The 230,686-nt window shown below is 42.1% G+C and carries 213 protein-coding genes, 9 pseudogenes and 3 riboswitches (2 of these 225 only partly in view); of the genes and pseudogenes, 129 read left to right on the top strand and 93 right to left on the bottom strand.

Annotated elements, in window-relative coordinates; genetic code table 11:
• The 8 genes from ACZ42C_RS13320 to ACZ42C_RS13285 all read left to right on the top strand — a co-directional run.
• On the top strand, positions 1 to 196 hold the 3' portion of the coding sequence (locus ACZ42C_RS13320; RefSeq protein ID WP_461182016.1) for a hypothetical protein. It extends 26 nt beyond the left edge of the window; the window shows 196 of its 222 coding nt (coding positions 27-222); the start codon falls outside the window, past its left edge; it ends in the stop codon at positions 194 to 196.
• Positions 197 to 222: 26 nt separating this feature from the next.
• Positions 223 to 540: a PTS sugar transporter subunit IIB gene (locus ACZ42C_RS13315; protein WP_461182017.1), complete on the top strand. Its 318-nt coding sequence runs from the start codon at positions 223 to 225 to the stop codon at positions 538 to 540.
• Between the two features lie 59 nt (positions 541 to 599).
• Positions 600 to 1,898 carry a PTS sugar transporter subunit IIC gene (locus tag ACZ42C_RS13310; RefSeq protein WP_461182018.1) on the top strand — a complete coding sequence of 433 codons (1,299 nt, stop codon included), beginning with the start codon at positions 600 to 602 and terminating at the stop codon, positions 1,896 to 1,898.
• A gap of 32 nt (positions 1,899 to 1,930) precedes the next feature.
• Positions 1,931 to 2,263 (top strand): PTS lactose/cellobiose transporter subunit IIA, encoded by a 333-nt coding sequence (locus ACZ42C_RS13305; RefSeq protein ID WP_461182019.1) that lies wholly within the window; start codon positions 1,931 to 1,933, stop codon positions 2,261 to 2,263.
• 77 nt (positions 2,264 to 2,340) lie between these two features.
• Complete coding sequence (locus ACZ42C_RS13300; protein ID WP_461182020.1) at positions 2,341 to 3,330, top strand: Gfo/Idh/MocA family protein; 990 nt, start codon at positions 2,341 to 2,343, stop codon at positions 3,328 to 3,330.
• Positions 3,331 to 3,568: 238 nt separating this feature from the next.
• The gene (locus tag ACZ42C_RS13295) at positions 3,569 to 5,188 is read left to right on the top strand and encodes a glutathione ABC transporter substrate-binding protein (RefSeq protein WP_461182021.1); all 1,620 of its coding nucleotides are present in this window, start codon (positions 3,569 to 3,571) and stop codon (positions 5,186 to 5,188) included.
• A gap of 321 nt (positions 5,189 to 5,509) precedes the next feature.
• Positions 5,510 to 7,342, top strand: a complete 1,833-nt coding sequence (locus ACZ42C_RS13290; RefSeq protein ID WP_461182022.1) for a MotA/TolQ/ExbB proton channel family protein — start codon at positions 5,510 to 5,512, stop codon at positions 7,340 to 7,342.
• Complete coding sequence (locus tag ACZ42C_RS13285; RefSeq protein ID WP_461182023.1) at positions 7,332 to 8,027, top strand: OmpA family protein; 696 nt, start codon at positions 7,332 to 7,334, stop codon at positions 8,025 to 8,027. Before ACZ42C_RS13290 ends, ACZ42C_RS13285 begins: the two co-directional genes overlap by 11 nt.
• A 267-nt stretch (positions 8,028 to 8,294) precedes the next feature.
• On the opposite strand, the gene ACZ42C_RS13280 is transcribed toward ACZ42C_RS13285, so the two are convergent.
• A complete protein-coding gene (locus ACZ42C_RS13280) occupies positions 8,295 to 9,074 on the bottom strand; it encodes a 2-keto-4-pentenoate hydratase (RefSeq protein WP_461182024.1) in 780 nt (259 codons plus the stop codon).
• A 237-nt stretch (positions 9,075 to 9,311) separates the two neighbouring features.
• Here ACZ42C_RS13280 and hprK point away from each other — a divergent pair, with 237 nt between their 5' ends.
• Positions 9,312 to 10,226, top strand: coding sequence for an HPr(Ser) kinase/phosphatase (hprK, locus tag ACZ42C_RS13275; RefSeq protein WP_461182074.1), 915 nt, complete (start codon positions 9,312 to 9,314; stop codon positions 10,224 to 10,226).
• Positions 10,227 to 10,270: 44 nt separating this feature from the next.
• Positions 10,271 to 10,579, top strand: a complete 309-nt coding sequence (locus ACZ42C_RS13270) for a TIGR04104 family putative zinc finger protein (protein ID WP_461182025.1) — start codon at positions 10,271 to 10,273, stop codon at positions 10,577 to 10,579.
• Positions 10,580 to 11,137: 558 nt separating this feature from the next.
• Here ACZ42C_RS13270 and putP read toward each other — a convergent pair.
• From putP to pruA, 3 genes are all read right to left on the bottom strand, one after another.
• Complete coding sequence (putP, locus tag ACZ42C_RS13265) at positions 11,138 to 12,619, bottom strand: sodium/proline symporter PutP (protein ID WP_461182026.1); 1,482 nt, start codon at positions 12,617 to 12,619, stop codon at positions 11,138 to 11,140.
• Positions 12,620 to 12,839: 220 nt separating this feature from the next.
• Entirely contained in the window at positions 12,840 to 13,847 is a 1,008-nt protein-coding gene (locus ACZ42C_RS13260) for a proline dehydrogenase family protein (protein ID WP_461182027.1), read from the bottom strand.
• A gap of 63 nt (positions 13,848 to 13,910) precedes the next feature.
• Positions 13,911 to 15,458 (bottom strand): L-glutamate gamma-semialdehyde dehydrogenase, encoded by a 1,548-nt coding sequence (gene pruA / locus ACZ42C_RS13255; protein WP_461182028.1) that lies wholly within the window; start codon positions 15,456 to 15,458, stop codon positions 13,911 to 13,913.
• A 245-nt stretch (positions 15,459 to 15,703) separates the two neighbouring features.
• Between pruA and ACZ42C_RS13250 the strand changes: the two genes are divergently transcribed.
• Positions 15,704 to 17,077, top strand: coding sequence for a sigma-54 interaction domain-containing protein (locus tag ACZ42C_RS13250; RefSeq protein WP_461182075.1), 1,374 nt, complete (start codon positions 15,704 to 15,706; stop codon positions 17,075 to 17,077).
• 221 nt (positions 17,078 to 17,298) lie between these two features.
• Here the strand turns inward: ACZ42C_RS13250 and ACZ42C_RS13245 are convergent, their stop codons facing one another.
• Complete coding sequence (locus ACZ42C_RS13245; RefSeq protein ID WP_461182029.1) at positions 17,299 to 17,850, bottom strand: DUF3231 family protein; 552 nt, start codon at positions 17,848 to 17,850, stop codon at positions 17,299 to 17,301.
• Positions 17,851 to 18,036: 186 nt separating this feature from the next.
• Between ACZ42C_RS13245 and ACZ42C_RS13240 the strand changes: the two genes are divergently transcribed.
• From ACZ42C_RS13240 to ACZ42C_RS13230, 3 genes are all read left to right on the top strand, one after another.
• The gene (locus ACZ42C_RS13240; protein WP_461182076.1) at positions 18,037 to 19,203 is read left to right on the top strand and encodes a TraB/GumN family protein; all 1,167 of its coding nucleotides are present in this window, start codon (positions 18,037 to 18,039) and stop codon (positions 19,201 to 19,203) included.
• Positions 19,204 to 19,437: 234 nt separating this feature from the next.
• Positions 19,438 to 21,333 carry a PrkA family serine protein kinase gene (locus ACZ42C_RS13235; RefSeq protein WP_461182030.1) on the top strand — a complete coding sequence of 632 codons (1,896 nt, stop codon included), beginning with the start codon at positions 19,438 to 19,440 and terminating at the stop codon, positions 21,331 to 21,333.
• 231 nt (positions 21,334 to 21,564) lie between these two features.
• Positions 21,565 to 21,768 (top strand): hypothetical protein, encoded by a 204-nt coding sequence (locus ACZ42C_RS13230; RefSeq protein WP_461182031.1) that lies wholly within the window; start codon positions 21,565 to 21,567, stop codon positions 21,766 to 21,768.
• 256 nt (positions 21,769 to 22,024) lie between these two features.
• Here the strand turns inward: ACZ42C_RS13230 and ACZ42C_RS13225 are convergent, their stop codons facing one another.
• Both ACZ42C_RS13225 and ACZ42C_RS13220 read right to left on the bottom strand, forming a co-directional pair.
• Positions 22,025 to 23,038 carry an LLM class flavin-dependent oxidoreductase gene (locus ACZ42C_RS13225; protein ID WP_461182032.1) on the bottom strand — a complete coding sequence of 338 codons (1,014 nt, stop codon included), beginning with the start codon at positions 23,036 to 23,038 and terminating at the stop codon, positions 22,025 to 22,027.
• A gap of 68 nt (positions 23,039 to 23,106) precedes the next feature.
• Positions 23,107 to 23,493 carry a GNAT family N-acetyltransferase gene (locus ACZ42C_RS13220; protein WP_461182033.1) on the bottom strand — a complete coding sequence of 129 codons (387 nt, stop codon included), beginning with the start codon at positions 23,491 to 23,493 and terminating at the stop codon, positions 23,107 to 23,109.
• Positions 23,494 to 23,775: 282 nt separating this feature from the next.
• Here ACZ42C_RS13220 and yhbH point away from each other — a divergent pair, with 282 nt between their 5' ends.
• Positions 23,776 to 24,936 carry a sporulation protein YhbH gene (gene yhbH, locus ACZ42C_RS13215; protein ID WP_461182034.1) on the top strand — a complete coding sequence of 387 codons (1,161 nt, stop codon included), beginning with the start codon at positions 23,776 to 23,778 and terminating at the stop codon, positions 24,934 to 24,936.
• 136 nt (positions 24,937 to 25,072) lie between these two features.
• Here yhbH and ACZ42C_RS13210 read toward each other — a convergent pair whose 3' ends face one another.
• The gene (locus ACZ42C_RS13210) at positions 25,073 to 25,426 is read right to left on the bottom strand and encodes a hypothetical protein (protein WP_461182035.1); all 354 of its coding nucleotides are present in this window, start codon (positions 25,424 to 25,426) and stop codon (positions 25,073 to 25,075) included.
• Positions 25,427 to 25,547: 121 nt separating this feature from the next.
• On the opposite strand from ACZ42C_RS13210, the gene ACZ42C_RS13205 reads away from it, so the two are divergent.
• The 3 genes from ACZ42C_RS13205 (at position 25,548) to ACZ42C_RS13195 (ending at position 28,429) form a co-directional block, all read left to right on the top strand.
• Positions 25,548 to 26,960: a SpoVR family protein gene (locus ACZ42C_RS13205; protein ID WP_461182036.1), complete on the top strand. Its 1,413-nt coding sequence runs from the start codon at positions 25,548 to 25,550 to the stop codon at positions 26,958 to 26,960.
• Between the two features lie 211 nt (positions 26,961 to 27,171).
• A complete protein-coding gene (locus ACZ42C_RS13200; RefSeq protein WP_461182037.1) occupies positions 27,172 to 27,717 on the top strand; it encodes a DUF6944 family repetitive protein in 546 nt (181 codons plus the stop codon).
• Between the two features lie 109 nt (positions 27,718 to 27,826).
• Positions 27,827 to 28,429 (top strand): YpjP family protein, encoded by a 603-nt coding sequence (locus ACZ42C_RS13195; protein WP_461182038.1) that lies wholly within the window; start codon positions 27,827 to 27,829, stop codon positions 28,427 to 28,429.
• 152 nt (positions 28,430 to 28,581) lie between these two features.
• On the opposite strand, the gene ACZ42C_RS13190 is transcribed toward ACZ42C_RS13195, so the two are convergent.
• Entirely contained in the window at positions 28,582 to 29,298 is a 717-nt protein-coding gene (locus ACZ42C_RS13190) for an NAD-dependent protein deacylase (RefSeq protein WP_461182039.1), read from the bottom strand.
• A 102-nt stretch (positions 29,299 to 29,400) separates the two neighbouring features.
• Between ACZ42C_RS13190 and ACZ42C_RS13185 the strand changes: the two genes are divergently transcribed.
• From ACZ42C_RS13185 to ACZ42C_RS13175, 3 genes are all read left to right on the top strand, one after another.
• A complete protein-coding gene (locus tag ACZ42C_RS13185; RefSeq protein ID WP_461182040.1) occupies positions 29,401 to 30,198 on the top strand; it encodes a hypothetical protein in 798 nt (265 codons plus the stop codon).
• A 72-nt stretch (positions 30,199 to 30,270) separates the two neighbouring features.
• Positions 30,271 to 30,417, top strand: coding sequence for a hypothetical protein (locus tag ACZ42C_RS13180; protein WP_461182041.1), 147 nt, complete (start codon positions 30,271 to 30,273; stop codon positions 30,415 to 30,417).
• A gap of 61 nt (positions 30,418 to 30,478) precedes the next feature.
• Positions 30,479 to 30,625 carry a hypothetical protein gene (locus ACZ42C_RS13175; RefSeq protein ID WP_461182042.1) on the top strand — a complete coding sequence of 49 codons (147 nt, stop codon included), beginning with the start codon at positions 30,479 to 30,481 and terminating at the stop codon, positions 30,623 to 30,625.
• A gap of 383 nt (positions 30,626 to 31,008) precedes the next feature.
• On the opposite strand, the gene ACZ42C_RS13170 is transcribed toward ACZ42C_RS13175, so the two are convergent.
• Genes ACZ42C_RS13170 through ACZ42C_RS13160 form a run of 3 tightly spaced genes read right to left on the bottom strand, consistent with a single transcriptional unit; the run spans position 31,009 to position 31,535 of the window.
• Positions 31,009 to 31,197, bottom strand: a complete 189-nt coding sequence (locus ACZ42C_RS13170) for an H-type small acid-soluble spore protein (RefSeq protein ID WP_461182043.1) — start codon at positions 31,195 to 31,197, stop codon at positions 31,009 to 31,011.
• Positions 31,197 to 31,391: an H-type small acid-soluble spore protein gene (locus tag ACZ42C_RS13165; RefSeq protein WP_461182044.1), complete on the bottom strand. Its 195-nt coding sequence runs from the start codon at positions 31,389 to 31,391 to the stop codon at positions 31,197 to 31,199. The genes ACZ42C_RS13170 and ACZ42C_RS13165 overlap by 1 nt, the downstream gene beginning before the upstream one ends.
• 24 nt (positions 31,392 to 31,415) lie before the next feature.
• Complete coding sequence (locus tag ACZ42C_RS13160; protein WP_461182045.1) at positions 31,416 to 31,535, bottom strand: DUF4023 family protein; 120 nt, start codon at positions 31,533 to 31,535, stop codon at positions 31,416 to 31,418.
• 209 nt (positions 31,536 to 31,744) lie between these two features.
• Between ACZ42C_RS13160 and ACZ42C_RS13155 the strand changes: the two genes are divergently transcribed.
• The 15 genes from ACZ42C_RS13155 to ACZ42C_RS13085 all read left to right on the top strand — a co-directional run bounded on the left by ACZ42C_RS13155 (position 31,745) and on the right by ACZ42C_RS13085 (position 45,971).
• Positions 31,745 to 32,989: a hemolysin family protein gene (locus ACZ42C_RS13155; protein ID WP_461182046.1), complete on the top strand. Its 1,245-nt coding sequence runs from the start codon at positions 31,745 to 31,747 to the stop codon at positions 32,987 to 32,989.
• A 30-nt stretch (positions 32,990 to 33,019) separates the two neighbouring features.
• Positions 33,020 to 33,319 carry a hypothetical protein gene (locus ACZ42C_RS13150; RefSeq protein WP_461182047.1) on the top strand — a complete coding sequence of 100 codons (300 nt, stop codon included), beginning with the start codon at positions 33,020 to 33,022 and terminating at the stop codon, positions 33,317 to 33,319.
• 100 nt (positions 33,320 to 33,419) lie between these two features.
• A complete protein-coding gene (locus tag ACZ42C_RS13145) occupies positions 33,420 to 34,043 on the top strand; it encodes a TetR/AcrR family transcriptional regulator (protein WP_461182048.1) in 624 nt (207 codons plus the stop codon).
• Positions 34,044 to 34,121: 78 nt separating this feature from the next.
• Entirely contained in the window at positions 34,122 to 34,532 is a 411-nt protein-coding gene (gene spx / locus ACZ42C_RS13140; RefSeq protein WP_461182049.1) for a transcriptional regulator Spx, read from the top strand.
• A gap of 217 nt (positions 34,533 to 34,749) precedes the next feature.
• Positions 34,750 to 35,331 carry an NADPH-dependent FMN reductase gene (locus ACZ42C_RS13135; RefSeq protein WP_461182050.1) on the top strand — a complete coding sequence of 194 codons (582 nt, stop codon included), beginning with the start codon at positions 34,750 to 34,752 and terminating at the stop codon, positions 35,329 to 35,331.
• 428 nt (positions 35,332 to 35,759) lie between these two features.
• Complete coding sequence (locus ACZ42C_RS13130) at positions 35,760 to 36,665, top strand: hydroxymethylglutaryl-CoA lyase (RefSeq protein ID WP_461182051.1); 906 nt, start codon at positions 35,760 to 35,762, stop codon at positions 36,663 to 36,665.
• A 261-nt stretch (positions 36,666 to 36,926) separates the two neighbouring features.
• Complete coding sequence (locus tag ACZ42C_RS13125) at positions 36,927 to 37,346, top strand: RDD family protein (protein WP_461182052.1); 420 nt, start codon at positions 36,927 to 36,929, stop codon at positions 37,344 to 37,346.
• A 350-nt stretch (positions 37,347 to 37,696) separates the two neighbouring features.
• Positions 37,697 to 38,290 (top strand): helix-turn-helix domain-containing protein, encoded by a 594-nt coding sequence (locus ACZ42C_RS13120; protein WP_464891365.1) that lies wholly within the window; start codon positions 37,697 to 37,699, stop codon positions 38,288 to 38,290.
• Positions 38,291 to 38,418: 128 nt separating this feature from the next.
• Positions 38,419 to 39,066, top strand: coding sequence for a hypothetical protein (locus tag ACZ42C_RS13115; protein WP_461182053.1), 648 nt, complete (start codon positions 38,419 to 38,421; stop codon positions 39,064 to 39,066).
• 5 nt (positions 39,067 to 39,071) lie between these two features.
• Positions 39,072 to 39,785 (top strand): ABC transporter ATP-binding protein, encoded by a 714-nt coding sequence (locus tag ACZ42C_RS13110; protein WP_461182054.1) that lies wholly within the window; start codon positions 39,072 to 39,074, stop codon positions 39,783 to 39,785.
• Positions 39,754 to 42,222 carry an ABC transporter permease gene (locus tag ACZ42C_RS13105; protein WP_461182055.1) on the top strand — a complete coding sequence of 823 codons (2,469 nt, stop codon included), beginning with the start codon at positions 39,754 to 39,756 and terminating at the stop codon, positions 42,220 to 42,222. Before ACZ42C_RS13110 ends, ACZ42C_RS13105 begins: the two co-directional genes overlap by 32 nt.
• Positions 42,223 to 42,234: 12 nt before the next feature.
• A complete protein-coding gene (locus ACZ42C_RS13100; protein ID WP_461182056.1) occupies positions 42,235 to 42,732 on the top strand; it encodes a PadR family transcriptional regulator in 498 nt (165 codons plus the stop codon).
• 232 nt (positions 42,733 to 42,964) lie between these two features.
• Positions 42,965 to 43,561, top strand: coding sequence for a hypothetical protein (locus ACZ42C_RS13095; RefSeq protein WP_461182057.1), 597 nt, complete (start codon positions 42,965 to 42,967; stop codon positions 43,559 to 43,561).
• Positions 43,562 to 43,622: 61 nt separating this feature from the next.
• On the top strand, positions 43,623 to 45,146 hold the full coding sequence (locus ACZ42C_RS13090; protein WP_461182058.1) for an NAD(P)H-hydrate dehydratase: 1,524 nt from the start codon (positions 43,623 to 43,625) through the stop codon (positions 45,144 to 45,146).
• A 159-nt stretch (positions 45,147 to 45,305) separates the two neighbouring features.
• On the top strand, positions 45,306 to 45,971 hold the full coding sequence (locus ACZ42C_RS13085) for a hypothetical protein (RefSeq protein WP_461182059.1): 666 nt from the start codon (positions 45,306 to 45,308) through the stop codon (positions 45,969 to 45,971).
• A 195-nt stretch (positions 45,972 to 46,166) separates the two neighbouring features.
• Here ACZ42C_RS13085 and ACZ42C_RS13080 read toward each other — a convergent pair whose 3' ends face one another.
• Positions 46,167 to 46,559 carry a hypothetical protein gene (locus tag ACZ42C_RS13080; RefSeq protein WP_461182060.1) on the bottom strand — a complete coding sequence of 131 codons (393 nt, stop codon included), beginning with the start codon at positions 46,557 to 46,559 and terminating at the stop codon, positions 46,167 to 46,169.
• A 175-nt stretch (positions 46,560 to 46,734) separates the two neighbouring features.
• Here ACZ42C_RS13080 and ACZ42C_RS13075 point away from each other — a divergent pair, with 175 nt between their 5' ends.
• A complete protein-coding gene (locus tag ACZ42C_RS13075; RefSeq protein WP_461182061.1) occupies positions 46,735 to 48,438 on the top strand; it encodes a transglutaminase domain-containing protein in 1,704 nt (567 codons plus the stop codon).
• A gap of 244 nt (positions 48,439 to 48,682) precedes the next feature.
• On the opposite strand, the gene ACZ42C_RS13070 is transcribed toward ACZ42C_RS13075, so the two are convergent.
• Positions 48,683 to 49,336 (bottom strand): lysoplasmalogenase, encoded by a 654-nt coding sequence (locus ACZ42C_RS13070; protein WP_461182062.1) that lies wholly within the window; start codon positions 49,334 to 49,336, stop codon positions 48,683 to 48,685.
• A gap of 84 nt (positions 49,337 to 49,420) precedes the next feature.
• Positions 49,421 to 50,056, bottom strand: a complete 636-nt coding sequence (locus ACZ42C_RS13065) for a hypothetical protein (protein ID WP_464891272.1) — start codon at positions 50,054 to 50,056, stop codon at positions 49,421 to 49,423.
• A gap of 128 nt (positions 50,057 to 50,184) precedes the next feature.
• Between ACZ42C_RS13065 and ACZ42C_RS13060 the strand changes: the two genes are divergently transcribed.
• Together ACZ42C_RS13060 and ACZ42C_RS13055 are read left to right on the top strand one after the other, a co-directional pair.
• The gene (locus tag ACZ42C_RS13060; RefSeq protein WP_461182064.1) at positions 50,185 to 50,865 is read left to right on the top strand and encodes a phosphoribosylaminoimidazolesuccinocarboxamide synthase; all 681 of its coding nucleotides are present in this window, start codon (positions 50,185 to 50,187) and stop codon (positions 50,863 to 50,865) included.
• Between the two features lie 224 nt (positions 50,866 to 51,089).
• Positions 51,090 to 51,257, top strand: a complete 168-nt coding sequence (locus ACZ42C_RS13055; RefSeq protein ID WP_461182065.1) for a hypothetical protein — start codon at positions 51,090 to 51,092, stop codon at positions 51,255 to 51,257.
• Between the two features lie 6 nt (positions 51,258 to 51,263).
• Here the strand turns inward: ACZ42C_RS13055 and ACZ42C_RS13050 are convergent, their stop codons facing one another.
• The 3 genes from ACZ42C_RS13050 to ACZ42C_RS13040 all read right to left on the bottom strand — a co-directional run bounded on the left by ACZ42C_RS13050 (position 51,264) and on the right by ACZ42C_RS13040 (position 52,851).
• Positions 51,264 to 51,722, bottom strand: a complete 459-nt coding sequence (locus ACZ42C_RS13050) for a CoxG family protein (RefSeq protein WP_461182066.1) — start codon at positions 51,720 to 51,722, stop codon at positions 51,264 to 51,266.
• 259 nt (positions 51,723 to 51,981) lie between these two features.
• Entirely contained in the window at positions 51,982 to 52,290 is a 309-nt protein-coding gene (locus ACZ42C_RS13045; protein ID WP_461182067.1) for a hypothetical protein, read from the bottom strand.
• A gap of 105 nt (positions 52,291 to 52,395) precedes the next feature.
• Positions 52,396 to 52,851 (bottom strand): hypothetical protein, encoded by a 456-nt coding sequence (locus ACZ42C_RS13040; protein WP_461182068.1) that lies wholly within the window; start codon positions 52,849 to 52,851, stop codon positions 52,396 to 52,398.
• A 306-nt stretch (positions 52,852 to 53,157) separates the two neighbouring features.
• Positions 53,158 to 53,260: riboswitch (SAM riboswitch) on the top strand.
• A 74-nt stretch (positions 53,261 to 53,334) separates the two neighbouring features.
• On the opposite strand from ACZ42C_RS13040, the gene metA reads away from it, so the two are divergent.
• Positions 53,335 to 54,243 (top strand): homoserine O-acetyltransferase MetA, encoded by a 909-nt coding sequence (gene metA, locus ACZ42C_RS13035; protein WP_461182069.1) that lies wholly within the window; start codon positions 53,335 to 53,337, stop codon positions 54,241 to 54,243.
• A 100-nt stretch (positions 54,244 to 54,343) separates the two neighbouring features.
• Here the strand turns inward: metA and ACZ42C_RS13030 are convergent, their stop codons facing one another.
• Positions 54,344 to 55,225, bottom strand: a complete 882-nt coding sequence (locus ACZ42C_RS13030; RefSeq protein WP_461182070.1) for an aminoglycoside 6-adenylyltransferase — start codon at positions 55,223 to 55,225, stop codon at positions 54,344 to 54,346.
• A 179-nt stretch (positions 55,226 to 55,404) separates the two neighbouring features.
• On the opposite strand from ACZ42C_RS13030, the gene ACZ42C_RS13025 reads away from it, so the two are divergent.
• Entirely contained in the window at positions 55,405 to 56,343 is a 939-nt protein-coding gene (locus ACZ42C_RS13025) for a DUF4349 domain-containing protein (protein WP_461182071.1), read from the top strand.
• Positions 56,344 to 56,421: 78 nt separating this feature from the next.
• Here ACZ42C_RS13025 and ACZ42C_RS13020 read toward each other — a convergent pair whose 3' ends face one another.
• Together ACZ42C_RS13020 and ACZ42C_RS13015 are read right to left on the bottom strand one after the other, a co-directional pair.
• Positions 56,422 to 59,574, bottom strand: coding sequence for a S8 family serine peptidase (locus tag ACZ42C_RS13020; protein WP_461182072.1), 3,153 nt, complete (start codon positions 59,572 to 59,574; stop codon positions 56,422 to 56,424).
• A 311-nt stretch (positions 59,575 to 59,885) separates the two neighbouring features.
• Positions 59,886 to 61,136 (bottom strand): TraB/GumN family protein, encoded by a 1,251-nt coding sequence (locus ACZ42C_RS13015; protein WP_461182073.1) that lies wholly within the window; start codon positions 61,134 to 61,136, stop codon positions 59,886 to 59,888.
• Positions 61,137 to 61,302: 166 nt separating this feature from the next.
• On the opposite strand from ACZ42C_RS13015, the pseudogene ACZ42C_RS13010 reads away from it, so the two are divergent.
• A pseudogene (locus ACZ42C_RS13010) lies at positions 61,303 to 62,031 on the top strand (S66 family peptidase); the annotation flags it as partial.
• Positions 62,032 to 62,053: 22 nt separating this feature from the next.
• Here ACZ42C_RS13010 and tnpA (ACZ42C_RS13005) read toward each other — a convergent pair.
• Positions 62,054 to 62,416 (bottom strand): annotated as a pseudogene (gene tnpA / locus ACZ42C_RS13005) (IS200/IS605 family transposase); the annotation flags it as partial.
• 94 nt (positions 62,417 to 62,510) lie between these two features.
• On the opposite strand from tnpA (ACZ42C_RS13005), the gene ACZ42C_RS13000 reads away from it, so the two are divergent.
• Together ACZ42C_RS13000 and ACZ42C_RS12995 are read left to right on the top strand one after the other, a co-directional pair.
• On the top strand, positions 62,511 to 63,851 hold the full coding sequence (locus tag ACZ42C_RS13000; protein ID WP_464891271.1) for an RNA-guided endonuclease TnpB family protein: 1,341 nt from the start codon (positions 62,511 to 62,513) through the stop codon (positions 63,849 to 63,851).
• A gap of 12 nt (positions 63,852 to 63,863) precedes the next feature.
• Positions 63,864 to 64,244, top strand: a complete 381-nt coding sequence (locus ACZ42C_RS12995; RefSeq protein ID WP_461182501.1) for a hypothetical protein — start codon at positions 63,864 to 63,866, stop codon at positions 64,242 to 64,244.
• A gap of 202 nt (positions 64,245 to 64,446) precedes the next feature.
• Here ACZ42C_RS12995 and ACZ42C_RS12990 read toward each other — a convergent pair whose 3' ends face one another.
• Positions 64,447 to 65,040: a Uma2 family endonuclease gene (locus tag ACZ42C_RS12990; RefSeq protein WP_461182454.1), complete on the bottom strand. Its 594-nt coding sequence runs from the start codon at positions 65,038 to 65,040 to the stop codon at positions 64,447 to 64,449.
• Between the two features lie 202 nt (positions 65,041 to 65,242).
• Between ACZ42C_RS12990 and ACZ42C_RS12985 the strand changes: the two genes are divergently transcribed.
• Positions 65,243 to 66,229: a ring-cleaving dioxygenase gene (locus tag ACZ42C_RS12985; protein ID WP_461182455.1), complete on the top strand. Its 987-nt coding sequence runs from the start codon at positions 65,243 to 65,245 to the stop codon at positions 66,227 to 66,229.
• A 201-nt stretch (positions 66,230 to 66,430) separates the two neighbouring features.
• Here ACZ42C_RS12985 and ACZ42C_RS12980 read toward each other — a convergent pair whose 3' ends face one another.
• The 7 genes from ACZ42C_RS12980 to ACZ42C_RS12950 all read right to left on the bottom strand — a co-directional run bounded on the left by ACZ42C_RS12980 (position 66,431) and on the right by ACZ42C_RS12950 (position 72,932).
• On the bottom strand, positions 66,431 to 67,453 hold the full coding sequence (locus ACZ42C_RS12980; RefSeq protein ID WP_461182456.1) for a TolB family protein: 1,023 nt from the start codon (positions 67,451 to 67,453) through the stop codon (positions 66,431 to 66,433).
• Between the two features lie 27 nt (positions 67,454 to 67,480).
• Positions 67,481 to 68,344, bottom strand: coding sequence for a permease prefix domain 1-containing protein (locus ACZ42C_RS12975; RefSeq protein WP_461182457.1), 864 nt, complete (start codon positions 68,342 to 68,344; stop codon positions 67,481 to 67,483).
• Positions 68,341 to 68,664 carry a PadR family transcriptional regulator gene (locus ACZ42C_RS12970; RefSeq protein ID WP_461182458.1) on the bottom strand — a complete coding sequence of 108 codons (324 nt, stop codon included), beginning with the start codon at positions 68,662 to 68,664 and terminating at the stop codon, positions 68,341 to 68,343. Before ACZ42C_RS12970 ends, ACZ42C_RS12975 begins: the two co-directional genes overlap by 4 nt.
• A gap of 84 nt (positions 68,665 to 68,748) precedes the next feature.
• A complete protein-coding gene (locus ACZ42C_RS12965; RefSeq protein ID WP_461182459.1) occupies positions 68,749 to 69,351 on the bottom strand; it encodes a class I SAM-dependent methyltransferase in 603 nt (200 codons plus the stop codon).
• 24 nt (positions 69,352 to 69,375) lie between these two features.
• Positions 69,376 to 71,220: an SLC13 family permease gene (locus ACZ42C_RS12960; protein ID WP_461182460.1), complete on the bottom strand. Its 1,845-nt coding sequence runs from the start codon at positions 71,218 to 71,220 to the stop codon at positions 69,376 to 69,378.
• Between the two features lie 57 nt (positions 71,221 to 71,277).
• Positions 71,278 to 72,195: a heme o synthase gene (gene cyoE, locus ACZ42C_RS12955; protein ID WP_461182461.1), complete on the bottom strand. Its 918-nt coding sequence runs from the start codon at positions 72,193 to 72,195 to the stop codon at positions 71,278 to 71,280.
• Between the two features lie 170 nt (positions 72,196 to 72,365).
• Positions 72,366 to 72,932 (bottom strand): hypothetical protein, encoded by a 567-nt coding sequence (locus ACZ42C_RS12950; RefSeq protein ID WP_461182462.1) that lies wholly within the window; start codon positions 72,930 to 72,932, stop codon positions 72,366 to 72,368.
• A gap of 271 nt (positions 72,933 to 73,203) precedes the next feature.
• Here ACZ42C_RS12950 and ACZ42C_RS12945 point away from each other — a divergent pair, with 271 nt between their 5' ends.
• Complete coding sequence (locus ACZ42C_RS12945) at positions 73,204 to 73,371, top strand: hypothetical protein (RefSeq protein ID WP_461182463.1); 168 nt, start codon at positions 73,204 to 73,206, stop codon at positions 73,369 to 73,371.
• Positions 73,372 to 73,450: 79 nt separating this feature from the next.
• The gene (locus tag ACZ42C_RS12940; protein ID WP_464891364.1) at positions 73,451 to 73,861 is read left to right on the top strand and encodes an RDD family protein; all 411 of its coding nucleotides are present in this window, start codon (positions 73,451 to 73,453) and stop codon (positions 73,859 to 73,861) included.
• 176 nt (positions 73,862 to 74,037) lie between these two features.
• On the opposite strand, the gene ACZ42C_RS12935 is transcribed toward ACZ42C_RS12940, so the two are convergent.
• Entirely contained in the window at positions 74,038 to 75,510 is a 1,473-nt protein-coding gene (locus tag ACZ42C_RS12935; protein WP_461182464.1) for a flavin monoamine oxidase family protein, read from the bottom strand.
• Positions 75,511 to 75,746: 236 nt separating this feature from the next.
• Here ACZ42C_RS12935 and ACZ42C_RS12930 point away from each other — a divergent pair, with 236 nt between their 5' ends.
• Positions 75,747 to 75,950 carry a CDGSH iron-sulfur domain-containing protein gene (locus ACZ42C_RS12930; RefSeq protein ID WP_461182465.1) on the top strand — a complete coding sequence of 68 codons (204 nt, stop codon included), beginning with the start codon at positions 75,747 to 75,749 and terminating at the stop codon, positions 75,948 to 75,950.
• A 98-nt stretch (positions 75,951 to 76,048) separates the two neighbouring features.
• On the opposite strand, the gene ACZ42C_RS12925 is transcribed toward ACZ42C_RS12930, so the two are convergent.
• Positions 76,049 to 76,849: an N-acetylmuramoyl-L-alanine amidase gene (locus ACZ42C_RS12925; protein WP_461182466.1), complete on the bottom strand. Its 801-nt coding sequence runs from the start codon at positions 76,847 to 76,849 to the stop codon at positions 76,049 to 76,051.
• A 456-nt stretch (positions 76,850 to 77,305) separates the two neighbouring features.
• Between ACZ42C_RS12925 and ACZ42C_RS12920 the strand changes: the two genes are divergently transcribed.
• Together ACZ42C_RS12920 and ACZ42C_RS12915 are read left to right on the top strand one after the other, a co-directional pair.
• Positions 77,306 to 78,148 carry a DUF1028 domain-containing protein gene (locus ACZ42C_RS12920; RefSeq protein WP_461182467.1) on the top strand — a complete coding sequence of 281 codons (843 nt, stop codon included), beginning with the start codon at positions 77,306 to 77,308 and terminating at the stop codon, positions 78,146 to 78,148.
• A gap of 13 nt (positions 78,149 to 78,161) precedes the next feature.
• Positions 78,162 to 78,737, top strand: coding sequence for a GNAT family N-acetyltransferase (locus ACZ42C_RS12915; protein ID WP_461182468.1), 576 nt, complete (start codon positions 78,162 to 78,164; stop codon positions 78,735 to 78,737).
• A gap of 96 nt (positions 78,738 to 78,833) precedes the next feature.
• Here the strand turns inward: ACZ42C_RS12915 and ACZ42C_RS12910 are convergent, their stop codons facing one another.
• Genes ACZ42C_RS12910 through ACZ42C_RS12895 form a run of 4 tightly spaced genes read right to left on the bottom strand, consistent with a single transcriptional unit; the run spans position 78,834 to position 81,538 of the window.
• Positions 78,834 to 79,532: a hypothetical protein gene (locus ACZ42C_RS12910; protein ID WP_461182469.1), complete on the bottom strand. Its 699-nt coding sequence runs from the start codon at positions 79,530 to 79,532 to the stop codon at positions 78,834 to 78,836.
• Positions 79,529 to 80,278: a hypothetical protein gene (locus ACZ42C_RS12905; RefSeq protein ID WP_461182470.1), complete on the bottom strand. Its 750-nt coding sequence runs from the start codon at positions 80,276 to 80,278 to the stop codon at positions 79,529 to 79,531. Before ACZ42C_RS12905 ends, ACZ42C_RS12910 begins: the two co-directional genes overlap by 4 nt.
• The gene (locus tag ACZ42C_RS12900; protein ID WP_461182471.1) at positions 80,265 to 81,155 is read right to left on the bottom strand and encodes an ATP-binding cassette domain-containing protein; all 891 of its coding nucleotides are present in this window, start codon (positions 81,153 to 81,155) and stop codon (positions 80,265 to 80,267) included. Before ACZ42C_RS12900 ends, ACZ42C_RS12905 begins: the two co-directional genes overlap by 14 nt.
• Positions 81,152 to 81,538 carry a GntR family transcriptional regulator gene (locus tag ACZ42C_RS12895; RefSeq protein ID WP_461182472.1) on the bottom strand — a complete coding sequence of 129 codons (387 nt, stop codon included), beginning with the start codon at positions 81,536 to 81,538 and terminating at the stop codon, positions 81,152 to 81,154. The genes ACZ42C_RS12900 and ACZ42C_RS12895 overlap by 4 nt, the downstream gene beginning before the upstream one ends.
• A gap of 171 nt (positions 81,539 to 81,709) precedes the next feature.
• On the opposite strand from ACZ42C_RS12895, the gene ACZ42C_RS12890 reads away from it, so the two are divergent.
• From ACZ42C_RS12890 to ACZ42C_RS12880, 3 genes are all read left to right on the top strand, one after another.
• The gene (locus ACZ42C_RS12890) at positions 81,710 to 81,859 is read left to right on the top strand and encodes a hypothetical protein (RefSeq protein ID WP_461182473.1); all 150 of its coding nucleotides are present in this window, start codon (positions 81,710 to 81,712) and stop codon (positions 81,857 to 81,859) included.
• A gap of 227 nt (positions 81,860 to 82,086) precedes the next feature.
• Positions 82,087 to 82,509, top strand: a complete 423-nt coding sequence (locus ACZ42C_RS12885) for a pyridoxamine 5'-phosphate oxidase family protein (protein WP_461182474.1) — start codon at positions 82,087 to 82,089, stop codon at positions 82,507 to 82,509.
• A gap of 171 nt (positions 82,510 to 82,680) precedes the next feature.
• Positions 82,681 to 83,448 carry a polysaccharide deacetylase family protein gene (locus ACZ42C_RS12880; RefSeq protein WP_461182475.1) on the top strand — a complete coding sequence of 256 codons (768 nt, stop codon included), beginning with the start codon at positions 82,681 to 82,683 and terminating at the stop codon, positions 83,446 to 83,448.
• Positions 83,449 to 83,609: 161 nt separating this feature from the next.
• Here ACZ42C_RS12880 and pstB read toward each other — a convergent pair whose 3' ends face one another.
• The 4 genes from pstB to ACZ42C_RS12860 all read right to left on the bottom strand — a co-directional run bounded on the left by pstB (position 83,610) and on the right by ACZ42C_RS12860 (position 87,368).
• Positions 83,610 to 84,419 (bottom strand): phosphate ABC transporter ATP-binding protein PstB, encoded by an 810-nt coding sequence (pstB, locus tag ACZ42C_RS12875; RefSeq protein WP_461182503.1) that lies wholly within the window; start codon positions 84,417 to 84,419, stop codon positions 83,610 to 83,612.
• 40 nt (positions 84,420 to 84,459) lie between these two features.
• Positions 84,460 to 85,344 carry a phosphate ABC transporter permease PstA gene (gene pstA / locus ACZ42C_RS12870; protein ID WP_461182476.1) on the bottom strand — a complete coding sequence of 295 codons (885 nt, stop codon included), beginning with the start codon at positions 85,342 to 85,344 and terminating at the stop codon, positions 84,460 to 84,462.
• The gene (pstC, locus tag ACZ42C_RS12865) at positions 85,345 to 86,286 is read right to left on the bottom strand and encodes a phosphate ABC transporter permease subunit PstC (RefSeq protein WP_461182477.1); all 942 of its coding nucleotides are present in this window, start codon (positions 86,284 to 86,286) and stop codon (positions 85,345 to 85,347) included. It lies immediately after the preceding gene.
• 89 nt (positions 86,287 to 86,375) lie between these two features.
• A complete protein-coding gene (locus ACZ42C_RS12860) occupies positions 86,376 to 87,368 on the bottom strand; it encodes a phosphate ABC transporter substrate-binding protein PstS family protein (RefSeq protein ID WP_461182478.1) in 993 nt (330 codons plus the stop codon).
• A gap of 70 nt (positions 87,369 to 87,438) precedes the next feature.
• Between ACZ42C_RS12860 and ACZ42C_RS12855 the strand changes: the two genes are divergently transcribed.
• The gene (locus tag ACZ42C_RS12855) at positions 87,439 to 88,164 is read left to right on the top strand and encodes an endonuclease III domain-containing protein (RefSeq protein WP_461182479.1); all 726 of its coding nucleotides are present in this window, start codon (positions 87,439 to 87,441) and stop codon (positions 88,162 to 88,164) included.
• 24 nt (positions 88,165 to 88,188) lie between these two features.
• On the opposite strand, the gene ACZ42C_RS12850 is transcribed toward ACZ42C_RS12855, so the two are convergent.
• Entirely contained in the window at positions 88,189 to 89,010 is an 822-nt protein-coding gene (locus ACZ42C_RS12850; RefSeq protein WP_461182480.1) for an alpha/beta fold hydrolase, read from the bottom strand.
• Positions 89,011 to 89,220: 210 nt separating this feature from the next.
• On the opposite strand from ACZ42C_RS12850, the gene ACZ42C_RS12845 reads away from it, so the two are divergent.
• The 5 genes from ACZ42C_RS12845 (at position 89,221) to ACZ42C_RS12825 (ending at position 93,742) form a co-directional block, all read left to right on the top strand.
• Positions 89,221 to 89,454 carry an anti-repressor SinI family protein gene (locus ACZ42C_RS12845; protein ID WP_461182481.1) on the top strand — a complete coding sequence of 78 codons (234 nt, stop codon included), beginning with the start codon at positions 89,221 to 89,223 and terminating at the stop codon, positions 89,452 to 89,454.
• Positions 89,455 to 89,876: 422 nt separating this feature from the next.
• A complete protein-coding gene (locus tag ACZ42C_RS12840) occupies positions 89,877 to 91,136 on the top strand; it encodes an argininosuccinate synthase (RefSeq protein ID WP_461182482.1) in 1,260 nt (419 codons plus the stop codon).
• Complete coding sequence (argH, locus tag ACZ42C_RS12835) at positions 91,133 to 92,536, top strand: argininosuccinate lyase (RefSeq protein ID WP_461182483.1); 1,404 nt, start codon at positions 91,133 to 91,135, stop codon at positions 92,534 to 92,536. The genes ACZ42C_RS12840 and argH overlap by 4 nt, the downstream gene beginning before the upstream one ends.
• A 154-nt stretch (positions 92,537 to 92,690) precedes the next feature.
• Positions 92,691 to 93,059, top strand: a complete 369-nt coding sequence (locus ACZ42C_RS12830) for a CidA/LrgA family protein (protein WP_461182484.1) — start codon at positions 92,691 to 92,693, stop codon at positions 93,057 to 93,059.
• Positions 93,056 to 93,742 (top strand): LrgB family protein, encoded by a 687-nt coding sequence (locus tag ACZ42C_RS12825; protein ID WP_461182485.1) that lies wholly within the window; start codon positions 93,056 to 93,058, stop codon positions 93,740 to 93,742. The genes ACZ42C_RS12830 and ACZ42C_RS12825 overlap by 4 nt, the downstream gene beginning before the upstream one ends.
• 102 nt (positions 93,743 to 93,844) lie before the next feature.
• Here the strand turns inward: ACZ42C_RS12825 and ACZ42C_RS12820 are convergent, their stop codons facing one another.
• Positions 93,845 to 94,906: an NAD(P)/FAD-dependent oxidoreductase gene (locus ACZ42C_RS12820; RefSeq protein ID WP_461182486.1), complete on the bottom strand. Its 1,062-nt coding sequence runs from the start codon at positions 94,904 to 94,906 to the stop codon at positions 93,845 to 93,847.
• A gap of 215 nt (positions 94,907 to 95,121) precedes the next feature.
• Here ACZ42C_RS12820 and ACZ42C_RS12815 point away from each other — a divergent pair, with 215 nt between their 5' ends.
• From ACZ42C_RS12815 to ACZ42C_RS12800, 4 genes are all read left to right on the top strand, one after another.
• Entirely contained in the window at positions 95,122 to 95,766 is a 645-nt protein-coding gene (locus ACZ42C_RS12815; RefSeq protein ID WP_461182487.1) for a LytTR family DNA-binding domain-containing protein, read from the top strand.
• 155 nt (positions 95,767 to 95,921) lie between these two features.
• Positions 95,922 to 97,436: an acetyl-CoA hydrolase/transferase family protein gene (locus ACZ42C_RS12810; RefSeq protein WP_461182488.1), complete on the top strand. Its 1,515-nt coding sequence runs from the start codon at positions 95,922 to 95,924 to the stop codon at positions 97,434 to 97,436.
• A 210-nt stretch (positions 97,437 to 97,646) separates the two neighbouring features.
• Positions 97,647 to 98,117, top strand: coding sequence for a hypothetical protein (locus tag ACZ42C_RS12805; protein ID WP_461182489.1), 471 nt, complete (start codon positions 97,647 to 97,649; stop codon positions 98,115 to 98,117).
• Between the two features lie 54 nt (positions 98,118 to 98,171).
• Positions 98,172 to 98,705 (top strand): D-glycero-alpha-D-manno-heptose-1,7-bisphosphate 7-phosphatase, encoded by a 534-nt coding sequence (locus ACZ42C_RS12800; RefSeq protein ID WP_461182490.1) that lies wholly within the window; start codon positions 98,172 to 98,174, stop codon positions 98,703 to 98,705.
• Positions 98,706 to 98,789: 84 nt separating this feature from the next.
• On the opposite strand, the gene ACZ42C_RS12795 is transcribed toward ACZ42C_RS12800, so the two are convergent.
• From ACZ42C_RS12795 to ACZ42C_RS12775, 5 genes are all read right to left on the bottom strand, one after another.
• Entirely contained in the window at positions 98,790 to 99,416 is a 627-nt protein-coding gene (locus ACZ42C_RS12795) for an NUDIX hydrolase (RefSeq protein WP_461182491.1), read from the bottom strand.
• 289 nt (positions 99,417 to 99,705) lie between these two features.
• Complete coding sequence (locus tag ACZ42C_RS12790) at positions 99,706 to 101,649, bottom strand: FtsX-like permease family protein (protein WP_461182492.1); 1,944 nt, start codon at positions 101,647 to 101,649, stop codon at positions 99,706 to 99,708.
• Complete coding sequence (locus ACZ42C_RS12785; protein WP_461182493.1) at positions 101,639 to 102,400, bottom strand: ABC transporter ATP-binding protein; 762 nt, start codon at positions 102,398 to 102,400, stop codon at positions 101,639 to 101,641. The genes ACZ42C_RS12790 and ACZ42C_RS12785 overlap by 11 nt, the downstream gene beginning before the upstream one ends.
• Positions 102,401 to 102,494: 94 nt before the next feature.
• On the bottom strand, positions 102,495 to 103,499 hold the full coding sequence (locus tag ACZ42C_RS12780) for a sensor histidine kinase (protein ID WP_461182494.1): 1,005 nt from the start codon (positions 103,497 to 103,499) through the stop codon (positions 102,495 to 102,497).
• Positions 103,496 to 104,188 carry a response regulator transcription factor gene (locus ACZ42C_RS12775; protein ID WP_461182495.1) on the bottom strand — a complete coding sequence of 231 codons (693 nt, stop codon included), beginning with the start codon at positions 104,186 to 104,188 and terminating at the stop codon, positions 103,496 to 103,498. The genes ACZ42C_RS12780 and ACZ42C_RS12775 overlap by 4 nt, the downstream gene beginning before the upstream one ends.
• Before the next feature lie 154 nt (positions 104,189 to 104,342).
• Here ACZ42C_RS12775 and ACZ42C_RS12770 point away from each other — a divergent pair, with 154 nt between their 5' ends.
• On the top strand, positions 104,343 to 106,001 hold the full coding sequence (locus ACZ42C_RS12770; RefSeq protein ID WP_461182496.1) for an FAD-binding dehydrogenase: 1,659 nt from the start codon (positions 104,343 to 104,345) through the stop codon (positions 105,999 to 106,001).
• Positions 106,002 to 106,235: 234 nt separating this feature from the next.
• Here ACZ42C_RS12770 and ACZ42C_RS12765 read toward each other — a convergent pair whose 3' ends face one another.
• Positions 106,236 to 106,376 (bottom strand): hypothetical protein, encoded by a 141-nt coding sequence (locus tag ACZ42C_RS12765; RefSeq protein WP_461182497.1) that lies wholly within the window; start codon positions 106,374 to 106,376, stop codon positions 106,236 to 106,238.
• A 171-nt stretch (positions 106,377 to 106,547) separates the two neighbouring features.
• Between ACZ42C_RS12765 and ACZ42C_RS12760 the strand changes: the two genes are divergently transcribed.
• Together ACZ42C_RS12760 and ACZ42C_RS12755 are read left to right on the top strand one after the other, a co-directional pair.
• Positions 106,548 to 107,015: an ASCH domain-containing protein gene (locus ACZ42C_RS12760; RefSeq protein WP_461182498.1), complete on the top strand. Its 468-nt coding sequence runs from the start codon at positions 106,548 to 106,550 to the stop codon at positions 107,013 to 107,015.
• A 53-nt stretch (positions 107,016 to 107,068) separates the two neighbouring features.
• Positions 107,069 to 107,581, top strand: a complete 513-nt coding sequence (locus tag ACZ42C_RS12755; protein ID WP_461182499.1) for a GNAT family N-acetyltransferase — start codon at positions 107,069 to 107,071, stop codon at positions 107,579 to 107,581.
• Positions 107,582 to 107,826: 245 nt separating this feature from the next.
• On the opposite strand, the gene ACZ42C_RS12750 is transcribed toward ACZ42C_RS12755, so the two are convergent.
• From ACZ42C_RS12750 to ACZ42C_RS12730, 5 genes and pseudogenes are all read right to left on the bottom strand, one after another.
• The gene (locus ACZ42C_RS12750; RefSeq protein WP_461182500.1) at positions 107,827 to 109,050 is read right to left on the bottom strand and encodes a PcsB-like coiled-coil domain-containing protein; all 1,224 of its coding nucleotides are present in this window, start codon (positions 109,048 to 109,050) and stop codon (positions 107,827 to 107,829) included.
• A 256-nt stretch (positions 109,051 to 109,306) separates the two neighbouring features.
• A pseudogene (locus tag ACZ42C_RS12745) lies at positions 109,307 to 110,038 on the bottom strand (uroporphyrinogen decarboxylase/cobalamine-independent methonine synthase family protein); the annotation flags it as partial.
• 162 nt (positions 110,039 to 110,200) lie between these two features.
• The gene (locus ACZ42C_RS12740; protein ID WP_461183821.1) at positions 110,201 to 111,430 is read right to left on the bottom strand and encodes an IS4 family transposase; all 1,230 of its coding nucleotides are present in this window, start codon (positions 111,428 to 111,430) and stop codon (positions 110,201 to 110,203) included.
• A 155-nt stretch (positions 111,431 to 111,585) separates the two neighbouring features.
• Positions 111,586 to 111,966, bottom strand: a pseudogene (locus ACZ42C_RS12735) (5-methyltetrahydropteroyltriglutamate--homocysteine S-methyltransferase); the annotation flags it as partial.
• Positions 111,967 to 112,021: 55 nt separating this feature from the next.
• On the bottom strand, positions 112,022 to 112,774 hold the full coding sequence (locus ACZ42C_RS12730) for a cyclase family protein (RefSeq protein ID WP_461183750.1): 753 nt from the start codon (positions 112,772 to 112,774) through the stop codon (positions 112,022 to 112,024).
• Between the two features lie 159 nt (positions 112,775 to 112,933).
• Positions 112,934 to 113,035, bottom strand: a riboswitch (SAM riboswitch).
• A gap of 864 nt (positions 113,036 to 113,899) precedes the next feature.
• Here ACZ42C_RS12730 and ACZ42C_RS12725 point away from each other — a divergent pair.
• From ACZ42C_RS12725 to ACZ42C_RS12710, 4 genes and pseudogenes are all read left to right on the top strand, one after another.
• Positions 113,900 to 114,410 (top strand): annotated as a pseudogene (locus tag ACZ42C_RS12725) (DUF3231 family protein).
• A gap of 156 nt (positions 114,411 to 114,566) precedes the next feature.
• A pseudogene (gene desA / locus ACZ42C_RS12720) lies at positions 114,567 to 115,618 on the top strand (Delta(5) desaturase DesA).
• Between the two features lie 226 nt (positions 115,619 to 115,844).
• Positions 115,845 to 116,981 carry a sensor histidine kinase gene (locus ACZ42C_RS12715; protein ID WP_461183751.1) on the top strand — a complete coding sequence of 379 codons (1,137 nt, stop codon included), beginning with the start codon at positions 115,845 to 115,847 and terminating at the stop codon, positions 116,979 to 116,981.
• A pseudogene (locus tag ACZ42C_RS12710) lies at positions 116,978 to 117,160 on the top strand (response regulator); the annotation flags it as partial. The gene ACZ42C_RS12715 and the pseudogene ACZ42C_RS12710, both read left to right, overlap by 4 nt.
• 49 nt (positions 117,161 to 117,209) lie before the next feature.
• Here the strand turns inward: ACZ42C_RS12710 and tnpA (ACZ42C_RS12705) are convergent.
• Positions 117,210 to 117,608, bottom strand: a complete 399-nt coding sequence (gene tnpA, locus ACZ42C_RS12705; protein WP_461183752.1) for an IS200/IS605 family transposase — start codon at positions 117,606 to 117,608, stop codon at positions 117,210 to 117,212.
• Positions 117,609 to 117,702: 94 nt separating this feature from the next.
• Here tnpA (ACZ42C_RS12705) and ACZ42C_RS12700 point away from each other — a divergent pair, with 94 nt between their 5' ends.
• Both ACZ42C_RS12700 and ACZ42C_RS12695 read left to right on the top strand, forming a co-directional pair.
• Positions 117,703 to 119,043, top strand: a complete 1,341-nt coding sequence (locus tag ACZ42C_RS12700) for an RNA-guided endonuclease TnpB family protein (RefSeq protein ID WP_464891270.1) — start codon at positions 117,703 to 117,705, stop codon at positions 119,041 to 119,043.
• An 81-nt stretch (positions 119,044 to 119,124) separates the two neighbouring features.
• A pseudogene (locus tag ACZ42C_RS12695) lies at positions 119,125 to 119,565 on the top strand (response regulator transcription factor); the annotation flags it as partial.
• A 115-nt stretch (positions 119,566 to 119,680) separates the two neighbouring features.
• Here the strand turns inward: ACZ42C_RS12695 and ACZ42C_RS12690 are convergent.
• Positions 119,681 to 120,358, bottom strand: a complete 678-nt coding sequence (locus ACZ42C_RS12690) for an adenine nucleotide alpha hydrolase family protein (RefSeq protein WP_461180798.1) — start codon at positions 120,356 to 120,358, stop codon at positions 119,681 to 119,683.
• A 940-nt stretch (positions 120,359 to 121,298) separates the two neighbouring features.
• Between ACZ42C_RS12690 and ACZ42C_RS12685 the strand changes: the two genes are divergently transcribed.
• Genes ACZ42C_RS12685 through mnhG form a run of 7 tightly spaced genes read left to right on the top strand, consistent with a single transcriptional unit; the run spans position 121,299 to position 127,084 of the window.
• Positions 121,299 to 123,707: a Na+/H+ antiporter subunit A gene (locus ACZ42C_RS12685; protein ID WP_461180799.1), complete on the top strand. Its 2,409-nt coding sequence runs from the start codon at positions 121,299 to 121,301 to the stop codon at positions 123,705 to 123,707.
• Positions 123,697 to 124,119 carry a Na(+)/H(+) antiporter subunit B gene (locus ACZ42C_RS12680; protein ID WP_461180800.1) on the top strand — a complete coding sequence of 141 codons (423 nt, stop codon included), beginning with the start codon at positions 123,697 to 123,699 and terminating at the stop codon, positions 124,117 to 124,119. The genes ACZ42C_RS12685 and ACZ42C_RS12680 overlap by 11 nt, the downstream gene beginning before the upstream one ends.
• Before the next feature lie 3 nt (positions 124,120 to 124,122).
• Complete coding sequence (locus tag ACZ42C_RS12675) at positions 124,123 to 124,461, top strand: Na(+)/H(+) antiporter subunit C (protein ID WP_461180801.1); 339 nt, start codon at positions 124,123 to 124,125, stop codon at positions 124,459 to 124,461.
• Complete coding sequence (locus ACZ42C_RS12670) at positions 124,454 to 125,935, top strand: Na+/H+ antiporter subunit D (protein ID WP_461180802.1); 1,482 nt, start codon at positions 124,454 to 124,456, stop codon at positions 125,933 to 125,935. Before ACZ42C_RS12675 ends, ACZ42C_RS12670 begins: the two co-directional genes overlap by 8 nt.
• Positions 125,936 to 125,959: 24 nt before the next feature.
• Positions 125,960 to 126,445, top strand: a complete 486-nt coding sequence (locus ACZ42C_RS12665; RefSeq protein ID WP_461180803.1) for a Na+/H+ antiporter subunit E — start codon at positions 125,960 to 125,962, stop codon at positions 126,443 to 126,445.
• The gene (locus ACZ42C_RS12660; RefSeq protein ID WP_461180804.1) at positions 126,445 to 126,729 is read left to right on the top strand and encodes a Na(+)/H(+) antiporter subunit F1; all 285 of its coding nucleotides are present in this window, start codon (positions 126,445 to 126,447) and stop codon (positions 126,727 to 126,729) included. The genes ACZ42C_RS12665 and ACZ42C_RS12660 overlap by 1 nt, the downstream gene beginning before the upstream one ends.
• A complete protein-coding gene (gene mnhG, locus ACZ42C_RS12655) occupies positions 126,698 to 127,084 on the top strand; it encodes a monovalent cation/H(+) antiporter subunit G (RefSeq protein ID WP_464891269.1) in 387 nt (128 codons plus the stop codon). The genes ACZ42C_RS12660 and mnhG overlap by 32 nt, the downstream gene beginning before the upstream one ends.
• Before the next feature lie 109 nt (positions 127,085 to 127,193).
• Here mnhG and ACZ42C_RS12650 read toward each other — a convergent pair whose 3' ends face one another.
• Together ACZ42C_RS12650 and ACZ42C_RS12645 are read right to left on the bottom strand one after the other, a co-directional pair.
• Positions 127,194 to 127,976 carry a hypothetical protein gene (locus ACZ42C_RS12650; RefSeq protein ID WP_461180806.1) on the bottom strand — a complete coding sequence of 261 codons (783 nt, stop codon included), beginning with the start codon at positions 127,974 to 127,976 and terminating at the stop codon, positions 127,194 to 127,196.
• Positions 127,966 to 128,469: an RNA polymerase sigma factor gene (locus tag ACZ42C_RS12645; RefSeq protein ID WP_461180807.1), complete on the bottom strand. Its 504-nt coding sequence runs from the start codon at positions 128,467 to 128,469 to the stop codon at positions 127,966 to 127,968. The genes ACZ42C_RS12650 and ACZ42C_RS12645 overlap by 11 nt, the downstream gene beginning before the upstream one ends.
• Positions 128,470 to 128,756: 287 nt before the next feature.
• Here ACZ42C_RS12645 and ACZ42C_RS12640 point away from each other — a divergent pair, with 287 nt between their 5' ends.
• Positions 128,757 to 129,113 (top strand): SpoIIAA family protein, encoded by a 357-nt coding sequence (locus ACZ42C_RS12640; protein WP_461180895.1) that lies wholly within the window; start codon positions 128,757 to 128,759, stop codon positions 129,111 to 129,113.
• Between the two features lie 113 nt (positions 129,114 to 129,226).
• Here ACZ42C_RS12640 and ACZ42C_RS12635 read toward each other — a convergent pair whose 3' ends face one another.
• From ACZ42C_RS12635 to htpX, 3 genes are all read right to left on the bottom strand, one after another.
• The gene (locus ACZ42C_RS12635; protein ID WP_461180808.1) at positions 129,227 to 129,964 is read right to left on the bottom strand and encodes a YqjF family protein; all 738 of its coding nucleotides are present in this window, start codon (positions 129,962 to 129,964) and stop codon (positions 129,227 to 129,229) included.
• Between the two features lie 115 nt (positions 129,965 to 130,079).
• Positions 130,080 to 131,414, bottom strand: a complete 1,335-nt coding sequence (locus ACZ42C_RS12630; protein WP_461180809.1) for a mechanosensitive ion channel — start codon at positions 131,412 to 131,414, stop codon at positions 130,080 to 130,082.
• 154 nt (positions 131,415 to 131,568) lie between these two features.
• A complete protein-coding gene (gene htpX, locus ACZ42C_RS12625; protein ID WP_461180810.1) occupies positions 131,569 to 132,441 on the bottom strand; it encodes a protease HtpX in 873 nt (290 codons plus the stop codon).
• Positions 132,442 to 132,568: 127 nt separating this feature from the next.
• On the opposite strand from htpX, the gene ACZ42C_RS12620 reads away from it, so the two are divergent.
• The 3 genes from ACZ42C_RS12620 (at position 132,569) to ACZ42C_RS12610 (ending at position 135,725) form a co-directional block, all read left to right on the top strand.
• The gene (locus ACZ42C_RS12620) at positions 132,569 to 133,009 is read left to right on the top strand and encodes a small multi-drug export protein (protein ID WP_461180811.1); all 441 of its coding nucleotides are present in this window, start codon (positions 132,569 to 132,571) and stop codon (positions 133,007 to 133,009) included.
• A gap of 350 nt (positions 133,010 to 133,359) precedes the next feature.
• Positions 133,360 to 134,622: a cytochrome P450 gene (locus ACZ42C_RS12615; RefSeq protein WP_461180812.1), complete on the top strand. Its 1,263-nt coding sequence runs from the start codon at positions 133,360 to 133,362 to the stop codon at positions 134,620 to 134,622.
• A gap of 314 nt (positions 134,623 to 134,936) precedes the next feature.
• Positions 134,937 to 135,725 (top strand): ion transporter, encoded by a 789-nt coding sequence (locus ACZ42C_RS12610; RefSeq protein ID WP_461180813.1) that lies wholly within the window; start codon positions 134,937 to 134,939, stop codon positions 135,723 to 135,725.
• 96 nt (positions 135,726 to 135,821) lie between these two features.
• Here the strand turns inward: ACZ42C_RS12610 and ACZ42C_RS12605 are convergent, their stop codons facing one another.
• The gene (locus tag ACZ42C_RS12605) at positions 135,822 to 136,838 is read right to left on the bottom strand and encodes an LLM class flavin-dependent oxidoreductase (protein ID WP_461180814.1); all 1,017 of its coding nucleotides are present in this window, start codon (positions 136,836 to 136,838) and stop codon (positions 135,822 to 135,824) included.
• Between the two features lie 511 nt (positions 136,839 to 137,349).
• Between ACZ42C_RS12605 and gltB the strand changes: the two genes are divergently transcribed.
• From gltB to ACZ42C_RS12575, 6 genes and pseudogenes are all read left to right on the top strand, one after another.
• A complete protein-coding gene (gltB, locus tag ACZ42C_RS12600; protein WP_461180815.1) occupies positions 137,350 to 141,969 on the top strand; it encodes a glutamate synthase large subunit in 4,620 nt (1,539 codons plus the stop codon).
• Positions 141,970 to 142,086: 117 nt separating this feature from the next.
• Entirely contained in the window at positions 142,087 to 143,574 is a 1,488-nt protein-coding gene (locus tag ACZ42C_RS12595; protein WP_461180816.1) for a glutamate synthase subunit beta, read from the top strand.
• Positions 143,575 to 143,785: 211 nt separating this feature from the next.
• Positions 143,786 to 144,856, top strand: a complete 1,071-nt coding sequence (rlmN, locus tag ACZ42C_RS12590) for a dual-specificity RNA methyltransferase RlmN (RefSeq protein WP_461180817.1) — start codon at positions 143,786 to 143,788, stop codon at positions 144,854 to 144,856.
• Between the two features lie 446 nt (positions 144,857 to 145,302).
• Positions 145,303 to 147,352: pseudogene (locus ACZ42C_RS12585) on the top strand (catalase).
• Between the two features lie 336 nt (positions 147,353 to 147,688).
• Positions 147,689 to 149,728 (top strand): catalase, encoded by a 2,040-nt coding sequence (locus ACZ42C_RS12580; protein ID WP_461180818.1) that lies wholly within the window; start codon positions 147,689 to 147,691, stop codon positions 149,726 to 149,728.
• A 145-nt stretch (positions 149,729 to 149,873) separates the two neighbouring features.
• Positions 149,874 to 151,430 (top strand): Na+/H+ antiporter NhaC family protein, encoded by a 1,557-nt coding sequence (locus ACZ42C_RS12575; protein WP_461180819.1) that lies wholly within the window; start codon positions 149,874 to 149,876, stop codon positions 151,428 to 151,430.
• Positions 151,431 to 151,777: 347 nt separating this feature from the next.
• On the opposite strand, the gene fdhD is transcribed toward ACZ42C_RS12575, so the two are convergent.
• On the bottom strand, positions 151,778 to 152,563 hold the full coding sequence (gene fdhD / locus ACZ42C_RS12570) for a formate dehydrogenase accessory sulfurtransferase FdhD (RefSeq protein WP_461180820.1): 786 nt from the start codon (positions 152,561 to 152,563) through the stop codon (positions 151,778 to 151,780).
• A gap of 12 nt (positions 152,564 to 152,575) precedes the next feature.
• On the bottom strand, positions 152,576 to 154,927 hold the full coding sequence (locus ACZ42C_RS12565) for an FdhF/YdeP family oxidoreductase (protein ID WP_461180821.1): 2,352 nt from the start codon (positions 154,925 to 154,927) through the stop codon (positions 152,576 to 152,578).
• A 203-nt stretch (positions 154,928 to 155,130) separates the two neighbouring features.
• Here ACZ42C_RS12565 and ACZ42C_RS12560 point away from each other — a divergent pair, with 203 nt between their 5' ends.
• A complete protein-coding gene (locus tag ACZ42C_RS12560; protein WP_461180822.1) occupies positions 155,131 to 155,751 on the top strand; it encodes a DUF421 domain-containing protein in 621 nt (206 codons plus the stop codon).
• Positions 155,752 to 155,868: 117 nt separating this feature from the next.
• On the opposite strand, the gene gdhA is transcribed toward ACZ42C_RS12560, so the two are convergent.
• A complete protein-coding gene (gene gdhA, locus ACZ42C_RS12555; RefSeq protein ID WP_461180823.1) occupies positions 155,869 to 157,248 on the bottom strand; it encodes an NADP-specific glutamate dehydrogenase in 1,380 nt (459 codons plus the stop codon).
• A 264-nt stretch (positions 157,249 to 157,512) separates the two neighbouring features.
• Between gdhA and ACZ42C_RS12550 the strand changes: the two genes are divergently transcribed.
• Genes ACZ42C_RS12550 through ACZ42C_RS12535 form a run of 4 tightly spaced genes read left to right on the top strand, consistent with a single transcriptional unit; the run spans position 157,513 to position 160,677 of the window.
• Entirely contained in the window at positions 157,513 to 158,418 is a 906-nt protein-coding gene (locus tag ACZ42C_RS12550; RefSeq protein ID WP_461180824.1) for a LysR family transcriptional regulator, read from the top strand.
• Between the two features lie 25 nt (positions 158,419 to 158,443).
• On the top strand, positions 158,444 to 159,064 hold the full coding sequence (locus ACZ42C_RS12545; protein WP_461180825.1) for a hypothetical protein: 621 nt from the start codon (positions 158,444 to 158,446) through the stop codon (positions 159,062 to 159,064).
• A 60-nt stretch (positions 159,065 to 159,124) separates the two neighbouring features.
• A complete protein-coding gene (locus ACZ42C_RS12540) occupies positions 159,125 to 160,168 on the top strand; it encodes a MerR family transcriptional regulator (RefSeq protein WP_461180826.1) in 1,044 nt (347 codons plus the stop codon).
• Positions 160,165 to 160,677, top strand: coding sequence for a GNAT family N-acetyltransferase (locus ACZ42C_RS12535; protein ID WP_464891268.1), 513 nt, complete (start codon positions 160,165 to 160,167; stop codon positions 160,675 to 160,677). Before ACZ42C_RS12540 ends, ACZ42C_RS12535 begins: the two co-directional genes overlap by 4 nt.
• A 54-nt stretch (positions 160,678 to 160,731) precedes the next feature.
• On the opposite strand, the gene ACZ42C_RS12530 is transcribed toward ACZ42C_RS12535, so the two are convergent.
• Both ACZ42C_RS12530 and ACZ42C_RS12525 read right to left on the bottom strand, forming a co-directional pair.
• Positions 160,732 to 161,880 (bottom strand): N-acetylmuramoyl-L-alanine amidase, encoded by a 1,149-nt coding sequence (locus ACZ42C_RS12530; RefSeq protein WP_461180828.1) that lies wholly within the window; start codon positions 161,878 to 161,880, stop codon positions 160,732 to 160,734.
• Between the two features lie 289 nt (positions 161,881 to 162,169).
• Positions 162,170 to 162,709, bottom strand: a complete 540-nt coding sequence (locus ACZ42C_RS12525) for a flavodoxin family protein (protein ID WP_461180829.1) — start codon at positions 162,707 to 162,709, stop codon at positions 162,170 to 162,172.
• A gap of 291 nt (positions 162,710 to 163,000) precedes the next feature.
• Between ACZ42C_RS12525 and ACZ42C_RS12520 the strand changes: the two genes are divergently transcribed.
• The 3 genes from ACZ42C_RS12520 (at position 163,001) to ACZ42C_RS12510 (ending at position 164,791) form a co-directional block, all read left to right on the top strand.
• Positions 163,001 to 163,234, top strand: coding sequence for a hypothetical protein (locus ACZ42C_RS12520; protein WP_461180830.1), 234 nt, complete (start codon positions 163,001 to 163,003; stop codon positions 163,232 to 163,234).
• Complete coding sequence (locus ACZ42C_RS12515) at positions 163,221 to 163,784, top strand: DUF6036 family nucleotidyltransferase (RefSeq protein ID WP_461180831.1); 564 nt, start codon at positions 163,221 to 163,223, stop codon at positions 163,782 to 163,784. Before ACZ42C_RS12520 ends, ACZ42C_RS12515 begins: the two co-directional genes overlap by 14 nt.
• Positions 163,785 to 164,413: 629 nt before the next feature.
• The gene (locus ACZ42C_RS12510) at positions 164,414 to 164,791 is read left to right on the top strand and encodes a hypothetical protein (RefSeq protein ID WP_461180832.1); all 378 of its coding nucleotides are present in this window, start codon (positions 164,414 to 164,416) and stop codon (positions 164,789 to 164,791) included.
• 102 nt (positions 164,792 to 164,893) lie between these two features.
• Here the strand turns inward: ACZ42C_RS12510 and ACZ42C_RS12505 are convergent, their stop codons facing one another.
• From ACZ42C_RS12505 to ACZ42C_RS12485, 5 genes are all read right to left on the bottom strand, one after another.
• Positions 164,894 to 166,147: an ABC transporter permease gene (locus ACZ42C_RS12505; RefSeq protein ID WP_461180833.1), complete on the bottom strand. Its 1,254-nt coding sequence runs from the start codon at positions 166,145 to 166,147 to the stop codon at positions 164,894 to 164,896.
• Positions 166,140 to 167,072, bottom strand: coding sequence for an ABC transporter ATP-binding protein (locus ACZ42C_RS12500; RefSeq protein ID WP_461180834.1), 933 nt, complete (start codon positions 167,070 to 167,072; stop codon positions 166,140 to 166,142). The genes ACZ42C_RS12505 and ACZ42C_RS12500 overlap by 8 nt, the downstream gene beginning before the upstream one ends.
• Before the next feature lie 88 nt (positions 167,073 to 167,160).
• Positions 167,161 to 168,009: an ATP-binding cassette domain-containing protein gene (locus tag ACZ42C_RS12495; protein WP_461180835.1), complete on the bottom strand. Its 849-nt coding sequence runs from the start codon at positions 168,007 to 168,009 to the stop codon at positions 167,161 to 167,163.
• A 2-nt stretch (positions 168,010 to 168,011) separates the two neighbouring features.
• Entirely contained in the window at positions 168,012 to 168,407 is a 396-nt protein-coding gene (locus ACZ42C_RS12490; protein ID WP_461180836.1) for a GntR family transcriptional regulator, read from the bottom strand.
• Between the two features lie 20 nt (positions 168,408 to 168,427).
• Positions 168,428 to 169,153 carry a hypothetical protein gene (locus ACZ42C_RS12485; RefSeq protein WP_461180837.1) on the bottom strand — a complete coding sequence of 242 codons (726 nt, stop codon included), beginning with the start codon at positions 169,151 to 169,153 and terminating at the stop codon, positions 168,428 to 168,430.
• A 433-nt stretch (positions 169,154 to 169,586) separates the two neighbouring features.
• Here ACZ42C_RS12485 and ACZ42C_RS12480 point away from each other — a divergent pair, with 433 nt between their 5' ends.
• The 6 genes from ACZ42C_RS12480 to ACZ42C_RS12455 all read left to right on the top strand — a co-directional run bounded on the left by ACZ42C_RS12480 (position 169,587) and on the right by ACZ42C_RS12455 (position 176,793).
• On the top strand, positions 169,587 to 170,102 hold the full coding sequence (locus ACZ42C_RS12480) for a DoxX family protein (protein WP_461180838.1): 516 nt from the start codon (positions 169,587 to 169,589) through the stop codon (positions 170,100 to 170,102).
• 419 nt (positions 170,103 to 170,521) lie between these two features.
• On the top strand, positions 170,522 to 170,716 hold the full coding sequence (locus ACZ42C_RS12475) for a hypothetical protein (protein WP_461180839.1): 195 nt from the start codon (positions 170,522 to 170,524) through the stop codon (positions 170,714 to 170,716).
• Between the two features lie 377 nt (positions 170,717 to 171,093).
• A complete protein-coding gene (locus tag ACZ42C_RS12470; RefSeq protein ID WP_461180840.1) occupies positions 171,094 to 171,741 on the top strand; it encodes a superoxide dismutase family protein in 648 nt (215 codons plus the stop codon).
• Positions 171,742 to 171,893: 152 nt separating this feature from the next.
• Positions 171,894 to 173,099, top strand: a complete 1,206-nt coding sequence (locus ACZ42C_RS12465) for an MFS transporter (RefSeq protein WP_461180841.1) — start codon at positions 171,894 to 171,896, stop codon at positions 173,097 to 173,099.
• Between the two features lie 165 nt (positions 173,100 to 173,264).
• On the top strand, positions 173,265 to 176,372 hold the full coding sequence (locus tag ACZ42C_RS12460; RefSeq protein ID WP_461180842.1) for a DEAD/DEAH box helicase: 3,108 nt from the start codon (positions 173,265 to 173,267) through the stop codon (positions 176,370 to 176,372).
• A 109-nt stretch (positions 176,373 to 176,481) separates the two neighbouring features.
• Positions 176,482 to 176,793: a hypothetical protein gene (locus ACZ42C_RS12455; RefSeq protein WP_461180843.1), complete on the top strand. Its 312-nt coding sequence runs from the start codon at positions 176,482 to 176,484 to the stop codon at positions 176,791 to 176,793.
• 1,559 nt (positions 176,794 to 178,352) lie between these two features.
• Here ACZ42C_RS12455 and ACZ42C_RS12450 read toward each other — a convergent pair.
• From ACZ42C_RS12450 to nikC, 6 genes are all read right to left on the bottom strand, one after another.
• Positions 178,353 to 179,639, bottom strand: a complete 1,287-nt coding sequence (locus ACZ42C_RS12450) for a hypothetical protein (RefSeq protein ID WP_461180844.1) — start codon at positions 179,637 to 179,639, stop codon at positions 178,353 to 178,355.
• Positions 179,640 to 179,656: 17 nt separating this feature from the next.
• Positions 179,657 to 180,445, bottom strand: a complete 789-nt coding sequence (locus ACZ42C_RS12445; protein ID WP_461180845.1) for a serine hydrolase — start codon at positions 180,443 to 180,445, stop codon at positions 179,657 to 179,659.
• A 244-nt stretch (positions 180,446 to 180,689) separates the two neighbouring features.
• Entirely contained in the window at positions 180,690 to 181,700 is a 1,011-nt protein-coding gene (locus ACZ42C_RS12440; protein WP_461180846.1) for an ABC transporter ATP-binding protein, read from the bottom strand.
• A complete protein-coding gene (locus ACZ42C_RS12435; protein WP_461180847.1) occupies positions 181,672 to 182,718 on the bottom strand; it encodes an ABC transporter ATP-binding protein in 1,047 nt (348 codons plus the stop codon). The genes ACZ42C_RS12440 and ACZ42C_RS12435 overlap by 29 nt, the downstream gene beginning before the upstream one ends.
• Positions 182,719 to 182,754: 36 nt before the next feature.
• Positions 182,755 to 183,711: an ABC transporter permease gene (locus ACZ42C_RS12430; RefSeq protein WP_461180848.1), complete on the bottom strand. Its 957-nt coding sequence runs from the start codon at positions 183,709 to 183,711 to the stop codon at positions 182,755 to 182,757.
• Positions 183,712 to 183,728: 17 nt separating this feature from the next.
• Positions 183,729 to 184,631 carry a nickel transporter permease gene (gene nikC, locus ACZ42C_RS12425; protein WP_461180849.1) on the bottom strand — a complete coding sequence of 301 codons (903 nt, stop codon included), beginning with the start codon at positions 184,629 to 184,631 and terminating at the stop codon, positions 183,729 to 183,731.
• Positions 184,632 to 185,020: 389 nt separating this feature from the next.
• Here nikC and ACZ42C_RS12420 point away from each other — a divergent pair, with 389 nt between their 5' ends.
• The 7 genes from ACZ42C_RS12420 to ACZ42C_RS12390 all read left to right on the top strand — a co-directional run bounded on the left by ACZ42C_RS12420 (position 185,021) and on the right by ACZ42C_RS12390 (position 194,164).
• Entirely contained in the window at positions 185,021 to 186,670 is a 1,650-nt protein-coding gene (locus ACZ42C_RS12420) for a glutathione ABC transporter substrate-binding protein (protein WP_461180850.1), read from the top strand.
• A gap of 305 nt (positions 186,671 to 186,975) precedes the next feature.
• Positions 186,976 to 187,992, top strand: coding sequence for a TAXI family TRAP transporter solute-binding subunit (locus ACZ42C_RS12415; RefSeq protein ID WP_461180851.1), 1,017 nt, complete (start codon positions 186,976 to 186,978; stop codon positions 187,990 to 187,992).
• Between the two features lie 272 nt (positions 187,993 to 188,264).
• Positions 188,265 to 188,786, top strand: a complete 522-nt coding sequence (locus ACZ42C_RS12410) for a DUF1850 domain-containing protein (RefSeq protein ID WP_461180852.1) — start codon at positions 188,265 to 188,267, stop codon at positions 188,784 to 188,786.
• A 187-nt stretch (positions 188,787 to 188,973) separates the two neighbouring features.
• A complete protein-coding gene (locus ACZ42C_RS12405) occupies positions 188,974 to 190,950 on the top strand; it encodes a TRAP transporter permease (protein WP_461180896.1) in 1,977 nt (658 codons plus the stop codon).
• A gap of 214 nt (positions 190,951 to 191,164) precedes the next feature.
• A complete protein-coding gene (locus ACZ42C_RS12400; protein ID WP_461180853.1) occupies positions 191,165 to 192,520 on the top strand; it encodes an MATE family efflux transporter in 1,356 nt (451 codons plus the stop codon).
• 78 nt (positions 192,521 to 192,598) lie between these two features.
• On the top strand, positions 192,599 to 192,976 hold the full coding sequence (locus ACZ42C_RS12395) for a RidA family protein (RefSeq protein ID WP_461180854.1): 378 nt from the start codon (positions 192,599 to 192,601) through the stop codon (positions 192,974 to 192,976).
• An 18-nt stretch (positions 192,977 to 192,994) separates the two neighbouring features.
• Positions 192,995 to 194,164 carry an iron-containing alcohol dehydrogenase gene (locus ACZ42C_RS12390; protein WP_461180855.1) on the top strand — a complete coding sequence of 390 codons (1,170 nt, stop codon included), beginning with the start codon at positions 192,995 to 192,997 and terminating at the stop codon, positions 194,162 to 194,164.
• A 121-nt stretch (positions 194,165 to 194,285) separates the two neighbouring features.
• Here the strand turns inward: ACZ42C_RS12390 and ACZ42C_RS12385 are convergent, their stop codons facing one another.
• Positions 194,286 to 194,531: a YuzB family protein gene (locus ACZ42C_RS12385; RefSeq protein ID WP_461180856.1), complete on the bottom strand. Its 246-nt coding sequence runs from the start codon at positions 194,529 to 194,531 to the stop codon at positions 194,286 to 194,288.
• 97 nt (positions 194,532 to 194,628) lie between these two features.
• Positions 194,629 to 195,843 carry an MFS transporter gene (locus ACZ42C_RS12380; protein WP_461180857.1) on the bottom strand — a complete coding sequence of 405 codons (1,215 nt, stop codon included), beginning with the start codon at positions 195,841 to 195,843 and terminating at the stop codon, positions 194,629 to 194,631.
• Between the two features lie 554 nt (positions 195,844 to 196,397).
• Between ACZ42C_RS12380 and ACZ42C_RS12375 the strand changes: the two genes are divergently transcribed.
• Positions 196,398 to 197,333 carry a DUF1002 domain-containing protein gene (locus tag ACZ42C_RS12375; protein ID WP_461180858.1) on the top strand — a complete coding sequence of 312 codons (936 nt, stop codon included), beginning with the start codon at positions 196,398 to 196,400 and terminating at the stop codon, positions 197,331 to 197,333.
• Between the two features lie 418 nt (positions 197,334 to 197,751).
• Entirely contained in the window at positions 197,752 to 198,573 is an 822-nt protein-coding gene (locus ACZ42C_RS12370) for a 3D domain-containing protein (RefSeq protein WP_461180859.1), read from the top strand.
• Positions 198,574 to 198,647: 74 nt separating this feature from the next.
• Here the strand turns inward: ACZ42C_RS12370 and ACZ42C_RS12365 are convergent, their stop codons facing one another.
• Positions 198,648 to 198,776 (bottom strand): hypothetical protein, encoded by a 129-nt coding sequence (locus tag ACZ42C_RS12365; protein ID WP_461180860.1) that lies wholly within the window; start codon positions 198,774 to 198,776, stop codon positions 198,648 to 198,650.
• Positions 198,777 to 199,054: 278 nt separating this feature from the next.
• On the opposite strand from ACZ42C_RS12365, the gene ACZ42C_RS12360 reads away from it, so the two are divergent.
• A complete protein-coding gene (locus ACZ42C_RS12360; protein ID WP_461180861.1) occupies positions 199,055 to 200,251 on the top strand; it encodes a glycine C-acetyltransferase in 1,197 nt (398 codons plus the stop codon).
• Between the two features lie 28 nt (positions 200,252 to 200,279).
• Complete coding sequence (locus ACZ42C_RS12355; protein ID WP_461180862.1) at positions 200,280 to 201,218, top strand: L-threonine 3-dehydrogenase; 939 nt, start codon at positions 200,280 to 200,282, stop codon at positions 201,216 to 201,218.
• A 593-nt stretch (positions 201,219 to 201,811) separates the two neighbouring features.
• Here ACZ42C_RS12355 and ACZ42C_RS12350 read toward each other — a convergent pair.
• Positions 201,812 to 203,434 carry an ABC-F family ATP-binding cassette domain-containing protein gene (locus tag ACZ42C_RS12350; RefSeq protein WP_461180863.1) on the bottom strand — a complete coding sequence of 541 codons (1,623 nt, stop codon included), beginning with the start codon at positions 203,432 to 203,434 and terminating at the stop codon, positions 201,812 to 201,814.
• Positions 203,435 to 203,692: 258 nt separating this feature from the next.
• On the opposite strand from ACZ42C_RS12350, the gene ACZ42C_RS12345 reads away from it, so the two are divergent.
• The 4 genes from ACZ42C_RS12345 (at position 203,693) to ACZ42C_RS12330 (ending at position 207,265) form a co-directional block, all read left to right on the top strand.
• On the top strand, positions 203,693 to 204,280 hold the full coding sequence (locus tag ACZ42C_RS12345; protein ID WP_461180864.1) for a hypothetical protein: 588 nt from the start codon (positions 203,693 to 203,695) through the stop codon (positions 204,278 to 204,280).
• A gap of 137 nt (positions 204,281 to 204,417) precedes the next feature.
• Positions 204,418 to 205,398 carry a helix-turn-helix transcriptional regulator gene (locus ACZ42C_RS12340; protein ID WP_461180865.1) on the top strand — a complete coding sequence of 327 codons (981 nt, stop codon included), beginning with the start codon at positions 204,418 to 204,420 and terminating at the stop codon, positions 205,396 to 205,398.
• A gap of 575 nt (positions 205,399 to 205,973) precedes the next feature.
• Complete coding sequence (gene ltrA / locus ACZ42C_RS12335) at positions 205,974 to 206,840, top strand: group II intron reverse transcriptase/maturase (RefSeq protein WP_464891267.1); 867 nt, start codon at positions 205,974 to 205,976, stop codon at positions 206,838 to 206,840.
• Positions 206,780 to 207,265, top strand: coding sequence for a group II intron maturase-specific domain-containing protein (locus ACZ42C_RS12330; RefSeq protein WP_461180867.1), 486 nt, complete (start codon positions 206,780 to 206,782; stop codon positions 207,263 to 207,265). The genes ltrA and ACZ42C_RS12330 overlap by 61 nt, the downstream gene beginning before the upstream one ends.
• Positions 207,266 to 207,349: 84 nt before the next feature.
• On the opposite strand, the gene ACZ42C_RS12325 is transcribed toward ACZ42C_RS12330, so the two are convergent.
• Positions 207,350 to 207,997 (bottom strand): YpmS family protein, encoded by a 648-nt coding sequence (locus ACZ42C_RS12325; RefSeq protein WP_461180868.1) that lies wholly within the window; start codon positions 207,995 to 207,997, stop codon positions 207,350 to 207,352.
• Between the two features lie 5 nt (positions 207,998 to 208,002).
• Positions 208,003 to 208,914: an SGNH/GDSL hydrolase family protein gene (locus tag ACZ42C_RS12320; RefSeq protein WP_461180869.1), complete on the bottom strand. Its 912-nt coding sequence runs from the start codon at positions 208,912 to 208,914 to the stop codon at positions 208,003 to 208,005.
• Positions 208,915 to 209,269: 355 nt separating this feature from the next.
• Between ACZ42C_RS12320 and ACZ42C_RS12315 the strand changes: the two genes are divergently transcribed.
• From ACZ42C_RS12315 to ACZ42C_RS12305, 3 genes are read left to right on the top strand one after another with little or no spacing between them, the layout of a single operon-like run.
• Entirely contained in the window at positions 209,270 to 209,593 is a 324-nt protein-coding gene (locus ACZ42C_RS12315) for a PadR family transcriptional regulator (RefSeq protein ID WP_461180870.1), read from the top strand.
• A complete protein-coding gene (locus ACZ42C_RS12310) occupies positions 209,586 to 210,146 on the top strand; it encodes an HAAS signaling domain-containing protein (protein WP_461180871.1) in 561 nt (186 codons plus the stop codon). The genes ACZ42C_RS12315 and ACZ42C_RS12310 overlap by 8 nt, the downstream gene beginning before the upstream one ends.
• The gene (locus ACZ42C_RS12305; RefSeq protein WP_461180872.1) at positions 210,139 to 210,936 is read left to right on the top strand and encodes a DUF4097 family beta strand repeat-containing protein; all 798 of its coding nucleotides are present in this window, start codon (positions 210,139 to 210,141) and stop codon (positions 210,934 to 210,936) included. The genes ACZ42C_RS12310 and ACZ42C_RS12305 overlap by 8 nt, the downstream gene beginning before the upstream one ends.
• A 103-nt stretch (positions 210,937 to 211,039) precedes the next feature.
• On the opposite strand, the gene ACZ42C_RS12300 is transcribed toward ACZ42C_RS12305, so the two are convergent.
• From ACZ42C_RS12300 to ACZ42C_RS12265, 8 genes are all read right to left on the bottom strand, one after another.
• Entirely contained in the window at positions 211,040 to 212,758 is a 1,719-nt protein-coding gene (locus ACZ42C_RS12300) for a PLP-dependent aspartate aminotransferase family protein (RefSeq protein WP_461180873.1), read from the bottom strand.
• A 109-nt stretch (positions 212,759 to 212,867) separates the two neighbouring features.
• Positions 212,868 to 212,986, bottom strand: a riboswitch (SAM riboswitch).
• A gap of 387 nt (positions 212,987 to 213,373) precedes the next feature.
• A complete protein-coding gene (locus ACZ42C_RS12295) occupies positions 213,374 to 213,571 on the bottom strand; it encodes a hypothetical protein (RefSeq protein ID WP_461180874.1) in 198 nt (65 codons plus the stop codon).
• 111 nt (positions 213,572 to 213,682) lie between these two features.
• Positions 213,683 to 213,940, bottom strand: coding sequence for a DUF4181 domain-containing protein (locus ACZ42C_RS12290; protein WP_461180875.1), 258 nt, complete (start codon positions 213,938 to 213,940; stop codon positions 213,683 to 213,685).
• A 236-nt stretch (positions 213,941 to 214,176) separates the two neighbouring features.
• Positions 214,177 to 214,719 carry a hypothetical protein gene (locus ACZ42C_RS12285; protein WP_461180876.1) on the bottom strand — a complete coding sequence of 181 codons (543 nt, stop codon included), beginning with the start codon at positions 214,717 to 214,719 and terminating at the stop codon, positions 214,177 to 214,179.
• 249 nt (positions 214,720 to 214,968) lie between these two features.
• Positions 214,969 to 215,358, bottom strand: coding sequence for a hypothetical protein (locus ACZ42C_RS12280; protein WP_461180877.1), 390 nt, complete (start codon positions 215,356 to 215,358; stop codon positions 214,969 to 214,971).
• A gap of 163 nt (positions 215,359 to 215,521) precedes the next feature.
• Positions 215,522 to 215,854 carry a hypothetical protein gene (locus ACZ42C_RS12275; RefSeq protein ID WP_461180878.1) on the bottom strand — a complete coding sequence of 111 codons (333 nt, stop codon included), beginning with the start codon at positions 215,852 to 215,854 and terminating at the stop codon, positions 215,522 to 215,524.
• Positions 215,855 to 216,112: 258 nt separating this feature from the next.
• Complete coding sequence (locus ACZ42C_RS12270) at positions 216,113 to 217,141, bottom strand: hypothetical protein (RefSeq protein WP_461180879.1); 1,029 nt, start codon at positions 217,139 to 217,141, stop codon at positions 216,113 to 216,115.
• A 166-nt stretch (positions 217,142 to 217,307) separates the two neighbouring features.
• A complete protein-coding gene (locus ACZ42C_RS12265; protein ID WP_461180880.1) occupies positions 217,308 to 217,478 on the bottom strand; it encodes a hypothetical protein in 171 nt (56 codons plus the stop codon).
• Between the two features lie 147 nt (positions 217,479 to 217,625).
• Here ACZ42C_RS12265 and ACZ42C_RS12260 point away from each other — a divergent pair, with 147 nt between their 5' ends.
• From ACZ42C_RS12260 to ACZ42C_RS12245, 4 genes are all read left to right on the top strand, one after another.
• The gene (locus ACZ42C_RS12260) at positions 217,626 to 218,627 is read left to right on the top strand and encodes a hypothetical protein (protein WP_461180881.1); all 1,002 of its coding nucleotides are present in this window, start codon (positions 217,626 to 217,628) and stop codon (positions 218,625 to 218,627) included.
• 150 nt (positions 218,628 to 218,777) lie between these two features.
• Positions 218,778 to 219,962, top strand: coding sequence for a methionine gamma-lyase (gene megL / locus ACZ42C_RS12255; protein WP_461180882.1), 1,185 nt, complete (start codon positions 218,778 to 218,780; stop codon positions 219,960 to 219,962).
• A 468-nt stretch (positions 219,963 to 220,430) separates the two neighbouring features.
• Entirely contained in the window at positions 220,431 to 221,873 is a 1,443-nt protein-coding gene (cls, locus tag ACZ42C_RS12250) for a cardiolipin synthase (RefSeq protein WP_461180883.1), read from the top strand.
• Positions 221,874 to 221,939: 66 nt separating this feature from the next.
• Positions 221,940 to 222,461: an acyl-CoA thioesterase gene (locus ACZ42C_RS12245; RefSeq protein ID WP_461180884.1), complete on the top strand. Its 522-nt coding sequence runs from the start codon at positions 221,940 to 221,942 to the stop codon at positions 222,459 to 222,461.
• A gap of 431 nt (positions 222,462 to 222,892) precedes the next feature.
• Here the strand turns inward: ACZ42C_RS12245 and ACZ42C_RS12240 are convergent, their stop codons facing one another.
• Positions 222,893 to 224,386, bottom strand: a complete 1,494-nt coding sequence (locus tag ACZ42C_RS12240; protein WP_461180885.1) for a BCCT family transporter — start codon at positions 224,384 to 224,386, stop codon at positions 222,893 to 222,895.
• Positions 224,387 to 224,810: 424 nt separating this feature from the next.
• On the opposite strand from ACZ42C_RS12240, the gene hutH reads away from it, so the two are divergent.
• The 4 genes from hutH to hutG all read left to right on the top strand — a co-directional run bounded on the left by hutH (position 224,811) and on the right by hutG (position 230,320).
• Positions 224,811 to 226,334 carry a histidine ammonia-lyase gene (gene hutH / locus ACZ42C_RS12235; protein ID WP_461180886.1) on the top strand — a complete coding sequence of 508 codons (1,524 nt, stop codon included), beginning with the start codon at positions 224,811 to 224,813 and terminating at the stop codon, positions 226,332 to 226,334.
• Between the two features lie 120 nt (positions 226,335 to 226,454).
• The gene (gene hutU / locus ACZ42C_RS12230; RefSeq protein WP_461180887.1) at positions 226,455 to 228,101 is read left to right on the top strand and encodes a urocanate hydratase; all 1,647 of its coding nucleotides are present in this window, start codon (positions 226,455 to 226,457) and stop codon (positions 228,099 to 228,101) included.
• 18 nt (positions 228,102 to 228,119) lie between these two features.
• Positions 228,120 to 229,376 carry an imidazolonepropionase gene (gene hutI / locus ACZ42C_RS12225; RefSeq protein WP_461180888.1) on the top strand — a complete coding sequence of 419 codons (1,257 nt, stop codon included), beginning with the start codon at positions 228,120 to 228,122 and terminating at the stop codon, positions 229,374 to 229,376.
• The gene (hutG, locus tag ACZ42C_RS12220; protein ID WP_461180889.1) at positions 229,373 to 230,320 is read left to right on the top strand and encodes a formimidoylglutamase; all 948 of its coding nucleotides are present in this window, start codon (positions 229,373 to 229,375) and stop codon (positions 230,318 to 230,320) included. Before hutI ends, hutG begins: the two co-directional genes overlap by 4 nt.
• A gap of 147 nt (positions 230,321 to 230,467) precedes the next feature.
• On the opposite strand, the gene ACZ42C_RS12215 is transcribed toward hutG, so the two are convergent.
• Positions 230,468 to 230,686, bottom strand: partial view of a winged helix-turn-helix transcriptional regulator gene (locus ACZ42C_RS12215; RefSeq protein WP_461180890.1) — the 3' portion only. Its footprint extends 111 nt past the window's final position; the window shows 219 of its 330 coding nt (coding positions 112-330); its start codon lies off the right edge, out of view — the gene reads right to left on this strand; it ends in the stop codon at positions 230,468 to 230,470.

Below are 230,686 nucleotides of genomic sequence, written 5' to 3'. Positions count from 1 at the left end.
GTCGGTTTTTGCACTTATCTGGATTGGCTATGGCCTGTATGCAGTAATAACCGGAAGTCCTTCAGCCAACCTGGTTCTCGGTTTCGGGATTGCATTTTCTATTATTATTTTTGCGGCATCATGGTTTTCCTATTGGCTGATGGGACATTATAAACGGGTTGATCACATGGCCAAAGAGATTTTAACAAAGAAATAATTATACATGAAAAGGAGCGGATTAGAATGGCGGAACAAAAGAAAATTATTATTCTTTGCAGTTGGGGTGCGACATCCAGCCAGTTGGCGAAAAAAGTACAGGAAGCAGCTGAAAAGCGTGGTATGGATGTGGAGGCTCATGCCGGCGGGACCGGTGAGTTTAAGCAAAAAGCAGGTCAGTATGATGTGGCATTGCTTGAACCGCAAGTGCGTCATTTGAAAAAAGAAGTCAGTAAAGTAGCGGATGAGCACGGAATTCCAATGGACCTGGTAGATCAGCGTGCATTTGCTTTAATGGATGGGGATAAAGTATTGGATCAGGCTTTAAAATTACTGGAAGAATAAAAGGCATGCCCAAAAGTGGGTGACCCTGCTTTTGGAATGCCTGTAGGGGGGTACATGTAATGAATATGGTAGAATGGATGGAAGATAAGTTAATGGAGCCTTTGGGCAAGATCGCCCAAAATAGATACTTACAGTCAATTCGGGATGCATTCGTTATATTTGCTTTACCCGTAATTATCACTGGGGCGTTATTTCTGATTATCGCAAACCCGCCCACTTCCCTCGACTGGGGTATTATCAATGCATGGGAAAATGCGATTGAGCCAATTCAGGCGCAAATTCTGTTCCCGTTTAACTTGACATTTGGGATTATGGCACTGACCGTAGCGTTTGGTGTCGGTTACAGTCTGGCCTCGCGGTATGATATGGATGCAGTTATGGCGGGGATTTTATCAATGATCGCATTTTTTATGACTGCATTTCCGATGACGGATATTGAGCAGGTTCCTTTTGGGGAAATTCTCGCCTATTTGGGTGGACAAGGACTGTTTGTTGCGATTATTTTGGGGATTTTAACAACGGAATTGATGCGGTTTTTAATTAATAAGGGTTTTACCTTTGAAATGCCGGCGGGGGTGCCGCCATACGTGATGCGAACCTTCCGTGCGTTAATTCCTTTCTTGCTTATTTTGCCTGCCGTATGGATCCTGGCCTGGATTGTCTGGGCAAACTTCGGTGTGACGATTCCGCAGGCAGTGCTCGATCTGTTCAGTCCGCTTGTAGCTGCATCGAATACTTATTGGGCAGCGGTCGGAATGATCTTATTAATGCTCGTACTTTGGTCCATCGGGATCCATGGCATGAACGTAGTTTCTTCTGTGGCATATCCGTTCTGGATGACGCAGATGGCTGAAAACGCAGATGCAGTCAGTGCCGGCAATGCGGAGGCGGCAACCGGTATTGTAACGGAACCGTTTTATCACATGTTTACACACATTGGCGGGTCCGGTGCAACGATCGGTCTTGCTGTATTTTTACTGTTTGCAGCCTCAACGCAATTAAAACAGGTGGGAAAAACTGCGATTATTCCATCGCTGTTTAATATTAATGAACCAATTATATTCGGGGTGCCGATTGTATTGAACCCACTTTTAATTATTCCGTTTGTATTAGGGCCGGTTGTTATAGTTACGATTAACTATATTTTATTCGCCACAGGCGTTATTCCGCCGGTTATTATTCAGCCGCCTTTTACAGTGCCAATCTTCTTTGGTGGCTTCATAGCTACAGGTGGGTCAGTAATCGCCGGGCTGGTGCAAATCATGAATGCGGTTATTGCGGCACTTATTTACTGGCCTTTCTTTAAGCGATATGACAAACAGCTTGTAATGGAGGAAGAGGAAAGAAAAGAAGTATAAGACATCTTTGCGCTATGAGGAGTGTTTTGCTGATGAACTATGAAGAGATTATGACACAGCTTATTCTGCATGGCGGGAATGCCCGCGGAGCAGCTTATGAAGCATTGGATGAAGCAGAAGAGTACAAATTCGCAGAAGCGGAAAAACTGCTGGAAGAAGCAAATGAGGAATTTCTGAAAGGGCATAAATACCAGACCCAACTTATTCAATCGCAGGATGAGGATGCGGTTCCCAGCTTCTTCATGATTCACGCACAGGATCATGTTATGACAGCCCAGGCTGAGCTGCAGTTAATTAAACGAATGGTTGAGCAACTGAAAACAACCGAAAAACTGGAAAAGCGAATTGAAAAACTGGAGCAATAATGGGACGCGGGGACAGGTTCATTCTCCCAATAAACTGGGACACGAAACCTGTCCCTTTATCTGTGGAGGGGATGACGATGAATTTTGGAACGATTGGAACAGGTTGGATTACAGATGCTTTTATTGAGGCATCCAAAGCTTCTTCGGGTTTAACCCATAATGTTGTGTATTCAAGGACGAAAGAGCATGCAGATGATTTTGCCAAAAAGCACCGGGTGGAACATGTTTTCACGGATATGAACGAGATGGCTGCAAGTAACTTACTGGATGTGGTTTACATTGCTTCTCCAAATGCGCTGCATTTTGAACAGGTACTGCTTTTTTTGAAAAACAGGAAGCATGTCATTTGTGAAAAGCCTATTTTTTCTAATTTACAGGAATGGGAAGAAGCGCATCGGGTGGCAGAGAAAAATAACGTTTATCTTTTTGAAGCAATGAGAAATCTCCATTCCCCCAACTTTACCGTGCTGAAAAAAGGACTCGAGCAAATTGGTAAAGTGCGCAGCGTGATACTGCCGTTTGTTCAGTATTCCTCCAGGTATGACAAGTATCTCGATGGGGAAGTGCCAAATATCTTCACAACGGAATTTTCCGGAGGTGCCCTGGTGGACTTGGGTGTGTATCCTTTGTCACTGGCAGTAGGACTGTTTGGCAAACCGGAAAATGCATCCTATTTCCCTGTGAAGCTTGCAACCGGTGTGGATGGAAGTGGCACACTGATATTGGAGTATGCAGATCATACCACCACCATTATGTGTTCGAAAATTGCCCAATCGGCCAATACCTGTGAAATTCATGGTGAGAAGGGAACATTATCTTTTGAAAATCCCGGGGATATGTATCAGCCACGTATTATAAAAAATGGTACGAAGGAAGAATTGCCATTGGATGCGGATGATCATCCGAACAATATGGTGTATGAAGCAGAAACATTTGCAAGTATTATTCGAAGTAAAGATATAGAATCGTATGATCGGCTGAAAGAGCTTAGCCGGGATGTATTGACGATCACTGAGAAAGTCAGGCATGAAAATGGAATTATGTTTGATAGAGAGAAGATTAATTGAAAGAGGACCTCGTTAAGGGTCCTTTTTTCTTTGAAAAGAAAAATGTTGAAAAATGTCCAGGGGCCTTTAAACGTTTTATACATAGGCTTTTCTGACCATATAATTGTTATTTATTTCAAAAAATAAACATTACTGTATTTACTTTTATAGAATTATAGGATATAATTTATATTAATTTTATAATGACAGACTTTTTTTGTTATTATAAAATAAACAAATTTTACTAGGGGGAAGAATTTTGACAAAAAAAGGTTTATTACAACTGTTGGCCATCAGCTTCCTTGTTTTTATTCTGGCAGCCTGTGCAGAAGAGCCTGATGAGGCCGGAACAGAAGCGGAAGAAACAGAGACAGAGGAAAATGGAGATGCTGAGGCTGCGGAAGGCACTGAAGGTGGAGATTTAGTGATTGCGGCACTGTCAGATGCAACGATCCTGGATCCTCACATTTCAAGTGATGTTCCGTCTGGTAATGTGCAGATCAATATTTATGAAACGTTAACAAAGTTTGATGAGGACCTGGAGCTGCAGCCATTGCTTGCTGAAAGCTGGGAGGCCATTGATGATACCGTTTGGGAGTTTAAATTACGGGAAGACGTAACGTTTACAGATGGTGCTGAGTTTAACGCAGAAGCTGTTAAAACGAACTTGGACAGGCTTCTGGATGAAGAATTGGCATCGCCAAGAGCGATTTTGTTTAATGTTATTGATGAAGTAGTAGTGGTAGATGAATATACAGTACAAATGATCACGGAATACCCGTTTGCTCCACTGCCTTCTCATTTTGCCCATTATGCTTCCAGTATGATCAGCCCGGAAGTTATTCAGGCAGATTATGATGAAGTGGAAGCCGGAGGAGATTTTGGGACATATGTAAATGAAAACCCGGTAGGAACGGGAATATTCACTTATAATAACTGGGAACCAGGTGTGGAAATTGTACTTGACCGAAATGATGACTACTGGGGCGAACCGGCAAAGGTAGATTCAGTTACTTTTAGAGTAGTAGCTGAGGATTTGACCCGTATTGCTGATTTGGAGACTGGCGGAGCACATATTATTGATCCAGTCATGGCAACACATGTAGAGCAATTGGAGAATACGGAAGGTGTGCACCCTTACCTCACAGAAGGAGCAACGATCACCTATATGGGCTTTAACGTGGAAAAAGAGCCTTTTGATGATCCGAAAGTACGCCGTGCGGTAGCTATGGCTCTGAATAAACAGGAAATGGTGGATGGAATACTGGAAGGAACCGGGGAAGTTGCTGTAGGACCGGTCAACAGCACACAATTTGGTTACAGTGATGAAATTGATGCGCTGGAGTATGACATTGAGGCAGCAAAAGAGTTGCTTGCTGAAGCAGGTTATGAAGATGGTTTCGAAACAACCATCTGGACCAATGACAGTCAGGAACGTATTGATATTGCGACCTATACTCAGGAAGGTCTTACTGAAATTGGTGTTGACGTAGAAATAGAAGTGGTAGAGTGGGGAGCTTATCTTGAAGCAACTGGCAATGGGGATCATGAAATGTTCATTCTCGGGTTGTCACTTGGAACAATGGATGCAGACTATCCAATGCATATGCTGTTCCACTCTGAAAACGTAGGTTCCACAGGAAACCGTTCTTTTATGCAGAGCGATGAGTTTGACGAAATGCTCTATGAAGCACGGGTGGAACAGGATGAAGATACTCGCCTGCAAATGTATATAGAAGCTGCCAACTGGCTGAATGAAGAATCACCAATGGCGTTTCTGTATCATCCATCCCAGATCATGGGATATGCAGAAGGGGTAAACGGCTTCTGGGCTGATGGTTCAGGTTTGTATCAGCTGCGTGACGTAACACTTGATTAATAGAATATGATGAATGGAAAGACTCACCCCTTTGAGGGTGAGTCTTTTGCGTTTGACGGGAAATGGATGTGAATCTGCAGGGGGCGATAGAAGACTTTGAGGGTCCTGTGCTGAATGGCTTTCATAAAGAGGAGAAAAAAGATATCCAATGCAATACCATAATGCTGGGAAAAAAACGCTGTGGCAGATTAGTTTACCCGCTTTCCCTCCTTGAGTCCCGACAGATTCAACAGGAGGACCGTCGGTGTTGGAACTTGTACACATGATTTATCTTCCTGGTGAATAGATATGTAAGAGAAGCCTTTTGTAGGAGGAAATTGCATGGTGGAGTTTATACTTGGGATGTTTGCGGGTGAGGAAAAGGTACAGGCGGTATTGGCAAATCCACTTATTGAGTTTATATTTATGGTATTATTTATTGCTTTTATACTTGCTGTTTTTGTGCATATTTTTCTGTTTACACGGTTACGCAGCATTAGAAATTATTTAAAGGATACAAACCGGATGGATATAGCACCGCTTTCTGCTATGAAGGATGAATTCGAACGGGAGCAAGAAGCAAATGGTATGAAGGTGGAAACGTTTGTCCAGGAGAAATTTTCTGGCTGGCGTGTTTTTCAAGTTCCGGCAATCAGTCTGATGAAAATGGTCCAGATGACGGTATCTGTGTTTATTTTGCTTGGGGTATTGGGTACGTTTATTGGGCTGACGATGTCACTCGGCAGCATCAATATGACGGGCGGCGATCAGCTTGTGGAAGATGTAGCAGCTGTGCTGGCCGGTATTGATGTAGCGTTTTATACAAGTATTGCTGGGATGGGCTTTTCCCTGTTTATGACCATCCTGATCAGGCTGTTAAATACGGAATTTATGCTGACGGATATTATGTTGATGACGGAATCAGCGTTGGAAAGAGAAGAGAAAAACGGGGTGAACCGGCTGATTGAAGTTACCGAGACGATTAATCAGTCCATTCTCGGGCTGCAGGAAACGAACCAGGAGTCATTACAAAGCATTGAAAAAGCATTCCATGGGTTCCAGGAATATACAACAGGTCTGCAGCAATCGGCAAAAGATCTGGCACTATTTAATGAAGGTCTGCATGAAAACCTGCAGGAGTTTCAAGAACTGTTTCAGCAGATGAGAGCAGTTACGGATGGGTTTGAAGAGGGCACATCCAAGCTGAATAAGAATTTTGACAGTCTGTTTTCCTATTTTAAAAAGATGGACAGCCGAAACGAACGGATGACTAAAGCGTTTGAACAGACATACGAGAAAGTAAATGAAACGTCTGCCGCACAGTTAAAGACACTTGGACATTTTGAGGAGTCGGTGGATGATGTAAAAAACTTCACATCTTCTTTGCTGGAGGAACAGCAATCCATGCAGCAAGCTTTTGAAAAAATAGAGCAGAAAACTACCGCACTGGCAGATCAGATGGGGGAACATAATAAGGAGTTCAAAAAGATTTTCGGGGATGATGTGACAGGGAAGCTGACAGGGATGAATACCTATTTGCGTGAGCTTTCTGCTGATTTTGATGAGATGGGTTCATCGCTTTCAAAGCTTCCTGATGCGCTGGATGTCATTAATCAGACACAGGCAGAATATAAGCATTTGTTGTCGGATCGCTTTCAGGAGCTGAAGGAATTTAACCGGACTTTTAACGATCATCTGCAAAGCCATGCACAGGATTCCAGAAGTTTTGAGAGGAATATGCAGGAAGCGACCCGCAGTTATGAACAAATCGGAATGAAAAATAGCGAGTTGATCCAGGAGATCAATGCAACTATCGCGCAAATGGGAAACAGTTTTAACCAGCGGGAAAATCAATTGGAAGCAAGTGTAGGCGTTTTAAGGGATACACTTTCCAACTATGTGTCAAATCTGGAGGGGAATGTTGGCCATAAATTGGATCAGCTTGGCCGTACGATGACGGATTATATGCAGCAAATGAATGAAGGTTTGCGGAGTGAATTTATGGAGTTAAACCGGGTCACGGAAACAAACCAGCAAAGTAACGCCAGGTTTATTCAACAGACGTTGCAGGAGCTGAACAGGGAAATTCAGATGCTGAATCAGCAGCGGAACGGAATTATTCAACAGCCGGCCCCGCGGAATAATCGCATAGGGATGAATCAAAATGAATACTAAGTACCAGCGTTTGTTTCGTCAACAGGGAGGAGGAGGGCATTTTTGGCCTTCATTTACGGACTTGCTGACAACCATTTTATTGTGTTTTATACTGATTTTTATCAGTCTGATGGTTATTAAGTCATTGCAGATTGAAGAAATGGAACGAACATTGGATCAGATCATGGGGGTACGTGCCATGCTGGTCAGCGATCTGGAGGAAGAATTCAGTGATTCAGACCTCGGTGTGGAGGTGGATGGCCAAACCGGCGCAATTATTTTTAATACAGACATTCTTTTTGACTATGACGATGATGAATTAAATCCCGGGTCATTTCAGTTTCTTGATGAGTTCGTGCCGATGTATTTGGATATTTTGCTGCAGGAAGGGTATGAAGAATATATTGCCGAGATTATTATAGAAGGGCATACGGACCGGGATGGCAGTTACCTGTATAACCTGCAGCTTTCCCAGGACAGGGCGTACAGTGTGGCATCCTATATTTTGGGAGAGGACTTTCCCTATCAGCATATTCAGGAACATTTGGAGGAAAAACTTACGGTCAACAGTAAGTCCTATACGGATGCGCGGACGGATGAAGATGGTAACTACAGTGCGGAAGACTCCCGGCGGGTAGAGTTTAAATTCCGGCTGAAGGATGAAGAAATTTTGGACAGGACGAGGGAAATATTGGATGGGGCTTAGGAGGGACATAGGGACAGGTCCCTTGTCCCGTTTACGCCAAGTGTATATGGCTTACCCCATGTATTATATATCATTGGAATGCTGATATATTCATGTGCGTGCTGAGCAATCCAAATGGTGAGGCTATATTACGCTGATCCCCTCTATGCCAGCTTGATCCTTTATTCGAATATCCTTTTAACAAGGTGAAGAATTCCCTTTCTCAATCCATAGGAAGTGACCACGATCGGTGTCAAGTTCTAAATGGGGGTTCCGCTGCTGTTCTAATTACTGAAAAGTCACTTCTGCTTGCCCTATACCGCTGAACGAAGCCTTATACGTTCCTTTTTCTGCACGAATAGGAGAAATAAACGTCCCCGAAGAGATAATCATTCCCTTTTTCAGCGTCTTGTTCCGCCGGGCAAGCTTTTTTACCAGCCATGAGACAGAGGAAACCGGATTCTCAAGAACTGCGGAGCCGACACCTTCCCCTGTCTTTTCACCCTGATGAAAAAGTTCCATTTTCACCTTTGGCAGGGCATCCAGGGCAGGGGGGTCAACAGGTTCCCCCTCAACAACCTTTCCGGTTACCCCGTTATCACAAATGAGATCCATCAGCTCAAAGTTTGGAAACCAATCTTTATACCGGGAATCGGGCACTTCCAGACCGGGTGCAATTTTGCTTTTGGACAAAATTTCTTCATCTGTCGCTTCAATGGACAGATCATCTGTAAGGATAAACATTAATTCCGGTTCCACGAGAGGAGCGTTCATGCTTTCTATTAAAATATTTTTCTTGTTTTCCAATATACTTGAAGTAGTCAACGTTCCGTATGCCGGTTCATCGGTATCAGCAAGTGCCTGTGTTTCCGGGCTTGTCATGCTGATTTTGTAGCCCCTTATCTCCTCTCCATACGTCTCACATTTCTTTTGGATAAATGCTTCCTGCACATCATAGGAAGTATTTTCATCCAGGGAATAGGCGTTGCGGATAAAGTCAATTGGCGTTTTCGTTTTGTGGGATTGCAACAGACTTTCGGTGATTTCCTCTATTTCTTTTGTCATCATAATCTCACTCCATTGCTTTTAGAAACAGCATAATGGAAATGAAGCCGTCTGTAAATGGATAGGAATAGAATGCAACTTAAACAAGTTCAGTCTTTCACTATTTCCCGCTTTATCGTATAATTGATGTATACAGTATAAAAAGAGGGAATATCCTTGGTGGGACCGGGACAGGTTATCTGTCCTTTTGTCTCTGCAATATAGAATTAGAAGGTAGTCCCCACAGGAGTGTACGAGATGCTGAAAACGATTACGGTAGATCAATTGGTGAAGGAATTTAAGCTGGAAGTGTTGGCTGGAGAGGAAAGGCTGGATCAGGAAATTACAAAGCAGCATACCCATCGGCCCGGTTTGGAGTTTATCGGATATTTTGATTTTTTCCCAATGGAAAGGGTACAAATTCTTGGGAAAAAGGAGATTAACTATTTGAAGCAGCTGGATGAGGGGGAAAGAAGGAAGCGGATCGGAAATATTGTAAATTACCATCCTCCTTGTTTTATTGTAACGGCAGCACAGCGCGGTTTAACCTATTTAAAGCATTACTGTGCCGAGGAAGGTATTCCGCTGTTGCGGACGACTGAAGATACAAGTGATTTTATAGCAAAAGCGGATGCTTATTTAACCCGGGTCATGGCCCCGGAAATTGCGGTTCATGGTGTTTGTATAAATGTATTTGGGATCGGAATTCTGCTCCGCGGGGAATCCGGTGTGGGAAAGAGTGAAATTGCCCATACATTAATCGGAAGAGGGCACCGCCTTGTTGCCGATGATATTGTCGTGTTGAAAAAACTTAGTCACAGAACGATTCTCGGCACGCATAATGAGAAAAATAAAGAGTTTCTGGCATTAAGGAGCATCGGCCTTCTGAACGTCGTGCGTGTCTATGGGAGGAAGGCATTCCAGGAAGAGACGAGGATCACCCTGGATATTGAAATGACAAAGTGGGAAAAGGATTCATTGAATAATGAACTCGAGGTGGAAGAGGAGACGAAAGATTATCTGGGTGTACCGATTCCACATATTAAAATTCAGCTGCAGCCTGGTCGGGATGTAGCAGGATTGATTGAAGCAGCGGCAAACAACTGGTATCTGCAGCAGCAGGGCTATAGCGCGGCAGAGGATTTCCTGAGCCGGGTGGAGGAAGAGGATTCATAGGCTTTATTGGGTAAATAAACCAAATGCAGGAGAGGAGAGTATGAATGCCTGAATGTAAAAATTGCCGGACAAAATGGAAATGGAGCGATGCAATAAAGCGGATATTTACGTTGGGGACTGCGATAGTATGTCCGTATTGTCAGGAAAAGCAATATCTGACCAATCAATCAAGAAGGAAAATGGGCATCCTGCATATGCTCTTGCCACTTTTGATTTTGCTGCCGCTTGTATTAAATATATCTTTTGCCGTCGGTTTTGGCATCTTTGCAATTGCGGCGATCATTGTTTTTTCCATCTATCCGTTCATGATGGTGCTGACTGATAAAGAAGAATTACCCTTTGGAAAAGAATAAATTTCCGTATCATCGTGTGATGATACGGAATTTTTATTTTCATGTGTCTCATAGATTGATTAAATAACTGAGCAATGTGGTTGTATTTGTTTTGTTTTTATTGATCCACTGTTCACAAGTGATCTCTATGGTATGTCAAATCGTCCCTTTGGATAAATGAGACACGATAGAACAGCGCAAAGGTATGTCATTTCCCTTCTTTGTCTAAATGACGTACCATAGACTAGCTCAAAGGTATGTCAATTCCCTCCTTTGGATAAATGAGATACCATAGAACAGCGCAAAGGTATGTCATTTTCCCCCTTTGCCTAAATGAGACACCATAGAAAAGCGCAAAGGTACGTCATTTCTCTATTCTGACAAAATGACGTACCATAGAGCAGCGCAAAGGTATGTCATTTCCCCTCTTTGCCTAAATGAGACACCATAGAACAGCAAAATGGTACGTCATTTCTCTATTCTGACAAAATGACGTACCATTGAAACATGTTTATGCATGCCATTATCCTATTTTACTAATTGGCTGGCAGGATTCTCTAAATGAGGTAAAAATACATCTTATTTATTTTGAGTATTTACAATCTCAACTGCTTCGTCAAACTCGCGATCAACCTCTGCATTAGGTTTGTATGTCATCAAGCTGACGACGATTGCTACAATTAAACAGAGCAGGAACCCGGGAACAATTTCATACAGGTAACCGGAAAGGTCTGACGTGCCCCATGCAAATACGGTAACTGCACCGACAATCATACCCCATAATGCACCTTGACCAGTGAATTTCTTCCAATATAATGCTAACAAAATAACCGGGCCGAAAGCGGCTCCGAATCCTGCCCAGGCAAAGGATACAAGACCGAGAATTGTATCGTTTTGCTGCCATGCAAAAATCATCGCAATAAGTGATACGGCTAAAACAGCGATACGACTCAGGTTTACAAGTTGTTTTTGTGATGCATCCGTGCGGAATACTGCTTTATATATATCCTCCACCAGTGCAGATGAAGTCACAAGCAACTGGGATGAAACGGTACTCATAATGGCTGCAAGTACGGCTGCCAGCATCAGTCCGGCTATAAACGGATGGAAGAATATCTGCCCCAGCGCAATAAAGACAGCTTCCGGGTCTGTTAAGGTTACGTCAGGATTTTGGGTAAAGTATGCAACCCCGACCAGTGCAGTTGCTGCTGCACCAATTAAGGAAATCAGCATCCAGCCGATCCCGATTCTCCTCGCTTTTTTCGTTTCCCTTACAGACGAAATCGCCATGAAACGGATAATGATATGCGGCTGGCCAAAGTAACCCAGCCCCCATGCGAGAGAAGAAATGACCCCGGTTGCTGTAGCGGTTGCAAACAGACTCAGTAAAGAAGGATCCACAGACTGGATCGAGCTCGTTGTTTCGCCGAATCCACCGGTGGCAAAAACACCAATAATAGGAACCAGAAGTAATGCAAGAAACATCATTGTACCCTGTACGACGTCTGTAAAGCTAACGGCAAGGAATCCGCCGATAAAGGTGTAAGTAATCGTTACCAATGCCACGATGATCAAGCCGGTGTGGTAACTGTAGTCAAATGATTGCTGGAAGAAAACGCCACCAGCTACCATGCCGGATGAAACATAAAAAGTAAAATAAACCAAAATAATGATACCGGAAACAACTCTGAGAATTTTAGAATTATTTTTGAAACGACTATCCAGAAAGCTTGGAATCGTAATGGAATTGTTGGAAACTTCCGTATAAGCTCTAAGCCTTGGTGCTACGAAAATCCAGTTCAGCCACGCTCCTATGAGCAAGCCGATGGCAATCCATGCTTCTACTAAACCGGATACATAAATAGCACCAGGGAGCCCCATTAAGAGCCATTGGGACATATCTGAAGCCCCTGCACTCAATGCGGACGTCAAGGAATTCAGCTTTCGTCCGCCAAGCATATAATCATCGAGATTACTTGTTCTTTTGTATCCATAAAATCCAATCCCGATCATACCAAGTAAATAAACAATAATCGCTATAAGTTGAAACGTTGAATCCATGCTTCTTCCCCCTAATTTATTTATTTATATTATCGTGTTCTATAACACGTTGTTTTATTAAAAGGCTTCCATTGATGAACATATGCAATTTGGCATAAGAGATTGGAAGCGGAAACTGTGCTTTGTAATAAGGAGGATGGAGGCAGGAAAAGTTCATGATGAAGTTTCCTGCTGTTGAAGTAATTAATGCAGAATTCACAAATATAACTGCACACATACATCAAGCTTTTTCTTTTTTCTTGTTTCTCCTCCACAGTGTGAACAACCCGACAGCAGCTGCCCCTGCGACAATAGGTGTCTTTTTCAATTTATTGTCTTCTGTATAAAAAGTATCTTTCATGACTAATTTCAGGTTCTGTGGTCTTTCTGCCAAGCGGCGCATGAAATAACCGAACCAATCATTGCCAAATGGGATATACGTACAGAAATTGTAGCCTTCATTTGCCAGTCCGTGCTGCATTTCCAACCGGAAACCATAAAGCATTTGAAATTCAAAGTTATCCTTTGGTACGTTATGTTCATCCACAAACTTCTTTAATTTATTAATAATGTTGTGGTCATGGGTGGCAATGGACGTGAATGTATCTCCCAGTAACCGGGATTCGCAAGCTTTTATAAAATTGGCATCAATTTCCTCCGTGGATTGGAAAGCAACTTCATCGCTTTCCTTATATGCTCCTTTTACAAGGCGGAGGCGTACGTCTTTTAAGTCTTCAAGGTCATCCATGGTCCGATGTAAATACGATTGCAGCACTGTTCCCACATTACTGAAATCTTTCCTTAAAATGGCCAATATATCAAGTGTCTTCTGGTAGTGCTCGTATTTTTCCATATCGATATTTACGAATATGTCGTATTTCGCAGCAGCGCTCAGGATTTCAGACATGTTACTGATACAAAAGTCCTGCTCAATGTCCATGCCAAGCTGTGTCATTTTTACGGAAACATGGCAATCGAGTTTTTCCTCATGGATCTTTTCAATCATTTCCAAAATATCCTCTTTTGCCTGAGTTGCCTCTCCTTTGTCAAAAACGAATTCCCCCAGATTATCCAGCGTACAGCTGATCCCGGCCTGGTTCAGTTCTTTAACTACGTGGACGACACTATTGATATCCGTTCCTGCTACAAATTTATCTGCACCGAGGCGGAAGCCCCATTTTTTCGCGTTTGCATTTAAAAATTGATTATTAGATAATGCGATGAAAAAATCTCTGGTTAGATTAGCCATTGGCTGCAACTCCTTTTTGATATCTGGCGGGGGACAGTAAAAAAAGCTGCCCCCCGCCTCAAATTAAAATGCTTCGGTTACGGTTTTTGCATTCAGGAAATGATGCAGATAATCCGGGCCGCCTGCTTTGGAATCGGTGCCGGACATTTTGAATCCGCCAAATGGCTGATAACCAACGATGGCGGCTGTACAACCGCGGTTAAAGTAGAGGTTACCAACTTGGAATTCCGTACGTGCACGGTTTAAGTTTTCGCGATTATCGGAAATAACAGCACCTGTCAGCCCGTACTCTGTATTGTTTGCAATTTCCAGTAATTCATCAAAATCATTCGCTTTTGCAAATCCAACTACAGGTCCAAAAATTTCTTCCTGCATGAGTCTGCCTTTTGGATCCATATCTTTGAAGATGGTAGGGTGAACGAAATAGCCTTTGGAATCATCTGTTTCTCCTCCGTAAGCCAGTTCGCCTTCCTGTTTGCCAAGTTCAATATATTCTTTAATTTTGTCGAATTGCTTCTGGTTTACAACTGCACCCATGTATACATTTTCTTCAGATGGGGTGCCGACAGTAAGCTCTTTTGTAAGTTCAATGGATTTTTCCAGTACTTCGTCATAAACATCTTTATGCACAATGGCTCTGGAACAGGCTGAACATTTCTGTCCGGAAAAGCCGAATGCGGAATCTACAATAGATTGTGCTGCAAGATCAAGATCTGCTTCTTTGTCCACGATGATGGTGTCTTTTCCGCCCATTTCAGCTACAACAGTTTTGAGGTGTTGTTGTCCTTCCTGTACTTTGGCAGCGCGCTCAAAAATACGTGTTCCTGTAGCACGGGAGCCGGTAAAGTTAATAAATTGTGTGTCCTTATGGTCAACAAGGTAGTCCCCGATTTCGGCAGGATCCCCTGGTACAAAGTTCAATACGCCTTTAGGGAGACCTGCTTCTTCAAGCACTTCCACAAGTTTATAGGCAATAACCGGTGTATTTTCCGACGGCTTCATGAGAACTGTATTACCTGCAACGATTGGAGCAACCGTTGTACCAGCTACGATTGCAAAAGCAAAGTTCCATGGCGGAATGACTACGCCTGACCCCATCGCCTGATACGTATATGCGTTATGCTCATTCACGCGGTGATTGAGCTCTTTTCCTTCGCCAAGTTCGACCATCTGGCGCGCGTAATACTCCAGGAAGTCAATTCCTTCTGCTGTATCTCCATCTGCCTGGTTCCATGGTTTACCTGCATCGTATACAAGCCATGCAGAAAATTCATGCTTGCGGCGGCGAACTTTTGCAGCTGCACGGAATAGTACATCCGCACGTTCTTTGGCGCTCCATGTGCTCCAGGTTTTAAATGCTTCCTTCGCACTTTCCATTGCTTGTTCAATGTGATCCTTTGTAGCCATGGATACTTTTCCTATTACCTCTTCTTTGTTTCCAGGGTTATAGGAAGTAAGTTTATTATCAGTATAAATTTTTTCTCCGTTTATGACGATTGGATATTCTTGCCCGAGTTCCCCTTTCACTTTGTTTAATGCGGCTTCGAATTCCTTCTGGTTCGTTTCGTCGTTAAAATCCGTGAATGGTTCGTGCTTAAATGGTAAAACCACAAGAAAACCTCCTTAGAAATAAATAATATTCGTTACCTTTACAGATAACCTTCTATCATTCTATCAAACATGCAAAAACCATGCCAAGTTTTGAAGAGTACTTGAGGAAGCCCGGGAAATCGTTTTCAAAGTAAATTTTGGACAAGGGAGGCGTAAGAAATTTATTTGCTAAAAGTGTACAGTAATTATACAAAAGTGTATAATTGGTTTACACTAACTTTTACAATTGAGGAGGTGAAATGGTGATGAACGAATTATACTATCTGAATGCTATACTGCAGATGGAGGATGACGCGATTACCATTGTCAATAAAGAAAGAAAGGTGCTTTACTGGAACGGGGCAGCGGTCAGAACCTATAATATTAAACAGGAAGACATTCTCCATAAATCAATAGAAAATTACTTCCATACGGAAGATCTCGTTGTGCTGCAGGTATTGGAATCAAGGGAAGAGGTATGGAATGAATACCATCGGCCGCGGGAGGACAAACATGTCGTCATTAATGCTTTACCGGTTTACAATAAGGAAAATGATCTGATTGGTGCTGTTTCGATTGAACGGGATATTACACAAATTGTAAAGTTGAACGCCAATTTGGAGAGCACTTCAGCAGAATTGAATGAACTCCGGCAAAAAGTGCACGTTAATAATGATGAAAATCCTTTTGTTAATCTCAGAGGGAAAAGTGGAACGCTTAAGCAAACAATTCAGATGGCAAGAAAAGCTGCAAAGACAGATGCTACCACATTAATTCTCGGAGAAAGCGGTACAGGAAAGGAAATTTGTGCGCGGGCCATTCATGAAGCAAGCGACCGCAGAGATGGGCCGTTTATTCCTGTCAACTGTGGTGCTATTCCGCAGGCTTTATTTGAAAGTGAATTATTTGGTTATGAGGGAGGTACATTTACCGGCGCAGAAAAGAATGGCAAGGCCGGGAAGCTGGAATTGGCCGATGGCGGAACGCTGTTCTTGGATGAGGTTGGCGAGCTTCCGCTGGAGATGCAGGTAAAACTGCTGCGGGTCCTGCAGGAAGAAACGTTATATCGGATTGGGGATTCAAAAGGAAGGGAGATCAATGTCCGCTTCCTCGCTGCCACCAATCAGAATTTAAAGCAGTTAATGGAAGAAAAACAGTTCAGGTCCGATTTATATTATCGGCTGAATGTCATTCAATTGACCATGCCGCCATTGCGTAACCGAATAGAAGATATACCTGAGTTGGCTAAAGTGTTTTTAAAGCAATTCGCCGTAAGATATCAGGTGCCTGCACCGGAGATTGAACAAGAAGCGATGAATCTTTTGCTTGAATATGATTGGCCCGGCAATGTAAGGGAGCTCAGAAACTTTATGGAGCGGATTATTATTTTGTCGGAAAAACCCTTCATTACAAAAATGGATATGCTGACATTTTTTCCAAACGCCGGCTGGAAAGAAGAAAGCATGGCCCGTGAGGCAGAAAACCGCCTGCCCCTGCTTCCGGAAGAAAAAGAAAAAGTGGAGAAACAGCAGATTCGGGAAATGCTCGAAAAAACAAACGGCAATAAAACCCTGGCAGCAAAGCAGCTCGGTATCTCCCGTATGACCCTTTACAATAAACTGCGGAAATATGAATTGTAAACACCATGGCGGTTTACCTGTTACGTCAGGTTGAAGTGATGCGGAGGAGGAAGAAAGCATGGTCACAAGGAGTTTCCCTTCGTTCCAATCGAATGATTCATAAATGGAAAAGGCTAGCGTAAAGTACTTGTTCCAAGCCTTTTCCACCTGTTGATTCACTTTAGCGTTCAGCTAATATTCTACATAAAATGCGATGATGGAAAAGACAAAGTTAAGAGAACTTAATTATTTTCTCCAACTCCATTTGGCAGATAAGAAGGAGGATTTTTTATCCAGCCGCGCTTACGCATAGTTGTTTTTAATTTAAAGCCGAATTGCGCTTTTTCACCAAAAAACTTTAACCATAGTAATCCCATATCCGTCCGGATGGATTGGTTCATATTTGTGGCGCATAAGGTAGTATTCGAAACAACCTTCGCAGAAAGATAATTTGCCATTTCATAATCCGTCAATTTTACACCTGGCGGGATCGCAGCAGGGTCCGTTTTTGGTTTTACTTCAGAGCTCATGCCAAGGGGAATACTCTCATCGATCATAAATTTTTCCAGCTTATCCATTTGTGATTGCCCAAGCTTTTTTGCTTCCTGGATGAGCTCTATTAAATCTCTATCCTTAGTGGTATTTAATGCAATATCGAGTGACGGCACTTCCTCATGTAAAGTGGAAAGATACAGCCAGCAGGCAAATGCTTCTCCAAGATGAAGAGGAGGCTTGTCTTCACCATCCACCGTCGTCTTTATTATATCTGCAATGTTCTCAAATAAATTAGTCATTCTGAGCACTCCTGATTTACCATTTATGTTTAATTTAACCACTTTTTTAATCGTTATTCCTGTTATTGAAATACAAATTTCCGAGAAAAAGAAAAATACCTATTCAATAGGGCGATACTAGTTTATGATAGGAGTTAGGGAGAATTTTAACTTAACAAGGACAGGGAAGATGACAGTATGGAATTTATGACGGAAGAAAATGTTTCACGATTATATATTGACGGAAAAAAAATAATATTAATCGGAACGGCGCATGTTTCCAAGCACAGTGCCGAAGAAGTAAAGCAGGTCATTGATTCGGAAAAACCGGATGCAGTTTGTGTGGAATTGGATGAACAGCGGTACCAGTCGATTAAAGATGATAATCGCTGGAAGAACATGGACATTTTTAAAGTGATCAAGGAAAAGAAAGCAACACTATTATTAATGAACCTCGCCATTTCTTCCTTTCAGAAGCGGATGGCCAAGCAGTTTGGGATCAGTCCCGGTCAGGAAATGATTCAGGGGATTGAATCTGCGGAAGAGCATGGTGCTGAACTGGTACTGGCAGACAGAAATATCCAAATCACATTTTCCCGGATATGGGCCAACCTTGATTTAAAAGGAAAAGGCATCTTGCTGACGCAGGTCGTAGCCAGTATTTTCAGCAAGGAAACGATATCCGAGGAAGAATTGGAAAAAATGAAGAAACAGGACACGATTAATTCTGTGCTCAATGAGTTTACGGAGCATTTTCCCAAGTTAAAAAAACCGCTGATTGATGAGCGGGACCAGTATTTAGCCCAGAAAATTAAAGAGGCACCGGGCGATAAGGTGGTTGCGGTACTTGGCGCGGCACATGTGCCCGGTATCAAAGAGGAAATCAGAAAGGAAAATGATTTAAAACGACTGACCAAAGTGCCACCGAAATCGAAATGGCCGAAAGTCATTGCTTGGTCCATCCCCATTATTATATTGTCCATTATTGCTTACACATTCTTGGCCAACCCATCAGCCGGCTGGCAGCAGGTGATTACCTGGTTGGCATGGAACGGCTCTTTATCTGCAATTGGAGCGGCAGCTGCCTGGGCGCATCCACTCGCAATCCTTACTGCTTTTTTAGCTGCCCCGTTTACTTCGTTAAACCCATTGCTGGCAGCGGGCTGGTTTGCGGGATTTGTGCAGGCATACATCAAAAAGCCGTATGTCAGTGATTTTGAACAGTTATCCGATGATGTGCAGAGCGTAAAGGGATTTTGGCAGAATAAAGTTACAAGAATTTTACTTGTTGTTATTTTGGCCAACCTGGGAAGTTCACTTGGAACTTTGATTGGTGGAGGAGATGTGATCCGAATCTTTATTCAGAATTTATAGGGTGATGTGAAAGGCTGTCGAAATGTGTATTTTCGGTGGCCTTTTTTGTTTTGGTTGTTTTCGACAAAATTCGATAAAAACCGGGGAGTGACAGTGCTTTTCGGTGGGACGAGCATTTAGCGCAGTCCCAGGCACCAGGGCGCTTCCAGCCTGCCCCCCTGTCGCGGCTTATGCATTTGTCATTCATGTCCTGCATATGATGAATAGAAACCGCGATCAGATGGAGGGTATGTAATGGATATTATAGAAAGAGTAAAGAGTCACCGTGAAGAAGAAGAGCGACTGAAGTGGGAAGGATCGTTCGCGGAGTATTTAGAGATTGTAAAAGAAAGACCGGAAGTTGCCCAGACTGCGCATTCCCGGGTTTATAATATGATTAAAAGCTCAGGTCTGACCGAGCGAGACGGGAAAAAAATGTATGATTTTTTTGGGGAAGAAATTTTTGGTCTAGAAGAAGCAATTGAGAAACTGGTGGAGGAATATTTCCATCCTGCGGCTAAACGCCTGGATGTAAGGAAGCGGATCTTATTATTAATGGGTCCGGTGAGTGGCGGGAAATCCACGATTGTTACGATGCTGAAAAGAGGTCTGGAGCAATATTCAAGGACAGAAGAAGGTGCGGTTTATGCTATTAAAAACTGCCCCATGCATGAAGACCCGCTCCATCTCATTCCGGCACATTTGCGCGATGATTTTTATAAAGAATACGGTATCCGCATAGAAGGCAGCCTGTCCCCGTTAAATACGATGCGGCTGGAAAAGGAATATAACGGTAAAATTGAAGATGTACGGGTCGAGCGAATTTTCTTTGATGAGGATAAACGGGTGGGGATCGGCACGTTCAGCCCTTCGGATCCGAAATCACAGGATATCGCAGATTTAACAGGGAGCATCGATTTTTCCACCATCAGTGAATTCGGCTCGGAATCCGATCCACGTGCTTACCGGTTCGATGGGGAATTGAATAAGGCAAACCGGGGGATGATGGAATTTCAGGAGATGCTGAAATGCGATGAAAAATTTCTCTGGCACCTGCTTTCCCTGACGCAGGAAGGGAATTTTAAAGCCGGGAGATTCGCGCTCATTAGCGCAGATGAACTAATTGTCGCCCATTCGAATGAAGCAGAATATCGATCCTTTATCGCTAATAAAAAGAACGAGGCATTACATTCCCGGATTATTGTCATGCCCATTCCTTATAATTTAAAGGTCAGTGAGGAAGAGCGGATTTATCAAAAAATGATTAATGAAAGTGACATGGCTGATGTACACATTGCACCGCATGCCCTAAGGGTGGCAGCCATATTTTCCATTTTAACAAGGCTGAAGGATTCCAAAAAGCAGGGAATTGATCTCGTCAAAAAAATGAGGCTGTATGATGGCGAAAGCGTGGAAGGGTTTAACCAGCTTGATATCGATGAATTAAGAAAGGAATTTCCCGTGGAAGGGATGGAAGGAATCGATCCACGGTATGTCATTAACCGTATATCCTCCGCCATTATACGCAAGGACGTCAAGTCGATTAATGCACTGGATGTGCTTCGTTCACTGAAGGAAGGGCTGGATCAGCATCCTTCGATTACGGATGAGGATAAGGAAAATTATATGAACTATATTTCCGTAGCCCGGAAAGAATATGATGACATTGCCAAAAAAGAAGTGCAAAAAGCATTTGTTTATTCCTATGAAGAGTCGGCGAAAACACTAATGGATAATTACCTGGATAATGTTGAAGCGTTTTGCAATAAAAATAAATTAAAAGATCCGCTGACCGGGGAGGAAATGAATCCGGATGAAAAGCTGATGCGCTCCATTGAGGAACAGATCGGAATTTCGGAAAATGCAAAACGTGCCTTCAGGGAGGAAATCCTTATCCGCATCTCCGCTTATGCGAGAAAAGGAAAGCGGTTTGAATATAGTTCACATGAAAGATTGAGAGAAGCTATTCAGAAAAAACTGTTTGCAGACCTAAAAGATGTCGTCAAAATTACCACGTCCTCCAAAACACCGGATGAATCTCAACTGAAGAAAATCAATGAAGTCATTGCAAGACTGGTGGATGAATATGGTTATAATTCAGTTTCTGCCAACGAACTCCTACGCTACGTCGGAAGTTTATTAAATAGGTAACAGGACAGGGGGCAGCTCACCTGTCCCCTTTTCTTTTCACCTCAATCCTAATTTAGTTTGTATTTATCTGCTGTATGAACAGAATCTCCCATATCCTTTTCAATTGTGAAAGAAAAATCACTGAACTATGACTTATTTGTGAAAGGTATCACAAAAATGTTCAAGTCCCGGGGTATATGGTATATACTTTAACTGATGATAAAAATAATCTTCCAAGGAAGGTGCGAATGAATGAAAGGCACAGCTTTATTGTTGGAGAAGGACCATACGGTTAAAATTTTTGAGAATGTTGGACATGATGTTTATGAAGAGTTAGTCAGTCAGAAGGACGCTAAAAAGAAAGACTACACCATCGGAAACAGAAAAATTGAATTGGGTCCGATTGACAAAATAGTTTGGTATGAAGATAAGATTGACTGGAATTATGGGTATTAATTCAGTTGATTCGGAAGCGGATTAACATGAAACATACATGCTTCATATAAATCAAAATCCGAACTGGTTCAAGTGTAGAATCCAGTTCGGATTTTTCTTTCTTTCTGGTGCCGGAAGCCAGCAGTGATTACTGACTGCTGAAGTCTGATATTTACGCGAAGGTTTTTTATATGCAGTACAAGAGGTGTCGGGCTGGTATGCTTTACTCCCGACCATCTCCGCAAGCAAGCTTTCGTATTTCCTGCCACACCTTGCATTATTTGCCGATGTTCATCTCAAATGCTTCTGCTAATAATCTTAATCCGTTCTGCCTGTTTTTGGCATCATAAAATTGTGGAATAATCGTTATTTCATCCGCTTGATACATATCAGCTACTTCCTCCATCCCTGCTTTCACTTGTTCCGGGTCGCCTAAGATCACTCTCTTTCGGTTTTGCATGATCTTTTCCTGTTCCACCATACTTTTTCCGCGACTTTTTGCCGTTTCAACGGATGGATAATATGGAGGCTGCCGGCTGGACTCCACGGATAGCAGCCATAGATCAAATGCTTGGGCAATGTCTTCAGCTTCCTCTGCTGTTTCAGCAATAATCGCAAACACGGCAATCATGACTTTTGGCTTTTCAAGCAGGGAATGGGGTTGAAAATTTTTTCGGTAATCTTTCACAATCTTCCGTCCATTTGAGCTGGATGGCGGGGCAAAATGGGAGAATGCATACGCGGTTCCATGTTCTGCAGCGATTTTTGCACTGCCTTCCCCGCTGCCAAGCAGCCAGATTTCCGGTGTTGTTTCAATAACAGGTGTTGCAATTAGCTCTTGAAAGCGATGCGCTTCCTCTGTATTATCAGTTAAATATTTAAATAGATCCTTTATCTGCTGCTCATAGGAAATTCGTTTGTCTCTTGCTTCGTTCAATGCCCGGTTAACAGTGAGAAAGCTCGGTGATCTGCCTATGCCGAGATCAATCCGGTTTGGATGGAAAGCCTCCAGCATTCGAAAGTTTTCCGCGACTTTATAAGGACTGTAATGGGGGAGCATCACCCCGCCGGATCCAATCCGTATGTGATTGGTGGAAGCAGCCAGCTGCATCATCAGCATTTCCGGTGTGCTTCCTGCTACGGAAGAGACGTGATGATGCTCCGCTGCCCAGTAGCGGTGGTAGCCCAATCTGTCTGCGAGCTGTGCCAAATCTTTCGTGTGCAGCAGGGCTTGCCGGGCATTGGAACCTTCAAATATGGGTGAGTAATCGAGTATATTTATTTTTCTCATTGCTGCTCCTCCTTTGTTAATGGAGACCAATAATATGTATGATTCCCGCTCTTATTACCACCGGCAACCTAACGTTTTACCAAAAACACGGAACCCTCTTTCTCATATCCAAGCTTTTCATAATAGCCGTCAGCATCTGACATAACGAGAACCGTATGTCCGGGGTAGGTTTCACATAGTACCTCCATTAATTTTCTCCCAATTCCTCTCCCGCGGCAATGATGATGGACGAGCAAATCACATACATATATAAAGAACTCCCCATCTCTAATGGCTCGCGAAAATCCGCATAACGTATTATTTTCATAGGCAACATAAACAAGGGAACTTTCCAAAGTTCGCTTGAATTTAAGTGTGCCTGCTTCGGTAATGTAATCTTCCCATTCTTCTCCTTCAGAAGCCATTAATTGAAAAAGTTTCTTTTCATCACTTTGGTTATATTTTCGAATATGCAATGAGCTTGTGCCCCCTTTAGGATCGTAAGCAAAACTGTCTGTACCATCATATTATCACAAGAACCTTCCCACTGTTTATCCATGCCAACTGCCCATCCGGCCTGCCAAAATAGGCTGCATTTCTTCCTGATTATTTCAGAAAAGTGCAATAGTAGTCCTTTTGCTGCATAGTATAGAGAAAGGTGGCTGAGCAGTGGATCAAACATTATATTTACCTTGCCCGTTGCTCAGCTTTCATAAACGCCTTAGTGAATTCGCAGGTAGATATAGAGGAGGATGGGTATGAAGGGGAAAAAGGAAAATTTTATTGTCTCCCAGGAAAACTGGACCCTCCATCGTAAAGGATATCAAGATCAGAAGAGGCATATGGATAAAGTGAAAGAGGCGATTCACAACAATCTTCCAGATTTGGTCAGCGAGGAAAATATCATCATGTCCAATGGCCGGGATGTAATTAAAATCCCAATCCGCTCCCTGGATGAATATAAAATCCGCTATAATTACGATAAATCAAAACATGTAGGACAGGGAGACGGAGACAGCCAGGTTGGCGATGTCATCGCCCGCGCGCCCGGAAAAGGAAAGCCAGGAGATGGCCAGGGAAAAAAGGCCGGTGATCAGCCCGGTCAGGATTATCATGAAGCGGAAGTGTCGCTTGAAGAGTTGGAAGAGGCGCTGTTTTCGGAAATGGAGCTGCCGAACTTAAAACAGAAGGAACAGGCAGAAATAACGACCGAAAAGATAGAATTTAATGATGTGCGTAAAAAAGGGCTTATGGGAAATATTGATAAGAAGAGGACGATATTAACTGCAATTAAACGAAATGCAAGAGAAGGGAAAGCGGGCATTCATCCGATCTATAATGATGATTTGAGGTTTAAAACGTGGAATGAGGAGGTAAAACCGGAATCCAAAGCGGTCGTGCTGGCCATGATGGATACGAGTGCCTCCATGGGGGTGTTTGAAAAGTATGTGGCAAGAAGTTTCTTTTTCTGGATGACCCGGTTTCTCCGTTCCAAATATGAATCTGTTGAAATAGAATTTATTGCTCATCATACGGAAGCAAAAGTGGTATCAGAGGAAGCATTTTTCTCACGGGGAGAAAGTGGCGGAACGATTTGTTCATCTGCATATAAGAAAGCTTTGGAACTGATTGACGAAAAATACAACCCGTCCCGCTATAATATTTACCCTTTTCATTTTTCGGATGGGGAAAACATTACTTCCGACAATCCGAAATGTATTGACCTTGTCAATGAAATCATGGATGCGTCAAACATGTTTGGCTATGGAGAAGTAAATGGATTCAGCAGAAAGTCTACGTTAATGCGGGCATTTGAAACACTCCATTCGCCCAAATTCCGCCATTATATTATTAAGGAAAAAAGCGATGTATATCATGCGCTGAAAAGCTTTTTCAGGAAGGAAGAGGCACCGGTGTAAGGATTTTAGAAATCGTTTGAAAACCTTATTCTATGGAGTGCAAGCCTTAATGAGTAAAGATAAAGCTACCCCTTTTTCCTGCAAATCAAGACCATCGCTTACAGGAAGGTAAATACCTGTATCAACGATGGTCTTTTCACATATCGTCCACTTCAATCGTATAAATCGCCCGGTCGGTAATAAGTGCAAAACGAGCTCCGTCAAATTGGTACAGGGAAGAATCTTCCAGTGGGATTTCGTATAAGGAAGCAGGCAGGGGATGCTTTTCATGCCTTTCATTTTCAATTAATCCTGTTCCATTTAATTGAAGAGCGTGCTTTGGCACATAATCATCTATTCTCCTTGTGTTGGTTTCATAGGAGACATCTGTTAATTCCATCACCGTTTCATCATAATCATCCATTTCCTGCTTGGCTATTTTCACTGTTTTTCCATTCCATTGTTGAATTAAATCATTAAATTCCTCAATCGATAAATAGTTTTCGCTCAATCTAAATCCCTCCTGGAATTTAACCTGCCCGGAAAATGAAGAAAACATACCGGCATGGAACAGGTAATAAATCCTTGTATGATTCATAGGTTATAGAAAGTATTTATAAGGGGGTTTCTCATTGAGTGAGACAAAGGAGCTTTACCGTGCCATTGATGAAATAACGGAAATTGCCTCAGGGTTCGGGCTTGATTTTTATCCGATGCGCTACGAAATCTGCCCTGCGGATATTATTTATACATTTGGTGCTTACGGCATGCCGACAAGATTTTCCCATTGGAGTTTTGGGAAACAATTTCATAAGATGAAGCTGCAATATGATCTGGGTCTAAGCCAGATATATGAACTCGTGATCAATTCAGACCCATGTTATGCATTTTTACTGGATACGAACAGCCTGATTCAAAATAAAATGATCGTCGCCCATGTACTTGCCCACTGCGATTTTTTCAAAAATAATGTTCGTTTTTCCAATACGAGAAAAGATATGGTGGAGAGCATGACCGCAACCGCAGAGCGTATTAGCCATTATGAAATGATGCACGGGAAACAGGAAGTGGAAAGTTTCCTGGATGCAGTGCTGGCCATCCAGGAGCATATTGACCCCTCTCTTATTCGGCCAAAACTGCCATCCTACGATATGGAAGAGGAAGCGGAGGGAGAGCGAGAGCCACAGTCGAAAGGCCCTTATGATGATTTATGGGATTTGGATAAAAAGCCGGATGAAGAAGCAGAACAAACGAAGAAAAGAAAAAAATTTCCGCCGAGACCGGAGAAGGATCTGCTTCTTTTTATTGAGGAGTACAGCAGGGAGCTGGAGAACTGGCAGCGGGATATAATTACGATGATGCGGGAGGAAATGCAGTATTTTTGGCCGCAGCTGGAAACGAAAATCATGAATGAAGGGTGGGCAACCTACTGGCACCAGCGGATATTAAGAGAGATGGATTTGACCCCGGAGGAGACCATAGAGTATGCCACATTAAATGCCGGGGTGATTCAACCATCAAAACAGCAGATGAATCCGTATTATTTGGGGCTGAAAATGTTTGAAGATATTGAGGAACGCTATAATAAACCGACGGAAAAAATGCAGGAGCTTGGTGTGAAGCCCGGTTCAGGCAGGAAGAAGCTGTTTGAAGTAAGGGAAATTGAGTCGGATATCTCCTTTATCCGGAACTATTTGACCAAGGATTTTGTGCAGAAAGAGGATATGTATTTATTTGAGAGAAAAGGAAGCACGTATCAAATTACGAACAAAGAATTTGAGCAGGTGCGTGACGAACTCGTTTCCATGAGGGTTAATGGCGGTTTTCCTTATATTACCGTGGAAAATGGGGATTATTTGCGGAACGGCGAGCTTTACCTGGTACACAGTTATGAAGGAACAGAGCTGGATATCAATTATCTGGAACATGTCCTTCCCTATATTTATCAGCTATGGGGGAAGAACGTGTATATGGAAACCTATGTGGATGAAAAGAAGGTTGTTTATTCGTATGACGGGAAGAAGGTGCATCAACGGAAGATGTGAATGAAGTTGATGATTTGTTGTTTTGGTATTAATTATAGTGATTTGCCCTTTTGGATATCGAATGATGCAAAAGGGTTTTTTTCTGTTTCAGGCGGGCAATTTTTCTGAATGGGCAGTCCATTTCTTCCACTAATATTGGGGTAAGTGACGACACAGGAGGTTATAAATTTGCGTAACATATATAAAAACGCGGATGCAGGGGGAGAAGCAAGTGAGCGATAATGGCAGAGAACTCATTGGTGTATGGATTGATGCAACAGGTACCATTATTTCCCTATTGGGAGAAGTGCGCAAAACGGCAGGATTTAACGAGATTAATCATCGGATAGTCATGATTGGGGAAGGACTTCAATCAATTGGAACAGGAATCATGGCAACAACAACTACTGATTCGCTTGCTTTTTTTGGGGATTGGGTCGATAGTGCCGGAGCGGGAACGAGTTCGTTGGCGGCCTATTTACAGGATATAGATCCCGAGAACGGGGATGAAGCACTGCAATTGGAAATTTTGGGTGATTCTATGCAATCATTGGGAAGTTCAACCAGTACGGTATCCTCCTACTTGACCGGGGAAGAAGGTATGGTTCTTGGGAATGCATTGCAGGCATTAGGGGCTGGACTGGAAAGTATTGGTGGTCTTTTGAGTCTGAAGGAACAAGAACAACATGGCCAAATCCTGTCTTTGATTGGGGCTGCTCTCCAGGCATTGGGATCAAACTACCTTGCCATTACTTTAACAAGGGAACAGCTTGAGTAAAGTAATTTCATTGTAAACATTGCAACAATTTAATTAAATTTTAAAAAATCCGTAGACTTCTATTCAAAACATGTTAAAATTTTAATATAGAGAATAGAGGTGACGGGTTATGAAGATATGGTTGCGGAAATTAGCTGTCGTTATGGTTGCAATTATGACCTTTGGCTTGTACGTGCCGCCGGGTTTAATGGCAGAAGCTGAGGCGGAGGATAATAAGGATGAGCTTTCCCATTCTGGTGTAAGCGAAGAGACTGCTGTTGCTGAAGTGGAAACACCGGAACTGGAAGTTCAGAATTCCGGGCAGGAGGAAACATCCCATCTTCATAGCCTTTCGGACCAGGCGAAGGAGCAGACATTGCTGAAGCTCGGTCCAAGAATTACCGGACAGCTGGATGAACAATTTATGGATGCTATTCTGGATAACATAGAAAACACTTTAAATGGTTTCCTTTCTGAAATACCGGAAGAAAGACATGTGTACTTAAGTATAACCGAAGTTCCCGCGGATGGTCTTGGAGAGAGAATCTTCAACATTTTCGATGCAGAGACCAATGAGGATATCATCCGTTTTCATGTCCGCCGGGACCACCGGCCATGGGAAGGGTATTGGTTTAATTTTCATTACCATATATATGATGATCAGTTTGAAGGCCACTATGAAATTGGAGAAATATTTTGGGATAAAAACATGCCACCAAAGTGGATGGCCTAAAAATGCCGTGCAGCGAAAGGACTGCGCGGCATTTTTAAAAGGTCAGGATCGTCCTGGTGCTTGTTGAACCTTTTGCTTTGCAGAAGCAAATTTAAAAGAAAAAGGTTTGTGCTGAAGGGGTACCCCCGAGCAATCGTAAGAAGCTTGGCACCTTACTTATCCATCTTCTGATTGACTTCTTCCAATACCTCACCTATCTTTCGCTCATGAATAACCTGATCTGCATACGCATCTAATTCTGTCTCTTCCTGATTAACAATGACCAGTCTGGCACCACTATCCTTGGCAATCAGTGGGAATTGGTTGGCTGGTGTGACAGTTAAAGATGAACCAAGCACAATAAATAGGTCGCATTTTTCCGCCTCCTCAAGGGCAAAACGGAATGCTTCCTCAGGCAACGTCTCGCCAAATAATACGACAGACGGCCTTAGTGTACCCCCGCATTCGCAAGTATATCTTTCCTCGAGATAGGCTTCTTTGCCATAGGATTTCCCGCAATTTTGGCAATGGAGTTGTTGTAATGTGCCGTGCAGTTCGGCAACCTGTCTGGAACCGGCTTCCTGATGAAAGCCGTCTACATTCTGGGTGATGATCGATTTGACCTTACCTTCGTTTTCCCATTCGGCCAAAATCATGTGGCCTTGATGCGGGTTATATTCACTGATGGCATTCACCCGTGTGCGATAAAATTGAATGAATTCATCCACATGTTTATTTAAGGCTTCTGTCGATGCCAACCTGGAAGGATCCATGTTATTCCAAAGCCCTTTATTTTTCGAACGAAAATCCGGTAATCCACTCTCCGTGGACATCCCTGCACCTGTAAAAACGACGGTGTACTGAGAAGATTGCAGCCATTCGTGAAGCATTTTTCTTCCTCCTACCATTTTTTATCGATGTTTGTGTCTGTGTCCCTATTTCCTATAGTTTTGCATAGAATAAATACAGCTATTGCGTTAAGGGGTGTAACTATGGGGTTATATATTAATCATAACAACCATGCAGGTATTTTCAAAAATAAAGGCGATATAAAAGCACCAAATCAGGGTTTTTTTATAAAAAATCATGTGGCGGAAATGATTCAGGCACAGGATAAAGTGAATGCATTGATGAAAAAAACAATTGCCGATTTAAGCAAATATCAAAAAATGCAAACCGGGGAACAACAGAAGAAATGGATAGAGGTGCAGGGAGATCTGCAAAATCTGTTGAAAATGAATGCCAGGCATGAACAGGTTGAATCATACGTCATGGAACAGCTGATCCTTTTGGAGGAAAAAAATAAATCTTTAGCAGAAATGCTGGAACAGAAAGCATCCAGTGGAAATAAGAAAGTGGAAGAGATGTATGCTTCTCATCAGCAGTTATTGGGCAAGTTAACGGATTACGAGACAGAATTCAAGCGTCTGATTGGGAGGATTGACAGACAGGCAGAGATGCATGAGCAATTGATTGGAAAAATGAACGAACAGGCAGACTTGCAGGAGCAGTTGCAAGGAAGGGTGAACGATCAAGCAGAAGTGCAGCAGGAACTGTCTGAAAAAGTGAACAAACAGGAAAACACCCAAGGAGTAGTATTGAACCGTCTGGAAAATCAGGAAGCATTAACGGAAAAAATGCTCCGGCAGATGGACCAATTCCGTTCTGCATTATTTGAACGAACCGCTTTTCTTGCTGAGAAGATCGAGGAAAGTATAAAATTTACCTCCACTTATATGGGGAAGATGCTGCCTGGCAGTAAGGATGAGTCAACAAAGATATTAAAGTAGGAGATTGGGGAGGGGGCAAGTCTTTCTGCCCCCCGTTCGGTTATTTTAAAAATGTAGGGATACAGTGCTGCCATGGTCCGTCATTACAGCAGGAAGAGCAAATGGGGTACCATAGAGCGCTGCCATGGTCCGTCATTCAAGCAGGAAGAGCGAATGGGGTACCATAGAGCGCTGCAATGGTATGTCATTACAGCAAGTGAAGCGAATGAAGTACCATAGAGCGTTGCAATGGTATGTCATTACAGCAAGTGAAGCGAATGAAGTACCATAGAACGGCGCAATGGTCCGTCATTCAAGCCGGAAGAGCAAATGGGGTACCATAGAACGGCGCAATGGTCCGTCATTGCAGCAGGAAGAGCAAATGGGGTACCATAGAGCGCTGCAATGGTATGTCATTACAGCAAGTGAAGCGAATGAAGTACCATAGAGCGTTGCAATGGTATGTCATTACAGCAAGTGAAGCGAATGAAGTACCATAGAACGGCGCAATGGTCCGTCATTCAAGCCGGAAGAGCAAATGGGGTACCATAGAACGGTGCAATGGTTCGTCATTCCAGCAGGAAGAGCGAATGGGGTACCATAGAGCGTTGCCATGGTCCGTCATTCAAGCAGGAAGAGCGAATGGGGTACCATAGAGCGCTGCCATGGTCCGTCATTCCAGCAGGCAGAGCAAATGGGGTACCATAGAGTGCTGCCATAGTCCGTCATTCCAGCAGGAAGAGCGAATGAAGTACCATAGAGTGCTGCAACAGTACATACAGTGCCCTCCTGCCCCGCATTTCATTCCAACTCCACCTGCTGGCCAGAAATTTATTTGGGGTTCACTTCATACAGTCCGTTTAATTCCACGGTTTGTACATCATCCATTTGATCCAGTGGAAATACAGTTGCTTTGTCTTCTCCGTTGTGAACTTCCTCTATATAGACGGGAATGCCACGGTAGGCTACCTGAATCATCTCAATGGAATCAACTATTTCCTGTGCCCGGTCCCGTTCCACTACGCATTCCCTCTTTTCGATTCCAGGAGATTTTCCACTTGCACTTCAAACTCATTTTCCGGCTGATCCAACGGGAAAATGCGTGCTGTATTTGATTGTTCATGGACATGCTGAATGTAAACTTGCTGTCCATTATAGGTGACATGCTTCATGTCGGGTGATTGCGCAATTTCTTCTGCTCGATGTTTGTTCAATTTGGACGCCTCCCTAATCTCTAATTAATGCCTTTTATTTGGCAGTTTTTTTGCAGGGTCATTATGCCCCTGCCGCTCTTTATTCCGTCTGTCTTTTCTTTTATTTTCCTTAAGATTTTCAACAAACTCTCGTGTGTCTTCCATTAAAAATTCCTCCTTTTTATAAGTGGAACTTCCTTATTAATTTATCCAAAAGGTAATAAAACATGTACCAACCCAGGCAGCAGCGATTTGCAAATTACTTTTATAATTACCTTGATTCCTTTATGATAAGTCTAAGAAAACTAGTGTACCTACAAACAGGGTGGGGCAGGACAGATGACGCTCCATTCCCGATCAGGAGGCAGCATGGCGTGACGATAGCAATCATTGCATTATTGTTTATGTCTTTATTCTTTTCCGGCAGTGAAACGGCACTGACAGCCACAAATAAAATGAAGCTGGAAACGAAGGCTAGAAATCAGGATAAGAAGTCGGAAAAGCTGTTAAAACTAGTGTCGAAGCCGGAACAATTCATTACATCCATTCTCATTGGAAATAATATTGCAAATATCCTTCTTCCCACCCTGGTAACGATGGTGGCAATAGAGTACGGATGGAATGTAGCGGCAGCTTCAGCGGCATTAACGATATTTATCATCGTATTTTCGGAAGTTATTCCAAAGTCCATCGCAGCTACATTTCCGAACCAGATTGCGTATGTTATTTATCCGGTTATCCGTTTTGTCATCATTCTATTTAAACCGATTACAATTATGTTAAACGGTATTACCAATTATATTATTCGTGTACTATCCAGAGGCGAACAGACGGAGGCTTCCGTTTCCCGGGATGAGATTCGGGCGATGGTGGATATCGCAAGAACCGAGGGTATATTTAAAAAAGAGGAGTCCCACCGCATCAAAGGGGTGCTCGAGTTTCGGGAATTAAATGTGAAGGACGTGCTGAAAACCCCCCGTGTGGACATTATGGCCCTGCCGAGAACAGCGGACTTTGAAGAAGTACGGATCATTGCAATTGAAAACCCGTTTACAAGATATCCGATCTATGATGAGCATATTGATAATATCGTCGGTGTTTTCCATTCCAAGTATTTACTTTCCTGGTCACTGGAGCCGGAGAAAACATTGGAAAGCTACGGAGATATGGACCCGCTGATTGTATTTGAATTCCATTCTATTGAATGGGTGTTCCGCAAAATGATACAGCAGAAAAAGCACATGGCGATTGTGCTTGATGAATATGGTGGAACGGAAGGTATCATTACCCAGGAAGATATAATTGAAGCATTGCTGGGAATGGAGATCGAAGACGAAATGGATACAGACAGTGAGTCACTGGTGGAAAAAGTAACGGATACAGAAATTATTTGTCATGGAAAAATCCCGCTAAACCGCCTGAATACGATTTTTCATACTTCGATTCCGGAAGAAGAAGATGTGCTGAGCGGATATTTGCTGAAGGAGTTTAATTATTTCCCGGAAGAGGGGGAAACGATTCAAAGGGAAGGTCTTGTTTTTCACATTATAAGTACGGAAGAAAGAAGTCTGAACCAGGTGCAGATCACAAAAGAAGCGAAAAACACTCCTGCTGAATAGCGGCATATTATGGTTTATAGGAGGACTCAAATGGACTTTATTGCCAAACAACCTTACGTGAAAGTGGAACGGAAGGTTAGTAGTATAGAGCAATGGGATGAGGAAGATCAGCGGATGATTTACCTTTATGATGAAAAAGTAGTGACAAGGCACAGGGAGTTTCCGATCACGGACGTGCTTGATGTGTCCTATAAAGAAGTGGCTGGTGAAGGTGGTATACTTTACCTGCATACATTGAAAGGCGTCTTTCCCTATACAGTAAAAACCTCCCCGGAGCCGTTTATAGATGCGTTTAACAGACATATTAAAGAGACCGGAAAAAATTTATAAAATAAATGACATGGTGTCATGAAAAACAGTTGACACACGACACCGTGTCATTTATTATTAAAGTATGACATAATGTCATTTGCAGTAATGGAGGTCAGCAATGCCAAAGCAAACATTTTTTAACCTGCCCGAGGATAAAAAGAGAACATTGCTGGAGGCCGTGGAGAAAGAGTTTTCCAGGGTACCGCTGTTTGAAGCCTCTGTGGCAAATATGGTTCAGGACGCCGGGATCCCCCGGGGAAGTTTTTATCAATACTTTGACAACAAAGAAGATGCCTTCTTTTATTTATTAAAAGAGCATACAAGAGCGAAACAGAAACACTTTACTTTACTTTTGAAACAGCATGATGGGGACTTGTTTAAAGCCATGGCAGAGATGTTTCAGGATATTGTCGCCGATGCCCCGGATAAAAAGAATCTCCCCTTTCTAAAAAATGCCCTTTTAAACATGACACATAAAGTCGAGCATACATTTGCCAGTATTTTCAGCAGCAGTGTGATGGATGATTCTCTTGATGAGATCAGTCCGTTAATCAATAAAGAATACTTAAATATTTCCGAAGATAAAGAGTTATTTTATGTAATGCAAATTCTTACCTCCGTTACCATTCGTAATTTCATCGAGAAGTTTTCCAGAAATTTAACCGATGAGGAAGCGATAAATCATTATACGTCTGAACTGAAGCTGTTGAAAAATGGCTTGTACCGGAAGACAGAAGAGTAAAGCTTAGTGAACAGCTTTTTTTAAAACGAGAGTATGTGAAAAATGTACAAAGAAAATTATAGAGACGAGGTATGATAAATGACAGTAACGTTATATGGAACGCCATGCTCATCAACAAGAAAAGCGAAAGAATGGTTGGATAACCACGGAATCAACTATGTTGAAAGAAATATTTTAAGGCAGCCGTTAACAATCGGAGAGCTTCATTCCATTCTCAGGATGACGCTGGAAGGGACAGATGAAATTATTGCAACACGATCAAAGGTGTATAAGGATCTGAATATGGATCTGGATTCACTTCCACTTAAAGAACTACTCAACATTATACAACAACACCCCAGCCTTATGCGCAGTCCCATCATTGTTGACGAAAAACGAATTCAGGTAGGCTATCATGAAGATGACATCCGCCAATTTGTTCCGAGAAAAGTAAGAAAACATCAATTTTTACAATGGCAAATGAATAATGTACAAATGGTAAAAGGGTAAACGGAAATAGGGTAATACCCGGTTGGAGGGTCTGCTTTCATGCTGTGAAGCAGACCCTTTGCAATACATGGAAGTTACTTTTTATAACTATATAATAAAAGATAAGCATTTACTGTTGCAAATTCGTTTTCAGGGTGTTATGATAAGAATTGTTAAAAATAATGAATTCAAACAAAATGAATTCAATGCAATAGAAGCATCAGGGAGGAATAGAAGCATGTTAAAAATAGGAATCGTTTTAGGAAGCGTACGTCAAGGCCGTAACGCAGAGGCTGTTACAAATTGGATGTATGATTTTGCAACAAAAAAGCGCGATGATCAGGATGTATCCTATGAGATCGTTGACTTGGCTGATTATAAACTGCCTATGTTGGGTGAAGTATTGCCTGAGGATGAACAGGCAAAAGCTGAAAAAACAATCCAGGCATGGTCAGAGAAAATGGATAGTTTCGACGGCTATATTTTTGTAGCACCGGAATACAACCATGCTGTCGGCGGCGCACTGAAAAATGCACTGGATCACTTAAAGCCGGAGGTTGCCAATAAAGCAGCAGGGATGGTAGGTTACGGAAGCCTTGGGGGTACACGTGCCCACGAAAATCTGCGTTTGATTTTCGGTGAACTGCAGGTGGCGGATGTGCAAACAGCAGTGACATTCTCGCTGATGACGGACTTTGTTGACTTTACTGAGTTCGAGCCTGCCGACTACCATGAAGCCAATGCAAATGGCATGCTGGATCAGGTGATTGCTTGGAGTAAGGCGTTGAAAACAGTAAGAAAAGAAAAAGTAACAAACTAATATTATTTTTAAAGAAGCAATATCGGGGGGAGGGATCCAACCGGTATTGCTTTTTTGTGTGTATTTTCATTTAATGGAGGAACGGATTGGGCCCGGGGTAGCGGGGGCTGGGATTAATTGAAAATCTGATGGTTTGGAAAGTCGCATTAAACTGGGCGACACCCTATTTTCAGCAAAAAATACATATTTAACATTGCAAATTCGGAAAATTTATTATATAGTATATTCAACAAGGTTGAATACAGATAAACGTGATTGAATATAATTGTTATAAGGTAGAGGAAAAAGGGAATAACTAAACCAAAGTAATGTATGGTACGGATAGTGGTTCAGAAAAAAGGTAACAGAAAACCTGTAAGCGCATTCAATATAATGAGATGATGTGCTTTGCCGGATTGAATGAAAATAAATCTCCGGGAGGGATAAAAATGGGACGTTGGCCGGAATTTGTGCAAATTAAAGAAGTGGGGCCAAGGGATGGCCTGCAGAATGAGAAGAAGCGGATTTCAACAGCGGATAAGGTAAATTGGATCAATATGCTCTCTGAGTCCGGTGTAAAAGAGATTGAGTACTCTTCATTTGTGCATCCGAAATGGATACCGGCGCTTGCTGATGCGCATGAAGTAGGGAAGAAAATGAAACGTAATCCCAATGTGCGCTACTCTGCACTCGTGCCAAACATGAAGGGGCTTGACCTGGCGCTTGAAACCGGTATTGACGGGGCTTCTGTCTTTATGTCAGCGAGTGAGACCCATAATAAAAAGAATATCAACAAGTCCATTGATGAAACATTTCCGGTTTTGCAGGAAGTGATCGAAGAAGCAAAGAAAGCCGGAAAACATGTTACGGGGTATATCTCCACCGTTTTTGACTGTCCGTATGAGGGAAAAGTATCCCCGGAGGCAGTGATTCGGGTAAGTGAGAAGCTCCTGGAATACGGGGTAGACGACTTATCACTTGGCGATACGATTGGAACGGCAGTCCCTTCGCAGGTGGAAGAGCTGCTTGATGCTGTCATGAAGCGTTATACCGCAGATCAAATTATTATGCATTATCACGACACAAGAGGTATGGCAATTGCCAATATCATGACATCGATGGCTTATGGCATAACAAGGTTTGACAGTGCAGTCGGCGGCCTGGGAGGCTGCCCATATGCACCCGGTGCTGCAGGGAATGTAGCTACGAATGATATACTGTATCTCATGCACGGCCTTGGTATAAAAACAGGAATTTGTGAGAAAAAGCTTCAGGAAGCAGCTTTTTATATTCAAAATAAATTGGATAAAGAGCTGCCCAGCAAATCGGTAGCGTACGCCATTGCCCAGCAGTAAAAAAGCGGTAAGGCCGTCATTTTATTTACCCGATCAGGGAGAAAAAATGACGGCTTTTTGTATGGTTGTAGCACCTTCTGCCCGTATTGTAAATCTCAGCTAAAGAAATACCTTTTTTAAATGCTTTTTCATAAATTATAATATCACTCCTTGGTAGTTGTTTTGTTTTCCTTGGAGTCATAGGGTAAAATAGTGAAAGGAACCGATAGTTTGAGAGGATTTTCATTATGGGTACATAGTTATTAAAAAGGGGGGAATACAATGTCTAATGTAGGCGGATTTTGGATTCGGCTGGCAGGAGTTTTATTTGATGCCATACTTATAGGGATTGTCGTATCTGCAGCAATTTTTCTGCTTGGTTTGGATACAGCCGACCGGGCGGTGCAGACAGGTGAAAGTATTATCAGTGTGCTTTACTTTGTAATTGTTCCTGCCGTCTGGTACGGATACACGGTAGGAAAACGGCTGATGGGAATACGCATTGTGAAAATGGATGGTTCGAATGTTACTATCGGAACTATGCTGCTGCGTTACCTGGTAACAGGTTTAATATACGGGCTTACGCTCGGTATTGCTTTTATCGTATCTGTTTTTATGGTGGCGTTGCGAAAAGATAAGCGTGCCATCCATGATTTTATAGCAGGAACGTATGTCACGTATGATAAACCTGAATCAGTATAAATGAGTTGGCAGGTCAGTCCATGTTGCTGAAGTTTATATGAGATGCAGGACTGACCTGGGAAATGTTGAAGAAGTTAGATTAAAGTTTGGCCTCCATTTCTTTAAATGTAGTGACCATGTGGTAGAATTTTTTCTCTATATCATACCAGCCATACACATCCCTCTAGTTCCATACCATTATCAAGCTATGTTCCTTTAGAACGACACTAAACAACATCTTCATGCGATTTTCTTCTGTGATTCCTGCCATTCTGTTCAATTCAAGAATATCTCATATTTACATAACAATAGATTGCTATTAACATCCTTTTCCTCTGCAATTCCGCTTTTCTGTGATATAATGACTTCTAATCATTTCGGTCAGAAAGGGGAGAGTCCCGCTGGATTTACATAATATAGGCAAAAAAATTAAGCAGGCCCGGCTGGGAAATAAAAAAACTCAACAGCAAATTGCAGATGAATGTGGTATATCGAAAAGTCTGCTGTCGAAAATAGAAAATGGACAAACGGCATCTGCAGTGGCAACATTATCCAAAATCAGTGATGCACTGGGAGTTTCCCTCTCCTGGGTGCTCGATAATCATCCGGAAACAGATCTGATGCTGCTTCCAAAGTCGGAAAGGCAGTTAAAAGTCGGCGATGAAAACATGGGATACTCCTTTGAACTGCTGGCAAACAGAACGAAATTTTCCAGCATTGAACCGACAATTGTCCATGTTACACCGAAAGATGCAAATCTCAGGCAGGAGCCATACACCCACTCCCAGGATGAGTTTATATATATTTTGGATGGCGCAATAGAACTGCTTTATGATAATGAAAAACATCAGATGGAAAAGGGTGACACTGCTTATTTTGACGGGAAAAAGACTCACTTGTTTGTCCCTGTCGATAACAAGGGCGCCAAAGTTCTCACGATTTTTATTGACACAGATGAATCATAGATAGAATCTGCTGTAACCAGGTAACTGGGTGCAGCAGATTTTTTTTAATCTTATATTGACTTATATACTCAGTATCTATATACTCAGTAAATAGATACTGAGTATATATGGCGGAGGTTTAAGATTAAATGATGGATGAACTCATTCAATACCAGTGGGAGATTTTTATTACGGCTGAAGTGTTGTCGCTTGCTGCATTAATTCTCTTCGGTGTAATTAGATACTTCTTTGGAAAACGCAGGCTCAGTCTGTTGTTCCTTGTTTTTTTTCTAATGCTGTTAATCCTTGAAGCGGTATTCGGACTATTAATTTTTCAGGAAACGGGGGAGATTTCCAATTTCCTGATTATCATCACCATTTTTGTGATCTATGCATGCACATTTGGAATTTTTGACTTTATGAAGCTGGATCGATGGATGCGGAAGAAAATCGGGGGCTGGCGCGGTGTTGAACTGCTGTCGGATAAAGATAAAGATATTATGGCCAGGCAAAAGGATCCCGACTATGTGGCAAAGAAATATCGCTGGTCCTCCATGGCACATCTAACGGTATTCAGTGTTGCTCAATTTATTTTTTGGATCTATGGAACCAGTGGTGTGGATCAGATGATCTCTTATATGACGGACCTTTCATGGATTGGGGCAGAGAATGCAGCACAAACACCATATGCCAACGACACTATTTACGGAATCTCCATGGTCTGGGCAATAGTTTTTATTATTGATTTTATTTATTCATGGTCTTATACCATTTCTCCATCAAAACAGAAAGGATGAGTTTTATGATTCAGGCAGAAAACGTAACGAAGGATTTTACCATTGGAAAAGAGGTCTCTTCCATTTTAAAAGGGGTTGACCTTTCCATTAAAGAGGGAGAGTTTGTGGCAATTATGGGACCAAGCGGTTCCGGAAAGAGTACACTTCTGCAATTGCTTGGTGGGCTGGATGTCCCTACATCCGGTGAAGTGAAACTGGAAGGTACAGCGCTGCAGAAGAAAAATGAAAAGCAGCGGACGATCATCAGGCGACAAAAGGTCGGGTTTATTTTTCAAAATTACCAGCTGTTGCCAACATTGACCGTGTTTGAAAATATTGCTTTTCCACTTCATGCAGATGGGAAGAAAGTGGATGAGAAAGAAGTAGAGAAACTGTTGAAGGCTGTTGATTTGGAGGGCTATGAACGTCGGTTTCCGCATGAATTGAGCGGAGGGCAGCAACAGCGTGTAGCCATTGCCAGGGCACTTATTCACCAACCGGCCATCCTGCTTGCTGATGAACCTACAGGAAACCTGGACAGAGAGCGTTCCAGCGATATTTTGGATATTATTTCGAGTCTTCATCAAGAACAAGGGCAAACAGTGGTGATGGTAACCCATGATCTGTTTGCTGCAGGTTATGCAGATAGAATTCTGCTGTTTAAAGATGGCCTTGTTGAAACAGAGGTGCGAAGAGAGGATGAGGACTATGCGGCATTCCTTGCTCGTTTCATGGCGTAATGTCACCAGTAATAAAAAACGATTTTTCCTGACGCTGGCTGCTATTATTATTGGTATTGTCGTTATGACGGGAATGTTAATTGCTAAAGAAACAACATCCGAAACATTGGACTACTATGAAAAATTATATGCGGGAAGCGCGGATTACTGGATTGAAAGCAATAATCATACCTTTGAAGAGGATAGGCTGAATTGGTTACAGGAAAGAGCGGAATTTAATAAAGGAATCGGCATCTTGTTAAAGCAGGGATTTGTAGAAATCGACGGACTGTCAAAAGCACAAACATCAGTTAGGTTTTCAGGCGTATCCAGCTTTGATAATGGTTTATTTGAACTGCCGGTAAAAGAAGGGGATGTTACAAAAGAAGGGCTGATTATAACGGAAAATGCCGCAAATCTTTGGGATAAAGAATTGGGGGATGACATTACCTTTTCTGATATGGGAACGATGGAAGTGACGGCCATTGTCCATGAAGGATCCATGCTCAGCAGCCCGCAAACCCTGGAAGAGGCAAGTTATGTACATTCCCGGGTGATGGTGCCGCTTGATGCACTGCAACAATGGAGCGGATTGGAGGAGCAGATTTCCAGCTATCGTTTTGAAACAACGGAGGGACAACATGATGAAATCTTTACTGCTTATCAGGAAAAGCTTTCATCAACCGATCTTTTCGTGCAGCAGGTTGTTAGTGATGACAGACAAAATAACGATTTGGAAGGGCTGTATTGGACTTTTGACATTATAGCGATACTATCCATATTTATCAGTGGGTTTATTGCATTCAATATGATTTACACAAGCATCATGGAGCGTAAAAAAGAATTCGCCGTGATGAAGAGTTTAGGCTATACCAATGGAGGAGTATACCGTCTTGTGCTGCAGGAGATAGGACTTCTTGCTATGATCGGTACAGCAATCGCAATTCCCCTGGGTGTTTTATTTGGCGGGTACTTTCAGGAATTGTTGATGGGTGCCATTGCAACACAAAATATTACCTATGAACTGGAAATCCTGTCTCCACTTATTACTGCCGCTGTTATCGGTCTCTTATTTCCTTTTGCAGCAGCTGCTTTTCCCGTCTATCAAGCTGGTAAAACGCCAGTGCTGGAAGCAATATCCAATCCATCGGCAGTGAAACAGCGCAGTGGGAAAAGCAATGTTTTACGCACCGTGTTAGGTGTTATTTTTACAGGAATTGGTCTGATTGATGATGTCATCGCATTCTTATTCCTGTTTCTTGGTCTGGTACTGCTTTATCCTTTATTTATGAGTGGTCTTCAAAAGCTGATCAGTCCATTATGTAAGCTCCTTTTTCAATACCCCGGAGAACAGGCGCTGCAATCTGTAAAACAATTTAAGAACCGGAATGGGAACACCTCCGCGATGCTGGCAATAGGTGTTAGTCTGGCATTGTTTATGAGCGCGGCACTGGAGTCTTTGCCGGATGGAATGGCAGACGATATACGAAGCACATTTGGCGGAGATATGATTGTGGAAAAAGAAACCTCCTGGCAGGATGAAGATATGGAGAATTTAAAAACGTTAGAAGGAGCGGTGAATGTTCATCGTTTTGCTGATATCCCTTCAATTATATGGAAAACAAAAGGTGGAGAAGCCAGAGAGTTTTCGATAATGAGTTTCACCGGCCATGCCCATGAGCAGCAAATTTTCCATGTAACAGAAGAGACCGGGGAATCCCCTGCATTACCAGACTTATACCTCGGAGAACGGGCACTGAAAGAATGGGGTGGAGAAATAGGTGAAGTGATTAGATTGAACACCCCTGCAGGTGCGACTGACTTTCATGTGAAAGGTACTGTGCAAACTTCCCAATATACAGGATATGTGGCATTTGTGGAAGATGCTGTATTAACCTCGTCCCTCAACTGGCCGGAACAGTCTCATTTGGCTATCTCGCTGGATGATGAGAGTAGTTTGCCCTATGTTCACGACTTTTTATGGGAAAACTACGGCGACGAGATCTCCAGTATTTCCACAGCTTCACAAAATGTAGAAGCATCTGTAGGAACCCTGGAAGGGATGAATGAACTGATGCAGGGCCTTCTGCTGCTCGTAATTGCTTTATCAGCAATCGGAATCAGCAACACGCTGTTGATGAATACAATCGAGAGGACAAAGGAACTTGGCGTAATGCGGGCAATTGGATTTACAAAAGGTCAAATCAAACGTATGATTTTGGCAGAGGGACTAATTATTGGACTTACGGGTGTCATTGTCGGAACGGCGTATGGAATTTTGGTCATCTACCTGAATTCACAATCGGAAATGGCACAGGGTTTATTAAGTTTTTCTGTCCCGTGGATCAGCCTGGTACTGGCTATTTCCAGCGGTATCTTATTTAGTCTTGCTGCTTCATGGCTGCCAGGTGCCGCAGCCTCACGTGTGAAGGTAAAGGATGCGATATCTTATGATTAAGCGGGGATCATTATGTCTGTAAAACATTCACTGCTTGCGTTAATATATGAAAAACCAAGACATGGTTATGAGCTGAAAACCGGTTTTGATGATCTTGTCGAAAGTATGTGGCCATTGAATGCCGGTCAAGTGTATACAACACTTGACCGGCTGGAAAGAGATGAACTCGTTACGTCTCCCGGTCATGATAAGAAAGATCGAAAATTATACACCATTACCGATCGGGGGAAAGAAGAATTATGGTCCTGGCTGAAGCAGCCAGTAAGCCGTTCTTTACTAAAGGATGAATTTTATTTCAAATACCTCTGTGCAAGCCATATAGATTACGAGGATAAAACGCATATGATTCAGATGCAAAAACAAACAATGGTAAAAGACGTACTGCACTTGACGCAATTAAAAAAGGAAATGAATCGATCCGAAAATGAAACGATGAAAATGCTCGTGGAAGGTGCTCTGCTTCATTTGGAGGCGGATATAAAGTGGCTGGATATGATAGCAGGGAAATAAATACATGGCGAAGGTACATTAAATGCCTGCCATGAAGAGACCGATGAACAGGAAATTAATGCTTATCCGGAGAAGTGGAATGCTCCATTAATTGAATCCGAATCCACCTATAATGTCCGTTAGGTAAAATAATTAGCAATATGATGCAATATTATTAATAAGTAAAGTTGATGTAAATTATTTAAGTGGTTTTTCAGGGCTAAACTACATCGAACTACAACAGGGGGCGAATATGCGAAAAGTACTTATATTATCAATATCAATCTTCATTCTGTTTTTACTGTATGCCTGTCAAGGTAACACTACGGAATCAAGTGAGGTTTTTGAGGCTGATTTAACAGGCAGGGAAGAAGCTATACTTTCTACAACAGCAGAACAATCCTTTGTGTTTGATTTTCATACAGGCGAGGAATTCGATGAACTTACTGTCTTGGTTGAAAGGTATGAATCAGGGGAATTGATTGATAATAAACTGATTTATTTTTCCACGGAAATACAGGAGAAGGGAACCATTATCTTCGCAGTTTCCGGGATGAAAGGTTCCGGGGATCAACTTATGTTACAAAGCGGTATCAGTAGTAACAATGCTGTTAGTGTGTCACGCAATGAGACGGCGCTTCCGGATGAAAACTTATCCAGTGTATGGGGAAGCAATCCAAATGAAAATGATCCCGCTGAGGGGGAAATGGTATTGGCAAGCATACTGTACTCCAGTGATGAAGGGGGTATGAGTTCCCTTCCTGATTATTTTTACGAGGATGTGGATGAACACTTAGATGAGTTGGAGGACAGTGATATTGCATTTCTGCTGAAAGCCGAGTTTAAGTGAGCAGGCAAATAATTGGAAAACGGATGTTTGTACGTATCTTAAGATGCCAGGAGGTAACAATATGTTCGTTGTCACCGCAAAGGAAATGTACGATATTGATCATTGCACGATGGAGAAGATCGGCCTTGAAGGGAAAATACTAATGGAAAATGCCGGCAGGGCTGCAGCTGAAAAATTGAAGCCAATGATACAAATTAACGATCGTATCATGGTAGTCATCGGTCCGGGCAATAACGGTGGAGACGGATTTGTCATTGCGAGGACATTGATGGAATCAGCATACAACGTAAAAGTGGTACAGGCTGTTCCGGATGAAAAGATTACAGGAGATGCCCGCTATCATAAAGATGTCTGGTTGAATTTCGGGGGAGAGGTAGAATTTGTTCTTTCACAAACGGAACTGGAAAGTGTGCTCCGTGAAACGGACGTTGTGATTGATGCCCTTTTAGGAATAGGCGTTAAAGGAGATTTGCGGAAGCCGCTAAATGGCATGGTTAAGGTAATTAATGAAGCTGAAGCGAAAGTGTTTTCGATTGATATCCCAAGTGGCTTGCCTGCAGGAGAAGGGATTAAGGAATTTACTGCTGTAAAAGCAGATGTAACTTTTGTCATTGGTGCGCCTAAACTAAGTGCTTTCCTGCAGCATACCGCACCTTTTTATGGCGAGAGGCATGTTGTATCTATTGGTTTCCCCCCCTTTGTCATGCGCAAATTTACAAATCGCAAACATTGGAGAAAAAGGGATGTCAAGGCGTCATTGCCGGAAAGGAAAGTCTTTTCCCATAAAGGAAATCATGGGCGGGGCCTGGTCGTGGGCGGAAGTGCTATGATGCCGGGTGCCATAACAATGACCTCCAAAGCAGCACTAAAATCGGGGGCGGGTTTAATAACGGCAGCCACGGTGAAATCAGCCTTCCCCGCCATTCATGCCCACTGTCCGGAAGTCATGTGTCTGCCGCTTGCTGAAGAAGATGGATATATAACAAATGAGTCCACGGTTCCACTTAACGATTTTGATGCGGTTGCCATCGGGATTGGAATGGGAAGGAAAGAAGAAACGGGTGAAGTAATAGCGGGAGTCCTGAAAAGCACAGACGGCCCACTGATTATCGATGCCGATGGACTGTTTCATGTAAAAAGCCATCTCTCCCTTTTAAAAGAGAGAACAAGCCCAACGGTAATCACCCCGCACCCTAAAGAAATGGCCGTACTTCTGGATATTACCGTACAGGAATTATTGCAGCAGCCTTTTTACTATGCCGCCCATTTTGCAAAAACATATGGGGTATATGTTATTTTAAAAGGAAAATACACGATAATCAGCGCGCCTTCCGGGGAGCAGGCCGTAAATGACACGGGGAATCAGGGATTGGCCAAAGGTGGAAGCGGTGATGTACTAACTGGAATCGTGCTGGCCATGATCCTGCAAAACCAGTCCATCTTTGAGGCGCTGTGCAATGCCTGCTATATCCACGGGAAGGCTGCAGATGTGCAAACGGAAAACAAGCACACTTACTATGACCTTATGGCAACAGATGTGATTGAAGGAATCCCCGATGTATATCAGCTCCTTTTAGAAAGATAGTTTGTTAGAAAAAGCTGTTTTTCGCTTCACCCCCAAAAATGAGCGATGTCTTGTAAAAGAATAATGAATGCGTTGAAAAATAACTAAATACACAGCAAGTTAAGTGATATAATGATAGAAAAGGGTATTAGCTAAATCATGCGATTTGGGGTGGAAGTCATGTTTAAATCGGTATTATTTTATACGGATAAATTGAAACCCATGCAGCGTTTCTATGCAAATGTGCTGGGGTTGGACGTCATCGAATCTGATAGCAATCAATTTACGGTGAAAGTGGGAGAAACTGATCTCAAGTTCCGGCAAACGGATGCACCTTCCTTTTATCATTTCGCCATCAATATTCCGGGAAATCAGTTTATTCTCTTAAAGCAGTGGATCAGGGATAAAGTACCGTTGATTCGAAGTGATGGGGTTTTGGACGTGTATTATGAAAGTCTTGGCGCAGACTCCTTTTATTTTCATGATCCTGCCGGCAATCTGGTGGAAATGATCGGCCGAAGAAACCGGGATCTTTTTGGTCCTTTGACGAAGGAAGCGTTTATTAACATAAGCGAAGTAGGCATTATAACCCCGCATGTATACGAGGTTGGAGAAGAGCTGCAGGATCTGGGTGTTCCCCTTTGGAACAAGGCGGAAACTGACCCTGACACAGTGAATTTCCTTGGAAGAGAAGATACTTTTATTCTGCTAGCCCCTCCGGAATGGAAGTGGAGGTTTTCGAAAAGAAAGGCAGAGACACATCCGCTGGAAATAATGCTGAACCATGGAGTTCAGATTAGTATTAATACTGAAGGGGTCATGGAAGCTTCCGACACGAAGGAATAGCAGGGATTTACCAAGGCTCGTCTAAGTGCAGGCAACTGCAGAGCTGGCGCTAGGGATTGGATAAATAGAATAATGAAAAACATGGCTCACCAATAAAGGGGGGCCTTTGTTTTAGCTGTAAGTGGATGGTTCAATGGAAATGGAAACATTAAAAAAACCAGGAATTCAACGATCCTGGTTTTCAATTTTTATACCCTACACCTCTTTCACTACAATCGCCTGTGTCAATTTCGTGTTCTTACACTCCTCAAACTCCTCTTTTTCCACAAGGCCGATCTTCATAGCTGCTTCCAGCTTTTCGGTATCCGGTTTTTTCTCCACTACAATGAAATCTTTCAAATTCAGTTCTTCCAATTTTTCAATGGTTTCTACGCTATTATATTGAACAGAACTGCGGATCTGGCGGTTGGCCTGATAACTCCCGAGTGTTACGCTACCTTTTTGTTTTTCCCCTAATTGTGCATCCAAATGTGCATGGATCTTCTTTTTTAACTCATTTATTTCCTTCTCCATCTCGGCTTTTTGCTTTCTCAGTGTATAATACCTTTCCAAGTCGTCTGCTGTAATGGCATTCTCTATTTCTTTCATTCGAACAACCCCCAAAGTTATTTACCTATTTCATTTTTATGTAGAGAGGGGACGATTATGACAAGAAAGAGAAGCTTTAGTGAAAAAGCGAGTGACATCACGTACACTCCATAGTATGATGATAATAGAAAATAATTGGAAAATTTTAATGCGGTAACTGCTAAAGGGGGATTGGATGAGGTATAGAAAGATGCTTTGCTTTCTGGTGCTTTTTTTCAGTTTCACTGTGATCACCGGGTGTACACAACAAGAAGAACAGCCAGATGAAAATAAACAGGACGAAAATGAACAGGCTGCAGCTGCAGAAGAAGCGCAGGGAGAAGTGGAAGATGACAGTATACAGCTGACTGCTTATGCAGAGGAAATAGGTTTTTCCCTTACATCTCCGGAGCAGTATCATTTTACAGCAAATACATCGATCAGTCTGGAAGGTACCATTACAGAAGCAAATGACCTGACCGGAGAACATCTTTGGGTAGTGATTACGGCGGAGGAACCATCAGAAGCATTGCCCGAAAAAGAATTCAATTACTATATAACAATAGAAGAGGCAGCTTTTTCCCGGGAGCTGAATTTACATCAGGGTGCCGGCGGGTATGAAGTCAGTGTCCGGGCCCCAAGCAATCAATCCAATGAGGAAGACATGTACTATGAAACGGCAGTATTTCAAGTGACAAATGAAGATGAAACAGTTGCACGTGAAGTACAGTATACGGAATATGGTGCAGTTAACGACGTGCGCCTGCACAGCCCTGCATTGGGGTGGAATGAGCAGGGCGAGGGGACCGTTTATATCGAAGGGTCGGTTCCGGAAGATCACCCTGGAGATATGGTGTTGGTCCAGGTGGAAAAAGGGAATGAGGACAGACAAATTATTTTCCCAATTGAAGATGGTGCGTTCCAAGGGGAGGTTCCCTTGTATTTTGGTGAAGGTCTTCACCTTGTAAGGGTTCAAAGTTATGACGAGTTGGAAGGTCTATATTATGAAGCAGCTTCCTTTTATGCAGACCATCAGGGGGATACAGTTTTTGCGGAGATGGATAAATTTAATCAGTACATAGACCGCGGCGTAACATTGCATGCTCCGGGTTGGGGTGAAGATGCACTGCAGACTACCCAGGAATACCGCATCGCAGGGGAAATTGATCCCGGGATGCCCGGGGCAGAGGCAATAACTCATATTATAGTAACGGTGATAAAGTTGGATGCGGAAGAGGAGGAAGCGGGGTATGTGATCCCTGTGGAAGACTACCAATTTGACGGGCTGGCTTACTTCCGATTTGGACCGGGGGATTATGAGGTCATCGTCAATGTGCCTGACCATGAGAGACAAAATCAATCGATGTTTTACTTTGAAGCTGTCGCAAGAATCCAGCATGAAGTAACCGATATTCCTGATCAACGGGGCCTCCTGCCTTCACGCGGCATTGAATCGGATCACCCGAGCATTATGGCAAAGGCGGAAGAGATCACTGACGGTCTGACAAGTGATCGGGAAAAGGCCAGGGCAATCTATCAATTTGTTGCCCAGCATGTTGCCTATGATGTGGAGAAAGCAGAGGCAGATATTTTTAATATAGACGACAGTGCGCTGTCGACACTGGAATCAGGTGTTGGTATTTGCCAGGATTATGCCTTCCTGGCCACGGCTTTATTCAGGTCCATTGGCATGGAAGCACATTATGTTGAAGGTTATGCAGGAGAACGGCATGCCTGGGTGGAAGTGATGGTGGACGGGGATTGGCTGGAAATGGATCCAACCTGGGGCGCAGGCTATGTCCAGGACGGGGAGTTCCACTTCCATTATAATGAAGATTATTTTGACCCGGACCCGGCATTTTTGGCAGAAACCCACACACGGGAAGGGATTATGTATTAATTAATAAAGAGGTTGAGACATAAAAAAGTCTATAAAAAAAAGCCGAACAATGCACCACATTAGCTCCGGCAATATACGTAGACTCCTGCGGGAGAAAAGGCATCGGTGAGACCCCGCAGTGCGACAGCACGAGGAGGCTCACCAGCCGCCCGCGGAAAGCGTAGTATATTGCCGGAGCGGGTTATGTGCGCTTAAGTTCGGCTTTTCCTTTGAATATTATGCTATTGTCCCAGCCCCTCTATATTTACCAAACGATTCTATTGCTTTTCTCTTGTATCGTAGCAAGGCTATGGGCAATCAAAAATTGTGCGCCATAATAGGTGATCATCACCAGCTCACCTGAATTTGCTATGGGTGAAACGAACATATTCCAGGCCAGTATCGAATCGGAAATGACAAACAGAATACTGCCAAGTGAAGCCCATACATTTCCTGTCATTACAGCAGCCCAGGCCATAATGGAAATGACGATAATGTAAATCATGACAGGGATCAGTAACTCTTCGTTTCCTCCCGTGTCCAACGCAACAGCCATGTCACTGCCGATAAAAATGGCATATCCGGCAATCGGGAGGATCATCGCAAAACGAACCCAGGAAAACTTCCAGCGGGTAAGAAACCCTGCTGTATAAAATAAATGTCCAATAAGAAATGCTGTCAGTCCGACGATAAACCAGTGCAGTGTACCATCCCCAATAATGGAAAAGAATAGCCCGGTAATAATCAGCCATTGTGCAGCAGATTTTTTTTCGCCACTTTGGCGAAATGCATACATAATGATCATCACCATGGGAATAAGCTTGAAAAACAGCCTAAATGCAAATGGCTCATCCGGGATGATAAATAAGTATAAAGCACTCATTACAAGAATGAGTATAGGCATGCGGTTGGTAGGCATGAGATCACATCCTGGGTATTATTTTTGCACGGCATATTACAATGAAAAACAAGCCATCCGGGTCTAGGCGAAAGCGAATGAAATTCAAGTAAAGGATAGCTGTTCCCGGAAAATATATTGATACAGCGATTCAGATGTGAACTTTCCCTTCACACCCGGTTTTTCCATAAAGTATTCCACCATTTCATCTTTTTCCATGCCGGTTTCCTTCAGTCCTCGTGAAATCATGGATAAGTATGTTGATGGAGGGATCGTAAAATTATATTCCCCCATGGGTTTGGCGTTGGTAAATGTAAACATCGGTGCTCCTTCTGACTCACCGAGGTAAAGCACTCTGCCATACCAGCCGGGCGTTAAGTCCATGTGCCCCTTTTTTATAATATCCGGTACAGGCAGTTCCAGGTTATCCACATTATTCTCCTGTTCCACGACTTCCCTGAATTGATCTTCCGTAATCAAGTATTTTCTCGCAATCGTTGTATTTCTATCTTCTTTTTTATGATCAATGAATGCCACACCACCCTGCCCCCATTTGCTTTTTTCCTTCATGAAATAAAGCGAATAGGGGAGTTCTGCCTTTTCTGTCCTTTTGGGCGGCGTCCGGTTCATACAGCCTCTTTCCGCTTTCTCAGAGCCTTCAGGCATGCCGCCTTCAATATAACAGGAAAAACGGCTCTCACATAAGTTGGAACCATAGCTTACATACCACACATCCATCATGTAATCCTCCCAGCATACTTTTCTTACATTAAGACTATGTCAAGTATTAGTTATATGATAACATAAAATATATGACGAATAACGTATTGGGCAGTCATGAAATCAGATGAAAAGTGAGGAAGTCGGCCATGAAACAACTATATGCCGGAAAAACAAAAGATGTATACAAGTTGGACAATGGGAATTATTTATTAAAATTCAAGGATGATGTCACCGGAGAGGACGGGGTATTTGATCCGGGTGCAAATACAGTTGGCCTCACCCTGGATGGGGCAGGCAAAGCCGGACTGAAAATGACCAAGTTCTTTTTTGAGAAGCTGAAAGAAAATGGTATTCCCACCCATTATATCGATGCAGATATAGAGGAGCGCACAATGACGGTAAAGCCGGCGGAAGTTTTCGGGGAAGGGCTTGAAGTTATTTGTCGGTACCGTGCAGTTGGAAGTTTTCTGCGTCGTTACGGGAAATATGCGAAGGAAGGACAAACCCTGGATGCCTTTGTAGAGGTTACGTTAAAGGATGATGAGCGGGGAGATCCACCGATCAATAAGGATGCATTGCAAATGCTGGATATTTTAACAGGAGAGGAATACGACACGTTAAAAAAGCTTACGGTCAAAATCTCTGACGTTGTGAAAGAAACGCTTGCTGAAAACGATGTGGAGTTGTATGACATAAAATTGGAATTCGGCAGGGATGCAAATGATCAAATATTGCTAATTGACGAGATTTCCGGCGGCAACATGAGGGCTTATAAGGACGGGAAATACATAGAGCCATTGGAATTACAGAAATTAATCACTCCATAAAGAAAGGTAATTGACAAAAACAGGGCAAAGGGGATTATCTCTTTACCCTTTTTTGTTTCAGAAAGAATGAAATCCTTGTTTCGCCTTCTCCGCCTTCAGACGGAAAATCCCCTACTGATAAAGCAGGGGATTTTTTGTATGAAAAATCAACCTTCGTGCCGAAGTGAAAAAACAGTAATCAGGGTAAACTATACATAGAAACTAAAACAAGGAAGGTTAGATATATGATGAATCAAGATATTTACAGAAGTATAGCTGAAGACAATATGAGAAACATGAGAAGAAGAGCGGAAGAGCATAAGCTTTATATGAAATCAAAAAAAGGAAAAAACATGGGTTTCAAAAGAGGTTATTTGGGTTTAGACAGGGAGCGTAAAAAAAACATGGGATAGCGTATGTTATCCCATGTTTTCTTTTTCTGTTTCCCTGATTTTTTCGGCAACCGCCTGGGTTAGATCTTCAGCTGTTTTTGGAACAAATGTCGTCAGAACAGGGTTAATAACTGGAGATTTCATGCCGGTTGCTGTAATATCCAGGTTTCCGGTCATTTGTGTTTTATCTTCGTCCAAAGCAATCCCCTCAAAATAGCCGCTTCCTGTAAATTTTTCATTTTTGCCTTCTAAATTAAAGGTGACTTTGGAGGGTTTTTCCCATTTGGTAATGGTAACCTGCAACTTAATTTTCCGTTTTAAAATTCCGATATCCCCCATAAATTCCCAATAGGACTCTCTATCATTGATAATTTCATGGTCAATATAACCGGGAACCAAAGGAGCCCAATTATTCATATCGCTAACGAAATCCCATACTCTCATAATAGGTAATTGGAGTTCTTCATGATATGTTCCGCTTGGCATAACGATTTTCCTCCTTTTCATCATGTATATTTTTATTCATTCCCTGTCTTTTCACCAGCTGAAACTTGTCTGCTTCTTATTATATTTTTTCAATGTCCAATTATGACTCCATTCCTATGGAAGTGGCTTTCCGATCTTTTCATGGTATATAGAGAAAGCTTCAACATCAACATGTCTTCAGGTTTCTCCTGTATATGATAAAAAAAGAACAGGCCTAAATATCCGCATTGTTTTGGTCTGTTCCTGATTATACTGGGGCTTAATAGTGCTGGTTTTCAAACTGATGGAGTTTCTTCTCGTGTTGGGCGGTTTTACTTAATACGAAGTCTGTCGTTTCCCGGGTTTCTGTTAATTCCACGCGCATGCCGTCAAATTTTTTTCCAAGTTGGTCAAAGCCTGTTTCCATTCTTAATTCCATATTATCCATTCTGGATTCCAGTTTGTCCATTCTTGACTCCAGGTTATCTATCCTTAATTCCAGACCATCAATTCTGTTATTCAAATGCTCGAACTGTTTATCCATCTTTTCTGAATGATCTTTTAACGCACCAAGAATTTGTTTTAACATCGTTGGTTCCTCCATGAGCTCACCGCCTTTTCTATTATTATAATTGATTGACCGCAGATTGAAAAGATAAATTCAAGTTGCTTTCTTCATCATCTCTCTCCTCGTTTAGAGAGGAAGTATGGTTACAATATTTTTACCGTTTTCTTCCTGTTTTTGTTTATAATCTTCAAATGACAAATAAAAATCTTCCGGCGGATTGCCGGCGAGAAACTGAAATTCGCCGTTTTCGAATAAAACAAAATAGCTGTTTTCCAGAAGCACGCCTTCTTCCTGCATCTGCAGTGTAAAGCTATGGATTTCCTTTTCATTCAATGGCTCATGAAATATAATTTGCTGTGATTCTTCATCTTCTTTTTCTAATCGAAAAATGCCATACCCTTGGTATTCATTTTCCTTATAATATATTTTATTTTTATCAGAGTCGTAATAATCCTGGATCTTTTCATAGTAATAGCCACATCGAAAACACCATATGAATTTCTCGCCCATTTTATAGTAAAAATCCTCCGTCGCAGAGCAGTTGCAATGGGGACAGGCGATTGCTTGTATGATGGATGCCATAATATCACTCCTTGATTATTTAATTTTAACACGATAATCCTGATGCATTGTTGCAAGTGAAGAAAGTATTTATCTAAGAAGTGGATTCGAGCTAGCTGAAACTTTCATGGATACGCTGACACATTCACTAAAAGGCGAACGAATGCGAGTTTTTTAAAAGAAAAGAAAAAAATCGAAGTTTTTCTGGAAGTAATTTTAAGAAGAGAGATGATGAAGATGATTTAATTATATCTTTATTCAGAAATAATTACAATTTATTTACCCTTCCCATTTCGCGAGATTTCATATATACTGTTACTAATTGAATAGTTATTAAGAGTGACTGAGAGACTTGGCTCAATGATGTCACAGCAACCTACGTCCAGTAAGGTGCTAATACCAACAAAGCATTTGCTTTGAATGATAAAACGGGCTTCCCTTTTGGCAATCAAAGCAAAAAGGGGTTTTTTGTTTTTATGACCAATGATAAAGGAGAGAGCAACATTGCCAATTAATATACCGAAAGCATTGCCGGCAACAGAAAAACTGAAACAGGAAAAAATATTTGTCATGGATGAGGAACGCGCACGAACCCAGGATATTCGTGCACTGAATATTCTCCTGCTGAATTTGATGCCGGAAAAAGAAAGAACAGAACTTCAGCTGCTGCGCGTACTGGGGAATACGCCATTGCAGGTAAATGTGACGTTTCTTCGGATGGCTACACATGAATCAAAAAACGCCAGTAAGTCACATCTGGATACTTTTTATTCGACGTTTGACCAAATAAAAGACCGGCGATTTGACGGAATGATTATCACCGGAGCACCGATAGAGCATTTAACATTTGAAGAAGTGGACTATTGGGAAGAGCTTACGGAAATTATGGAATGGACGAAAGAAAATGTAACTTCCGTGATGCATATTTGCTGGGGAGCACAGGCTGCTTTATATTATCATTATGGAATTGATAAGTATGCCCTCCCGGAAAAATGTTTTGGCGTTTTTGATCATCAGGTTACCGATCCGACGGTAAAACTCGTCCGGGGCTTTGATGAAGCGTACCGGGCCCCGCATTCCCGCTATACTTCGGTGTCGATGGAGGAAGTGGAAAACCACCCTGAGCTTACGGTGCTGTCGGCATCCGAGGAAGCAGGGGTATTTATGATTATGTCCAAGGATGAAAAACATATTATGTTGACTGGCCATTTGGAATATGATGCTGAGACGCTTGCAGAAGAATATCAGCGGGATACAGCCAAAGGAGTGGACATTGCCGTACCACAGCACTATTTTCCCAATGATGATGTAAAAAAACGCCCGCTGAATACGTGGCGATCCCATACACATCTGTTGTTTTCCAATTGGCTGAATTACTATGTATACCAGGAAACGCCTTATGAATGGGACTGACCCGCAACAGATCCAAATGAAAAGGCCGCCTATGAATCTGATTCATAAGCGGTCTTTTATATTATATAATGCGGGAAGCACAAATAGATGGAATGTCTGGTTAAAAGATTGTCACCGCATCAGGTGGTAATTGCCTGACTTGTTGAAGGTACTTCGTCATGTTACTGTCATCTTCTTCAGGATAGGTAAAGCCCCACTGAACAGCGAGATCCTTTGCCAGGGTTCTAAATAACTCACATGTAATAAAAATAGATTTCCAAAAGTACTCGTAATTGTGGCTGGCGTAGGTTTTTACATACATTTTCCAATGTGATTCGGGCAGATACCGTTTAAAATACTTGCCCATTTTCCCTGATGAAACATCAAAATCATGCTCATTTCCAATCCACCAGGATACCATTTCATCAAGTCTTGACCTGATTTCATATTCAAACATTTGCTTTGCATATGGCAATTCATCCCGCCACAATCCTTTGGCCACGTTTTGCAGGCACCACCAGAAATCGTTGCAGCAGCTATGAAATGCTGCGTATACAGGCTTTTTAATGTGATAATCGATATCCGTGGGAGCGGGAATTTGCGGTAGGATATGATCCTTATCAAGCAGGGGGATGGTCAGTTTATCATTTACATAGTTTTCCCTCGTGACTTCTTTTGTTTCTATGTGAAGATCAATTCGGTTTCCATCAGTGAATAGCATTAAGTAACCGTAAGAACGATCGATGTTCACTGGTTTACCAGTGGCTTTATCATTTCTATCCGGCTCCTGCATCATTAGCAAATCTCCGAATGTGTTCACCCAATTCTCATCTCTGATAAAGGATGCGGTTTCCGTTACGACATACACTATATCATAGTCCTGAAAAATATCTTTTGGGACGTGCGGGTTTGTTCTTGATCCGTTCATGTATGCTGCCCTGATCCGGTGATCAGCTTTTGCGGTATCGATGATCAGGTCCATCATTTCTTTTTCTGTTCTCATGAAAACTCCTCCCGGTTCACCTGTTGCTGGCTGATTTTTCAGTTAGTTCTTATTCTACCATACGGGATATAGTTTCGCCGTAATAGAGAGAGAAGAAATACAGGGTTTTATTTAGTTTATGCGTAACTTTTTTCAGTAAATTTCGACTGTATTACAAAGAGAAGAATGGGGTGGTCAATTTGAAAAAATTCATAATGATTCTGGTGCTTGTTTTTGGTATCAGTTTGCTGTTGGCAGCCTGCAACGATGAAGATCAGGAGCAGGGGACAGATGATGCTGCTGATATTTCCACAGAGGGTTATGAAAGGAGTGTTCAAGACGGAGGGTTTACGGAAAGTACGGAGGAAGCGGAAATAGCTGAGCAGGATCAAGAGGCGGCGGATGCCAATGAACGTGCCGATATGCCTGACAATACAGAATCAGGTCAAGCAGACAGAAAGATAATTTATACCGCTGATATGCGGGTGGAAATACGGGATTACCAGTCATCTCTCAGGAACCTGCAGTCAAGTATTTATGATTATGGTGGCTATGTTGTGGAATCCAGCATGTATGAAGGAACAGAGAACAGTTCAACAAGCGGGTATATCACTGCCCGTATTCCCCAGGAGCATTTTGATGCCTTTATTGAAATAGTGGAGGAAGGAAGCGACACGGTGCTGGAAAGCTCCGTTTCCGGGCAGGATGTAACAGAAGAGTATGTTGATCTGGAGTCGCGATTGGCCTCCAAAGAAGTGGTAGAGGAGCGGCTGCTTTCCTTTATGGAACAGGCGGAAGAAACAGAAGATCTTCTGGCTATTTCTGATGATCTGGCGAAGGTCCAGGAAGAAATAGAAGAGATCACCGGCAGGATGAATTATTTGCAGGATAAAACTGATCTGGCAACCGTGACCATACATATGGAGGAACGCGATATCACGATATCCGGTGTAGGGGAAAACGATTTAAACACTTGGGAAAAGACGCAGGAACAGTTTATGAAGAGCATTAATTTGCTGATCTCCGCTTTCTCAGGAGTGTTTGTTTTCTTTGTCGGAAATATTCCGATCATCTTGCTGCTTGGTATCATTGGTTTCATTACGTATTGGGCGGTTCAAAAGCGAAGGAAAAGTGTATGATTTCATAACAAAAAAATTAGAAGGACGAGACTTTCTTCTCGTCCTTCTGTACATCATTTAATTTCATGTTTTATCGTTTTAGTTGCTCCAAGGTGGTCCGCCATTACCTGGTCCATTGTTGCCAGGAGGTCCGGCATGTCCAGGAGGGCCTGCGTGAGCCGGTGGTCCAGCATGATCCGGTGGTCCGTTGCCCTGAGGTCCAAGTACAACCTCTTCAGACACATTGCCGGCGATATCCGTTGCCACCACTCTCACTACCTGGCTTGGGTGGATGCCGGTAAGTTCCAGTTCAGTTTCATCAGTTAAAACAATCGGGTCTTCATTGTCAATATATACTTCCCAGCTTGCAATTCCTGATTCATCAGCTACAGCCAGATCGACTTCTCTTTGGCCGCGTCGAATGTCAGAATTGATTTCAGGCGGGGTGGTGTCAAGATAGATTGGCAGTTCAATAGAATCCCATGAAGCTCCTTCAAAATCAATAACCGCTTCAGCCTGCAGGTAATATTGCCCATCCGGGGCAGTTTGGCCATTAATCGTTCCATCCCATGTACGGGCTGGATCTAGAGAATAATGTAAGGCCGATCCGCTGTCATAGTAATTTTTTCGTACAAAGCTTTCTTCTGTAAGGGTTTCGACTACGTTTCCATCTTCATCCAGTACATTAAAATTCGCTTCTTTAGCATTACGCAAGAAGGATACGACCAGTAATACTTCGTTCATTTCTTCAGTATATGGAGAGAATATGGCATCTTCATCAAAGAAACCATAGTTTCCATCTTCGTCAAGCGGTGTTGCGATACCGGTCATTTCATAATAAGACATGTCATCTGCTGTATCAAAGATTGGTGCCTGGTCCCAATTTCCCTTAAACCCGGTAAATGGCACAGACAGGTCAGGATTCATGTCAGATGGATCAGTTAAAGTTACATTACCATCCAGCCAGTAGCCATTTTCAAAGTACATGTCTACGAGCGCTGCATCAACGGCGCTTACATCAATAGATACCTCAATGTCAGCCGTGCCGCCTGCAGGTACCTCGACAGAAGTTTCAGCTGAACCATTTACGAGCACTTCAGCACCCATCCCTTCAAGATCCAATGCCGGGAATAGATTTGGTGCTACTACGAGAAATGGATCTGCATTTACTGGTGAGTCCGTTAACAGACTTGCATCTACATCATAACTTACTGCATCATCTGTATAGTTTTCTGCTGTTAACTCAAAAGAAATCTGGTTTTCTGTTACTTCTTTCAACGCAACTTTTGCTTCATTTGTGTTTGATTCTGTAACAACAACAGGGGTGGATAATGCTGCATGCAACTGCATTAAACCGGCTCCCTGGCGGCGAGGTGAAACTGCCTCTCCTTCAAAATCTACTACCTTGGTCGTATTCATCATGATGTTATTTGTAAGATTTATACGATCGGCATCTTCATAGCCAAATTCTTGATCTATACGTTCCAGAACGAGTGAAGCTCCACCTGCTACATGCGGTGCAGCCATAGATGTACCGCTTTTCACACCATACTCATTATTGTTTAACGTGGAATAAATTTGCCCACCCGGTGCTGTGATTTCTGGTTTGAAATCCAAGTCAGGCGTTAATCCCCATGAAGTAAAGGCACTCATTTGCCCGGCTTCGGCATTATCTACGGTAGTTGTTTCCCCGTGGAATGTCAGCGTTACATTCTCACCATTCTGCACGGCTTCCGCTAAGTAGTCTCCGTCATTTTTGGACATGAACAGCTGCGGAATAACAATTTCCGGATCAGATGCCATATTAACCATGCCGTCCTCATTGTTGTATACGATGACTCCGGCAGCACCTGCATTTTGTGCATTCATTGCTTTGGCGATGAAATCAATTTCTCCACGCTGGACAAGGGCATACTTTCCTTCCGCGTCCTGTCCTTCATAATCTTCCGGTGTCCCAAGGCCTGCTTCAATTACATCAAATGAACTTCCATCTGTCGGTGGGTTCGTGTCACTTGCAGATAAGAATCCTGCCGAGCCGCTTTCCCCATCCACATTGTATTCCAGTGCATCCACTGTCATAAATTCATTTTCAAAGGAAGCTACTTGCAGAGATTCATAGGAAACCCCCGGTGATCCAACTACACCATAATCCGGATTGGATGCATATGGGTAGAAAAAGCCACTTCCCAACATATCTGAGTTACCGGCAGAAATAGCCATTAAAACACCGTTATCCACTGCACGGGCAACTGCTTCCTGTTCAGGTGAGTTCTCATCAACAAACCCGGCCGGTGAACCAAGGCTCATATTTAATACGTCTGCATTCAATTTAATGGCATCATCTATTGCTTTTATGTAGATGTCACCATATGTGGATTGAAATGCAGGATCATTCCCAAAAACTTTTAAATTAAGGATTTGTGCTTCCGGCGCAATTCCAAGAATACCACCGTTTTCTTCATCCCCGTTCGCACCAACCGTTCCGGCTACGTGCATGCCATGGGCTGAACCGCCAGGGAAATCATCGGTGTATTCATGGTTTTCATCCATATAGTTATAGCCGTATGGAACTTTTTCCGTGTAATAACGGCCTGGAAGATCTTCGTTATCGATCGTATCATTTACAAAGTCTTCATCAATTTTTGCTGACGTCTCATCGGAGAGTACCATATCGCGGTGATTGTGATCTACACCGGTATCGATGACACCAACAACCATGCCCTCTCCTTTAAAATCATAATCACGCCATGCCTGCTGTGCTTCTACAAGCTCTTTACTCGTCACCATTTGCGGCTGGATAACCTGGCGCTCATATTCATTGGCAATATATACTTCTTTTACTTCTGAAATCTCTTTGATGGATTCAATGTCTTTATGTTTTATTTCTGCACTGAATCCATTAACCACAGCTTCAAACTCCTGAAGGTACCTTGCATTTACATTTTTCCCCTTCATTTCTTCTTTAACAGCATCTTTCTTTTCTTTTGCTTCCTGAATAAGCTGTTTCTTTTCTGGTACGCTTAAGTCACCAAACTTAACCCCTTGATTTGTTGCTGTTTGGATCGGTGCTTCGTCGTTAACTTCTACAATAACCCGTACCTCTTCATCCGGGTCTGTTGTAGGCTCCATTTTGTTTGGAGTGAGGTCTTTTTTCTGCAGGTTTTGCTTTGGCGCCAGGTCACCGGCCGCAAAAGCAACATGACTAAAAGCCATGAAAAAGATAATGAGTAAAATAGAAATACGTTTTAACATACACTTCCCCCTCGTAAAGTTGTTTGCTCAGTATTCCGACGGACCGGACATCACTTACAGATCTTTTGCTTGCCCCCCTCTATTATCCTATGACTTCATAACTAAACACTGTATATATTAGCTGAATTGTAATGTTTGGACAAGAGTCAAAAGTCATGAATTCTGAATAATATTTATATTTATATTAGGTATTATTTAACAAGTATTAATTTGGAGAGCTGGGTATAAAGGACCATCAATTGGTTCTCAGGTAATAGGAGGGCAAAAAAATTGGCCTTCCTGTTAATCGGAAGACCAATACTTAAATATATTTAATGTATATGTTCGGCTTCATATCCTTCCTCTTCCAAAATGGATATGATGTGCGGTTCTTCTATGAGATGCAGAGTACCGACGATGACAAAGTAGGTAAGGTCATTATTCTCTTCCAAAAATCCGGCGATCGTTTCCGCCATATCGTAATTACGGTCATCATTCAATGCCCTCATAAAGGTTTCCTCTTCCTCGGACATGTCAACATCTTCATCTGCAACAGTGAGTCCAAGAAGTTCTTCCGTATCTCCTTCCGCATAAGCCGATAACAGCATCTGCATTTCGTTATCAAAATCTTCCAGATCAATGAGTATATCCTCGAGCATTTCCACCTGGTATTCATGAGAGGTTTCAGCGAATATGCTGAGCTGCCCTTCCACGGTTTCCAGATCGATGATGTCTTTTCCATCTTCACTTGCCCGGGAAAGAAAATATTCGTCCACTCCATATACATAACCCAACTGCTCTGTCATGAGCTGCTGAATCGTAGAGGATAATATCCATGGTTTATACATTTCCGTCAGTTCATATGGAAAGCCCAGTTCCTCCAGTCTGGAGACCAATTCCGAGTGTACATCTTCGGGCAGGTGATCCTCAATGGTGGTTCCACCCTGATAGGTGCCAAGCTCCATCATAATTTCCTGCATCTCAAAAGGATTTACGGACGTAATATCAATTTCCGGTACAACGACGTCAGCTTCTGCATAGGCATTTTCAATTTCTGTATGCATCGGATAAAAGTCTTCCGGTCCTACATGCACGGTTCCCTGCAAATAAACGGTGGTTTCCCCATGTTCCACTTTCCATAAGAATCCTCCGGGACCATCATCCCGGCCGACAATTTCCGGCTCTTCTGTAAAGTGTACAACAACTCCCTGTTCCGATAATTGTTCAAGCATTTCCAGCTGTTCCTCAGCTTCAATCGGGTTTGCTTCGACATTCACTTCATTCAGGTTTTCCAATTCCTGTAGCGGAGAGATGTCGGAAATTTCATTTCTTTCCAGTGACAATACCTGTAAATTATGTAAGGTGGCTAATTCGCTTATGTCAGATATGTTATTCTCCGATAAATCCAGCTCTTCCACTTCCTCGAAGTCTTCTTCGTAAAGATCTCCTTCATCTTTACCAATCTCTTCACGCAATGCTTGTTCCAGTTGCTCATCCTTAATTGTAACCGGCTCTCCCAATTGACATGCTGCCAGAAGGAACATGGCCAGGATGACAGCAACACAGCATTTCATCTTTTTCATTATGAGACACCTTCTTTATTATTCATGTTGGGGAAGCGCTCACCCCACAGATGAAAGTTATGATTATCGTAACACTTTATGCATGCCATTTGTATTGTTTTGTTGGAAAAATTAGTGAAATAAATTAGTGGGTGGTGTATACTGTTTAAAAAAGTTGGTGATGGGATTGTTGAGGAAACCGAAAAAATTGCAGACAGGAGATAAAGTGGCAACAGTCAGTCCCTCTTCTGGAGCGGCGGGAGAGCCGGAGCTTAGATGGCGCTATGAACAGGGAGTAAAGCGGCTGGAGGAAGTGTTCGGGCTGGAGGTAGTTGCCATGCCGAACAGTCTGAAGGGGGCAGACTATCTATATAATCATCCGGAAGCCCGGGCGAAGGATATGATGGAAGCGTTTAAAGATACAAGTGTGAAAGGAATCTTTGCCACGATTGGCGGAAATGAAAGTATCCGCTTGCTGCCGCACATTGACTTTGACGTCATCCGGCAAAATCCGAAAGTGTTTATGGGCTACTCGGATATTACGATCCCCCACTTGTTTTGCCATAAAGCAGGTCTTGCTTCATTTTACGGGCCTGCCATCATGACCGATTTTGCCGAAAATGTGGAAATGATCCCCTATACGGTAGATATGGTAAAGCGGACGCTGTTTTCCAATAAAATGATTGGAGAGATTAAGCCTGCAGACAATTGGACGAGCGAATTCCTTGAATGGGCGGAAGAAAATAAACATAAGCGGCGGGGGGTGCAAAAGAATTTCGGATATGAAATATTGCAGGGCAGTGGGGTTGTGCAGGGACATTTGATCGGCGGTTGTATTGAAGTGCTGGAATTCGCCAAAGGCACTGTGTTGTGGCCGGAGGAAGAATATTGGGAAGATAGTATATTATTCTTTGAACAAAAGTTAGCGACGCATTCCCCTTAATAGTTGCCCCTCCGGTTGACAACACCATATAACTCCTGCTCCAAAAAACCGGCTTCCAATAATAGTTTTTTAAGTGGTCTGCAAATTCTTTACGAATGTATCTGGACGTGACTGTTTTGTAACTATTTATTGTGTTCGCCAGATTTATTTGCGGAGGAGCATCGAATAAAATATGAATATGATCTGTCTCCCCATTTATTTCTATAATCTCACAATTCCATCTGTCAAATAAATCTGCGGATATTTCTTTCAACCTGCCCATCATATCTTCATTGATACATTTATGTCTATATTTGGTAACCACAACCAAATGATATGTCAACTTATAATAAGCATGTCTATTTCTTTTATATTCCATCTTAAATAACTCCTCATTTCTATTTACAACTAAAATAATTTAAGTATAATATAAGTATATCAAATAAAAAGAAAATTTAGAAGGATGGAAAGTGATGAAAGTTGCGAAAACACTTCGCCATAAAATAACGAATCGCACACGCATTTTCGATGATACATTGGCTGTGTATAACCGGGCGATTGCTTTTATCATGGAAGTTATTCATAAAGAATTTTCCGACCTGGATGATTATAGCTCATCTTCCATTGTTCCTGCTGTAGAAAAACTGATTCACACAACAAAATCCAACCCGCTGCCTAAATACCCCGAATTCAATGCACAGTTTTATAAATTTCCTTCCTATTTCAGAAGAGCAGCGGTTGCAACTTCTTTTGGTAAAGTAAAAAGTTACCGATCAAATTTCACAAAATGGCAAGAAGAACAATATATTGCCTTATCAAAAGGAAAAAAGTTCAACAAAAAACCGCCACGCTTCCAACTCGAACACAAGGAATTTCCGGTATTTTATCGGGGGAATATGTTTAAAAGAATAGATGAAACCACTGCACAAATAAAGATTTTCCACCGTAACGATTGGGTATGGATCAACATAGCGTTCAAAGAACAGGATTTATATAAACGTGATGTTTGGGAGTGGAAGGAGTGCAATCCCAAGCTTGTTAGGGTGGGTAAAAAATACTTTTTACATATCAGCTATAAGTCAAAAGTAAAACTGTCAAAAACAAAGATAAAAGAACAAAAAATCTGTGCTGTAGATTTGGGAATAACGAACTCTGCGGTTTGTTCCATCATGGATGCAAATGGCACTGTCCTGGACAGACTATTTATTAATCAGTCCAAAGAAAAAGACCAGTTGTATACCATGACGAACAAACTGAGGAAAGCACAAAGTATTTCCGGCAGGATCCAAGCACCAAATTTTTGGCGAAGAATCAACGGCCTGCAAAAATACATCGTTCATGATACTTCCCGAAAAATTGTCCAACTGGCAAAAGAACATCGTTGTGATGTAATTGTTTTCGAGTTTCTGGATCATATGAAAATGCCAAAGGGTTTTTATGGTGCGAAAAAGCTTCGATTTAAGCTTCGTTACTGGAGAAAGAAAGGGATCCAGAATAAAGTCGAAGAAATGGCGCATTATGCGGGCATGCGAATTTCACGTATTAACGCCGGGAATACAAGTAAACTGGCATTTGATGGTTCCGGGCACGTAGAGCGGAATGATAAGAAAGACCTTGTCGTGTTTGAGACAGGAAAAGTTTATCATGCCGATTTATCCGCATCTTATAACATTGGTGCCCGATATTTTATTAGAGGCATACAAAAATCCACTTCTGAAAAGAAGTGGTTGGCTCTTCAGGCAAAAGTTCCTGAGCTGTCAAAAAGAACACACCAGACCTTGTCTTCGTTAATTGCCCTTCGTCTGGCTCAGTAGTTTCGTAAAGAACTGCGCAGCGAGACCCAGTGGTTTATTCAAGATAAGGGATGCTCCATCAAAATCTTGGATTTAGGTGGAGAGGTTCACACCTCAGAGGAGAAACCTGATCCGGGAATGCTGAAGTATTGGCTCAGGAATTATGCAGCACAGGGGATTCTTCAGAAAGCAAACGGAATTATTATTGGAAAACCTCAGGACGAGGAATATTATGAGGAGTACAAGGAAGAAATTTTAACGGTAATGAAAGAATACAGTCTCGAAGATTTGCCGATTCTATATAATCTGAATTTCGGTCACACGGAACCAAAGTTTATACTGCCTTATGGTGCTTTGGCTGAGATGGATTGTGAGAATGGGAGATTTTCCATTTTGGAAAGTGGTGTGGAATGAAAATGGCAGGTGTTTTGGGGAGTTTTCGTTATATATGATGGTAAAATTTTTTATCCGTTCTGTTGGGAAGAAGAATTTCTATTTCCTGTGCAAGTCAGCGCATTATCTTCCGAAAGAGTTTTGACTGAAGATGATTAGTGAGTTTAATGTAGGGGATTAAGTAAAGGGAGACGCTATCCTTGCAGATGGCGCCTCCCTTATTTTAATCTTGTATATCTGGGATGTTTTCCATGATTTCTGCCATCGTGAAGCTGACACAGCGGATGTTCGGAGAGGTGACGAGTTCTTTTTGCTGAAAGATATTAAAAAGTTCATATTGGCCGTTATCCAACACAAATTGCTCTAAAATAAAGGATTCCGGATCGACAATCCAATATTCCGGTATGGCATAATAAGCGTACGTTTTACGTTTGTCGATTTTATCCCGTTTTAACGTAGAAGGAGAAAGGATCTCGACTATAAGGTCCGGGGCGCCAGTGATCCCTCGTTTTTTAATCACGTTTTTTCTTTCGCGGTGAATAAGTACGATATCGGGCTGTCTTACTTCCTCTTCTGACAGGATGACGTCAATGGGAGCGTATAATATGAAATAGGCAGTTTCACAGCTTTTCGTTAATTTCTTTTGAATCTCAAAGCCTATCATTTGATGAACAGAGGATGGACCAGGACTCATCAATTCCAATTGACCTTGCACCAATTCATAGCGATTTCCGTCATCGATCGCAGCATAGTCATCATAAGTGAGGGAACTTTCTTTTACTTTGTCATTTTTTCTTAATTTATCATTGTTATCCATTTAATTTCACCTCCTTGTATCATTTCATTTATTATACCATAGCTTTGGATAAGCTCTCATCATATGTGGGAGAACTAACAGAGGCAGAAAAATTAACAAGCTTTCTTTTTTGACATGGAAAAACATTTATGATAAATTGAATTCATAATATCTTAATTAAAATTAATTAACTAAATAAATCTATAAATCTGGAGGTTATTATATGAACGGATTAAAAGGAATTCACCACGTCACTGCCATCACGAGCAGTGCAGAGAAGAACTATGAATTTTTCACGTATGTACTCGGGATGCGTTTGGTGAAGAAAACCGTGAACCAGGATGATATACAAACATACCATTTATTTTTTGCTGATGATACCGGAAGCCCGGGAACAGACATGACATTCTTCGATTTCCCCGGGATTCCAAAAGGCACGCACGGAACGAATGAAATTTTTAAAACATCTTTTCGTGTGCCGAGCGATGCTGCGATTGATTATTGGGTGAAACGGTTTGACAGATTGGAAGTAAAGCATACCGGTGTGAAAGAGCAGTTTGGCAAAAAGACGCTGTCCTTTGTAGATTTTGATGATCAACAGTATCAATTGATTTCTGATGAAAACAATACAGGCGTGGCTGCCGGAACACCCTGGCAGGATGGGCCAATCCCGCTTGAATATGCGATAACCGGACTCGGGCCGTTGTTTGTCCGTACGTCTGATATTGATTATTTTAAAAAAATGATGGAAAAAGTACTCCAATTTAAAGAAATTGATCAGGAAGGTTCTTTCCATTTGTTTGAAGTAGGGGAGGGCGGAAACGGCGCGCAAGTGATTGTGGAATACAATGCCGTTCTGCCAAATGCCGTACAGGGATTCGGAACAGTGCACCATGCAGCCTTCCGCGTGGAAGACCGCTCCGTACTGGAAGCGTGGCAGAAGCACCTGGAAGGAATCGGGTTCCAGACTTCCGGGTTTGTTGATCGTTTCTTCTTCGGCTCCCTTTATAGCAGAGTAGCCCCGCAAATATTATTTGAATTTGCTACAGACGGACCGGGTTTTATGGGGGATGAACCATATGAAACGCTTGGTGAAAAACTGTCACTTCCGCCATTTCTGGAACCGAAGCGGGAACAGATTGAAGAAATGGTGCGCCCGATTGATACGGTGAGAAGTACGAAAGATATTCAAAAAGAATATGAAGATTGATTTGCGGAAAACCGGCTAATCCCTTGGGATAGCCGGCTTTTTTAGGAACGGATCAAGATATCTGAATACAGTTAGTGATTAACAAGTCCTTGCTGAGCAAGAAAAGAAGGGAATAGACACGCCTTGCGATCGCCATCATTTTAAAGGATAACTGAGCAGCTCGGTCAGTGAAGGAAATCTCACCGAAAAATAGAAAGCATTCTATGATTCTTCATCTTCAGGCATTTTAATATGCAGACGCGCTTGGTCCTGGCCATCTAAGCTGACTTTCCAATACTCATAATCCGAATTCCTTTGCGCAAACTGTTTATCCACTGTCACAATCAGCTTTTCACTATGATGAAAAAATACCGGTTCGGTCACATGTTCACGAAAATTGGTAATCTGTTCCGTCTCGTAATTACCCAGGTTCATACGAAAACCTTCATATATAAATGTCCCATTTTCATCCTTGGAAGCCACATCCGAGAAAACTACCTGCTCTCCGTCCGGGGACAACGCCGGAGAGGATAGGATGGGTGCTTCCGAAGCAACCTCAAAAATGGGAGCGGGAGTAGTTTCCCGGTTATTTTCCAGAGACAGAAATGTAATCCGGTCACTGCCTTCAAAACCTTTATACATGAGTTCCTCACCGTTCGGGGTTACCGCAAGGGATGACATGTCATAAGCAGCTTTATTTGTGACCTGTTCCGTTTCATTTGTATTTAGATCCATCCTGTAAATATCAAAATCATGCGGTCTTTCCCTTGCAATCTCGGAGTAATTTTGAAAAACACCTGCCTGCAGAAAATATAAAGATCCGCCATCAGGGGAGAAAACGGCTTCTGTAATCAGGTTATTTCCGGAAGTCAGTGATCTCTTTTCTCCGGAGGCCACGTCCATTAGCATCAGCTCTCCATATGGCTGATCCTCTTCCTGCCATTGTTTGACAAAAACAAGCATATTTCCATCTGGTGAGAAAGCCGGATGAACATAGGATACCCCTTCCTCCGGCTGAGCAAGCATTGTTGCTTCCCCGCCATCCACGGGAACTGTATACAATGACGCATCCCCATCATGATAATAGGAAAACACGAGTGTCTCATCATCCGGAGAAATCGCCGTGGATTTCCCGTAACCTGTAACCCCGTCCGGAACGTCAGCAAATAAAGTAATGCTCCATAAAAATAGAAATAATAAAAGCATGCCGGTTATAAACAGTATATTTTTCATTTTCAACGTCATGTGTCTACCTCCTGACAGCCAGGTCCCTTAAATAAATACAAGAATTGCATAGGGTACCATGATTATAAGTACCAAAAACAGCAGTCCGGTAAATATCGAAAGTATCGGTTTTCTCGGAATCAACTTCATTTGATACAGGTAAAATACAAACCAGGCCAGAATGGGTAACAAAGGATAAAGAGCCATTAATGACCATCCTGAAAAGATGAGAAGTCCCCAAAGAAAGAATAGTGCGATGGCTACTACTATGAATCCAAACAGTAAATTCAATATATAGCCTACTTTAATTTCCAGCCTTTTTCCTGCATTCTCTTTCGAAGCCTGTGTGGAAAAATAGGAATTTCTAAATATAAAAATTAAATCCAATCCAATAAGAAGGATTATATATACCATAAATAAAAATACCTGTGCTACCGGCATTCCCTGAATTAAAATAAACGTGATGGCATGCCAGATCAGATGCCCCATCACCATAACATGCAGAAAATAAGGATGCCTTCCTGCAAAAGCAATATTAATGGCGGCCAATGTAATAATGGTGCCCGCTGTCAGCTGAATGGCCAGCCAGGCTACAGAAGGCTCTAGGAAAACAAACAAGGTATATAAATGAAAAAGTACGCCAAATAAAAGACTGGCAATCCCGATGGTATATAATAAACCGCGTTGCCACGGGTACATGGATTCCTGCAAACCGCAGCCGATTAGTTTTGGCCCGCCAAATTGAGTTATTGCCTTTTTTTCCGCATTTTTCTCTGTCTCACCCTGTTCCATATAATACTGTTTGAGCTCCTGTAAATGACACAACAGCTCTTCTTCCAACTCTGCACGTTCTTCTGTCGAACATTGGGTTTCCTTGAGTACATGCTGAATATGCATTTTCATCCGGTTCATGTTGCATCCTCCGATGTTTTTCGGATCAGGTTGTTTACTTTATCCCACTCGTTCATTTTTGTCTCCAGCACGTTTTTTCCGTCATCGGTAATATGATAATATTTCCTTCTGCCTTGTTCAGTCTCCGACCAATAGGCGTATAACCACCCCTTTTTTTCCATCCGTTTTAAAGCGGGGTACAGGGTGCCTTCACTCATGTTGTATAGGGCGTCACTTTTTTCTTTCAGCAGTTTCACCATTTCATACCCGTATCTGTCTTTTCCAGTTAGCAGATTTAATAGTAAAATATCTATGCTGCCTTTCATAATTTCACGGTCCATTTGTCGTCCCTCCTTGAAGAAAATTGTAACACGATGTACATCGTGTTACAAGGTATGGTGGTAAAAAAAGCCTGTAAATCCAAGCTATAATCGGTAAATAAGTATACGCTCATCCGGGTTTCTGTCGTAGTCATGCAGTTTAATTTCTTTTATCAGCTCAAAAATAGTATGATGCTCGAGGTAAAAAATATAATCCCCGTTAGGGTAATAAAGAATAATATCCACGCTCCGCTGATGCTTTTCCACGGATAGCAAAATACGATTTACTACTTTGCGAAAAATCTCTGTGGAAAATGGATTGAAAAAATAAAAACGGTTATCCTGCGGCTGAATGATGTACTCCTCGGCAAGGCAAGGGAGGAATTCGATGGTGTTTTTCTTTCTCTTCATATAGCGCTGGTAGTTTTTCAGGTTGACCAATGATTTTTCCATCATAGTTTCATCCATTTCCACCCCAATTACGGAAGCGGGGTGAAAATGATGGATATAAAAAGGAAGGCGTCCTTTTCCGGATCCGAAGTCAACGATATGGTCCTGCGCCTGCAGACTGTAGTTTTCCGACAATGCTTCCAGGGCACTGTATGGTGTAGGCTCATAAGGATTGTAGTGTAAGGAATCCGGATAAAACACCTTTTTATCCTTTCCTGTTTTAATATGCAGCAATTTATCATAATAGTATTCTTTCACACCCATAACCTTCTTTCAACCTGATTATAATGGGAAAAGTATCGGGATCGCGATCATCATGACAATAAACATGACAATTTGCAGCGGGACACCGATCTTGATAAAGTCAAAGAATTTATAGCCGCCGGCGGTCATTACCATTGCGTTAGTAGGCGATGAAACAGGTGTGGCAAAGGCCATGTTTGCAGCCACCGCAAGGGCAATCATGAAAGTATATGGGTTGGCATCCAGTGTCAGAGCGGCGTTTAATGCAATTGGTGCAAATAACACGGCAGTTGCTGTATTGCTGATAAATTGTCCGAAAATCATCGTCAGCAAATAGATGCCTGCCAGTACACCGATGGCGCCAAACCCACCGAGAAATTGAATGATTCCGTCGGAAAGAAGGACCATTCCGCCTGTTTTCTCCAAAGCTGTCGCCATTGGAAGCATGGCAGCAATCAGTATAATACTCTCCCAATTCATCTCGTTGTAGGCATCATTCATGTTCCGCAGGCATCCGGTGAGCACCATGAGTGATGCACCAATAAGTACGGAGATCACCGGTGAAAAGATTTCCAGCACCATCAGTATCACCATTAACCCCATGATCCCACCGGCGATAGGCGCTTTACCGGAAGCAGCTGCCTGTCCGGCGTAGTTTTCCGGCTGTCCAATAACCACAACATCTCTCGCTTCCCTGGAAAGTAATTCAATGTCATCCCATTCACCCTGTACCAGGAGGGCGTCCCCGAAGCGAAGCCGTTCACCGGAGAGCCTGTCACGCACATATTCTCCTTTTCGGTTGATGCCCATCACATTCAAGTTATATTTCTCACGGAAACCAATTTTTTCAATGGTTTTATTAATAAAAGTGGAGTGGGGGGTCAACAGTACTTCCGCCATACCGAGCTGCTTGGAAACAAGATCTTCTGCTTCGTAATCTTCCTCTTCCAGAATCAACCCGTACGCTTCCTTCAGTTTTTCTATTTTTTCTTTGTTCCCTTTGATGGATAAAATATCTTCCTCCTGTACAGTGCTTGTTGGACCAGCCATCTCCTGGTACCGCATAGGAAGGATGTTTATTCCATCTGTAGATTTCCGCTCCATTTTTAATACATAGAGCTCGTATTTGGCGGGAAGTTTCAAATCGTTCAGTTCCTTTCCCACCATGGCTGAACCGGCAGGAACACGCAATCTGAACAATACATCCTCCAGTTCATAGTCTTCTGTCAGCTGTTCCGTTGAGAGCTCATAATCTTCTGCATTGCCGGCCTTCCCTTTAATGTCCGGGAGCAGAAAGTTTCTCGTTAAATACAGAAAAATAACCCCTACAATTAACGCAATAATGCCAATGGGGGTTATTTGAAAAAAGCCCAACCTGTCAAAGCCATTTTCGCCCAGTGTCTGGCTGGCAATCAGATTGGGCGGTGAGGCAATTAGTGTCATTAGACCGGAGAGACTTCCTGCAAAAGATAAAGGGATAAGATATTTGGAAGTACTCGATTTTATGCTTAGCGCAATACTGATGACTACGGGAAGCATTAGAGCTACCACCCCGGTATTGCTCATGAAGGCGCCCACTCCGCCGACAATAAATAACAGCATAAAAAACGAGTTTCGTTCGCTGCCTTTGGACCAACGCAGCAGCAAGTCTCCTGCTTTCTGCGCAAGCCCTGTCCGCATCAGCCCTGCCCCAACAACAAACAGGCCGGCAATCATAATCACGACGTTATTGGAAAAACCGGCCAATGCTTCTGCAGGTTCCAATATTCCGGTAATCACCAAAGCTAAAAGAGCCAGCAACGCAACGAGGTCAGAACGCAATTTATTCGTCATAAATAAAATAATGGTAATACCCAATATCATAAACGTCAACGTCAATTGCATAATCGAACTCCTTTTGGGACAGAGGGACAGGTTCCTTATCCCGGATTGAGATATCTTTTACCCTAATACGAATATACCCATTAAGGAGTAGAAAATAATCGTCGAAAACACTACCGTCATGTAAATAAGGGAAAAAACAAACAGCGTTTTTGCCCATTTTTCGGCATCCGCCTTTTTATGATAACCGTAAATGCTTAAAATAAGCCAAGCCACACCCATCAAGAGTGCAACGAGCATCAGGCCCAGACTCAGGGATCCGAGAAGAAAGCTTGTCGCAATGAGCAATACCAAATAAACATTGGTTTGGACATACGTCCTTCTGATTCCTTTTACTACCGGAAGCATCGGTACATTTGCTGCTTTGTATTCTTCATGCTTTCGAATGGCAATCGCATAAAAATGCGGCATTTGCCAAATTAGCAGAATGACAAAAAGTCCCAGAGCGGCAGGGTGGGTAATGTCCGGGTGAATAGCTGCCCAGCCTATCAAAGGAGGTGTCGCCCCGGAGAGGCTGCCGATTTCCGTATTGTATACAGTTCGCCGTTTACTCCACATGGTGTATGGCACAACATACAGAAAGAACCCTAACAGCCCTATTAAAGCAGCCAATGGGGTTGTCATTAAAAGGGCACCCCAGCCGACAACGACCATAGCGATGACTATCCATAAGACTGCTTTTGGCTTGATGACACCTGTTACCGTCGGTCTTATTTTTGTCCGCTCCATAATGGCATCAATATCACGGTCATATAGATTATTAAAGGCCCCCGCTGCTCCGATAATAAGGGCTGTCCCGAGTAGCGCAAAAAAGATCTCCGTGAGCCGGTCAAAAGGATGGATCCCATAAGTATACAATGCCAGCGTTAAACCAGCCAGCATAGGAATAAGATTAGATTTTATAATACCTGTCTTCACAGTAGCTCCCAGCACCTCAGAGAAAGGCGCGGAAGAAGTCGCTTCATTTATTTTCTTCATACACATCCATGTTCCTTTTCTGTAATAATAATAACACCCTATTAGTATACCATGTAAACCAATTAAGTGCCCAGGGTGCCTGTCACTTCCCGAAAAAGATCGAATTTTGTCGAAAGCAGTGGGCGCACAGTCATAAATATAGCCATATTGCACCTGCGGCAATATGGCTATTATTCGCGATCCCGGTTTTCACACTCAACTATATCGTCAAGCACTTCTAAATAATTCGTATCATTGACGATTTTATAACTATTGAGATATTCATCATCTAAATGAAAATAGAAACTTTCTGTTCTTAATAAACCTTCTTCCTCTTCATTCGTAGTGGTAATGTGAACCCTGTAATCGGGGTTTTCGATATAATGATGCTCCCTGTCTCTTTTCAGCTCCAGTTGAGAAAACTCCTGCATGATCTCATTCATCATTTCTTCATCTTCAATTTCAATTTCCGAATCAGGGTCAAATCTACGATCATCAGGCAGGTAAGTCGGCGAAACTGTGACCTCCCTGACAACGCTTTCTGCATTTAGATAATCAGAATAAATGTCGGTGAATGTTGTGTAATGGGATCGGTCTATAATATAAGCAGTACCGATAACCAGGATAATTGCAGTAGCATATGCGGTTATTTTTCTCTTAAATATTACGCGCAGAATGGCTGTTATTCCAATTATGGCGGAGAGCATGAGCAGGAAAGGGAATAATTCCCATGAGATATCAAATAAAAGATCCATCAAGCCGGCACGCTCCTTTGAAATGTAGTGTTAACTTAACATACAGCGTATTATAGAACAAGAGTCGGACAGGAAGAAAATTTTAAAAAATAATCCATAAAGGATAGTTGTGATAATTAAAGCGTACTATAATAAATGAATGAAAATACTTTGTGGTACGGAATATGAACGTTGCCTTTTCCTGCCATATCAATAATTTTTTAAAACTGACCATTTCTTACGCCAGTTGCCATATGTTAAAATAAAGATAATTAAGACAATGAGGGGTGATACAATGAATGATTTTACAGCAATGAACGAAAAAATAGGCACCTCAAAAATGGATCTTTACTTCATGAAAAAGTTGCATTTATTATCGTTTAAAAAAATTGCTTGGTTTGAGAAACAAATATCGAGAATTTATGCAGACATGGAAACTCTGAAAAACAAGACCGTTTATTAGAGACCTGCATAGCGCAAATTTTAGTCCGGAATTACGCAGGTGATCTGTAAACGACTTTGAAGAAAGGACGTGTGATAACATCAACCTAACACTGTTACATAAACGCTTTCTGGAGAGGCTTTACGACATCCTGATTTTGACTATCACGCTTATTTTGTTTATAGCCATATTTAATATTAAGAGCAGCTTTCCGGCAGACCGTGGCATGTATTGGCAAGTTATTTATCTCTCTTATATGATGCTCCTGCCGCTTTTTTGGGATGGGAATGTAATTGGAAAGAAGCTTAGCAATATTAAAGTTAAATCTTCGCATGGTGAACGGCTGACATTTAAAAATATGTTTAAGAGAGAATTGATCGGTTTTTATCTTATAGGAATCCTCAGTCTTGGAACAGCATTTATTGTAAGTATGGTTATGATCGTGGTGAGAGAGGACGGCAAGGGTTTGCATGATTTAATTGGCGGGACTTCTGTTGTGGAAGTAAATTAGCCACCTCCGTAACCGCCTGAAATCAATGGACCAGGTAGCCCCATTTCTTTAGAGAATAGTCTTTTTAATAAATAATTCAACTAAGATTAAATTATTTCTGCGTAATATTTCTTTAAAACAATATACCCAGCTATTGTGGAGGATTCGAATAATCTGCGTTTGGATACAGCCCTGGTTCACCTGGTTCCATTCACCTCCACAGCCGCCCGAATCCCCGACTCCACCGCCCCTTCTGCCCATCCATGTAACCAGGAGGTATGCTCTCCGGCAAAATGAAGTCTCCCCTCCGGCTGTGAAATATAGTCTGCAAAATCTATTTCCTGACCGGGAGTAAATAAGGTGAGGCAGCCACCGGCATATGGATTTCGTGTCCAATTCATGGAATAGCCTTGTATATATTCATCATAGACAATATTTCCATAGATTTTAGCCAGATCTCTTAATACATAGGAAATCAGTTTTTCCTTGGGAACTGTATTCCACAGTAGTGCATTTTTCCCCCATGTATAGCTTGCCAGCAGTACACCACTTGTATTATTACGAGCATTTGCCCCTGACATATATGTAAAACGTATTGGGAAATCCGAGGTAATGTGTCCAATGCGCTTGCGTTCCCAGAAACGGGTTCTAAATTCAATCCCAACTTTGACTGCGGGAATGTTTTTCAACTCCCGTAAGGCCTGATGTTTCTTATGTGATATAGAATGATAAGGCTCTATATCGACAAGCTTAAAGGTAGAAAAGGGAAGGGTGGTAATTACATAATCTCCAGAAAAAACTTGCATTTCCTCGGATCTTACGCTTTTCGTTTTAACTTTAATCCCGTCTTCCTTCTGGATTATTTTCTCCGCTTTTTTTTCAAAGAATATTATATCTGCGAGGTCAGGCAAAAAAGACAGTGGCAGCTGGTCATTTCCCCCGGGGATCATCAGGAAATCATGGAGGTTAAGAGAGATGGGCATGATAAGATTAGTAAAGAAATCAGTGAATGCATATTCACCCAGTCCTTCCACACCAAGCAACACGGAAATTTTATTAACAGCGCCGGCGGATAAGGATGGACCGGTTGGGTTATTACGCAAAAATGCTGTTGTCGAATAGAAGGAATACTGCTTTTTCAATTGCTGTTGTTCTGCGATCGTACTTTTCATAAATAAATCCATAAAAGGTTGAACAGCTCCTAATAATAGTTCTATAGCTGTTTTACCTCTTTCGGATTGTTCCAGCGGAAATCCAAGAATGTCAGGGTTTTGTTCATAATGCGTATATTTAACCATTTTATTATTTATAAACAAAACATCGTCCGGGGAAATATTGATGAAACTCTCCAATGGAAGATTTGCACGACGAATATATTCCAACATTAAGAAGTGATTAGCAGGAAAGCGCATAGCCCCAAGTTCCAGAAGATTTCCAGGAGTAAAAGGTTCTCTCAAAGTGTATATTCTTCCTCCAATCCGATTATTGGCTTCAATAATCCGAACATTGTGCCCCGCTTGTCTCAACAAAGACCCTGCTGTCAACCCTGCCATGCCGGCCCCTAAGATAATAATGTCTTTAGGAGTCTTTGTTTGTCCCAGTCCCTCTCTTATAATGGAGAGATAATCACCCGGATAATTCAGATTTGTTATTGGTATGCTTTTTCTCAATTATATCCCCTCCTTTTTTACAGATGTATGTTTGAAAATTTTGGAATATGTAAGGATGTCTGTCTCATTTTTTTAAAATGGTCCCTCTTATACACGAAAGGGGGATAAGCATGTGCTTTGTAAGATGCGATCTGACTTTCTGATGTATCATTCCCGGTTTTCCACTTATTCTCTCATTCATGAATATGTAAATTACTGCATAGAGTAGCATTAGTTATAAAAAGGGAGTGAATGACTTGAGTCAAAAACCACGAATTAAGGTGAATGATCATGGATCGCTAAGAATCACAGGTGAGGTGGAACTGGTGGATAAAGAGGGAAATTTCTTTGAAACGAAAAAAAGCTTTTCCCTTTGCAGGTGTGGAAATTCTTCAAACAAGCCGTTCTGTGACGGGACACATCGAAAAATAGGGTTTAAGAGTACACCGAGAGCCAAATGATATTCCATTAAAATAGAAAAAGATCGGCAGCACAATTCAAACATTAGCGTAAAAAAACAGCCAAAGATGCATGAAGCATCCGTGGCTGCTGTAATATATTAAAGGTTTTCCTGCACGATAAATGCATCGGAAATCCCTGCCGTTCTGATTTCCTCCAATCGCACTTCAGCATTGTCCCGGTTGGAAAAAGCGCCGGATTGGACGCGGAACCACTGCTCGCCGGAAACAGTAATCGTATCGACAAAGGATTCAATGCCATGGGATGAGAGGAAATCTACCCTTGCATCGGCATTTTCCCTTGCCTGGAATGAACCGGCGATGACCCTGTAAATGACATCGGATCCTCCGCTGCTTTCTTCCAGGTTAAAAGCTCTGGCTAATCCGTTCGCATGACCCTGGGCAACCTGTTGCCTCCAGGAAGGGTCCCCTAATAATGCAGCATCCCCCGGATGGTCAATAAACCCATTTTCCGTTAACAGCGCAGGCATGGTAGACTCCCGCAGCACATGAAAGTTTGCCTGTTTCTTCCCACGGTTGGAAAGCTGGTTCACCTTTGTAATCTCATCATGCATCATATTCTGATATACAGCAGTTTGCGAAGATCCGGACAGACTGCTGTGAATATAATCCTCATACCCGCGGGCCGTACCGTCAAAAGCGTTGCAATGGATAGACAGAAAATAATCGGCACTCCATGCATTTGCTTCATTTGTCCGCTCATCGAGTGTCTTAAAAACATCTGTTTGCCGACTCATATTTACTTCCACATTCTGATAATTTTCTGTGAGTATTGTGCGAATACGCAAAGCAATATCCAGAGCAATATCCTTTTCCATTAAACCATTTCCCGTTGCTCCCGAATCATTCCCACCGTGCCCGGGATCCAAATATAATTTCATTAAAATTCCTCCATTCGAAAAATATTAACTCAGTACACAATATGACGGCCGACAAATTTGTATTGGACAAACTGCTTATTTTGTCGGAAATTCCATATTTATCTTCACCTGCCTTTCAACCTCACAATCGAAAGCGCATGGCAGTAAGTAGCATAGGTGAAGGAAAAGCTTTGGGACAAAGCAGCAACTGAGTTGTCCGAGTGCACGATTCACTAGAGAAGGAACTGCGAATAACAAAGAAACAATATGGCTGAAACACTGTTATATTTGCATAAGCGCTGATTAACCTCTAAGCACGCTGATGTTTTTAATAACATGATAAAATGGTGTTATTGCCAATATACAGCCGGGAGCAGCGGTTTACAAATAAGCAGTGCCGCCGACAAATGGGACGGGGGCTGCCCTTTGTCCCGGCCAATATGCTAAAATAGAAAATAAAACAGAGGAGGAAAAAACATGACTTTTTCAATCGTTGGTTTTGATCCAGAAACGGAGGAGCTTGGGATTGCCGTCCAGTCCAAGTTTATCGGCGTAGGTTCAGTCGTGCCGTGGGCAAAGGCAGGCGTAGGAGCTGTCGCCACGCAGGCATTTGCAAATCCGGCATATGGTCCGGATGGTTTGGACTTACTGGAAGAAGGAAAGACGGCACAGGAAGCAGTCAACATACTTACAAAACAAGATGAAGATAGAGAAGACAGGCAGGTAGGTATTGTCGATGCAAATGGAAATGCAGCAACTTTCACAGGAGAAAAATGCTATGATTGGGCAGGTGGCCGAACAGGAAAGCATTACGCTGCACAAGGGAATATTTTAGTAAGTCAGGAAACCGTGGATGCCATGGGGACAACATTTGAAACCGCAAAAGGATCCCTTGCCGACAGATTGCTTCGAGCACTGGATGCTGGACAGGCAGCAGGAGGAGACAGCCGGGGAAAACAAGGTGCGGCTATTTATGTCGTGAAGGAAAAAGGCGGCTACCTTGGAGCAAATGATCGCTATATAGATTTAAGGGTCGATGACCATCCTGATCCGATTAAGGAATTAATACGGATTTATAATCTCCACCAGCTTTATTTCAGCAAACCAAAGGAAGAAAACATTTTGGAGATAAAGGGAGAAGTAAAGGCAGAAGTTGCAACACAGCTGCAACGTCTCGGGTATCTAAAGAAAACCAATGTGGATAGTGAGGCATTACATAAAGGATTAACCGCATTCCTTCATACGGAAAATTTTGAAGAGAGAGAACTGGAAAAAGGTAAATTGGATAAGGAAGTACTTGATTATATGAAGCAAAAGTAAGTAGGTGGTTGGCATGGGAATAAGCGAAATTTTTACGGAAATCCCGGTGTTGGAAACGGATCATTTCACATTAAGAGGTGTGACGGAAAAGGATGTTCCGGCCCTCTTTCTGTTTTTGCGTGATAAGGAAACTATGAAGTTCATTACGCCGCATCCTGTCAGGACGGAAGCGGAAGCTGGTAATACAATCCGGGGTTATTTGCAAAATTACCAGGAGCAAAAGGAAATACCCTGGGTGATTATTGATAAAAAAACAGACAGACTGATTGGGCAATTCCGCTTCCATTCCTTAAATTTATGGCATAAAAAGGCAGAAATGAATGTGGTTATCGGAAAGGAATATCAGAGTACAGGCGTCATGACCGAGCTGATGGAAAAGGTGCTGGAATTCGGTTTTAAGACATTAGACCTCAACCGAATCGTTGGTGATATTTTTGCAGGTAATGAACGATCAAGAAAGTTGCTGGAGAATTACGGATTTCACAAAGATGGAGTTATGCGGCAAACGGATTTTGATGGTGAAAAGTATCATGATACAGTGGTGTATTCCATGCTGAAATCGGAATATGATGCCGGCAGGTCAATATAATGACAGGCGATGATAAGCTCTAAAGTTATCACCAATTACTTACAGTTCGAAAAATCTTTTCAAGCGGGAGGAGGAACCTGACCCCTCCGTCCCACCTTAATTTACATAATCTAAATGTACGCTTGAACCGGTGGATATTTCTATGTCTTCCGGAATTTGCAGATAAAGAAGTTGCTCGCTCCACCCGATCTCCAACCCAAAAGAGAATCCGACTGAATCATTATCGTCTTCATCAAACTGCGTCATCGGAAACTCCTTACTGAAGGAAGAGACGTTAATTTCTTCCGTCGTTTCCTGTGCGCGGACGTCCAATCGGTCTGATTCCAACTGTAAATCAACAGGGATGAGATCACTTTCCAATTCACTTCCGTCAAAATAAAGAGGTGTACGGTAATAGCCTGCTTCAATCATATCATCTGCTGTAAACTCCACTGCAATTCGTATATTCCGGGAATTATCACCTATGGATTCTATGCGTAATGTTTCCTCTTCGTAGGGAAATTGCCATTCCTCCATAAGATAACCTTCCATCGATGCCACACTCTCTTCCCCCGAGATGACATTGCTGAATGTTTCCATATGGCCGGGATGCTCAACCCCTCTTGTTTCTTCTGTGGAAACAGGAATAAAATAATACAAAATAACCGAAATAAGTAAAATAACACCATATCCACCAAGAATCCAAGGTCCTCTTCTCGCTACACTCCAATTGCTGAACCATCTGACGCCCAATAGAATAAGCACTGCGATAAAAATTAAGATAATCAAAGGGATGAAAGGACCTAAATTAATCATTTTCTTGCCTCCAATCTTCCCGTCAGCAATATTGCTGCGAGAAAGCAGATCATTGACGTGCCGGTCACCTTCAGAACAAAAAGGAAGGCATTTGTTTCTTCAAAATAAAAGGAAACAACTCGGAGTATAAGACTGTAATCCAGCTGCATCAGCCAAATGAAGATGCCAATCAGCAGTACAGGCAACAGATAAGGAAGTGTCCGGTGCAGCTGAGATAAGCTGCCAAGCGCATAGCCGGCTGAGGCAAGTAAAAGCAAATATAAAGTCATCGAAAATACCCCGGTAAATACATCACTTGCCTCATAATGCACACTGGCGCTAAGAGCAGGAGCAGTTTCACTGAAAAAATACACAACTACCCGTAATAAAAAACCTGCCAAAATGGCCGTTACGCTGCCAATCACACTTGCCAGCACTAAAAACAGCGCATTGGAAAGATGATTGCTGACATGATTGGACACAAATGTAAAACCATGCTCTCTTTCTGCTTTGGTCGTCATCATCACAGCATGTGCAATAATCCAAAGAAATGTAAAGATAATGACATTAAGATTTGTGTAGAACGTACCTTGGATGGTTACACCTGCACCACCAGTAGAACTGAATGACCCGTTGCCGCTCAATGAAAAAAGTATGGCAACGATCTGCACTAACACCAATGAGCTGAGAACCCCATTAAATGCCTTCAGTTTATAATTAAACTGCCTGAAAACCGTACTCCCTAGACTCAGATTATTTAAAGACACTGTCAATTCCTCCTTTCTTCCTGCTTGTCAGGTATACACAAACATCACTGGCGGATACCGGAGAGAATTTCATTCCCAATTGCTTTGCCTGATCCATGGAAAAATAGTCATTTTTTACAATAGCATAGGTGGAATTGCTGCCAACCTGTTCATGATGGATAACTTCTTTATTTGCTATCCACTGCATGACTACCTCGGTTCTGCCGGATATTCCCACTGCATATTGCTTCAATGCCTCCATGGACAAATGAAGATATTTCCTGCCTTCATCTAAAAGCAGGACATATTCCAGTAAATCCTCGATTTCCTCGAGGTGATGACTGGAGATAATGATTGTCCTTGGGTGCGCAATATAATCTTTCAAAAGTGCCCGGTAAAAATCCTTCCTCACGGCTGCATCCATTCCTGTGGTCGGCTCGTCAAACATGGTAAGTGCACATCTGGAAGCAAGCCCGATGATCATATTGAAGGTACTTTTTTTCCCTTTGGACAAATGATGGTGCGCCTGTTTCGGGTGAAAGGAAAAATAATTGAATAATTTCTTCGCCAGTGCCGAGTCCCAATTTTCATAGAACCGTTCCGCTTCCGTTAATATTTCGGATAATGTCAATCGATTGGAAAAATGCATTTGGTCATCTATATAAATGGCATTTGCTGAGATGAACAGGTTTTGGAATGGCGCTTCCTGAAAAACTTCAAGCTTCCCTGAAGTAGGGTGCCAAAAACCGGCAAGCATTTTCAGCAGGGTTGTTTTCCCGGCGCCATTTCTCCCAATCAAGCCGGTTATCGTATTTTTCTCCACTGAAAAAGTCAGATCATCCAGTGCCTTTAATTTACCTCTTTTTTTAGTCACGTTTGCACATTCAATAACACTCATTCTGTATCCCCCTTACGTTCCAGAATGCAGGCTTGAAGCATTTGTATTAACTCGTCTTCTTCCACTTCCAGTCGTTTTGCCTCCAAAGCCACGTCCTGAAGCATTCCTTTTAGTATCCGATTTTTCCGTTTATCGGTAATAATTTTTTTTGCATCAGTGGTGACGAATTTCCCTAACCCCCGTTTGTTGTACAGGATTTCTTCCTCATAAAGCAGATTCAGCCCCTTGGCAGCAGTTGCAGGATTGATGGTAAACATGTCTGCAAGCTTGTATTGGGAATAAACTTTATCATCAACTTTCAGATTGCCATTTAAGATTTCCGTTTCGATCCACTCCGCGATCTGTACATAAATAGGTTTAGAACTGTCAGTATGTAAAATCAAGCCCACAACTCCTTTCTTGTGAGTCAGTGCATTAGTCGTGTAATGTAGTATAGCTCAAAAGAAAGTAAAATGCAATAGGGTTGCTGTATTTTAATACAAAAAAATAATGGCCGCATAGCATGGATATAAGAGACAAACACTAAGGAAAACCTTGCGAAGGAGGTATTGGGAATGGTTAATAAAGGTAAAGAATTTAATAATATGTTCAAGAAAAACAGACAGAGCGGAGAGCATCGCAATGGGCGTAAGAGCCAATTTAAAAATAATAATAAACAGGCAGGAGAAGCACCAAATGAATATTTGAGCAATAAAGAGGATTAATTCTTTATATGGAATGCTATACAATAAAGAACCAACCAACCGGGATAATTTATTTATCCCGGCAGGTTTAGCATTGTATATAAGCAATTAAACATACTGCTGTCTTGCACTGGAAAATGAAAAATGAAACAGAACGCTCGATAGTATTTATGCACGGTGTATTTGAAAAATATTTTTCGGTAAGGCTGCAAATACTATGACCAATATAGCGGAAGGAGTGGTTAGAATTGAGCCAAGCAAACATTAAAAATACAATTGAGAAGATACTGAATGAAAGTCATACCGGCACCCTGGCAACAGTGAAGAATAATAAACCGCATTCCAGATATATGACTTTTTTTCATCGGGACACTATCCTGTATACACCGACAGATAGAAAAACAGATAAAACGGAAGAAATTGAAGCAAATCCACACACCCATATTTTAATTGGTTATGAGGGGGAAGGGTTTGGCGATGAGTATATAGAATACCAGGGGAAGGCCAAATTAAATAATTCTGAGGAAATGAAGAAAGAGCTTTGGAATGACGATATGAAAATATACTTTGACGGGCCGGAAGATCCTGATTATACATTGTTGGAGATTCATCCTGTTGGCATAAGATTGATGAATAAAAAAGGAGAGCCGCCGAAAGAATTGGAAATATAAACTCAAATAGAGTTAAAACAAGCGGAACAGTATACTCTCCTGTAAAAGTGTTTAACGGAGTCAAAATTCTCTCTGTGCCCGTTCGAATGTACTTTTGTAACTGCCAAGCTGCCATCCACATACAGTAATAGGTATATGGGTAAATATGTAGATGTGGAGGTTAGTATCAATATGTACTTTCGTTATGGTGATTCGTGGAGGTATAGAAATGATCCCTATGAGCAAATAACCCAAAGTCAGCCGGAGGGGGGATCGGAAAGTGTCGGAAGAGAACCTAATTTAATTGCTAATTCGGTTTTGCAACGTGAATTTCCCAACATTGTTGTTTTAAGAGGATCGCTTAATCAAAATAAAATCGCTTTGACTTTTGATGATGGTCCGGACATCCGTTTTACACCTCAAGTGCTGGATGTGCTCAAGCAATATCAGGTCAAGGCCACCTTTTTCCAAATGGGAGCCAGAGCTGCCGAACATACCGATATTGTCAGAAGAACTCACGCAGAAGGGCATGCCATCGGGAACCACACGTACTGGCATCCCAATTTAACAGAAGAAAATCTGGATAGAACTCATTGGGAAGTAGCTTCGACAGAAGAGGCAATTGCACAAATTTTGGGATTTCGTCCAAGGTTATTTCGTCCCCCATACGGTGCTTTGAATCGGGAGGTTGTAGCGTTACTGGGAGAGATGGGAAATACAGTAATTCTTTGGAATGTTGATTCGCTTGATTGGAAGCAATTGGGCACGGAAATAATTGCTGACAATGTTTTGGCAAATACTGCGCCGGGTTCAATCATACTCATGCATGATGGCGGTGATTGGACCATGGATTTATCAGGTACCGTAAATGCTTTACATGAATTCATTCCACGTTTGCAGCAAGAAGGAATGGAGTTTGTAACTATTCCTGAATTACTCGATATTAGTGAAGCCAAGTGAGCAGTATTAGAAAATCTCGCATTCTCTCGCCTTTAAAATGGCTGTATCAGTTTTTTAAAATTCAGGACTTAAAATGTCAACTTCCTTAATTAGACTTCTTTCTTAACGTGAAATAAAAGGGGAAAGCGGGTTTTTACCGTTTTCCCCTCATCCCTTTCCATTCACCCAAACCTCCCTGAAATATAATCCTCTGTCCGTTCATCTCCAGGATGGTTAAAGATGACATCCGTATGGTCGAATTCAACAACCTCGCCGTTCAGAAAGAAAGCGGTCCTATCGGATATACGCGCTGCCTGCTGCATGTTGTGTGTGACAATCACAATAGAATATCTTTCTTTTAAATGCTGAATCAGTTCTTCCACTTTTGCGGTTGACCTCGGATCCAAAGCAGATGTCGGTTCATCCATTAAAATCACATCCGGCTCAATGGCAAGGCAACGGGCAATGCATAGACGCTGCTGCTGGCCACCAGAAAGGCCATACGCATTTTCTTTCAACCTGTCTTTAACTTCGTCCCATATTGCCGCATCACGAAGACTTTTTTCCACAATTTCATCGAGCACTTTTTTATTGCGGATGCCGTGTATTTTTGGTCCGTAGGCAATATTTTCATATATGGATTTTGGAAATGGGTTGGGCTTTTGAAAAACCATGCCGACCCGGGTTCGCAGTTCTTCCACTTTGTATGATTTATCAAGGATGCTCTTTCCTTTATAGCGAATTGTGCCGGTAATCCGGACGTTCGGCACAAGTTCGACCATTCGGTTTAACGTTTTAATATAGGTGGATTTCCCGCAGCCCGAAGGTCCGATGATGGCTGTTACTTCCTTTTCATACATCGGTAAATTAATCTCTTTTAATGCATGGGTTTCACCGTACCATAAATTTAAGTCTGTCGTATCGTAAACCAGTGGTTTTAATGCATCTGCTTCTGATTTCAATTTATTTTGCTGTTTTGTTCTTCCAATCATATCGATGGCTTCTGTCACCGTACTCATTTATACCCACTCCTTAATATCTTTGTTGGAATTTATTCCTAATTAACACAGCAGTTGCATTCAATGTAAACAGCAACAAGAGTAAGATGATAATCGTTGCTGCAGCAAGATTTGCATATTCCGCCACGAGAGAAGCATCCAGTGTCCAGTAGTAAATTTGCATGGGCAGTGCGGTAAATTTATCCATGAATCCGCCGGGAAACGGGATAAGCAATGCTGGGATCCCCAGGGCAGTTAATGGGGCGGTTTCCCCGATCGCCCGGGAAAGCGCCAGTATGGATCCTGTTAAAATTCCCGGCAGTGCTGCAGGAAGAATGATATTTTTAATCGTTTGCCATTTGGACGCGCCCATTCCGTATGATGCTTCGCTTAAATGCTGTGGAACAGCCCGTAATGCTTCTTGCGCTGCCACAATTACAATCGGAAGCACAAGCAGGGAAATGGTCAATCCACCGGCGAGGACGACGTTTCCAAGATCCATGGCTCGGACAAAAACAGTCAGTCCGAGCAGTCCATAAACGATGGAAGGGACCCCGGCCAAGTTAGAAATGTTTGTTTGAATCAGCGATTGCAATTTGCCTTTTTTGGCATACAGTTCCAGATAAATGGCTGTACATACTCCCAAAACCATCGTTACCGGAATGACGACAAGCATAAGCCAAAACGTGCCGAGGATGGCCCCCATAATGCCGGCCCGGCCCGGATCCGTCGATAATGCGCCAGTTAGAAAATCTATATTGATCCAGGAAATACCCTGCGTTATTACACGTGCTATCAATACACCCAATATAACAATTCCGAATAGGGTAGCAGACAGAAATATCGCCTTAAAGAATTTATTTTTCAGTAATCTGCCGTTAATTCTTTTTTCAATTTCGACTTTATTAACCAGTTCCATTTAATATTCCTCCCTGAATCTTCGAGAGACATAGCGTGCCAGTAAGTTCATGATTAGTGTAAAAACAAATAATGTCATGGCAACAGCATATAAGCTGTAATAAATAGTCGTGCCGGCTGCAGCGTCGCCACTTGCCACTTCGACAATATATGCAGTCATCGTTTGCATGGATTGCGTCACATCAAATGAGAAGTTTTTTGAGCTGCCGCTGGCAATCGTTACGATCATCGTTTCCCCGATGGCGCGGGAAATTCCAAGTACAAAGGAGGCGATAATGCCGGATAATGCGGCCGGAATGACCACCCGGAACGTTGTCTCCAATTTTGTAGCCCCCATAGCCAGTGCACCTTCCCGCATGGAATTTGGCACGGAAACCATTGCGTCTTCCGATAACGAAGCAATCATCGGTATAATCATGACACCCATCACAATCCCCGGACTGAGAATGTTGGTCACTTCGACAGATGGGATAATACTGCGGATGACCGGGGTAACAAACGTAAAGGCAAAAAATCCATAAACAATGGTAGGAATTCCTGCAAGCACTTCAAGGAGCGGTTTTAACGTTCGACGTACATTTTCGGATGCATATTCACTTAAATAAACGGCTGTCATGATACCAATTGGCCCTGCTACCAGAATGGCAATAAATGAAGAGATGAGCGTTCCAGCTAGCAGTGGCAATATGCCAAATTCAGGGTCCTGGCTTAAAGGCCGTAACACCGTGCCTGTAAAAAATTCTACAAACGGTACGCGCTGGAAAAACTCAATTGTCTCGGATAATAGCGTTATAATGATGCCGGCCGTAGTTAAAATGGATATCGTAGTAATTAGAAATAGGAGGGCAGGAATCAACTTTTCCTTCAAGTGAAAGAATCGCTTATTTTTACTTTTTGCATCAATCATATCTCTGACAGAAACGGCACCTTGTTTATTTGCCATTGTTTGTTTCTCCTTCCGGCTGAAAAGTCACAAGAGGATGAGAGTATACATTTACCCTCATCCGCCCATGATCGTTTCATCATTTTCAATTACTGCAATGCTTCCAGGTCTTCTACCAGGCTTTGTGCTTCTTCTTCAGGAATGGGGGCAAATCCTGTTTCTCCGGCAAAATTATTTACATTATTCATGACATACATTGCGTAATCCAGAACTTGTGGTTTTTCTTCTGCATGGTTCATGTTTAAGTAAGTAAATACCGGACGGGTGAAGTCCGCATAATCTCCGTCTTCGGCAATGGTGTCAAGAGAAGGTTCCACCGGACCGCTGTCAAAGTCCACGCTCACTGCCTGAAGGGCATCCTGGTTATTTACATAGTAGCCAAATCCAAAGAATCCAATGGCGTTTTCATCTTCTGCCACAAGTGTTACAAGGGTTGAGTATTCCTGTTGAAGGTTCACATCATCTCTTAAATCCTGTTCTTCAAGAATTTCTTCATAAAAGAACTCATATGTTCCATGATTTTCGTTTGGACCGACTGGATTGATTTCTTCATTTGGCCACTCCGGATTTATATCTGACCATGTCTCCACTCCGCCGTCAGCTAAGAAAATACTTGTTAATTCTTCCGGTGTCATTTCCGTAGCCCATTCATTATCAGGGTGTACAACAAAAGTGAGTCCATCAAGTGCTACTTTTAATTCCTTTGGTTCAAATCCGAGATCTTCCGCAGCTGCTTGCTCATCTTCTGAAATGGGACGGGATGCATCATTGAAATCCGTTCCGTCTTCTGCCAGGAATCTTTCAAATCCGGCACTTGTTCCTGCGCGGGCTACTTCCACGGATACGCCCGGCTGTTCGTTAAGCATATATTCCTCAGCAAGTCGGGACATTAATGGATAAACTGTTCCGGAACCATCTATTTCCACACTGCCTTCCAATTCTGTTGACCCGCTGTTATCTGCACTTGCGCTTTCTGTAGATGTTTCATTTTCCTCTGTATTTTCTTCTTCCCCTTCTGCTCCGCATGCCGCAAGTCCAAATACTGCAGCTGCTATAAGCAGGAATAATAGAAACTTTTTCATCTGCTAAGTCCTCCCTGTATTGTTTTAACCTCAATTTCAAGTATAGGGGGTGATTGTTAAGGGAGTTTGTATGCAATGTAAAGTTTATGTAAATTGCCGTTTTACCGGTGAATCATGTACAGTATTAGGACAGCCAAGGAAAGGGATGAAGGGGAAAATGGAGATAACCTATTATTCTATCTACAGACGACTGCTTCATTATTATGGACCGCAAGGGTGGTGGCCGGCTGAAACGGATTTTGAAATGATGATCGGCTCCATTCTGGTTCAAAATACAAATTGGAAAAATGCTGAAAAAGCACTGGCAAATCTGGACAGCTATTTACAGCCTCAAGATTTGCATCAGCTTGGAGAAGAAGAACTGGCCCGGCTGATCCGGCCAAGCGGCTATTATAATATGAAAGCAAAAAAGATCAAAGCATTCTTGGACTGGTATCAACAATATGACTACACTGTTTCCTGTTTAATGAAGAAGGAGAAAAACGAGCTGCGCAAGGAATTGTTAAATATATACGGGATCGGCAAGGAAACAGCCGATGTCATTCTTTTATATGTCATGGAAAAATCGGTTTTTGTTGCGGATAATTATGCAAGAAGGATTTTTTGGCGGTTGGGTTATGATGTGCCCAAGCCCTATGATAGGTTCAGAGAAATGGTGGAGGAGGATCTGCCGGAAGATGTACCTTTATTTAATGAGTATCACGCTTTGCTGGTGGAGCACGGAAAAAGGCATTGCAAAACTGTTCCGATTTGTCAGCAATGCCCTCTATTGGATATTTGTGAGCAAAGGTTTTAGCCTTGGGAAGGGAGGGGAGGGGATTTACTCCTCCAACGCGAATTCCCGTATTTGTTCCGTAAGTTTTTCGGGGATTTCATCGGTAAATAAATGCCCTGTATTCGGATGGATGAGGAGCTTGGCATTCGGCAGATCATTATGCAGTTTTTTTGCTACTTTTAAGGAAACGACACGATCTTCTTCTCCATAAATTAATAGAGCCGGAGTTGTAATTTTTTTCACTTGCTCCGAGCGTAAATCACCTTCCCGATAGCGGGCCAGACGGAGCAGGGACTTGTAAAAGTTCTTTTCATTTAATGGTCTGCTGTATTCTTCTATCATTTCTTCCGTGATCACTGAGTGGTCGGATAGCGCAATTTCCAGTGTGGATCTAACGCCCTGTTTTTTCACTCTTCTTTTAATGAAATGGTAAAAATAAGGTGCATACGAAAGCAATTTGATCCAGTGGTTGGAAGGGCGCAAATAGCCTGAACTATTTAACAGGATCAATTTTTTTACTTTCTCAGGAAAAAGCTTTGCTGTATACAAACTGATTTGTCCGCCCATGGAATGGCCGACCAGATACACATCCTTCAAATTAAAATAATCAATGCAATCAGCAATAATTCCTGCGAAGTTTTCGTAGGAATTAATGAATTTTACGGATTTTTCACTCCGGCCAAACCCCGGCAGATCAATGGCAATGACGGAAAAATGCTTTTCCAGGAGCGGCATCATTTTATGAAAAGTATAAACAGAAGCGACTAGTCCGTGGATGAGCAGGATGGGAGGTTTTCCGTTTAATTTGTATTCGCAATAGATGTTTACGTTGGCAAGTTTTATTGTTGTTTTATGAAAATGGTTCATATGATCCGTCCTGTTCTAATGGTGTGGTTACTTTAATATTAACAAAAACTGCAGGTTGGAGGAAAATATATGTTTTTGCAGCTATAGCTGTAAATGTTCAGGAAAATATAAAAAGTTGTGTGTTTTTAACTTTCTTTTAACCTTTGGCTTATAGAATGAGGGCAATGATTACATAAGGCATCTTAATTAACGGAAAGGTGGAGACGGAGCGTGCATTCAGTGACATGGAGAAAAGCAGAGGAAAAAGAACTGGATCAGGAATGGATGGACCTGATCAAAGAAGCAAAAAATGCAGGACTTACTGTTAAAGACGTCCGCCGATTTTTCAACAAACAGCGGGAAGGTTCTCCTGCAACACCACTGAGTAACGCTAAAGACAGCAGAATATCGGTTGGAAGCAGCATGGTTGAGGAAGCGGGAATGGACGGAAGTTTGCGGGCTTAAACCGGCAGTAGAATCTTTTTTATGAGGAAGGCAATACTTTAGCCTGAAGAGTATGTATACTGAAATGAAATACTACCAAGGTGAAAACTGACAAAATAAGAAAAACCGATACTTCATAGTCCTTTTGACGATGAGCTGGATAGAATAGTCATGAGCGAAATAAAATAAGCCAATCGACCCAACCCAAAAATGGAACAGACTGCCGAATAGCTTTAATGGGTCTCACCACTAATGGAGTGAACCCCGACTCCCTTCGATACCAGGCAAGCAGCGTAAAGCTTGCCTGGTTTTTTTAACCCCTGCTATATTGTCGTACTATTCAGAATTGAGGGGTCTGACCCCTTTTAATGCAATTTCTTCTTGAATAATTATTCATTTTAATGCATAATAATCCATACACGTAAATAAAGGGGATGGATGTTATGAGCAAGAATAAAATTGTGCTGGCTTATTCCGGCGGGCTTGACACTTCTGTAGCGGTGAAATGGCTGCAGGATAAATATAACTATGACGTTATCGCAGTCGCGCTTGATGTTGGAGAAGGAAAGGATTTGGAATTTGTAAAAAATAAGGCATTGGATGTTGGGGCGGTCAAATCCTACGTGATTGATGCAAAATCTCTTTTTTCCGAGGAATTTGTGTTGCCTTCCCTGCAGGCAAATTTATTATATGAAGCAAAATACCCGCTGATTTCTGCATTATCCCGTCCGTTAATTGCCAAGGTCCTGACTGCTATTGCGGAACAGGAAGGCGCAGTAGCTGTAGCACATGGCTGTACTGGCAAGGGAAATGATCAGGTGCGTTTCGATGTGGCATTTACATCGCTCAATCCTGACTTGAAGATTGTTGCTCCTGTACGTGAGTGGGCCATGTCGAGAGAAGAAGAAATTCAATATGCACAAGAACATAACATCCCAATTCCCATTGATGTGGATCATCCATTCAGTATTGACCAGAATCTGTGGGGGCGCAGCAATGAATGCGGAATTTTGGAAGACCCATGGGAAGAAGCGCCTGAAGAAGCTTTTGACTTAACAACTGATCCTGTGGAAGCACCGGATGAACCACAGGTAGTGGAGATTGCGTTTGATCAGGGTAAGCCTGTTTCCCTGGACGGGATAGTGCTCCCGCTTGATGAACTTATTTTAAAACTCAATGCTGTTGCCGGAGACCATGGAGTGGGGCGGATTGACCATGTGGAAAACCGTCTTGTCGGTATTAAATCCAGGGAAATTTATGAAGCACCTGCAGCCATTACTTTGATCTCTGCTCATCAGGAACTGGAGGCGCTGACTTTACCGAGGGAAGTTTCTCAATTTAAGCCGGTCATTGAGCAGAAGTTTGCCCAATCTGTTTATGATGGTCTTTGGTACTCCCCATTGACTGAGGCGCTAAAAGCTTTTATAAAAGAAACGCAAAAATATGTCTCTGGAACAGTAAAAGTAAAACTGTATAAAGGGCATGCACAAGTAGTCGGCAGAGAATCAGCCAGCTCACTTTACGACTTTGACCTGGCTACCTATAACAAGGGGGATGCCTTTGACCATGAAGCCGCACTTGGATTTATTAAGCTGTGGGGCTTGCCGACAAAAGTCCATGCTTCCGTCAACAAAACGCATAAAGAAACGGAACGTTCCATCAATGAACTCATTCTGGATGTAAAGGAAGCTGTGAAAAAATGAAACTATGGGGAGGACGATTTACAAAACAGACAAATGAATTGGTAGATGAATATACAGCATCCATTTCTTTTGATAAAAAGTTGGCAGCTTATGATGTGCAGGGAAGCATTGTCCACGTCAACATGCTGAAGAAATGCAATATTATTTCTGAAAAAGAAGCAGACACCATTTCTGCCGGGCTTGAAGCAGTTTATAAGAAGATTGAAACCGGGGAAGCTGTGCTAAATGAGGAAGATGAAGATATCCATATGAATGTGGAACGGCTGCTCATTGAAGAAATCGGCCCGGTCGGGGGAAAACTTCACACAGGAAGAAGCAGGAATGACCAGGTTGCACTGGATATGCGCCTCTATTTGCGGAACGAACTGCTCCATATCAGTGATCAGCTGGTTACATTGCAGGAAGCGCTGTATAAACAGGCGGAGACAACCCTTGATGTGGTACTGCCGGGATACACACATCTGCAGCGTGCGCAGCCGGTATTGTTTGCTCATCATATGATGGCGTATGTCTTTATGTTTCAACGGGATGTGGAGCGGATTGCCGACAGTTTTAAACGGGTGAATAAGTCTCCGCTCGGGGCCGGAGCCCTAGCAGGAACCACATTTCCGATAGACCGGGAATTTGTTGCGGAACAGCTCGGGTTTGATGGCATTTGTGAAAACAGTCTGGATGCAGTGAGCGACAGGGACTTTGTCATTGAGTTTCTTTCCAATGCATCCCTGATTTCCGTGCATCTTTCCCGTTTATGCGAAGAACTGATCCAATGGTCCAGTGCCGAGTTTCATTTTATAGAACTGGACGATGCGTTTTGTACAGGTAGCAGCATGATGCCGCAGAAGAAAAACCCGGATGTGGCGGAACTTGTGCGTGGAAAAACGGGAAGAATATATGGGAACCTCATCGGTATGCTGACCACCTTAAAGGGGCTTCCGCTAGCTTATAATAAGGATATGCAGGAAGACAAGGAAGGCATGTTTGATTCGGTGGATACGCTGAAAGGAGCACTGGCTCTTTTTGCTCCCATGGTTGAAACGATGCAAGTGAAAAAGGAAAACATGTATGAAGCTGTAAGGAAGGATTTTTCCAATGCAACGGATTTGGCGGATTATCTTGTCGGAAAAGGTATGCCTTTTCGGGAATCGCATGCCGTTGTCGGACAGGTGGTGCTGCACTGTATCAATGAAGGGAAGTATCTTCTTGATATGAGCCTGGAAGAATTGCAGTCATTTTCCAGTATGATTGCAACGGACATATTTGAAGTGCTGACACCGGAAGCGGTGGTGAACGCGCGAAATGTTGCTGGAGGTACAGCAAAAAACAGGGTGGAAGATCAGTTGGAAACAGCTGCATCGCTCTTTGAAAGAAATAAAACCTGGATCCGGCAGCAAACAGGATGAAACATGGGGACGATTTTCCTGCTAGCAAAAACCTCCAACAGGAAAACCGTCCCCGTGGCATATATTGTTGTAATATTCGGAATTGAGGGGTCTGACCCCATGGTTGGATTTTCGTGTATAATGGTTTCATATCTACTTGGGGGAGAGACTTTCGTTGGGTAAGGCAGTTAGGGTAGTTTTTCAGATTGGAATTTTATATGCTTTGTATTTTGTCGGGGAGTGGGTGGCGGATCTGTTCGATTTGCTTATACCGGGCAGTGTGATTGGTATGATTCTCCTATTGGGACTGCTTTTTATAAAAGGGCTGAAGTTGGAATGGGTGGAGGAAGGAGCGGATTTTATGGTCCGGCATCTTACCTTCTTTTTTATTCCGGCAACAGTTGGGATTATGCATTATTATGAGGTTTTTGCAGGTAAAGGATTTTTGCTTGTGATTATTGTACTGTTTAGTACGTTGCTCGTCATCGTGTTCTCCGGTTTGACCGGACAGATGCTGTGGCAGAGGAAGGAAAGAAAACAATGAATGTTGTAATTATAGTACTGGCAGTCCTGCTGACGGTCTCCGCATATACTGCGGCAAGAAGGATTCATAATAAATTTACCAATCCATTTACAATACCGATTATTTTAGCCACCATTTTTATTATCATTATATTGACAGTTTTTCATGTTCCGTATGAGACCTATATGATTGGAGGAGAGTGGATCAACAAATTGCTTGGCCCTGCCGTGGTGGCTTTGGCTTATCCGCTTTATTTACAGCGGCGTGTATTGATAAAAATGGCTGCTCCCATTTTCATCGGTACTTCTGTGGGAGCTTTCATCGGCGTGGTAAGTGGCTTGCTGTTGGCTCAGCTTGCGGGTTTCAGGGAAACAATTTTGTATAGCATTACGACAAAATCGGTTACAACACCTGTAGCGATGGTGGTCACTGATACGCTTGGCGGCATTACTCCCCTTGCTGCGGTATTTGTGATGATTGCGGGAGTTGGCGGGGCACTGATGCATCCATATATTTTCCGGCTGTTTCACTTGCATTCCCAAATTGGACGCGGGATTGGTATGGGAAGTGCTGCCCACGCCATTGGCACTGCCGAGTCAATGAAGCGAAGCCAGCTGGAAGGGTCCGTCAGCACTATTGCGATGGTATTGAGTGCGGTATTTGTTTCTCTTATCACGCCCGGGTTGGTTTCTCTGCTCATGTAGGGAGCGGGACACTGGATGAAGAGGTGAATAAACTTTTAACGCTTCCCCCACTATTATGCCAAATATTAAAAAAGCTCCTTGACAGGAGCTTTTACTACTATACTAGTGACGTTTGTTCAGCCACAGCACGCCACTTTTTGCAATGCGCGGCAGCAGGCCTGTCATCGGTTTTTGCATCATATTGCCGAAGCCGTCCGATTTTCCGAGGGAGCCCAATGTTCCTTTTAACTTAATTTTTCCCGGTTTCTTTGGCTTTTTCCCTCTCAATACATCAAAGAGTATTTCAGCCAGTTGTTCCCCTTGCTGTCCGGCCAGTTGCGCACTTGGAGAAAACTCCGAGGAAGCACAGTCACCCAATACGTATACATTCTCTTTTTCAGGAACCTGATAAAATTCATTTAAAATAATTTTTTCCTGGTTATCCTTTGCAAATGGCAGCTCACGGACCAAATAATTTGGTCTTACACCAGCAGTCCATATGGTTACATCATTGACATAGCAAATGCCGTTATTGCAGACCCCGTCTTTTTCCACATATTCCACATTGGCATGATGGATCACATCAACATCATTGGCTACAAACCATTCCGCGACATATTCCTGAATTTTTGAATCAAATGCTTTTAAAACGGTGGAGCCCCGGTCAAGCAAACGTATATTTAAGTCCGGCCTGCTCTCCCGTATTTCTGATGCAACTTCGATTCCGCTTAATCCGGCTCCAACTACGGATACTTTACCATAGGCTTTTAAATTGTTGACTGCAAGTCCGGTATAACGAACGTTATGGAAGGTTTGTACACTATTTGTAAATTCGGCAGCCCCTTCAATACCGTGGTAGTTATCTTCACAGCCCAAGCCGATGACTAAATAATCATATGGTATAACTTGACTCGAGTCGCTAAAGGTAATTTCTTCATTTTCGGTATCAATCCTGTTGACTTCCCCATAAACGTACTGTACGCGCTTATCGTCCGGGAAGGCCAGGCGCACATCTTTTTCAGCCGAGGTTCCAGCTGCAATCGTGTAAAATTCTGTCTTAATGGAATGATAGGGATTTCGGTCGATCAGTGTTATTTCTATATCATCCGGCAGCTGATTTTCAAGTAGCCCCAGCAACGTTTTCAGCCCGCCATATCCCCCACCCAAAATAACTAAACGTTTCATAACAAAACCCCGCTTTTGCTCATGATCTATGTATACCACATATATTGTAACGAAGATGAAAGCGGTTGTCACTATTTTCATTGAAACATAGGGACGGTTCTTTTGTTGCAGTTGACCTCCTTAAAGTTGGACTATGCTATACTGAATTATATAATTTGAAGTAGGGTAAAGCCCGCTTCATTTGCAGGTCAAAACATATTATAAGGAGCTTACTCATGGAAAAACTGACAATTACATCATTGCTGGATGTCATTGGAGAATTGTTCTCCGATGAAATTTCCATTGCTGTTTCCAATACAAAGGAATATATTTATTACCGGCCGAGCAAACGGATTGATCTGAAAATCAGGCCGGGGGACCCAATAAAAGAAGGAACGCTTGCTTATAAAGCATTGGTGACTGAACAGAAAGTTTCTGAGTTTATTCATCGGAATGTGTATGGTGTTCCTTATCATGGCATGGCCGTACCAGTTCATTTTGGTGAAAAACTGGAGGGGTCTGTCCTGGCGATCTATCCTGCATTAACAGAAGGAAAGTCGGTTATAACCGTAAAAACCTCAGATGGATGGAAGCCAATCCCTTTTAGTGAAGTTAAATATATTGAAACAAAGGATAAAAAAACCCATGTTTATTCTGATAGAGTGAACGGATCCCATAAGAATACATTGCAGGAATTCGAATATACGCTGCCGATGGAATCGTTCGTTCGCTGCCATCGTTCATTTATTGTAAACGTCAATCACATCCGGGATATTTTTCCTGACACCCATTCCACTTTTCAGCTCGCAATGGATAATGGGGACATGATTCCGGTAAGTCAATCCTATTCAAGTTATTTTCGTAAACTTTTGGGTTTTTAAATCTTCATCCGCCTGGGGCAAAAATCTGCTGGCTTATCAGCCTATTTTTCTATTTTAACAATTATTCTTGTTTTTTCTCCTCTTTTCCGCAATAAAGAAAGCGCTTCAGTTACAATAATCCTTACATTAAAAAAAGAGATATAGGAGAGATGGACATGGAGAAAGAGTTACATCGAATAGAGGATCCAAGCCTTCATAAACGTGTTGTAACTGCTGATGAAGCGGCTTCATGGATTCAGGATGGTATGACATTGGGGTTAAGTGGTTTTACACGTGCGGGTGATGTGAAAGCGGTTCCGACTGCATTAATAAACAGGGCAGAAAATGGAGAGGACATAAAAGTAAACGTATTCACGGGAGCTTCATTGGGTTCTGACATTGATAAAATGTTTGCTGAAGCAGGCATTGTGAATAAACGTTTGCCGTTTCAGGCAGATCCCACCATGCGAAAAAAGATCAATCAAGGGGAGCATTTATTTGTTGACCATCACTTATCCCATACGGCTGAATTATTGCGGGCAGATGTAATTGATACCGTTGATTATGCTATATTGGAGGCGATTTCAATTACGGAAGATGGAATGGTAATACCAACTACTTCCATTGGAAATTCGCTGGCATTTGCAGAGAATGCAAAGGGGATTATTATAGAAATCAATACGACGCAGTCAGAACTGCTTAAAGGGGTACATGATTTATACAGTCCGGGCAAACAGGGAGAACGATCTCCCATTCCATTAACGAAAGCAGATGATCGTATAGGTACCATTGGTATTCCGGTGGATAAGGAAAAAATAAAAGGCATTGTATTTACAAATCAGGAGGATTCGCCATCGACCATTGTGCAGCCGGATGAGGAAACAAAAATGATGGCTGACCATATACTGGCATTTCTACGGAAGGAAATAGAAGCCGGCAGATTAACTGAGCGGCTCGCTCCATTGCAATCAGGGATAGGTTCAGTGGCGAATGCTGTACTTCACGGTATGGTCGATTCCGAGTTCAAAGACTTGGAAGTCTATTCCGAAGTGCTGCAGGATGCAGTATTTGACTTGATCGATGCCGGGAAAGTGAATGTAGCCTCCTGTTGTTCGATTACGTTATCTGAAGAAAAAATGAGAAACGTATTTAATCATTTTGAAAAATATAAGGATAAGCTAATCATGCGTCCGCAGGAAATTTCCAACCACCCGGAGGTCATTCGCAGGCTCGGATTAATTTCCATTAATACGGCATTGGAATTTGACATTTATGGAAATGTAAATTCCACGCACGTCTCCGGAACAAAAATGATGAATGGGATTGGCGGTTCCGGTGATTTCGCCCGAAATGCCCGCCTGGCTATTTTTGTAACAAAATCAATTGCTAAAGACGGAGACATTTCAAGTATTGTGCCATTTGCATCCCATATTGATCATACGGAGCATGATGTGGATGTAGTGGTAACAGAGCAGGGATATGCGGACCTGCGCGGTTTGGCACCAAGAGAGCGGGCACCTCTCATTATTGAAAACTGTGCCCATCCAATGTACCGCGAACAATTATGGGACTATTACAACGAAGCGTTGAAAAACGGCGGTCAAACACCGCATCAGCTGGAAAAAGCACTATCATGGCATATTAACTTTGCCCGAAATGGTTCCATGCGTGAACTTGTAGGGCAGAACTAAAAATGGTCAACCAGAAAAATTTAGTATTCTGGCTAACCTTATAATACGAACGGGGCAGCTTATAAACAAAGGGGATTTCATATAAAAAAGCTGATTTCTCTTCCGGGGGGAGGGGAGATCAGCTTATTTTATTGTATAAAGAGTGTATGGACTTTAATAAACTGAAATGATAGAATACTCCTACATAATTTTGTGTAAGAAGGTGTTTGCGTGCAATTTCAATATACAGACGAAAAGAACTGGGCAAAAAAAGCTTATGGAGGTTTTGCTACTGCACTTGTCGGCCTGTTTCTCCTTGTTTTTCAATTTTATTTTCAAAAGGGACCTATTGAAGGTCCGGTCGTTTTTTTTAGCTTTATTCCTTTTGTTGTCGGGTTGCTGCAGGGGCTATACTATATGAGCAAGCATGAACAGGAGTATATCTATTTGGAAGAAGATCTGTTAACCATTTACAACGGCCCGCTGTTACCGAGGACAACCATTCATTACGCAGATATCGATTATTGTATAGTGGTAAGTAACCTGCTTATGTTTAAGCTGCAGAATGGAAAAGAAAAACAAATTAATACAGACTACCTATCGGGAAAAGATTTTTCCTTATTACGTAAGGAGCTAAAGAAGAGAGTAAAGGCAGATTTGTTTCGTGCAAGTCCTCATGTTCATAAAAATGTGAATGAATGATCGAACCGATGGGAAATCTATCAATAGATATGATCGACTAAGGAGGCGGTTCATTTGCAATCCGGTATATTCCTGGACCGTGATGGGGTCATTAATGAGGTGCTGACCGACCGAGTGAAATTCGTAAATACGCGCGCAGATTTATATTTGCTGGATGGTGTGGGGGAAGCGATTAAAATGTTTAATGATGCGGGCTATAAGGTGTTTGTAGTGACAAATCAGGGCGGGGTTGGCCTTGGTTTTATGGAGGAGACAGAGTTATTGAATATACATATGAAAATGACTGGCGATTTGGAAGAATTCGGCGCTGTAATCGATGATATTGCCTTTTGCCCGCATAAACCGAAAGCGAATTGTGCCTGCAGAAAACCCAAGCCGAAAATGATTTTCGATCTGGCAGAAAAGCATGGGATTAATTTGGAGAAAAGTTATATGATTGGGGACAGGGAACCTGATATAACGGCGGGAAAACGGGCAGGGACAAAGACAATTCTTATTGGAGAAAGAACCAATCAACAGGAGGTTGGAGCTGATTTATGTTTTTCTGACCTTTTATCTGCTGCTCAATGTTTATTGAAAGAGGGTTGATAAAACTTCCGGCAAACGAACCCAAAATAATGTACCCAAATGAGTTAATATACTCATTTGGGTCCTGGAAGTAAAGTATTAAGCCTATAGAGGTTCCTGCCTGATCAAGTCAATAAAATGCGTGAGAATTTTAGCAGTCAATCCCCAGATAACTTTTCCGTCATACTTATAAAATAGTTCCTCTATTTGCCTTACCTGCCAGTTATAATCTTTTCCGCCGACAATTAATTCAAATGGAAAAGACTCTTCCGGTGTTATTTCGACGTTTACTTTATGTCTTTCCGGTTCTGTTTTCAGGAAGAAAGACAGCGGCACAGTGAAAACTTCTTCCACCTCTGCTTCCTGTGGTATCATCTGTTCCGGGTTTGTAATGGTTCCAATGAATGGATATATAATTCTCCCCATATCTGCTACCAGATAATCAAGCGGAATTACTTTTTGAATGTTTTTTTCATCCATCCCCAATTCTTCCGTCGTTTCACGAATGGCGGTGTGCATTGGGGTCTCATCCTGTTTATCTATTTTCCCGCCCGGAAAGCAAATGTCTCCCGGCTGTGATCGCAATTTGAAGGATCTCACTTCAAATAGAAGGTGGAGTTCATTATCTTTTTCAAGTAGAGGAATGAGAATAGCAGATTTTTTAAATTTTTCATAGCCGAGTATAGTAGGCTGCCGCTTTTGTAATTTGTCCAGAATCTGTTCAAGTTCCAACCTTTCACCTCCATATCAATAGATATATGCACAACTATTTTCTATTATACCGTTTTATGTATTGGGAAAGCCAATGAAGGGATTAGTTATAGAATTGGCTGGAGTAGAAGCTGCTATTGATCTATCCAATTAAACTTAGCCTATAACATGTTACGGTTCGTAAACTTAAATTGTAATCCATTCGTATTCTCTGGATTTATAAATTTCCTGAGAGTAAGTGTGTGATGTCAGTTAAATAATAGAAAAGGCACCTTTAAATAAGAGATTTAAAGGGCCCTCCTTGTTTAATTTACAAAGCATTTTTAATCACTTGTTTATAATAGAGCACGGAAAGCAATCCAAAAATGGAGTACAGTGCTGTATATACCAGCATGACAATAATCATTGGTGTCCAAAGTTCTGTGCCGAAAAAGAACCAGCCTGATTTTACGGCGAAGTAGCTGTGACTTAAGCCGACGATCAATGGGATCCCGAAATTAAACAGTTGTTTAATACGAATTCCCTTTACCATATCAGCCTGCGTGAAGCCGAGCTTGCGCAAGATCGTATAGCTTCCTTTCTCTTCCTCACTCTCATCCATTTGTTTAAAGTACAAAATACAGCCGGAAGTGATCAGAAAGCTTAAACCCAGAAATCCTACAATAAACATGAAAAGCCCCATCGTTTGTTTCTGTGATTGAGCTATTAGAAGTTGGGATGCATAGCCTGCATTCTCGATGAAATTTTCTCTAAATAACTCATTGGCAAATTCTAGATCTCCTGTACGATCAATATCAAATCCAACATAAACAGAGAATTCATTATAGAAATCATCAGGATTACGATCTGATTCCAGTTGTTCATAAATATGTTGATCAACCACGGCTACTGGAAAGCCACCACCTGTAAGGCGAGGTGGCAAAAGGTGTATATCCTCTTGTCCCATATACTCCATTTCAAATGAACTGTTTTCGCCGGACAGAGTAATCTCCCCGGAATCCGCCAACTGCATAAATTCTTCTAATGGACCAAGCGAATTAATGAATACTGTTTCGTCAGCAGCAACATCTATCTCCTCTACCTTTTCATCACTGATAATGGTGATGCTCGTTTCATCAGGTTCAAAAAAATCCTCATCATATGTTCCTATTACCTCTGAAAGATCCGCCTGTATTTCAATGAAATTAACTTTTGTCTCTGCATAGGGAATACCAGCCACCTGTAAAAGCTCACCAAATTCTATGGCATCCGCTTGATCAGGAATTGAAAAATGATTGGGTACCGCTTCTTCGGCACTCTTTTCCGCAGAATAATAGGTGATATATGTTAAGGACAGCAGCCCGATTGCCAATGCAGAGACAGTCGTAATAACCGTCAGCAGTATCGCATTTGACTTCATTCGGAACATAATCGAAGAAAGAGACAACACATCCTTCAGATACAAATAGCCATCCTTTTGCTTACGGATCAGATGAAAAATGAAACTGACGGAACCTTTATAAAACAGATAGGTTCCAAGAATGACCGAGCCTAAAATAGTGAGCATAGCGCCATATAATTCAATCATGGTTGTAAAGTTCCCGCCAAAAAGCTCTGTTGACAAATAATAACCAAAAACAATTAGGGCAATCCCGAGAACGCCAATAATAACCTGAAAGAAAGACATCCTTTGCACCTTTGTTTCGGAGGTGGAAACAACCTGGAACAAGGACAATATACTTTGCCTTCTAATAAATACATAATTCAAAATCATTATTAAGCCATAAATACCTGCAAATACAATCAACGTCTGAACCAAAGCATTCATGGAAAATTGCAATGCCGCAACCTCTTCAATCCCCGTTATTTTTAATAAAATCATCATGATAAAGCGCGACATGGCAAATCCGAGTAATACACCGACAAACAAAGAACCAAAGTAAAGCAATAAGTTTTCGACACTTAAAATGCTAAATATCTTCCCCTTCGTCATCCCAATTAATTGAAAAAGCCCAATTTCCTTACTGCGCCGTTTAATAAAAATGTTATTGGCATAGACTAAAAAGGTACCAACAATAATAATAAGGAAAACAGAAGCGGCTCTAAGTGCCGCAGCACCTCTGACAGAACCGGTTGTCTCGTCCATAGCCGGGTCATACTGTAACGTGACAAAAGAAAAATACAGGGCCGAAATGAAAATTAAAGCAAATACATACAAATAGTAATGCTTCAAATTCTTCTTCAGATTGCGAAAAATGAGCTGATTAATATTCATGCTGCACCCCACCAAGCACAGCCTGTGTTTTTAAAATATCCTGGAAAAATTCCTGCCTCGATTCATCCCCTTTATTTAACTGGGTATAAATCTGCCCGTCCTTAATAAATACAACTCGGCTGCTATAGCTGGCCGCAAGTGGATCATGTGTGACCATCACAATAGATGCCCCACTTTTTCCGTTCAAGTCACTCAGTTTATTTAATAAATCCGAAGCAGCTTTGGAGTCCAGAGCCCCTGTTGGCTCATCGGCAAAAATAATGCCGGGATCATGAATGAAAGCCCTGGCGGCAGAAGTGCGCTGCTTTTGCCCACCAGAGATTTCATTCGGATATTTATCCTTGATATCCCAGATACCAAGGTCTGTAGTAACCTGCCGAAACTTTTGATTGGCTTCTTTTTTCGAAACCTTTTTCACCGATAATGGAAGCAAAATATTTTCCTTTACGGTTAGCGTATCCAGCAGATTATATTCCTGAAAGATAAATCCGAGGTAATTTTTCCGGAAAGCGGCAAGTTGCTTTTCCTTCATGTCAGAGAGTTCTTTACCATCTATTAAAATGGATCCCTTCGTCATATGATCGATTGAAGAGAGCACGTTCAAGAGCGTCGTTTTCCCTGATCCGGATGCTCCCATAATGCTCAGGAATTCCCCTCTTTCTACGTGAAGATCAATTCCTTGTAAAACTTCCTGTCTATTGAATTTACTTCCGAAGCTTTTATGAATTTTTGTCGCTTCTAAAATAGTCATTGTGTATCACTTCCTTTGCTAACAGCATAACCATTTATCGGAAAAAACTCCTGTCATTTTCCTAACAAAAGAACAGAGGCATATGACAATGTTGTCACATGCCTGTTAGTTGAATAAATTCATTACTCTTTGGGAAGATCAAGGTAAACGTTGTCCCTTCACGCAGTCGAGAAGTAACTTGCATACGAATATTCATTGAATGGGCAACCTTTTTGGCCAAATATAATCCCATTCCGGTAGAGGCACTGTTGGCGTGATCAGCTGTTGAAGTAAAACCTTTATCAAAAATACGCGGGAGATCACGCTGATCAATGCCCCGACCATAGTCCTGAATTGTTAAAGTAACCTGTTCCTGTTGAATGTCACTATACATCACTATGTCAGAAGACTCGCTATACTTCACAGCATTTGTTAAAAGCTGTCTCAAAATAAAACCGAGCCATTTTTCATCCGTGTAAACATCTGTAACAGGGAGTGTTAAATCAACACCAATTCCCTTTTTTATACACCATGATTGCAATACTTTAATCTCCTGATGAATGATTGGTTTTAAGGATGTCTTTTCAATGTACAAGTCATTTTGGATTGAAGGGATACGCCGCTGATGCAGCTGCTGATCAATGAGCAAGTGGAGCCTTAGCCATTCATAACGTAACTGGGAAGCAAGCTGCTTGTCCTCGACCCGGTCAATCATTAACTGCATTGTTGTCAGTGGTGTTTTTATTTCGTGAACCCAAGATAGAAGCTCGTCCTTTTCCAATTCCAGCTGATAAAGCTGGTCGTTAAGCAAATTTTTGTATTCATCCATTTGTGTCTTGGCATGTTCTGCAGTTATGCGTTCAAAAGGTGTTCTTGCTTCGGGAGCGGCAATTATTTCATCTGTAAGATCCCACTCCTGTAATTCTCTGTAAAACTTTGACTCTCTGAAGTAGCGAATAACCAGAAACAGAAGGAAGAAAATGATGGATAGAAATAATATATATACGATGGATAAGGTGGGTATGGACGCATCCAAAAACCCGAGAAAAAGGATCATCAAGTGCAGCATGATAAAAAACAATATCCAGCTTCGTCTTTCTTTTAAAAATTGGATTATCATAGAGCCGTTTCTTCCTTTGCGATATACCCTTGGCCGACCTTGGTTTCTATAAATTTACCAAGCCCAAGCGTATCCATCTTTTTACGCACTCGGTTCACATTTACCGTTAAAGTGTTGTCACTGACGAAACGTTCGTCTTCCCACAATTTCTCAATCAATTCCTCACGGTGGACGATTGTATTTTTCTTTTCCACTAGAATTTTTAAAATATACATTTCATTTTTTGTAAGTTCAACTGTTTTTTCGTTGTTTGTTACTGTCCCTTTGACATAGTCGATTGTCGCATCATGCCATGACTTCATTTCCGGCTGTTGTTCGGTATTATAGTTATAAACCCTTCTCAAAGTGGCTTGGATTTTAGCGATCAGCACATCGAAATGAAATGGCTTTTGAATAAAGTCATCCGCACCAAGCTGCATGGACATTACCATGTCTGTCGGATGATCGCGTGATGACAAAAAAATAATCGGCACATTGGAATGGGCACGAATCATTCTGCACCAGTGGAAACCATCAAACTTTGGCAGCTGTATATCAATAATCACTAATGCTGGCTTGCTTTCCGTGAATTCCTGTAATACATTGGAAAAATCAGTTATCCCAAAGACATGATATGACCATTGGGACAGGCGTTCTTTGATTTCTTCAAATAAAGTTGTGTCGTCTTCTATAACCATAATTTTGAACATATATTTCACCACGCTGCTAAGATTGCTTTTATCAAACTCTATAGTTTAACTAAAAGTATAGTCTATTTTAAACTAAAAGAAAATGCTTCATGCAGGAAAAACACCCATCTCCCGAGAATAATTACATAAAGATATTTTATAGGGGGAAAATTAAGTGAAATATGACGTAATCGTAGTAGGAGCAGGTCTTGCCGGTTTAACAGCAACGGCTGAGATAGCGGATCAGGGGAAGAAGGTACTGCTTTTGGACCAGGAGCCTGAAAGTTCATTTGGCGGACAGGCCTGGTGGTCGTTTGGTGGCCTGTTTCTGGTGGATTCGCCGGAACAGCGGATGATGGGAGTGAAGGATTCCAAAGATCTTGCCTGGCAGGATTGGATGGGAACGGCTGGTTTTGACCGGGATGACGATGAGGATTACTGGGCCAAAAAGTGGGCAGAAGCTTATATTGATTTTGCAGCCGGTGAAAAGCGGGCATGGCTGCATGATATGGGTGTGCGTATTTTCCCGGTTGTTGGCTGGGCGGAGCGGGGAGGGTACCTTGCTGAAGGGCACGGTAATTCTGTGCCGAGATTCCATATTACATGGGGGACAGGGCCGGGACTTGTGGAACCGTTTGAAAGGCGTGTGCTGGAACATATGGAAAACGGACTTGTAAAATACCTTCCGCGTCACCGGGTAGATCAACTCATTACAACAAATGGAGCTATCACCGGAGCTGCTGGCTCTATACTTGAAGAGAGTCTGGCCAGGCGTGGGGAGGACAGCTCACGTAAAGTCGTGGACAGTTTTGAATATGAAGCAGAAGCTGTACTTGTTTCCAGTGGCGGAATCGGTGCCAACTTTGAATTGATCAAAAACAATTGGCCGGAGCGGCTTGGAAAACCCCCGGAGAAAATGATTTCCGGTGTACCTGCACATGTAGATGGGAGGATGCTCGCCATCACGGAGGAAGCTGGTGGCCGAATCGTGAACCGGGACCGGATGTGGCATTATACAGAAGGGATTAAGAATTGGCACCCGGTTTGGAATAAGCATGGCATCCGAATTCTTCCGGGTCCATCATCCGTCTGGCTGGATGCGACTGGAAAACGATTCCCGGCACCGAACTTCCCGGGATTTGACACCCTGGGTACCCTGAAAGCCATTCAAGATACAGGTTACGACTATTCCTGGTTTATTTTGACTCAAAAAATTATCGAGCGGGAATTTGCTTTATCGGGATCGGAACAGAATCCTGATTTAACGGGAAGAAGCATGAAGAAACTGCTTGGCAGACTTTGGCCGGGGGCGCCGGGTCCGGTGCAGGCTTTCCTTGATAAAGGAGAGGACTTTGTTACAGCTGATAATATTGATAATCTTGTCATCGAGATGAATAAATTAACCGGAAAAAGACTGTTGAACCGGGAAGAAGTGGAAAGGCAGATTCAGGCAAGAGACAGGGAAATAGATAACGCATTTACGAAGGATTTGCAGGTAACCGCAATGCACGGGGCGCGTAAATATTTAGGGGATAAATTGATTCGTGTAGCTTCCCCGCACAAGCTGCTTGACCGGAAAAACGGTCCATTGATTGCGGTGCGCTTGAACATCCTCAGCAGGAAAACATTGGGCGGCTTACAGACGGATTTGTCCGGCCGGGTGTTGGAGGATTCCGGTGAGGCCATCCCGGGTCTGTATGCAGCAGGAGAAGTTGCAGGATTTGGCGGTGGCGGAATGCATGGTTACCGATCGTTGGAAGGGACGTTTGTGGGCGGTTGTCTTTTTACGGGAAGGGAGGCAGGAAGAGCTATTGCTGAAGAGTTGAGTAGGTAGATTTCTTTATAAAAACACAGAAAATAAAGCCATATCCAAATTAACGAGGGTATGGCTTTATTATTTGTCTGTTTTTAGCACCAAATTAAGTGTATACACTGAAATTCCCAACGTAATAAGTGAAATGATTAATGCAGTCCATGCCATAACAATACCTCTTTTCTTGTTTATTTTGCATATTCATTATATAATAAGAGTAGGATATGGAGGAGAGGAAATTAATCCTCTCCTGGGTTAATGTTTGGACTTTCTTCTGTTGCTACCAGAATGAAAGTCCTTTTCCTTTTTACGCTTCGATAAAATGACCACTGTTATGTTAATAACAGCTATTGCCAAGTTTATCGCTGTCGTAATCAGGGCCAAAACCTCTACCACATCTACTCACCCCCTTTCTTTTAGGGGGATAAATCTATTATATCATGATTTTTCTAAAAAGTATAAATGTAGCCTTGAAAGAAAATATTCTGTATTGAAAAGTGAGGAAGAATTAGGGTCTTACATGTTAAAATACTAAAATCATATCTTAACAAGAAAGCTGGAGGAAATATGGAAGATAAAACAGTCATTCAACTATGGGAGAAATATAGAAAAATAAACCCAAACGCACCGGAAGATTATGAAGCGTGGGCATTTGGCGATTCCAAAGAAATGGCAGATGAACTTGCGACCTTAGTGCTGGAAGGAAAGAAAACCGCAACAGCTTCCAATTACATATTATATGAATTGGAAAATGAGGCGTTGCCGTATGCCGGTCTCCATAATATTATTCTCGATGGGGAGGGTAAAGCGGTTGCTATCGTGGAAACGACGTCTGTGGAAGTTGTACCTTTCGATGAAGTCACAGAAGAACATGCCTATCTGGAAGGGGAAGGCGATCGTTCGTTATCATATTGGCGGGATGTACATGAAACTTTTTTCAAGAAAGAGTTGGATGCTGTTCAACGGGAATTTCATGATAAAATACCGGTGGTATGTGAAAAATTTAAAGTCGTTTTTAAAAATGAGAGAATGTAAGTTTCTTTTATAATCTAGTAGCAGCACATTTTTATGAATCTGGAGGAAACAAAATGTCTGACCAATTGGTATTAAAAGCAATGGAAAAAGAAGATCTGGAATTTATCCACGGTCTCATGAATAATCCGGATATTATGTCTTTTTGGTTTGATGAGCCGTATCAGACAAAAGCAGATTTGGAAGAAAAATATATGAAGAATAAGGACAACGATCATATACGTTTCTTCATATTAAAGAAGAATGAGAAGCAGCTGGGTTTTGTGGCGCTTTATTCTATCGAACCTACTCACCGTAAAGCAGAATTCGCTATCATGATTGATCCGGATCATCAGGGCTTTGGCTACTCGGGAAAGGCGACGCAACTTGCCATGGATTATGCGTTTAACATATTAAATCTCCATAAACTGTACCTGATCGTAGATGAGACGAATGAAAAAGCCATTCATGTATATAAACAAGCAGGCTTTCAAACCGAAGCTGTATTAAAAGAAGAATATTTTATCAAGGGCAGTTATCATGATGTCGTGTATATGAGTGTTTTCCAGCAAGATTATTTACAGGGATAGTATAAATTCATAGTATACGAGTCTGGCGCATAACAAAAAAGTCTTTTAAAAAGCCGAACAATGCACCACATTAGCTCCGGCAATATACGTAGACTCCTGCGGGAGAAAGGCATCGGTGAGGCCCCACAGTGCGACAGCACGAGGAGGCTCACCAGCCGCCCGCGGAAAGCGTAGTATATTGCCGGAGCAGGTTATTTGCGTTTAAGTTCGGCTTTTCCTTTGAATATTATGCTATTGTCCCAGCCTCACTCCACAATTGTAATTTCTACTGTACGCACACCCCAGTTTGCGGCTGCTTGTTGATCTGGTACAAAGACGTCAATTTTATTTCCTTTAATGGCACCGCCTATATCTCCGGCAATGGCATGTCCATAACCTTCGACATCTACCACACTGCCCAGTGGGATGACGCTTGGATCTACGGCGATGACTTTTGCATCAGGATTATTGTTTAAGTCAATACCAGTGTGAGTGATGCCAGTACAGCCTACACAGTTTGCAGTATAAGCTGTTGCTGTTACGGAAAATGTGTTATTGTCGCTGTTCTCCTGCTTCTCTTTTTCAACTGGTTCTTCTTTTTCCATTGTAGTTATTTGCGTATCTTTCTTAGATTCATTATCTTTTGTTTCCTTTGGTTGTGTTGTCGCTTCAGAAGCTACTTGTGTCACAGCTGATTCGGCATCCCTTTGTTCTTTTTCCGCTGCTATTTCAGCCTGCCTCTCTTCTTCAGCTATACGCTCCTTCACTTCATCTTCCAGGGAAGCAAGTTCAGTGGATTCTATTTCCAACTCATTTGTTAAATCCTCTAATTCCTGTTTCTTATTTTCCATTGCATCCTTTTGCTGCTCACTATTCGCTAATTGTTGATTAATGAGTGATTTCATTTCTTCCTGTTCTTCTTTTAAAGCATTTAAATCATCCAGTTTATCAAGAACGAGCATTTGCTTTTCCGTTTTCTTCTGGTTATCTATTTTCTGTTGTTCCAATAATGCAGCATCTGAATTCGTGATCTTGTTTACAGCAGAAGCTCTATTAATAAAGTCACTGAAGCTATTTGCTCCAAATATTACTTCCAGATAGGTAATCGCACCACCGGATTTTTGAATGGAGGACATACGTGTCTTTAATATTTCATTTCTTTCTTCCATGTTTTTATCTAATTCTTCCAATTCCTCATCCAGCATGGAAATTTCATCAAGTGTATTCTCGATCTCATCCTCAGTTTCGTTTACCTGTTCCTGATGAGCAATTCGTTCTGCATCTATAGTGTCAATTTCTGTCTTTAAAGTTTCCAGTTCCGCTATGATAGCTGCAATTTCACTTTCCGCTTCAGTTAAATCTTCATTGATTTCTTTACGTTGATCACGAACATCCTTTAACTCTTCCGTTGTATCTGCCTTGGTTGGGATACTGAAAGATGAAGCCGCCAAAATAAAAATTACTGGTACTATTGCAAGGACTTTTCTCATTTACTTCCCTACTTCCTCTTCACACCGTTTAATTAAATATGTATTTCCTCTAGGTGAAGTATAACACTTGGAAATGTCGATAAGATGATAGGCATGTTACAATCGTGTTTCAAACGAGATCATTTGTTCTGGTTACCTTATTATTAAAACTACCGGTTCTAATAAAGGTTTTAGGGAAGATGTGATTAGATATTTGTAATAGAAAGTAAAAATAAATAAAAAAAGCGAACAGCTATAAAACTGTTCGCTACAAATTCTAGCCCCAGATCTCCTTCGAAATGTCCACGATATACTTTAATTTTGCCCATTGCTCCTCTTCGGTCAAAATATTACCGTGGTGCGTAGAAGCAAAACCGCACTGTGGACTGATGCATAATTGTTCCAAGGGCACATATTTTGTTGCTTCCTCCACACGTGCCTTTATGTTTTCCTTGTCTTCCAGCTCACCGTGTTTAGAAGTAAAAACGCCTAATACAACCCTGGGCCCGTCATTTGGAATGTATTCCAATGGCTTGAAATCACCGGAACGGTCATCATCATATTCCAGGAAGAACCCATCAACTTTTTCTTTGGCAAACAATGTTGGAGCGATCTTGGCATAACTCCCTTCAAATGCCCAGTTGGAGCGGTAGTTTCCACGGCAGAGGTGGGTAGTTACAGTAAGATCTTCCGGTTTATCCTCCAGTACACCATTGGCTACACGTAATGCCAAGTCGATTAATTCTTCCCGCGAGTAGCCACTGTCATTGAATGGGATTTCCGGGGCATTCAGGCCGGCAATATACACATCATCCAGCTGCAGGTAGCGGCATCCTGCATCATAAAAGGCCTTTAGTGCATCACGGTATGCCTGAATAATATCATTGGCATATTCTTCAATATCAGGATAAATATCAAGATTGCGGATCCCGGCATTAAATAGCTGATTTGGACTCGGAATAGTTTGTTTTGCAATGGCACGATCCCCAACAATTTCTTTGAATTGGATCACTAGCGTTGCATTAAAAAGTAAAAACAATGTCAATCAATAAATCTGGTAGCTTCAGTTATTTAGTTCAATTTTCTGATAAATACCTAGTTTTATTCGAGAAAAAAAGTTAATATGCTTTAAAGGTAGCCCTTCATCCATTTTTAGAATTTTATATATTTATTAGTTAACTGGATCGTAGCTTAGATCATCTAAGTGCAAAACCTCCTCTGATTCGTATTGTGCCAAGGTTTCATTAAAAACCTTTTCGTGGTCCAGCCTTCGTCGTCCATTGGATGATCGTTCTGGTTTCCTGAATAATTCGGAAATAAAAAATGTCATGGATTGTGACCAGAAATCACGGGTCCAACGCAACATTTCGACTAAAGTTCCTTCATAGCCCAACTTGTTTTTCATTAACAGGGTTAGGCAGAAAGTAATCATAGCTATTAGTATTTGATTGTATACAGCGTTTTCACTCTTTCCATACAGTTTTTTGATAACCAGATGTTGCTTTATCCATTTGAAAAACAATTCAATTTGCCAGCGATGCCGGTAAATATCACTGATTTCCTGTGCACCGACGGTTGCATCGTTACACACAATTCGGATCTGGTTCCCTTCGCTGTCTACAGTTTCTATTAACTGCAGCGGATTCTTCATGTTTCCAATCTTCACGATCGCATGCCTGGAGATTGAAGAATCCTCATCTACCGGCAATTCCTCGATGACATTTACAACAGTATTCGATTTAATTCTTGTGGCAAACCGGATACCTTTTTCACAATAATAATCAAACTTAGCAAAGTTGAAATAACCTCGATCGAAGACATGAAGGACCCCTTTATCCGGCACAATTAATGAATCCAACTGAGTTTCATCAGCAGGTCTTGCAGGGGTAAGTATCATATCATTTGGATAAGAGATATCATCACAAAAGACGATGGAAGTATGCATCTTCACTCCCGCTTTTGTCTCCCGAAAATCTGCCCATTCATATTGGCTGAGACACATGGAAATGGTCGATGAATCAATCAGATGAAGCTTTCCAAGTGATTTGTCTGTCATTGTTGGGCCAAGTATTTGGTGCAGCTTTTGAATTAAATGATGCAGGATCGCCTGAAAAATCTCGGGTGGAATATCTCCATTTTTTCGAGAGAGTTGTGATTTACTAATGCTCTCTATACCAACAAGTCTTTGCACCGTTTTCTTTCGTTTAATCGTATCACTTATCCGCTTCAGACTATCTAAGTTTTTTAACTGGGCATAGATAAAAGCATTCGTAAACGTAAGTACATCAAGCTTTTTGACGTATTTGTCAACTTCGGCATGATCAATCATTTTTTGTATTACCTTTGAATCTAATGGATGAATGTATTCCTTGAATACAGTTTTTATGGTATTATTGTCCATGGTTTCTCCTTATAGTTAGGGATTTGGACAGGACTACCATACCCTAATTATAAGGTTTTTTTAATGGATTTTAAAGTGAAAAGATCTAATATTACCAACTTTCAAATAAAATATTTTACTTGATTTTTTAATATTATTTTCCTGCAACGCTAGTGGAATTGGATAAAGTCTTTCACATGTGGATGGTCCGGGTTAAAAGAAATTCTTCCATTCACACGTACATCATATCTCTCAGTTTCCTCTCCGTTAAATTGAAATCCTTGCTCCGGTACGTAACCCTCTACACCGTTTAAATGTTCCAGGAAATCCGTGTGCCAAAATCTGCGCCGGATTTCCCCATCTGTTACAGCCTCGAGTCCGACTTCAATTTGTTTATTTATGATCTTTTTTATTTCTTCTGTTTCAATTTCGCGGAGTTTTTCCGCAGAAATGCTGCCTTTCTGATAATCCTTTCTAGCCTGGTGAATTCTTCCCGGTCTTAATAAACTGCCTACATGGTCTGCTCTGAATGGAGCTTTTACTATTGTTTTTGTCATATTATTTTTCTCTCCCTGATCTTATTTTTTTTAAGCATCCTATCAATATAAATGCTTATGGCAAAATAGCAAAAGAACGCACCGGAAATCCTGTTGCTTTTTCCGGTTTTGGGCTAATGTTAAAGATTACCTCGCCTTTTGCTGGAAGCTGATCCAGGTTAGTCAGTAATTCAACCTGGAATGTATCCTGTTCCAGGACATAGTATTCACCGATGAGTGATCCATTCTTACGTAAATCAACAGCTGCATCCGTATCAAAGGTTTCATGTCCAACCGCATTGATGTTCCTTTCCTCAAATAGAAATTTCAATGCATCTATTCCCCAGCCGGGCGTGTGACTGTTTCCTTCTTTGTCATTATTTTCAAATGCTTTTTTGTCCGGCCAGCGTTTATGCCAATCTGTCCGTAATGCCACAAAAGTTCCTGCTTCTATTTGTCCATGCTCTTTTTCAAATTCCAAAATGTCATTCTTCGTTAGAATAAAATCATTATTTTCTGCTGCTTCTTTCGATTTGTCAATTACGACAAGCGGGAGAACAACTTCCTTTAAGTTCAGTTCTTCCAGAAACCGTTGATCACGAACAAAATGGATCGGCGCATCAATATGTGTGCCATACTGCCCTGGAAAGTTAAACCGCTGTGCAAAAAAACCGTCATCATGCGTAAAAAGCGTATTGAATTCTGCATCTTCAAAAGCCGGGAAATGTGGGGAATCCGGCCCGAATGTATGTGTAAGATCAACCCATTCTTTCTCTTTCAATAATTCAATTGCCTTCCATAATTCGTTTTCTGTTTTTACCGTTGTCATAAAGATCACCTCATCAATGTATTTTAAGAGGGCCGCAAGCTCAGTAAAAGAAATCATCCCTTTCCTTCTGCAGTCAGGAAAGAGCGAAGAACATAAAAAACCCTCTTCTTTTGCCATAGACAAGAAGAGGGTTGAATACACAAATTAAGGTATCTTCTCTTCTTATCTTCTAGCATAAAGCTACTGGAATTGGCACAGTACTCGTGAAAGTCCGTTGCCGAGGCTTCAAAGGGCCAGTCCCTCCACCTCTCTGGATAAGAATTGTACTCCGGAGTATTAAGTTATTGAATACTATCATATACTTTGGAAAATTAATTGTCAACGGAAATTTTCCAAACCTTACATTCCAAAAGTTTTTTCATGAGATTATGTAACAATCTACTGTAAGTATAAGGTTATTATTCTATAACGGTTAAAATTCCGATATAAGTTGATTTGTGTTCAAACAATTATTCACGTTATTCCCCCAACTAAACGAATAACATGGTGAAATATAATTAGCAACTACATAGGTATTGTGGCGGTTGGTCATCGTTCCTTGTCCCTTAAGCCACGTGATAGCTTAGGGAAGGGGGGTAGGATGACGACATATGAAGTGCTTAGTTGCACTTATGCAGATAAGGAAGGTAATACTTCATTATCTGTAAAAGAAGTAACCGCTCCCTCACCAGGCCAGCGATTACTTCTTTTAGTTAGATAACATGTTTTAACGGCCAGCTGCACTTAATGCAGTTTGTAGTTGCCTAGAACCGGGTAGTTCACGCTACTCGTTTCCTTACTCTAAGTATATTATAAAATTAATTTCATTATTTTCATCACGGTGGAAAGTACGATGAATGGTGGTTTTAAGAAAGTTTAGTACAAGGTTGGCGTGTTGCTCGGAAGACTATTAAGCGAACTGTGGGGAATTAGACCGTTATACATTTTGTTTGGAACGATTATTTGTACAGTATCTTTATTGGGATTGGTACTCCCATACTTCAGATTTATCGATGCGCCAGCTGAAAGAACAATGACATCCTAATCACGAAATAATTATGTATAATAAGCCTGCCAAGGAGGAAGTATAAACCTGTGATAAGCAGAAAGGTGACACAAAATATGAATTTGATTAGGAGGTTTACCATGGGAATTTTAAGTGGAAACCCAACAGATGAACCAATGCATTATGGTGGTATACAGTATCTGGTCATCTTTATTGACAACAGAGGCAGCTATTGCGGGCCACCAGACGTTATATAACCACGCTGGTGACGAGGACCTGAAGAGATTGATACAAGAAACAATCCAGCAGTACAGGCAGCATGTTAATGAAATCAAAACGCTGCTGCAGGAAAATGGTGTGGGCTTGCCTCCAACACCACCCGAGCGTCCGCAAGCCAAATTGGAAGATATTCCTGATGGTGCACGTTTTATGGATCAGGAAATTGCTGCAACCATATCTGCTGAAATAGCAGCGGGGTTGGTCGCATGCAGTACAATAATGGGGCAGTCCATTCGCGAAGATGTAGGAATGATGTTTGGTCAATTTCATACGCAAAAGGCTGCATTAGGAACAAAGTTTCTTCAGCTTAACAAGGAAAAAGGATGGATGATACCGCCTCCGCTTCATCATCATAAAACCGAAGAGAGTTAAGGCAGCGAGAGCGGACTTTAGGGTCTGCTCTTTTATTTTCATTAGCATACAACCCATGACATTTGTCATATACCTCCCTTGACATTTATGTCTTCCAACCCTCTTGATTTTCGCCTAATATAGATTCCAAAGAGAAAGTCTTATTAGGAGGAAAACATGAGTAGAAAAAAACAAGCACAATTGAGAAAAAGTGTAGCGGCATTTGCAAATGCGACAGGAAAGCAAGTATTATTCAGTTGATCAATACGATACTTCCATTCTTTTTGCTCTGGTTCCTTGCATACCAGAGTTTATCCGTATCCATCTGGCTTACACTTGCACTTTCTGTTGTTGCATCAGGGTTTGTTATTCGGATATTTATTATTTTTCATGATTGTACACATGGCTCTTTTTTCAAAAGCAGCAAAGCAAATCGGCTGGTCGGGACAATTACCGGTATTATCACATTGTTCGCTTTTGAAAAATGGAAACGGGATCATGCGATTCATCATGCGACAAGCAGTAACCTGGACAAGCGGGGTACAGGCGATGTATGGGTAATGACAGTGGAAGAATATGCTGCTGCATCGTTTTGGGGCAAATTGGCTTACCGGCTCTACCGTAACCCAATCATTATGTTTGGCTTAGGTCCACTCTACCTTTTCCTGTTATCCAATCGTTTTAACAGGAAGGGTGCAAGACGAAAGGAACGGATGAATACGTATTTAATTAATGTTTCCATTGCCGGCATCTATACACTGTTAATTTTGGCAGTCGGCTGGCAGGCATTTTTGATTATCCAGCTTCCCATTTTATTCATATCAGGTTCACTGGGCATTTGGTTATTTTACGTACAGCATCAATTTGAGGATTCCTACTTTGAAAATGAGGAGGAGTGGGACTTTGTAAAAGCGGCTGTAGATGGCAGTTCTTATTACAAGCTCCCGAAAGTGTTGCAATGGATCACGGGAAATATCGGCTACCATCATGTCCACCACTTGAGTCCAAGAGTACCAAACTATAACCTGGAGAATGCACATGAATCCACACCGCCATTAAAGAAAGCAACGACGATTACATTGGCATCCAGTTTAAAATCAATCCGCTTCCGACTTTATGATGAGGCGAGCAGGTCGTTTGTCACTTTCGGAGAAGTCAAAACACTGTTGAACAATAGAAAACCAAACATCCAAATAACTCCCGGGAGGTCAGGCCTGCCGGAGAAATAAACCTGCTTACTGACCTTTCCTGGAAAACCCTTCAATGGTAAATTGAAGGGTTTTTTTAATGACAATTAAAGCTTTAGTATAGGACGGTGTAAACTTATGCGACTGCAAAATACTCCCTTCCTCGTGGAGGGATTTTTGTTATGATAACTTCCGGACTGCAGAAACATGAGATATTAGCCGGATTTAAATATGTTATACTAAGTTAAATAAAAAAGGGGAGCACATAATGCGAAACTGGTATCATATTTTCCCGGAAAATACAGGGCTCAGCGCATTTACATGGATTGTGTTCTGTCTTCTTCCATTCTATTTTATATTCAGATCTTCTTCTCTTACAGAAGTGATTATCGGTATTATACTCATTGTTTTATTTTTCGCTGCCTTTCGGCTGGCTTTTATTAAACAAGGATGGACGGTTTATGTGTCGGTTGGAGTGGAAATGGCGATAAGTATATGGATGACGCTGAATTTTGGCTATGTTTATTTTTCGCTCTTCCTGGCCTTTTTTATCGGGAATATACAAAATAAAGCCGGGTTTATTACATTATATGTTGTACATCTCGTAACGACGATTTCTGCTGTAGCCATTGGTTTCTTTATACAGAATCAAATATTTTTGACACAGCTTCCCTTTATCATTATAAGCATTATTGGTGTGATTCTTCTGCCGTTTAATATGTATAATCGCAATAAACAGGAGAAACTGGAAAACCAATTGGAAGTGGCTAACAAAAAAATATCTGAATTAATCGTGATGGAAGAACGTCAGCGGATAGCCAGGGACCTGCATGATACATTGGGTCAAAAGCTCTCCTTAATTGGTTTGAAAAGTGATTTAGCCAAAAGGCTGATTCCATTGGATGCAGCAACAGCAAAATCGGAAGTGGAGGATATTCACCAAACAGCAAGAACAGCGCTGAAAGAAGTGCGGGAGCTGGTTTCTGATATGAAGAGCATCAGGCTGAAGGATGAAATTATTCATGTAAGGCAAATGCTGAATGCTGCACAAATTAAACTTAAAATAGAAGGAACCCCTGATATTAGAAACACTCCGTTATTAGTTGAAAATGTACTAAGTCTTTGTATGAAAGAAGCGATAACAAATGTGGTGAAACACAGTCAGGCTACGACTTGTCATATTTCCATCATGCAGTCCCCCAGTGAGCTGCAGATCCAAGTGAAAGATAACGGGATAGGTCTTTCTGGTAAAACGAACTCCAATCAGGGGAACGGACTGGCAGGCATGAGAGAAAGGCTTGAATTTGTGAATGGAAACCTGGAAATAACTGATTTGAATGGCACGACAATGAAAATCAGCGTGCCGCATGTTATCCAGCAAAGCGAAAAGGAGTGGCTATTGTGATCCGTATTGTGCTGGCCGAAGATCAGGGAATGCTGCTTGGGGCGCTGGGTTCTCTCCTTCATCTGGAAGCGGATATGGAAGTTGTCGGCAAAGCAAAAGATGGGGAAGAAGCATTAAAGCTGGTGAAAAATTATCAGCCGGATATTTGTATTATGGATATTGAACAAAAGTTAGCGACGCATTCCCCTTCAAAATCTATGATTTAGTGGGGGTTAGTCGCTAAGGTCTTCATTCTCCTTGCTGCTCAATATATCTTTTTATTACGTCAATAGTTGCCCCTCCGGTCGACAACACCATATAACTCCTGCTCCAAAAAACTTGCTTCCAATAATAGTTTTTTAAGTGGTCTGCAAATTCTTTACGAATGTATCTGGACGTGACTGTTTTGTAACTATTTATTGTGTTCGCCAGATTTATTTGCGGCGGAGCATCGAATAAAATATGAATATGATCTGTCTCCCCATTTATTTCTATAATCTCACAATCCCATCTGTCAAATAAATCTGCGGATATTACTTTCAACCTGCCCATCATATCTTCATTGATACATTTATGTCTATATTTAGTAACTACAACCAAATGATATGTCAACTTATAATAAGCATGTCTATTTCTTTTATATTCCATATTAAATAACTCCTCATTTCTATTTACAACTAAAATAATTTAAGTATAATATAAGTATATCAAATAAAAAGAAAATTTAGAAGGACGGAAAACGATGAAAGTTGCGAAAACACTTCGCCATAAAATAACGAATCATACACGCATTTTCGATGATACATTGGCTGTGTATAACCGGGCAATTGCTTTTATCATGGAAGTTATTCATAAAGAATTTTCCGATCTGGATGATTATAGCTCATCTTCCATTGTTCCTGCTGTCGAAAAACTGATCCACACAACAAAATCCAACCCGCTGCCTAAATACCCCGAATTCAATGCACAGTTTTATAAATTTCCTTCCTATTTCAGAAGAGCAGCGATTGCAACTTCTTTTGGTAAAGTAAAAAGTTACCGATCAAATTTCACAAAATGGCAAGAAGAACAATATATTGCCTTATCAAAAGGAAAAAAGTTCAACAAAAAACCGCCGCGCTTCCAACTCGAACACAAGGAATTTCCGGTATTTTATCGGGGGAATATGTTTAAAAGAATAGATGAAACCACTGCACAAATAAAGATTTTCCACCGTAACGATTGGGTATGGATCAACATAGCGTTCAAAGAACAGGATTTATATAAACGTGATGTTTGGGAGTGGAAGGAGTGCAATCCAAAGCTTGTTAGGGTGGGTAAAAAATACTTTTTACATATCAGCTATAAGTCAAAAGTAAAACTGTCAAAAACAAAGATAAAAGAACAAAAAATCTGTGCTGTAGATTTGGGAATAACGAACTCTGCGGTTTGTTCCATCATGGATGCAAATGGCACTGTCCTGGACAGACTATTTATTAATCAGTCCAAAGAAAAAGACCAGTTGTATACCATGACGAACAAACTGAGGAAAGCACAAAGTATTTCCGGCAGGATCCAAGCACCAAATTTTTGGCGAAGAATCAACGGCCTGCAAAAATACATCGTTCATGATACTTCCCGAAAAATTGTCCAACTGGCAAAAGAACATCGTTGTGATGTAATTGTTTTCGAGTTTCTGGATCATATGAAAATGCCAAAGGGTTTTTATGGTGCGAAAAAGCTTCGATTTAAGCTTCGTTACTGGAGAAAGAAAGGGATCCAGAATAAAGTCGAAGAAATGGCGCATTATGCGGGCATGCGAATTTCACGTATTAACGCCGGGAATACAAGTAAACTGGCATTTGATGGTTCCGGGCAAGTAGAGCGGAATGATAAGAAAGACCTTGTCGTGTTTGAGACAGGAAAAGTTTATCATGCTGATTTATCCGCATCTTATAACATTGGTGCCCGATATTTTATTAGAGGCATACAAAAATCCACTTCTGAAAAGAAGTGGTTGGCTCTTCAGGCAAAAGTTCCTGAGCTGTCAAAAAGAACACACCAGACCTTGTCTTCGTTAATTGCCCTTCGTCTGGCTCAGTAGTTTCGTAAAGAACTGCGAAGCGAGACCCAGTGGTTTATTCAAGATAAGGGATGCTCCATCAAAATCTTGGATTTAGGTGGAGAGGTTCACATGCCAATAAAAAGCGGACTTGATGCAGCAGAAGAACTGAAGAATCATCCTTGCAAAGTTATCATCTTAACCACTTTTGCAAGAACGGGTTATTTTGAGAGGGCAAGAAATGCGGCGGTGAGCGGCTATTTGTTAAAAGACAGCCCGAGTGATGAACTAGCGAGCTCCATTCGAATGATCATGAATGGGCGGAGAGTGTATGCCCCGGAATTGGTGGATATGGTTTACAGCAACGAAAACCCATTGACGGAGCGGGAAACGCAAGTGCTTTCATTAATAGCCCAAGGGAAAAACACAAAGGAAATTGCAAAACAACTTTTAATTACATCCGGTACTGTTCGCAATTACGTTTCTGTTATTCTCGAAAAGTTGGAAGTCAGCAACCGTATAGAAGCTGTTTCCCGGTTCAGGGAGAGTGGCTGGTCCGATTGATGAAGCTTCCAATCCCCCGCCTAAAATAAAACGGCTCCAGCCTGCAGAAAGCTGGAGCCGTTTTCTATCAACCTCTCTGGGATAGTGTGGGTACCTCTTTATCATATCTTAAAACCTATTTCAAATTAGGTGGTTGTTCTATTTTCGTGGTAACCTTATCTTCTGTAATATGAACCTGGCAATTTTTTCCTTTGTAAATAAATTTAAAAACACCGTTATTAAAGTCGGTTCCGATGTCCTTGTAAAAGATTCCTTCATAATGGTTGGCGTGGGAACGTGCAAAAGTGAGTTCATATTCCCCGTTTTTATCCTGCTTTAAAAATGCGCGCACGCCTCTTTCGTATTCCGTATCTTCGTCATTGTTTCTGAGATGACGGTCGAAGGAGACAATATGGATATCGATATACGTAAGTGCACGAAGAAGAACATTGACAAATGACCCTTTTGTAATTTCTTCCCATCTGTTTTGCGGGGACTGACCGATAACAACCTGTGTAATATTATGCTTATGTGCAATTTCCTTAATTGCTTTCACTGAGGATTTATTCTCGTTGTCCCTTAAGATGAACTCCTCTGCTTCCAATTCATCAGCCAACTCTTTCCAGCGATCCACATATCTGGATTTTTCCTCATCAAATTCATCATAAGGAAGCTGATCCACTGTTAATATATAAAAAGGGCAATCCAGCATATTTGCCAACTTATGACCGCGTTTGATCAGCCTTTCTCCATTTGGTCCATAATAAACACAAACGAGAATAGCTTCATCCATGCGGCCTCTGATTTTCTTCATGATACACCCACCTCTGTCATACAATAATCTTCCGAAACGTATATATTCTAACGGAAAAAGCATTAGCTTTCAATATAGCATAGACCAAAACATGAAATTTTTCCATACAAATTTAGAAAAACTTGCTTTTCCCCCATTAAAGGCGTTTCCAGCCATATAAATGACTCCGTACCTTCCTTTATTTGCATAAAAGAAAACGTCAAAAGTGCAGTGGCGAATTATTTCCTGTATAATAATCCTTGTGTGAAATTAAAATAGTATATTCCTATATTTGGAAATGCCTTTAACTGACCTTATTCAGCATAACTATTTAATAAAGCAACTAAGCGATAGTCCGCCACTTTCCCAATGAAATGTAAAACGTATGCTTTATAGTGTATTTGTTCATAGCAGATAAAACGGTGAAAACTTTTATCTGTATCAGTACTTGGTTTTTTGGCTGAAGTCTATGGATAGGCACCACTTATTTCTATACCTCAAACATGATCATCTGTTATTTTTCGCATTTCTATGCGGATCATCCCGACTGCATAGTATTTATATGCGATCCTTTTCATTGTTGTTAACCAACGTTAATTAATTGCTGCTGCAATCCTCTGTTTGGCGGGTAAAATAAAACATTCCTAATTATCTGTACAAGGTCAGAGTTTTAAACCTGCTCCTGCAGCACGTACCAATTCGTCACTCGGGCTTGAATTCCTATGTCATACGGACTTCAATGCAAGCTCCCTTTGAACGGCTTGTTGATCTTATGAAAAAATTCCGGCATACGGTTATAAACATGTATCGTGCTATTGTGAGAATTTTCTTTTTTATTAAGCGAGACTTGCTGTGTTGTTTTTGTGCGGTTACGTTTAAAGCGAAAGGAGAAAATAGAAACAATGGAAAAATCATACATAAGGCGGGGGAGTTCCTGCGGTATGAAAGTGGAGGTGTTCTCTTGTTTTCGCTGAACCTGGCTATCATGATTCCTTTTATAGCAGCTTTTATTCTATTTCTTTTTCATAAAAAAATTCCACGTTCCTCTATTGGCTGGGTTGTATTCTTTGTGCCGGCTGCCCTGTTTGTCTATCTCGTTAGTTTGATCCCGTCAATTGCTGACGGCAATACTATTGTATATACATGGAACTGGATTCCTTCCATCGGCATAAATTTCACTTCCTATCTGGATGGATTGAGCATGATTTTTGGACTGTTGATTACAGGTGTCGGGGCACTGGTGGTTGTTTACTCCATCTATTATTTATCCGATAATGAAATGCTCTACCATTTTTATGTGTATTTATTATTATTTATGGGCGGTATGCTTGGTGTCGTCTTTTCCGATAATTTGATGGTCCTTTACCTGTTCTGGGAAATGACGAGTATTTCGTCCTTTTTGCTGATTGCTTTCTGGTATCACAGAAAACAATCAAGATACGGGGCACAAAAGTCCTTCCTCATCACGGTCGGCGGCGGATTTGCCATGCTTGCCGGTTTTATCATGCTTTATGTGATGACAGGTACGTTCAGTATCCGGGAAATCATTGCTTCATTTGATAATCTGGCTGCTCATGCCCTGTTTATTCCCGCCATGGTACTCGTGCTGCTGGGTGCTTTTACGAAATCGGCACAGTTTCCGTTTCATATATGGCTTCCGGATGCGATGGAAGCACCTACGCCGGTCAGTGCTTACCTGCACTCAGCAACGATGGTAAAAGCGGGGATTTACCTTGTTGCCCGCATGACCCCTGTCTTCGGCGGGGGAGAGGTATGGTTCTGGCTGGTTACCGGTGTGGGAATGGTCACGATGATTTGGGCTTCTTTCCATGCCATCAGACAAACGGATTTAAAAGCATTGCTTGCCTACTCCACGGTGAGTCAGCTCGGGTTGATTATGAGTTTATTTGGCATGGGATCTGCAGCTTTATATTTCGGATATAGTGCCGAGTCAATTGTATTTACTCAGGCAACGTTCGCTGCTTTATTCCATCTCGTCAATCATTCCACATTTAAAGGTGCCTTGTTTATGGTCATCGGAATTATTGACCATGAAGTAGGGACGAGGGATATTCGCAGGCTTGGCGGATTGGTCACCTTTATGCCGATTTCCTTTACGATTACTTTAATCGGCAGTTTTTCCATGGCTGGCCTGCCGCTGTTTAATGGTTTTCTTAGTAAAGAAATGTTTTTAACAGCTGTGTTAAATATAAGCGAACTGAATATCTTTTCGCTGGAAAATCTGGGGACAACGCTGCCTGTAATAGCATGGATTGGCAGTGTGTTTACGTTTGTTTACAGTATGATTATTGTGTTTAAAACCTTTTTCGGTTCTTATAAAGAAGAGAAATTGGAACATCAGGCACACGAACCTAAGATTGGTATGCTTGTGCCTCCGATCATTCTGGCTGTTTTGGTGGTAGTCATCTTTTTCTTCCCGAACACGCTTGGCAATTATGTGCTTGCTCCAGCGATGAGCAGTGTATATCCGGGCTTTGGGCCCAATGTGGATCTCGGTGTGCAGATAGAGCAATGGCACGGGTTTAATACAGAAATATTTATGACCATCGGCATTATTATTACCGGTATGCTGTTATATCTTTTCCTGAAATACTGGAGGGGAATCTTTCGTTTATTCCCGAGGAAGTTATCCTTTAACAGACTGTATGATAATATATTGCTGTTTATTGAAAATCGCACGACCCATGTAACTAACATGTATATGACGGGGTATCTGCGGGATTATTTAATGTATATTTATTTGTTCTTTATTGGTGCTGTTGGCGCCACACTCATCTATACGGAGGCATTTACGTTCGATTTGTCAAACGATGTGCCGATAAGTATGTTTGAAGGCATGATGGTGGTGATTATGGCGGCTGCCGGGATCTCTATTTTATTTGTCAGATCCAGGCTGTCTGCTGTGTTGCTGAACGGTATATTGGGCTTTTCGATTGCGGTATTTTTTGTTATGTTCCGGGCACCGGATCTTGCATTGACACAGCTTGTAATTGAAACCGTGACAGCAACCCTGTTTATGCTTTGCTTTTATTTTCTGCCGGAATGGAAGAAGGAAGAACATGACGGACGGACAAAGTTGGCAAATATTATTATTTCCATTGGAACAGGATTGGTGTTTATATTCGTTGCCTTGGGCGTACAGCATGGCCAATTGTATGAGTCCATTTCCTATTTTTTTGAAGATGCCTATGAACTGGCTGGTGGAATGAACATTGTCAATGCTATTCTGGGCGATTTTCGGGCCTTTGATACGATGCTGGAAGTTTTTGTGCTGGTTATTGCCGGCATGGGAGTATTCTCTCTCGTTAAGCTGAAAAGCAGGAAGGGCGGGAGTAAAATTGAAGATTAATGATGTTATTTTACATGCTGTAACAAAGGTAGTCGTATTTATTATCCTGACGCTTGCCATTTATTTATTTCTCACCGGCCACCACAGCCCCGGCGGCGGTTTTGTGGGCGGCCTCGTACTGGCTTCTGCTTTTGTGCTGATGTATTTGTCATATGATATTGAAACCATTCAAAGGGGGCTCCCCTTTGACTTTAAGCTGGTCGCAGCTTTAGGCGCCTTTATTGCCGCAGTCTCGGGCCTGGGCTCCGTATTTTTTGGTGCACCGTTTTTGTCACAGGCCTTTGAATATTTTGATCTTCCCTTTTTAGGACGGACAGAACTTGCTACAGTAACTCTGTTTGAATCCGGCGTAGCACTCGCTGTAGTTGGCACTGTTGTAACAATTATGATAAGTATTAGTGAGGATGTGTAGTTTATGGAGACGTTAATCATCGTTCTGGCGGGTATTTTGGTATCTGTCTCTACGTACCTGATTCTGTCCAAAAACTTAATACGGGTTATTCTTGGCACGGCCATCCTCTCCCATGCAGCACATTTACTTATCATGACGATGGGCGGCTTGAAAGAAGGGCGTTCCCCTCTGCTTGGGGAGGAGGCTGCTACGTATACGGATGCATTGCCTCAGGCACTTATTTTAACCGCTATTGTGATCAGTTTTGGTGTAACTGCTTTTTTCCTTGTCATCGCGTACAGGGCGTATCAGGAAATGAATACGGATAACCTTGATATATTGAGAGGTATAAAAGATGAATAATATACTTGTATTTCCTGTCATTATTCCGTTGCTTACAGGTATTATACTAATCTTTTTGCGCCCTTTCATTCGTCTGCAGCGTTGGGTGACTTTTGGTGTAATGGTTGTAATCACGGGAATCAGTGCATATTTACTGCAAAAAGTTCAACATGAAGGGATTCTTCGTCTCGATTTTGGGGGCTGGGAGCCGCCGTTTGGTATTTTATTCGTAGGGGATTCTTTTTCTCTGCTGCTCGTATTAACAACGGGCCTGGTGACGGCCATTATCCTGTTATATGCTTTTCATGCCCTTAATGCCGAGCGTGAGAACATGTATTTTTATCCGCTTGTAAATTTCCTTGCGGCCGGGGTGATCGGATCTTTTTTAACAGGGGATCTATTTAACCTGTTTGTCTTTTTTGAAATTATGCTTTTGTCTTCCTATGCTTTGATTTCCCTTGGCGGGACAAAAATGCAGTTGAAGCATGGTATTACTTATATGACGATCAATGTCGTTTCTTCCTGGCTGTTTCTGATAGGTATCGGGTATTTGTACGGAACAGTGGGGACACTGAATTTTGCCCATATCTCCCAACGTATTGCGGAAAGTGGACAGACATCAATCCTTACTGTCATCAGTATTCTATTTCTGGTCGTGTTCAGTTTGAAAGCCGGTTTATTGCTTTATCAGTGGCTGCCCGGATCGTACAGTGCACCTCCTGCTGTGATAGGTGCTCTATTTGGTGCGCTGCTGACGAAAGTAGGAATTTATGCCCTTTTCCGGTTTTTCACCCTGATATTTTATCATGAGCCGCAAATCACGCATACCCTGATTGGTATCATGGCTGGGCTTACTTTGATCGGAGGGAGTATTGGCGCTATTGCCTATAATGATATACGGAAAATCATTACGTACAATGTCGTAATTGCCGTAGGTTTTATTCTTGTCGGACTTGCAGTGTTAACACCTGCAGCTGTGGAAGGCTCTATTATTTATCTCGTGCATGACATGATTATTAAGGCACTGCTATTCTTTATTGGCGGCACGATGATTGCTTTGACGGGGACCGCGAGAATAGAAAATATGAGCGGGCTCATCCGAAATTATCCTTTGCTTGGATGGATGTTTTTCATTTCCATGCTTTCTTTGGCGGGTGTTCCGCCACTCAGCGGATTTCTCGGTAAAGTACTTGTCGGCCAAGGTGCAGCCGAAGCAGGTTCGTATATTTTGCTGGCACTTGCTTTTCTATCCAGTCTGGCCGTGCTTTATTCATTGCTTCGTGTCTTTTTAAACACTTTTTGGGGAGAAACGATTATTAGTGAGGAGGATGAGCTGCCGCTTAGAAAAGGAAAACTGATTCCCCTGGTCATTTTTACAATAGGTACGATTGCACTTGGTTTGGGGATGGAGTCTATTACCGGTATTGCATCTGATGCTGCCAACGTCCTGCTGAACCCTGACATTTATATTGATGCGGTGATGAATAATAATTAATCACAAACTGGAGGTGAATGTGGAATGGGTGCCCAACAATTTTTAACCAATTTGCTGATTGCTTTTTTATGGATGTTTCTGATGGATGAAGACGAATTGCGGTTTTCCACTTTTTTTGCCGGATACCTCGTTGGTATATTGATCGTATTTATGATGCATCGGTTTTTTGGAACTCAATTTTATTTATGGCGTTTCTTTAAATTAGTTAAGCTTATTTTTATTTTCATCAGTGAACTGTGCCAATCGAGTATTTTTGTAATCAAACATATTGTTAAAAAGGATATTACGGTTAAGCCGGGAATCTTTTATTATGAAACAGATTTAAGAGGGGAATGGGAAATTACGCTTTTAGCTTTACTGCTTACATTAACGCCGGGGTCTGTCGTCATGGAAGTAACACCGGAGGGGGATGCATTCTACATTCATGCCATGGATTTAGAGGAATCCAAGGATAATCTGTTAATGTCCCTTGCGAAATTTGAGAAAGCGATTATGGAGGTGCTCAGGTAATGGTGGAGTTTTTGGTGGTTGGCGGTCTTGCCTTATATGGGATTGCCATTGGGATTTCTTTAATCCGAATGATTATCGGTCCTACATTGCCGGATCGGCTGCTTGCTTTGGATGTCATCGGGGTGAAGCTCATTTCCTGTATTGCTATCATCTCTGTCATGATGTCAACAACTGCATTTTTTGATGTCATCCTGATTTTAGGAATTCTGGCCTTCATTAGTACCATCGCTTTTGCGAGATATATGGAAAGAGGTGTCATCATTGAGCGGAAACGAAACTCTTGAATTAATTGCAGCTATTTTCATTTTTGCGGGTGGTGTTTTAAGCATGCTGAGTGCCCTGGGACTGCTGCGGTTTCCTGATGTGTATACACGAAATCACGCAGGAACAAAGAGTACGACTTTGGCTGTGTTGGTTACACTGGCCGGTGTATTTATGTATTTCTGGGTAGTGGAGGGTCTGATCAGTGTCCGTCTCTTTCTTGGTATTCTGTTTGTTTTTATTACTGCTCCTACTGCTGGTCATATATTGGTGCGAGCGGCTTATCGGTCCGGTGTTGAGTTGAGTGATTCCACGGTGGAGGATGAATTGGAACCGGTGCTGCGGCAAAAGGGAAGTGAGCGGGAAGATGAGAGGTGAAGGAGGTTTGGAAAAATCTGCTCTGTCACCGGTATTTCCTGGTGAAGATAATTTTTGGATAAAAACAAGACTTTCACCGGGAATTGGCAGGGAAAGTCCTGTTCTTCCTTCAAGGTCTTTGTTCGATCGATTCTCTTAATTGTTGAAGCCTGGGCCCCATACCATCACCGGCTTCTATGATATATTCATATTGAATGATTAAAACATTTTCTTCGATTTGATAAGCGTAATACCCTTGAGGCGGGTCTGAAAAATGTTGACTGACCCCTTCATACCTATTTTCTTCCTGTGGGGTTTCGGCTGGTTCCTCCCTGTAACTGAAATTACCGGTGTACTGGGATTGCAGATAGGAAACAGTTTCATCCAGGATGGTATTTTCTGTGATTTCCAATCTGATCCAGGCATTTTCCGCATCCGTGTAATATCGTACCGCATGATTTTCCACTTGATAATTATTCAGGAATTCCTCCATCTGATAATGAATTCCATATGGTTCCAGTGTATAGTTTGTAACGGTGACCTCTTCCTCCATTCCTTCAATCCTAATAAATTTACTTTCTTTTTCTCCTTCCCTTACTGAAAATCCCGGTTCTTCGCTGGAATCGACAGGCTGTTTGTCATTTATCCTGGTGTTAGATTCCTCTTTATCATGGTTGTCTGCCGGGAGTGCGGATTGGTTATTGTCGATCATGTGCAATACGAGTATGCCTGCTAGGAACAAAGCTGCAACAGTTGAAGCCCAGATTGCCGCAGCCTTAAATTTTTTCCGCTTCTGTTTTTTTCGTGCATGTTTTTTAATTGCCGATTTCATCTGTTCCTTGGCTTGAGGGTTCAATGAGCTGTTGATTTTCAATTCCTTTAGCTCCTTTTGCATTTCGTCTTTACGTGTCATAATCCCCCTCCTCCATCTTTTTCTTTAATGCTTTTAATGCTCTATGGAATGTTAACGACACCTTTTTATCCGGCCATTTTAAAATATCCGCTGTTTCAGCGATTGATAATTCCTCAATGCCCCGCAATATAATCACATCCCGATAATTTTGTCTCAACTTTGAGATGACTTGATGCAATTGCAGTTTCGTTTCATTTGCTATTTGTGCTGACTCCGGTGAGTTTTCTGTTTTATATTCATATGTTTTAATAAGTCTCCGCCAATCCTGCCGCTTCTGTCTGCGTATCTCATCAATGGCCAGGTTTCTTGCAATCGATATCAACCATGTTTTTGGACTCGATTTTCCATTAAAGGAATCATAGCGATTGATCGCTTTTATAAATACTTCCTGTACCACATCCTCCACGTCCGGTGTCGACATGTAGTAGACAAGGAAACGGTATATATCATCGGCATAGGAATCAAACCAGTCGGTAATTAACTCCTCATCCATGTTTAAGCCTCCTTGCTTTAAGGCTTTTTTTCGTTCTGTTTATTAGACGGTGCTGTGGTTTAAATATTGCAGTTTAGTGTCCAGGTAATTAATAATCAAATTTTACCCTGTATTCAATTAAATTGTTTTTCATGCTGCTGCCACCTGTTTTTTATTCAGTATGCAGTATAGTAAGCTTTGCGTAAAGAAACCTTTACAACTGTTGGTATTGAGATGCCTTCTTACCGTTTTAGTGAAACTTCAAGCGGGTACATGAGTTAAAGACATTTAAAAGGAGCGTGATCTTGATGATTCGCATTCTGCCCAGTCGGCATGATGATACGATTTGTGTAGAAATAAATGGCAAACTTACGGCGGAAGATGCCCGTAGCGTTGATGACCATGCCGGGGAATTATATGGCGACAAAAGTGATTTTAATATACTGGCTATATTTAAAGAACTGGAAGGCACGACAATTAAAAGCTTGCTTAAGGGCATGAAAGTGGATATGAAACGGTGGAATCAAATGAAAAAGTTTGCCGTGGTCAGTGAGAAGGATTGGGTGGAGAATGCCTCAAAGGCAGGCAAAATACTGCCTGGTATTACGGTGGAATATTTTGAGATGGATGAAGTAGAAAAAGCATGGCAATGGCTGGACGAGTAGATGATCAGCATAATGAAAAAATTTGCAAGAAAAGATAGCAGAGGCTCCAATAAATGAATGCACCTCTGCTTTTTCTTATTGTTAGCCATTGCTCCGGATGTAACGCGTGAAAGCTATTTGGCCCTCTTAAACGGCCAAAACAGCACCCTTATTGAAGAAGCATAGAGATATACCATTTTCTCATCCTCATTTGTATGTGAAAGGAAAGGCGGGTAATCCTCTTGTTGCACGTGGGCCTCCGCCTCTGCAACTTTCCAGGGAAGATGGTGGATGCCGCCAGTGAGCAATATATTGCCAACGCCCGTCCATAAATAATAACGTTCCACCAGCCAATGATTCAGCGTGCCGGCTTCCGGATAAAATGGTTTGGAAGCGGGTCTGTATTGCCCCTTAAACTCAGGGTTGTCCAAGCTCCTTCTTTTACTGTAATAGTGAAACCAGTCTCCTTTTTTCTTCATATCCATTTTGGCATAATAATAGGGGAGAGTGGTCAATTTCGCGCCAAGCACCGGCAGCAGCTTGCTTGCATCCAGGCTGAAAAAATAAATACCTGGAACGCCATCTTTTTTGACATAGGTGCGGACATTTAATTCAAGGAACTTTCGAATGTATGGAAAAGATGGCAGCATTCGCATGCGCATATCCGTGATCCTGAATGGAATCACGGTAATCCATGCTTTTCCTTCGTATGTATCCAGTTCTAGTCTTTCGGGGATTTGCTGACGCATGGTTTCCGCGGATACGGGAAAATTCAGGAATAACAGATCCTCCCACTTTTGGGTCATTAACCACGGGCCCTTTGGCATGGGACTGTTCCGGTGTTCAATGTTGCTGAGAATGTGCTTATACATGCTGTCACCGCTCCTTGGAACTTGCATTTGTATTAATTTGCATACATAGATGTATATAATGATCCCCCCTGCGCCTGGTATGACAGAGGGGACCTAACATAATTATGGTTTCGCATTAAATTGAATTATTTTCTCCATCTGCATCGTTTTCTTTCTTTATTTTCGCCTCAAATCTCTCCAGCTGACGTTTTGCAAATTCCCTTCCGCCTATACCGAAAGAGATAGCAAACGCAATGGATAACCCAGCGATGACAAACAGGAATGCCAGGTTGACAATGCTTGCTGCAAAGTTCAGCTGATCCAATGTCATAAAGACGGCAAATACAACGACGGTATATTTAATCAGTTCACCGAAGAAGCGGTTTCCGGAAGTTTTTCCAATATAATTTCCAAGGATATTTCCTCCGATAAACCCTAAGCCGAGAATGATCAGTGCACTGATGATCAGCGGCAGGTAAGCAATAACAGCCGCACCAATGTTGTTCAGTACGCCCAGTTGAAGTACATTTAATGCTTCTACCGCAAAAAAGATGATGATAATAACCTGAACGGTTTTCCCGATCACCCTTGATAGGTTCATCCGGCTTACCTTTTCAGCCTGATTGACGCTTAATACTTTCGTCAGGTTATTCATACCGGTGTTTTCCATTAGTTTAATCAATAGGTCGGAAATGAATTTGGCCAAATAGTAACCGGCGATGAGTAGTATGATTGCCACGAAAATATTTGGAATCATGGCAAGTGTAATGTTCAGGACGGCTATAATTGGCTCTGTAATTGATGCAACGTTTAATGTTTCGAGTGCCACTGTTAAAATGGGGATAAGTACAATGACAAACACAATATTGGCCAGTGTGTTGGCAAGTGTTTCGTCTTCCCCATTACGTGCTTCTTTTACCTTTTGTTCGGAACGTGACCTGTATTCCATACTTTCCTCGTCAGACTTGGTTTCAGTTATATCATTATTCTGTTCATTACTGGAGAATCTATGAAACCAGCCATCAATATTTAAGGTTGTTAACAGGGAATAAACGAGGCGTTTAATTATTTTTGCCACGAAGTACCCGATAATCAGAATAATGGCTGATAACAATAGGTTTGGAATGAAATCCAGCATTTTACCCATCATATTCGATATTGGATCAGCCACATTATTCATGTTCAGCTGTGTTAAAATTGGCGGCAAAAACAGAATGAATACCAGGAAATAAAGTATCTTTCCAATACTATCCAATTTATTTCCGGCATCTTCCTCACTGGTCGCTAGCCGGGATTTTACCATACCTTTGTCTGCTCCTGCTTTTTTCAATACCTTTGTAAAAAGATTCTTCACAATTAAAGCGATAACCCAGGCCAGCAACAGCAGCAGTAAAGCCGCAATAATGTTAGGGATAAAGGATATCATCGTATCCAGCATGCTGCGAAAGGAATTTGTGATATCGTTTGTCATTTATCAAAGCCCTCCTTATAAAGTTTTGTCAATGTATTAATACACTTGTTTGGTGAAAGTTAAACTTTTTAAGATTTTGTGGGAGGAATAATTGGTGGGTCAGGCCAAAGAAAAAAGCACTTGCGACCTGCCTGGTCACTAAGTGCTTTTAGAATTATGCAAGGCGTCGGATTCTTTCATCGATATCCGGGTGAGTTGAAAAAATACTGGATTTCTTTCGGCCGTTTATTTTTAAAGTGGCAATGGAAGTATCGTCTTCCTGTTTTACCCGGTTTGCGTAGCTTTTCAACGACTCCAGGGCATGTCTCATTTTATCTTTTCCGGCCAGGTCTGCTCCGCCGCGATCAGCGTGGTATTCACGATGACGGGAATACGCAAACACGACAAGACTACCGAGAACCGATAATACGAGCTGGAAGAAAATGATTGCAAGAAAATGAACAATTGGTGCCAATTCCTCTCTGACTAAGCGGGAAACGGCAAAAGCGGCAATCCGCGCAAGGAAAACAACGAATGTGTTTACCACGCCCTGCAGCAATGTCATGGTAACCATATCTCCGTTAGCAACATGGGCTACTTCATGGGCAATCACGCCTTCAACTGCGTCATCATCCATTTCTTCCAATAATCCGGTGGATACCGCTACAAGGGAGCGTTTCTTCGTCGGTCCGGTTGCAAAGGCATTTACTTCTCCAGAGTTGTATATCCCTACTTCCGGCATATGCATTAAACCGGCAGCTCTGGAAAGGCGGTGGACTTTTTCCACGACTTCCCTTTCATGGCCGACCGCGTTATTGGGATCAATGACACGCACACCCATCATTTTTTTGGCCATCCAGCGGGACATACCCAAAGAAATGAAGGAACCGGTAAAACCAATCACGGCACTGAAAATCAGTAATGTACCGAAGTTAATGGCACCATCCTGGACATAATTCCAAGTCCCCGGGATGAGGGTGAAGATAATAGTGATCGTAGCTAAAACTAAAATATTAGTCAGCAGGAAGTAAAAAATTCGCTTTCCCATATTCTCATCCTTTTCTATTTTCTTATTACCACATTATATAACGTAAGAACAGTGCTTACAACTGCAAGCACCATAAAAAAATGCTATACTGTATGCGATTTTGACGAAAATGTGGAGGTGCCTGCTGATGGAGTATGTTTTAGTATTTCTGGGAGCGGCTATTCCCTGGCTGGAAATTGCAATCGTAATCCCTCTTGGTATCGTAGCGGGTTTATCCCCATTTTGGGTAATTATTTTAGCTTTTATGGGAAATATGCTCACGGTGGTCCCTTTGATTGCAGCGTTTGAAAAGTTTCAGGAATGGTATAAAAAGAGGAGAAAAAAGTACAGAGGTAGTTCTGCCAAGATGAAACGGGGGAGAAAACTGTGGAATAAATATGGACTGCCGGGTTTATCCATACTGGGCCCCATAGTAACGGGAACCCATATCGCGGTGCTGCTTGGAATGTCTCTTGGAGGAAGCAAATATTGGACGACAGTATGGATGACAATCAGCATTGGTTTATGGAGCCTGATTTTTGGCATTGGAACAGTTTTTGGGCTGGATTGGCTAATTGTACAGGATTAATTAATCTATTAATGTTTCGGCGAATGAATGCGACGGAAGCTCCAAATGGCAAAATTGCTCGATTAATGCAGGGAATCGCTCGGTAACGAAAAAAATCACTCCATGTGCAAAGAAAGTCGTTCGATCATTCCTCATTTGATCCCGGTTGTATTCGACTAATTTTCCTGCTGTTATTTCTCACTCACTCACGATGAATCATCCTATGCATTAAAAATGCCACTCAACTCACCGATCATCACTCGAATAATATTCCACCTTCATATCCAAAACTAGGAAAGAATGCTCTTGTTTGATCCTGGGTTATCCTGGGTAATCTAACTGTAAAACCATCCGCAATAAGGAGGGGCGTCATGACTGAAACAAAGCAGATACCTAAGGATAAAGGAATGGATAACAGTCTGAATTTACTCAAAGAGGGCTTTCATTTTATCCCCAACAGAATGGAAGCGTTGGATACAAATATTTTTCAAACTCGTTTGCTCGGAGGCCAGAAGGTAATTTGTATCAGTGGCGAGGAAGCAGCAAAAGTTTTTTATGATAATACATTATTTAAACGGGAAGGTGTAGCACCTCATCGTATAAAAGAGAGCCTTTTTGGTCAGGGCGGGGTGCAGGGCATGGATGGTGCAGCACACCGGCACAGAAAAAAGCTGTTTCTGTCCCTGATGACACCGGAAAGCATAAAGGAAATTTGCCAAATTGCAGAGGAACAATGGGAAATTGCTATAAACCAGTGGCGACAGGAAGACCAAGTTGAACTGTTATATGAAGCAGAGAAAATACTATGCATTACGGCCTGCCAATGGGTAGGAGTACCGCTGAAAGCAAAAAACCTGGCGGACAGAACGAAGGATCTCGCTGCAATGATTGATGCATTTGGTGCTGTGGGACCGAGGCATTGGGAAGGTCGCATGGCCAGGAATCGTGCTGAAAAGTGGATAGAAGATATTATTACAAAAATCCGCAATAATGAAATGAAGGTGGAGGAAGATAAGCCTATCCACGCCGTAGCCTGGCACAGAGACCTAAACCATGAACTGCTTGATGTAAAAACAGCAGCAGTCGAAGCATTAAATTTATTACGGCCCATTGTTGCGATAGGAAGATATGTTATGTTCGGGGCACTTGCCATGCATGATGATCCGCAAACACGCGAGAAACTGAAGCATGACGAAGACAGCAAATATAGTCAAATGTTTACGCAGGAAGTACGCCGCTATTACCCATTTGGTCCTTTTCTGGGAGCTATTGTGAAAAAAGATTTTGACTGGAAAGGCTTTTCTTTTGAGGAAGGTACGTTAGTTCTGCTTGATGTATATGGAATTAATCATCACCAGGATTTATGGGATGAGCCGAACACATTTAAACCGGAACGTTTTCAAGATTGGGAGGGAAGTCCATTTAATTTCCTGCCCCAAGGGGGTGGTGACTATCATGATGGTCATCGCTGTGCCGGCGAATGGATCACGATAGAACTCATGAAGGTCAGCCTGAAATTCCTGGCAAAACGGATAGCGTATGATGTACCCGAACAGGACCTGAGCTATAGTATGGTCAGGATGCCTACCTTGCCAAAGAGCAGGTTTATAATGGAGAATGTTCGGTGGGTATAGGAGAAGGGAGTTGAAGCTGATGGAGATAACTTCATCGGCTTCAACTTTGTTATATATCCTGATTTTGCTGAATTTGCTAAAGAAACTCCTTTATAGAATAAATCCCCGAAATACCGTCTTATCCATTATGTTGAAAAGCCTCATTCCAATTCCATGCTATTACAAAAGTTGTAACGCTGTTGTACAACCAGGCTAATCCTCTATAAATCCAAAAGGTGATCCGAACGGTTTTGTATACATTTTAAGGGAATCATTTAAGTGACAATATCTCATGAAATAAGTAAAATTACATATGAAGGGAGATTACTTATTTCATGAAAAGCTTTAAACAACTATGCGCAAACATCGCCGGTCATCCCAGGTTTATGAACATCATTATTGTGTTAATTTTTGTTAATGCGGTGATCGTAGGTTTGGAAACCTATCCGGCTGTTTTAAATAATTATGGTAATTGGTTATACATAGGAGATCGTATTCTGCTTTGGGTTTTTACGTTGGAAATTGCGATAAGACTGATTGGAAGCAAGTCGATTGGGTCTTTCTTCAAGGAACCATGGAATGTGTTTGACTTTGTGATTGTGGCACTCAGCCATATATTAGTCGGTTCTTATTATGTTACCGTATTGCGGATTATAAGAGTGCTTCGTGTACTACGCGCTATCTCTGTTATTCCATCACTGCGTAAAATAGTAAATGCGCTGCTGCTCACGATCCCATCCATGGGAACGATCATGCTCCTGCTCGGGTTATTCTTTTATATTTACGCCGTAATAGGGACAATGTTGTTTCAAACAATTGCGCCTGAATATTTCGGTACCCTGCATGATTCTCTTTTATCGCTCTTCCAGGTTATTACGCTGGAATCATGGGCAAGTGGGATTATGAGGCCGATTTTAGAAGCAGATCCATCATCATGGTGGTATTTTGTCACGTTCATTGTGATAGGTGCATTTGTGATTATTAATTTATTTGTCGGTGTGATCGTTAATAATGTGGAAGAGGCGAGCCGGGAGGAAACCCCAACCCCAACGGATATTAAACTGGCTGAAGTGCAGGAAGAATTAAAGGAAATTAAAAAACTGCTTAAAGAAAAGTCCGATTAAATGTAGGTTAGCTGGATAATCGCTCGGTCAGCGCGAAGAAACGTATACAAAAAGCCACCGTTCCGAAAAGGAAGGTGGCTTTTTCACATGATTTTTCTACTCCATCAACTCTGAAACAATTTCAAACGAACGCAGGCGGTCCTCCAGGTCAAAGATTTGTGCACTGATAATTATTTCATCTGCCTGTGTTGCATTTTGGAATTCCTCCAGTCCTTTTCTCACCGTATCTTTGTCACCAACAATGGTAGTCCGTGGATCCAATGATTGCTTGATTGCCTCCAATTCCATAGGTGAGTATGCTTCTTCAATGTTTTCCAGTGGCGGCTGCAGTTTCGTTGGCTGCCCTTTACGGATGCTTAAAAATTGCTGCTGCAAAGAGGTGGCAATATACTTTGCCTTTTCATCCGTATCTGCGGCAATAACGTTCACTCCAACCATGGCATACGGTTTTTCCAGCGCTTCGGAAGGTTGAAAACGATCTCTGTACAGCTGCAGGGCAGGAATGGTGTAAGCCGGTGCAAAGTGACTGGCAAAGGAAAAATGAAGCCCTTTTTGTGCAGCAAGTCTTGCACTGAAATCACTGGAGCCAAGCAGCCAAATAGGGATATTCAAACCTTGCCCGGGTACAGCTTTCACACGGGAGACAGGCTGATCCGAGAAATAGTCCTGCAATTCATCCACCTGCATGGGAAAATCCTCCACACTCATGTTCAGTGTTCTGCGCAGCGCATAGGCTGTAGCCTGATCACTGCCGGGAGCGCGCCCCAAACCGAGATCAATCCTGCCCGGATATAGGGATTCCAGAGTACCGAACTGTTCGGCAATGACAAGTGTTGCGTGGTTTGGCAGCATGACTCCGCCGGCCCCGATACGCATCGTATTCGTTTTTTCTGCAATATGTCCCATGATTACGGATGTAGCTGAACTGGCGATCCCGGGCATATTATGATGCTCTGCCAGCCAGTAGCGGTTAAATCCGAGTTTTTCAACATGCTGGGCCAATTTTACGCTGCTCCTAAATGATGTTTTCGGTGTTTCTCCCTCGTTAACAGGAGCGAGATCCAGTACGGAGAGCGGTATATCGTTAAATTTCTTTATTTGATGAGAAACCAATGTATGACCTCCTAATGTCTCTATCCTTAGTAAGAAATAATACGTGTTTTCAAAATAACCGTCCAGTTTTTAGCTTGTAAAACAGTAGGACAGGTCTGCTGTTGAGTCTGTTTTGACATAAGAAAAAGACACCTGACTCTTTTACTGTGCATACCAATCTAAAAAATAGATTGATTAACAATAAACAATCTATTTTTTAGATGTTATGGAAGATAAATGGAACGGTAATGAAAAAAACTTTGATTCGGTTAAACATATCTTATGTCATCTTCTCACTTCAATTCTCACAGGGGTTTAGGCTGTATGGGGTTAATTTTCATTTAAAGGATATAAGAGAAAAGTTATTAAAATGCTGTTTAATCCATTATTCTGATTTTTATGTGAAAGGAAAAATCATGGTATAATAAAAGAACAACCAATTAAATGGTATTTTATTACTTTAAATTCCATTTAATTCCATATAACGATCGCAGTTTATTATCTATATCCTAAGAAAGGAGCTGTTATAAATATGAGAAGGGTTAAACATACAGTTCAGACACCTGCGCCCCAGGGGCTTTATCTTCCGGAGTTTGAACATGAAGCTTGTGGAATTGGAATGGTTGCCAATATTAATGGGAAAAAGACGCATAACATCGTTCAAAATGCGATAAACATGCTTTGCAATATGGAGCATCGCGGCGGACAGTCTGCTGATACGAGCACCGGCGATGGTGCCGGAATACTCACTCAGATTCCTGACCGTTTTTTTCAAAAACAGTGTGCCAAAGAAAATATCGTTTTACCGAGAAAAGGAAAATACGGAATTGGCATGGTTTTTCTTCCGGGTGATCATGAGGTTCGTATGGAAGCAAAAAAAATATTTGAACACATGGTGGAAGAAGAGGGTCAAACGTTTCTTGGATGGCGGCCGGTGCCTGTAAATGAATCTTTTATAGGAGAGGTTGCTGCAAAGAGCAAGCCTTCCATCAGGCAATTTTTTGTACAGCGGTCTGCGGAAATAAAGGATCACAAGGAATTTGAGCGGAAGTTGTTTGTCATACGCAAACGCATTGAAAAAGAAATCTTGAATAACCCTGTGTTTGCAGACACCCACGTATGCAGCCTGTCCACGAGAACGATTGTGTATAAAGGAATGTTGATCCCGGAACAGCTTGATTCCTTCTATATTGATTTAAACCACCCGGACTTTCGGTCAGCGATGGCTATCGTGCACTCCCGGTTCAGCACCAATACGTTTCCAAGCTGGAAAAGAGCCCATCCAAACCGTTATACGATTCATAACGGAGAATTCAATACTTTGCGGGGAAATGTGAATTGGATGAGGGCAAGGGAAAAAATGTTATCTTCCATTCACTTTTCAGAGGAAGAGATGGAAAAAATACTGCCGGTCAACGATGAGGATGGCAGTGATTCATCGATATTTGATAACACATTGGAATTCCTGCATTTATCGGGACGCTCACTTGCTCATGCAGCCATGATGATGGTGCCGGAGCCATGGGCGAATGATGAGGAGATGAGCGCGGAGAAGCGTGATTTTTATGAGTACCATGCCACGTTAATGGAGCCCTGGGATGGACCTGCCGCATTTGTTTTCACGGATGGCAGCCAGATCGGTGCCAGCCTGGACAGAAATGGCTTAAGACCTGCCCGTTACTATGTAACAAAAAGTGGCATGATTGTGCTTGGTTCCGAAGTCGGTGCACTGGATATCTTTGCCGACGATGTTTTATATAAGGACCGGCTGCAGCCCGGGAAAATGCTTCTCGTAGATCTGGAAAATGGAATTATTATACCGGATGAGGATATTAAAAAAGAAATTGCCTCCAAACAACCCTATAAGGAATGGTTAAAAAATAAGATCAATCTGGAAGACATCCCGGAAGTTAAAAAAGTAAAGCACCGGTTCAAAGGGGTGGATTTGAAGAAACGGCAGCGTGCTTTCGGTTATACAAAAGAAGACGTGGAAAAAATGATTAAACCGCTGGTAACAGAAGGAAAGGACCCCATTGGTTCCATGGGATATGATTCCCCGTTGGCTGTATTATCCAAGAAACCACAGCTTTTGTATAACTATTTCAAACAGTTATTTGCCCAAGTGACCAATCCGCCCATTGATGCCATTCGGGAAAAAATAATAACAATGACAGAAACAACGATTGGCAGGGAGGGGAATTTAACAGCTCCCAATGAAACCAGCTGCAAACAGATACGTCTTAAGACACCGCTGCTGACCAACGATGAGCTAGATAAGCTGCAGGGTGGAAAGTTGGACGGATTTCAAACAGTAACCCTGTCTACGTTGTTTCCGGCAACAGAAGGAAATTTGGAAAGAGCCATGGAAGTTTTGTTTGAAGAGGCCGATCAGGCGATGGAAGAAGGAGCTGTTTTGCTCATATTGTCCGACCGTGGTATGGATGCAAATCAAGCAGCGATACCTTCACTGCTTGCAGTTTCCGGTCTGCATCATCATTTGATCCGTAAAGGAGTCCGGACGAAAGTAAGTTTGCTACTGGAATCCGGTGAACCGCGTGAGGTACACCATTTTGCGGCATTAATCGGTTATGGGGCAGAGGGAATCAATCCCTATTTGGCCTATGAATCCATCTTTGCATTGGTGGACCGGGGAGATATAAAAGCCATGCTGCCTAAACAGGCCATGGAAGCATATAATCAGGCGGTTACAGACGGAATTGTAAAGGTCTTATCCAAGATGGGAATATCGACAATCCAAAGTTACCGGGGAGCACAAATCTTTGAAGCAATTGGCATTCGAAAAGATGTCATCGACAAATACTTTACCGGAACGGCTTCGAGGCTTGGCGGTATCGGCATCGATATGATAGAAAAAGAGACATTAATGCGGCACCGTGACGGATTTACTGAAAACCGCGGTACGGATTTCTCGCTTCAGCACGGGGATGAATACCAATACCGGGTGAATGGAGAGGATCATCAGTACAATCCGAAAACGATCCCGACACTGCAGCATGCATGCCGGACCAATAACTACGAACTTTTTAAGGAATACAGCAATCTGTTAAATAATGAAAATAATAATCTGCAGTCATTAAGAGGTTTGCTGGATTTTAAAAAGCGGAAACCTGTTCCGATTGATGAGGTGGAGTCGGTGGAAGCAATATGTGCGAGATTTAAAACCGGTGCCATGTCGTACGGTTCACTCAGTCAGGAAGCCCATGAGGCATTGGCCATTGCTATGAACCGGGTGGGCGGAAGAAGCAACAGCGGAGAAGGCGGGGAGTCCCCTGACCGATTTACACCGGATGAAAACGGCGACCTGCGCAGAAGTGCCATTAAACAGGTGGCGTCCGGAAGGTTTGGTGTAAACAGCCACTACCTCGTCAATGCTGATGAAATCCAGATTAAAGTCGCCCAGGGAGCAAAGCCGGGAGAAGGTGGACATTTGCCGGGAAACAAAGTATATCCATGGGTGGCCGAGGTCCGCGGCTCTACTCCCGGTGTGGAATTAATTTCCCCGCCGCCGCATCATGATATTTATTCCATTGAGGATCTGGCGGAACTGATTTATAACTTGAAAAACACAAATCCGAAAGCAAGAATCAGTGTGAAGCTTGTTTCAGCCGTAGGTGTCGGTACGATTGCGGCAGGGGTGGCCAAGGGCCGTGCCGATGTGGTGCTGATCAGCGGCTATGATGGTGGAACCGGGGCAGCGCCGAAAACAAGTCTGAAGCATACCGGGCTTCCGTGGGAAATCGGGCTGGCTGAAACACATCAAACATTGCTGTTAAACGGCTTGAGAGAAAAAATTGTTGTGGAAACAGACGGTAAAATGATGACAGGGAAGGATGTGGTGACAGCTTCCCTGCTTGGAGCTGAGGAATTTGGCTTTTCCACAGCCCCGCTCGTAGTACTTGGCTGCGTGATGATGCGTGTCTGCCATTTGGATACCTGTCCGGTAGGGGTAGCAACACAAAATCCGGAACTGAGAAAAAAGTTTACGGGAGACGCAGAACATGTGGCAAATTTTATGCGGTTTGTTGCTCAGGAGGCCCGTGAAATCATGGCGGAACTCGGATTCCGTACTATCGATGAAATGATTGGCCGTACAGATGTGCTGAAAAGAAAAGAAAAAGTGAATCATTGGAAAGCGGCTGGTGTAGATTTATCCGCATTGCTGTATCAGCCGGAATTAATTCCGGAAACAGGCCGTTTTAAACAAGTGGAGCAGGACCATGGAATAGAGAAAACCCTTGACTTTCAGGAACTCATTCCGAATTGCAAGGCCGCATTGGATTCAGGGGTGCCGGTGGAGTTTACTACGGCGATCCGTAATATACACCGGGTGACAGGTACACTGCTCGGCAGTAAAGTAACCAAACGGTATGGTGAGCAAGGGTTGCCTGAAGGTACGATTAAATTAACTTTCAATGGATCAGCTGGTCAAAGCTTTGGAGGATTTATCCCTCCTGGAATGACACTCAGACTGATTGGCGATGCCAATGATTATGTTGGAAAAGGACTGTCAGGCGGAAAAATTATTGTCCATCCGGATCCAATTGTTACGTTTCCGGCTGAGAGAAATACAATTATCGGGAATGTCGCCTTTTATGGTGCTTCAAGAGGCGAAGCTTATATAAGAGGACTGGCAGGCGAACGATTTGCAGTAAGAAACAGTGGTGCTTCCATTGTCGTAGAAGGGGTCGGTGACCACGGGTGTGAATATATGACCGGCGGAACCGTGGTTGTGTTGGGGCCGACCGGGAAGAACTTCGCTGCAGGCATGTCCGGAGGAACAGCCTATGTCTATGATCCGAAAGGCGTCTTTGCATCCAAAGTAAATAAAGGGCTTGTTGATGCCGAGCCAATAACTGATTTTATCGAGTTGAAAAAAGTATATCAATTAATCAGTAAACATGTCGATTACACCGACAGTAAACATGCGGGCAGTATTTTGACTTATTGGGAGGAAAGTATGCGTCATTTTGTCCGTGTCATACCGAAAGCCTACGCGAAGATGCAGGAGCGAATCAGTGTATTCATGGATGAAGGGATGAGTACCGAAGAAGCACAAATGCGCGCCTTTGAAGAAAGCAAACAGCCTGAGGAAGAAACAAAAACAGAAAAGAGGATGGCGTTGAAAGTATAGGTGATAAAAGAAGAAGGAAGTGATGTAGGGAGAGGCGGAGGAGCATGGTTGCCCCTCCCTGAAATTCAGATAAAGAAAGATATTATACAGACCTTACCTGTTTAAAGGAGGACTTTGATGGGAAAGCAAACCGGTTTTATGGAATATAGTAGAGAAGCAAGACAAGGCAGAGAGCCGTCGGTCCGTACGATGGACTGGCATGACTATACAAAGCCAATGTCCGAAAAGAAAGTGCAAATACAGGGTTCGCGCTGTATGGACTGTGGTGTTCCCACCTGCCATACAGGAATGGAGATTAACGGAGTGACAACAGGGTGCCCGGTGTATCATCTCATTCCTGAATGGAATCATCTGGTCTATCAGGGGAAATGGAAGGACGCGCTGGAGCGGCTGCAGGAGATGAACAATTTTCCGGAGTTCACAGGAATTGCCTGCCCTGCTCCGTGTGAAGGTGCCTGTGTACTTGGTATCAATGAGCCGCCGGTTGCGATCCGTACTGTGGAGCGGTCTATTATCGAAAAAGGATTTGAAGAAGGGTGGATCGTACCAGAGCCACCGGAAAAAAGAACCGGAAAAACCGTGGCGATCGTAGGTTCAGGTCCTGCGGGGCTTTCCGCAGCTGCCCAATTGAATAAAGCGGGTCACGCGGTAACTGTTTTCGAAAAAGACGACCGGGTAGGCGGACTGCTGACCTATGGAATTCCGGAGATGAAGCTGTCTTATGAAATCGTTTTGCGCAGGGTATCCATTTTGGAAGCGGAAGGTATTGATTTTGTGACGAATACCGAAGTTGGAAAGGATGTAACGGTTTCTGAGCTGAATAGTGAATTTGATGCTGTCATTTTATGCGGCGGGGCCTCCGTTCACCGGGATATTCAAGTGGAAGGAAGCCAATTGAAAGGCATACACCGTGCGATGGATTTTCTGCATGCCAACACGAAAAGCTTACTGGATTCCGATTTGGAGGATGGTAATTATATTTCCGCTGCGGATAAGGATGTTATCGTAATTGGCGGCGGGGATACTGGAACAGACTGCCTGGCTACATCTGTCAGACATAACTGCAAAAGCCTGACGCAATTTGATATTTATGATAAAAAAGGGCTTGTGCGTGATGAGGAAACAAATCCTTGGCCGCAATATCCGACGATACACCGTGTGGAATATGGGCATAAGGAAGCGGAAGCTGTTTTTGGGCAGGACCCCCGTGCATATACAGTAATGACAAAGAAATTTGCCGGCGATGAAAATGGGAATGTTAAAGAAGTTCATACCATTAACGTGAAGACAAGTTTTGACGAAAAGGGCAATAAAATCCGTGAAGAAATACCCGGCACGGAAAAAGTATGGCCTGCAGATCTTGTTCTGGTGGCCATTGGTTTTAGTGGCCCGGAGCAGGAGCTGATTGAGCATCTTGGCGTGGAAACGACGGAAAGATCGACGGTAAAAGCAACGCATGAAGATTATACGACCAATGTGGAAGGTGTATTTGCCGCAGGTGATATGCGGCGCGGCCAAAGCCTCATCGTCTGGGCGATTAACGAAGGCAGGGGAGCAGCCCGTGAATGTGATCGTTATTTGATGGGGGAGACAGTATTGCCGTAGGGATGGAGGGACAGGTACCTCATCCCCTTTTCCATACGATTGTATTTCTGAAAAGGTAGTTTGAATACCGGTGTTGCCCGGATATAGTTTTGGTGTACGGTTGCAGCTGCCTTTCGCTCACATAAAACATTGCTAAAACCCTCAAATTGTAGTAAGATAATAAATTGCAATATAATAGCAATAAGGCTTCTGCGAAATGAGGTTTCCAAAAATGACAAAACCATCTATTTATGGACTGACATATGAACAATTGACTGATTGGCTGACCGACCACGGACAGCAACGCTTCCGTGTGGATCAGGTCTGGAATTGGCTGTACAAGAAACGTGTGGCCACATTCAGAGATATGAAAAATGTGAACAAACAAACCATCGAGCTGCTCGAGGAAAACTTTGTGTTGCATACAACGGAAGAAGAAATGAAGCAGGAATCCAAAGACGGCACCATTAAATACCTGTTCAGGCTCTCGGACGGAAATTTAATTGAAACCGTTCTGATGCGGTTTAACTATGGCCTGTCTGTCTGTGTAACAACACAGGTTGGATGTAATATTGGGTGCTCCTTCTGCGCAAGCGGTTTATTAAGAAAAAGCAGGGACCTTTCCAGTGGAGAAATCGTGGAGCAGATCATGAACGTCCAGAAGCATTTGGATGAAAAAGGAGAAGGCGAGCGTGTCAGTCACATTGTGGTGATGGGCATCGGCGAACCTTTTGACAACTTTGATAATCTGATGGATTTTCTCTATGTCGTCAATGATGACAGAGGCTTAAATATAGGTGCAAGGCATATTACTGTATCAACGAGTGGACTTGCCCATAAGATTTATGAGTTTGCCGATACAGGAATCCAGGTTAATTTGGCTATTTCCATTCATGCACCGAATAATGAACTGAGAACCAGTATTATGAAAATTAACAAAGCCTTTCCGATTGAAAAGCTCATGAAGGCTGTTGATTATTACCTGGAGAAAACGAATAGGCGCATTACGTATGAATATATCATGCTGAATGATGTCAATGACCATGAGGAAGAGGCATTACAACTTGCCAAATTACTCGAGGATCATCGCCATCTGGCGTATGTCAACTTAATCCCGTATAACACAGTTGATGAGCATAGCTATTATCAGCGCAGTGATTCGGAAACGATTCAGGCATTTTTTGAAACATTAAAAGGAAAAGGGATCCATTGCGGCGTGCGTTGGGAAAATGGTGCAGACATAGATGCTGCATGCGGTCAGCTGCGCAGTAAGCAGATGAAGAAAAAGAATGTGGTGTCCTAATAGAAAAAAGGTTCAAATCAATCATGATTTGGGCCTTTTTACATACTTCCCATGCTTGATCAAACGTTTGATTTACCTCGATGAAAAGCTGCTCTCATATTCATTCAGCAGGTGCATCAACCTGTGGATCAATGGTACACAATCAGCTAATATACAATCCTGCCAAATCCAAGTAGATTTACGATGATAACCCTATTCTTATTAAAGGATTATAGAAAAAATAACCCTGAGGAGAGTAAGAAAACTCCATCTTCCCCCTTTCGTCTTCGGCTACAGCAGGCGCCGTTTCCATATGATGTCTGATTTTCTCCGTTAATTCCGTACATTCTTCATGGGTAAATAGATTCTATCAAATTGAGATACTTGGCTTTCTACTTATCCATAGTTTACCTGAAAAAGGAGCAGGGAAGAGGTTGATAACACTACTACCAAGGAGGAGCATACGTATGAAAGATGAGCGCAGCGTAAACGGCAACTCCAAAAATGAGCAGTTGGACAAGTATCGTGTGGACGATAGTGGAAAAGATTTGACGACCAATCAGGGGCTCAGCGTATCCGATGATGAATTTTCCCTAAAGGCGGGTGAGCGCGGACCGACCTTAATGGAAGACTTTCATTTCCGGGAAAAGATGACTCATTTTGACCATGAGCGTATTCCGGAGAGAGTCGTACATGCCAGGGGATTTGGTGCTCACGGAGAATTTGAATTATATGATTCCATGAAAGATGTAACAAAGGCAAAGTTTCTCCAGAAACCAGGTTCCAAAACTCCTGTCTTTGTACGATTTTCAACTGTGCAAGGGTCCAAAGGTTCAGGAGAATTGGCAAGAGACGTACGGGGGTTTGCTACAAAATTTTATACAGAAGAAGGAAACTTTGATCTGGTTGGGAATAACATGCCCGTCTTTTTCGTTCAGGATGCAATTAAGTTTCCGGATCTGGTACATGCCTTAAAACCGGAACCTCATCATGAAATGCCACAAGCAGCTTCCGCACATGACACATTTTGGGATTTTATTGCCAATAACCAGGAATCCGCTCATATGATTATGTGGAAAATGTCACCGAGATCCTTGCCCCGCAGTTTTCGAATGATGGAAGGGTTTGGCGTTCATGCCTTTCGCTTTGTGAATGATGAGGGGGAAGCACATTTTGTAAAGTTCAGCTGGAAGCCAAAGCTTGGCGTTCATTCCACGGTATGGGATGAGGCGCAAAAAATAAATGGGAAAGATCCGGATTTTCATCGTGGTGATTTATATGAAGCGATTGAAAATGGAGATTACCCGGAGTTTGAATTGGGGGTTCAATTAATTCCGGAAGAAGATGAATTCAGGTTTGACTTTGACCTGCTTGACCCGACAAAAATATGGCCGGAAGAAGATATTCCTGTAAAAATCATTGGTAAAATGACATTAAACCGGAATGTGGATAATGTGTTTGCAGAAACGGAACAGGCAGCCTTTCACCCGGGACATGTAGTGCCAGGTATTGATTTTTCCAACGATCCATTACTTCAGGGAAGGCTTTTTTTCCTATACAGATACACAGTTGATCCGATTGGGGGGACCAAACTTCCACGAATTACCTATCAATCGGCCTGTTTGTCCTTTCCATAATAATCAACGGGATGGTTTTGGAAGACAAACCATTAATACAGGAAAGGTGAATTACCATAAGAATTCATTGGCAAATAACACCCCGGCACCGGTGCCTCCGGAAAAGGGAGGATATGAACATTACCAGGAGAAAATGGAAGGGCGTAAGGTGAGAGCCAGAAGTGAAAGCTTCAAAGATCATTTCTCCCAGGCAACCATGTTCTGGAACAGTATGTCCAAGCAGGAAAAAGAGCATATCATTTCCGCATTCAGTTTTGAACTTGGGAAAGTAAAAAGTAAAGATGTGAGAAAGCAAGTAGTGGATATGTTTGCCCATGTTGATTTGGCAATGGCCCGAGAAATTTCCGGAAATATTGGAGTGCATGCTCCAGAGGAAGGCGGTTCAGACGTGGAGAAATCTTCTCCGGCTTTGAGTATGGAGGATACGGCCTATTCTCCTGCAACACGGAAGGTAGCAGTGCTGTTGACTGATGGGTTTGAAGGTGAGGATGTTAAAAACATTCTGGAACAGCTGGAAAGAAAAAAGATGTATGTGGAGATAGTCAGTGATAAACAAGGTATGATAAAAGGGACAAAAGATGTAAAAGTGGAAGCAGACCATACCTTTGTCACTGCCGATCCGGTTCTGTTTGATGCTGTTTATGCAGCAGGCGGAATGGAAAAGAGCAAGGAGTTTGACTCCAATGCATCCTACTATCTAAAAGAAGCTTTTTCCCACTTCAAACCAATTGGCGCTACCCATGAAGGGAAAGATTTAATTAAAGCACAAAATCTGTCAGCACAGTCCGGTGTTATTATGGAAGCTTCCGTTAACAGCTTTGCGGAGCAATTCACAGAAGCGGTCAGCAAGCATCGATTTTGGGACAGGAACGTCGGGTGAAGAGAGGAAACAAGTCCTTTCTGCAAAGTTTGCGGAAAGGATTTTTTGCGCGTTAAGAAATATATAATTTTAGCAATCTTTACGGTGGGATGGGGAACTGCTGTACCGCAGTCCCAAATCTTTACGGTGGGGCGAGGAACTGCTGTACCGCAGTCCCAAAGAAGTGGATTCAAGGAAGTGAAAATTTTTAAGTTTTATTTAAAATAACGAACGAATTTACTTAAAGACGAGTGAATGCGAGCTGTTATTAACAGGCATCTCATACATTTTCACTCATATAACAGGTCCTTTGGGGAAGGATAAGGTCAGACTAACAAAAGGAAAGGAAATGTGAGTATGAGTGATAATTTTGAGAACAAGAAGCAGGAGCAGCTTGAACAGTTTAAGGCGGATGATTCAAATAAGAAACTGACGACTAACCAGGGGTTAAAAATGTCAGATGACGAACTTTCCTTAACAGCAGGGGAGCGGGGCCCGACGCTCATGGAAGACTTTCATTTTCGTGAAAAAATTACACATTTTGACCATGAACGGATCCCGGAGCGGGTAGTACATGCCCGTGGTTCTGCTGCCCATGGGGTATTTGAGGTATATGAATCGATGAAAGAATATACGAAAGCCGGTTTTCTGCAAAGAGCGGGACAGAAAACACCGGTATTTACCCGCTTTTCCACCGTGGTCGGAAGTCGTGGTTCTTCTGATATTGTGCGTGATGTCCGCGGGTTTTCCACCAAGTTTTATACAGAAGAAGGGAATTATGATCTCGTCTCCAACAACATGCCTGTATTCTTTATACAGGATGGAATAAAGTTTCCTGATATTGTTCATGCGATTAAACCTGAGCCGGATAATGAAATTCCTCAGGCCACGGGAGCCCATGATACATTTTGGGACTTTGTCGCAAATAATCAGGAAACTGCTCATCAGGTGATCTGGTTAATGTCTGATCGTGCGATCCCCCGAAGTTACCGGATGATGCAAGGTTTCAGCATCAATACGTTCCGATTTGTCAATGAGCAGGGCAAGGCGCATTTTGTGAGATTCCATTGGATACCGAAACTGGGTGTGCATTCCTTTGTTTGGGACGAAGCGCAAAAAATATCCGGAAATGATCCTGATTATCATCGAAGGGATTTATGGGAAGCGATTGAGGCCGGTGATTTTCCCGAATATGAATTAGGTGTTCAGCTTATTGAAGAAAAAGATGAGTTTGCCTTTGATTTTGATATTTTGGATGCGACGAAATTATGGCCGGAAGAAGAAGTACCGCTGAAAATCATTGGTAAATTAACCTTGAACCGGAACGTGGATTACTTCTTCGGGGAAACCGAGCAAGTTGCTTTCCATCCGGGTCATGTCGTTCCCGGAATAGATTTCACGAATGACCCACTTCTACAGGGACGTCTATTTTCCTATACAGACACACAGTTGATAAGGCTGGGTGGACCAAACTTTCACGAAATCCCGATTAATAGGCCGGTATGTCCTTTCCATAATAATCAGCGGGATGGATACCATAGACAGACAATCAACACAGGCAAGGTTTCCTATCATAAAAATTCCATTGCAGCCAATACACCAAAGCCTGCCACGGAAAAAGAGGGCGGATTTGCTCACTACCAGGAAAAGGTGGAAGGTAAAAAGGTCCGTTCGCGCAGTGCTACTTTTAATGACCATTTTTCACAGGTGAAGCTGTTTTGGAACAGTGTGAGCGATGTTGAAAAGCAACATATTATTGATGCTTTCAGCTTTGAGCTTGGAAGAGTAAAAAGCATGGCTATCCGACAACAAGTAGTGGATATGTATGCCAAGGCCGATGTTGGGCTTGCTGCTGCTTTCGCCAAAAATATCGGTGCACAAATACCGACATCAGGCGGCCTGAATATTGCCAAATCATCTCCGGCGCTGAGCCAGTCAACGACGACAAAAACTGCTGCCACCCGTATGGTTGGGGTTATACTGGATAACGGATTTAACGATGCGGATGTGAAAGAAATTTTACATGGATTAAATGGACAAGGATTGAAATATCACATCATCAGTGAACGACAGGGTGCAGTCGAGGGTGCAAACGGAGAAAGCATGTTGGTTGATCACACATTCTCAACTACGGATTCAGTGAATTACGACGCATTATATATCGTTGGCGGACCGGCAGAAAGCAATAAATTTCACAAAATGACAACTCAGTTTCTGAACGATGCATTTAAGCATTATAAAGCTATTGGAGCCACCCATGACGGGGTAAAGTGGCTGACCGAACAAAATATTAAAGAGAGCCCCGGGGTAGTCGTACACGGTGACAAACAGGCCTTTGTCGAGCAGTTTATTCAGGCTGTTGCTGCACACCGGCATTGGGGACGTCAGTTGTATTAAAGAACGGAAGATGTATTGAAGGCGCAGTTTAAAGTTGACTGTGCCTTATTATAAGTTTTATTAATATTTACAATAGACAAAAAGCAGGAATTTTTCTTTGCAAATAGAAGTATAATAATATACTAACTTTGAAAGGAGATTTGCTATGGGTTTTGGTGTGTTATCACTTTTGCCTCCGGTTATTGCAATAGTACTTGCACTTATTACCCGAAATGTAATTCCTGCATTGTTTGCCGGCGTATGGCTTGGCGCTACAATGATCTATGATTGGAATCCGTTTATGGGGTTGTATGCAAGTTTCAGTGATTTCATCATTCCGAATGTAGGTGATCCGTGGAGTGCCACCGTACTCATTTATTGCGGCTTATTTGGTGTGCTTATAGCATTTCTGCAAAAAACAGGCGGTGCCCACGCGATTGCGAATGCCATTTCGAGAAAAGTAAAAACAGCAAGAGGTGCCCAGGGATCCACGATGATGTTCGGACTAATTATTTTCTTTGAAGATTATTTTAATGCCCTTACTGTGGGAAGTGTTATGCGTTCAGTGACAGATAAAATGCGGGTTTCCCGTGAAAAGCTTGCCTATATTGTGGATTCTACTTCTGCACCCATTTGTCTTCTGGGTCCGGTTTCCACCTGGGTTGTTTTTGTGATGGGACTGATTGGGGCACAGTTCATAGAATTGGGCATGACAGGGTCGGAATATATGACTTACATCTTTACCATCCCGTTTAACTTTTATGCTATTTTAGCCATTATACTTGTTGCGATTATTATTTTCCTGAAATGGGATTTTGGTCCGATGGCACAAGCTGAATACCGTGCAAGAACTACCGGAAAGCTTCTTCGGGATGGTGCCGAGCCACCGTCAGATGACGAAATGATGGATGTGGAAATGCCGGAAAGCTATACGCCCAAAATAAAAAATATGGTCATTCCCATCGTTGTTTTGGTCGGACTGATTCCACCACTGTTTCTCTGGACCGGAGGATATCCGGAACAGGATTTTGTTACCGCATTTGGGGAAGCGGATGGAGCAACATCGATCCTCATTGCCGCTTTTGCTGCAGGTATTGTAGCGCTGTTCATGGGAATGCAGCAAAAATTGTATAATTTCAAAGAAGCCATGTCCATTATTGTAACCGGTTTTCGCAGTATGATGCTCGTATACATTATTTTGGCTTTGGCATGGTCAATTGGAAGTGTGACATCAGAACTTGGGACAGCAGATTACCTGGTTCATTTTGCCGAGCAGACAACATCACCGGTCGTTATCCCTGTCCTTATATTTATTGTGGCAGCCATTGTCGCTTTCACTACAGGCACATCCTATGGTACATTTGCCATTATGATTCCCATCGCCATGCCGCTTGCTGTTTCCATGGATATTTCCATTTACCTGGCTATAGCTGCTGTATTCAGTGGCGGGATTTTCGGGGATCATTGTTCACCTATCTCTGATACGACCATATTGTCTTCTGCAGGTTCTTCAAGTGATATGATCGATCATGTAAATACACAAATACCATTTGCGGTTACTGCCGGAGTCAGCGGGATATTATCCTTCCTGATTGCGGGTGTGACAGAATCCGCTCTCATGGCACTCGGAGCAGGAGTATTAACCCTGTTTATTCTTGCATTTGTTCTGCATAAAATGTGGGGGAAACCTATCCCGGTCAAATATGAAAAGATGGTTAATTAATTGAATAAAAGTGAACAGCCGGAAAGGTGTATTATTTTTAAGAACTGAAATTTAGTAGACACGATGGGCTCCGGTAACATACTCCACTTGTCCAAGGAGGCTGGTGAGCCTCTCCGGAAACGTGGCTCCCTGTATGTCTCGCCGATGCATGAGATCTCGTGGGAGTTTTCATTTGTTACCGGAGCTAATGTGTTTTGAGTTAACAAATCTACTTATGGTATGCCCCCTCCATGAAGGTAGGAAGATTAATAAATGCCGCCAATAACTCACCAGCTCTACTAACTAGCTTACGCAGCCTTTCAAAGTTGCCCATAAATACTCAAATGGCCGATAAATGAACAGCGTCTCTATACGCCGACAATCCGCTCTCCGTGTGTATAAATATTCAACTTATTTCCGCGGGCAAATCCAACTACCGTGATTCCCAAATCATTTGCAAGTTCCAGGGCCAGAGATGTCGGGGCTGACTTTGAAATTAATATCCCGACACCTATCTTGGATATTTTCAGCAAAACCTCTGAAGAAACCCGACCACTGAAAACAATCAATTTATCGGTCAGGCTGATTTTATTTTCCAACACATGGCCGTAAATTTTATCCAGTGCGTTATGCCTGCCGATATCTGTCCGGATAAACAGTAATTCCTCCGGTGTGCAAAGGGCTGCGTTGTGCACCGCACCAGTCTTTAAAAATTGCTCAGATTCTTCCTGCATGTGACGCATCAGTTCCATGCTTTTTTTCACCTGGACAGTGAGTTTACTGCGGACGGTTTTGGCTGTGCGTACATCACTTTTAAAATAAAATTGCCGGCTTTTTCCACAGCACGATCCGATAAACCGTTTGGAATGATCTTCAATGAGGAGCGGGCGGTCCACTTCCACATATGCAAAGCCTTGATCCTCATCAATGTGCACAGAACTGATTTCATCAAACCTCCGTATCACTCCTTCTGAGGCAAGAAAACCAACAATCAATTCGTGCATGTGGGTGGGGGAGCAGATCATTGTGGCAAACTCCTCCCCATTTAAAACAACTGTCAGCGGGAACTCTTCTGCCAGTTCCGCGCGTTCTTTTGAAAAAGTCTCTCCGTCATATCGGGTAATCTCCCAGTCATCCTGCTTTGTATGTTTCATTCATTTCACCCTTTAACTCATTTCCATCTCAAGCTCCTCTATGCGTTTTTCGGCATATTTAATATCCTTTTGTGCGTAATAGGTTTCTGCTTTTTCAACTACGACTGCTGCATTATATTCAGGAATACCGGCAAATGATTCATATACACCCTTTTCGATCAGTACATTTCCTTCCGGCCAGTGGACACCAATATTTCCTTCTTTTAAAAGCTCAAACTTAGCCGTACCTTTAAATAACCCGTGTTTATTGTAGGCTACAATCGCATCACCGGATTTAATATTAAGATTTTCCGCGTCGTCCGGATTGATCAGAATGTCATACCGTTCCGCATCATTAAACGGGTCCTTCTCTCCGTAAATCATGGAATTGAACTGTTTCCCCCGGCGGGTCGTCACGTAAAAATGTCCCTCCGGCTTCCGCAGTTCAGGAATTTCCACTGTAATTAAATTTCCTTTCCCGTCCGGTGTCGGACAAATCCCATCCTCACATAGCCAGGCGCCGCCCCATTGAAAAAGATCACCGCGGTTTTTCAAATGCTGAATTCCATCGTAATTCGGTGCCGTTACTGCAATTTCATCCCGGATCGCATGCGGATCATCGAAATGGATGAGATCAGCCTGCTCCGGTTTGACCCGCTTCGCCAAATCACAATAAATTTCCCATTCAGGGCGAGCTTCTTCCATCCTCGGACCTTTAATTTCCGGAGAGTAATATACCATCCGCTCGGTAGATGTGGAAGTGCCGCCGCCGGGCTGTTCATACCTCGTCATTGCAGGCAGGACGATAACCGCCTCCCTGGCGTCCACAAAGGTGGATGTATTAAATATAATATCCTGATGCACTCGAATATCCATGTTTTCCATGCATTGTTTTACAAAATCCGGATTCGGCATTGTCTCCAAAAAATTACCGCCGGACATGTAGTACAAGTTCAGTTTTCGTTCATGATCATCGGGCAACAGCGCATTTTCCAGTGACACCCCAACAATGTCACCCTGCCATTTCGGAATGTCAAAACCCCATGTCTTTTCCACACGTTTGCGGTTTTCCTCGTTCATCGGACCGCCCGGCAATACAAAAGGATCTGCTCCCATTTCACCGGAACCCTGCACGCCGGAATGTCCGCGAATTGGCATCAGCCCGCAATGTTCCCTGCCGAGAAATCCACGCAGAAGTGCGAGATTGGCCACCTGGGATATGTTGTCCGTTCCGAAGCGATGCTGGGTTAATCCCATCGACCAGACAAAGACGGTGGAAGATGATTTGGCGAGCAGTTCAGCCAGTTCCCGCATTTCTGCTTCAGTAATGCCCGATGATTTTTCAAGCTGTTCCCAATCATAAGCCATTGCCTTGACCCGCAGTTCTTCCAGTCCGTTGACGTGTTTCCGGACAAAATCATGATCAATGGCGGAACCGTATTCGGTTTCTTCCATTTCAAACCAATGTTTCATAATGCCGTGCATGAATGCAATGTCCCCACCGATATTCACCTGATAAAATTGATCGGCGATCTTTGTTCCAAACAGGGCAGACTCCGGTACAGACGGCACCCAATAGTTATCCATTGCCGGTTCATGGTATGGGTTAATAATAATGATTTTCGTTCCTTTTTTCTTTGCAGCATACATATACTTGGTGGAAACCGGCTGGTTGTTTGCTGCAACGGATCCCCAGAAAACAAGTACATCCGTCCCGATCCAATCCTTGTAATTACAGGTAGAAGCACCAACGCCAATGGAACGCGTCAATGCGGTTTTGGATGGGGAATGGCAAATGCGGGAGGCATTATCAATATTATTTGTGCCGAGAAATCTGGCTACTTTTCCAGCGGTATAATACACTTCATTTGTAATCCCGCGTGATGTCGTATAAAAAGCAAATTGTTTTGGATTAAGCGCTTTCATCTTATCCGCTACTTTTTCCAAAGCCTCATCCCAACTCACACGGCTGAATTTTCGCTCTCCCGGCTTCCGCATCAGTGGGTATGGAATTCTTCCCAGTTTCCTGAGTTCTGTACTGCTCATTTTTCTAAGGTCATCTATATCTGCATGCAAAATCTCTTCTTTCATGGCGGGCATTGTACTCAGGCGTAATACGTTTAACCTTGTTGTGCACACATGAGGTCCTTTTAGAGTCTGATCTTTCAAGCCGGAAACGCCAAGGGCACAGCCATCACATACCCCCTGTGTCAAAATCCGGGTGGCATAGGGCAGATTATCTTTATTTTCCCAAACAACCTTCATCGTATCGCGAATATGATGTGGCTTCACTTTTCCAAGTCCAAAGGGCACTTTGCTCACCCAAAGATCCGGTTTCGGCTTTTTGGATAATTTAATCGGCCCCGAGTGCTCTGTCTTCCCCAAATAAACCCCTCCCATTCTTTACTTGTTATTTATCAGTATACAATAATTCTTCAGTTTATTCACTCAAAGGGGCGGGGAAGCAGGTTCACTTTCCAGTATAATTATATGCGGAACTTGGGACCTCCCCCTATGGTCATGCATAATATTACCGTTTCCCCTTAAACTAAGAATAATATTATTTATGAAACGGGGTATGAAACTATATGGAATTTTCCTGGATATGGAAGTCTGTTCTTATCGTTTTAGGCGGAACTTTTTTGCTTCGTCTCGCAGGAAGGAAGTCCATCTCCCAGATGACTTTGGCGCAAACAGTTATTATGATCGGTATTGGTTCTTTATTAATCCAACCTCTGGCAGGAAGGAACATCTGGGTCACCTTGGCAGTAGGATTTATGCTGATTTTAACGTTAATCGTCATAGAATATGTACAAATAAGATTCAACATATTTGAGACATTGATTACCGGCAGCGCTAAAGTCATCATCGAGAATGGTAAACTGAATGAAAAGAATCTCAGGAAAATGCGACTGACCGTGGATCAATTGGAGACGAACCTGAGACAGCAGAATGTTTCAAAAATAAGTGATGTGCAGTGGTGTACGCTCGAACCGAACGGACAAATCGGATATACATTAAAACCGCAGGCACAGCCTGTAACAAAAGAGGATTTTCAACGGTTTACCGAGGAAATGAACCGGCGGCTCGATCAAATCACGCCCCCATCACGCTCAACATCTCTGCCGCAGCCGGATAACGAGAAAAACATCTTTACAGAAGTAAAACAAACCCAACATACAGCACCCCCACCAGAACATTTACAGTAAAGGGGTCTGACCCCTCAATTCACTATATTCAGTCAATTTGAAAGGCCTATAAACTTTATTACTTTGAAAAGTTTATAGGCCTTTATGGTATAGGTAAAGGGGAAATTTAGATTTGATTTAGATTACGCCTTGTTCGATCATGGCGTCAGCAACTTTCTGGAAGCCGGCAATATTTGCTCCGGCAATCAGGTTTCCTTCCTGGCCGTATTCTTGTGATGCTTCTAAACAGTTTTGAAAGATGGATTTCATGATTTCCTGCAGCTTGGCATCGACTTCTTCAAAACTCCAGGACATCCGCATGCTGTTTTGTGCCATTTCCAATGAGGAAACAGCCACGCCGCCGGCATTCACTGCCTTGGCAGGTCCAAATAATACGTCATTATTTAAAAAGATATCAATAGCATCTGCTGTGGAAGGCATATTGGCTCCTTCCGCCACAGCTTTCACACCATTTTCCACAAGCAGTTTTGCAGCCTGCTCGTCGATTTCATTCTGGGTCGCACATGGAAGTGCCACACCGCAAGGAACGGACCAAATTCCAGTACACCCTTCTACATAAGTAGCGCTCGGATGTTCCAATACATAGTTGCTTATCCGGTCCCCGTTTTCTTCTTTCAATTTTTTTACTGTTTCCAGGTTGATTCCACTATGATCATAGATATAACCATCTGAATCACTGCAGGCAATTACTTTGGCGCCCAACTGTTGCGCCTTTTCCATAGCATAGATGGACACATTTCCCGATCCGGATACAACTACCGTACTTCCGTTTAATGTCATCCCGTTCGCTTTTAACATTTCCTGTAAAAAGTAGACAGTGCCATAACCGGTTGCTTCTTTACGCCCTAAACTTCCGCCATAATGAAGGCCTTTTCCGGTCAGTATCCCGGCTTCAAACGCACCGCGGATTTTTTTATACTGTCCAAACATATAGCCAATTTCCTTGGCACCAACCCCGATATCCCCTGCAGGAATATCAATATCAGGGCCAATATGTTTTGCAAGCTCCGTCATAAAGCTCTGGCAAAACCGCATAATTTCATTGTCCGATTTACCTTTAGGATCAAAATCGGCTCCACCTTTCCCGCCGCCGATCGGCTGGCCGGTAAGGGAGTTTTTGAAAATCTGCTGCAGTCCCAGAAATTTTACAATACTTACATTTACGGATGGATGGAATCTCAATCCACCTTTATAAGGTCCAAGCGCACTGTTGTATTGCACACGAAAACCGCGGTTTACCTGCACCTTTCCCTGATCATCCACCCAAGGTACACGAAACGTAATGACACGTTCCGGTTCGACAAGCTGCTCCAATATACCTTTCTCCATATATACCGGTTTTTTGGAGAGAATCGGGGTGAGGGATTGGAAAACATCCTGCACGGATTGGTGGAATTCAGTTTCATTTGGGTTTCTTTCTATTACTGTCTCGTACACTTCATCCAGATACTTCTGTACTTTACTTTCTTTGCTCTTCAGTTTCATCTCTATTGTCATAATGTCACCTAAGACCTCCTGTTTTACTAAGGTTTACCATGAAATTAAAAAAATCTCTTTAAGCAGGAACAAAAATATGCATGCATTTACTGTATCTGGTTTTTACCGTTCCGACCTATTCATAAACCAGATGTGCATGCTGAAATCATATTCGATACAGAAAAACGTATTGGTCTAATTTTACATTAATTTATTCATCTAAACAATATCATTTTTAGATGTGAATCATGCCAGAATGAGATATAATAAAGTTAGGTGATAAAAATGGAATTACGGCAAATTCATTATTTTATAGAAGTGGCAAAAAGAGAACATATAACCGAAGCGGCAAATGCGCTGCATGTTGCACAATCTGCCATCAGCAGACAAATATTTAACCTGGAAGAGGAGCTGGGGGTGGATCTGTTTGTCAGGGAGGGACGCAATGTCCGGCTGACCCCGATAGGCCGTGTTTTTCTTGAGCATATGGAAAAAGCGGTCCATGTGATTGAAGATGCTGTTCAGGTAGTCGAGGAATATAATGATCCTGAACTGGGTACTGTTCATATTGGCTATCCGAGCAGTCTGGCAACCTATATTCTGCCAACGGCCATTTCGGCCTTTCATGATCGTTATCCGAATGTGAAGTTTCAGTTGAACCAGGGGGCTTATTACGATCTGAAGGAAGCGGTAATTAAAGGGGAGAGCAATATGGCCATTTTGGGTCCGCTCCCGCAAAAAGAAAAGAAACTGCAGACCTCCATTCTGTTCACAGAAGGCATCGTAGCTCTGGTTCCATTGAGTCACCCACTCTCAAGGGCCTCAGCCATAACATTAAACCAGCTTCGGGAAGATGATTTTATCTTGTTTCCGGAAGGGTATGTCCTGCGTGACCTCATTGTCAATGCCTGCAAGCAGCTGGGTTTTACACCGAATGTTACGTTTGAAGGCAAGGATATCGATGCGATAAAAGGCCTTGTTTCCGCCGGGCTCGGGATTTCCCTCGTGCCGGAAATTACGCTGATTGATCACGTGCCCCGGGCAACAAAAAAGATTCCGGTAATCGAGCCAACGGTATCCAGAACGGTCGGGGTAATCGTGCCAAAAGAGCGGGAGCTGCTGCCGACAGAGAAGTTATTTTATGAATTTCTAAAGGAATTCTTCCAGCGGCTGGAGCAATTTCAGCGGTAGGATTACAGAAAGAGGGATTTATGTCATGTTAGTAACTGCGGTGATTTTTGGATGGATAGGTGTTTTCATTTATTTAACAGTAATTTTCTCAGTAAAAAAATTGATGCAGAACTATGAATTTGGCTTCATGCATATATTATTTGTGTTTATGTACGCCTTGTGGCTGCCTGTTCCTATGGTAATGTATCAATTACTGGGATCGGACGTGCTGCTTGCAGGAAGTATGTTTGGGTATTTGTATCTTTTCATGCTGATTATATCAATGGCATTGCAAACCGGTCATATTAACTATCTTGTAAAACAGAATGAAGGCAAAGGAATATCGGATGAGCAGGGGGCCTATATGATGACTACACTAAGTCATCCGTTTGAATCTATAGCAGGTGTGTTTAAAAGTATTTGGGCGCTATTTCTGGCAATTGCTTTTTGGGAGAACGGTACCGTGTGGATGGCTGTTTTAATGAGTGCTTTTGGTTTGCTGGTTTTCTATTATCTGTTCATGGCGATCGATGCCAGCCTGGTAAAACGGATAAAGCTTTTTTTCAAGGTAAAACCAAATACATATTGTATTAATCTGGAGACACTATTATTCTTTTTTTCTTTGGTTTTGTATATGTCGGTTTTTTTATTAAACCAACCAGGTTAAAAAAGCCCTTTACCTTAACCTTACGTGAGGGTTTATCCTTATAAGCAAGGAGGGTTACATATGCATATTACAGAGGCAGCGAAAAAATTAAACACCACACCAAGAGCTATCCGCTTTTATGAAAGTAAGGGATTAATCTCACCGAAAAAGGATAAGGACAATGAATACAGATGTTTTACAAACAATGACCTGATGCGGTTAAGCACGATTCTCGCATTAAGGGAAGTGGGGATAGCTGTAGCCGATATACAAAAGATGTTGGCAGACCCAAAAATGAACATGCGCGACTATTTGAATATGCAGCGGGAAGTTTTATTTGAGAAGTGGCTGGAAATGAAGGATATGATCAGCACGATTGATGATATGCTGGTTCATATGGAAGAAACGGAAATGGAAAGCGGAAAAATTTATGAGCTTTCCCAGCATTTGAAAAATCTTAAGAAAATACGCAGGAACTGGCAGGACAAATGGAATTTTGACAGTCAGGCTGAAGATTATGATCAAAGCCTGAAAATGCATGGATACAGGTTTAATGTGCATCAGGATTATGATACAGCTTTAAAGGAAGTTGTTCGTCGGATGCAGCTGAGAAAAGGGGAGACCTGTTTGGATATCGGGACCGGAACAGGGAATCTGGGGTCAAAATTTTTAAAGCAGGGTATACATGTTATTGGTGTGGATCAATCGGAAAAGATGCTGGAAGTTTGCATGCAAAAACACCCGGAAATGGAAGTTCGAAAAGGGCATTTCCTTGCGCTTCCACTACTTGATCGACAGGTGGATGGGATTGTATCCAGCTACGCCCTGCACCATTTGGAGGATGAGGAGAAGATGCTCGCCCTGAAAGAAATGGATCGGGTACTAAAGCCGGGTGGTGAGATTTGCATTGCAGATTTAATGTTCATCGATAAAGATCATCGAAAGCGTGTGCTGGAATCTTTTCAACAGGCCGGCAATACGGAAGCTGTCTACGCAATTAACGATGAATATTATGCGGACCGGTCACAATTGGTCGATTGGTTCTCTGCAAATAATTATGAGGTCGATACGATCCAAATAAATCCGATTTTGAATGTTATTTACGCAAAGCAGAGAAGGAAATGAAAATGATAGGGACCGATGTCAAAAAAGTAAGCTTAAAATTCTATCATCCGGCTTATTTAAATCAACTAAAAAAATATTATCTCACCATGGAAAATCGGGAATTTACGGGAATGCCCCTGGAGTCAATCAGGATGTGCAGTAAAGATGGAACACGCTATCCGGTTATTATTGATTATGACGGGCAGGCAGCAGGTTATTTTGTACTTCATGATTGGGATGGGATCAAAGAATATACGGACGATGTGTCTGCACTGCTGTTAAGAACTTATTCGATAGATAGCAGGTATCAGGGAATGGGAATGGCAAAACAGTCACTGAAATTACTGCCTGGTTTTGTAAGAGAGCATTTTCCGCATATAACTGAAATTGTGCTGTCTGTGAACCGAAAGAATAAAGCTGCCCAGCATGTGTACAAAAAATGTGGTTTTATGGATAAGGGGAAAATCATAATTGGGAGGAAAGGGGAGCAGTTTGTTTATTATATGAATATTATAGGGGAACGGGGTTGATCCTTAATACGTGTTATTAAAAAAGCCGCCCTATCAAGGGCAGCTTTTTCACAATCAATTCAAATAATCCTTCAATCCATCTGCCACTGCCTCAGCAACCCTTCTTTGGTAATCTTCCGTCTGTATCACAGCAAGATCATTTGGATTCGACATAAATCCTAGCTCCAAAATAACCGATGGAGCAGGGTTGTGGCGTAGTACTCGATAATTACCCTGCATGACACCCCGGTTATAAAGGGGCAATTCAGATGATAGAGAAGGCTGTATTGCTCCTGCCAATTCCCTGTCTGCACTGGAGTGAAAATAAGTGCTGACCCCGTTGACAGCAATCACGGAGAAAGCATCATAATGCAGGCTGATAAATGCATGGGTGTTATAATCCTGACTGATGCGTACCCGTTCGTCCAAGGATACGTAATAATCACCCGATCTGGTTGATATAACAGTAGCCCCTTCGTTACGTAATTTTTCCGCGACGTGATCTGCTGTCTGTGCGGCAAGATCCTTTTCATTTATATCACCCGCGGTTGCGCCCGGATCTTTTCCGCCATGTCCGGGATCTATTACTATGTTATATCCGGAAAGGGATTGATTGGTCGTACTTACCCCTGCCGTTTGACTTTCTGTTTCTTCTGCCTCTGTTGTATCTTCAGCTGCGACTTCTTCCTCATTGTTCTCTATTGCCGCTTCCTTTGTTGCATCTGAGTCGGTCAACCACCCTGCAATCCAACCACTTGATCCATCTTCCAGCGTTACTTTGTGCCAATCACCTGCTGATTCAATCAAGCTGTATGTATCTCCTGTTGAAGTAAATCCAATAATAGAATGATTGGTTCCGGGTCCTGAGCGAATATGAACACCTGCTGCTGTTACGGTAATGGAATTCTCTTCATCTAAAGTGTTGGCATCAATCTCTTCTCCACTATCTGTTACCGGTGTGACGTAGTATGATGCAATCCAGGCTTCCTCACCGCCATAATAGGTTTTTCCCCAACCGTATCTTTCTTCAAAGATCTGCACGCGGTTTCCCTTTTCCAGTTGGCCGATGACATCCGCCTGTTTCGAGGGTTCTGCTCTCACATTTAATTTTATGTCCCCAACCTCGTAAACACTTCCGCTTTCTGCTGTGCTGGTAACCGGTTGATGGAAGGCCAGAAATAATAGCAGCAACACACCAAACGCTGTGGCTAATCGATACGTCATGTTTCATTTCCTCCTCGCTGTATAAAATCTCTCAAAATGGATGCAGGTTAAATTTATGTAACCTAGTTTAATAGAAATTAAACCTGGTACAAGGAAAATGAATCATAAGTACTAAATTGGATGGGGGAGCAATTAGTTATGTTGAATTTTAAAAATTGGCGGGTCGTTTCGAACTGAATACCAAAATTGATTCGAACAAGTGGATGACGCTTGCAGGGGGCTCACATCGTAACATGGCCTGAGAATGTAAAAAACTGTCCGGACAGTACGTCCAGACAGCTTTCAAATGTTATTGCAACTCTTTTATTAAACCGGCTGCTGCTTCGAGTGCAGCTGTATCATTTCGTATATCACCCGGTTTTCTTGCTTCTCCGATTACATAATCCTCAAAGCTCATTCCGTAAAACTGGCAAATATAATTAAACTGCTGAACGAGTGGAAGCCCTTTAATCTTCGGGTGATCGCCTCCCACAGCGATAAGAAATGCTTTCTTTTTGCCTAATTCTTCTCTGAAATGGCTGTAATTCGTATCTCTCATAATTTGGGACCAGCGGTCAATGTATGTTTTTAGCGGTCCGGACATGCTGTACCAGTATATCGGTGTGGAAAATACAAGCACATCATGTTCCAGCATGCGATCGATGAGCTGCTCATGATCGTCATTTACCTCTGGGAAACCTACCTCCGAATGACGTTCATCCACAATTGGTTTTATGTTGTAATCGCGTAAATAAATGTGGGTTCCCTCTTCTTTGGGAATGGCCTGATATGTTAAGTATTCCGTATTACCGTTTAATCTGGTGGAACCATGGATCACTGCAATCTTCAATGAAACATTCCTCCTCAAGTTTTGTTATCAGTTTAACATGAATTATCTCAATATTACAGCGTATGTTTTTTAAACCGGATTTAGAAACGGTTAACAGGGATAAGTAATTACAGCGGGTCGGCAGTAAGGTCTATTTGTACAATGTTAGGGCAGCTCGGCTGTTTATAGAAATTTCTGTTATAATTAATATAGCGTGTTGTATAAGTATTACTTCATAGGGCGAATATTTTAATGACGAATAAAGTTGGATTCAGGGCATTTTTATATAATCATATGAGGGTGGGGCTGCAGATGAAAAAGATGGATATGAAAGACTTGGATGCCTATATTTCAAAAAACAAGAATAACGTGGAACTAACAATACTTAGGGAAAAGTGCAATGGAACAGGACATCGCACAAGGCCGCGGGATCCTGACGAAATAAAAATTCTTGATTATTTATGCCAAAAAAACTGGGAAGAAGCTGAAGCCTCCGGGAAAATAAAGTATTTGAGTGAGCGGGTGTGGTATTATGAGTTCGATTGATGAGGCAAAGCAGAAACTGAATGAGTTAAAGCAAAAAAGCAAATTTAAAAAAATGGTAGGGGTTGCTGCGGTATTGACAGAACTTCTGCAAACGCACCATATTAAACCAGTTATTGACGGGGGACTTGCTGTTGAGATTTATACTCGGGGTGACTATACTACCGTTGATATCGACGTCATCATTAGTGACCGGCATTTAGCAGCTGATCTGCTCCGGCAGTTGGATTTTATCAAAGCAGGACGGCATTTGTACCATGAAACATTAATGGTCAGCATAGAAATTCCAAGTAATGTATTGGAAGATCCAGATGAAAATCGCATTATTCAACTGGAACTGGAGGATAAACAAAAGGTCTATGTCATTGGTATTGAGGATATTATTTTAGATCGGTTGAGGGCATGTGTGCACTGGCGGTCAACTTCAGACTGTGAATGGGGGAGACGAATGTTGCTTCTGCATAGGGAGCGATTGGACATGGCATATGTAAAAAAGTCTGCTGCCCGTGATTCAACAGCAGAAAAATTACAGGATTGGGTGCAAACAGAGTGATTGTTTTGAAGCATCGTGACCAATAAAGCAGCAAGCAGCGAGATAAAAAAGCTGTACTCTCTTATTGAAATACAGCTGTTTTCATGCCGCTTTAGTTTACACAAACTTAACTTCCAGTTAGCATTCACTTCATAGTCATTATGTATGATATAAATAGAAACAAACATCTTCCCCGGAGGTGCTTGAAATGAGATTCCTCGCAAAAGTAAGTATTTGTACCGTTGCTGTACTGTTGTATTACTTTTAAGGATGAATGGTTGTCTGTTATTATACAATCCGCGGAAACTTGCATGATTTCATATAAACCCCAATTGGCTCCATCGCCAACATTTGGAGCCCCCATTTTTGCAGTCCCGCCCCACTAATGGTGGAGCGGGGCTGTTTTTTATATAAAATGATGATATGTGCTTCAAATTGGAATGAAGTTTACGAGCTGAAATTATAGATCTGTATTAATTTATCTTTAGGTCGGTGGATTTGGTAAAGATACATTTAAATTTGCAGCTTCACTAAATCTATTGCATGCGTTTTCAAGTATTATTGCTTTCATATTCTGTCATAAAATATAATAGCAATACAGAATTCCCGCTAGTTGTTAAATTTTTGGCCAATGGGGAAAGGAGAAGAAAATGGGAAAGGGCATCATTTATATTTTGTGTTTCATTGGATTATTGACAGGTTGCACTAGTACAAACAATTTTGAAATACATGGTGTTATTAATATTCAAGGTGCTGACGAACCATTGGTAGTAAAAATAAGTGCGGCGGAACCTCCACAACACATGGATTTTCAAGGTGGGGAGCAATTGTATCTATATGAGGGTGATAGCTTAGAGGTTGTGTTGGAAAGAGACATTGAGTATGCGTTCACGGTTTATAGTACAAATCAATATCTTAACACGGAAATCAAAATTGGTGATCAATTATATCATTATACAGATGAGGAAATCACCGTAAAAAAGAGTGCTTTTAATGAGGAAAATAAAGAATTGGTAATTGAACTGTAATGCAAACTTTGTAGCTATAAAATAAATTGGTTTGACCTCCAAAAAAATACGATTGCCGCTGGGGAGGGCGGCAATCGCACTGTCAAGATGAGTATTTCATTTTCAAGTCCGGATCCACTTCCAAATTTCACCAGGTGTAGCATTCTTCCCGTACAGTAAAATCCCGACTTTAAATATTTTTCCGGCCAGCTTCATAAAGAGCCAGACACTTGCGATTAAAATGATCAGCGCAATTATAATTTGCCCCCATGGCCATTCTTCAAGCAGGGACAAGCGCATGATCAACACCCCCGGTGAGGTAAACGGAATATAGGTGCCGATTTGTGCCATCAGGCCGCTTGGGTCACTAAATACCGGTCCGATAAAGATAAACGGCAAGAATGGCAGCATCATCACCATTCCCTGGAAGTTCCCGGCGGTGGAAACATCCGTCATTGTTGCGCCGACACCGACAAATACGGCGGCGAATAGTAAATAGCCCAATATCGAAATTATCAGTAATAACGCAAGTTCAGGCACAAGTACATAGTCCATAAACGGAAAATCAATTTGCCATATGAGTAAAGGCAGGATAATGGCAACGGAAATGACTGTCTGTATAATTCCCAGTACAAAATAACCGATTATTTTTCCCTGCATTAATTCACCCGGCGTAACGGAAGAAAGGATAATTTCTGCGATTTTATCCTTTTTCTCCAAGGATGCACTTTGGAATATAGCCATGCCGGTAAATACAATGGACAAATATATAAATGCTGCAAAAATCCCCGGGATCGCCTGTTCGGCAGTTTCTTCCGTAAATAGTCCGGATTCAGTCGTAACGGCACCGTCGCTGTCGTTACCTGCTTCACCCGCCGACGTTTCCTCGAATACAACCCCGCGGAAAGCAAGGGCAAGCTCCTCTTCCGATAATCCAAGTTGAGCCATTTGCACAGTCTGAATCGGCGTCTCAAGCAATTGAACCTGATTTGTAAAAAATGGATCAATATCGTCACTTGTATAAACGGGCACCATGCCTTCATCCAAAGCCCGTTCATCCACAAATACATAGGCTGTATCTTCACTGTCATCCAGTGCTTCTTCCATATCTGCTTCCGCGAGATCCGTCTCCTCCAGGTTCCAATCCAATCCGCTTTGTTCCACTGTCTCCTCAATTGCCGGGAAGATTTGCAGCTGGTCGTTAACAAAAACATCTACAGGTTGACTCTCTGCTTCATCATCACTGCCCCCGAACAAACTTCCTAAAGCATAAAAACCGATAATCAATAAAGGAGTTAGAAATAGTCCGATTAAATAAGTTTTATTTTTCATATTCCGTTTGATTTCCCATTTGGCCACTTTTTTTGTGTTATGCATGCACTTCACCCGCTTCCTTTAACAGATTTTTATCTGTTGCAATGTCAATGAAAATTTCATGCAGGGTAATTCGGTCCAGCGTTAATTCCTGAATCTTTACCTGGGCCGGGAGATTTTTTAACCATGTGCTTGGTTCCACATCATTAGACAAATAAAGCACAAATTTTTCTTCCTTTTGTTCCACACGTTCCACCTGTGGGATTGCTTCCAGCAGCTGATGTTCATTTTTACCACGGATGGTACATTTAAAGTTGGCATATTGGGTTTTTACTTCATCCATCGTTCCATAAATAACTTTCTGTCCCTGATGGATCATAAATAACCGGTCCGCCAGTTCTTCCACGAGATTCATTTGGTGGGAAGACAATAATATGGCAGTGCCGTCTTCAGCCAGCTTGCGGATTTCTTCCTTAAACAACTCCTGGCTGACAGGGTCCAGTCCTGAGAAGGGTTCATCCAAAATAAGCAGTTCCGGCTCATGAATGATGGATGAAATAAATTGTACCTTTTGACCCATCCCCTTGGACAACTCATCCATGGAAACTTTGTCCTTGCCTTCCAGATCGAATTTCTTCAGATAAGCAAGTGCACGCTGCTTTGCTTTATCAAGGGGGTAATCCTTTAACTCGGCCAGGTACAGCAAAATATCCATGACTTTCACATTTTTATACAATCCGCGTTCTTCCGGCAAATACCCGATTTTATGACGCGGAATGTCATTTCCTTTTTTTCCTTCGAACCGGACCCTTCCCTCATCCGGATACATAATTCCCATAATATTACGGATAGTGGTTGACTTCCCGGCACCATTCGGTCCGAGAATAGCCATAATTTCCCCTCTTCGTACATCAAAGGAGATATCGGAAATCACTTGTTTATCCTTGAATGATTTCCCGAGGTTTTCTACAGATAACATCGTTTTCATCTGTGTTTTCGTCCCTTCCATTTTTAATTGGCAATAAAGTTTCCAGGTTACAAAAGTATAAGATAAGTCTACTTGAAGAAGCCGCTTGTCATGACAATATAATGGTAATAATTTCATCGAGATCCAGTTTTGCAGCATCTGTAACGGTGCAGTTATGATTTCTAAAAAACATTTCAGCCGCCTCCGGATCACGAGAAATAATTATGTTGTTTTCCCGTGAGATTTCACCGGGAACAGCAGCAGTTGGGAGCACATCTTTTATCCAGTAGCGGAAATAGCTTTCCTGTAATGCTTCTTTTTCAAAAGTACCAATCAATTCTCCGCTCTTTAATACGGCTAAATAGTCAGCAAGTTTCATTAAATCCTCAGATTGATGACTGGACATGACAATGGCACGCTCTCCCTGTTCCATCCAATTTGCCAGTGCCTCCATCACTACTTTTTTGGAAGGGATGTCAATGAATGCTGTCGGTTCATCGAGTAATAACAGTGGTGTATTCCGTGGCAGGGTTAATGCTAAGTTGAGCTTTTGCTGTACACCCTGAGAGAGTTTTCCAACCTGTTTGTTTAATGGGATGTTTAATGCTTCTGTCATTTCCTGAAATAAGTGATCGTCCCATCCCGGGTATAACGGGGCAATAAAATTTCTCAGCGTTTTCCCGGTAAAAGCATTCCAGCCAACCACTGTTTGCGGCTGGTAGGATATATTGCTTTTCCAGCTTTCATCCTTACCGCCTGCGGAGGTATCACATATATGGATGCTGCCATGATCCGGTTTGGCTAAATGCATCATCAATTTCAATATCGTACTTTTCCCGGAACCATTGTTTCCGACCAGGGCGGTAATGGTGCCCGGCTCGATTGTTAAATCAATGGGTCCTAAATGAAAATCATCTATTGTTTTTTTAACATCGTTCATGCTGGCTGACAGCTTCATAATTACTTTCCCTCCCTTTGATGATTTTCGATGACTTCCTGAAATATATTTTTAATTTGAGTATAGGTATAGTCATAACTTCTTGCTGTTTCCACCGCTTTTTCCATCGACTGATAAACGGAGGAAACTTTCACTTCTTGTTTCAAGGAATGATCAATTTCGGCAACAAAAGTTCCTTTACCTTGAGTTGTGCGAATAAATCCTTGATTTTCCAAATCCTGATAAGCGCGTCTGATTGTAATCACACTCGTTTCCAAATCTTTTGCAAGCGCCCTGATCGAAGGTAAAGAGGTATTTGCAGGCAAATGGCCTCCGGCAATCAATGCTTTCAATTGATTTTCAATCTGGTGGTAAATAGGTTCCCGGGAATCTTTGGACAGCCGTATAGGCAACCTCATGGCAGACACTCCTTTCCACATTACAGGTAATCAGTCTTACTCAATGATTTTTTCATATAGAACTTCCAGTGATAATAACCGGCGATTGCCAGTATAATGGAGAATACCGCTGTTGGAAGTGACCATTTTTGTGCAAGGAGGATGGACCAGTAAACGATCCCGTTGCCAAATAATAAGTGAAAAAAGGTTAAAAGCAAAAGAATTGCAACAAGAATGATCAACGCGGATAACCCCGTTAAAAAATCACTGTTTCCAGGTGCCTTCCCGCCGGCTTCACTGTACGGGATTACATATCCGGCGTAAATACCAAACGCAATCCATATGACAGCAAAAGCGATAAAAGCACCTGCAGAAAATAAATCCTGTAAAGGAGTAAGGGTGTACAAAGCCATTAATGTTAATAATTGAAAAGGAAATGTATAAAAAAAGTGTATAATGAATCTGCTTTTGACGAGCACATCCTTCGAGATCGGCAGTTGATTTTGCATAACCAATACGGGGGATGCCAGCATATTTCCAATGGTCTGGATTTGAAAAACCTTTGGCTTCATCCAAACAGGAGCAAAGGTGAAAATTAAAATAAATATGAAATCGAATCCCGCGAAGCCATTATCTATATAGGAATCAACAGACTTCACAAGCGTAAAAATTAAAAACAAGATGAAAGCAAGTGCAAATAAAAAATGCAGAATAGACGCTTTTAATTCAAGCTTTGCTATGGAAAAAGCTTGTTTCCAGTCGTTCATAAAGCATATCCCCTTATCACTGTTATTGTGTGTATATCTATATATACAGTATAACTTAGTTTTGAAAAAGTCAATAGGTGGTGTAAAATTTTTCGTATAACCGCATAAATCAAGGGCGGGTGTCGGCGGGAAGTAATAAGGTGGCACATTATATATGAGAAGCCGCTCAATTACCGGATACATCGAATCCAGGGATGGATCATGACACATTCCCGCTCGAGGATGAGCTTGGTAAATGCAGTCAAAATGTACTAATTAAACTTCACATTGTTCACCCATTCACAATTTAGACAAAAAGCTTTGAATGAAATGTGAAAACATACACAAAGTGTATACAGTGATATTAGTCACGTGCTATTATATAAATGTACCAAGAACATATCACATATAAATTTGTGAAACAATGAGCATAAAAATAAAGGAGTTGGATATCATGATGAATTTTCTTCGGAATAGTTCCATTGCTGCAGGCATATTGGTGTTTTTGAGAGTGTATATCGGCTATCAGTGGATGGTCGCCGGTTATGGAAAAATTGCAGGCGGACAATTTGATGCTTCCGGTTACTTACAGGGAGCTGTTGCAGCCGCAGGAGGAGAAAATCCGACCGTACAGGCATGGTGGGGAACTTTTCTGGAAACAGTAGCACTTCCAAATGCAGAATTATTTACATTTGTCGTTATGTGGGGAGAATTATTGGTAGGTATTGCACTTATTCTAGGTATTTTTACTAATTTCTCTGCACTCATGGGAATTACAATGAACTTTGCATTCTTGTTCAGCGGTACAGTAAGTACGAACGCACAAATGGTTCTTATCACTGTATTTATCATTGCGGCAGGAGCCAATGCCGGGAAATACGGTTTGGACAGATGGGTCATTCCGTTTCTGAAAGATCGTGTACCAATGATTAAAAATAGAAAACAGGAAAAAGAAGTAGTTGCTGCATAATCCATTGAAAAAATAACAGCATGCTGAAATTACATTTCGCGTGCTGTTATTTTTTTGTCATCCGCGGAAGTTGGTCTGAATACCGGCCATAGAAAGAGGCTATGGTATGTCATTGAGAGTTGAAGAGGAAAAGACGTCTTGTAGAAAGGGGCTATGGTATGTCATTGTCGGAAGAAGAGAAAAAGACGTTATATAGAAGAGGCCAATGGTATGTCATTGTCGGAAGAGGAGAAAAAGATGTCATATAGAAACGGTCAATGGTATGTCATTGTCGGAAGAGGAGAAAAAGACGTCATATAGAAGAGGCCAATGGTATGTCATTGTCGGAAGAGGAGAAAAAGACGTCATATAGAAAGGGCCAATGGTATGTCATTGGCAGAAGGAGAGAAAAAGACGTCATATAGAAAGGGGCCAATGGTATGTCATTGGCAGAAGGAGAGAAAAAGAAGTCTTATAGAAAGGTTCAATGGTACGTCATTGGCAGAAGGAGAGAAAAAAGACGTCATATAGAAAGGGCCAATGGTATGTCATTGGCAGAAGGGGAGAAAAAGACGTCATATAGAAGAGGTCAATGGTATGTCATTGGCAGAAGGAGAGAAAAAGACGTCTTATAGAAAGGATCTATGGTATGTCATTGGCAGAAGGAGAGAAAAAGACGTCATATAGAAAGGGCCAATGGTATGTCATTGGCAGTAAAAGTTGAAAAGACACACTATAGAAATTGCCTATGGTATGCCATGAAGTAACAACATTCATATAATGTGCCATAGAAAGTTCTCATGCTCTTAAGAACGCAAAAATTCATCATTTATCAGACTAATCCGTCCAAACAAAAATTCATCATAAAAATGCTTTCCCTTTCAGTGTGATTATGCCTCCAACACAGTTCCTCCATATTAAGGATAAATCGCTTAACTTTCCCCAAACAGGTTTAATTATTCCAGTAATCGTGAAAAATAGACAATAACCAACGGGGAAAGGAGCGAATTGGATGAAACGATGGATGCTAACTTTATTTTTCATTCTATTGATTGCTGTATTGACAGCATGTGGAGCAAATGATGAGGGTGAAGAGGACATAGATGAAAATATGGAAACCGAAGAGGATGTCACAGACGAAGACGAGAACGGTAACCAGCAGGAAGATGGCACTGGAAATGAAGAAGCGCCTGATAATGCTGCCTCAGAAGAAGAAGTGCTCGTATCCATGGAAGACACGGAAGGAAATGTCGTCGCTACAGCCACGCTTACAGAAGGAGAGGCGGGCGTAGATATTGCACTGGATGTCGAAAACCTTCCGTCCGGCACAAAAGGCTTCCATATTCATGAGAATGCAGAATGTGAAGCACCTGACTTTGAATCAGCAGGCGGTCATTACAATCCGACAGATGCAAACCACGGATTCGATGATCCGGATGGACCGCATGCCGGAGATCTGCCTAATATTGAAGTACAGGAAGATGGAACGGCAAGTGAAGAAGTAACTGCTGAGATGGTAACCTTGGATCAGGAAGGGGAAAATTCCCTTTATGCTGATGGGGGAACATCTTTAGTAATCCATTCCGATGAAGATGATTATGAATCGCAACCGGCAGGAGATGCCGGAGATCGGATTGCCTGCGGGGTAATCAGTGAATAAATCTATATGAGCCCGCGGAAGATCGGTTCCCCGGGCTCATTCTTCCTCAAAAACAACTTGGCTCCATACTACATAACAACAGTATGTAGAAGCACCTCATTTTACTTCCCATCGCACTCCTGTATAATATACTTCGAGTGACGAAGAAAGGGATGCTAATATTGCGTACAAAATCCAATCAAACTGAAGCACAGCCTGATAAGATCTGGACCCGGGATTTCGTGTTCATCTGTCTGGCGAATTTTTTTGTGTTTTTCGGTTTTCAAATGACACTGCCGACGATACCTTTATTCGTAAAGGAGCTTGGTGCGACTGATCAGTTTGTCGGGGTGATTGTCGGGATCTTTACATTTTCTGCGTTGCTGTTGAGGCCGTACGCGGGTCATGCACTGGAGTCCAAAGGAAGGCAGTTTGTTTACATGTTCGGGCTTGCGGTATTCGTCCTGTCCGTAGGTTCCTTTGCATTTATTTCCAGTATAGCTATATTAATTATCATGCGGATTATCCAAGGTATTGGTTGGGGATTTTCCACTACGGCAGGGGGCACGATTGCCACCGATTTGATTCCTCCCAAGCGGCGCGGAGAGGGGATGGGTTATTTTGGTTTATCAGGAAACCTTGCTCTGGCATTTGGTCCAGCGCTCGGACTCACCCTTGCCGGTGTTATTTCTTTCACGTATTTGTTTCTCATCTGCGCTGCATGTGGTCTTATCGCTTTTTTATTATCGAGCAAAATCCGTTACAAAAAAGTAGTGGCACCTGAACATAAAACAGTAGCCGTAAAATTTGACATCTTTGAAAAAACGGCCATACAGCCTTCCGTTCTATTATTTTTTATTACATTTACCTTTGGCGGCATTGCGACATTTCTGCCGCTGCACGCGATTGAACAGAATGTAGCGGGCATAGAAATATATTTTTTGGTGTATGCTTTATTTTTAATGCTCTCCAGAACATTTGCCGGGAGGATTTATGACCAAAAAGGACATATTTATGTATTCCCGCCCGGTACGATTCTCATTTTTACAGCCATGCTTTTGTTGGCTTGGCTGCCGAATATGACTGTATTGCTCATTGCAGCGGCACTGTACGGCGCGGGATTTGGATCCGTACAGCCGGCACTTCAGGCATGGGCAGTGGATCAAGCACCCGGGAACCGTAAAGGAATGGCCAATGCGACCTTCTTCTCCTTTTTTGATTTGGGGATCGGCATGGGGGCGATTGTTTTTGGTCAGCTTGCTTTTTTATTCAACTATGGAGTCATTTATGTTGTTTCCGGAGCTTCCGTCATGATTTCCCTGCTGGTTTACATTTATTTACTGTTAAAAGTTTCCCGGAAAAAAAGTGTATCCGACTAAGTCAGGAATGAATGCTTGCCCGGCAATAGTTTGCCAGTTTAAAATGCGTCTGTTTTGGGTTACAATTGTAATAATGAAAACAAAAAGGCAGGTATTATCGTTTTGAAAAATCTCGCTGATATTAACATATCCCGGTTATTTCCGTCTATTACCTATCAAAGGGGAATGACATACTACCGGCAAAATAAAGTAAGTGATGTTTCCTTCGATATGAATAATAATGTGTGGACGGCGGTCGTGCGCGGCTCGTCAAAATACTTCGTTGAAATTAATATGGACGGTTTTGAACAGGGTTATCTCGGTACGTACTGTGAGTGCCCGGCGTATGAAGCCTATGGTTCCTGCAAGCATATTGCCGCCACATTGATCAGCATTGTAAACCGTAAACCGGGGAGTACTTCTTCTTATTCAGCATTTGATTACCAGACGACAAACCGTTTTATGCGGGCGCTCAGTGAAGCCCGGCCCGGTGTGGAGAGCATAGATCTCCCGCAGGCAAAAACACCGCTTAAAATAGAATATTACTGCAAATGGAACTATAATAAACAGCTTACCATTGAATTGAAGGCCGGTGAGAAACGGTGTTTTGTCGTAAAAAATGCCAGTGAATTTATTTCGAATGTCATGGGCGGAAGAGAACAATATTTTACAAAAACCTTCACCTATAATCCGGAAATCCACTATTTACAATCGGAGGATCTCCCCATATTTGAACAGCTTTACTCGATTATTAAAAATGAACAGATTTACAACGATCACTCATTCTATTATTACCAGGGTGGCTCCGATAACAAGCGTGCTATGATTATTCCGCCGCTCGCTGCAAAATCGTTGCTTGAAGCACTTGTGGAGCGGAATTTCACGGTGGAATCTGGCCATCGAAGCTATCAACCTATTCATATAGAAAAAGATAGACTTCCATTTAACTTCCATTTATCAAAAAATAACAAGGAAGAACTAGTGTTAAAAATGGATGGAATGAAGGATATCGTATATTTTGACAAATATGAACTATTATTTTATGCAGGGACGTTTTATTATCCGGCAAAGGAACAAGTCCCTATTTTGGATCAAGTGACAGGCTTTGGAACAAATCTTTCCCTTCCTGTAGAAAAAAACAAGGCAGATACATTCTTGTCTGAAGCTCTGCCGACACTTAAGAAGATTGGTGAGGTCCAGGTGGAGGAATCGGTCGCTGAGGAAATTATTCAGGTGCCACTAAGGGCGAAATTATTCTTGGAGCTGAAGGAAGATTGGATTCTCGGTAAACTGGAATACCATTACGGCAGTCACGAAATTGACCCATTCAACGGAAGAAAAGCGCATGATACTTTTATCATCCGGGACGTGGAAAAAGAGCATCAGATTATGCAGTTGATTGAGTATGCCAATTTTCGGTATAACGGAAGAGAATTGTATATGGAAGCTTATGAAGATGATGATATATACAATTTTTTGTATCATATACTGCCGCAGCTGGATGAGGAGTTGGAATTATTCTTAACGTCCGAGGTGCGAAAGTTAATAGTGGAAACAGAGCCGAAACCAAGTACAAGTGTAAGTCTGGAATCCTCTGCCAATCTACTGGAAATCGGTTTCAGTATCGATGGAGTGAATGATGAGGAGATCAACCGGATTTTGGATGCCATCATTGAGAAAAAGCGTTATTACCGGCTGGACAGTGGTGCGCTGATGTCCCTGGAAGGAGAAGAGTTTTCTTCGATACAGCGGCTTTTTGATGATATGGAAATTGAAAAGTCGGATGTACAGGAAGGGAATGTGTCCGTTCCGGTTTTCCGCGGGACTCAATTGGATGAGTTAATTGAGACGAATAAAAATTATGATCCGGCTTTCAGGAAACTTCTTCATCAATTAAAATCACCGGAAGAGCAAATTTATCCATTGCCGGAAAACTTAAGCGCAAACCTCAGAAACTACCAGCATACAGGCTATCAATGGTTTAAATCGCTCAGCAATTATCACCTGGGCGGAATTTTAGCAGATGATATGGGACTGGGAAAGACATTGCAAAGTATTGCCTATATCGCATCGGAAAAAGGGGAACAGCCACATCTGATTGTTGCTCCGTCTTCTGTTGTTTATAATTGGAAAAATGAGTGTGCAAAGTTTGCCCCGGACCTGGAAGTGGCGGTTCTTACCGGAACACCGGCAGAACGCCATAAGAAATTGAAGGAATCCGATGATGCGGATGTATGGATTACTTCGTATGCTACATTGAGGCAGGATGTGGAGCTGTACAGGGAATTAACTTTTCAAACGATGATATTGGATGAAGCACAGTACATTAAAAATTATGCAACCAAAACGTCAAAAGCAATCAGGCAAGTCAAGGCAGGAAGAAGGTTTGCGCTAAGTGGGACGCCTATTGAAAATTCAATTGATGAATTGTGGGCGATTTTCCAGGTGATCCTGCCGGGTCTATTGCCGAATCAGCGAAACTTTAAGCAGCTGTCCCATGAAAAAATTGCAAGGATGACGAAACCGTTTATTTTGCGCCGGTTGAAGCAGGATGTATTAAAGGAACTGCCGGAGAAAATTGAATCTGTGCATGTATCCGAACTAACGAAAGAGCAAAAGGACTTATATATAGGCTACCATCGTCAATTACAGGTGGAAGCTGCGGCATCCATGAAAGAGAGCGGCTTTCAGCAAAATAGAATGAAGATACTGGCAGGGTTAACCAGACTGCGGCAAATCTGCTGTCATCCATCCCTTTTTATAGAAAACTATGAAGGCCAGTCAGGGAAACTGGAACAGCTGATGGAAACAGTGCGGAATGCCGTGGAAAATGGAAAACGCATGCTCATATTCTCCCAGTTTACGAGCATGCATGAGATTATTATGGAGAAGCTGGAACAGGAAGGAATATCCTATTTCTATTTGCATGGGCAAACGCCATCCAAAGAACGAGTGGAGATGAGCGAGCGATTTAATAACGGGGAAAATGATGTATTTCTTATTTCTCTGAAGGCAGGGGGCACCGGACTGAATCTTACCGGGGCGGACACCGTTATCTTATACGATTTATGGTGGAATCCTGCTGTGGAGGATCAGGCCACGGGAAGGGCACATCGTTTTGGCCAGAAAAATGTAGTCCAGGTAATTCGTCTGATTACAGAAGGAACGATAGAAGAAAAAATCTATGAGCTCCAGCAGAAAAAGCGCGAACTGATTGACCAGGTTATCCAGCCTGGAGAAACCATGCTCTCCAGCCTGAGCGAAGAAGACGTTAGGGAACTGCTGAATATTTAAAACACCGGCACGGTTCTCCTGTTGCATTGGAACAGGAGAACCGTTTTATGTTTCAGTGGTTAAAAAATGGGAATAATAATGATATATAAAAGGAAAGGGATGTATTCCCATGATGAAAACGATTCATGCGTATTTCAAATCGGAAAATGATGCTGTGGCGGCAAAGGCGAAGCTCGAGGCTTTGCGTGCAGCTGACTTAATTGTGGATGCTTTTCCACAAGCAGAGAATGAAGGAGTATTTGTTCCCTTATTCACGATGGGCTCTACAACTGCAAGCACAGGAATTATAGCAGAAGGTATATACATGGACCGGGAAGAAGAGCCTGTTACCCACCTTCTTGAAGGGAAGGTAGAAGAGGCGGATTATGAAAAAGCAATACAAATTCTTCAGGATGAAAATGGCCTTAAGAAATTGAAATAAGGGGATGAAGGGACAGGTCGTGGCAGTTGATATTCCTACATGGTATTATAGTTCTGCTGATAACCGTCTATTGGACCTTTTGCTCGAGTGTGCGTGTGATTCGGGTTCCGAGAGCCCGTCTATCGGACCTTTTGGTATTGAATTGCCTCGGTTTGGTCGTTGATATTGCGTCTATTGGACCTTTCGGAAGTGAATTGCATAAGTTTGGTCGTTGATAACCCGTCTATTGGACCTTTCGTAAGTGAATTGCACTAGTATGGTCGCTGATAGCGCGTCTATCGGACCTTTTGTAGGTGAATCGCCTCGGCTTGGTCGTTGATAGAGCGTCTATTGGACCTTCCGGAAGTGAATTGCATAAGTTTGGTCGTTGATAGAGCGTCTATTGGACCTTTCGTAAGTGAATTGCACTAGTATGGTCGTTGATAGAGCGTCTATCGGACCTTTTGGTATTGAATTGCCTCGGTTTGGTCGTTGATAGTGCGTCTATTGGACCTTTCGGAAATGAATCTCCTCGGTTTGGTCGTTGATAGCGCTTCTATTGGACCTTTTGCAGGTGAATTGCCTCAGTTTGGTCGTTGATAGCGCGTCTATCGGACCTTTCGCAGGTGAATCATCTCGGTTTGGTCGTTGATAGCGCGTCTATCGGACCTTTCGCAGGTGAATTGCCTCAGTTTGGTCGTTGATAGAGCGTCTATCGGACCTTTCGGAATTGAATTGCACTAGTATGGTCGTTGATAGAGCGTCTATTGGACCTTTCGGAAATGAATTGCCTCGGTTTGGTCGCTGATAGCCTGTCTATCGGACCTTTCGCAAGTGAATTGCATAAGTTTGGTCGTTGATAGAGCGTCTATTGGACCTTCCGGAAGTGAATCACCTCGGTTTGGTCGTTGATAAACCGTCTATCGGACCTTTTGCAGGTGAATCGCCTCTGTTTGGTCGTTGATAGAGCGTCTATTGGACCTTCCGGAAGTGAATCACCTCGGTTTGGTCGTTGATAGCGCGTCTATCGGACCTTTCGGAAATGAATTGTACTAGTGTGGTCGTTGATAGCGCGTCTATCGGACCTTTCGCAGGTGAATTGCCTCTGTTTGGTCGTTGATAGAGCGTCTATTGGACCTTCCGGAAGTGAATCGCATAAGTTTGGTCGCTGATAGCGCTTCTATCGGACCTTTCGCAAGTGAATTGCATAAGTTTGGTCGTTGATAGCGCGTCTATCGGACTTTTTGCTCGAGTGTGCGTGTGATTCGGGTTCCGAGAGCCCGCCTGTCGGCCTTTTCCAGCGTGCTTTCGTGTGATTCGGGTTCCAGATACCCGCTATTGGACTTTTCTCAAGTAATTCTCAGTGGTTCGGTCATCGAACTCCTGGTCTAACGGACTTTTCACAAGTGTATTCATAAAATTTGTGCTCTGAGCATCCATCGAACGGCCATTTCCCTCATGCTTCAAAAAATCTTTTTCCGGGCAAATCAACAAGTGCATTTTACCATGAAAATAAACAGTAACTACAACGCAAATCATCCCAGGCTATTTTATAAAAACGGAACCTGCCCTCTCGAGCCCTATTGATTCAAGGCAAATAATTTTCTTGGTCTTCCTCGTACATACGGTTTTTCCTCACCGACGATTTTAATTACTTCACCATTCAATAATTTATTTATGGTTCGTTCAGCACTTCTCTTAGTAACCCGGTAATAAACAGCTACATCCTGGGAGGAGAAGGGTTCATTATTTCGCATGTTGATAAAATCAATAAAATTGTATGACAGCTCATTGTTCAGGCGGGCCTTGTGGATGAGAGCATGATAGAGCTTGGATGTATCAAATTCTTTTTTTATGCCAATTGGACCGATTGTCTCCTGTCTCTCATTTACAATGTAACAATGGCTTCCTTCCTGATGCGATCCGGATATAAGCGCCTTCCTGGCATTGTTTTCAGCCTGTATGGCTGTAAGGCCGAGCCCAAAACCAATATCCAATGGACTATGTAAAGCACTTTCCAATTCAGATAGTAAAGGGAAATCACGGTAATGGTCAGTTATATAAGTGAGCAAGCCTTTTGTTCCAAAAAGGATAATTTGATCGTCTTGATTTATCATTACGGAAACGCCGGTTTGTTTGCCGAAAGATAAAAGTCGCTGATGTAGCTTGTTTAAATTTTGTTTTGCGGCTGTTTCCCCGAGTGATTTTTTCATGGCATCCCAATTTTTTAATTGAATATAGCCGGAAACAACTTGGGCAGTTTTACTTTGATTTAATTTCCCCAACGCCCGGGCTTCTTCCAGTGCTTGTTTAATATTTCGTTTTGGAATGATCATACAGCTGGTTGGAATCTGAAGTGCAGTCAGTTTTTCTTCAACTTCTTTGATGGAAGTCAGGGCGTGGTCCGTTTTTCCCTGATGCCAGTGGTGTACATGGTGATGGACAATTTTCTCAAGATCCGGCTCTTTGTCATTCTCATAAGCATAGGAGTATATTTCCTCCTTATTCATCCCAAGTTCAGTGCAAACTTCCTGTAACGCAGCTTCCCGGTAAACATCTACGGATAAACGGTGCAAAGGCTGTTGTTTAAGAAAAGAAAGATGATAAAATGCGGATAAGATTTTATATTCATCGAAAGCGATGATAACTTTTGGCAGCCTTTTCTTATCAACGATATCTTTTACATAAAGATAAGCGAGTGTCTCCCCGAATATGTAAATATCACACATAAAAGCCTGACTGACAAGGGAGATTGTTTCCTTTGCTTCTGAATAGGGGAAATAGCTGATATCCAAGTCTGTATAGTCATTTTTCATTCCTTTTACATGATGGATGACTTCCGGTCTGGCAAAAATTGCGATTTTCATAAAAAACCCTCCAGCGACTATTTTTTTATATATTCCAATAGCAACCGGCCAATGCGGGAAATGTGTTGCTGTCCCTTGGCATTAGGATACATATTCTCTGACATTACAGCAGCATAAAGAATACGATCCCCTGCTTTCAGAATCGCGGCATCATGTTCCACACCTTCCAATTCTCCGGTTTTATGATAAAATTGGGTGCCATCATTTTCCTGCTTATATAATGGCAGTTTATGTGTAAATTGCTGATTGGCCAGTATGTTAAGCATCCCATTTCTGCTTTTCCTGCTAAATAGGTCATTTTTTTCATAAATGGCTTTTAGTAAAAGCACCATATCCCTGGCACATGTGTAATTATCCAGCCCGGCAGCTTGTGCATCTTTGTCCATCAGGTTTCTTTCAATTAACGTCTCTTTACAGCCGAGGGAACCCGCCAATGCATTCACCTTGTCGATATGCAGTTTGTCCATCAGTACGTTGGTAGCGGTATTATCTGAAACAATAATCATGAGTTCGAGCATGTTTTGTATGCTGCCAATATGTCCGCTGGATAAATAGCTGATGACCCCACTGCCACCGACCCTCATTTTCTTACTGATATATACCAATGTATCCGGGTGTAGTTCATTGTTTTGTATTTGTCTGTAACCTTCCATCAGAATCGGTACCTTAATAAGACTGGCAGCCCTTCTTTTTTTTGAAGCATTTACCGAAATGCTGCCTTCCTCCGTTTCTACATATATGGAAAAATGATTATCGACCCCTTTAATCTCCTGTCCTATTCGTTCATTCAGTTCTTTGAGATCCATTTGTTCCACACCCTAACGATAATCTTATGTAATCTATAAATTAGTAATTGCTTTCATCCTAATGAATTTTCGCAATATTGTCAAGATGAAATAAAAACTTTTTACTTTACGGCAGGTATTCCAATAGATAACATATTTTTTATTATTAGGTCATCTCCCTTCAAGCCAACATTTTCATGAAACAGCCGCTCATAAAAAGCATTAAAAAAAAGAGCACCCGTATTGGAGTGCTCTTTGCAAATAATTACCTTGTCGGCTGATGTTCACCGGACTCTATTTCATCCATGTAATGACAGGCAGCTTCATGGCCCCCCTGCATGGAATCGGTCGTTCTGAGTTTTGGAGTTTCCTTCACACATAGTTCTGTCGCAAACGGACAACGTGTGTGAAAACGGCATCCTGTCGGCGGATCGATTGGTGAAGGTACATCGCCTCTTAGTATAATACGTTCTTTTTTCTTTCCGGTATTTGCTGTAGGAATCGCAGATAATAATGCTTTTGTATAAGGATGCTTAGGGTTAGTAAACAATGATTTTTTATCTGCAATTTCCACTATTTTTCCTAAATACATGACGATAATGCGGTCGGATATGTGACGTACTACTCCCAGGTCATGGGAAATAAATAAATACGTCAAGTTAAATTCCCGCTGTAATTTCTTCAAAAGGTTAATCACCTGTGCCTGAATGGAAACATCCAGGGCTGAAACAGCTTCATCAGCGATAATCAGTTCCGGATCTACAGCCAGTGCACGTGCAATCCCAATCCGCTGCCGCTGTCCGCCACTAAATTCATGGGGCATGCGGTGCATCTGATGTGCACCAAGGCCGACTGTTTCCAGCAGCTCTTTAATCCGCTCCTCGCGCTTATCTTTCGGCACCACATCCTGAATTTCCATTGCCTCATTTAAAATTTGAAAAACAGAATGACGCGGGTTTAAGGAGGCATACGGATCCTGGAAAATTACCTGCATATCCTTTCTCGTTTTATTCATTCTTTTCTTATTGAACGAGAGCAGATCCTCTCCTTTAAATTCCACTTGTCCGCCCGTAGGCTCGTCAAGTCTTAGTATGGCTCTTCCTGTAGTCGATTTTCCGCAGCCGGATTCCCCGACAATACTGAGGGCTTCCCCTTCATGAATGGTAAAGGAAATGCCGTCAACTGCTTTTACATGGTTTATTGTCCTTCCGAAAAAACCGCCTTTAATCGGAAAATGCTGCTCCAGATCAGTTACTTTTAATAGTTCTTTCTGCACTTACATTCACCTCCGGGTCTCCGTCCCATTCATCTGAATAAATCCAGCAACGGATCTGATTTCCATTTTCGTCCGTTTCCAGGTCCGGTAAATTATTTCTGCACAGGTCAGTGGCAAATGGGCATCTCGGTGAAAAGCGGCACCCGGCAGGCATTTCATCCGGGCTTGGGACTGTTCCCTTAATGATGGGCAGGTCTCCTTCGATATCTTCATTGGATGGTGGAATGGAATTCATTAATCCGACGGTGTACGGATGCTGTGGATTATTAAAGATAGTCTCCACATCCGCATATTCTACAATCTTTCCTGCGTACATGACCGCTACATAATCACATGTTTCCGCAACAACACCAAGGTCGTGGGTAATCAGTAATATACCCATACCCAATCTGTCCTGCAGGTCGTTCATTAAATCAAGAATTTGTGCCTGAATGGTCACATCGAGCGCGGTCGTTGGTTCGTCCGCAATCAGCAATTCAGGATCACATGCCAGTGCCATGGCAATCATCACACGTTGTCTCATCCCGCCGGACAATTCGTGTGGATATTGATCAATTCGTTTTTCAGGGGAGGGGATTCCAACCAGCTTCAGCATTTCAATGGACCGCTGTCTGGCTTCTTTTTTGCCCAGTCCCTGGTGCACTTTATAGGCTTCACCTATTTGCTGTCCGACAGTATAGGTCGGGTTGAGGGAAGTCATCGGCTCCTGAAAAATCATGGAGATCTCATTCCCCCGGATTTTGCGCATTTGCGCCTCTGTCTTATCTAAAAGGTTGTCACCTTTAAATTTAATTTCCCCGCCGACAATTTTTCCGGGATCTTCAATTAATTGAAGAATGGAGAGGGCGGTGATACTTTTACCTGAGCCTGACTCACCTACAACACCGAGCGTCTTTCCTTTTGGCAGTGCATAGGTAACTCCGTCCACTGCTTTCACTTCCATGTCTTTTGTGAAAAAGGAAGTACGCAACTCATTTATCTCCAATATATTTTCATATGAATGAGGTGTGTCTGCCATTTTATTTCACCTTCCTAATAATCTATTTAAAAGCTATCAATCAAGGTCAATACGTTTATTCAAGAATCGATAGGTTATATCGACAAGTGTGTTTACCAATACAAACAGTAAAGCTACCACAAGAATCGTTCCTTGAACGATTGGAAAATCCCTTGCCTGAATGGAGTCAATAATTAATTTACCCATTCCGTTGATCGCAAATACAGTTTCGGTGAGTACCGTACCACCCAATAATGCGCCGAACTGAAGTCCCACAACAGTGACGACAGGAATTAACGCATTTTTTAAAGCATGACGGTAAACAACAACCCGTTCCTTTACCCCTTTGGCTCTGGCGGTTCGGATATAATCCTGATTAATAACCTCCAGCATACTGGAACGTGTCATACGGGCGATAATTGCAGCTCCACTGGTTCCGAGCGTAACTACCGGTAAAACGACCTGGGAAAACTCTCCCCATCCCGACGGTTTAAACCAGCCAGTATTATCAATAAATGGAATCCATCCCGGGAGGTCTGTTCCAATGGCAAACCATTGAATCAGCATCAGTCCCAGCCAGAAGTTGGGCATGGACACCCCGAACAGGGCTACAATCATTAAAGTAGTATCAGCAAATGAATACTGTCTTGTTGCAGAGACAATGCCTGCGATCAATCCAAGAAATATACTTAAGATCGTACTGTATATGGCGAGTTCGACGGTTACCCAAAATCTTCCGCCAATTTCCTCGGTAACAGCCCGCCCGCTCCGTATGGAACTTCCCAGGTCTCCCTGAACGGCATTGGAGACATAGTTAAAATATTGAACAGGTACGGGGTCATTCAGCCCCAGACGTTCTCTCATATTTTCAACCTGTTGTTCCGGTGCACTCTCCCCGGACATGATTACAGCGGGGTCACCAGGAATTAAATGCATTAAACCAAATACAAGTATAGAAACACCGATTAACACCGGTATCGTTTGAAGGATTCTTCTTACGATAAATGTGAACATATTGGTTGTACCCCTTTCTACTCTTTCATTTTCGGATCAAGTGCATCTCTTAATCCATCACCAAAAATATTAAATGCCAGTACGACAGCAACAATCATGACTCCCGGGAAAAATGCAACATGCCAGGCGTTATACATGTAGTTTCGTCCGTCAGAGAGCATGGCTCCCCATTCCGGCATCGGTGGCTGGGCACCCAATCCAAGGAATGAAAGTCCTGCTGCAGTCAAAACAGTAGTAGCGATACTCAACGTTGCCTGTACTATAATTGGTGAAGCTATATTCGGTAAAATATGTTTGAATAGAATGCGAATATCACTCGCACCCAATGCCTTCATGGCATCGATGTATTCGAGCTTCCGGACGGAAAGAGTAGACCCGCGTACAATCCGTGCGAAAACAGGAATAGAGAAAATAGCAACAGCAATAATTACGTTGTTTAAGCTTGCTCCCAGTACACTTACGATGGCAAGTGCCAACAGGATGCCGGGGAAAGCAAGTAAAACATCCATGATACGCATAATAACGGTATCAATTCTTCCGCCGTAATAGCCGGAGATCATGCCAAGAACTACACCTGCCGTTGCTCCCATAGCGACGGAAAAGAAGCCGATATATAATGTAATGGACATCCCGTGAATAATTCTGGTAAATATGTCACGGCCATAATGATCGGTGCCGAACCAGTGATCGGCAGAAGGAGGCTGTAATTTATTTACAAGATCCTGGGAGTTGGGCTCGTATGGTGTAAAGTATGGACCGATAAAAGCCACAACAATAAAAAATAAGATCATTAAGCCGCCAATCATCGCTGCTTTATTTTTTTTCAGTTTATTATAAGCAATTTTTGCATTTTTTAGCCGAGGGTTCGGCGGTTTTACAGCTGTTTGCGGGTTATCAATCGTCTGCATTTGTTCGCTCATTTCTCGCTTACTTCCTTTCTTTTAAATATAGAAAACTACAATGATAGTTATTATATCATGAGAAGTGCATATTACAATATAGAAAATTTTACAAGATAGTATGACTTTCATCGCAAAACAGTAATTACTTGAGGCCGTAGGTACCATCGTACCCTTGGTTTGTTGCCGATCTGGTCCGAAAGTCATCCTTAAATTTATTAGCATAAAAAATGTAAATTGCATAAAAAGAATAATAGTTTCATATATATAGTTAGCTGTATCGTCTCTTTTTTAGTACTGTTAAAAATTGATAAACAGACTTGTATTTTTGAAAAAGATACGGTATATTTATTTTTAAGTTCTGAGTTTTTTCAGGATTACTAAACTACATAAAATGGGGGTAAGAAATAATGAGAATTACCAAAAAGGCAATTCTTTTACTTGCTTTTGCATTACTGCTCAGTGTGTTTCTCGCAGCATGTGCCGAAGAGCCTGATGAAGATGGCGGTACTGACGACGCTGATACAGGTGAAGAAGCAACAGATGACAGTGACGATGCAGCGGATGACGAGGCAACCGGCGATGGCCAGGGCGGAGATCTTGTTATTGCAAAAGCTTCTGACATGGTATCCTTTGACCCGGCTGGTTCGAACGATGTACCTTCCAGTGACGTTCAGGAAAATATCTTTGAAAGATTAACGACACAGGATGCAGATATGGAAGTGCAGCCAGGACTTGCAGAGAGCTGGGACCAGGTTGAAGATGATGTGTGGGAATTCCAACTGCGTGAAGATGTTACATTCCATGATGGATCCGAGTTTAACGCAGAGGTTGTAAAAGCGAATATTGACCGTATCCTTGATCCGGATGTAGCTTCTCAACGTGCTTTTCTATATGAAATGGTTGAAGAAGTGGAAGTAGTGGACGATTATACCGTGCGCTTCCATACTGAATTTCCTTTCGCTCCTCTTCCGGCACACCTTGCACACAGTGGTGGCGGAATGGTAGCAATTGAACAGATTGAAGCTGACTATGAAGCAATGGAAAACGGAGAAGAACCAGGTAGTGTAATCAACGAAAACCCTGTTGGAACTGGTTACTTTCAGTTTGATGAGTGGCAGCCAGGTGAATTTGTGCGCCTCGTAAGAAATGAAGACTACTGGGGTGAAAATGCGCTGCTTGACTCCGTAACATTTAAAGTTGTTGGTGAAGACTTAACCCGTGTTGCTGAAGTAACGACAGGGGATTCACATATTGCGTTTCCACTGAGTCCTTCTGATATTCCTCAAATTGAAGGGGAAGAAGAAGTCAGTGTGCTGCAGGAACCAAGTGTAAGTCTTTCCTATATTGGGTTTAACGTGGAAAAAGAACCATTTGATGACCCACAGGTACGCCAGGCAATAAATATGGCGATTGACAAAGACCAAATTATTGAAGGTATTTATGATGGTATTGGTATTCCGGCTATCGGTCCAATCCCGCCGGATGTATTTGGGTATGATGATAGTGTGTCCGGTCTGGAGCATGACTTGGAAGAAGCACAAAACCTGCTTGCAGAAGCTGGTTATGAAGATGGCTTCTCCACAACTATTTGGACAAATGACAGCCGTGAGCGTATTGACGCAGCAACGAACGTTCAGGCACAGCTTGGAGAAATCGGCATTGATGTAGAAGTGGAAGTACTTGAATGGGGTGCTTACCTGGAGCAGACAGCAAACGGAGAGCATGACATGTTCGTTCTTGGTTGGTCTACTGTTACAGGAGATGCGGACTATGCATTATACGCACTGTTCCACTCCGATATGTTTGGTAACCCAGGTAACCGTTCATTTATAGCTGATGATGAGCTGGATGAATTGCTTGATGCAGGGCGCCGTGAAGGAGATCCTGATGTACGTCAGGAAATCTACACAGATGCTCAGGAGAGGCTAACCGAACTCGCTCCAATGCTTTACCTGCACCATTCAGAGCATGTGTTCAGCGTGCGTGACGAAGTACAAGGGTTGGAAGTATTGCCAACACAAATCATGCAGCTGAAAGATGTGTATATTGAACAATAATATTAATAAAAAACAGCCCCTTCCATTTTGGCCGGGGCTGTTTTTTTATGTAACATACGGACGGTTCTTCTGCTTTCAAAGAGAAGCAGTTTTAATGAAAAAAAATGTGGAATTAAGGAATGAATTTTCCACTTTAATAATACCTATGAATAAGGTTGTTTCTCCATTTTTTCAAAATAAAAGTTAAGATAATAAGCAACGTAAGAACCGTCACAATGGCGCACTGTAAAACTTTGAAAAAAATTGACAACCTTATAATCTTGGGGGTAAAATGTAAATACTAAAAGTATGAAGGGGGTTTTAGTATGAAAAAGAAAAATTTATTACTTTTTGCCATGTTACTGGTGCTTGCTCTATTCCTGGCAGCGTGTGGCGGAGATGATGCTGATGACGGTGCTGATACCGACGATGGCGGTACGGAAACTGATGATAATGGAGAAGCTGGTGGGGATACACCTGACTTCTTAAGTTTATTAACTGGTGGAACGAGCGGTACATATTACCCGCTTGGCGGAGAAATGGCATCGAACATTACGAATGAAACTGGAATCCAAACAGATGCGCTCTCCTCAAATGCTTCTGCTGATAACATTATTGACCTGCAGGAAGGCGAAGCAGAGTTGGCATTGGTTCAGACAGACACAGTAGCACAGGCAGTTGATGGAGTTGGTGCATTCGAAGGTAATGCGGTGGATAATGTTGTGGGAATTGGTTCCCTTTATCCGGAAACTGTTCAGATTGTAACTACTGAAGACTCCGGAATCGAGTCCATTGAAGATCTGGAAGGAAGAACCGTTTCTGTTGGTGCACCCGGTTCAGGTACATTTTTTAATGCTGAACAAATTCTTGAAGTCCATGGATTGACTTTGGACGATATTGATGCACAAAATCTTGACTTTGGTGAATCCACCGGAGGCATTCAGGATGGAAATATCGATGCGGCTATCATTACTGGTGGTACGCCAACTGGTGCTGTTGAAGAGTTGACTGCATCAGTAGATGTGAAAATCTTACCTGTAGAACAGGATAAAATTGAAGAATTAGTTGAAATGTATCCTTTCTATGCCGAAGATACCGTTGAAGCAGGCACTTATGGAATTGGTGAAGATGTGACAACGGTAGCAGTGCTTGCCATGATTGTTGCAACAGATAATTTATCTGATGATGTTGTTTATGACATCACAGCAGCAATTTATGAGAATACAGAATCAATGGCGCATAGCAGAGCGGAAGATATCACAATAGAATCTGCCCTTGACGGTGTAGGTATTGATCTTCACCCGGGTGCAGAAAGATACTTTGATGAACAAGGTGTAAACTAACACACAATTGTTATAAAGAATAGACGAAATTGGCCGGCAGTTGATCCTGTGAACAGGAGGGTGCTGTCGGCCAATTATTTTCATGCAATTATTACACATGGAATTTTTGGTTACATATCGTATGACGCGGATTCATGGTGCATTTTCTCTAAAGGTAAAAATTGTTCCTTACGTTGTAAAAAAATAGATTCCAAATGAAATATATTTATGATAAAATTGCTGAAGTGTATTATGACATAATCTATGGTGGATTAAACAGGGGACATCTCTCAATGAAATTAAAACTTTTCATCATTATCCTTCTTATGGCAGTATTGCTGTTCATAGCTATGTTCATACCTTTCCGGCAGGCTTTGGTATTTTACAAAGAAAATACGAATGAAATAGAGGCCTATTTGCCGGTAGAAGATCAGGCCACCTTTCAAATTATATTTACCCATTCCATCCACTTGACTGATGTAGTGGAAAAATATATTGTCCTTGATAATCACCATATAAAACAATACGAATTTATTTATGAAGAATTTGGGATTGGTATGCCGTCCAACGCAGAAGAAGGAGAAGAGTTTGTATATGAGGACGGTAAGTACCATATAAGAAATATGGAAAATGTCTTCCCTGAACTAAAAGTGAGAAATGGGAAAGCGGTTTCTGAACACCGGCTCGTATGGGGAAAAGAGGAAGAGCACATGAGATATTTTAACGATTACTTTGATCCCGGAGCCTGGTTTACCATAAAAGTAGATTATCTATCGTTATGGCAAATCATGAAAGGAGTGAGGATCCATGAGTGATTCAAAAGATAAAAACCAGGATAAAAATCAAAAAAACGAGCAATATGAAGATCTGAAGGATCATTCCGATGCCAATTCAAAAAATAATAATGATCAGGCAAAAGGAATGCAGAATGATCAACAGGATAATATACAAACAAATCAGCAGACAGATGAAGCAAAAGAAGCAAAGTCGGATAATGCAGATATGTCGGAAGAAGAGCATGAAGAACTGCTGGAAAAGTATGACTCAGAATCCAATACCCGAAATCTCACCGGTATTATGGCAACTGTCGTATTCCTTCTCCTGATTGCATTCTCATTGTTCCAAATATATACAGGAATGTTTGGACAATACACTGCTTACATTCAGCGTACTGTCCACCTGGGATTTGCGTTAACGTTAATCTTTCTATTATTTCCTGCCAGAAGAGGAGCTCCAAAAGCAAAGGTTACCTGGTATGATTATATATTAGCTATATTATCGATTATTGTATGTGGATACTGGCCTGTTTATTACGATACCATTGTACAGCAAATTGGTGGAATTACCGAGGGGCAAATGGTTATTGGGGGCCTTGCCATATTACTCGTATTGGAAGCGTCAAGAAGAGCAGTCGGCCTTCCGATCGTTATTGTGGCAGCAGCATTCCTAATTTATGCTTATTTTGGACCATATATGCCAGGAGATCTTGCGCACCGGGGACTGAGTTTGAATCAATTAATCAACTCGATGTTCTTTACAACAGAAGGTATTTTGGGTACACCATTGCAAGTATCCTCTACGTATATATTCCTATTCCTTTTGTTTGGGGCATTCTTGGTCCAAACAGGCGTTGGGCTGTACTTTAATGATCTTGCTTTGGCTATTGCCGGAAGACGAACCGGAGGTCCTGCCAAAGTGGCTATTTTCTCCAGTGCATTAAATGGTACAATTTCCGGAAGCTCTGTTGCAAATACAGTAACGACCGGTTCTTATACCATTCCGATGATGAAAAGACTCGGATACCGGCCAAACTTTGCGGGTGCCGTTGAGGCGGCTTCTTCCACAGGTGGTCAGCTTATGCCTCCGATTATGGGAGCCGCAGCGTTTCTCATGATCGAATTTGCAGGGGAAAGTTACTGGGAGATCGCCAAGGCAGCAACGATTCCCGCGATGCTGTATTTTTCCGGGATTTGGATTATGACCCACCTGGAAGCCAAGCGGACAGGTCTGCATGGACTGCCGAAGGACCAGCTTCCAAATCGGCTGGAAGTATTAAAAAAGATTCATTTGCTGCTCCCGATTGTTGCCATTGTCTGGCTATTGTTCCAAGGGTTCAGTATTGAAAGAACAGCTCTCTATGGGATAGCGATTACGATACTTATCAGCTTATTCCGTAAAGACACAAGAATAACACCAAGCAGATTTATCGTCGCATTAACATCCGGTGCCCGTACCGCACTCGGTGTGGCAGCAGCTACAGCATGTGCCGGTATCATTGTTGGCGTTGTCACGAGAACTGGATTGGGATTAAAAATTGGAAATAGTTTAGTAAGCCTGGCCGGTACACTTGCAGTTAATACGGATATGCAATTGATATTGACACTGGTATTTACGATGATTGCTTCCATTGTTTTAGGAATGGGATCGCCAACGACGGCAAACTATGTCATTACGTCAACAATTGCTTTACCTGCTATTCTGGCATTGAATGATCAGTTGGAAGTAGCAGTCCCGGTACTTGCAGCTCATATGTTTGTGTTCTACTTTGGCATTGTGGCAGATATTACGCCACCTGTCGCCCTGGCTGCCTTTGCTGCTACGGGTATATCCCGGGGGGAACCGATACGGACAGGAGGAAACGCAGTAAAAATAGCTATTGCGGCCTTTATCATACCGTATATGTTCGTGCTGCAACCGCAAATATTAATGATTGATACAACCTTCATGGAAGTCGCCCTGATTATATTTACGGCGATCCTCGGGATGATCGCCATTGGGGCAAGCATGATTGGATTCTGGTACCGAAAACTTCCTTGGTTTGAGAGGTTTGCAGCCTTCTTTACGGGATTATTCTTAATTTATCCGGGAACCACCTCGGATATAATCGGTTTCTCTGCATTTGCCATCATGCTCGCTCTTCAATTTGTATTCAAAGGCAGCAAAGGTGGAAAAAAAGAAACACAAAATGCAACTGAATAAAGGTTGCATCAATGAAATCTTAGACTGTCCGATCCAGGTTCCTTCTTTACGTGGGATGAACTTGGCAGGACAGTTCTTTTTTAATGGTGGAGATGGTGCTATATCCATGAAAAATGTATGATAAAGGTACTTTGTAGGCGTGTCTGCTCGAAAACCTTAGGCAAGTAAGCTCGTATTATGCTTTCTTAATTGCCGGGAAAGGCGTGAGAAAAATTTGCGAAAAAAACAACATGATTTTACACAAGGGAATATTTTAAAGCAGTTGATCATCTTTTCCGGACCCATCATGCTAACGAATCTATTGCAGACATCCTATCAATTTGCAGATAGCTTATGGGTGGGGAATTTACTTGGCGGAGATGCGTTGGGGGCTGTTGCCATCTCCTCCACCATTATCTTTACGGTTTTATCATTTGTCATTGGAATTAATAACGCTGCCCTAACGATACTTTCCCAGCAGAAAGGAAAGAAGAACGAAACCGGTCTAAAACGATATTTGAATGCGTTTGTCGTGTTATTAACGGTTATTGCTCTGACATTAGGTACTCTAGGATTTGTGTTTGCGGAAAATCTGTTGAATTTACTTGGTACCCCTGAGGAAATGATGAATGGTGCCAGAGCGTATCTGCAGATTAATTTTCTCGGTATTTTATTTTTATTCGGTTATAACTTTATTGGAACGGTTTTGCGGGCGATGGGAGACAGTCGTACACCACTGCGGTTTGTCCTGATCGCCGTTATTATGAATATCATGGTTAATCCGCTGTTTATAGCTGGATTAAACCTGGGAATCGAAGGGGCGGCATACGCTACAATTGTTTCACAAGGTACTGCTTTTTTATACGGCCTGTTGTATGTTTTATATAAAAAACTAGTACCTTTTATACGTCCAAAGCTACCTGCATGGCATGAGGTGAAGCTCATATTAAACCTTGGTATACCTGCAGGGCTGCAAATGTCTGTTATCTCCGCTGGTTCAGCAGCGATTTTAAGTGTAGTAACAAATTTTGGGCCGGGTGTAGTGGCTGGTTTTAGTGCTGCACAACGGCTGGACAGTTTACTGATGTTGCCTGCTCATGCACTGGGAACAGCGGTAAATAGTATGGCCGGGCAAAATATAGGTGTGAAAAATTGGGGGCGAATTAAAGGTATTACGAAATATGGGGTGCTGTATAATTTTGCCTTTATGCTTGCCATTGGCTTGATCGTCGTGTTTTTCGCAGAGTATGGAATCAGGTTGTTTATTCAGGAAGAAGCAGCAGTACAGTTTGGCACCCGTTACTTACAAATTGTTGCGCTCTGTTTTCCGTTTTTGGGGATAAATTTTATTTTAAACGGAGTTGTTCGGGCTGCAGGTGCAATGTATCAAGTACTCGTGCTGAATATCATTTCTTTTTGGGTGCTGCGGTTCCCGTTAACTGCTCTCTTCTCTAATCTATATGGGGATATAGGAATTGCCATTGGGATGGGTGCAAGCTTTATAATCAGCAGTGTATTTGCCTATGGCTATTACCGCTTTGGAAAGTGGCGGGAGAAAGAACTGTTTCATAGGGAAGAAGGTAAAGACTGATCCCCGCTGCGATCACAATAGGAACAGCCGGTCAAAAATGGTAAAATAGAAGAAATTATACAAAGGAGGAAGATTCATATGGTAAAAGCAATTCATACGAAACATGCTCCGGAGGCGCTCGGACCATATTCACAGGCAATACAGGCGGGAGACTTTGTTTACGTTTCAGGGCAGGTAGGCATTAACCCTGAAACCGGAGATCTTGCAGAAGGAATTAAAAAGCAAACAGAGCAGGTGATGAAGAATTTACAGGCGATCTTAACCGAAGCCAATGCAGATTTTTCCCAGGCTGTAAAATTCACGATTTACTTAAATTCCATGGATGACTTTGGTACAGTGAATGACATTTACGGCAGTTATTTGAACGAACCATACCCTGCAAGAGCTACCTTTGAAGTGAGCAGACTGCCAAAAGATGCACTTGTGGAAATAGAAGTAGTTGCTTATACGAAATAGTTGTAAGGAGTGTCAGGCTTGAATAATTTTATCTTTCAAAATCCAACTAAACTGATTTTTGGCAAAGGGCAATTGGATGCTTTGCCGGGGGAAGTGGAAAAATACGGAAATAGAGTGTTAATTGTATACGGTGGAGGAAGCATCAAAAAGAACGGTATTTATGATAACGTGATAAATAAGCTTAGTGAAATTAATGCTGATGTCTTTGAATTGCCAGGGGTAGAGCCAAACCCAAGGATTTCCACGGTGCGCAAAGGAGTGGAAATCTGCAAAAAGGAAGGAATCGATTTTCTGCTGGCAGTGGGCGGCGGAAGTACTATCGATTGTACGAAAGCTGTTGCGGCTGGGGCTAAAACGGATGTGGACATGTGGGACATCGTCACGAAGAAAGCAAAAGCGGAAGATGCACTTCCTTTTGGAACAGTACTGACTCTCGCTGCAACAGGTTCTGAGATGAACCGGGGCTCTGTTATTACAAACTGGGAGACAAACGAAAAGCATGGCTGGGGCTCCCCTTATTCATGGCCGAAATTTTCCATACTGGATCCTGAGCACACATATTCAGTACCAAGAGAACAGACGGTTTACGGCATTGTGGATATGATGTCTCACGTGCTGGAACACTATTTCCACCAGGAAACAAATACGCCGATTCAGGATCGTTTTTGTGAATCCATCCTACAAACAGTAATGGAAACTGCACCGAAACTGTTGGATAATCCGGAGAGTTATGAATACAGGGAAACGATTATGCTTAGTGGTACTTTGGCTTTAAATGACATGCTCAGCATGGGATTAAAAGGAGATTGGGCCACCCATAACCTGGAACATGCGGCTTCCGCTGTACATGACATTCCGCATGGCGGCGGATTGGCTATCTTATTTCCGAATTGGATGAAGCATGTTCTGGATGAAACCAATGAGGATCGTTTCAAGCAGCTGGCGGTACGGGTGTTTAATGTGGAGACAGAAGGAAAGTCAGATCGGGAAATTGCATTGGAAGGAATTGATGAACTTCGTGCATTTTGGAGCAGTATTGGTGCGCCTTCCAGATTAAGTGATTATTCCATTGATGAGAGTACGATTGAAGAAATGGCCGAAAAGACGGTTATTGCCCGTCCGACGTATGGTAATTTTAAGAAACTGAACAAGGATGATGCTGTCGAAATTCTTCGGGCAAGCTTGTAAGGAAATAAATATGTATTTCGACAAATACATTTCCCGGGAAATAAATTGTCGATAGATTAAAAAATTACCCGAACGTAATAGACATTTGCTTTTGTTGTAACATAAAAAGAAGAACTGGCGATTATTGGTAAACAGCCAGTTCTTCTTTTATTGCTTCTCTTATTTTATCTAAACAATCTTCCGGTGTGCTGCCGAAAACGCGTTTGTTATTTACAAGTGCATAGGGTCTTACCCGGCACAAACCGCAAAATGATAAACATTCGTTCATTAATACAGCTACTTCAGGAAATTCTTCTTCCAGTATTTCCTCTATATCTATGGTAGTGATTGCATTTCCGTCACACACTTCCACAACGACGATACCCATATGAATCACTTACTTTCTATTTATAAAGATTACGTCCGCCTCGGACTCTGTTAGTTTTAGCATATTTTCATCATAAAATCAAGCTGACTGACGAAAATTAAGGGGTAGACCTTTGCTGTGCAGTCAATTTACGGTTGTGTTTTGGTTCATATTCATATTTATACCACGTAACGAGCATAATTACTCCACTAATAATAAGCAGGGCACTTGTTACGATGAATACAGATGAAAAACCAAAGAAACCGGCAAGCATTCCGCCGAGTACAGGGCCGATAACGTTACCTAAAAAGCGTAAACTCGTATTGTATCCTAGCACCTCACCTTGCATGGACAAAGGTGCTTCCTGTCGTATATAAGCAATTCGTACCGGAATGATTCCTCCGATGGCTGCACCAAGAAGAAATCTTAAAATAACCAGCTGCCAAATGCTCGTTACGAATGCCCCGGGTAAGTACACAATTCCGGCTGCAAACAAAAGGATAATCAATATTTTTATATAACCAAATCGATCACCCAGACGTCCCCAGCGTCTTGTCATAAGCAAATTGCCAAGTCCGGCAGCAGAAAATGCGAGTCCTGCGAAGAAGGCAATATGAGCAGTCCCGTTTATATCAGCAACAAATAAAGATAATATCGGCTGAATACTGAAATGAGCTACCTGCACGAGAATGGATATGAGCATAACGACGAGCAGGACCGGCTTTCTAACAATATGCAGGAATACTTCTTTACTGGAATAAGATTTATAATCTCTTTCATCATCTGAAAGTTTAACATTTACTTCTTTAATGCCAAAAAGAACAATGAGGGCAGAAAGAAATACAGTGATTGAAACAAGCTTAAACGATGTGGCATAGCCCAATGTATCTGCCAGCACACCACCAAGCAAGGGTCCCATTAACGTACCGGTAATGCTCCCGGTCTGTAATGTACCAAGCACTCTTCCGGCAATTTCTTTCGGTGTTTGTGTGGCGATAAAAGCCTGAGAAATGGGGATGAATCCGGTAACGATCCCCATGAAAAAACGCAATAAAAAAAGCTGCCATACATTCGTAGCAAACCCCATTAAAAGAACCGACAAACCAATACCGGCGGCCGACATGATCAATATTTTTTTTCTTCCATATTTATCGCCGATCCGTCCCCAGATCGGTGAGAAAATAAAGGCCGTCACAAAGGTAATGGCAAAAATCCAGCCTGACCAGTTCTGAACATAGGCTTCAGAGAAGTTCCCGAAAGACTCAATATACAAGGATATAAACGGTAAAACCATTGTAATGCTTCCGGCAATAAAAAAATTAGCAAACCACATGATTGCTAAATTACGTTTTACAATATGATTCGGATTAACGATTGTTATGTCCTTCTTTCTAAAAATTATTTCGTTACCCTAAATATAACTGATTTTGCTTAAAAAAGAAAGCTTTTTGCTTATCATTTAAAATGAGTACTATCCACCATGAATAAAAATGGGTATAATATAATTATGAAATAAAAGAAGAAAATAATGGATATTCTTTCAGGGGACAAGCATAGAATATAAGGGAGTTGAAAAAACAAGCTCTATGGAAGCAGAAAAACGCTCGTGCTACGTAGGGATACGCTCGCTAACCGTGGAATTCGCTCGGTCCACCTGGAAAATCGTTCGACATAAGAAAAAGCCGCTCCACCTGCGGCAAAAATCGCTCATACTTCTTGAAACCAAAAATGACGGATGATTGTATACAATATTCATCATTATATGTCCTGGTTGACATAGTAAACAGTATTAAGTAAGTTTATCCCATTTTACCTTGTGATCAAGGCGTAAATATATTAATCTATAATAAATTATCTTATCCTGGATTTTATAAAAGGAGAATTCAAATGAAAAAAAATTATATTAAAATTCTTGCGTTATTCGTATTGGTCTTTGGCTTGATTACAGGCGTCACCATGTCGGTCACGGCGGATGATGGAGGTGGAGCAAGTGATTCCGATAATGTCGATGAAAGAATAGGTTCTACCATTGTTACGTATGGAGATGCCCTGTCCGAGGCACAGCGGGAAGAGGTTCGTGCCCTTCTCCGGGTGGATGAGGCCTCCGATGTCGAGGAGTATGATGTGACTGGTGAAGACATTGCCTATTATATTGATGGAAATCCGAATTCAAATATGTACTCCAGTGCCAAGATAGTCCGGCAGGAAGAGGGAAATGGCTTAACCATAAATATTATAACACCTTCCAATATTACGGATGTGACAAAGGAAATGTACGCCAATGCCATGCTGACGGCCGGGGTGGAGAATGCCACCGTGGATGTAGCATCTCCGGTGCAGGTAACCGGCAGTTCCGCACTAACAGGTATTTATAAAGCCTATGATGTGGAAGGCGAAGAACTGGATAAAGAACGCATGGAACTGGCAAATGAAGAACTGGATGTGGCCACGGATTTAGCGGAACAGGAAGGCATGGATCAGGAAACAGTCAGTCAATTGCTGACGGAAATTAAACAGATGATTGCTGAGATGGACCCTGCTTCAAGAGAAGAAGTGGAACAAATTGTGCAGGAACAATTGGAGAACCTGGAAATAAACTTAAGCGAAGAGGATCGGCAAAGACTGATTGATCTGTTTGACAGAATGCGTGATTTAAATATCGATTTTGATCAGGTGCGAAATCAGCTTAACGATATCGCCAATACGATTATGGACAGAGCGGAGGAATTGGGACTGGATGAAGGCTTCTGGCAAAATGTCGCAAATTTCTTCAGCGAAATGTTCCAGGCTATCAGCAACTTTTTCAGCGGGCTGTTTAACTAACCGCATATAGAAACCGTATACGAGACTCCGGAAAGGGGTCTTTTTTTACGTTAAAAGAGTATAAACTTTAGCTGAGAAGTTGATAGAAAAACTAATTCATTCACTAAAAGGCGAGTAAATGCCAGTTTTAGTAATGCATTTATCCATTCATTTATCTACAAACTGAAAAAATCTCCATAATAGTGACAATCCTATGGCGGTCCAATTATTACAATAGCCATCGAAAACCCAATTAAATCGTCTTTCATATAACAAAACAGAAGAATTTCTGCTTTTTTGTAATAAATCTATTAAACTTGTAATAAATTCCTTCCAACTTGGTAATGCTTGTAACAGACACTTAAACGTGTTGTAACTGCATTGTCTATTGGCCTGTGATACGATAGGCACTGTTAGAAATTGAAGGAGGGAATATCGAATGAAGAAATTAGTAGGTTCATTCGTTGCTGGCATCATCATTGCCGGAACCGCTGCAACAACTGTTTCAGCAGGGGAATACGAGGTGCAAAAAGGGGACAGCCTCTGGATGATTGCCAATGAAAATGACACCAGTGTAGAAGAGTTGGTAGAAATAAATGACTTGGACTCTACTACCATTCATCCAAACCAGCTGATCCTTACCAATAATATAGAGAAATATATAGTAGAAAAAGGCGATACCTTATCTGGAATAGCCAATAACTTAGACGTAACTGTCTCTGATCTGAAAGATTGGAATGAGCTTTCAACAGACTTGATCGTCATTGGCCAGGAACTGGAAGTGCAAAATGCCAATACTGGTGAAAGCAATACTTCCGAATCAAATGAAAATGTAAATCAGGACAATGCTTCTGAGTCGAACACAAATGAAAATGCAGAAGCAACGGAAGAAACAAATACTTCCAATGAATCTTCTTCCAACGCTTCTAGCAATGAAGCAGCAGCATCCAACACCCAGGAAGAAGCGGAAGGACAAACTTTTTCCGTAACAGCGACAGCTTATACAGCTAATTGCGATGGATGCACAGGTATCACATCCACCGGGGTTGACCTGAACAACAATCCAAACGCAAAAGTAATTGCAGTTGATCCTGACGTCATCCCATTAGGCTCCACCGTGTATGTCGAAGGATATGGATATGCAACAGCCGCTGATGTCGGCGGAGCAATAAAGGGAAATAAAATTGATATCCATGTTCCAACAAAAGATGAAGCCTATAGCTGGGGCGTTCGGACAGTAGACGTAACTATAGTTGAGTAAATAGCAAAAGGAAAGCTATCTTTATTAAGATACTTTCCTTTTTCTTTTTCTCTTAAACCTTATATAAATACATACTAGGATGATATAGTCGTCGTATGAGCAGGATCTTCCATAATTTCATTTGGTGCAGGGTCATGGTTCAAACCAAAAATACCGGTTCCAATGATTAACACAGCAAATAAAACTACCAATAATTTCCGCATCTTTCTTCTTCCTCCAAAATAATATATTCCTATACAAAATTATAAGCGATGCCATGTAAAAATACTATATGTTTTTGTTTAAATAGAGCGGTAAATTTTGCAATATTGTTTGCAGGGTTTTATGAAATGACAAAATAGTTCAGCTTTTAATTTCTGTGATTTTCGTTAAACATTTTGATTCCTTTATGTTAAACTAACAAATAGTGAGCAGAGTTGAGATAATTAAAATGCGGAGATAACAGTCGTTGAAGCGCTTACAAATAAGGAGGGCATGATACATGTCGAGTAAGATACTGGATAAGTTTTTAAACGAAAATATTGCGGATTTGAAAGAGAATGGCCTATATAACGAAATTGAAACAGTTCATGGAGCCAATGGGCCTGAAATTAACATCGACGGGAAAAAATTAATTAACCTGTCATCCAATAATTATCTTGGACTGGCTACAGATGAGCGGTTAAAAGAGGTGGCCAAGCAGGCGGTGGACTCCCATGGCGTTGGAGCAGGAGCAGTAAGAACAATAAATGGTACGCTTGATCTCCATATAGAACTGGAGAAAAAGCTGGCTGAATTTAAAGGAACAGAAGCTGTGATTTCCTATCAATCCGGCTTTAACTGTAACATGGCTGCCATTTCAGCAGTGATGGATAAGCATGATGCCATTCTTTCCGATGAATTGAACCATGCTTCCATTATTGACGGCTGCCGTTTGTCAAAAGCAAAAATTTTACGCTATAACCATTCAGACATGAAAGATCTCCGCGAAAAAGCGAAAGAAGCAGTGGAGTCCGGACAGTATAACAAAATCATGGTCATTACCGATGGTGTCTTTTCCATGGATGGGGATATTGCAAGACTGCCGGAAATAGTAGAGATAGCTGAGGAATTTGATTTAATTACGTATGTGGATGATGCTCATGGCTCCGGTGTGCTCGGAAAAGGGGCAGGTACGGTAAAACATTTTGGCCTGCAGGATAAAGTCGACTTTCAAATGGGCACGCTGTCCAAGGCAATTGGTGTTATTGGCGGCTATGTAGCAGGAAAAGCCAATTTAATCGATTGGCTGAAAGTGCGTTCCCGTCCATTTTTATTTTCCACGGCGGTTTCCCCGGCGGACGCAATTGCAAGTACAAAAGCAGTCGAGCTGCTGATGGAAAGCACGGAGCTGCATGATAAGCTGTGGGAGAATGCAGCGTATTTAAAATCAGGGCTGAAGGAACTGGGCTTTGACATCGGGGAAAGTGAAACACCGATTACGCCTGTCGTCATTGGGGATGAAAATGACACTCAGAAATTCAGTAAACGTTTATATGAAGAAGGGGTGTATGCGAAGTCCATTGTATTCCCTACAGTACCACGCGGTACAGGACGTGTAAGGAATATGCCGAGCGCTGCCCATACAAAGGAAATGCTGGATGAGGCGATTGGTATATATGAGAAAATCGGCAGAGAAATGGGCTTTTTGACGAGTTAATCAGTTTTAACGAGAAGGGATTTAAGTAATGAAGAAAATTCTAGTTACAGGGGCGCTCGGACAAATCGGCTCCGAGCTTGTGGAGAAACTGCGTGAAACTTATGGAACAGAGAATGTCATCGGTACTGATATTCGAAAAAACGAAGGGGAGAGAGAGAAAGGCCCTTTTGAAATTGTGGATGTGAAGGATGCAGACAAGTTATTTTCGGTGGCAAAAGAACATCAGGTGGATACGGTCATGCATTTGGCGGCGCTACTTTCTGCCAGGGCAGAGGCCAACCCGAAATTTGCCTGGGATCTGAATATGGGCGGCTTGATCAATGCACTGGAGGTGGCCCGGGAGCTTGGTTTACAATTTTTTACTCCCAGCTCGATCGGAGCATTTGGTCCTTCTACGCCTAAAGATAACACCCCACAGGAAACCGTGCAGCGGCCGACAACGATGTATGGGGTGAATAAAGTGGCAGGTGAGCTGCTTTGCGATTATTATTATCATAAGTTTGGCGTGGATACGAGAGGGGTCCGCTATCCAGGTTTAATCTCCTATGTTTCGCCCCCAGGCGGCGGAACGACAGATTATGCTGTAGAAATATATTATGAAGCGGTCAGAAGTAAATCCTACCGATCTGATATTGATGCGGGAACCTATATGGACATGATGTATATGCCGGATGCCCTAAAAGCAATTATCCAGTTAATGGAGGCGGATCCGGCGAAGCTGAAACATCGAAATGCCTATAATATTTCAGCGATATCGGCGGCACCGGAGGACTTTGCCAAAGCCATTCGAAAACACATTCCTGATTTTAAGCTGACCTATGATGTCAATCCGGTCAAACAGCAAATTGCGGAAAGCTGGCCCAATTGTATGGATTCCTCTGCAGCGAAAGAGGAATGGGGCTTCCGTGCAGCATATGATATAGACAGTATGACGAAAGATATGCTTGAGAAATTGAGCAGTAAATAAAAAACGAGGTTGAGACATAACTTTAAAGTCTCGAAGAAAATCCTAACAAATCATGGTGTTGGAATATCACCTGCCGCTCCGGGAATATACTTCGCTTTCACCTTGGCACAAGTGCGACATCTAAGAAAACTCCCGTTGGTCGTTTTCTTAGTGTCTTCTTTGCCGCGGGCGGCTGGTGAGCCTCCTTTCCCCGACAAGGGGTATGCCGACGTTGCCCGCAAAGGGCGTTTTTAGTCGGCCTTCATTAATGGCGCACTGCGGGGTCTCATCGATGCCTTTTATCCTGCGGGACAAGTAACGCTTCGGCAGCATTACATCTTCGTGAGAAAATGCATAGCATTTTCAAGGAGTCTTCGTATATTCCCGGAGCTGGGCAAGTGGTTTGTTTGGGTTTTTCTCGATAAAATTAGTTAAGTCCCAGCCTCTATTTGCGACATCGGAGACGCTTTGATACATAACTGCCTGGAAATGGGTAAATCATCTCCTGCAGCCGTTCCCATCGACAGGGAGAAATCTTTAAGCGGAACAGGAGAATAGCCCTTCAAGTTCAGTTTTCAGTTAATGGTAACTTTAGAAACGCCCCTCTGTTCCTCTTAGCTTCCATACATTTCTTCTACCTGTTTCTGCAACTGTTCGTCAGATACGTACTCGTTGTAGGTCATTTCTTTATCGATGATGCCGTTTGGTGTAATTTCAATTAGTCTGTTTGCGATCGTTTCCACAAATTGATGGTCACTTGAGGTAAACAGAATCGATCCTTTAAAGTTAATCAGGCCATTATTCAATGACTGAATGGACTCCAGATCAAGGTGGTTGGTCGGCTCATCCAAAAGTAAAACATTCGCATTGGAGAGCATCATTTTCGACAGCATGCAGCGTACTTTTTCTCCACCTGACAGGACGCTTGCCTTCTTCAAAGCTTCTTCTCCGGAAAACAGCATTCTTCCCAGAAATCCTCGCAGGAATGTTTCTGTTTCATCCTCGGGAGAATATTGACGCAGCCAATCAACAAGCGGTAGGTCGTTGTTCTCAAAATAAGCTGCATTGTCCTTTGGGAAATAGGATTGGGAGGTCGTGACGCCCCATTTATAGGTGCCGGCATCCGGTTCCATTTCGCCCATCAATATTTTAAACAATGTTGTTTTGGCGATATCATCTTTCCCCAATAGGGCAATTTTATCGTCCTTATTCATCGTAAAACTGATGTTATTTAACACTTTTTTGCCGCCGATTGTCTTGGTCAGTCCTTCCACCCGCAGTAAATCATTGCCGATTTCCCGTTCAGGCTGAAAGGCAATATATGGATATTTTCTGGAGGATGGTTTAATATCATCCAGTGTAATATTATCGAGCATTTTCTTTCGGGAAGTAGCCTGTTTTGATTTCGACGCATTGGCACTGAATCTGGCGATGAAAGTCTGTAATTCTTTAATCTTTTCTTCCTTTTTCTTATTGGCCTGCTGTGCCATTTTGGCAGCAAGCTGACTGGATTCATACCAGAAATCGTAATTGCCGATATAAATTTCTATTTTTCCAAAGTCAACATCCGCGATGTGTGTGCATACTTTATTTAAAAAGTGTCTGTCGTGGGAAACAACAATTACCGTATTTTCAAAGTTGATCAGAAATTCCTCCAGCCACTGAATGGCATGGATGTCCAGTCCGTTTGTCGGCTCGTCCAACAGTAGAATATCCGGATTTCCAAACAAAGCCTGGGCAAGGAGCACCTTTACTTTTTCATCTGCGGATAAGTCCGCCATTTGCATGTGATGAAGGGATTCGGGAAGTCCCAATCCTTTTAACAGTACAGCTGCATCGGACTCTGCCTCCCAGCCGTTCATTTCCGCAAATTCACCTTCAAGCTCCGCAGCACGCATGCCATCTTCTTCGGAAAAGTCGCCTTTCATGTAAATGGCATCCTTTTCCTGTTTTACGGCGTATAATTTTTCATGGCCCATCAGCACAGTTTCGAGGACTTGATGTTCCTCATAGGCAAAATGGTCCTGTTTTAATACGGCAATCCGTTCACCGGGGGAAAGGGACACTGATCCTGTCTGTGGTTCAATCTCGCCGGAGAGTATTTTAAGAAAAGTGGACTTACCGGCACCATTGGCTCCGATCACACCGTAACAGTTGCCGGGAGTAAATTTCAGATTGACATCTTCAAATAACTTTTTATCACCATATCGTAAACTAACATTCGTTACATTGATCATCCGTTATAATTACCTCCATTAAATAAATAGTAACACCGCTAGCTTACGGTATTTATCGGTTTTCGTCAATATTGCAGGAATAAACATTTATGAAAATACTTCTCTTGATCAGGTGGAAAATACTGTGAAAGTAATACATCATAGAAGAGAATTAATTTATAATTACCGAAAGCATTCGTCAAAAAGGCTTGGCGAATACAACGTTTTCGAATATAGTTGAATAACAGGGGTATTTTATCGGGGAGAGGGGGAAAGGGAGTGGAGGAAAAAGATATTTATTTTCTTTTTACCGATACGGGAAGTCTGCTTGCCAAAGCAATCAATCGTATTACAGGCCATCCGTATAATCATGTGTCCATCGGATTTGACGAAGCATTGCAGGAAGTGTATAGTTTTGGCAGAAAAAATGAAAAAAATCCTTTTATTGGCGGGTTTGTAAAAGAAAATATTAACTGTGATTTTCTCAGAAATGCTGTTTGTGAAATCTACAGCTGTAAAGTAACATCAGCAGAGTGTGAAATAATAAGTCGGAATATAAAGGAAATTGAAGAGAAAAGCAATTATTATAAATATAACTTCATTGGCTTGTTTGGTATTCTGCTGCAAATTGAAATTAACCGGAAATGTGCCTTGTTTTGTTCCCAATTTGTCGCTACAGTAACTAAAGATACGAACGTATTCAATTTTTCCAAACCGGACTGTTTCGTTACACCGGCTGATATCCGCGCACATAAGACGTTGAAACTGTTATATAAAGGAAAGCTTGCCGGCTATTCGAAAGCCATGCCGCAATTGGAAAATAAGGTCGAACATACCGATTATAATAGTAATCACGCCTATGGCTGATTTAATACGAGCATAAATAGTCCGCCATCCCCTGTATTATTATAGGGCTGGATGTTATTATTTGCCTCCAGCCTCCATTATTTACATAAAACATACATAAACGCACACTGTCCAATTTAACACAAGGAGAGCTGCACATGGAAAAAGGAAGCAATTATCGATTATTAAAATTACGCGAATTATTATTTGAAGAGACCGATGAACAACATGAACTGGGAATAAATGAGATAGCGGAAAAACTCCGCCAATTTATTCCGGACAAGCCATTGGATCACCGGACCATTAAAAGAGACCTGGAAGTGCTGGATCAAATTGACTTTGAAATTATGCAGAATGAAGGGAAGTACGGAAAGATCTTGTACAGCCATCAGTCCAGGCTGTTTGAAACATATCAGCTTCGTTTGATTATAGATGCTATTTTGTCTGCACGATTTGTGACCACAAACGAAAAGAAAAAACTGATAAAAAAGGTGAAACAATTAACGAGCAGGCATATTGCTAAAACATTGCCGGAGCCTGTTGTGTTCAGTCAGTCGGCAAATATGGACTATGAACAGGTAAAGCTGAATATTGATTTTGTCCATCGCGCCATCTCCGACCAGCAAGTCCTTGCCTACCAATACGGGAAATTTAATGTGGATAAGGAGTTTGAGTTTAACCGTGATGGAGAAATTTATTTTGTGGATCCTTATGCATTAATTTGGCAGAATGATTATTATTACTTAATCGGCCGTTTCCGCCGAACGGACGAAGTAAGGCATTACCGTCTGGATCGGATGCGGAATATAAGCATTTACGATAAAAAGTTCAAAAAGGAAAATTTTGATTTGAAAAATTATGTGAATCAAAGCTTTCATATGTTTGCCGGAGAAGAGATCCGGATTAAAATCCGTTTTCACAATGATCTAGTGAATGTCGTGTTGGACAGGTTTGGCCGGGAAGTGGATATTAAAGCAGAGGACGAAGATCATTTTGTCCTGTCCACGAAAGCCAAATTATCGGATGGGTTAATCAACTGGATTTTAACCTGGGGCCATAAAGCGAAAGTATTGGAGCCGGAGCATCTGGTCGTCACGGTGAAAGAAAAGATAGAAAAGATGATGGATGTGTATAGGTGAGAAGTGTTTGGATAAATGAATAGTTCAAGCTCAGCCCGGTGCTGAGCTTGTTTTTGGTGTGCGCCCGGCATGGGCTATAACTTGGTGGTGAAAGTCCACTACAGGCTTGGCAGTAGGAACTGTTAGCTGAAGGCAAGGGTGTCCGAAGCGATTCGGAATCTGAAGGAAGCTGGAAGCAAACTCCCGAACTGACGAACAGAAATTGTATATAAGGCTTATCTGGAATGGACGAGTTGGCACTACGTAACAAAGTCCGATACTGCACGAGTTCCAGGAAGTAGATGCAGCAGTTACATGGGAGGAAGGTTATAGCTCTTACCCGGGGAGGTCTCACGAGGGTTATTTAATTAACAATCGGGTTAGTGATAACTCGATGAATCGTGAGAAGTCAGCAGAGGCCATAGTAATTTCCATGGAAATGAAGGGCTGAACAACCTTAAATCTTGAGGAACAAGGAGGTGCAGACATCGCCGCCTAAGTGCAGAAAATCATCGTGGCACTTGCCGAAGAGATGACTATCTATGGATAGATACGTTGGAAACGGAAGGGTACATAGAAGAGCACAGGGATGTCGCATGGATATGGAGAAACAAGATGGTATCAACTTAATCGAACAAGTAATTTCCGATAATAACTTACGGGAAGCATATGAAAAGGTGTTCTCAAATAAAGGAGCACCGGGTGTAGATGGGATAACAGTCTATCAGTTAAAAGGTCACATGACTAAATATTACCAACCACTTAAACAGAAATTAAGGGATGGAAGTTATCAACCTCAACCAGTAAAAAGGGTTGCCATTCCAAAATCTGATGGTACCAAAAGATACTTGGGTATACCAAGTGTCCTGGACAGAGTAGTACAACAAGCTATTCTTCAAGTCATTGACCCAATTATTGATCCACATTTCTCAGACAACAGTTACGGATTCCGTAAAGGAAGGAATGCACATCAAGCCATTGAGAAAGCACAAGTATATTATGAAGAGGGTTACCGAACCGTTGTAGATTGCGATTTGAAAAGCTACTTTGACACCATCCATCACCAAAGGATAAGGGCTTATCTTGAATACTTTATTCCAGATAAAGTAGTCCTCAAACTTATATGGAAATTTTTGCGTTCCGGCATCCTTGATAAAGATGTTTATATTGAAACAACAAAAGGTGCCCCACAAGGCGGCCCGTTGTCCCCGCTTTTAGCAAATGTCTACCTTAATATGTTGGACAGAGAACTGGAAAAACGGGGCCACCATTTTATAAGATATGCGGATGATTTCGTTATTTATGTTAAAAGCAAGCGTGCCGGCGAAAGGGTCATGGAAAGTATCACTAAATTCTTGGAAAAAGACTTAGGGCTAACTATTAACCAAAAGAAAAGCAAAGTTTGTGGAGCAACATCGGCTACTTTCCTCGGATTCAACATACAGAATCTAATGGGAAAGTAGGTAGCCGGCCTAGCAGGTCGGCAAAACAAAGGTTCAAAGATAAGTTAAGGAAGCTAACCAGTCGGAAACGACCAGGAACTTTCGGGGAAATAATCACAAAAATAAATCAAACTACAACAGGTTGGATTAATTACTATGGTATATCAAATATGAAGACATTCATCAAAGATTTACAACAATGGCTAAATCATCGATTAAGACAATTAATTTGGAAACGATGGAAGCGTGTACGCACGAAATATAAGATGCTCCGCAAATATGGGATAAGCCATGATGATGCGATGAAACTATCTAATACCCGTAAAGGATATTGGAGAGCATCGAAGAATGACATCATCCATCGTGCCATAACAAAAGAAAGACTCACAAAATGGGGACTTAAAGACATGTCTCAACTCTATGAGTCACGATACTTAAAAGGTTGAACCGCCGTATACGGGTCCGTACGTACGGTGGTGTGAGAGGTCGACTAACCAATTAATGGTTAGTCACCTACTCGATATCGGCATTTATTGTCCGGTTTCAAATCCATTGAGATCGATCCCCAGGGTCCGGTAAGGCACATTGATTTTAAAAGCCAGGTTGTTCCCTTCCAGATCAATATTTTCCACACCAACGACAAAGTTACTGCGAATATCCATGTCGGTTACAGCAACGTAGATCTCTTCCTCTGCGGGATTTATACTCACCCATTCCGGCATCGGCAAATAGCGTTCCATATAGTCCATAATGCGCTGGTTTGGCAATTCCAGGAGACCAACGGAAATGGAACGCTGCTGAAGGACCAAGTCACCATTGTCCTGTACAATCGGTTCAAAATGGACGGATAAAGGGACCGTGGAGGAAAACACGGGCAGCTCCCCGATTAAATGAACATCCTCATCAAGTTCAACCCGGTAGCGATGGTCACTTCCTATTAATAATTGATCTATATAGGCGTTCACCAGTTCATTTAAATTTTCCTTTGTTGTTCTGACGACAAACTCTGAACTTTCCTCCGTTATGTCAGTTTGGAATGTGGAATAATCCGTTTCGGACACAGGCCAAAAAATCAGCCCAATCACAATGAGAAGTACCAATATATTAAAGCCAAGCAGGATAAAAAAAGACCGCTTCCACTTATATTTATTCATTCTTTTATCTGCCCTGTTCGGCATGTCTATCATCCTTCTTCATCTGTTAAATAGTCAAGGACACGTTGGGCAATTCTCCGGTAGCCCTCATCATTCGGATGAAAATTATCTTCTGCAAACAAATCATCATCATGATCATCAAATAAATCCTCGATAGGAATAAACGTTATTGCATCAAAATCTTCTGCAACAGTTTCGCCGGATTTATTCCATTCATCTACAATTTTATTCAACTCGGGAATTTCCTGAAAGTACCTGTCAAATGGATTGAAAATACCAATCAAATAAATTTCCGCTCTACTGTTAATGTCCTCTATTTGTGAAAAGATATTATAAAGCCTATCTTCATAAAGACCATTTTCATGCAGGAAATCCTGTATATCCAAATCCGTAATATTTTCCCTGAGCACCCGCATGACGTCATTTGCTCCTATTGTAACAAGAATAATATCCGCATCCGTTATTGCCTCTTCTGTTTCCGGTTCTTCCAGCCTTTGCAGCAGCTGGTCGCTGCGGGTACCTCGCCTGCCTAAGTTCTCAAAATAGGCAAGTTCTTCTTCCGCATTAATGGATCGTTCCAGCAGACCTACATAGCCTCCCTGACCACGACTGTCTCCCACTCCTTGTGTAAGAGAATCACCAAGGGCCAAGATGTGCAAGGTTCTCCCGGAAAAGAAATCAACGGCTGCATGTACAGCCTCTGACAAAGGGCGCGGTAACTGAGATTGTATATCTTCTTCCTGCTCCTCTTCTTCCTCCTGCTCATCCTCCAACGTTTCCATCTGATGATTTTCCTCATCTTCAGGGACGGAATCTTCCTCTTCTACTTCGAGGCTTACATTTTCAAAATCCACGGAGGGCTGACTTATATAATATAATAATGCTGCAGCAGCTAATACAAAGACAATAACAGCAATCAAATACAATTTCTTTTTCAACACAATCACACCTGGATGTTTGTTAATAGTATATGCTCATACCCATTATTGTCTCACGTATAACCAATTTTAGAAAGGATTTTTTAAAGGGGTCAGACCCCACAATTCGGAAAATTCCGTCAAACATCAAGAGGATGGGATGTCCGTTGAGTTAAGGTATGTAAATCAACATTTTGCACCGTACTATTTATAATTTTTCCAAAAGTATTGAAGTGTAAACATGGAAGGGGTCAGACCCCTCAATTCAAAATTTTTAAATTAATATTGCTCAGTACCTTGCTTTATATAGTAGTTTGTGTATAATAATTAATACAGTACTATATAATGTATAGTAGTAAAAAAAGAAGGAGTACGGAACATGAACATACAATTTAAAAAGGGTGTTCTGGAACTGTGTGTGTTGGCATTGTTGGGGCAGAAAGACCGGTACGGCTATGAGCTTGTGCAAAAAATCTCCGAGCGAATTGCCATATCGGAAGGCTCGGTGTACCCATTGCTAAGAAGGTTGGCAAAGGAGGAATACTTCACTACCTATCTTCAGGAGTCGAAAGAAGGACCATCAAGAAAATATTATCGTCTTACACAAAAAGGAAGGGATTACTTAACCCAACTGCGTGAAGAATGGATAAGGTTTTCCGCTGGAGTAAATGAAGTGATCAAGGAGAGTGAACCGAATGAATGAAAAGCAATTTACAGAGAAGTTGAGAGCAGGATTGCAAAAGTTGCCTGAAACAGAACAGGAAGATATTTTGGCGGATTTTCAAGAGCATTTTTCCCTTGGAAGAGAAGCGGGGAAAACAGAGAAAGAAATATCAAAGTCACTGGGTTCACCCCAACACATTGCCAAGGAAATGAAGGCTGCTTATTATCTCGACCAGGTGGAGGAGTCTTCCTCCGTGGGAAATATATTTCGGGCAGTCTGGGCAACGGTAGGGTTGGGTTTTTTCAATTTGGTTTTTGTACTCGGTCCATTCATTGCACTGGTTGGCATTGTTTTTGCCGGATGGATTACCGCTTTCGCATTTATCATTTCCCTGCCGCTTGTACTCATCCAAGCCATTATTTCACCGGAATTATTTTTATGGTTTGATCTGTTTACTTCCACTGCGCTTTTAGGTGCAGGGTTGCTTCTCTTGCTCGGGATGTTGTATGTGACACAGCTGTTTTCCAAATGGTTTTTACGTTATTTGCGTTTTAATGCAAAACTTGTAAAAGGAGGGATGAAGCATGCGTAATGTAAAAAAAATGACCCTTTTGGCATTATTGTTAATCGCTGTTGGCGTCATCGGAGCTATTTTTACTTTCAACCTCAGTGATGAAATGACGTTGGCAGCGGAAAGAGAAGTGGATGGGGAAAATATAGAGAGAATCGATATTCACATCGACAATGGAAGCGTAAATATTTTTCCGGCAGATACGAAACAAGTCAGACTTAATCTGGAAGGCATAGTTACAGAAGGGGAGGAACCCAGTTTTTCGATCGAAACAAATGAGGGTACTTTAATGATCCAGATTAAAGAGAAAAGGAAATTTTTCCGCATTAATCCCTTTTCAGGTTCACCGGAACTGAATATATACTTGCCGGATAAAAGGTATGAATCTCTCACTGCCGAGATGGATAACGGCGCTTTTCAGGCTGAGGATCTGTCAATTAATGAAATACAGGCAAAAACGGATAATGGAAGTGTTGTATTAGACAGGGTTATGGCGGTGGCTGCCGATGTAAGAACGTCCAACGGTAAAATTGAATTGAACCATGTGGAAGGGGATGTCACAGGCAAATCCAATAATGGGGCTATTTCACTTACAGCTGATGATTTGGATCGTGATATTAACATGGAAACAGATAATGGCAAAATCACGGTAAAGACGGAAAAGGAACCAACAAATGCGGTTATTGATGCCCGGACGGATAACGGAAGGATCACGGTCTTTGGAAACACAGATTGGGATACAGTGATTGGAAACGGGGAACACGAAATAAAATTGCGGACAAATAATGGAAGGATAACGATAGATAAATAGCCTTTCTTGTGAAAAACCTGTGTTAATTATATCAATCATTCATAGTAACAATAAAGAAGGCATACACCAATCTACACTGGTGTATGCCTTCCGTATTAACATTCTAATTCCCGGCAACCACGGTCGATGACTGTCCGCCACGCAGGCGATTTACTTCATCAAGCGGATTTTTCCCGGTGATTACTGTAATCCCCGCTGCGCGTGCATGGTCGATGGTTTCCTCATGTCCTTCAGGCTGTTCCACTAAAAGAACTTTGCCCTGCTTATTAATAAACTGTTCTATCGTACCTGCCGGCAGCTTTGCGCCATTGACCCATACAGCATCTACCTGGTCCACTTCTTCAATGCCGGAAACTTCTTCCGATTCCCCGATGGATACCAGCTTGAAGCCAAATGCTTCCAGTTTGGTTGCTGTTTCTCCGGCCTTGTCAGCTTCTGCCACGGCAATCACTTTTTGCCTTGGTGCGCCTTCACTGCGGTCAAATGGAGAGGAGAATAACCAGTTGGAAGCTGCTTCCTCTGATACCTCGAATACCGCTTCTTCACCGGTTGCCTTGGCAATTCCCTGATCCAGTGTATAGAGAACGTCCTGTATTGATTCCAGGCCGACAGAGAGCCGTACAAGTTCCTCTGTTACCCCGCTTGAAGCCAGCTGGTCCTCATTTAACTGCTGATGCGTTGTGGAAGCAGGGTGGATAATCAGCGATTTCGCATCACCCACATTGGCTACATGCGACCATAGCTCAATATTGTCAATTAATTTTCTTCCTGCTTCTCTGCCGCCTTTAATGCCAAACGTGATAATGGAGCCAAAACCGCCACGTAAATATTTTTTCGCCAGTTCATGGGATGGATGCTCTTTCAGGCCGGGATAATTCACCCATGCAACAGCGGGGTGTTTCTTTAGATATTTCGCTGTTTCCAGTGCATTTTCATTGTGACGCTCAATACGTAAATGCAGTGTCTCCAGCCCTTGTAAAAATTGAAATGCATTTTGCGGGCTTAATGATGCACCAGTATCCCTGAGCAGCTGTACCCGTAATTTGGTGGCAAAGGCTGCTGGACCTACATCGACAAAACGAAGTCCGTTATAGCTTTCATCCGGCTCGGTGAATCCGGGGAATTTTCCATTGTCCCAGGCAAAACGGCCGCCATCAACTACTACACCTCCAATGGACGTACCATGTCCGCCAATCCATTTTGTTGCGGAATGAACGATGATATCCGCACCCCAGTGAATTGGTTTGGAAAGTGGGGCAAATGTGTTGTCAATGATTAAAGGGATACCGTGTTTATGGGCAACTTCCGCCACCTTTTCCACATCAAAAATGTACAGGCTTGGGTTTGTAATGATTTCCCCGAAAATTGCTTTTGTTTTATCGGTGATGGCTGCTTCAATGGCGTTAACATCTGTGCCGTCGACGAGCTTTACATTTACGCCATAGCGCGGTAATGTATGAACGAAAAGGTTATACGTTCCGCCGTACAGATTACTGTCGGCAATGATTTCATCGCCGCTTTTAGCCACATTTAAAATGGCATAGGTGATCGCAGCCATTCCGGAAGCTGTAGCTACCGCAGCAACCCCATCCTCCAGTTGAGCCACCCGCTCTTCAAAAGCGCCGACGGTAGGATTCATGATCCGGCTGTAAATATTACCCGGTTCTGCAAGTCCAAATAAATTCTGTGCATGCTCCGTATCACGGAAAACATAGGATGTCGTTTGATAGATTGGCACCGCCCGGGAACCTGTAGTAGGATCCACTTCCTGGCCACCGTGAAGTAATACTGTTTCTGGTTTTTGGTAATGAAATTGAGACATGAAAAATTCCTCCTTGAGTTGTTTGTTTTTAATTAAAGTTATCTGGAGGAAGACGAGTTAAATATAAAAACCCTCTTCCTAAGAAGAGGGTGTTATGTAACCGGTCCTCCTCTTATCTTCCAGATCGGACTTGATCTGTAGGATTTAGCACCGTAAAAAGCAAGTATTACTTGCCTTCAGGTTGCCGGGCTTCACAGGGCCTATTCCCTCCACCGCTCTTGATAAGAGATTTAATTTTTTAGATTACGATTATTATAGGATTAAAGTTGCGGGTTTGTCAAGGGTTATTTTGAAAGGTTTTTTTTTCGATGTACTCTTTCCGAATAAATTTGAAGAAATATAACGAGGCTCGACAGCGGATGTTACATAAAAGTCTGATCAACTAATCTCTTTTAGCCAAGTCTTCCAGCCAATCAGTTACGATTCTGCTAAGAATAAATGAAATTACAAACGCTAATATAAGTGAAATTAAACCTATAAAGAAGGAGAGGGCTCTATCATAAAAAAATAGATCCGCTATGTAGTTGACTATACGGAATAAAATCAGGAAAATAACTATAAATGAAACTACATTAATAAGTGGTCTAAATTTAAGTTTCATGCTTGTTACTCCGCTCAATAATCTTTTATTTTCTCTAATAAAATTTTTGTACAAGCAACAATTAGCCCAGCGAGTAATATCATTCCCGAATAAATAGGTTGTAGGTGGGTTTCGGCAACCCCTCCCCAAGGGAAGATAACCTGATTTATTATAGGGAAAATCCAAAAATTTAAGATGTAAAATCCTAACATTGTCCCAAGGATTAGTCTCATTTTATATTTCCCCCTTTCAATAACAATAAACTTTATTCAAGTATTTGCCCGATAGTAGATTAAGCCTGTTCTGCTTCTCTCCAGATAGCCAAGACACCTCAAAAGATTAAATTATAATGTAAGACCAAGCAAGTTATAATTAACAACGATTACAGTAGCAATTACGACCAAAAGCATTTCAGTTATTGTTAAAATGAATTGTTTTGGTTCTTCTGCGTATTTCCATTCAAAAAATGCTCTTACGATGTAATCACAAACGCTTAAAAGGACTACTACAATAACAATTAGGTAAATTGAAATATTAGGATTATTTATTACATACCCAAGGAAAAATAAAAGGATAATCATAGTGATAATCCTTAACCCCAATCAACTTTTATACAACTCGTTTATATGATTATATGAAAAAGGCTTTCTTCTTACTTTCTCTATTTTGAGCGTTTTTCTTAATAAACGTTTAACTATAGTGATAATGATAGCCATAATTAATATAATTATTCCGAATTTTAACCAGATCATATTATCCCTCTTAAATATTAACATCCAATACTTGAAAAAATACAACAATTTATGGTGGACCGAATTCTATAAGTTTGTTAATCCTTTTAGTTTATTTCATTAATTGAAACCGCTTCAATTAAAGTTGTAAAGTATGTTTGAACGACGTTATTACTATTTCGAATTGCATCGCTACGGAAAATCAATAGTATTGCCTCATAATCATCCTCTAAAAACTCAAAATTTATTCCTATTTGTACAGAGTTATTCGCTAGTACCTGATTAAAAGTACCGTCTTGTTCATCAATCTCAATCGCAACGTTGGTTTCTTTCTGTTCATTTGCATGTTCGGTCGCGGAAGAGCTAATTTCATTAGTTGACGAGGAGGTGGATTGATTGTGATCATCTGAAAAATTATAAGCTTCATTTATAAAAATATGATTTTCTTCTAAAGCCAAAGAACTATGATTTATTATTTCGGCAGTTATGTAATAGTTATTATCATCCAGCTGCTCAATGTTTAGTATATTAAGTTCCACATCCTCTTGTTTTACAATCATTTCATTTTCTTCTGATAAAAAATTTGTCATTATTACAGCAACAATAACAATAATAAATCCAGTGGTGAAAAGAAAGGTTTTCTTGCTCATAAGTTTCCTCCCTTGTATGTCTGTCCTGACTTTTGCCATAAGTCTTACATACGGTTGATTAAAAGGTAAGAAGGGTATAATATTTCATTATCAGATCAATAAACGGCTTAAGAAGATTGAGATACAATATAAAATAAATTTAAGCCCCCCAAAAAAATTAATGTTGAAGGGCTTAGGTTAGTATTCCCTTTTTACAGATTTTCTTCCAGTTCGGCCTCTGGCTTCTGAAAAGGACGAGTTAACGTTTTATTATTGGTATACTATAGTGTAATTAAACCCTTGTGTAATTGGATCAACATTTGTACCTTGGGCCATTATCAATAAATAATCATTGTTGTTTCTTAGACTTCCTGAATCAAATAATCCAATTTCATCAATCACTTCTCCATATGCAGTTTCTTGTCCTTCGACAGTGTCGTAATAGGTATATGTGTCATTACCAGTTTCTGTTTCTGTAGGCGCAGTGAGCGCTTCGTATGATGAAAAGATTTTACTACCTGGTTCAACCCAAACTAGAATGGCTCTTCCGATATTACTTAAAATGTTACCACTGGTAATACCAGCATACTCTCGACTCCAAAAAATACCATCTACATTTTCTGATCTATTGAAGATTTCAACATCATCTGCAATTGTCAACGGTTATTTTGAAAGAGTTTTTTGCGATGTACCCTTCTTTTAGTTTTGCTAACAAAAAAATAAAGGTCATATTTTTGTGAAAAGTTACATTGCCTCGATATTTTGATCGAAATAGGATGAACAAAAGGTTTGAAAAATAACGCCTAAAAAGGCCCTGCGTATTCTATTTAGAATTATTCACATTTTGTCTCTTAAGCGATTTAAATAAAGAAATAACAAGTAATAAAATAGCTAGAAGTTTTAATAACTCAACTGGCAAAGATAAATAAAAAAAAGCTGTGGATACAACGATATCCAACTCCTGCAAATAAAAAATAAGTTCATCTGAATATAAAATGTAAATATAGGAACTAACTTTGTCTATCAAAAATATTAGGAAAAACCAAAATGTAGCCTTATAAATAGGAGAGCCAGCTTTTCTACCCTGTACAGAAATAATGATTCCTATTAAATAAAGTAAAGCAGGAGCAATTTCTATAAACAACGATAAAAACATAATACAACTCCTTAAAGTAAAAAAATGTACCTATAGTATATCATTGATTTGGGGAGGCGACTAGGCGACAAGCGACTACCTCCCCATCGTTATACCTGTCTACGTATAATTTTCATGTACGAAGGTAATTAAAGTTAAAAACATTTTAGATAGTAGATTTTTTAATAAAGATACTAAAATGAGATTAGTATTTAAAAAATCCATGATTCACTAAATTTTTCATAACAAATAATAGAGTTCTTTTCTTCGGATTCTCAGCTAGTCAAAGATAATATCAATGGCTTCCCAACGAGTTCCAAGACCACCATCCAAAGCACGAGCACTACCTAAAAAGCTTTCGGCAAATGAATCCATATAAATATAATATAAATGGTTTGCTGTCATTAACATTTCAGGCATTGTCACTCTATGTGGACCTTCGTCAAACTCTTTATATTGTCCAGATGTAGTACAATAATCCCTAAGATATTCATGATAATATGCGGTATTTGAACTCACGTCATAAAAAATATTTCTTATATTAAATCCCGCAGTGGAATTATCCTCCTGTATGCTTGTACGACAAGTACCATTAAATGTCAAGGCCCTCCAGCTTATATCTGGGTATAATGCAGGTTCCTCGCTATTCCCTTCTTGTGTTAGTATATAAGCACCTGAATGTACATTTGCAGTAGTAGGAAGATAGAATTCTGTAGTTTGGACTCCTGATGTATTATTTTGTAAATCATGATTATAATTTGTATCACCAAATAAAGTTGAGTCTTCAAATGCATAGTTACCGGTATTAGCTCTTGAACTCACTCCCATGGTGAGTACGTATGGATCGCTTGCGTTGTCAAGCTCATAATTTTCACCCATTGCTATATCAATAATATGCTGTCTTAGTCTATTTTTATCATCTGTATAGCGTAAGGAAAGAAGGTGTTCTGCTATAGATTCTAATTTATCTTCTTCATTTTTTAATTGTATTTTTAAATCATTATTTTTATGACCTGATTCACTTGATGTGAGTTCATTTTTTAGATTACTATATTCTTCACTTTGATTCTTTAATTGATCCAATAAATCTTCAAAATCTGCGTTAAAGTCAGGTGTTAAATTTAATTTGACCTCATCTGAATTTGGAGAATCAAAGTCAACCTCAATTACATTCTCTTCATTAAAGTTACCTTTATCCAATGCATTTCCTTCAATAGTTTCAAGATCTAGAGACCCTGCATTAGCAACAGTGAAAGGCAAGAACAGTAAAATCAAAGTAATCATAATTATATTAGATTTCTTTTTCATGGTAATCCACCTCGTATAGTATTATTATAGACTCATCTGATTGTTTATTTGACTTTTTTTAAGTTCTTACAGTATTAAATAGGGATTGAGTAACTATACAATAAAATTAAATGTTGCTGTTGAAGCCACGTCGATAGAATAATAAACAATACATTGTCACTCCATACTAATGCTCCCCTCCAATATGCCTCCCATCATCTAGATCTGATTCAGCGTAAAGTTCATGCATTTTACCTTCGATCGTACCATTACTTACATCACTAACATTAAAAACAGCACCCATCAGAATAATACATGCCCCAAAAAAAACAATAAATCTTTTCAATAAATTTAACACTCCTCTCCTCCTTCAATCTTAAAATGATTACATGTATAATATATCTAGGTGACTAGTTTTATTTTAAAGGTAGAAAATGTGAACTTCGAGTGTCACTTATGCCACTTTTATCTCAAAATGTGAATGTTTTCCAAAAAGGGTGATTTAATGTTTGAAAATATTCCTGAAAGAATTGGAGAGAATATTTTATATTATCGTGAATTACGGAGGATGACACGTGAAGAACTTGCTGAAGGTATTTGCGACAAACGCACCCTTCTTAGAATTGAAAAACATGGGCAAGGTGCGGGGATTGAACTTGTTTACAGACTTTGCTCCCGATTAAACATTCCCATTCATTATATGTTTCAACAATTGTCAATCAATCGTATGAAGTATGTAAATCGTGTGAAGCAACTTTGCCGTGAATTTGTTTACAATAAGGAGTATGAGGCTCTGGAAAATATTATAAAAGAGGCTGAGGCAGAAATAGAGAGAGATTCCCACTATATGAATACGGATATTTACAAATATCTCGCTTGGCATAAGGCAATTCTCATCCTGAAAGTAGAGGGAGATATCCCCAAGGCCAAACAGCAGCTATTAGATACTATTCCGAGTAGTTTAATAACAGAAACCGATATTGGCATAGCAAATTCGCTTGGAATGATTTTTTTAGATCAAGGTTTGAACGGTGAAGCCTTTCAACACTTTCATCATGCCTTTCAAGCCATTAAACAAATACCTCTTATGGAAGATAAAAGTTTATTTGTTCGCGTGGGATACAACCTTGCATTAACATACGCCAACAAGAATAATCATGAACGCACGCTAGGCATAGCTTATGAACTTCTGTATTACATAAAATCTCATTCTTTAGAATACATGAAAGGGCGAATCCATCATATGTTGGGAATCTCCCATGAATACCTGGGCTATTACGATGAAGCAGAACATTACGTAATAACAGCGATTCAAATTTTTACAGAAAAGAAACAGGAAATCCATGTAATTGAAGGTTTATGTTCACTATCTGAAATTCAATTTAAAATGGAGAAAAGAGAGCAAGCAAAATCTAATTTAAAACGGGCTGATCATAAGCTGCAGCAAACAGGGAACAGGCAAGAGGTCCATGATAGAATAGCTGAAATAAGCTCTGTGTATTTGTGAGGGGATAATTATATACTATAAGAATTTAAACAGGAGAATAAAATACTACAATTCTGGGAATTTTGGAAAACGCTTTCAAAAATTCTTATTATAGAATAAGATAGTAGTAAGTAAGCATGGTTATATACAACGATTTAAAGGGGGATTTGCATGACAAAAAAATCTGCACATTTTGAGACGAACGTCATCCACGAAGGTTATGATTCAAAAGATATGCTGGGAAGCCTGGCAACACCGCTGTTTCAGACATCCACTTTTACTTTTGATACAGCAGAACAGGGAGAAGCCCGCTTTGCCGGGGAAGAGGCAGGGTACATGTATTCCCGGCTTGGCAACCCGACGGTAAAGGCGCTGGAAGAGCGAATAGCCGCACTTGAGAATGGAGAAAGGGGACTTGCTTTTGCTTCAGGCATGGCTGCTGTTTCGGCCATTCTGATCGCACTGACCAAAGCAAATGACCATATTCTCTGTTCATCCGGGTTATATGGCTGTACATTCGGCCTGCTGACATTAATGGAGGAAAAATATAATATTACGCATGACTTTTCCATGATGGAAACGAAAGAAGAAGTAAGATCACGGATTAAACCGGAAACATCCTGTATCTATGTGGAAACACCGATTAATCCGACGATGAAATTAATTGATTTAGAGATGGTCGCCGAGGTGGCAAAGGAATACGATATTCCTGTCGTCGTTGATAACACATTTGCATCACCTTATCTGCAGCGGCCCATCGAACTTGGCTGTGACGTTGTAATTCACAGTGCGACGAAGTATATCGGCGGGCATGGCGATGTGGTTGCAGGCCTTGTTGTCGGGAAAAAGGACTTCCTTGATTCCGTGGCCATGACAACGCAAAAAGATATGGGCGGGATCATGTCCCCGTTTGATGCCTGGCTGCTGCTCAGGGGACTGAAAACATTACCAATCCGGCTTGACCGGCATTGTGATAATGCAGAAATCATCGTGGAAAAGCTGCGCAACCATCCAAATGTGAAAAATGTGTATTATCCGAGTGATGAAGCTAACCCGGATCACGTTATTTGCAACAAACAAATGAAGCGCGGCGGCGGGATGATTTCCTTTGATGTAAAAGGGTCGAAAGCGGATGCACAGCAAATGCTGAACCATCTGGGATTCTTAAAAATTGCCGTCAGTCTTGGGGATGCAGAAACACTCGTTCAGCACCCGGCAACCATGACTCATGCGGTCGTGCCGAAAGCATCCCGTGAGCAGATGGGAATCTCAGATCAGCTCATTCGTTTATCTGTCGGGCTGGAATCCTGGGAGGACATTTGGGAGGATTTGGAGCAGGCATTGGGCAAGCTTTAAAATTGTAATTATTTTGGTATATAGTCAGGATAAACTTGGCCGTAAAGACACTTTTTATGAGGGCAAATTTGGCGATAATCATAATATAGGGATACAAAAGGCGCGTTTCAGTAATAATATACTGAAGCGCGTCATTATTTTTACTAATTTCGGCATGACAACCTGTGTATTCCTCGAAAGACACTCATTCATGAAGTTTGTTTTCAAATAATCTCAAAAGGGTAACAGGAATATACTCCCATACCATTTTCTATGTGACCGTTCAGCATCTAGTCCTCCTGCTGGATTCGCCCAATAATTAACAGAGGAGAAGAAAAATATGCTATATTATTATTAGTGTATCAAAATTCAAACTGAAGCTTAGCAGAATACTTTCTGCCGTCAAAATATTTGTCTTCAGTTTTTGTAAATTTGCGGCGGCGAAAACTGCCAGAAAAGCGAGTTTTTTAGTCTTGGAGGACGTTGTTGATGGATATTTTATCCTTATTACTTGGAATCATTATTATATTAAATATTGCTTTGGGAATTTCGATTATCTTTCTGGAAAGAAAGGATGCCCCTGCCACATGGGCCTGGCTGATGGTTTTATTATTTATACCGATTCTCGGTTTTTTTCTTTACCTGATTTTTGGGAAACCAATTAGTAACCGGCGAATATTTACCTGGGATACAAAAAGCAGGTTAGGTGTTAAAACAGCAGTACAGTCACAATTGCGCGCATTAAAAGAAGGAAGCTTTCAGTTTAAGGAGGATACGATTGCCGAATATGAGGATCTCGTTTATCTCCATTTGCGGAATGATGATGCCATTTATACACAGGATAACGCTATAGATATTTATACGGATGGCACAAAGAAGTTTGATGCTTTAATTCAGGATATGGAAAGAGCGATGGATCATATCCACCTTTTATATTACATTATGCGGGACGATAACCTCGGTAATCGGATTGCAGATGTACTCGTTAAGAAGGCAAACGAAGGCGTGGAAGTGCGTGTGCTTTATGATGACATGGGTTCCCGGCGCCTGGGCAAAAAGTACATTAGGCGGCTACGGCAGGCAGGAGTAGAGGTGGAATCCTTTTTCCCCCCTAAAATTCCGATGTTCAATTTTAAGATCAACTACCGCAATCACCGCAAATTGGCGATTATCGATGGGAAGATAGGTTATATAGGCGGTTTTAATATCGGGGATGAATATCTGGGGAAGAAAAAAAAGTTCGGCTATTGGCGTGATACGCATCTTCGAATTTACGGAGATGCTGTCCGACATTTGCAGACAAGGTATATACTTGATTGGAATCAGGCTTCGCGCAATGATATTTTATATGAGGACAGGTATTACGATTCGAAAAACGCGGGGAATGTCGGTGTGCAGATTGTTTCCAGCGGTCCGGATTCGGAATGGGAACAGATAAAAAACGGGTATATTAAAATGATTTTATCGGCAAAGGAATATATTTATATTCAAACACCTTATTTTATTCCGGATGAAAGTTTGCGGGATGTATTGCGGGTTGCCGTTTTGTCAGGGATCGATGTGAAAATTATGATACCGAATAAGCCCGATCATCCATTTGTTTATTGGGCGACGTTGAGTAATATCGGGGACATGTTGAACGCCGGAGCGGGAGTGTACATTTATCAGAATGGATTTTTACATGCAAAAACAATCATTGTGGATGGAAAAATTGCATCAGTGGGAACAGCGAACATTGACGTGCGAAGCTTTCGCCTGAATTTTGAGGTGAACGCCTTTTTATATGACAGGGAGATCACCCAGGAATTGGAACAGTCATTTTTCTCTGATATGGAAGTATCTACGCAAATGTCCAGAAATTTATATAAAAACCGTTCACTTGGCATCCGTTTTAAAGAATCCATTTCCAGGCTGATATCACCGGTATTGTAAAAAGCACAGTAAATATCAGCTTAAATAGACCATCGGTATCATAACCAATTGAAAGGATGAGTTCAAATGGAAGCAAAACCATGTTCTTATTCATTAACGATAAAGACTGCCCATGTGCTGCCTCCCGATACGAATTCACATGGCACTTTATTTGGAGGCAAGCTAATGGCTTACATTGATGATGTGGCAGCCATTTCAGCAGTCAGACATGCGAGGAAACCTGTCGTGACGGCCTCCACGGATTCAGTGGATTTTCTTGCACCGGTAAAAGAGGGGGATTCTATTTATTTGGAATCGTTTGTGACGTGGACACACCGTACCTCTATGGAAGTATTTGTTAAAGCGGTAACGGAAAACCTGCTGACTGGGGAACAGCAAGTGTGCACTACTGCTTTTCTTACTTTTGTAGCGGTTGATGAAGACGGAAAACCAACGACTGTACCAAAAGTGTATCCGGAATCGGATCACGAAAAAACCTTGTTTAATCTGGCTTCGTCCAGGGCCTTACAACGGAAGGAAAGAAGAAAGCAATCCTATCAATTTGCAGAAATATTCGGAACTGATTTCCCGTGGGATAAGAATAAGTAAGCATATGAGTTTTTTTGACTCTCCATTCCGGCAAGCAGCCTTCTTTGTGAGGGGTGCAGTAATACTGGAATTACTTGCAACACGAGGGGGTAAGCTCACCGACTTTCCCTTGGAAAGAAACAAGGCTGGAACATAACTAATTTTATCGGAAGAAAACCCAAACAAACCACTTACCCAGATCCGGGAATATACGGAGACTCCAGCAGGAGAAAAGGCATCGATGAGACCCCACAGGGCGCCACGCGCCCGAGGAGGCTCATCAGCCGCCTGCGGAAAGCGAAGTATATTCCCGGATCGGCCGGTGATACGCTATCCCTTTGATTTGTTCGGATTTCCCTCTAGACTTTAAAGTTATGTCCCGATCTCTTCATTTGTTCCCATCTTAAAAGCAGACTATATTGCCGGAACGTCAATCCAGCCTCTTTCCATCCTTACTTTTCAGATTTTTTATTTGCAACCCCTTTAATAATGGATGCAAGCATAATCAGAAGAATGACCGTAAATGGCAGTGCTGCAGTTAGTGATGCAGTTTGCAGTGCATCCAATCCGCCTGTAAATAGTAATACAAGGGCAATGGCAGTGATTAGAACTCCCCAGATTATTTTAGTAATCAGTGCGGGATTTAAGGTTCCCTTGGATGTCATACTTCCCAAAATATAGCTGGCAGAGTCGGCAGAAGTAACCATAAATGTAAAGATAAGCAAAATCGACAATATGGATAAGATATCCGTTAACGGTACTACCCCTAAAGCCTGAAACAAGGCTACGGTCACATCTTCATTTACAGCTTCTGCAATTTGGGTACCATTATTCAAATCACTGTGAAGCGCCGTACCCCCAAAAACCGCAATCCAGACACAGGCAATGGCTGGAGGAACGACCATAACACCGGCGACAAATTCACGAATGGTTCTGCCTCGGGATACACGGGCAACAAACGCCCCGACAAATGGAGACCAGGCAATCGCCCATGCCCAATAGAATATCGTCCAGTCATATACCCATTCACCACCGGTATAAGGGGATAGGCGCAAACTGTATTGCACAAAACTGGTAATATAATCACCCAGACCGAGGACAAAACTGTTCAGAATAAAAACGGTGGGTCCTAAGAAAAATACAATGACCATGAGCAGAAGAGCCAGCCCCAGGTTAATATTACTCAGCCATTTTATCCCTTTATCCAGTCCTGTAACACTGGAAGTCAGATATGCAACCAGCATGACAAGTGCTATAATTACTTGCACACCTATGTTATGAGGTACATTAAAGACGGATGCCAACCCGCCATTAAGCTGAATGAACGAGAGCCCGACGGTTGTCGCCACCCCCATGACGGTAGCGATAACAGCCAAAATATTTACCGTATTTGCTACTGTTTTGTTTTTGCCCACTACGGGTTCTATCGCCGCAGATACAAGTCCGCTCCTGTTTTTTCTAAATTGAAGAAAGGCAATGGCCAACCCGGCCAAGGCAAAGACGGACCATTGACTGATTCCCCAGTGGAAAAAGGAATAGTCCATGGCAACTCTGGCCGCTTCTTCAGACTGAGCTTCGACTTCGGAAAACGGAGTGACAAAAAAGTGGCTCATTGGTTCTGCAACACTCCAGAAAACAAGTGAGACCCCGAATCCTGCTGAGAACAGCATGCCGATCCATGTGAAAAATGGATATTCCGGCCGTGAATCAGGTGGACCTAAACGTGTTTTACCATATTTGCTCACGGAAATCCCAACGAGAAACAAGATGATAATAAATACTGCAAGCAGATAAAACCACCCAAAGTTAATCGTCGTAAAATCAAAAAGAGCCTGGGCTACTGCCCCGAATTGTTCTGGCATAAACGCGCCGGTAATGACCAATAATCCCACAATAATAGCTGAAGTGTAAAACACCGGATTTTGATACGTTTCTTTTTTCTTCATAAGGTTCCATTCCCATTCTAAAATTTGTTTATGGTAATTACTATACAATCCAAAACAATAAAAAACAAATATGGATATTTCTAAATTTACCCAAAATCAAACTTAATTAACCTTGTAAATTGGTCCTTGTAAAAACAGAAGGAGTGCAATCACCAGTATAAGCCGGTTGATCAAACGATTGATTAACTACATTTGTAAATATTTTCGGATCCATCTATGATAAAAAGGACTTGATTTCCGGTTAGAAAACGCTTACAATTAATCTTGAAATTAATATATTCATCGCTTTGAGGTGCTTGTTATGTGCAGTGGGAGCAAACGAATAAAAAAGTACAGCGAATATACAGGAGGCGTGGTTTAAAACCATCGCCTCCTTTTACTTTTTCTGCTTTATTATGGTAAAGCAATACTGCGGGGGTGTAACATGGTAATACTAACAGGAAAGACGTTGACCTGGAAAGAGGCAGCACAGGTGATTTTCCATAACGAACCTGTTCAGTTAGCAGCGGGAGCTACGAACAAAATACAGGAGAATAGACGTGTGTTAGAAAAAATGATTGCAGACAAAAAAACAATGTATGGAATTAATACCGGTTTCGGAAAATTCAGTGATGTCATTATAGAAGATAAAGACCTCCATGCACTTCAACTCAATTTGATCCATTCCCATGCCTGTGGTGTTGGTGAACCATTCTCCGGGGAAGTCAGCCGGGCAATGCTGCTTCTTCGCGCCAATGCCTTAGCTCAGGGATTCTCGGGTGTAAGAGTGGAAGTACTGCAGCAGCTGCTTGATTTTTTAAATGCCGGGATTCATCCGGTTGTTCCTTGTAAAGGATCGCTGGGAGCCAGTGGGGATCTGGCACCATTGGCACATTTGGTTTTGCCGCTGCTTGGAGAAGGGGAAGTATTTTTCCGGGGAACACAAACGACAGCTGAGGAAGCAATGGGAGAGGCTGGCATCAGGCCTTTGAGCTTAAAGGCAAAGGAAGGGCTGGCATTGATTAATGGCACACAGGCAATGACAGCTGTTGGTGTAATTACACTTCTTGAAATGGAGAAGCTGCTGTATCAAAGCGAAAACATTGCAGCAATGACCATGGAAGGGCTGGGCGCTATTATGGATGCCTTTGATGCTGATTTGCACGAAGCTCGGGGGCATAAAGAACAAATGGAAACGGCCGGCCGAATACGCGGTCATCTCAGAGACAGCCAATTAACAACCAGGCAAGGGGAAGAGCGGGTGCAGGATGCCTATTCCATCCGATGCATCCCACAGGTGCTTGGCGCCTGCTGGCAATCCTTTCATTATGTAAAACAGGTACTGGAGACAGAGATGAATGCAGTGACGGATAATCCTTTACTATTTTCGGAACAGGAAAAAGTGATTTCCGGTGGTAATTTTCATGGGGAACCGGTGGCACTTGCCATGGACTTTTTAAAACTGGCCATTGCTGAAATGGCAAATATCTCGGAACGCCGGGTGGAACGGCTGGTTAACCCGCAATTGAATGATCTTCCGCCGTTCCTGAGTCCAAACCCGGGATTGGAGTCAGGAGCAATGATTATTCAGTACAGCGCAGCATCGCTTGTTTCTGAAAATAAAACGTTGGCACATCCGGCAAGTGTTGACTCGATCCCTTCCTCCGCCAATCAGGAAGACCATGTCAGTATGGGAACAATCGCTGCCCGACATGCCTGCGAAATGCTCGGGAATACAAGACGGGTTATTGCGATGGAATTAATATGTGCCATGCAGGCGGTGGAATATCGAGGTGTTGGAAACTTAAGTATGTCTACCGGGAGGCTATATGAAAAAGCCCGGAAAATCGTTCCAACTATTAATAAGGACAGGGTGTTTTCCACCGACATGGAGAAGCTGGCCAAATGGCTGAAAGAATCAGAAGAAAGCCGTGTCCGCGAGCCAAGTATTACTTCATTTCAGCGTTAAGGTTTCGCCAAATAATTGAGCTCGACATTAAATGAAAAAAACGGGGAGTGACAATTTTTTTCGGTGGGACGAGGAACTGTTGTACCGTAGTCCCAGGCACTAAACCAAGGGGGTAAGTATATGGAGCATGTTAGGGCAAAGAAAGGATTGGAGTTGGAGTGTCAAGGATGGGAGCAGGAGGCAGTATTGCGTATGCTTTATAATAATCTGGATCCGGAGGTGGCGGAAAATCCGGATGAATTGGTTGTTTACGGAGGAATCGGGAAAGCGGCAAGAAACCGGGAGGCTTTGGAAGCAATCGTCAGAACGCTAAGGGTGTTAAAAAACGATGAAACCATGCTGGTTCAATCCGGCAAGCCGGTTGGGGTGTTTCAGACACATAACCGTGCTCCCAGAGTCCTTATATCCAATTCTGTGCTCGTTCCAAAATGGGCGAATTGGGACCATTTCCATGAGCTGGATCAAAAAGGACTAATGATGTATGGACAGATGACTGCAGGAAGCTGGATTTATATCGGCACACAGGGAATTTTACAGGGAACATATGAAACTTTTGCCGCTTTGGCCAACAAACATTTCAATGGCACATTGAAGCATACGATCACGTTAACGGCAGGTCTTGGTGGAATGGGAGGGGCTCAGCCTCTGGCGGTTACGATGAATGAAGGGGCAGTGATCGCTGTGGAAGCTGATGCCCGCCGGATTAAAAAGCGTTTAAAAACTTCTTATTGTGACATCATGACGCATTCCCTGCAAGAGGCAATGGAATTGGCAACAGAAGCAAAGCAGAAGGGTACCCCTTTATCCATCGGTCTGGTCGGAAATGCTGCGGAAGTACATCGCCAGCTGTTGGAGAAAGACTTTCAAGTTGATATTGTAACAGACCAGACATCGGCACATGATCCGCTAAACGGCTATATACCTGCAGGATATTCGCTGGAAGAGGCTAAAAATTTACGAAAGAATAATCCGGACAGCTATGTACAGCAGGCAAAAGAAAGCATGAAAAAACATGTGGAAGCCATGCTGCAATTTCAGCAGCAGGGTGCAATTGTGTTTGACTACGGCAACAATATCAGACAGGTAGCCAAGGATGAAGGGCTGCAGGAAGCGTTTGATTTTCCGGGTTTTGTCCCTGCTTTTATCCGGCCGTTATTTACAGAAGGGAAAGGGCCGTTTCGCTGGGCGGCATTATCCGGTGACCTGGAGGATATTTACCGTACAGATGAACTGATAAAAGAGCTTTTTCCCGAAAATGAATCATTAATCCGCTGGATCGATATGGCACGGAAAAAGGTTTCTTTTCAGGGGCTGCCATCAAGAATCTGCTGGCTTGGCTACGGGGAAAGAAAGAAGATGGGCCTGGCAATTAATGAGTTGGTGAAGAAAGGCGAAATTAAGGCGCCGATTGTTATAGGTCGTGATCACCTGGACAGCGGTTCGGTTGCTTCACCAAACAGGGAAACGGAAGGAATGAAGGATGGGAGTGATGCAGTAGGCGACTGGGCTGTATTAAATGCGCTCATTAATACGGCGGCAGGGGGGTCCTGGATTTCCTTCCATCATGGCGGCGGTGTTGGAATGGGGTACTCGCTCCATGCCGGGATGGTTGCCGTTGCAGATGGAACGGAACTTGCCAAAGAGCGGCTGGAACGCGTACTGACAACCGATCCGGGAATGGGAATTATCCGGCATGCGGACGCGGAATATGCATCAGCCATCGATTTTGCCAAAAAAAATGATATCCGCTTGCCGATGCAGGAGTAATAGAAGGGAGAGGAAAATATGCAGGTAGATACATTGATTACGAATATAGGCGAGCTGCTAACGATGGATAAGACCGGACCGGTAAAAGGTGCTGATATGAATGATTTGCCGGTATTTGAACATATGGCCATCGCTGTGAAAGGTGCAAGAGTGGTATGGGTGGGCAGTGCTGATGATGTAAAAGGCGTGGAAGCAAAAAGGGTGATTGATGCAAAGGGGAAGCTGGTTACCCCCGGCCTTGTGGAAGCACATACTCACCTTGTATTTGGCGGGTCCCGTGAAGGAGAGATGGCACTGAAGCAGCAGGGTGTACCGTACTTGGAGATTTTAAAACGGGGTGGGGGAATATTATCCACAGTGGAAGCAACAAGAAAAACTTCCGAGGCAGATTTGCTGGAAAAGGCAATGTTCCATCTGGACCGAATGGCTTCCTACGGCATTACAACAGTGGAAGCTAAAAGTGGTTACGGGTTGAATAAAGAAACGGAACTGAAGCAACTGCGGGTGGCAAAGGAGGCCAATAACAGACACCCGCTTGATGTTGTTTCCACCTATTTAGGTGCCCATGCGATTCCGAAAGAATATAAATCAGATCCGGATGCCTTTTTGGATGAGATGGCTGGGCTGTTTGATGAGATTAAGGAAGAGAATCTGGCTGAATTCGTGGATATTTTTACCGAGACCGGTGTATTTTCAGTGGAACAGTCCAGGTCTTTTTTACAGAAAGCCAAGGATAAAGGTTTTGGAGTGAAGCTTCACGCTGATGAAATCGACCCACTCGGTGGGACCCAGCTGGCAGTGGAAATGGGGGCAATAAGCGGAGACCATCTTGCTGTAGCGACAGATGAAGGGATTAAACAGCTGAGTGAGTCGAATACGATCGGGGTTATTCTGCCGGGAACAAGCTTTTATCTCGGAAAAGAATCCTATGCAAGAGCAAGGGAGATGATTGATGCCGGTGCAGCCATTGCTATTTCCACTGATTTTAACCCGGGAAGCTCGGTAACGGAGAACCTGCAATTTATGATGACACTTGCCGCCCTGAAGTTAAATATGTCTCCGGCGGAAATCTGGCATGCGGTGACCGTAAATGCCGCCCATGCCATTGGCAGGGAATATGAAGCCGGAAACATCCGTGAAGGTGGCAATGCAGACATTGTCATTTGGGATGCACCAAACCATATGTATATTCCATATCATTACGGAGTGAACCATACAAATATGGTAATGAAAAAAGGGGATATTCTATATGAAAGGCAGGAGATCGAATCATGAATCTGCGGCATGTGCAGCCTGCCGGTAAAGCCATTTTTAAGGACCGTTATACTACAAAAGCGAAAGAGCTGCTCACAAACTGGGAAAAAGGAAAAAAACAGGCAGAATTCGGGCTTGTTGGAGTGCCTTTTTCCAAGCCTTCCATCAGCCATTCCGGTGCTTCCTTTGCTCCGGGAACCATTCGGGAAGCTTTGCAGAGCTACTCCACCTATTCAGGAGAAGAAAAACTGGAACTGACGGGTGAAATTCTTGATTTTGGGGATGTGCTGATGGATCCGACAGATGTTACCGGGAACCATGTACGGGTGGAAGAAGGCTTAACTGATATATTTGCAACGAAGGCGGCCAACTATTGGATGATCCTGGGTGGAGATCATTCCATCAGTTACGGATCGATTAAAGCATATGCACAAAATAGCACTGTCGGGATCATCCAGTTTGATGCCCATCACGATTTGCGCAATATTGAAGATGGGGGCCCGACGAATGGAACTCCCTTCAGGCGTCTCTTGGAAGATGGGGTGATTAAAGGAAATAATCTTGTGCAAATAGGCATCCGCGACTTTACAAATGCACCGGCTTATGAGGAATATGCCAAACAGCATGGAGTCTCGATGTATACGATGAAAGACACAGAAGAGATGACTTTAACAACCATTTTGGAGATAGAAATAAATCGATTGGCTGAGCAAACTGATTGTATCTATGTATCCGTTGATATGGATGTGCTTGATCAGGCTTATGCGCCAGGCTGTCCGGCGATCGGCCCGGGTGGGATGAATGCGAAAACCCTGTTGGATGGGGTCCTTTATGCTGCTAAACAAAAGAAAGTGAAGGCTATGGACATCGTGGAAATTGATCCGACCATCGATTTCCGCAATATGACGAGCAGGGTGGCGGCATATGTAATGCTGCAATTTATGAAAGGAAAGAAGATGCTGTGATAAGGAAGCGAGTGTGCAGGTAAGATGGAATGAATGCAGCACAAATTAGAAACAACCAACGAAAAAATCGGCATTTTATATGCCGATTTCGCAGCACTGTTGACTGCTTTACTTATAAACTTGTACCATTAGAGAGCATAAATTTATTTAGGCATTATCTTCTTTTGCCTGCTCCATGGTAACATATTCATCTGCCCAGTATTGGATTTCTTTAATAACGGGTTCCAGGCCTTTTCCTTTTTCTGATAAAGAATACTCAATACGTACAGGGAACTCGGAATATACTGTTCGTTCCACGATTCCCTCTTTTTCCAGCATTTTTAGACGTTCGGAAAGCAATCTCCCGCTGATCGGCAAGTCTGCTTC

This window comes from Virgibacillus kimchii (assembly GCF_055379185.1).
The sequence above is the reverse complement of the archived record's forward strand: the minus strand, read 5'-3'. Positions and strand labels throughout refer to the sequence as shown.

Bases quoted from the DNA above. Each gene is read 5' to 3' on its own strand.
- ACZ42C_RS12945 (WP_461182463.1), top strand. From the start codon at position 73,204: ATGAATGATTTTACAGCAATGAACGAAAAAATAGGCACCTCAAAAATG.
- ACZ42C_RS12610 (WP_461180813.1), top strand. From the start codon at position 134,937: ATGAAAAGCTTTAAACAACTATGCGCAAACATCGCCGGTCATCCCAGG.
- ACZ42C_RS12450 (WP_461180844.1), bottom strand. From the start codon at position 179,639: ATGAAAATCGCAATTTTTGCCAGACCGGAAGTCATCCATCATGTAAAA.
- ACZ42C_RS12860 (WP_461182478.1), bottom strand. From the start codon at position 87,368: ATGAAAAAGTTTCTATTATTCCTGCTTATAGCAGCTGCAGTATTTGGA.
- ACZ42C_RS12410 (WP_461180852.1), top strand. From the start codon at position 188,265: ATGAAATTAAAACTTTTCATCATTATCCTTCTTATGGCAGTATTGCTG.
- ACZ42C_RS12980 (WP_461182456.1), bottom strand. From the start codon at position 67,453: ATGACGTTGAAAATGAAAAATATACTGTTTATAACCGGCATGCTTTTA.
- ACZ42C_RS13125 (WP_461182052.1), top strand. From the start codon at position 36,927: ATGTCTAATGTAGGCGGATTTTGGATTCGGCTGGCAGGAGTTTTATTT.
- cyoE (WP_461182461.1), bottom strand. From the start codon at position 72,195: ATGAAGAAAATAAATGAAGCGACTTCTTCCGCGCCTTTCTCTGAGGTG.
- ACZ42C_RS13015 (WP_461182073.1), bottom strand. From the start codon at position 61,136: ATGAAAAAGATGAAATGCTGTGTTGCTGTCATCCTGGCCATGTTCCTT.
- ACZ42C_RS13000 (WP_464891271.1), top strand. From the start codon at position 62,511: ATGAAAGTTGCGAAAACACTTCGCCATAAAATAACGAATCGCACACGC.
- ACZ42C_RS12855 (WP_461182479.1), top strand. From the start codon at position 87,439: ATGCAATGTAAAGTTTATGTAAATTGCCGTTTTACCGGTGAATCATGT.
- ACZ42C_RS13160 (WP_461182045.1), bottom strand. From the start codon at position 31,535: ATGGAAGACACACGAGAGTTTGTTGAAAATCTTAAGGAAAATAAAAGA.
- ACZ42C_RS12755 (WP_461182499.1), top strand. From the start codon at position 107,069: ATGTCTGACCAATTGGTATTAAAAGCAATGGAAAAAGAAGATCTGGAA.
- ACZ42C_RS12750 (WP_461182500.1), bottom strand. From the start codon at position 109,050: ATGAGAAAAGTCCTTGCAATAGTACCAGTAATTTTTATTTTGGCGGCT.
- ACZ42C_RS13250 (WP_461182075.1), top strand. From the start codon at position 15,704: ATGAACGAATTATACTATCTGAATGCTATACTGCAGATGGAGGATGAC.
- ACZ42C_RS12900 (WP_461182471.1), bottom strand. From the start codon at position 81,155: ATGAGTGTTATTGAATGTGCAAACGTGACTAAAAAAAGAGGTAAATTA.
- ACZ42C_RS12515 (WP_461180831.1), top strand. From the start codon at position 163,221: ATGAGTTCGATTGATGAGGCAAAGCAGAAACTGAATGAGTTAAAGCAA.
- ACZ42C_RS12815 (WP_461182487.1), top strand. From the start codon at position 95,122: ATGGAAAAACTGACAATTACATCATTGCTGGATGTCATTGGAGAATTG.
- ACZ42C_RS12915 (WP_461182468.1), top strand. From the start codon at position 78,162: ATGGGAATAAGCGAAATTTTTACGGAAATCCCGGTGTTGGAAACGGAT.
- ACZ42C_RS12920 (WP_461182467.1), top strand. From the start codon at position 77,306: ATGACTTTTTCAATCGTTGGTTTTGATCCAGAAACGGAGGAGCTTGGG.
- ACZ42C_RS12380 (WP_461180857.1), bottom strand. From the start codon at position 195,843: ATGTGGTTTGCTAATTTTTTTATTGCCGGAAGCATTACAATGGTTTTA.
- gdhA (WP_461180823.1), bottom strand. From the start codon at position 157,248: ATGACAATAGAGATGAAACTGAAGAGCAAAGAAAGTAAAGTACAGAAG.
- ACZ42C_RS12730 (WP_461183750.1), bottom strand. From the start codon at position 112,774: ATGACAACGGTAAAAACAGAAAACGAATTATGGAAGGCAATTGAATTA.
- ACZ42C_RS12700 (WP_464891270.1), top strand. From the start codon at position 117,703: ATGAAAGTTGCGAAAACACTTCGCCATAAAATAACGAATCATACACGC.
- ACZ42C_RS12485 (WP_461180837.1), bottom strand. From the start codon at position 169,153: ATGAACGACTGGAAACAAGCTTTTTCCATAGCAAAGCTTGAATTAAAA.
- ACZ42C_RS13225 (WP_461182032.1), bottom strand. From the start codon at position 23,038: ATGAGAAAAATAAATATACTCGATTACTCACCCATATTTGAAGGTTCC.
- rlmN (WP_461180817.1), top strand. From the start codon at position 143,786: ATGACAAAACCATCTATTTATGGACTGACATATGAACAATTGACTGAT.
- argH (WP_461182483.1), top strand. From the start codon at position 91,133: ATGAAACTATGGGGAGGACGATTTACAAAACAGACAAATGAATTGGTA.
- ACZ42C_RS12355 (WP_461180862.1), top strand. From the start codon at position 200,280: ATGAAGAAAATTCTAGTTACAGGGGCGCTCGGACAAATCGGCTCCGAG.
- ACZ42C_RS13080 (WP_461182060.1), bottom strand. From the start codon at position 46,559: ATGAAAGAAATAGAGAATGCCATTACAGCAGACGACTTGGAAAGGTAT.
- ACZ42C_RS12985 (WP_461182455.1), top strand. From the start codon at position 65,243: ATGAACGGATTAAAAGGAATTCACCACGTCACTGCCATCACGAGCAGT.
- ACZ42C_RS12580 (WP_461180818.1), top strand. From the start codon at position 147,689: ATGAGTGATAATTTTGAGAACAAGAAGCAGGAGCAGCTTGAACAGTTT.
- ACZ42C_RS12475 (WP_461180839.1), top strand. From the start codon at position 170,522: ATGTCATTGGCAGAAGGAGAGAAAAAGAAGTCTTATAGAAAGGTTCAA.
- fdhD (WP_461180820.1), bottom strand. From the start codon at position 152,563: ATGAAACATACAAAGCAGGATGACTGGGAGATTACCCGATATGACGGA.
- ACZ42C_RS13060 (WP_461182064.1), top strand. From the start codon at position 50,185: ATGAAACAACTATATGCCGGAAAAACAAAAGATGTATACAAGTTGGAC.
- ACZ42C_RS12445 (WP_461180845.1), bottom strand. From the start codon at position 180,445: ATGGATCTCAAAGAACTGAATGAACGAATAGGACAGGAGATTAAAGGG.
- ACZ42C_RS12530 (WP_461180828.1), bottom strand. From the start codon at position 161,880: ATGACGTATCGATTAGCCACAGCGTTTGGTGTGTTGCTGCTATTATTT.
- pstC (WP_461182477.1), bottom strand. From the start codon at position 86,286: ATGGCAAATAAACAAGGTGCCGTTTCTGTCAGAGATATGATTGATGCA.
- ACZ42C_RS12785 (WP_461182493.1), bottom strand. From the start codon at position 102,400: ATGACTATTTTAGAAGCGACAAAAATTCATAAAAGCTTCGGAAGTAAA.
- cls (WP_461180883.1), top strand. From the start codon at position 220,431: ATGGATATTTTATCCTTATTACTTGGAATCATTATTATATTAAATATT.
- ACZ42C_RS12315 (WP_461180870.1), top strand. From the start codon at position 209,270: ATGAACATACAATTTAAAAAGGGTGTTCTGGAACTGTGTGTGTTGGCA.
- ACZ42C_RS12970 (WP_461182458.1), bottom strand. From the start codon at position 68,664: ATGGACCGTGAAATTATGAAAGGCAGCATAGATATTTTACTATTAAAT.
- ACZ42C_RS13030 (WP_461182070.1), bottom strand. From the start codon at position 55,225: ATGAGAACAGAAAAAGAAATGATGGACCTGATCATCGATACCGCAAAA.
- ACZ42C_RS13280 (WP_461182024.1), bottom strand. From the start codon at position 9,074: ATGATGACAAAAGAAATAGAGGAAATCACCGAAAGTCTGTTGCAATCC.
- ACZ42C_RS12395 (WP_461180854.1), top strand. From the start codon at position 192,599: ATGGTAAAAGCAATTCATACGAAACATGCTCCGGAGGCGCTCGGACCA.
- ACZ42C_RS12375 (WP_461180858.1), top strand. From the start codon at position 196,398: ATGAAAAAAAATTATATTAAAATTCTTGCGTTATTCGTATTGGTCTTT.
- ACZ42C_RS12760 (WP_461182498.1), top strand. From the start codon at position 106,548: ATGGAAGATAAAACAGTCATTCAACTATGGGAGAAATATAGAAAAATA.
- ACZ42C_RS13130 (WP_461182051.1), top strand. From the start codon at position 35,760: ATGGGACGTTGGCCGGAATTTGTGCAAATTAAAGAAGTGGGGCCAAGG.
- ACZ42C_RS12455 (WP_461180843.1), top strand. From the start codon at position 176,482: ATGATGAAAACGATTCATGCGTATTTCAAATCGGAAAATGATGCTGTG.
- nikC (WP_461180849.1), bottom strand. From the start codon at position 184,631: ATGAGCGAACAAATGCAGACGATTGATAACCCGCAAACAGCTGTAAAA.
- ACZ42C_RS12850 (WP_461182480.1), bottom strand. From the start codon at position 89,010: ATGAACCATTTTCATAAAACAACAATAAAACTTGCCAACGTAAACATC.
- ACZ42C_RS12645 (WP_461180807.1), bottom strand. From the start codon at position 128,469: ATGGATGAGGAGTTAATTACCGACTGGTTTGATTCCTATGCCGATGAT.
- ACZ42C_RS13260 (WP_461182027.1), bottom strand. From the start codon at position 13,847: ATGGCTAATCTAACCAGAGATTTTTTCATCGCATTATCTAATAATCAA.
- ACZ42C_RS13135 (WP_461182050.1), top strand. From the start codon at position 34,750: ATGTTAAAAATAGGAATCGTTTTAGGAAGCGTACGTCAAGGCCGTAAC.
- ACZ42C_RS13305 (WP_461182019.1), top strand. From the start codon at position 1,931: ATGAACTATGAAGAGATTATGACACAGCTTATTCTGCATGGCGGGAAT.
- ltrA (WP_464891267.1), top strand. From the start codon at position 205,974: ATGGATATGGAGAAACAAGATGGTATCAACTTAATCGAACAAGTAATT.
- pstA (WP_461182476.1), bottom strand. From the start codon at position 85,344: ATGGAACTGGTTAATAAAGTCGAAATTGAAAAAAGAATTAACGGCAGA.
- ACZ42C_RS12615 (WP_461180812.1), top strand. From the start codon at position 133,360: ATGACTGAAACAAAGCAGATACCTAAGGATAAAGGAATGGATAACAGT.
- ACZ42C_RS12715 (WP_461183751.1), top strand. From the start codon at position 115,845: ATGCGAAACTGGTATCATATTTTCCCGGAAAATACAGGGCTCAGCGCA.
- ACZ42C_RS13050 (WP_461182066.1), bottom strand. From the start codon at position 51,722: ATGCCAAGCGGAACATATCATGAAGAACTCCAATTACCTATTATGAGA.
- ACZ42C_RS12640 (WP_461180895.1), top strand. From the start codon at position 128,757: ATGATTCGCATTCTGCCCAGTCGGCATGATGATACGATTTGTGTAGAA.
- ACZ42C_RS13115 (WP_461182053.1), top strand. From the start codon at position 38,419: ATGATGGATGAACTCATTCAATACCAGTGGGAGATTTTTATTACGGCT.
- megL (WP_461180882.1), top strand. From the start codon at position 218,778: ATGACAAAAAAATCTGCACATTTTGAGACGAACGTCATCCACGAAGGT.
- ACZ42C_RS12880 (WP_461182475.1), top strand. From the start codon at position 82,681: ATGTACTTTCGTTATGGTGATTCGTGGAGGTATAGAAATGATCCCTAT.
- ACZ42C_RS12275 (WP_461180878.1), bottom strand. From the start codon at position 215,854: ATGTTTTTATCGTTGTTTATAGAAATTGCTCCTGCTTTACTTTATTTA.
- ACZ42C_RS13065 (WP_464891272.1), bottom strand. From the start codon at position 50,056: ATGATGGATGTGTGGTATGTAAGCTATGGTTCCAACTTATGTGAGAGC.
- ACZ42C_RS12495 (WP_461180835.1), bottom strand. From the start codon at position 168,009: ATGAAGCTGTCAGCCAGCATGAACGATGTTAAAAAAACAATAGATGAT.
- ACZ42C_RS12890 (WP_461182473.1), top strand. From the start codon at position 81,710: ATGGTTAATAAAGGTAAAGAATTTAATAATATGTTCAAGAAAAACAGA.
- ACZ42C_RS12520 (WP_461180830.1), top strand. From the start codon at position 163,001: ATGAAAAAGATGGATATGAAAGACTTGGATGCCTATATTTCAAAAAAC.
- ACZ42C_RS13240 (WP_461182076.1), top strand. From the start codon at position 18,037: ATGACGGAAGAAAATGTTTCACGATTATATATTGACGGAAAAAAAATA.
- ACZ42C_RS12620 (WP_461180811.1), top strand. From the start codon at position 132,569: ATGGAGTATGTTTTAGTATTTCTGGGAGCGGCTATTCCCTGGCTGGAA.
- pstB (WP_461182503.1), bottom strand. From the start codon at position 84,419: ATGATTGGAAGAACAAAACAGCAAAATAAATTGAAATCAGAAGCAGAT.
- ACZ42C_RS12420 (WP_461180850.1), top strand. From the start codon at position 185,021: ATGAGAATTACCAAAAAGGCAATTCTTTTACTTGCTTTTGCATTACTG.
- ACZ42C_RS12630 (WP_461180809.1), bottom strand. From the start codon at position 131,414: ATGACAAACGATATCACAAATTCCTTTCGCAGCATGCTGGATACGATG.
- ACZ42C_RS12370 (WP_461180859.1), top strand. From the start codon at position 197,752: ATGAAGAAATTAGTAGGTTCATTCGTTGCTGGCATCATCATTGCCGGA.
- ACZ42C_RS13315 (WP_461182017.1), top strand. From the start codon at position 223: ATGGCGGAACAAAAGAAAATTATTATTCTTTGCAGTTGGGGTGCGACA.
- ACZ42C_RS13290 (WP_461182022.1), top strand. From the start codon at position 5,510: ATGGTGGAGTTTATACTTGGGATGTTTGCGGGTGAGGAAAAGGTACAG.
- ACZ42C_RS12910 (WP_461182469.1), bottom strand. From the start codon at position 79,532: ATGATTAATTTAGGTCCTTTCATCCCTTTGATTATCTTAATTTTTATC.
- ACZ42C_RS13235 (WP_461182030.1), top strand. From the start codon at position 19,438: ATGGATATTATAGAAAGAGTAAAGAGTCACCGTGAAGAAGAAGAGCGA.
- ACZ42C_RS13230 (WP_461182031.1), top strand. From the start codon at position 21,565: ATGAAAGGCACAGCTTTATTGTTGGAGAAGGACCATACGGTTAAAATT.
- ACZ42C_RS12260 (WP_461180881.1), top strand. From the start codon at position 217,626: ATGTTTGAAAATATTCCTGAAAGAATTGGAGAGAATATTTTATATTAT.
- ACZ42C_RS13175 (WP_461182042.1), top strand. From the start codon at position 30,479: ATGGTCCGTCATTCAAGCCGGAAGAGCAAATGGGGTACCATAGAACGG.
- ACZ42C_RS12430 (WP_461180848.1), bottom strand. From the start codon at position 183,711: ATGTTCACATTTATCGTAAGAAGAATCCTTCAAACGATACCGGTGTTA.
- ACZ42C_RS12365 (WP_461180860.1), bottom strand. From the start codon at position 198,776: ATGCGGAAATTATTGGTAGTTTTATTTGCTGTGTTAATCATTGGAACC.
- hutH (WP_461180886.1), top strand. From the start codon at position 224,811: ATGGTAATACTAACAGGAAAGACGTTGACCTGGAAAGAGGCAGCACAG.
- ACZ42C_RS12675 (WP_461180801.1), top strand. From the start codon at position 124,123: ATGGAGACGTTAATCATCGTTCTGGCGGGTATTTTGGTATCTGTCTCT.
- ACZ42C_RS12545 (WP_461180825.1), top strand. From the start codon at position 158,444: ATGTTAGTAACTGCGGTGATTTTTGGATGGATAGGTGTTTTCATTTAT.
- ACZ42C_RS12575 (WP_461180819.1), top strand. From the start codon at position 149,874: ATGGGTTTTGGTGTGTTATCACTTTTGCCTCCGGTTATTGCAATAGTA.
- ACZ42C_RS13085 (WP_461182059.1), top strand. From the start codon at position 45,306: ATGTTTAAATCGGTATTATTTTATACGGATAAATTGAAACCCATGCAG.
- ACZ42C_RS12500 (WP_461180834.1), bottom strand. From the start codon at position 167,072: ATGAAAACGATGTTATCTGTAGAAAACCTCGGGAAATCATTCAAGGAT.
- ACZ42C_RS13090 (WP_461182058.1), top strand. From the start codon at position 43,623: ATGTTCGTTGTCACCGCAAAGGAAATGTACGATATTGATCATTGCACG.
- ACZ42C_RS12305 (WP_461180872.1), top strand. From the start codon at position 210,139: ATGCGTAATGTAAAAAAAATGACCCTTTTGGCATTATTGTTAATCGCT.
- ACZ42C_RS12490 (WP_461180836.1), bottom strand. From the start codon at position 168,407: ATGAGGTTGCCTATACGGCTGTCCAAAGATTCCCGGGAACCTATTTAC.
- ACZ42C_RS12470 (WP_461180840.1), top strand. From the start codon at position 171,094: ATGAAACGATGGATGCTAACTTTATTTTTCATTCTATTGATTGCTGTA.
- ACZ42C_RS12300 (WP_461180873.1), bottom strand. From the start codon at position 212,758: ATGTCTCAATTTCATTACCAAAAACCAGAAACAGTATTACTTCACGGT.
- ACZ42C_RS12670 (WP_461180802.1), top strand. From the start codon at position 124,454: ATGAATAATATACTTGTATTTCCTGTCATTATTCCGTTGCTTACAGGT.
- ACZ42C_RS12340 (WP_461180865.1), top strand. From the start codon at position 204,418: ATGGAAAAAGGAAGCAATTATCGATTATTAAAATTACGCGAATTATTA.
- ACZ42C_RS13245 (WP_461182029.1), bottom strand. From the start codon at position 17,850: ATGACTAATTTATTTGAGAACATTGCAGATATAATAAAGACGACGGTG.
- ACZ42C_RS12550 (WP_461180824.1), top strand. From the start codon at position 157,513: ATGGAATTACGGCAAATTCATTATTTTATAGAAGTGGCAAAAAGAGAA.
- hutI (WP_461180888.1), top strand. From the start codon at position 228,120: ATGCAGGTAGATACATTGATTACGAATATAGGCGAGCTGCTAACGATG.
- ACZ42C_RS12295 (WP_461180874.1), bottom strand. From the start codon at position 213,571: ATGAGACTAATCCTTGGGACAATGTTAGGATTTTACATCTTAAATTTT.
- hutU (WP_461180887.1), top strand. From the start codon at position 226,455: ATGGAGCATGTTAGGGCAAAGAAAGGATTGGAGTTGGAGTGTCAAGGA.
- hutG (WP_461180889.1), top strand. From the start codon at position 229,373: ATGAATCTGCGGCATGTGCAGCCTGCCGGTAAAGCCATTTTTAAGGAC.
- ACZ42C_RS12535 (WP_464891268.1), top strand. From the start codon at position 160,165: ATGAAAATGATAGGGACCGATGTCAAAAAAGTAAGCTTAAAATTCTAT.
- ACZ42C_RS12840 (WP_461182482.1), top strand. From the start codon at position 89,877: ATGAGCAAGAATAAAATTGTGCTGGCTTATTCCGGCGGGCTTGACACT.
- tnpA (WP_461183752.1), bottom strand. From the start codon at position 117,608: ATGGAATATAAAAGAAATAGACATGCTTATTATAAGTTGACATATCAT.
- ACZ42C_RS13310 (WP_461182018.1), top strand. From the start codon at position 600: ATGAATATGGTAGAATGGATGGAAGATAAGTTAATGGAGCCTTTGGGC.
- ACZ42C_RS12780 (WP_461182494.1), bottom strand. From the start codon at position 103,499: ATGATAATCCAATTTTTAAAAGAAAGACGAAGCTGGATATTGTTTTTT.
- ACZ42C_RS12310 (WP_461180871.1), top strand. From the start codon at position 209,586: ATGAATGAAAAGCAATTTACAGAGAAGTTGAGAGCAGGATTGCAAAAG.
- ACZ42C_RS13145 (WP_461182048.1), top strand. From the start codon at position 33,420: ATGCCAAAGCAAACATTTTTTAACCTGCCCGAGGATAAAAAGAGAACA.
- ACZ42C_RS12960 (WP_461182460.1), bottom strand. From the start codon at position 71,220: ATGCAATTGACGTTGACGTTTATGATATTGGGTATTACCATTATTTTA.
- ACZ42C_RS13100 (WP_461182056.1), top strand. From the start codon at position 42,235: ATGTCTGTAAAACATTCACTGCTTGCGTTAATATATGAAAAACCAAGA.
- ACZ42C_RS12775 (WP_461182495.1), bottom strand. From the start codon at position 104,188: ATGTTCAAAATTATGGTTATAGAAGACGACACAACTTTATTTGAAGAA.
- yhbH (WP_461182034.1), top strand. From the start codon at position 23,776: ATGAAGGGGAAAAAGGAAAATTTTATTGTCTCCCAGGAAAACTGGACC.
- ACZ42C_RS12790 (WP_461182492.1), bottom strand. From the start codon at position 101,649: ATGAATATTAATCAGCTCATTTTTCGCAATCTGAAGAAGAATTTGAAG.
- spx (WP_461182049.1), top strand. From the start codon at position 34,122: ATGACAGTAACGTTATATGGAACGCCATGCTCATCAACAAGAAAAGCG.
- ACZ42C_RS12385 (WP_461180856.1), bottom strand. From the start codon at position 194,531: ATGGGTATCGTCGTTGTGGAAGTGTGTGACGGAAATGCAATCACTACC.
- ACZ42C_RS13300 (WP_461182020.1), top strand. From the start codon at position 2,341: ATGAATTTTGGAACGATTGGAACAGGTTGGATTACAGATGCTTTTATT.
- gltB (WP_461180815.1), top strand. From the start codon at position 137,350: ATGAGAAGGGTTAAACATACAGTTCAGACACCTGCGCCCCAGGGGCTT.
- ACZ42C_RS13055 (WP_461182065.1), top strand. From the start codon at position 51,090: ATGATGAATCAAGATATTTACAGAAGTATAGCTGAAGACAATATGAGA.
- ACZ42C_RS13045 (WP_461182067.1), bottom strand. From the start codon at position 52,290: ATGTTAAAACAAATTCTTGGTGCGTTAAAAGATCATTCAGAAAAGATG.
- ACZ42C_RS12825 (WP_461182485.1), top strand. From the start codon at position 93,056: ATGAATGTTGTAATTATAGTACTGGCAGTCCTGCTGACGGTCTCCGCA.
- ACZ42C_RS13180 (WP_461182041.1), top strand. From the start codon at position 30,271: ATGGTCCGTCATTACAGCAGGAAGAGCAAATGGGGTACCATAGAGCGC.
- ACZ42C_RS12480 (WP_461180838.1), top strand. From the start codon at position 169,587: ATGATGAATTTTCTTCGGAATAGTTCCATTGCTGCAGGCATATTGGTG.
- ACZ42C_RS12465 (WP_461180841.1), top strand. From the start codon at position 171,894: ATGCTAATATTGCGTACAAAATCCAATCAAACTGAAGCACAGCCTGAT.
- ACZ42C_RS12245 (WP_461180884.1), top strand. From the start codon at position 221,940: ATGGAAGCAAAACCATGTTCTTATTCATTAACGATAAAGACTGCCCAT.
- ACZ42C_RS12350 (WP_461180863.1), bottom strand. From the start codon at position 203,434: ATGATCAATGTAACGAATGTTAGTTTACGATATGGTGATAAAAAGTTA.
- ACZ42C_RS13195 (WP_461182038.1), top strand. From the start codon at position 27,827: ATGAAGATATGGTTGCGGAAATTAGCTGTCGTTATGGTTGCAATTATG.
- ACZ42C_RS13040 (WP_461182068.1), bottom strand. From the start codon at position 52,851: ATGGCATCCATCATACAAGCAATCGCCTGTCCCCATTGCAACTGCTCT.
- ACZ42C_RS12820 (WP_461182486.1), bottom strand. From the start codon at position 94,906: ATGAAACGTTTAGTTATTTTGGGTGGGGGATATGGCGGGCTGAAAACG.
- ACZ42C_RS12505 (WP_461180833.1), bottom strand. From the start codon at position 166,147: ATGCATAACACAAAAAAAGTGGCCAAATGGGAAATCAAACGGAATATG.
- ACZ42C_RS13185 (WP_461182040.1), top strand. From the start codon at position 29,401: ATGGGGTTATATATTAATCATAACAACCATGCAGGTATTTTCAAAAAT.
- ACZ42C_RS13285 (WP_461182023.1), top strand. From the start codon at position 7,332: ATGAATACTAAGTACCAGCGTTTGTTTCGTCAACAGGGAGGAGGAGGG.
- ACZ42C_RS12510 (WP_461180832.1), top strand. From the start codon at position 164,414: ATGGGAAAGGGCATCATTTATATTTTGTGTTTCATTGGATTATTGACA.
- ACZ42C_RS12690 (WP_461180798.1), bottom strand. From the start codon at position 120,358: ATGAAGAAAATCAGAGGCCGCATGGATGAAGCTATTCTCGTTTGTGTT.
- ACZ42C_RS12740 (WP_461183821.1), bottom strand. From the start codon at position 111,430: ATGGACAATAATACCATAAAAACTGTATTCAAGGAATACATTCATCCA.
- ACZ42C_RS12660 (WP_461180804.1), top strand. From the start codon at position 126,445: ATGGTGGAGTTTTTGGTGGTTGGCGGTCTTGCCTTATATGGGATTGCC.
- ACZ42C_RS12990 (WP_461182454.1), bottom strand. From the start codon at position 65,040: ATGGATAACAATGATAAATTAAGAAAAAATGACAAAGTAAAAGAAAGT.
- ACZ42C_RS13095 (WP_461182057.1), top strand. From the start codon at position 42,965: ATGCGAAAAGTACTTATATTATCAATATCAATCTTCATTCTGTTTTTA.
- ACZ42C_RS12810 (WP_461182488.1), top strand. From the start codon at position 95,922: ATGGAGAAAGAGTTACATCGAATAGAGGATCCAAGCCTTCATAAACGT.
- ACZ42C_RS12665 (WP_461180803.1), top strand. From the start codon at position 125,960: ATGGGTGCCCAACAATTTTTAACCAATTTGCTGATTGCTTTTTTATGG.
- ACZ42C_RS12925 (WP_461182466.1), bottom strand. From the start codon at position 76,849: ATGAAATTATATTTGGATCCCGGGCACGGTGGGAATGATTCGGGAGCA.
- ACZ42C_RS13075 (WP_461182061.1), top strand. From the start codon at position 46,735: ATGAGGTATAGAAAGATGCTTTGCTTTCTGGTGCTTTTTTTCAGTTTC.
- ACZ42C_RS12635 (WP_461180808.1), bottom strand. From the start codon at position 129,964: ATGTATAAGCACATTCTCAGCAACATTGAACACCGGAACAGTCCCATG.
- ACZ42C_RS13150 (WP_461182047.1), top strand. From the start codon at position 33,020: ATGGACTTTATTGCCAAACAACCTTACGTGAAAGTGGAACGGAAGGTT.
- ACZ42C_RS13020 (WP_461182072.1), bottom strand. From the start codon at position 59,574: ATGTTAAAACGTATTTCTATTTTACTCATTATCTTTTTCATGGCTTTT.
- ACZ42C_RS12325 (WP_461180868.1), bottom strand. From the start codon at position 207,997: ATGCCGAACAGGGCAGATAAAAGAATGAATAAATATAAGTGGAAGCGG.
- ACZ42C_RS13190 (WP_461182039.1), bottom strand. From the start codon at position 29,298: ATGCTTCACGAATGGCTGCAATCTTCTCAGTACACCGTCGTTTTTACA.
- ACZ42C_RS13105 (WP_461182055.1), top strand. From the start codon at position 39,754: ATGCGGCATTCCTTGCTCGTTTCATGGCGTAATGTCACCAGTAATAAA.
- ACZ42C_RS12270 (WP_461180879.1), bottom strand. From the start codon at position 217,141: ATGAAAAAGAAATCTAATATAATTATGATTACTTTGATTTTACTGTTC.
- ACZ42C_RS12405 (WP_461180896.1), top strand. From the start codon at position 188,974: ATGTCGGAAGAAGAGCATGAAGAACTGCTGGAAAAGTATGACTCAGAA.
- htpX (WP_461180810.1), bottom strand. From the start codon at position 132,441: ATGGGAAAGCGAATTTTTTACTTCCTGCTGACTAATATTTTAGTTTTA.
- ACZ42C_RS12595 (WP_461180816.1), top strand. From the start codon at position 142,087: ATGGGAAAGCAAACCGGTTTTATGGAATATAGTAGAGAAGCAAGACAA.
- putP (WP_461182026.1), bottom strand. From the start codon at position 12,619: ATGGATTCAACGTTTCAACTTATAGCGATTATTGTTTATTTACTTGGT.
- ACZ42C_RS13070 (WP_461182062.1), bottom strand. From the start codon at position 49,336: ATGCCTACCAACCGCATGCCTATACTCATTCTTGTAATGAGTGCTTTA.
- ACZ42C_RS12460 (WP_461180842.1), top strand. From the start codon at position 173,265: ATGACATACTACCGGCAAAATAAAGTAAGTGATGTTTCCTTCGATATG.
- ACZ42C_RS12560 (WP_461180822.1), top strand. From the start codon at position 155,131: ATGGAATTTTCCTGGATATGGAAGTCTGTTCTTATCGTTTTAGGCGGA.
- ACZ42C_RS12435 (WP_461180847.1), bottom strand. From the start codon at position 182,718: ATGGCAGACACACCTCATTCATATGAAAATATATTGGAGATAAATGAG.
- ACZ42C_RS12240 (WP_461180885.1), bottom strand. From the start codon at position 224,386: ATGAAGAAAAAAGAAACGTATCAAAATCCGGTGTTTTACACTTCAGCT.
- ACZ42C_RS12975 (WP_461182457.1), bottom strand. From the start codon at position 68,344: ATGAACCGGATGAAAATGCATATTCAGCATGTACTCAAGGAAACCCAA.
- ACZ42C_RS13110 (WP_461182054.1), top strand. From the start codon at position 39,072: ATGATTCAGGCAGAAAACGTAACGAAGGATTTTACCATTGGAAAAGAG.
- ACZ42C_RS12285 (WP_461180876.1), bottom strand. From the start codon at position 214,719: ATGAGCAAGAAAACCTTTCTTTTCACCACTGGATTTATTATTGTTATT.
- ACZ42C_RS12415 (WP_461180851.1), top strand. From the start codon at position 186,976: ATGAAAAAGAAAAATTTATTACTTTTTGCCATGTTACTGGTGCTTGCT.
- ACZ42C_RS12650 (WP_461180806.1), bottom strand. From the start codon at position 127,976: ATGACACGTAAAGACGAAATGCAAAAGGAGCTAAAGGAATTGAAAATC.
- ACZ42C_RS13270 (WP_461182025.1), top strand. From the start codon at position 10,271: ATGCCTGAATGTAAAAATTGCCGGACAAAATGGAAATGGAGCGATGCA.
- ACZ42C_RS12540 (WP_461180826.1), top strand. From the start codon at position 159,125: ATGCATATTACAGAGGCAGCGAAAAAATTAAACACCACACCAAGAGCT.
- ACZ42C_RS12360 (WP_461180861.1), top strand. From the start codon at position 199,055: ATGTCGAGTAAGATACTGGATAAGTTTTTAAACGAAAATATTGCGGAT.